The organism is Actinomyces naeslundii, assembly GCF_001956585.1.
Classification (GTDB): Bacteria; Actinomycetota; Actinomycetes; order Actinomycetales; family Actinomycetaceae; genus Actinomyces; species Actinomyces naeslundii.
The window spans coordinates 38,749-261,025 of sequence record NZ_MSRR01000010.1 but is presented as its reverse complement, the minus strand read 5'-3'; the positions used below and the strand labels follow the sequence as shown (position 1 = coordinate 261,025).

The 222,277-nt window shown below is 68.6% G+C and carries 177 protein-coding genes, 5 tRNA genes, 1 other RNA gene, 2 pseudogenes and 1 CRISPR repeat array; of the genes and pseudogenes, 105 read left to right on the top strand and 80 right to left on the bottom strand.

Going from position 1 to position 222,277, the window contains the following annotated elements:
* The first annotated feature begins 744 nt into the window (after positions 1-744).
* On the top strand, positions 745-2,229 hold the full coding sequence (locus BKH33_RS06660) for a sugar porter family MFS transporter (protein WP_003783702.1): 1,485 nt from the start codon (positions 745-747) through the stop codon (positions 2,227-2,229).
* A gap of 13 nt (positions 2,230-2,242) precedes the next feature.
* Here the strand turns inward: BKH33_RS06660 and BKH33_RS06655 are convergent, their stop codons facing one another.
* From BKH33_RS06655 to BKH33_RS06630, 6 genes are all read right to left on the bottom strand, one after another.
* Positions 2,243-3,313 carry a HigA family addiction module antitoxin gene (locus BKH33_RS06655; RefSeq protein WP_003783637.1) on the bottom strand — a complete coding sequence of 357 codons (1,071 nt, stop codon included), beginning with the start codon at positions 3,311-3,313 and terminating at the stop codon, positions 2,243-2,245.
* Between the two features lie 29 nt (positions 3,314-3,342).
* A complete protein-coding gene (locus BKH33_RS06650) occupies positions 3,343-3,636 on the bottom strand; it encodes a type II toxin-antitoxin system RelE/ParE family toxin (protein ID WP_003783760.1) in 294 nt (97 codons plus the stop codon).
* Positions 3,637-4,491: 855 nt separating this feature from the next.
* The gene (locus tag BKH33_RS06645) at positions 4,492-9,585 is read right to left on the bottom strand and encodes a DEAD/DEAH box helicase (protein WP_232621406.1); all 5,094 of its coding nucleotides are present in this window, start codon (positions 9,583-9,585) and stop codon (positions 4,492-4,494) included.
* A gap of 242 nt (positions 9,586-9,827) precedes the next feature.
* The gene (locus tag BKH33_RS06640; RefSeq protein WP_003783730.1) at positions 9,828-10,604 is read right to left on the bottom strand and encodes an ABC transporter permease; all 777 of its coding nucleotides are present in this window, start codon (positions 10,602-10,604) and stop codon (positions 9,828-9,830) included.
* Positions 10,601-11,425: an ABC transporter ATP-binding protein gene (locus tag BKH33_RS06635; protein WP_003783737.1), complete on the bottom strand. Its 825-nt coding sequence runs from the start codon at positions 11,423-11,425 to the stop codon at positions 10,601-10,603. The genes BKH33_RS06640 and BKH33_RS06635 overlap by 4 nt, the downstream gene beginning before the upstream one ends.
* A complete protein-coding gene (locus tag BKH33_RS06630; protein ID WP_003783592.1) occupies positions 11,422-12,021 on the bottom strand; it encodes a TetR family transcriptional regulator in 600 nt (199 codons plus the stop codon). Before BKH33_RS06630 ends, BKH33_RS06635 begins: the two co-directional genes overlap by 4 nt.
* A gap of 183 nt (positions 12,022-12,204) precedes the next feature.
* Here BKH33_RS06630 and nrdF point away from each other — a divergent pair, with 183 nt between their 5' ends.
* From nrdF to BKH33_RS06610, 4 genes are all read left to right on the top strand, one after another.
* Entirely contained in the window at positions 12,205-13,179 is a 975-nt protein-coding gene (gene nrdF, locus BKH33_RS06625; RefSeq protein ID WP_003783772.1) for a class 1b ribonucleoside-diphosphate reductase subunit beta, read from the top strand.
* Between the two features lie 111 nt (positions 13,180-13,290).
* A complete protein-coding gene (locus BKH33_RS06620) occupies positions 13,291-14,004 on the top strand; it encodes a hypothetical protein (RefSeq protein WP_003783612.1) in 714 nt (237 codons plus the stop codon).
* Between the two features lie 168 nt (positions 14,005-14,172).
* The gene (locus tag BKH33_RS06615) at positions 14,173-15,612 is read left to right on the top strand and encodes an LssY C-terminal domain-containing protein (RefSeq protein WP_100219041.1); all 1,440 of its coding nucleotides are present in this window, start codon (positions 14,173-14,175) and stop codon (positions 15,610-15,612) included.
* The gene (locus BKH33_RS06610) at positions 15,609-16,457 is read left to right on the top strand and encodes a hypothetical protein (protein WP_232621405.1); all 849 of its coding nucleotides are present in this window, start codon (positions 15,609-15,611) and stop codon (positions 16,455-16,457) included. Before BKH33_RS06615 ends, BKH33_RS06610 begins: the two co-directional genes overlap by 4 nt.
* 731 nt (positions 16,458-17,188) lie before the next feature.
* Here the strand turns inward: BKH33_RS06610 and BKH33_RS06605 are convergent.
* Entirely contained in the window at positions 17,189-18,175 is a 987-nt protein-coding gene (locus BKH33_RS06605) for a LacI family DNA-binding transcriptional regulator (RefSeq protein ID WP_076074691.1), read from the bottom strand.
* Between the two features lie 251 nt (positions 18,176-18,426).
* Between BKH33_RS06605 and BKH33_RS06600 the strand changes: the two genes are divergently transcribed.
* Together BKH33_RS06600 and BKH33_RS06595 are read left to right on the top strand one after the other, a co-directional pair.
* The gene (locus tag BKH33_RS06600; protein ID WP_003783661.1) at positions 18,427-21,597 is read left to right on the top strand and encodes a glycoside hydrolase family 2 TIM barrel-domain containing protein; all 3,171 of its coding nucleotides are present in this window, start codon (positions 18,427-18,429) and stop codon (positions 21,595-21,597) included.
* Entirely contained in the window at positions 21,594-23,159 is a 1,566-nt protein-coding gene (locus BKH33_RS06595; protein WP_003783565.1) for an MFS transporter, read from the top strand. Before BKH33_RS06600 ends, BKH33_RS06595 begins: the two co-directional genes overlap by 4 nt.
* Before the next feature lie 472 nt (positions 23,160-23,631).
* Positions 23,632-24,179: a CRISPR direct-repeat array (repeat unit 36 nt; unit sequence GCTGGGATTCAGTCACCAGACCCCTTGATAGACTTC).
* Between the two features lie 49 nt (positions 24,180-24,228).
* Here the strand turns inward: BKH33_RS06595 and cas2 are convergent.
* From cas2 to cas9, 3 genes are read right to left on the bottom strand one after another with little or no spacing between them, the layout of a single operon-like run.
* Positions 24,229-24,549: a CRISPR-associated endonuclease Cas2 gene (gene cas2, locus BKH33_RS06590; protein ID WP_003783550.1), complete on the bottom strand. Its 321-nt coding sequence runs from the start codon at positions 24,547-24,549 to the stop codon at positions 24,229-24,231.
* Complete coding sequence (cas1, locus tag BKH33_RS06585; protein ID WP_003783712.1) at positions 24,549-25,454, bottom strand: type II CRISPR-associated endonuclease Cas1; 906 nt, start codon at positions 25,452-25,454, stop codon at positions 24,549-24,551. The genes cas2 and cas1 overlap by 1 nt, the downstream gene beginning before the upstream one ends.
* 9 nt (positions 25,455-25,463) lie before the next feature.
* Positions 25,464-28,730, bottom strand: coding sequence for a type II CRISPR RNA-guided endonuclease Cas9 (gene cas9 / locus BKH33_RS06580; protein ID WP_232621541.1), 3,267 nt, complete (start codon positions 28,728-28,730; stop codon positions 25,464-25,466).
* Between the two features lie 480 nt (positions 28,731-29,210).
* Between cas9 and efeU the strand changes: the two genes are divergently transcribed.
* The 3 genes from efeU (at position 29,211) to efeB (ending at position 33,082) form a co-directional block, all read left to right on the top strand.
* Complete coding sequence (efeU, locus tag BKH33_RS06575) at positions 29,211-30,122, top strand: iron uptake transporter permease EfeU (protein ID WP_003783633.1); 912 nt, start codon at positions 29,211-29,213, stop codon at positions 30,120-30,122.
* Between the two features lie 62 nt (positions 30,123-30,184).
* Complete coding sequence (efeO, locus tag BKH33_RS06570) at positions 30,185-31,513, top strand: iron uptake system protein EfeO (protein ID WP_003783779.1); 1,329 nt, start codon at positions 30,185-30,187, stop codon at positions 31,511-31,513.
* Between the two features lie 45 nt (positions 31,514-31,558).
* On the top strand, positions 31,559-33,082 hold the full coding sequence (efeB, locus tag BKH33_RS06565; RefSeq protein WP_003783757.1) for an iron uptake transporter deferrochelatase/peroxidase subunit: 1,524 nt from the start codon (positions 31,559-31,561) through the stop codon (positions 33,080-33,082).
* Positions 33,083-33,117: 35 nt separating this feature from the next.
* On the opposite strand, the gene BKH33_RS06560 is transcribed toward efeB, so the two are convergent.
* Complete coding sequence (locus tag BKH33_RS06560; protein ID WP_003783557.1) at positions 33,118-34,368, bottom strand: MFS transporter; 1,251 nt, start codon at positions 34,366-34,368, stop codon at positions 33,118-33,120.
* A 113-nt stretch (positions 34,369-34,481) separates the two neighbouring features.
* On the opposite strand from BKH33_RS06560, the gene BKH33_RS06555 reads away from it, so the two are divergent.
* Positions 34,482-35,072, top strand: a complete 591-nt coding sequence (locus BKH33_RS06555) for a TetR/AcrR family transcriptional regulator (RefSeq protein WP_003783677.1) — start codon at positions 34,482-34,484, stop codon at positions 35,070-35,072.
* A 177-nt stretch (positions 35,073-35,249) separates the two neighbouring features.
* Positions 35,250-36,653 carry an amidohydrolase gene (locus tag BKH33_RS06550; RefSeq protein ID WP_076070035.1) on the top strand — a complete coding sequence of 468 codons (1,404 nt, stop codon included), beginning with the start codon at positions 35,250-35,252 and terminating at the stop codon, positions 36,651-36,653.
* 30 nt (positions 36,654-36,683) lie between these two features.
* Here the strand turns inward: BKH33_RS06550 and BKH33_RS06545 are convergent, their stop codons facing one another.
* Entirely contained in the window at positions 36,684-37,913 is a 1,230-nt protein-coding gene (locus tag BKH33_RS06545; RefSeq protein ID WP_003783622.1) for a diacylglycerol/lipid kinase family protein, read from the bottom strand.
* Between the two features lie 105 nt (positions 37,914-38,018).
* On the bottom strand, positions 38,019-38,963 hold the full coding sequence (locus tag BKH33_RS06540) for a LysR substrate-binding domain-containing protein (RefSeq protein ID WP_043539431.1): 945 nt from the start codon (positions 38,961-38,963) through the stop codon (positions 38,019-38,021).
* Between the two features lie 547 nt (positions 38,964-39,510).
* Here BKH33_RS06540 and serS point away from each other — a divergent pair.
* The 7 genes from serS to BKH33_RS06510 all read left to right on the top strand — a co-directional run bounded on the left by serS (position 39,511) and on the right by BKH33_RS06510 (position 46,997).
* On the top strand, positions 39,511-40,791 hold the full coding sequence (gene serS, locus BKH33_RS06535) for a serine--tRNA ligase (RefSeq protein WP_043539451.1): 1,281 nt from the start codon (positions 39,511-39,513) through the stop codon (positions 40,789-40,791).
* Between the two features lie 13 nt (positions 40,792-40,804).
* On the top strand, positions 40,805-41,977 hold the full coding sequence (locus tag BKH33_RS06530; RefSeq protein WP_003783669.1) for an HAD family hydrolase: 1,173 nt from the start codon (positions 40,805-40,807) through the stop codon (positions 41,975-41,977).
* The gene (locus BKH33_RS06525; RefSeq protein WP_076070031.1) at positions 41,977-43,626 is read left to right on the top strand and encodes an ABC transporter substrate-binding protein; all 1,650 of its coding nucleotides are present in this window, start codon (positions 41,977-41,979) and stop codon (positions 43,624-43,626) included. The genes BKH33_RS06530 and BKH33_RS06525 overlap by 1 nt, the downstream gene beginning before the upstream one ends.
* A gap of 127 nt (positions 43,627-43,753) precedes the next feature.
* Positions 43,754-45,103, top strand: coding sequence for an AGE family epimerase/isomerase (locus tag BKH33_RS06520; RefSeq protein WP_003782628.1), 1,350 nt, complete (start codon positions 43,754-43,756; stop codon positions 45,101-45,103).
* Positions 45,104-45,206: 103 nt separating this feature from the next.
* Positions 45,207-45,292 (top strand) — tRNA-Ser (locus BKH33_RS06515).
* Between the two features lie 40 nt (positions 45,293-45,332).
* Complete coding sequence (locus BKH33_RS14275; RefSeq protein WP_269780286.1) at positions 45,333-45,461, top strand: hypothetical protein; 129 nt, start codon at positions 45,333-45,335, stop codon at positions 45,459-45,461.
* 120 nt (positions 45,462-45,581) lie between these two features.
* On the top strand, positions 45,582-46,997 hold the full coding sequence (locus BKH33_RS06510) for a DHA2 family efflux MFS transporter permease subunit (RefSeq protein WP_003782626.1): 1,416 nt from the start codon (positions 45,582-45,584) through the stop codon (positions 46,995-46,997).
* A 303-nt stretch (positions 46,998-47,300) separates the two neighbouring features.
* Here BKH33_RS06510 and BKH33_RS06505 read toward each other — a convergent pair whose 3' ends face one another.
* From BKH33_RS06505 to BKH33_RS06490, 3 genes are all read right to left on the bottom strand, one after another.
* Positions 47,301-47,663, bottom strand: a complete 363-nt coding sequence (locus tag BKH33_RS06505; RefSeq protein ID WP_076069983.1) for a hypothetical protein — start codon at positions 47,661-47,663, stop codon at positions 47,301-47,303.
* A gap of 1,034 nt (positions 47,664-48,697) precedes the next feature.
* A complete protein-coding gene (locus BKH33_RS06495) occupies positions 48,698-49,063 on the bottom strand; it encodes a hypothetical protein (protein WP_003782633.1) in 366 nt (121 codons plus the stop codon).
* A gap of 221 nt (positions 49,064-49,284) precedes the next feature.
* Positions 49,285-49,989: a DNA alkylation repair protein gene (locus tag BKH33_RS06490; protein ID WP_043539229.1), complete on the bottom strand. Its 705-nt coding sequence runs from the start codon at positions 49,987-49,989 to the stop codon at positions 49,285-49,287.
* Between the two features lie 228 nt (positions 49,990-50,217).
* On the opposite strand from BKH33_RS06490, the gene BKH33_RS06485 reads away from it, so the two are divergent.
* From BKH33_RS06485 to BKH33_RS06470, 4 genes are all read left to right on the top strand, one after another.
* Positions 50,218-50,307 (top strand) — tRNA-Ser (locus BKH33_RS06485).
* A gap of 175 nt (positions 50,308-50,482) precedes the next feature.
* Positions 50,483-50,839 carry a hypothetical protein gene (locus BKH33_RS06480; RefSeq protein WP_003782640.1) on the top strand — a complete coding sequence of 119 codons (357 nt, stop codon included), beginning with the start codon at positions 50,483-50,485 and terminating at the stop codon, positions 50,837-50,839.
* 117 nt (positions 50,840-50,956) lie between these two features.
* Positions 50,957-52,228, top strand: coding sequence for a hypothetical protein (locus BKH33_RS13935; protein ID WP_232621540.1), 1,272 nt, complete (start codon positions 50,957-50,959; stop codon positions 52,226-52,228).
* A 159-nt stretch (positions 52,229-52,387) separates the two neighbouring features.
* Positions 52,388-52,463: transfer RNA gene (locus tag BKH33_RS06470), tRNA-Arg, on the top strand.
* 101 nt (positions 52,464-52,564) lie between these two features.
* Here the strand turns inward: BKH33_RS06470 and BKH33_RS06465 are convergent.
* The 6 genes from BKH33_RS06465 to BKH33_RS06440 form a co-directional block, all read right to left on the bottom strand.
* A complete protein-coding gene (locus tag BKH33_RS06465) occupies positions 52,565-54,334 on the bottom strand; it encodes an alpha/beta hydrolase (protein WP_003781736.1) in 1,770 nt (589 codons plus the stop codon).
* A 114-nt stretch (positions 54,335-54,448) separates the two neighbouring features.
* Entirely contained in the window at positions 54,449-55,657 is a 1,209-nt protein-coding gene (locus BKH33_RS06460) for a PLP-dependent transferase (RefSeq protein WP_003781734.1), read from the bottom strand.
* Positions 55,658-55,797: 140 nt separating this feature from the next.
* Positions 55,798-57,183 (bottom strand): MalY/PatB family protein, encoded by a 1,386-nt coding sequence (locus tag BKH33_RS06455; RefSeq protein ID WP_076142654.1) that lies wholly within the window; start codon positions 57,181-57,183, stop codon positions 55,798-55,800.
* A gap of 383 nt (positions 57,184-57,566) precedes the next feature.
* Positions 57,567-60,206: a heavy metal translocating P-type ATPase gene (locus BKH33_RS06450; RefSeq protein ID WP_003781775.1), complete on the bottom strand. Its 2,640-nt coding sequence runs from the start codon at positions 60,204-60,206 to the stop codon at positions 57,567-57,569.
* Between the two features lie 69 nt (positions 60,207-60,275).
* Positions 60,276-60,545 (bottom strand): heavy-metal-associated domain-containing protein, encoded by a 270-nt coding sequence (locus BKH33_RS06445; protein WP_003781780.1) that lies wholly within the window; start codon positions 60,543-60,545, stop codon positions 60,276-60,278.
* A gap of 86 nt (positions 60,546-60,631) precedes the next feature.
* Complete coding sequence (locus tag BKH33_RS06440) at positions 60,632-60,913, bottom strand: metal-sensitive transcriptional regulator (RefSeq protein WP_003781773.1); 282 nt, start codon at positions 60,911-60,913, stop codon at positions 60,632-60,634.
* 167 nt (positions 60,914-61,080) lie between these two features.
* On the opposite strand from BKH33_RS06440, the gene BKH33_RS06435 reads away from it, so the two are divergent.
* Positions 61,081-62,043, top strand: coding sequence for a variant leucine-rich repeat-containing protein (locus tag BKH33_RS06435; RefSeq protein ID WP_143229058.1), 963 nt, complete (start codon positions 61,081-61,083; stop codon positions 62,041-62,043).
* 39 nt (positions 62,044-62,082) lie between these two features.
* On the opposite strand, the gene BKH33_RS06430 is transcribed toward BKH33_RS06435, so the two are convergent.
* The gene (locus tag BKH33_RS06430) at positions 62,083-62,832 is read right to left on the bottom strand and encodes a response regulator transcription factor (RefSeq protein ID WP_003781770.1); all 750 of its coding nucleotides are present in this window, start codon (positions 62,830-62,832) and stop codon (positions 62,083-62,085) included.
* A 267-nt stretch (positions 62,833-63,099) separates the two neighbouring features.
* Between BKH33_RS06430 and BKH33_RS06425 the strand changes: the two genes are divergently transcribed.
* From BKH33_RS06425 to BKH33_RS06390, 8 genes are all read left to right on the top strand, one after another.
* Positions 63,100-64,473, top strand: coding sequence for a YcaO-like family protein (locus BKH33_RS06425; protein ID WP_003781776.1), 1,374 nt, complete (start codon positions 63,100-63,102; stop codon positions 64,471-64,473).
* Positions 64,474-64,539: 66 nt separating this feature from the next.
* A complete protein-coding gene (locus BKH33_RS06420; RefSeq protein ID WP_076142653.1) occupies positions 64,540-65,274 on the top strand; it encodes a cyclodehydratase in 735 nt (244 codons plus the stop codon).
* 1 nt (position 65,275) lies between these two features.
* A complete protein-coding gene (locus BKH33_RS06415) occupies positions 65,276-67,072 on the top strand; it encodes a TOMM precursor leader peptide-binding protein (RefSeq protein ID WP_076142652.1) in 1,797 nt (598 codons plus the stop codon).
* Positions 67,062-67,799, top strand: coding sequence for a nitroreductase family protein (locus BKH33_RS06410; RefSeq protein ID WP_003780689.1), 738 nt, complete (start codon positions 67,062-67,064; stop codon positions 67,797-67,799). Before BKH33_RS06415 ends, BKH33_RS06410 begins: the two co-directional genes overlap by 11 nt.
* A gap of 195 nt (positions 67,800-67,994) precedes the next feature.
* Positions 67,995-68,171, top strand: coding sequence for a thiocillin family RiPP (locus tag BKH33_RS13605; protein ID WP_128831176.1), 177 nt, complete (start codon positions 67,995-67,997; stop codon positions 68,169-68,171).
* 134 nt (positions 68,172-68,305) lie between these two features.
* Positions 68,306-69,487, top strand: coding sequence for a PqqD family protein (locus BKH33_RS06400; RefSeq protein ID WP_076075259.1), 1,182 nt, complete (start codon positions 68,306-68,308; stop codon positions 69,485-69,487).
* 116 nt (positions 69,488-69,603) lie between these two features.
* Positions 69,604-72,120 carry a hypothetical protein gene (locus BKH33_RS06395; RefSeq protein WP_003784907.1) on the top strand — a complete coding sequence of 839 codons (2,517 nt, stop codon included), beginning with the start codon at positions 69,604-69,606 and terminating at the stop codon, positions 72,118-72,120.
* Positions 72,117-73,262 carry a thiopeptide-type bacteriocin biosynthesis protein gene (locus BKH33_RS06390; RefSeq protein WP_003784904.1) on the top strand — a complete coding sequence of 382 codons (1,146 nt, stop codon included), beginning with the start codon at positions 72,117-72,119 and terminating at the stop codon, positions 73,260-73,262. The genes BKH33_RS06395 and BKH33_RS06390 overlap by 4 nt, the downstream gene beginning before the upstream one ends.
* Positions 73,263-73,838: 576 nt before the next feature.
* On the opposite strand, the gene BKH33_RS06385 is transcribed toward BKH33_RS06390, so the two are convergent.
* The 3 genes from BKH33_RS06385 to BKH33_RS06375 all read right to left on the bottom strand — a co-directional run bounded on the left by BKH33_RS06385 (position 73,839) and on the right by BKH33_RS06375 (position 77,571).
* Positions 73,839-75,539 (bottom strand): ATP-binding protein, encoded by a 1,701-nt coding sequence (locus BKH33_RS06385; protein WP_003784911.1) that lies wholly within the window; start codon positions 75,537-75,539, stop codon positions 73,839-73,841.
* Positions 75,540-75,709: 170 nt separating this feature from the next.
* Entirely contained in the window at positions 75,710-77,155 is a 1,446-nt protein-coding gene (gene purB / locus BKH33_RS06380) for an adenylosuccinate lyase (protein ID WP_003784905.1), read from the bottom strand.
* Between the two features lie 5 nt (positions 77,156-77,160).
* A complete protein-coding gene (locus BKH33_RS06375; RefSeq protein ID WP_003784909.1) occupies positions 77,161-77,571 on the bottom strand; it encodes a hypothetical protein in 411 nt (136 codons plus the stop codon).
* A 252-nt stretch (positions 77,572-77,823) separates the two neighbouring features.
* Here BKH33_RS06375 and BKH33_RS06370 point away from each other — a divergent pair, with 252 nt between their 5' ends.
* Positions 77,824-78,285, top strand: a complete 462-nt coding sequence (locus tag BKH33_RS06370; protein WP_076131313.1) for a GNAT family N-acetyltransferase — start codon at positions 77,824-77,826, stop codon at positions 78,283-78,285.
* A 125-nt stretch (positions 78,286-78,410) separates the two neighbouring features.
* Here the strand turns inward: BKH33_RS06370 and BKH33_RS06365 are convergent, their stop codons facing one another.
* The 3 genes from BKH33_RS06365 to BKH33_RS06355 all read right to left on the bottom strand — a co-directional run bounded on the left by BKH33_RS06365 (position 78,411) and on the right by BKH33_RS06355 (position 80,920).
* The gene (locus BKH33_RS06365; RefSeq protein ID WP_003781305.1) at positions 78,411-78,782 is read right to left on the bottom strand and encodes a hypothetical protein; all 372 of its coding nucleotides are present in this window, start codon (positions 78,780-78,782) and stop codon (positions 78,411-78,413) included.
* 81 nt (positions 78,783-78,863) lie between these two features.
* Positions 78,864-79,622 carry a siderophore-interacting protein gene (locus BKH33_RS06360; RefSeq protein ID WP_003781294.1) on the bottom strand — a complete coding sequence of 253 codons (759 nt, stop codon included), beginning with the start codon at positions 79,620-79,622 and terminating at the stop codon, positions 78,864-78,866.
* 203 nt (positions 79,623-79,825) lie between these two features.
* The gene (locus tag BKH33_RS06355) at positions 79,826-80,920 is read right to left on the bottom strand and encodes a DNA cytosine methyltransferase (RefSeq protein WP_003781301.1); all 1,095 of its coding nucleotides are present in this window, start codon (positions 80,918-80,920) and stop codon (positions 79,826-79,828) included.
* Between the two features lie 145 nt (positions 80,921-81,065).
* Between BKH33_RS06355 and BKH33_RS06350 the strand changes: the two genes are divergently transcribed.
* The 9 genes from BKH33_RS06350 to BKH33_RS06310 all read left to right on the top strand — a co-directional run bounded on the left by BKH33_RS06350 (position 81,066) and on the right by BKH33_RS06310 (position 97,031).
* Positions 81,066-83,900 carry a DUF1156 domain-containing protein gene (locus BKH33_RS06350; RefSeq protein WP_003781299.1) on the top strand — a complete coding sequence of 945 codons (2,835 nt, stop codon included), beginning with the start codon at positions 81,066-81,068 and terminating at the stop codon, positions 83,898-83,900.
* A gap of 1 nt (position 83,901) precedes the next feature.
* Positions 83,902-87,321 (top strand): DUF499 domain-containing protein, encoded by a 3,420-nt coding sequence (locus BKH33_RS06345; RefSeq protein ID WP_076142650.1) that lies wholly within the window; start codon positions 83,902-83,904, stop codon positions 87,319-87,321.
* A 2-nt stretch (positions 87,322-87,323) separates the two neighbouring features.
* A complete protein-coding gene (locus BKH33_RS06340) occupies positions 87,324-88,832 on the top strand; it encodes an ATP-binding protein (RefSeq protein ID WP_076142649.1) in 1,509 nt (502 codons plus the stop codon).
* A 3-nt stretch (positions 88,833-88,835) separates the two neighbouring features.
* Entirely contained in the window at positions 88,836-89,828 is a 993-nt protein-coding gene (locus tag BKH33_RS06335) for a PD-(D/E)XK motif protein (protein WP_004564658.1), read from the top strand.
* A 3-nt stretch (positions 89,829-89,831) separates the two neighbouring features.
* Positions 89,832-92,843 carry a Z1 domain-containing protein gene (locus tag BKH33_RS06330; RefSeq protein WP_003784235.1) on the top strand — a complete coding sequence of 1,004 codons (3,012 nt, stop codon included), beginning with the start codon at positions 89,832-89,834 and terminating at the stop codon, positions 92,841-92,843.
* A 79-nt stretch (positions 92,844-92,922) separates the two neighbouring features.
* Entirely contained in the window at positions 92,923-93,315 is a 393-nt protein-coding gene (locus BKH33_RS06325) for a very short patch repair endonuclease (RefSeq protein WP_043539606.1), read from the top strand.
* Positions 93,316-93,498: 183 nt separating this feature from the next.
* Positions 93,499-94,170 carry an SAM-dependent methyltransferase gene (locus tag BKH33_RS06320; protein WP_004564650.1) on the top strand — a complete coding sequence of 224 codons (672 nt, stop codon included), beginning with the start codon at positions 93,499-93,501 and terminating at the stop codon, positions 94,168-94,170.
* A gap of 519 nt (positions 94,171-94,689) precedes the next feature.
* Entirely contained in the window at positions 94,690-94,917 is a 228-nt protein-coding gene (locus BKH33_RS06315; protein ID WP_003784237.1) for a hypothetical protein, read from the top strand.
* A complete protein-coding gene (locus BKH33_RS06310) occupies positions 94,914-97,031 on the top strand; it encodes a hypothetical protein (RefSeq protein WP_004564662.1) in 2,118 nt (705 codons plus the stop codon). The genes BKH33_RS06315 and BKH33_RS06310 overlap by 4 nt, the downstream gene beginning before the upstream one ends.
* Before the next feature lie 31 nt (positions 97,032-97,062).
* Here BKH33_RS06310 and BKH33_RS06305 read toward each other — a convergent pair whose 3' ends face one another.
* Positions 97,063-97,470: a phage holin family protein gene (locus BKH33_RS06305; RefSeq protein WP_004564651.1), complete on the bottom strand. Its 408-nt coding sequence runs from the start codon at positions 97,468-97,470 to the stop codon at positions 97,063-97,065.
* A 46-nt stretch (positions 97,471-97,516) separates the two neighbouring features.
* Here BKH33_RS06305 and hisC point away from each other — a divergent pair, with 46 nt between their 5' ends.
* On the top strand, positions 97,517-98,674 hold the full coding sequence (gene hisC, locus BKH33_RS06300) for a histidinol-phosphate transaminase (protein ID WP_004564647.1): 1,158 nt from the start codon (positions 97,517-97,519) through the stop codon (positions 98,672-98,674).
* A 62-nt stretch (positions 98,675-98,736) separates the two neighbouring features.
* Here hisC and BKH33_RS06295 read toward each other — a convergent pair whose 3' ends face one another.
* The 3 genes from BKH33_RS06295 to pgm all read right to left on the bottom strand — a co-directional run bounded on the left by BKH33_RS06295 (position 98,737) and on the right by pgm (position 102,483).
* On the bottom strand, positions 98,737-99,879 hold the full coding sequence (locus BKH33_RS06295; RefSeq protein ID WP_004564648.1) for a YwiC-like family protein: 1,143 nt from the start codon (positions 99,877-99,879) through the stop codon (positions 98,737-98,739).
* A 138-nt stretch (positions 99,880-100,017) separates the two neighbouring features.
* Positions 100,018-100,548 carry a GNAT family N-acetyltransferase gene (locus BKH33_RS06290; RefSeq protein WP_004564654.1) on the bottom strand — a complete coding sequence of 177 codons (531 nt, stop codon included), beginning with the start codon at positions 100,546-100,548 and terminating at the stop codon, positions 100,018-100,020.
* A gap of 252 nt (positions 100,549-100,800) precedes the next feature.
* On the bottom strand, positions 100,801-102,483 hold the full coding sequence (pgm, locus tag BKH33_RS06285) for a phosphoglucomutase (alpha-D-glucose-1,6-bisphosphate-dependent) (RefSeq protein ID WP_043539600.1): 1,683 nt from the start codon (positions 102,481-102,483) through the stop codon (positions 100,801-100,803).
* A gap of 412 nt (positions 102,484-102,895) precedes the next feature.
* Here pgm and BKH33_RS06280 point away from each other — a divergent pair, with 412 nt between their 5' ends.
* The 7 genes from BKH33_RS06280 (at position 102,896) to BKH33_RS06250 (ending at position 110,727) form a co-directional block, all read left to right on the top strand.
* Entirely contained in the window at positions 102,896-103,294 is a 399-nt protein-coding gene (locus BKH33_RS06280) for a RidA family protein (protein WP_004564660.1), read from the top strand.
* A 320-nt stretch (positions 103,295-103,614) separates the two neighbouring features.
* A complete protein-coding gene (locus BKH33_RS06275) occupies positions 103,615-104,508 on the top strand; it encodes a DUF5129 domain-containing protein (protein ID WP_004564655.1) in 894 nt (297 codons plus the stop codon).
* A gap of 99 nt (positions 104,509-104,607) precedes the next feature.
* Entirely contained in the window at positions 104,608-106,239 is a 1,632-nt protein-coding gene (locus tag BKH33_RS06270) for a DUF5129 domain-containing protein (protein ID WP_004564668.1), read from the top strand.
* Between the two features lie 307 nt (positions 106,240-106,546).
* Complete coding sequence (locus tag BKH33_RS14100; protein ID WP_004564663.1) at positions 106,547-106,777, top strand: hypothetical protein; 231 nt, start codon at positions 106,547-106,549, stop codon at positions 106,775-106,777.
* Positions 106,778-106,832: 55 nt separating this feature from the next.
* The gene (locus BKH33_RS06260) at positions 106,833-107,813 is read left to right on the top strand and encodes a DUF5129 domain-containing protein (RefSeq protein ID WP_004564657.1); all 981 of its coding nucleotides are present in this window, start codon (positions 106,833-106,835) and stop codon (positions 107,811-107,813) included.
* Positions 107,810-109,462 (top strand): DUF5129 domain-containing protein, encoded by a 1,653-nt coding sequence (locus BKH33_RS06255; protein WP_004564669.1) that lies wholly within the window; start codon positions 107,810-107,812, stop codon positions 109,460-109,462. The genes BKH33_RS06260 and BKH33_RS06255 overlap by 4 nt, the downstream gene beginning before the upstream one ends.
* An 80-nt stretch (positions 109,463-109,542) precedes the next feature.
* Positions 109,543-110,727, top strand: coding sequence for a DUF5129 domain-containing protein (locus tag BKH33_RS06250; RefSeq protein WP_232621538.1), 1,185 nt, complete (start codon positions 109,543-109,545; stop codon positions 110,725-110,727).
* Between the two features lies 1 nt (position 110,728).
* On the opposite strand, the gene BKH33_RS06245 is transcribed toward BKH33_RS06250, so the two are convergent.
* Positions 110,729-112,177 (bottom strand): serine/arginine repetitive matrix protein 1, encoded by a 1,449-nt coding sequence (locus BKH33_RS06245; RefSeq protein WP_232621537.1) that lies wholly within the window; start codon positions 112,175-112,177, stop codon positions 110,729-110,731.
* A gap of 120 nt (positions 112,178-112,297) precedes the next feature.
* On the opposite strand from BKH33_RS06245, the gene BKH33_RS06240 reads away from it, so the two are divergent.
* On the top strand, positions 112,298-113,185 hold the full coding sequence (locus BKH33_RS06240) for a DUF5926 family protein (protein ID WP_004564670.1): 888 nt from the start codon (positions 112,298-112,300) through the stop codon (positions 113,183-113,185).
* 111 nt (positions 113,186-113,296) lie between these two features.
* Here the strand turns inward: BKH33_RS06240 and BKH33_RS06235 are convergent, their stop codons facing one another.
* The 4 genes from BKH33_RS06235 to BKH33_RS06220 form a co-directional block, all read right to left on the bottom strand.
* Positions 113,297-114,154 (bottom strand): DUF817 domain-containing protein, encoded by an 858-nt coding sequence (locus BKH33_RS06235; protein WP_004564673.1) that lies wholly within the window; start codon positions 114,152-114,154, stop codon positions 113,297-113,299.
* A gap of 115 nt (positions 114,155-114,269) precedes the next feature.
* Positions 114,270-115,025, bottom strand: a complete 756-nt coding sequence (locus BKH33_RS06230) for a hypothetical protein (RefSeq protein ID WP_004564666.1) — start codon at positions 115,023-115,025, stop codon at positions 114,270-114,272.
* 1 nt (position 115,026) lies between these two features.
* On the bottom strand, positions 115,027-115,638 hold the full coding sequence (locus tag BKH33_RS06225) for an NAD(P)H-dependent oxidoreductase (RefSeq protein ID WP_003784239.1): 612 nt from the start codon (positions 115,636-115,638) through the stop codon (positions 115,027-115,029).
* A complete protein-coding gene (locus BKH33_RS06220) occupies positions 115,635-116,195 on the bottom strand; it encodes a TetR/AcrR family transcriptional regulator (protein ID WP_004564656.1) in 561 nt (186 codons plus the stop codon). Before BKH33_RS06220 ends, BKH33_RS06225 begins: the two co-directional genes overlap by 4 nt.
* 952 nt (positions 116,196-117,147) lie before the next feature.
* Here BKH33_RS06220 and BKH33_RS06215 point away from each other — a divergent pair.
* Positions 117,148-119,172 carry a DUF885 domain-containing protein gene (locus BKH33_RS06215; protein ID WP_076142646.1) on the top strand — a complete coding sequence of 675 codons (2,025 nt, stop codon included), beginning with the start codon at positions 117,148-117,150 and terminating at the stop codon, positions 119,170-119,172.
* A 63-nt stretch (positions 119,173-119,235) separates the two neighbouring features.
* Here BKH33_RS06215 and BKH33_RS13585 read toward each other — a convergent pair whose 3' ends face one another.
* The gene (locus tag BKH33_RS13585) at positions 119,236-119,475 is read right to left on the bottom strand and encodes a hypothetical protein (protein WP_004564649.1); all 240 of its coding nucleotides are present in this window, start codon (positions 119,473-119,475) and stop codon (positions 119,236-119,238) included.
* Between the two features lie 385 nt (positions 119,476-119,860).
* Between BKH33_RS13585 and BKH33_RS06210 the strand changes: the two genes are divergently transcribed.
* A complete protein-coding gene (locus tag BKH33_RS06210) occupies positions 119,861-120,745 on the top strand; it encodes a glycosyltransferase family 2 protein (protein WP_043539597.1) in 885 nt (294 codons plus the stop codon).
* Here BKH33_RS06210 and BKH33_RS06205 read toward each other — a convergent pair.
* Positions 120,634-123,000, bottom strand: coding sequence for a hypothetical protein (locus tag BKH33_RS06205; protein ID WP_232621536.1), 2,367 nt, complete (start codon positions 122,998-123,000; stop codon positions 120,634-120,636). The two genes, BKH33_RS06210 and BKH33_RS06205, sit on opposite strands and share 112 nt — an antisense overlap.
* 26 nt (positions 123,001-123,026) lie before the next feature.
* Positions 123,027-123,947 (bottom strand): fructosamine kinase family protein, encoded by a 921-nt coding sequence (locus tag BKH33_RS06200; RefSeq protein ID WP_076142645.1) that lies wholly within the window; start codon positions 123,945-123,947, stop codon positions 123,027-123,029.
* 143 nt (positions 123,948-124,090) lie between these two features.
* Between BKH33_RS06200 and pheA the strand changes: the two genes are divergently transcribed.
* Both pheA and BKH33_RS06190 read left to right on the top strand, forming a co-directional pair.
* A complete protein-coding gene (gene pheA / locus BKH33_RS06195) occupies positions 124,091-125,035 on the top strand; it encodes a prephenate dehydratase (RefSeq protein ID WP_076075174.1) in 945 nt (314 codons plus the stop codon).
* Positions 125,036-125,247: 212 nt separating this feature from the next.
* The gene (locus BKH33_RS06190; protein WP_003782977.1) at positions 125,248-125,805 is read left to right on the top strand and encodes a low molecular weight protein-tyrosine-phosphatase; all 558 of its coding nucleotides are present in this window, start codon (positions 125,248-125,250) and stop codon (positions 125,803-125,805) included.
* Between the two features lie 2 nt (positions 125,806-125,807).
* Here BKH33_RS06190 and BKH33_RS06185 read toward each other — a convergent pair whose 3' ends face one another.
* Complete coding sequence (locus BKH33_RS06185) at positions 125,808-126,950, bottom strand: alpha/beta hydrolase (RefSeq protein WP_003782973.1); 1,143 nt, start codon at positions 126,948-126,950, stop codon at positions 125,808-125,810.
* A 253-nt stretch (positions 126,951-127,203) separates the two neighbouring features.
* Here BKH33_RS06185 and BKH33_RS06180 point away from each other — a divergent pair, with 253 nt between their 5' ends.
* The 3 genes from BKH33_RS06180 (at position 127,204) to BKH33_RS06170 (ending at position 130,005) form a co-directional block, all read left to right on the top strand.
* Positions 127,204-128,301, top strand: a complete 1,098-nt coding sequence (locus BKH33_RS06180) for a methionine ABC transporter ATP-binding protein (RefSeq protein ID WP_050998513.1) — start codon at positions 127,204-127,206, stop codon at positions 128,299-128,301.
* A complete protein-coding gene (locus BKH33_RS06175; protein WP_003782981.1) occupies positions 128,298-129,014 on the top strand; it encodes a methionine ABC transporter permease in 717 nt (238 codons plus the stop codon). The genes BKH33_RS06180 and BKH33_RS06175 overlap by 4 nt, the downstream gene beginning before the upstream one ends.
* 127 nt (positions 129,015-129,141) lie before the next feature.
* Entirely contained in the window at positions 129,142-130,005 is an 864-nt protein-coding gene (locus tag BKH33_RS06170) for a MetQ/NlpA family ABC transporter substrate-binding protein (RefSeq protein WP_003782971.1), read from the top strand.
* A gap of 85 nt (positions 130,006-130,090) precedes the next feature.
* Here the strand turns inward: BKH33_RS06170 and BKH33_RS06165 are convergent, their stop codons facing one another.
* From BKH33_RS06165 to BKH33_RS13865, 4 genes are all read right to left on the bottom strand, one after another.
* Positions 130,091-131,287 (bottom strand): glycerate kinase family protein, encoded by a 1,197-nt coding sequence (locus BKH33_RS06165; protein WP_076142644.1) that lies wholly within the window; start codon positions 131,285-131,287, stop codon positions 130,091-130,093.
* A 77-nt stretch (positions 131,288-131,364) separates the two neighbouring features.
* Complete coding sequence (locus BKH33_RS06160) at positions 131,365-132,933, bottom strand: SLC13 family permease (protein ID WP_003779979.1); 1,569 nt, start codon at positions 132,931-132,933, stop codon at positions 131,365-131,367.
* The gene (locus BKH33_RS06155; RefSeq protein ID WP_076142643.1) at positions 132,930-134,534 is read right to left on the bottom strand and encodes a sensor histidine kinase; all 1,605 of its coding nucleotides are present in this window, start codon (positions 134,532-134,534) and stop codon (positions 132,930-132,932) included. The genes BKH33_RS06160 and BKH33_RS06155 overlap by 4 nt, the downstream gene beginning before the upstream one ends.
* Before the next feature lie 5 nt (positions 134,535-134,539).
* Entirely contained in the window at positions 134,540-134,689 is a 150-nt protein-coding gene (locus BKH33_RS13865) for a hypothetical protein (protein ID WP_003785483.1), read from the bottom strand.
* Between the two features lie 453 nt (positions 134,690-135,142).
* Between BKH33_RS13865 and BKH33_RS06150 the strand changes: the two genes are divergently transcribed.
* From BKH33_RS06150 to BKH33_RS06115, 8 genes are all read left to right on the top strand, one after another.
* Positions 135,143-135,901 carry an ABC transporter ATP-binding protein gene (locus tag BKH33_RS06150; protein ID WP_003785481.1) on the top strand — a complete coding sequence of 253 codons (759 nt, stop codon included), beginning with the start codon at positions 135,143-135,145 and terminating at the stop codon, positions 135,899-135,901.
* Positions 135,898-137,289 carry an FtsX-like permease family protein gene (locus tag BKH33_RS06145; protein WP_076142642.1) on the top strand — a complete coding sequence of 464 codons (1,392 nt, stop codon included), beginning with the start codon at positions 135,898-135,900 and terminating at the stop codon, positions 137,287-137,289. The genes BKH33_RS06150 and BKH33_RS06145 overlap by 4 nt, the downstream gene beginning before the upstream one ends.
* A 168-nt stretch (positions 137,290-137,457) precedes the next feature.
* Positions 137,458-137,949, top strand: coding sequence for a helix-turn-helix domain-containing protein (locus BKH33_RS06140; RefSeq protein ID WP_003785485.1), 492 nt, complete (start codon positions 137,458-137,460; stop codon positions 137,947-137,949).
* A gap of 109 nt (positions 137,950-138,058) precedes the next feature.
* Positions 138,059-139,363 carry a sensor histidine kinase gene (locus BKH33_RS06135; protein WP_232621534.1) on the top strand — a complete coding sequence of 435 codons (1,305 nt, stop codon included), beginning with the start codon at positions 138,059-138,061 and terminating at the stop codon, positions 139,361-139,363.
* Positions 139,364-139,366: 3 nt separating this feature from the next.
* On the top strand, positions 139,367-140,152 hold the full coding sequence (locus BKH33_RS06130) for a response regulator transcription factor (RefSeq protein ID WP_003781423.1): 786 nt from the start codon (positions 139,367-139,369) through the stop codon (positions 140,150-140,152).
* Between the two features lie 226 nt (positions 140,153-140,378).
* On the top strand, positions 140,379-141,269 hold the full coding sequence (locus tag BKH33_RS06125) for a DMT family transporter (RefSeq protein WP_003781414.1): 891 nt from the start codon (positions 140,379-140,381) through the stop codon (positions 141,267-141,269).
* A gap of 10 nt (positions 141,270-141,279) precedes the next feature.
* Positions 141,280-141,681, top strand: a complete 402-nt coding sequence (locus tag BKH33_RS06120) for an NUDIX hydrolase (protein ID WP_043538957.1) — start codon at positions 141,280-141,282, stop codon at positions 141,679-141,681.
* A gap of 17 nt (positions 141,682-141,698) precedes the next feature.
* Positions 141,699-142,787 carry an HAD family hydrolase gene (locus tag BKH33_RS06115; RefSeq protein ID WP_244157423.1) on the top strand — a complete coding sequence of 363 codons (1,089 nt, stop codon included), beginning with the start codon at positions 141,699-141,701 and terminating at the stop codon, positions 142,785-142,787.
* Here the strand turns inward: BKH33_RS06115 and BKH33_RS14380 are convergent.
* From BKH33_RS14380 to BKH33_RS06090, 6 genes and pseudogenes are all read right to left on the bottom strand, one after another.
* The gene (locus tag BKH33_RS14380) at positions 142,699-143,568 is read right to left on the bottom strand and encodes a type I restriction enzyme subunit R domain-containing protein (RefSeq protein WP_476932302.1); all 870 of its coding nucleotides are present in this window, start codon (positions 143,566-143,568) and stop codon (positions 142,699-142,701) included. The two genes, BKH33_RS06115 and BKH33_RS14380, sit on opposite strands and share 89 nt — an antisense overlap.
* Positions 143,469-144,929: a hypothetical protein gene (locus tag BKH33_RS06105; RefSeq protein WP_232621533.1), complete on the bottom strand. Its 1,461-nt coding sequence runs from the start codon at positions 144,927-144,929 to the stop codon at positions 143,469-143,471. The genes BKH33_RS14380 and BKH33_RS06105 overlap by 100 nt, the downstream gene beginning before the upstream one ends.
* Before the next feature lie 372 nt (positions 144,930-145,301).
* Positions 145,302-145,499: pseudogene (locus BKH33_RS14425) on the bottom strand (variant leucine-rich repeat-containing protein); the annotation flags it as partial.
* Between the two features lie 103 nt (positions 145,500-145,602).
* Positions 145,603-146,241 (bottom strand): uracil phosphoribosyltransferase, encoded by a 639-nt coding sequence (upp, locus tag BKH33_RS06100; RefSeq protein WP_003781411.1) that lies wholly within the window; start codon positions 146,239-146,241, stop codon positions 145,603-145,605.
* Between the two features lie 332 nt (positions 146,242-146,573).
* Positions 146,574-147,434: a LuxR C-terminal-related transcriptional regulator gene (locus BKH33_RS06095; protein ID WP_003781409.1), complete on the bottom strand. Its 861-nt coding sequence runs from the start codon at positions 147,432-147,434 to the stop codon at positions 146,574-146,576.
* Between the two features lie 14 nt (positions 147,435-147,448).
* Positions 147,449-148,918, bottom strand: coding sequence for a sensor histidine kinase (locus BKH33_RS06090; RefSeq protein WP_003781417.1), 1,470 nt, complete (start codon positions 148,916-148,918; stop codon positions 147,449-147,451).
* A 195-nt stretch (positions 148,919-149,113) separates the two neighbouring features.
* On the opposite strand from BKH33_RS06090, the gene BKH33_RS06085 reads away from it, so the two are divergent.
* The 4 genes from BKH33_RS06085 (at position 149,114) to BKH33_RS06070 (ending at position 152,852) form a co-directional block, all read left to right on the top strand.
* Positions 149,114-149,650, top strand: a complete 537-nt coding sequence (locus tag BKH33_RS06085) for a hypothetical protein (protein WP_043538953.1) — start codon at positions 149,114-149,116, stop codon at positions 149,648-149,650.
* On the top strand, positions 149,647-150,495 hold the full coding sequence (locus BKH33_RS06080) for an ABC transporter ATP-binding protein (protein ID WP_003781421.1): 849 nt from the start codon (positions 149,647-149,649) through the stop codon (positions 150,493-150,495). Before BKH33_RS06085 ends, BKH33_RS06080 begins: the two co-directional genes overlap by 4 nt.
* Positions 150,492-151,853 (top strand): FtsX-like permease family protein, encoded by a 1,362-nt coding sequence (locus BKH33_RS06075; protein WP_003781419.1) that lies wholly within the window; start codon positions 150,492-150,494, stop codon positions 151,851-151,853. Before BKH33_RS06080 ends, BKH33_RS06075 begins: the two co-directional genes overlap by 4 nt.
* A gap of 135 nt (positions 151,854-151,988) precedes the next feature.
* Entirely contained in the window at positions 151,989-152,852 is an 864-nt protein-coding gene (locus BKH33_RS06070; RefSeq protein ID WP_003781412.1) for an aldo/keto reductase, read from the top strand.
* A 27-nt stretch (positions 152,853-152,879) separates the two neighbouring features.
* Here the strand turns inward: BKH33_RS06070 and betT are convergent, their stop codons facing one another.
* A complete protein-coding gene (gene betT / locus BKH33_RS06065; protein ID WP_003781415.1) occupies positions 152,880-154,973 on the bottom strand; it encodes a choline BCCT transporter BetT in 2,094 nt (697 codons plus the stop codon).
* Between the two features lie 418 nt (positions 154,974-155,391).
* Between betT and BKH33_RS06060 the strand changes: the two genes are divergently transcribed.
* From BKH33_RS06060 to BKH33_RS06045, 4 genes are all read left to right on the top strand, one after another.
* Positions 155,392-155,823: a nucleoside deaminase gene (locus BKH33_RS06060; RefSeq protein WP_076142640.1), complete on the top strand. Its 432-nt coding sequence runs from the start codon at positions 155,392-155,394 to the stop codon at positions 155,821-155,823.
* Between the two features lie 79 nt (positions 155,824-155,902).
* Positions 155,903-155,991, top strand: a tRNA-Ser gene (locus tag BKH33_RS13800).
* Positions 155,992-156,116: 125 nt separating this feature from the next.
* Entirely contained in the window at positions 156,117-156,587 is a 471-nt protein-coding gene (locus BKH33_RS06055) for a hypothetical protein (RefSeq protein WP_003781573.1), read from the top strand.
* A gap of 996 nt (positions 156,588-157,583) precedes the next feature.
* Positions 157,584-158,063, top strand: coding sequence for a nuclear transport factor 2 family protein (locus tag BKH33_RS06045; RefSeq protein ID WP_003781577.1), 480 nt, complete (start codon positions 157,584-157,586; stop codon positions 158,061-158,063).
* Positions 158,064-158,090: 27 nt separating this feature from the next.
* On the opposite strand, the gene BKH33_RS06040 is transcribed toward BKH33_RS06045, so the two are convergent.
* Positions 158,091-160,916 (bottom strand): ATP-dependent RNA helicase, encoded by a 2,826-nt coding sequence (locus BKH33_RS06040; protein WP_232621532.1) that lies wholly within the window; start codon positions 160,914-160,916, stop codon positions 158,091-158,093.
* A 198-nt stretch (positions 160,917-161,114) separates the two neighbouring features.
* On the opposite strand from BKH33_RS06040, the gene BKH33_RS06035 reads away from it, so the two are divergent.
* From BKH33_RS06035 to BKH33_RS06000, 8 genes are all read left to right on the top strand, one after another.
* On the top strand, positions 161,115-161,510 hold the full coding sequence (locus BKH33_RS06035; protein WP_232621531.1) for a PTS sugar transporter: 396 nt from the start codon (positions 161,115-161,117) through the stop codon (positions 161,508-161,510).
* Between the two features lie 21 nt (positions 161,511-161,531).
* A complete protein-coding gene (locus tag BKH33_RS06030) occupies positions 161,532-161,762 on the top strand; it encodes a helix-turn-helix transcriptional regulator (protein WP_003785258.1) in 231 nt (76 codons plus the stop codon).
* Positions 161,755-162,258 carry a hypothetical protein gene (locus BKH33_RS06025; RefSeq protein ID WP_003785241.1) on the top strand — a complete coding sequence of 168 codons (504 nt, stop codon included), beginning with the start codon at positions 161,755-161,757 and terminating at the stop codon, positions 162,256-162,258. The genes BKH33_RS06030 and BKH33_RS06025 overlap by 8 nt, the downstream gene beginning before the upstream one ends.
* A 92-nt stretch (positions 162,259-162,350) precedes the next feature.
* Positions 162,351-163,172: a nucleoside phosphorylase-I family protein gene (locus BKH33_RS06020; RefSeq protein ID WP_003785247.1), complete on the top strand. Its 822-nt coding sequence runs from the start codon at positions 162,351-162,353 to the stop codon at positions 163,170-163,172.
* A 67-nt stretch (positions 163,173-163,239) separates the two neighbouring features.
* Positions 163,240-163,974 (top strand): glutamine amidotransferase, encoded by a 735-nt coding sequence (locus BKH33_RS06015; protein ID WP_003785275.1) that lies wholly within the window; start codon positions 163,240-163,242, stop codon positions 163,972-163,974.
* 76 nt (positions 163,975-164,050) lie between these two features.
* A complete protein-coding gene (locus BKH33_RS06010; protein WP_003785270.1) occupies positions 164,051-165,307 on the top strand; it encodes an NADH:flavin oxidoreductase/NADH oxidase family protein in 1,257 nt (418 codons plus the stop codon).
* A 55-nt stretch (positions 165,308-165,362) separates the two neighbouring features.
* Entirely contained in the window at positions 165,363-165,725 is a 363-nt protein-coding gene (locus tag BKH33_RS06005; RefSeq protein WP_003785265.1) for an ArsR/SmtB family transcription factor, read from the top strand.
* A gap of 226 nt (positions 165,726-165,951) precedes the next feature.
* Positions 165,952-166,638 (top strand): SDR family oxidoreductase, encoded by a 687-nt coding sequence (locus BKH33_RS06000; protein ID WP_003785242.1) that lies wholly within the window; start codon positions 165,952-165,954, stop codon positions 166,636-166,638.
* A gap of 95 nt (positions 166,639-166,733) precedes the next feature.
* Here BKH33_RS06000 and BKH33_RS05995 read toward each other — a convergent pair whose 3' ends face one another.
* Positions 166,734-167,039 carry a hypothetical protein gene (locus BKH33_RS05995; RefSeq protein ID WP_003785279.1) on the bottom strand — a complete coding sequence of 102 codons (306 nt, stop codon included), beginning with the start codon at positions 167,037-167,039 and terminating at the stop codon, positions 166,734-166,736.
* Between the two features lie 143 nt (positions 167,040-167,182).
* On the opposite strand from BKH33_RS05995, the gene BKH33_RS13860 reads away from it, so the two are divergent.
* The 5 genes from BKH33_RS13860 to BKH33_RS05985 all read left to right on the top strand — a co-directional run bounded on the left by BKH33_RS13860 (position 167,183) and on the right by BKH33_RS05985 (position 169,830).
* Positions 167,183-167,506 (top strand): hypothetical protein, encoded by a 324-nt coding sequence (locus tag BKH33_RS13860; protein ID WP_162136594.1) that lies wholly within the window; start codon positions 167,183-167,185, stop codon positions 167,504-167,506.
* A gap of 10 nt (positions 167,507-167,516) precedes the next feature.
* A complete protein-coding gene (locus BKH33_RS14095) occupies positions 167,517-167,690 on the top strand; it encodes a hypothetical protein (RefSeq protein WP_003785281.1) in 174 nt (57 codons plus the stop codon).
* Positions 167,691-167,781: 91 nt separating this feature from the next.
* A complete protein-coding gene (locus tag BKH33_RS14090) occupies positions 167,782-168,267 on the top strand; it encodes a hypothetical protein (protein WP_235714978.1) in 486 nt (161 codons plus the stop codon).
* Positions 168,268-168,538: 271 nt separating this feature from the next.
* A complete protein-coding gene (locus BKH33_RS13580) occupies positions 168,539-168,913 on the top strand; it encodes a hypothetical protein (RefSeq protein ID WP_003785260.1) in 375 nt (124 codons plus the stop codon).
* Between the two features lie 218 nt (positions 168,914-169,131).
* On the top strand, positions 169,132-169,830 hold the full coding sequence (locus BKH33_RS05985) for a hypothetical protein (RefSeq protein ID WP_143228433.1): 699 nt from the start codon (positions 169,132-169,134) through the stop codon (positions 169,828-169,830).
* 961 nt (positions 169,831-170,791) lie between these two features.
* Here BKH33_RS05985 and BKH33_RS05975 read toward each other — a convergent pair.
* From BKH33_RS05975 to BKH33_RS05960, 4 genes are all read right to left on the bottom strand, one after another.
* A complete protein-coding gene (locus tag BKH33_RS05975; protein WP_157784469.1) occupies positions 170,792-171,703 on the bottom strand; it encodes a hypothetical protein in 912 nt (303 codons plus the stop codon).
* A 579-nt stretch (positions 171,704-172,282) separates the two neighbouring features.
* A complete protein-coding gene (locus BKH33_RS05970; RefSeq protein WP_003785261.1) occupies positions 172,283-173,263 on the bottom strand; it encodes a hypothetical protein in 981 nt (326 codons plus the stop codon).
* A gap of 577 nt (positions 173,264-173,840) precedes the next feature.
* Positions 173,841-174,578 carry a glutamine amidotransferase-related protein gene (locus tag BKH33_RS05965; protein WP_003785256.1) on the bottom strand — a complete coding sequence of 246 codons (738 nt, stop codon included), beginning with the start codon at positions 174,576-174,578 and terminating at the stop codon, positions 173,841-173,843.
* Between the two features lie 38 nt (positions 174,579-174,616).
* Positions 174,617-174,997, bottom strand: a complete 381-nt coding sequence (locus BKH33_RS05960) for a DUF4190 domain-containing protein (RefSeq protein ID WP_003785283.1) — start codon at positions 174,995-174,997, stop codon at positions 174,617-174,619.
* A 233-nt stretch (positions 174,998-175,230) separates the two neighbouring features.
* Between BKH33_RS05960 and BKH33_RS05955 the strand changes: the two genes are divergently transcribed.
* A complete protein-coding gene (locus BKH33_RS05955; protein WP_003785235.1) occupies positions 175,231-176,691 on the top strand; it encodes a uracil-xanthine permease family protein in 1,461 nt (486 codons plus the stop codon).
* 29 nt (positions 176,692-176,720) lie between these two features.
* Here the strand turns inward: BKH33_RS05955 and BKH33_RS05950 are convergent, their stop codons facing one another.
* Positions 176,721-177,293, bottom strand: coding sequence for a LytR C-terminal domain-containing protein (locus tag BKH33_RS05950; protein WP_003785237.1), 573 nt, complete (start codon positions 177,291-177,293; stop codon positions 176,721-176,723).
* Positions 177,294-177,450: 157 nt separating this feature from the next.
* Positions 177,451-177,789, bottom strand: coding sequence for a hypothetical protein (locus BKH33_RS05945; RefSeq protein WP_003785276.1), 339 nt, complete (start codon positions 177,787-177,789; stop codon positions 177,451-177,453).
* Between the two features lie 339 nt (positions 177,790-178,128).
* On the opposite strand from BKH33_RS05945, the gene BKH33_RS05940 reads away from it, so the two are divergent.
* The 3 genes from BKH33_RS05940 (at position 178,129) to BKH33_RS05930 (ending at position 180,643) form a co-directional block, all read left to right on the top strand.
* Positions 178,129-179,163 carry a hypothetical protein gene (locus BKH33_RS05940; protein ID WP_076069813.1) on the top strand — a complete coding sequence of 345 codons (1,035 nt, stop codon included), beginning with the start codon at positions 178,129-178,131 and terminating at the stop codon, positions 179,161-179,163.
* 112 nt (positions 179,164-179,275) lie between these two features.
* Positions 179,276-179,824, top strand: a complete 549-nt coding sequence (locus BKH33_RS05935) for a hypothetical protein (protein WP_003785278.1) — start codon at positions 179,276-179,278, stop codon at positions 179,822-179,824.
* 81 nt (positions 179,825-179,905) lie between these two features.
* Positions 179,906-180,643, top strand: a complete 738-nt coding sequence (locus BKH33_RS05930) for a hypothetical protein (RefSeq protein WP_232621530.1) — start codon at positions 179,906-179,908, stop codon at positions 180,641-180,643.
* 45 nt (positions 180,644-180,688) lie between these two features.
* Here the strand turns inward: BKH33_RS05930 and BKH33_RS05925 are convergent, their stop codons facing one another.
* Positions 180,689-181,396 carry a TetR/AcrR family transcriptional regulator gene (locus BKH33_RS05925; protein WP_003785249.1) on the bottom strand — a complete coding sequence of 236 codons (708 nt, stop codon included), beginning with the start codon at positions 181,394-181,396 and terminating at the stop codon, positions 180,689-180,691.
* A gap of 474 nt (positions 181,397-181,870) precedes the next feature.
* On the opposite strand from BKH33_RS05925, the gene BKH33_RS05920 reads away from it, so the two are divergent.
* Positions 181,871-186,982 (top strand): acyl-CoA dehydratase activase-related protein, encoded by a 5,112-nt coding sequence (locus BKH33_RS05920; protein ID WP_076142657.1) that lies wholly within the window; start codon positions 181,871-181,873, stop codon positions 186,980-186,982.
* Between the two features lie 22 nt (positions 186,983-187,004).
* Here the strand turns inward: BKH33_RS05920 and BKH33_RS05915 are convergent, their stop codons facing one another.
* The 3 genes from BKH33_RS05915 to BKH33_RS05905 all read right to left on the bottom strand — a co-directional run bounded on the left by BKH33_RS05915 (position 187,005) and on the right by BKH33_RS05905 (position 188,686).
* On the bottom strand, positions 187,005-187,478 hold the full coding sequence (locus tag BKH33_RS05915; RefSeq protein WP_003785082.1) for a septum formation family protein: 474 nt from the start codon (positions 187,476-187,478) through the stop codon (positions 187,005-187,007).
* Positions 187,479-187,732: 254 nt separating this feature from the next.
* Positions 187,733-188,362, bottom strand: coding sequence for a septum formation family protein (locus BKH33_RS05910; RefSeq protein ID WP_043539836.1), 630 nt, complete (start codon positions 188,360-188,362; stop codon positions 187,733-187,735).
* A 236-nt stretch (positions 188,363-188,598) separates the two neighbouring features.
* A tRNA-Ser gene (locus tag BKH33_RS05905) sits at positions 188,599-188,686 on the bottom strand.
* A gap of 265 nt (positions 188,687-188,951) precedes the next feature.
* On the opposite strand from BKH33_RS05905, the gene ffs reads away from it, so the two are divergent.
* Positions 188,952-189,046, top strand: an RNA gene (ffs, locus tag BKH33_RS05900) — signal recognition particle sRNA small type.
* Positions 189,047-189,224: 178 nt separating this feature from the next.
* On the opposite strand, the gene BKH33_RS05895 is transcribed toward ffs, so the two are convergent.
* On the bottom strand, positions 189,225-189,731 hold the full coding sequence (locus BKH33_RS05895; RefSeq protein ID WP_003785092.1) for a beta-class carbonic anhydrase: 507 nt from the start codon (positions 189,729-189,731) through the stop codon (positions 189,225-189,227).
* Between the two features lie 111 nt (positions 189,732-189,842).
* Here BKH33_RS05895 and BKH33_RS14080 point away from each other — a divergent pair, with 111 nt between their 5' ends.
* The 4 genes from BKH33_RS14080 (at position 189,843) to BKH33_RS05875 (ending at position 195,965) form a co-directional block, all read left to right on the top strand.
* On the top strand, positions 189,843-193,406 hold the full coding sequence (locus BKH33_RS14080) for a DNA polymerase III subunit gamma and tau (RefSeq protein ID WP_076142639.1): 3,564 nt from the start codon (positions 189,843-189,845) through the stop codon (positions 193,404-193,406).
* Position 193,407: 1 nt separating this feature from the next.
* Positions 193,408-194,016 carry a recombination mediator RecR gene (recR, locus tag BKH33_RS05885; protein WP_003785942.1) on the top strand — a complete coding sequence of 203 codons (609 nt, stop codon included), beginning with the start codon at positions 193,408-193,410 and terminating at the stop codon, positions 194,014-194,016.
* A 183-nt stretch (positions 194,017-194,199) separates the two neighbouring features.
* Positions 194,200-195,108, top strand: coding sequence for an ABC transporter ATP-binding protein (locus tag BKH33_RS05880; protein WP_043540034.1), 909 nt, complete (start codon positions 194,200-194,202; stop codon positions 195,106-195,108).
* Positions 195,109-195,170: 62 nt separating this feature from the next.
* Positions 195,171-195,965 carry an ABC transporter permease gene (locus BKH33_RS05875; RefSeq protein ID WP_003785939.1) on the top strand — a complete coding sequence of 265 codons (795 nt, stop codon included), beginning with the start codon at positions 195,171-195,173 and terminating at the stop codon, positions 195,963-195,965.
* A gap of 25 nt (positions 195,966-195,990) precedes the next feature.
* Here BKH33_RS05875 and BKH33_RS05870 read toward each other — a convergent pair whose 3' ends face one another.
* Complete coding sequence (locus tag BKH33_RS05870) at positions 195,991-197,085, bottom strand: ABC transporter permease (protein ID WP_003785932.1); 1,095 nt, start codon at positions 197,083-197,085, stop codon at positions 195,991-195,993.
* Positions 197,082-198,026, bottom strand: coding sequence for an ABC transporter ATP-binding protein (locus BKH33_RS05865; RefSeq protein ID WP_003785930.1), 945 nt, complete (start codon positions 198,024-198,026; stop codon positions 197,082-197,084). Before BKH33_RS05865 ends, BKH33_RS05870 begins: the two co-directional genes overlap by 4 nt.
* Before the next feature lie 342 nt (positions 198,027-198,368).
* Between BKH33_RS05865 and BKH33_RS05860 the strand changes: the two genes are divergently transcribed.
* Positions 198,369-199,907 (top strand): aspartate kinase, encoded by a 1,539-nt coding sequence (locus BKH33_RS05860; protein WP_076069800.1) that lies wholly within the window; start codon positions 198,369-198,371, stop codon positions 199,905-199,907.
* On the top strand, positions 199,904-200,983 hold the full coding sequence (locus BKH33_RS05855) for an aspartate-semialdehyde dehydrogenase (RefSeq protein ID WP_043539566.1): 1,080 nt from the start codon (positions 199,904-199,906) through the stop codon (positions 200,981-200,983). The genes BKH33_RS05860 and BKH33_RS05855 overlap by 4 nt, the downstream gene beginning before the upstream one ends.
* Before the next feature lie 127 nt (positions 200,984-201,110).
* Here BKH33_RS05855 and BKH33_RS05850 read toward each other — a convergent pair whose 3' ends face one another.
* The 6 genes from BKH33_RS05850 to BKH33_RS05825 form a co-directional block, all read right to left on the bottom strand.
* Positions 201,111-201,863: a potassium channel family protein gene (locus BKH33_RS05850; RefSeq protein ID WP_003784108.1), complete on the bottom strand. Its 753-nt coding sequence runs from the start codon at positions 201,861-201,863 to the stop codon at positions 201,111-201,113.
* A 164-nt stretch (positions 201,864-202,027) separates the two neighbouring features.
* Entirely contained in the window at positions 202,028-203,290 is a 1,263-nt protein-coding gene (locus BKH33_RS05845; protein WP_003784111.1) for a threonine/serine exporter family protein, read from the bottom strand.
* Entirely contained in the window at positions 203,257-204,906 is a 1,650-nt protein-coding gene (locus tag BKH33_RS05840; protein ID WP_003784100.1) for an NAD-dependent malic enzyme, read from the bottom strand. The genes BKH33_RS05845 and BKH33_RS05840 overlap by 34 nt, the downstream gene beginning before the upstream one ends.
* A gap of 154 nt (positions 204,907-205,060) precedes the next feature.
* On the bottom strand, positions 205,061-205,921 hold the full coding sequence (locus tag BKH33_RS05835; RefSeq protein WP_003784104.1) for a MurR/RpiR family transcriptional regulator: 861 nt from the start codon (positions 205,919-205,921) through the stop codon (positions 205,061-205,063).
* 247 nt (positions 205,922-206,168) lie between these two features.
* Complete coding sequence (locus BKH33_RS05830; RefSeq protein WP_003784105.1) at positions 206,169-206,765, bottom strand: DUF998 domain-containing protein; 597 nt, start codon at positions 206,763-206,765, stop codon at positions 206,169-206,171.
* Positions 206,766-206,890: 125 nt separating this feature from the next.
* Positions 206,891-207,835 carry a hypothetical protein gene (locus tag BKH33_RS05825; RefSeq protein WP_003784107.1) on the bottom strand — a complete coding sequence of 315 codons (945 nt, stop codon included), beginning with the start codon at positions 207,833-207,835 and terminating at the stop codon, positions 206,891-206,893.
* 309 nt (positions 207,836-208,144) lie between these two features.
* On the opposite strand from BKH33_RS05825, the gene BKH33_RS05820 reads away from it, so the two are divergent.
* Positions 208,145-208,525, top strand: coding sequence for a thioredoxin family protein (locus tag BKH33_RS05820; protein ID WP_003784102.1), 381 nt, complete (start codon positions 208,145-208,147; stop codon positions 208,523-208,525).
* Positions 208,526-208,662: 137 nt separating this feature from the next.
* The gene (locus BKH33_RS05815) at positions 208,663-209,604 is read left to right on the top strand and encodes a macro domain-containing protein (RefSeq protein WP_075406335.1); all 942 of its coding nucleotides are present in this window, start codon (positions 208,663-208,665) and stop codon (positions 209,602-209,604) included.
* A 12-nt stretch (positions 209,605-209,616) separates the two neighbouring features.
* On the opposite strand, the gene hemL is transcribed toward BKH33_RS05815, so the two are convergent.
* From hemL to BKH33_RS05785, 6 genes and pseudogenes are all read right to left on the bottom strand, one after another.
* Entirely contained in the window at positions 209,617-211,071 is a 1,455-nt protein-coding gene (gene hemL, locus BKH33_RS05810; protein ID WP_076142638.1) for a glutamate-1-semialdehyde 2,1-aminomutase, read from the bottom strand.
* A 112-nt stretch (positions 211,072-211,183) separates the two neighbouring features.
* Positions 211,184-212,233, bottom strand: a complete 1,050-nt coding sequence (hemB, locus tag BKH33_RS05805) for a porphobilinogen synthase (protein ID WP_003785695.1) — start codon at positions 212,231-212,233, stop codon at positions 211,184-211,186.
* A complete protein-coding gene (locus BKH33_RS05800) occupies positions 212,230-213,105 on the bottom strand; it encodes a uroporphyrinogen-III synthase (RefSeq protein ID WP_081393822.1) in 876 nt (291 codons plus the stop codon). Before BKH33_RS05800 ends, hemB begins: the two co-directional genes overlap by 4 nt.
* Positions 213,106-213,109: 4 nt before the next feature.
* Positions 213,110-214,228, bottom strand: coding sequence for a hydroxymethylbilane synthase (gene hemC / locus BKH33_RS05795; protein WP_076142637.1), 1,119 nt, complete (start codon positions 214,226-214,228; stop codon positions 213,110-213,112).
* Positions 214,229-214,357: 129 nt separating this feature from the next.
* A complete protein-coding gene (locus BKH33_RS05790) occupies positions 214,358-215,956 on the bottom strand; it encodes a protoporphyrinogen/coproporphyrinogen oxidase (RefSeq protein WP_076142636.1) in 1,599 nt (532 codons plus the stop codon).
* 246 nt (positions 215,957-216,202) lie between these two features.
* A pseudogene (locus BKH33_RS05785) lies at positions 216,203-217,486 on the bottom strand (uroporphyrinogen decarboxylase); the annotation flags it as partial.
* Positions 217,487-217,774: 288 nt separating this feature from the next.
* Between BKH33_RS05785 and BKH33_RS05780 the strand changes: the two are divergent.
* The 4 genes from BKH33_RS05780 to BKH33_RS05765 all read left to right on the top strand — a co-directional run bounded on the left by BKH33_RS05780 (position 217,775) and on the right by BKH33_RS05765 (position 222,243).
* The gene (locus tag BKH33_RS05780; protein ID WP_003780638.1) at positions 217,775-219,352 is read left to right on the top strand and encodes a glutamyl-tRNA reductase; all 1,578 of its coding nucleotides are present in this window, start codon (positions 217,775-217,777) and stop codon (positions 219,350-219,352) included.
* A complete protein-coding gene (locus BKH33_RS05775; protein WP_081395420.1) occupies positions 219,345-220,826 on the top strand; it encodes a ferrochelatase in 1,482 nt (493 codons plus the stop codon). The genes BKH33_RS05780 and BKH33_RS05775 overlap by 8 nt, the downstream gene beginning before the upstream one ends.
* Positions 220,823-221,656, top strand: coding sequence for a hydrogen peroxide-dependent heme synthase (hemQ, locus tag BKH33_RS05770; protein ID WP_003784971.1), 834 nt, complete (start codon positions 220,823-220,825; stop codon positions 221,654-221,656). Before BKH33_RS05775 ends, hemQ begins: the two co-directional genes overlap by 4 nt.
* Before the next feature lie 89 nt (positions 221,657-221,745).
* On the top strand, positions 221,746-222,243 hold the full coding sequence (locus BKH33_RS05765; protein WP_003784976.1) for a Dps family protein: 498 nt from the start codon (positions 221,746-221,748) through the stop codon (positions 222,241-222,243).
* The last annotated feature ends 34 nt before the right edge of the window (positions 222,244-222,277 follow it).

Genomic DNA, 222,277 nt, shown 5'->3' with positions numbered 1-222,277 from the left:
AGCCCACGCCGACTCCCAGCGAGTCCCCGACGCCGGAGCCTTCGCCGACTCCCACGCCCGAGCCCTCACCGACTCCCAGCGAGTCCCCGACGCCTGGTGAGACTCCGGACCCGAGCGAGTCTCCGACTCCGGCGCCCAGTGAGTCGCCGTCCCCCGATCCGAGCGCTACCCCGGACCCGAGTGACCCCGCCACGCCTGGCGCCCCCTCCTCGCCGAGTGGTACTCCGCCTGCCGCACCCAGCGACCCGGCGAAGCCCCAGGAGCCCTCTGGAGGCCCTCTGGCCAGCACCGGTGTCAGGGTTGGTCTGCCGTTGGCGGTTGCCGTGTTGGCCGTGATGGGAGGTGCTCTGCTGGTGAGCCGTCGCCGCGCCTGATGCCGGCCACCGGTTCCCACCTCTCATAGGGAGATGCACCCGAGCCCACCTGAGTCCTGCACTCAGGTGGGCTCGAGTGCATCATCGCTCGCCACCAGCCGCGCGAGATGGGAAGCGGAACACCGCTGGCCGGTGCTGCTGTGGAGCCCGGCGCGAGGCGAAGGTGCTCGTACTCGGATGAATCGCTCAGGTGTCAAGGACCAGGGTCCTGACCGGGCGGCGTCGGATCGGACAGGAGACGGGGGCGCGGAAACGAATGTCGAAGCGGTTCTTGTGGCGCCCGGCACGGTCGTAACCTGAAGGGGTCCGCCATGCCGCACGGCATGAAGCGAGCGCCGTGCGCGACTCTTCCGACGTCAGGAAACACACCATGGCAGAGTCCTCCCAGTCGTCACCGTCCTCCGCCTCACGGCCGCCGGCCACATCCTCACCCGCCTCGACCTCGGATGATCCGGGTTCGACCGTCAGTCGTATCAACGCCCGGATCATCGGCATCTGTGTAGCCGCGGCCCTGGGCGGGTTCCTCTTCGGGTTCGATACCGCCGTTATCAATGGCGCCGTCGACGCCCTCTCCGACCAGTTCGCCCTCAGCGATGCGCTCAAGGGCTTCTCCGTCTCCTCGGCGCTCATCGGCTGCACGGTGGGTGCCTGGTTCGCCGGGCCGGTCTCCAACCGGCTGGGGCGGGTGCCGGTCATGCTCATCGCCGCCGTCATGTTCCTGGCCTCCGCACTCGGATCGGGGCTGGCCTTCGGTGTCATCGACTTCATCGTGTGGCGCGTGGTGGGCGGCCTGGGGGTGGGGGCGGCCTCCGTCATCGCTCCGGCCTACATCGCCGAGGTCTCGCCGGCGAGTGTGCGCGGCCGCCTGGGCTCCCTCCAGCAGCTGGCGATCGTCGTCGGCATCTTCTCCTCACTTCTGGCCGACGCCTGGTTCTCCGGCCAGGCGGGCGGGGCCGCTAAGGAGCTGTGGCTGGGGATGGAGGCCTGGCGGTGGATGTTCATCGCCGAGGGACTGCCGGCTCTCGTCTACGGGCTCTTCGCCTTCCGGCTGCCAGAGTCCCCGCGCTTCCTGGTGGCGCGCGGCGACTACGACAAGGCCTCCCAGGTGCTCTACGACTTCACCGGCATCATCAACGTCAACCTCAAGATCGAGGAGATCCGCTCGACCATCGACTCCGAGAAGCGCGAGTCCCTGTCCGACCTGCGCGGCGCGGCTCTGGGGCTCAAGCCGATCGTGTGGGTAGGCATCCTGCTGTCCGTCTTCCAGCAGTTCGTGGGCATCAATGTCATCTTCTACTACTCGACGACGCTGTGGCGCACCGTGGGCTTCCAGGAGTCCGACGCCCTGACCATCACGGTCATCACGTCGGTCACCAACATCGTGGTGACGATCCTGGCGATCCTCCTGGTGGACAAGGTGGGGCGCCGGCCCATGCTGCTGGCCGGCTCGTTCTTCATGACTGTCTCCCTGGGGCTCATGGCGCTGGCCTTCTCCTTCGCCAACGTCAGTGGTGGTGAGGTAACTCTGGAGGCGCCGTGGTCGCCTATCGCGCTGGTGGCGGCGAACCTGTTCGTCGTGGCCTTCGGAGCGACCTGGGGGCCGCTCGTGTGGGTGCTGCTGGGCGAGATGTTCCCCAACCGGATCCGCGCCGGGGCGCTGGCGGTGGCGGCCGCGGCCCAGTGGGTGGCGAACTTCTTCATCTCCACCACCTTCCCGACCTTCTCCAGCATCAGCCTGACCTTCGCCTACGGCTTCTACGCCGTCTTCGCGCTGCTGTCCCTCCTCTTCGTCTTCTTCCGGGTGCCCGAGACCAAGGGCAAGGAGCTCGAGGAGATGGAGGACCTGGCGGTCTGAGTTGAGTCGGAGCCTACGCAGCCAGGCCCGTAATCGACACCTTTCGCTTGAGGCTGTGCCCCCAGGCGTAGTCGCCAGTGCGATGCTGTGCCTGTCCCAGCACGATGCTGGGGGCGATCCCTAGTTCCTTGGCAAGTGCTTTCACCTCGTCGAGGTTGCGATGACGAGGGAGCCTGTCCTCGTAGTCCTCCGGAACGAGGAAGCGGGAGGCGTAGGCGTTGGCCTCCTTCTCAAGGTTGTCATGGTCGTTGTTGAGGTAGAGACCATTTGACTCGTGGAGAAGGACGTGAGCGATCTCGTGGAAGAGTGTGAACCAGAGTTGGTCATCGCACTTCCACAGGTCCGAGAGTTGGACGAGGGGGTGTCCGTGGATCCAGCGGGTGGCACCGTGGGTGCCGAGCCCCGGCACCGCTGGAACCAGTGTGAGCGCCACCCCGCAGTCCCGCAGAAGAGCCTGGGCCTTCTGAATGGCCTGCACAGGATCCTCGACTGTGAGTGAGCGGAGCTCGGGAAGGGCTGCTTCCAAGTTTTCACGATCGTAGATGGGGAAGTCTCCTGGAGCACAGCTTCGTTCCGCGGCCCGGAGCCAGGTGGCCAGGCGGTGGGGGTTGTGGTGCCCGACGACGGAGCGGCGATACGCGACAGCGCCCTGATTCCAGGTGGCTTGGAAGGCGTCCATCGAGGAGATGCCGAAGAACTGGAGCAGTCCTCGCACTGTCCCGGCTTTATCGCTGGCAGGCGCGGTGATGAATGAGTGCTTGCGAAGGTAGCTCAGGGGGAAGTCCTTGGCGCGGTCGTACTGGGTGACCAGTTTCGCGTCCGCGGCCTGGCGAGCCAGAGCCGCCTGGTATCCGGTCTCATGGAGGTTCCAGATGCGGGCAGGGACACCGGTGGTGTTCTCCAGCCTGAGCGCCATGTCATGGCTGAGTGGGGCTTTGCCTCGGAGCAGTTCGCTGACGTGCTTTCGGCTCACATCAAGTCGGCGGGCAAGCTCAGCGGCATTGATGCCCTCCTCTTCCATCCACTCTTCGATGAAGTCCCCGGTAGGCACGACGTAGTCGGGGTGTGCGGCGTACGTGGCCATGCCTGCCTTCCTTTCAGGTGCTTGGTGGTCTAGTGGTAGTCGATGATCTCGATGACGCAGGCGACGACAGGAGTGCCACCTTCATCGGTGACGATGAGTCGCCAGTTAGCGGTGAGCCGGGCTGACCACTGACCTACGCGGTCGCCGCTCAAGGTTTCCCATCGGCCGGTGCCCTGGAGGAGGTCATCGAAGGACTCGGCGTTATAGAGCTCCGCGATGCGCAGTCGTAGCCGTTTTGCCACGGACTGGCTCAGTTTGCGCTTCATCTCGCGCTCGTTGGTGCAGATCTTCTCGATCTTGCGGTCGGTGTACCTCACTTCCATGGCCGTATGTTACCTGGTGCGTAACAGTTACCTAGATCGTAACACTATTTCCAACTGGAAAACGAGAGTGTTGCGAGAGTCATGTCATGCGGACGTGAGGGCGGGGGGCTGCGCACTATGGCTCAGCTTCGGGGTGCTTGGGGGCTGGGCCTGCTGCTCGGTCGTCGCTCTCTGCGGACCTCCCCCAGGCTGGCGGAGTGACACGCGGCGAGTGTCAGTTCGAGATCTGCTCGTGTTGCCACAGCGCCTCCTCTTGTGAGCACAGTCAGTGGCTTGTGTTTGCTGCGGACGAAGTCGCGTTCGCATTGTATCGACTTGCCTGTCGAAGAGATATGTTCAGGAGGGTCTATGTGGTTGCTGGAGTCAGTCGATCTGAAGAATAGGGCAATTCTATTCCGTAGTGCTTGATCGCATCAATGGGACTCTCGCGCAACTGCCCCACGGCGTTTCGTATCCAGTGTACTCCGCGTGCATCAGTGAAGGCTATCTCTACGCCAGGGCGATAGCACATCCCTCCCCACCCTTTGGGGGCGGCAAGCTGCCATTCGCCCGGGGGAAGAGTCGTAACCATTCTTCTGTAATCCGCTTGGGAGTGGCGCCCGTCTTGTTCGTTGATGATGAAGGTCGCGACACACCTGTATGCGGGAGAGAGGGATTGATTGCTGATGCGTATGATGTCTTCAGTTTTTTGTTCCGACTTTTGGCCTGTCAGAATCCAGGCGGTAATGCGTGTTGCTTGCTCTTTTCTCTTGTCGCAGCGCCTCCGCCATGCCTCCAGAGCCAAAGTGATTGTGGCAATGAGCGTTGCCCCGGCGGTTCCTATTGCTCCTATCCAGGAAGCCCAGTCCTGGCTTGTCATAATTCAATTTGCGTAGGAGTGCCTGTTGGCTTTACGTCAAGCGGCGGCAGGGAGGTCACGATCTGCTGGGTGCGGACGGAGACAGTGGTGATGCGGGCGATGAGGTCCAGGAGGTAGCGGGGCTGCGCCGAGGCGGTGGGGCCGCCACCCCCGCCCTCGGCCATCCAGTCGTTGGGGTCATTGACGATCCCGGAGGCTTTGTGGGTGCTCACGCGGTAGCGGTCCAGAAGCCAGTCCAGGCCGCTGCGCGACCCCAGCAGGTAGTCCTGTGCCCGGGTGGGAATGTCGGAGACCGTCACATGCTCGTTGTAGACGATCGAGGTCTTGTCATCTTCCAGCCTGCCGTCCCGGCGTACCCGGGCATAGCGCATCTTCTCCACATGCAGCAGGCTCGGTGAGATCGTCTCCCGCAGATCCCAGGGCACATTCTCGCCGTCGATGACGAGGCTCAGTTGCGTGGGCTCCACGGACTCATAATCCAGGTGCAAATCAGCAAGACCGCGCCCAGCCGTGGTGAAGGCGACGAAGTCCTCCCGACTCGCCACCAGCGGGATATGAGGCAATGACTTCTTCAGATCCGCGCCATACCGAGTCCGATACTCCGGTGAGTGCAGGAGGGCATACACGTAGTAGAAGACGTCATCCTTGGTGACTTCCGGCCCGTAGGCGGCCTGGTAGCTGTGCAGCGTGGCGTTGGTGATGTTGTCCACCCGGCGGTAGCCGCCCAGCACCTCACCCTCCTGCCCGACGGCGCCGCCGGACTCCTCCGCTTCCTTGCCACCGGAGAGGTCCAGCATGCCTGACTCGGCCGCATGACGACGCCCAACCGGTTCCCACGTCCAGCGTGGGAAGAACTGACCTCCGCTACCGGCACCTGTGACATGGAGGTTTGGTGCAGCATCTGTCATCACGGTGGAGAAGGGAACGTCGGAGCCTTGACCAACAAGATAAAAGCCGACATTGTCGTGCCCGGGAGTCGGGAAGTAGCGGCGCAAAACAGCGGGACGGTGAATGATGCCGTCGGAGGCGTTGAGCCACTGCTTGCAGAAGGGACGGTACAAGCCGCAGTAGGTGGCTCCCGCGTTGTAGCTGATGGCACGGTTCTTTGCTAGGTCGCTGTAGAGGCCCGACGTCCATTTGATCCGCGTTTCGTCGTTGGTGACGAGATCACGCACCTTCGTGCCGGCCTTCAGGTTGGCTGCTCGGGTGCGGTGAATGCGCTCGCGCTCCTCGTTGTACGTCTCAATGAGCCGTTGCGCTGAGTCGCGCAGGCCTGGCAGTGAGAAGTTGTAGACCCACGCGTCGCGGTTCGTCTGCAATCCCGCTGTGTAGGAGGCGAAGACCGGCGCCTGTCCCTCGCCGATGGACTGCCAGGACTCGTAGTTCGGATCGCGCTGGTTGATCCAGTCGCCCTGGGCGTTTGGGGTGATGGTCTCCCACTTCAGGGTGTCGATCTGCGACTCCTCGACGATCCGCAGTTTGTCTTCTCGGGAGAGGTAGTCGCCGATATCCTGATAGTGCAGGGTGGCTGGTCCCTCATGGGCAGGGTCCTTGACGAGGAAAATGACGGCGATCGTGGTGCGTCCACCTGAGTCGAAGACGTTGCCCTTCTCTTTTCTGCGCAACTCGCCTGAGGTTCGCGCGTTGCCTCGCAAGTTGTAGACGTAGAGATGGGAGAACTCCTCAGCCAGGGTGAGGCGTACGCCGTCGGCCGTGTTGCCGTCGATGAAGCCGCCGTTGGTGACGAAGCCGATGACCCCGGCCTCCCCGACGCGGTCCGAGGCCCAACGGATGGCGCGAAGGTAGGAGTCGTACAGAGAGTTCTTGTTGGTGCCCGTGGAGCGGGCCGCGTAGGTCGCCTCGATCTTGGCGTCCAGGGATGGGTAGTGCTGGTTGGCGTTGTTGTCATTGGCGGACTCCTGCCCCACCGAGTAGGGCGGGTTGCCAATGACCACCTGAATACTCTTCAACTCCAGCTGGGCCGTAGCCCGGTCGTTGTTGGCTACAAACACGCTCTGATCCAGCATGTCCCCGTCCTCGGTCATCTGGAAGGTGTCAGCCAGGACGATCCCGTCGAAAGGCGTGTACCCCGCCTGCGCCGGGTCGTCCTCATCACCGCTGGCCGGTGGCGCCTCGCTGCGCATGAGGTCGCGGTAGGTGACCTCGATATTGGCCGCCGCAATGTAGTAGGCCAACAGCAGGATCTCATTGGCGTGCAGCTCGCTCGCGTACTTGCGCGCCAGATCCGCCTTGCTGATGAGGCCGGACTGCAGGAGCCGGACGATGAAGGTCCCAGTCCCGGTGAAGGGGTCGAGTACGTGCACACCCTCATCTGTGATGCCGCGCCCCAGGTGGGTGCGTGCCAGCCAGTCCACGCTGCGCAGAATGAAGTCCACGATCTGCACCGGCGTGTAGACGATCCCCAGCGACTTGGCGGTCTTGGAGAAGGCTAGGGAGAAGAACTTCTCGTAGAGCTCGGTGATGACCCTCTGCTTGCCCGCGGCGTTGTCAATGCCCGCGCAGCGCTCGCGAACCGACTCATAGAAGCCCTCCAGCTCCTCGGTCTCCGCCTCCAGGTTGGAGCCCTCCAGCACCCGGAGCATCCGGCCCATCACCTGCGCCACCGGGTTCTCGGCCGCGAAGTCGTAGCCGTCGAAGACCGCGTCAAACACCGGCTTGGTCACCAGGTGCTGAGAGAGCATGTCGATCGCGGACTCCGAGGTGACCGAGTCGTTGAGATTGGCGCGCAGAGCCGCCAGGAAGCGCTCGAACTCGGCCGCCACCTCCGGGTCCTGCACCCGCTTGGCCAGGCGCTTACGGTGACGGGCCGCGATATCGGCCACGTCCTTGGCCCACTGCTCCCAGTAACGCCGCGAGCCGACCTTCTGGACCAGGCGGGCGTAGATCGCCTCCCGCCACTTGCCGAGCGCCCCCAGGTCGAAGGCCGCCTGCTGAGGCGCCGGAGTACTGGAGGAGTCGCTGTCGTCGGCGGCAGCCCCAAAGGGGTCGATGATGGCGATCTTGTCCGGCTTGGACTGGTTGAGATCGATCTTGTTGACCATGGCGTCGAAGCGCTCATCGTGAGCGCGCAGCGCCTGAAGCACCTCCCACACCACCCGGAAGGTGTCATTGTCAGACAGGACGTCCTCGGGCGACATCCCAGGCGGGATCGCCACCGGCAGGATGATGTAGCCGTACTGCTTGCCCGGCGCCAGGCGCATCACCCGTCCCACAGACTGGACGATGTCCACCTGGGACTTGCGCGGGGACAGGAACATGACCGCATCCAGGGCCGGGACGTCCACACCCTCGGACAGGCACCGGGCGTTGGACAGGATTCGGCAGGACACGGATGTCTCCTCCGACTCCGATGCCGACGATGCCTGCCGGGTTGGCGCCGGCGCACCCAGGTCGCCCGAGAGCCAGGACAGCAGACCGTTGCGCTCCATGATGTTCATGGAGCCGTCCACGTGGCGAACTTCCACGGATCCCAGCCGCTTCTGAGCTGGGGCGTCGGAGCTGGTGCCGTCAGCGTCGTCGGGCAGCTCGGGTCCCTCGGATTCGTCGGTGAGCATGAGCCGGTAGTCCTCGACCACCTTGCTGAAGGAGGAGGCGAAACTGTCTGACGTCTTGATATCGCGGGCGAAGGCCACCGCCGTGCGCATCGGCTGGATGTCCCTGCCGTAGTCGGCTGTGTTCACGCTGCGCTTGGCTAAGGCGTTCCAGCAGCCCACGATCCGGGCAGCGTCGTCGAGCCCGAGGTCGCCACCCTGAGCCAAGGAGGACTGCATCTGATCAGCGATCTGGTCCTCGGAGACCGTGAGGACCAGGACCTTGTAGTCGGTCAGGAGGCTACGGGAGACCGCTTCACCGAAGCCCAGGCGGAAGAGTTCCTCACCGTAGGTCTCGACGTCGTCCATGGAGGCGAGGATCGCGTTCTTCTGACCGGCGCGCGCTTTGGTCGAGTCGTCATAGATGCGGGGAGTCGCCGTCATGTAGAGACGCTTGGAGGCGTGGATGTAGCCGTTGTTGTGGACACGGACGAAGGCGGACTCGTCCGTGCCCGCGACGGTGGCGCCGGTCGTGCGATGGGCCTCGTCGCAGATCACCAGATCGAAGCCGGGGGCGCCGAGTTCCTGGGCCTGGGCGACGGCGTCGATCGACTGGTAGGTGGAGAAGACCACCGTCATCGGGGCCGTCCCGTTGACCGGGGCGGGGCGGCGCGTCAAGCGATCAGCGAGCGCCGCTCCATCCGTGGTGGCCGGGATCGCCAGGTCCACCACCGAGATGTCCTCGCTCAGGCTGGTGCGCTTGCGCCCCTTGCCGACCTTCGTATCCGAGCAGACCGCGAAGGAGCGCAGCGGCACCTCCGACTCGGCACTCCACTCCATGAGCGTCTGAGACAGCAGTGCGATGGAGGGCACGAGGAACAGGACCCGGCCGCCGGGGCCCGCCATGGCCTCCGCAATGCGCAGGGACGTGAAGGTCTTACCGGTGCCGCATGCCATGATGAGCTTGCCCCGGTCCGCTGTGGACAGCCCCGCGCTCACCGCGTCCAGGGCCCGCTTCTGGTGCTCGCGCAGGCTCTTGCCGCCGGTGCGAACCATGACCTCGGGGGTCTCCAGGCTGAAGGAGTCCCAGTCGATCGTGGAGTTGAAGAGGTCCTCCAGGCCGATCCGGGAGACCGGGATGGCCTGACGGGACACCGTCTCCTCCGCGGCCGAGTTCCAGTGCTCCGTAGTGGACACGAACAGCCGGGAGGTGAACTCTCCCGTCCCCGACTCTGCCAGGAAGGAGTCGACGTCACCCTTGGTGATGACGCCCGTATCAGGATCATAGAACTTGCACTGGACGGCACACAGCTTGCCGGTCTCGCGCTCGCGGGCCACCAGGTCGATGCCGCGGTCCGGGCGCGCGCCCCGCTCCGGCCAGTCGCTCCACATCCACACCTCGTCGAAGCGCTCGGCGTGACGCGGGTCCGTGAGAAGGAACTGGCGCACCAGGCGCTCGAAGGCCGTGCCCTTGCCTCGCTGCGTCTGTGCCTCGAAGTCCAGGGCGTGAAGAATCTCTGCGATGCGCGACTGACTCACGGGGAGAAGCATACGGTGAGAAAGGCGAGGTGCTGCCGCGAGACCGCAGGTGACGGGACTGGGCCGGATATGAGTGAGGCAAGGGGAGGAATCCCCATCCCGTGTGACGGGGGTGAGACCTTACCGTGACATCATGGCTCATCGTCGACGCAGCGTCATCCGTGTCCTTCTGACCGCTCTCGCCCTGGCTCGTCCGGGTGGGCTGACGTCTGTCTGAACGTCTGCCGGGAGCGGCCTCGTGCTCAGTCGGCGCCCAGCTGCAGGTGGTCCCAGGACCGGTAGGTGATCCAGGCGCCGATCGCGGTGGTCATCACCGGTGTCGCCAGCAACGGCGTGCTGACCTCCGTCTGGTGCGAGGCCCACACGATCGGGATGGACCACGGGACGTAGGAACCGAGCCCGAACCCTGCGGCCAGATTGGTGACGACCAGGATCGCCAGTGTCAGCCCGATGCCGGCCAGGTAGCTGCGCCACCACGTTGCCGCCCACATGACCGGCAAGATACCGGCGCCGAGCGCCACCGAGACAAGCAACAGCGTCGCGAAGCAGCCGGCGGCTCCTGCCGCCCCCAGGCCGAGCAGCAGCCCCGCCGTCATCAGTAGTGCCGCCTCGCCGGCTCCCAGCAGAACCGCCCAGGACAGGGTCACCACCATCTTCGCCGTCGCAATGGTTCGCAGGGCCGGCGGGATGGCGAACAGGCCCACAATGGTTCCATCGGTGAACTCCCGCCCCACACTCCAGGACATCACCACGCCCACAGCCAGGAGGATCGTCGCGCTCACGCTCGTCGCCCCCAGACCGGTGTAGCCGTCCCAGCCCGGCGAGGTCACCATGGACGCCGCCTTCCGCCCCATATCGGTGTCTCCGGCGTGCATCGCGGCGGCATAACCGCCGGCCGTGGTGACCGTGACCAGGGTGAGGGCGGCGATCGTCGCCACGCGCGTCACCGTGGCCCGAGCCAGCTTGCGGGCCTCCATGCCGATCACGATCCCGAGAGCGCTGCGATCCATGGCCATCATGAGACCTCCGTCCGTTCACGGCTTGTGTCCACGCGGGCGTCCGGCCCCGCCCCAGACTCCAGGGCAGTGCTGTCTGTGGCCAGGTCCGCCGCCAGGACGGCGTCGAAGAAGACTCTCTCGAGGTCTGCGCCTCCGGGGCGGCCGGGTTCCTCGGGCACGATCGTGTCGATGATCCGTCCCCGGTGCAGGATGTCGACGCGGTCGGCGATGCGCGTCAGCTCATCGAAGTGGTGCCCGGTCACCAGCACCGCTCCGCCGCGCCCGGTCACCTCCCGCAGCAGATCCCTGAATCCGACGACGGCGAGCGGATCGAGCCCGTTGGTCGGCTCATCGAGGACGACGACGTCCGGCTCATGAGCCAATGCTCCCACCAGCCCCACCTTCTGGCGCGTCCCCAGTGACAGGCGGCGTACGGGCACATCGAGCCAACCGGTCAGCGCCAGCGCCTCACTCATCCGGGCTGTGAGCCTCCCGGCGTGCTCGGGGTCGGCCCCGTGGAGGCGGGCAGCAGCCTCGATGTTCTGCCGGGCCGTGAGCTCGGGGTAGGAGAATGGTGTCTCCACCAGATGACCCACCTGTCGCCACACGTCCCTGGAGGTGGAGGCGATATCGCGGCCGTACAGGAGAACCCTCCCGGCGTTGGGGTGGAGCATGCCGAGGATGACGCGCAGGGCCGTGGTCTTCCCAGCGCCGTTGAGACCTACGACGGCGCGGCACTCGCCCTCGGCGAGCGAGAGACTGAGGCCGTGTAGAACAGGCTTCCTCCGCAGGGCAACATGGACGCCCTCAACCTCCAGGGCTGGAGCTGCTGTGCCGCTCATGATTCCCCCAGGAGGCTGAGAAGACCTCGACTGAGAACGGTTGCCGCCTCGCCGGCGGTGCTGGTGGCCGTACCGGTTGCTCCGGCGTCGGGCGCGTTGTTCTCGCCGGTCCAGGCAAGCAGGAGGCTGCTCGCCGCGCCCATGACGGCTCCGGCCGCGGCCCGCGCCGCCGCGTCGTCCACCCCGGGAGCGATGAGCGCCGCGGCGATGGCACGCTCGGTCTCCTGTCCTGCGGTTCGCACGGCGGCCGCCAGCGACGGGGTGAGAGCTGCCAGCCGAATGCGTTCGTAGAACTCTCGGGAGGACATCTCCTCGTGCGCTGACTCCTGGTCCATTGCCGCAACGAGGCCCCGCACGGCCCGGGTCAGGGGCCGCCACCGCTGCGGCTGAGCTCGCACCGCCTCGGCGATGGGCGGATCGAACAGGTCACTCACCACCACGGCCTCCTTGGTGGGGAAGTGGCGGAAGAAGGTCATGTGGGAGACCCCGGCGGCCTTGGCGATCGCGGTGACCGGGACGGCGTCGAAGCCCTGCTCGGCGAACATCCGCAGTGCGGTGCGCCGGAGCCGGTCGGCGGTGGAGGCGCGTGGACTCATGCAGAAAATGTTAGTCAGTAACGTTATGTGAGTCAATAACGTCCGCTGGTCGGCCTTCCTCCCGGAAGCTGTCGGCTGCGGGAGCGCGGCGGGCACCACAGGCGCTGACCGGTCGGGCGTCGAGCCCGTCGGCGCCGTCGTCGGTAGCATGAGGCCAGATCACCCAAACCCCGGGAGGAACCGATGCACGAGCCCATCAAGCTGGTCGACCGCGTCCAGGCCATCAACTGGAACCGCCTGACCGACGACAAGGACCTCGAGGTCTGGGACCGCCTCACCGGCAACTTCTGGCTGCCCGAGAAGGTGCCGCTGTCCAATGACGTGCAGTCGTGGGCCACCCTCAATGAGGCCGAGAAGAACATGACCACCCGCGTCTTCACCGGCCTGACCCTCCTGGACACCATCCAGGGCACGGTCGGCGCGGTCTCCCTCATCCCGGACGCCCGCACCCCCCACGAGGAGGCGGTGCTCACCAACATCGCCTTCATGGAGTCGGTCCACGCCCGCTCCTACTCCTCCATCTTCTCCACCCTCATCTCGACGGCGGAGATCGACGAGGCCTTCCGCTGGAGCGAGGAGAACGAGAACCTTCAGCGCAAGGCCCGCATCATCCTGGACTACTACCGCGGCGACGACCCTGAGAAGCGCAAGGTCGCCTCCACCATGCTGGAGTCCTTCCTCTTCTACTCCGGCTTCTACGCCCCCATGTACTGGTCCAGCCACGCCAAGCTGACCAACACCGCCGACCTCATCCGCCTCATCATCCGCGACGAGGCCGTCCACGGCTACTACATCGGCTACAAGTACCAGCTGGCCGTGCGCGAGTCCTCGCCCGAGCGTCAGCAAGAGCTCAAGGACTACACCTTTGAGCTGCTCATGGAGCTCTACGACAACGAGGAGCAGTACACCGAGGACCTCTACGACGAGCTCGGCCTGACCGAGGACGTCAAGAAGTTCCTGCGCTACAACGCCAACAAGGCCCTCATGAACCTGGGCTACGAGGCGCTCTTCCCGGCCGATGCCGTCGACGTCAACCCGGCGATCCTCGCCTCACTGTCCCCCAACGCCGACGAGAACCACGACTTCTTCTCCGGCTCGGGCTCCTCCTACGTCATGGGCACGGCCGAGGCCACCCAGGACGAGGACTGGGACTTCTGAGCGCACCCGGGCGGAGGTGGGGAGTACTTCCCCCGGGTGGTCTCCCCATAGTGGAGAGAGCGTGTGCGGCACACAATTTCGCTGTTCGCAGCGCGCCAGAAAGGAACTCCCATGCGCTCCACCGTCAAGGTTCTCTCCGCCATCGCCACTCTCGCCATGGCTGCCGGACTGTCCGCCTGCGATGAGCAGGATATCGCCCAGCCCTCGCCCGACGGCGCCTCCGCAAGCAGCTCCGTCGAGGCGGGCTCGGACGCCTCGGACACAGCCCCGTCCGAGGACTCCAAGGATGACAAGGACTCCAAGGGCTCTACGGACAAGGACGGTGAGACCACCAAGTCCGGCTCCAAGATTCAGAACATCAAGCCGGTGACCTTCAAGGACGAGCAGATCAGTCTCACGCAGACCTGCGACAAGGTCATCGAGGACTACGCCGCACCGAAGTACAAGCAGACCCACAGCGAAGAGACTGTCTACCTGCTTCACTGCACGCTCGACTTCAGCGGAGACATCGGTTACAGCACCACACTCTCAGATTCCACCTCACTCCAGGACAAATCGAGCTCCTCCCTCAAGGCGGATGAGTACGGAGCGCTGCTGACCGACGACCTGAAGGATGACGGTCTTGAGGTGATCGACTACGAGGACTTCGGCTCTGAGAAGGTAGAGGGCTGGTTCGCCCTCAGCTCCGTGACGAAGTCGAGCACGCTGAAGCCGTTCTCCGAGGGCACCACCAGCATCGTCTACGACCGCGAAGACGCAAAGAGCTCGCAGACCGGCAAGGAGTACCCGGCCTACTCCGACACCCAGGACCTCGTGCTGAAGTAGATCCGACGACATCGTCTCCTCGGCGGCCCCGAGATTCCCGACGATGCTGTCTTCCGGCTGCCGCGCCCTCCGTCCCCGCAGGATCGAAGGGCGCGGCGCCGTGCGAGGCATCGGCTTGTGACGGCGCGGCCGGCCTCCGGCGTCGGAGGCATTCGGTAGCGTGACGTCATGACGACATCCGAGGTGACTCGCCCCCGCCCGACGGCGCCGCCCGTCTATCGGGACGGCCCCTCCAAGATGTCGGAGGTCGACGCTCGCTCCTGGAGCATCGACGATGTCCTCGACTCCGTCTTCTTCGCCATTGCCGCCGTCGCCACGCTGTGGCTGGCCTGGCTGCTGATCGGATCGGGTTGGCACCTCGATCCGGTGCTCGTGGTCAACTCCCTGCTGTTCTGGGCGGTCCTGGCCTACCTCGCCCTGCCGCGCCTGCACCAGGTCCTCACCTGGCTCTACGTCCCCGACTACTTCATCGGTCGCACCCGTACCCCCGACGGGCTCCTGGGCGACCCCGTCAACCTCGCCGTCAAGGGCGATGAGGAGGACATTCACGAGGCGATGGTCGCGGCCGGCTGGGTGCGCGCCGACCCCATCACTCTGCGCACCTCCTGGCGGATCATCGTCTCCTCGCTGCTGCGCCGCTCCTACCCGGCCGCCCCCGTCTCCAACCTCATGCTCTTCGGGCGCAAGCAGAGCTTCGCCTACCAGAAGGAGGTGGAGGGCAACCCCTCCCAGCGCCACCACATCCGCTTCTGGTACTGCCCGCCCGGCTGGTCGCTGCCCGGCGGCGGGCGCGTGGACTGGCTGGCCGCCGCCACCTACGACCGCGCCGTCGGCCTGAGCGTCCTCACCCTCCAGGTCACCCACAAGATCGACGCGGACATCGACATTGAGCGCGACTACGTCGTCGACGACGTCCGCTGGGCCAACGAGGCCGCCGAGCTCGAGATCTGGCCGGACTTCTTCACCTCCTACCACGACAAGAACGGGGGAGGGGACCGGGTGGTCACCGACGGCGCCCTTCACGTCCTCGACCTCAATGAGGTAGTGCCCGGATCCGACTCCGGGCTCTCTCTGCGCCTGGCCCACCTCGCTGACCTCGAGGCCCGACGGCGCCGCCCCAGCCAGCTCGTCATCGCCCTGGTCCTCATCGGGCTCCTGATGGTCGTCGAGCTCATACGCGCTGTCCGGGTCGACCTCACCGACCTGCTGGAGACCGCTCCGGTCCCCGGGATGGACCAGAGCGCCATGGCCGCTGTCATCGGCCTGATCGCCGCGGTCTCGGCCGTCCTGACGCTCATTACCGCCGCCCTGGGTGTGGCGGCCTGGCACGGTCATCCGCGCGGTCGCATCGCCCTCATGGCCACCCTCGTCCTGAGCATCGTCACCGACATGGCTCAGGTCTCCAGCCTCGGGGTCCGCCAGGCCACCCTCGGCCTGGTCGTCACCAGTGCGCTGCAGGTCCTGGCCCTGCTGGCCCTCTCGGCCCGGCAGGTCCACGAGTGGGAGCGCGCCCGCAAGGAGGAGCGTCGTTCCGTCCGCGCCGGCACCCGAACCGCCGAGCAGGCGGAGCCATACGACGACTCGGCCGCCGTTAGAGTGGATTCATGAGCGAGTACCTGGCAGGACCGCAGGAAGGCAGCGCCGGCAGGGCGGGACCAGCAGCGCGGGCCGGCCGGCATGCCAGCCACGTCGATGACTCTCGTCCAGTCGACAGGGACCGCGAGCACGTGCGCTTCGGCATCCCCTTCAACGGCGTCGTCCCCATCTGGCACGACGACGCCACCATCACCTGGCACCGGCCCGCCGACGGCACCGACCTGTCCAGCGTCCTGGGGATGGGGCTGGTGGAGTCCGAGCCCGGTCCCGCCCAGGCCCCGGCGGGTTGGCAGGAGTGCGTCGAGACCGGCACCCTGACCGACTCTGGTCGCCTCCTGCTGCTCAAGGCGGCGACGCCGTCGGGCCGCCGCGCGATCAATGACCCCGGTGACGGTGCGCCCATCCCCCTGGAGGCGCCGTTGAGCCACGAGGAGGCCATGGAAGGGGTCTTCGACGTCGTCAGCTTCGGCATCCACATCGGCCGCATCATGCTGCGCGCCGCCCGCGACGGCGGCATCATCCTGTTCACCCTGCGAGCGCCGCGCGATCCCGAGCCCCACCACATCCTGTCCGTGCCCGCGCAGGTCGACGACCGCGGCGTAATGCGCTTCCACCTGGGCACCCTCCAGGAGATGGAAGGCGGCGCCTGGGACTCCGCCACCCACCAGGACGGCATGGCCCTGCTCGACCTCACCATCCCCTACTCCGACCTTGTGGCCGAGGCCGGCCCCAACGGCGAGGAGGGACTCGACGCCGACAGTGTCCTGGAAATGGCCCAGCCGGTCATTCAGTGCATCCTCAAGCCCGGCTTCCCCTTCGCCCTGGGCGCCTCCGTGCTCCTGCCGCAAGCCGGCTGAGACGAGGGCCGGGCTGGGCCGGGCCGACGTCGCGCCGACACCGTGTGTTGTCTCATGGCTTCTGAGAGTTTTGGATGTCATGACATCTCACGACACCGGCGGGGCGGGCGGATCAGGCCTGATTGCCGCACTCGTCCAGGCTGCAGGGACAGGTTTGAGCGTTCCCAGTCGCTCGGGCGGTGACTGGCGCGTACTGCACGCGGGTCGGACGCTACTGGGGAAGGGTCGGGGGTGGTCCACGTAGGTCGGGCTCTTGTGCAGTACGCACAATCCCTGGCCAGTAGATCCCCACCCTCGTGGAGTAGGTCGGACCGTGGCGGGACTCGTGTCGGAGTCGGTGCTGCGTCGGTGTCACCAGGACCAGGAACGGGAGCCAGTCAGGGCGGATGGGGCCAGGGGTGCTCAGCCCTACCACTAAGACCCTGGGGGAGTTGATCCCGCCAGCGGCCCGGTGTCCACGCAGCGGACATCAGTAGCCCCGCCGTCGAAGCAGTCAATGAGGATCGTTGGAATTCTGCGGTTGCTCTTCGGGTCGCGATGCCGGTGCGGAGTTGATGTCCGCACCATGGACACCGACGCCCGGTCAGGCCTTTTCCGTCGGTCCACCGTCAGCTCCAGGGCAACTGGCCCCGCCCCGGGTTCCCGTCCGAGCGAGCATGTCAGAAGTCATGACACTCGCATGTCTCAGAAGTGAGGAGACAAAGCAGTCGCACCGACGCCGCGCTGCGCGCTCAGGGCGTCGGCGGGGCGGTTGAGCCGCGCACGAGGAGCTCGGTGGGGATGATGATGCTGCGGCTGCCGTCCAGGGGTCCGGAGGCTGCCTGCTCCAGCACCAGGTCCACCATCTCGTGGCCGTGCCGCTTGAAGTCCTGACGCACCGTGGTCAGGGGCGGGAAGCTGTACTCGCCCAGCGCCAGGCCGTCGAAGCCGACGACCGAGACGTCGCTGGGTACGCGCCTTCCCTGCTCGTGCATGGCCCGGATGAGGCCCAGAGCCAGCTCGTCGTTGGCGCAGAAGACGGCCGTCACCTCCGGGTCCGCGGCCAGGCGCAGGCCGGCCTCATAGCCCGCTGCGGCCTCCCAGTCGCCGGGTGCCGGCTCGGGAACCACCCGTCCCGCCTCCCGCAGGGTCCTGGCCCAGGTGGCTCTGCGGATGAGGCTGGACTGGGAGTCCTCGGGCCCGCACACGTGGTGGACGGTGCGGTGCCCCAGCTCCAGAAGGTGGCCGACGGCGTCGCGCACCCCGCCGACCTGGTCGGCGCTGGCCGAGGGGTAGTAGTCCACGAGCGTGGAGTCCGAGACCGCCACCGGCATCGAGGGGGGCAGTACCAGCTGCTCGCGTCCGGCCCGCCCTGCCTGCACGACGACAAGCCCATCGATGGCCTGGTGGGAGAGCCGGTAGACGGCCTCGCGCAGGTCGTTGGAGGCGGGGTGCTCCACCTGGACGAGGTTGACGGCGTAGTCGGCGGCGGTAGCGGCCTCCAGCACGCCCGCGGTGGTCAGGGCCTCCCCGGTGCGCTGGATCTGCTGGGTCAGCACGCCGATCGTCTTGAAGGAACCGCGGCGCAGGGCCTGAGCTGCGCGGTTGGGGGAGTAGCCGAGCTGGTTCATCGCGCGCAGGACCCGCTCGCGGGTATCGGGCCGGACGTGCTCCGAGCCCGCCGCCACGCGCGACACCGTTTGAGCCGAGACGCCGGCCAAGCGGGCCACGTCGCTCATCGACGGCGCTCCCTGCGCGCCCCGGCTCTGCCCTGGCATGACGCGAGGTTATCAGGATTGTCAGGGGTAACCGCATCCTGACGATGTGATGACGTTACCATATCGATCCGCCTTTGAGGTCGGTGGAGTCAGAATCTTGGGAGTAGATCTGCCTCACTGGAGCAGATCTCATCTACTATGTTAACGTCAACAAGCAGACGTTGCACTGCTGCGCGTCCTCTGTTCCCGTCAACCCCCTGGGGAGCCGAACAATGATCGTTCCTAGACACTTCGAGGACCTCGACGTCCTCCACGAGCACACTCTGCCGCCGCGCTCCTACTACGTGCCCGCCTCCCGGGCCACCGCCACCAGCCCCTGGAGGCGGGAGGACTCCGACCGCTTCCACCTGCTCAGCGGCCGGTGGGCCTTCCGCTACCTGCCCAGCGTCCACGAGCTCACCGAGCCCTTCTGGGAGGAGAAGGCCCCCGAGACCGACGACGAGCACGGCGAGGAGAGCCCCGCCGCCGTTCCGGAGGGCTTCACCATGATTCAGGTGCCCAGTACCTGGCAGCACCTGGGCTACGACCACCACCAGTACACCAACGTCCGCTACCCCATCCCCTTCGACCCGCCTTACGTGCCTCAGGACAACCCCTGCGGCGCCTACATCCGCGACTTCGAGTACACCCCGGACCCCGCCGCCCCCAGCACCTACCTGACCTTCGAGGGCGTGGACTCCTGCTTCTACGTGTGGCTCAACGGCACCTACGTCGGCTACAGCCAGGTCTCCCACGCCTCCGCGGAGTTCGATGTCACCGAGCTCGTCCGTCCCGGCGCCAACCGTCTGGCCGTCCTGGTGCTCAAGTGGTGCGACGGCACCTACCTGGAGGACCAGGACAAGTTCCGCACCAGCGGCATCTTCCGCGACGTCTACCTCCTGAGCCGCCCGGCCGCCGTCCTGTTCGACTACGTCACCACCACCTCGCTCGGCCCGGTGGCTGGAACCGGCTTCGACGCCGGCCCGTCCGCCGCCCTCATCAAGATCCAGGGCGCCTACCGGGGCGGGCCCGTCCCCACCTCCGTCGAGCTCGTCGACCACGACGGTGCAGTGGTGGCCGCCGGTGAGCTGGAGCCCTTCGCCGGCGACGACGGCTACACCCACCGGACCCGTCTGAACGTTGAGGCCCCCTACCTGTGGAGCGCCGAGGATCCTTACCTCTACACCCTGGTCATCACCACGCCCGACGAGGTCATCACCGACCGGGTGGGCATCCGCGAGGTCGAGGTGAGCGACGCCGTCGTCCGCCTCAACGGCCATCCCATCACCCTGCGCGGTGTCAACCGGCACGACTCCGATCCCGCCACCGGCCCTGTCGTCGACCTGGAGCACATGCTGTGGGACCTGCGCCTGATGAAGGAGCACAACATCAACGCGGTGCGCAGCTCCCACTACCCCAACGACCCGCGCTTCTACCAGCTGTGCGACGAGCACGGCTTCTACGTCATGTCCGAGGCCGATAACGAGAGCCACGGCACCCAGAGCCGGTTCCTGGCCGACCCCTCCTGGGACAACCAGGTCGAGCACTGGAACGAGCCCATCGCCGATAACCCCGAGTGGACCGAGGCCACCGTCGACCGCATGAGGCTGTGCGTCCACCGCGAGAAGAACCGTCCCAGCATCATCTCCTGGTCCGCCGGCAACGAGTGCTCCTACGGCTGTACCCTCGAGGCGGCGCTCTTCTGGGTCAAGGACTTCGATCCCACGCGGCTCACCCACTACGAGAGCTCCTACTACCGCGACTCCAAGCGCCGCTACGACTACTCCTGCATCGACCTGTACAGCCGCATGTACCCGGCCATCGAGGAGATCCGCGACTACCTGGACTCCGATCCGGACAAGCCCTTCATCCTCGTGGAGTACTGCCACGCCATGGGCAACGGCCCCGGCGACCTCGAGGACTACTGGGAGATCATCCGGGCCGACGAGCGCATGTGCGGCGGCTTCGTGTGGGAGTGGTGCGACCATGCGGTCACCGCCGGGACCAGTGATGACGGCCGGCCGGTTCACCTCTACGGAGGCGACCACGACGAGGCCGTCCACGACGGCAACTTCTGCGTCGACGGGCTCGTCTCGCCCGACCGTGTCCCCCACCCCGGCCTGGCCGAGCTCAAGAACGTCCAGCGCCCCGCCCGCGTCATCGAGTACGACCAGGACGAGGGTCTGCTCACCATCCACAACGACCTCGACCACACCGACCTGTCCCAGTACCTGCGCATCTCCTACGAGGTGCGGTGCGACGGCGTCGTCGTGGACCGCGAGGACCTCGACCTGGTTGAGCCCGTCCCGCCGCACACGAGCGTCATGCTGCGCTGCGAGCCGAATGTCCCGCCCACCGGCCGCTGCCACCTGCTGGTCACCTACCGGCTCGCGCGCCCGGACTCGCTGCTGGCCGCCGGCCACGTCCTGGGCTTCGACGAGATCGCCCTGCGCAACGCCGACAGGCGCCACCGGTGGGTCGCCGCGCTCGCCAACCGCCCTATCGGTGAGACCCGACTTCCGGTCAGACGTGAGGGCACTCGGATCGAGATCGACAGCGACAGGCTGAGCTGCGCCATCGACATGCGCACCGGCCTGCCCGTCTCGCTGTCCACCGAGGGGCGCGAGCTCCTGGACCGCCCGGTCGAGCTCAACATCTGGCGGGCGCCCACCGACAACGACCGCCACGTGCGCCTGGAGTGGGAACGCGCCCACTACCACCAGGCCGTGGCCCGCGCCTACGGCGTCGAGGTCGATGAGGAGCCCGGTCGGGTCACCGTCAGCGCCGACGTCGGCCTCGTGGCGCCCTCGGTCCAGCCCGCTCTGCACGGGCGACTTCTCTGGAGCCTCACCGACGACGGCGTCCTGAGTCTGGGAATGCGGCTGCGCCGGACGTTGGGCTTCCCGAGCCTGCCGCGCCTGGGGCTGCGCCTCTTCCTGCCCGAGTCCATGAGTCAGGTCGACTACTACGGACTGGGCCCGCAGGAGAGCTACGTCGACAAGCGCCGCGCCAGCCACCACGGGGCCTTCAGCGCCGAGGTCGTCGACCTCCACGAGGACTACATCCGGCCCCAGGAGAACGGCAGCCACGCCGACTGCAACAAGGTGATCGTCTCCGGAGGCGGGCTGAGCCTGGCCGTCGTCGGGCCGACCCCCTTCTCCTTCAACGCCTCCCGTTACACGCAGGAGGAGCTGGCCGCGCGGCACCGCAACACCGATCTGACGCCGTCGGGCAGCACGGTCCTGTGCCTCGACGCCGCCATGGCCGGTATCGGATCCAACAGCTGCGGGCCCGCCCTGCGGCCCCGCTACCAGGTCGACAGCCAGGAGCTGGGGATGGAGCTCCATCTCCTGCTCAACCCCCTTGTCTCCCACACCAGCACTCACAACGAGGTGACGCTATGAGCAGCGACTCTGCCGGCAAGAAGACCGGCGCCCCCGCAGCAGGAATCGGACTGGAGGCGGCCAGCGAGAGGAAGTACCTGAAGTGGTACAACAAGGTGGGCTACGGATCGGGCGACGTCGCCGGCAACGTCGTTTACGTCCTGCTGACCTCCTTCGTCATGATCTACCTGACGGACACCGTCGGGCTGGATGCGGGCGTCGTCGCCACGCTTTTGATGGTTTCCCGCATCTTCGACGGATTCTCCGACCTCATCTTCGGGACGCTGCTGGACCGCACCAACACGCGGATGGGTAAAGCTCGCCCGTGGATGCTCTGGGGGTTCGTGGGCTGTGCCATCCTGATCATCGCGATCTTCGCGATCCCCACGAGCCTGGGGAACATTGCTAAGTACGCCTGGTTCTTCATCGCCTACACGCTGCTCAACGCCGTGTTCTACACGGCCAACAACATCGCCTACTCCTCGCTGACCGCTCTCATCACCCGCAACGGGGCTGAGCGCGTGCAGATGGGCTCCATCCGTTTCGTGTTCGCCTTCGGGACGAACCTGCTCATCCAGAGCGCCACGGTGGGTGGTGTGGCCCTGTTCGGTGGCGGCGCGAGCGGCTGGCGGACGATGGCGATCATCTACGCGCTGCTCGGCCTGGCGGTCAACACGCTCTTAGTGTTCTCGGTCAAGGAGCTGCCGCCCGAGGAGCTGGAGGGTGAGGACGAGCCCCAGGAGGACAAGCTCTCGGTGGGGGAGTCGGCCAAGATTCTCGTGTCCAACAAGTACTACCTCATCATCCTCATCGTCTTCCTCCTCACCCAGATCTTCACGGCCATGCTCAACATGGGCATCTACTTCATGAAGTACGTGCTGGGCGATGAGGACCTGCTGAAGACCTTCGCCTGGTCCATCTATGTCCCCCTCATGATCGGGCTCCTCATCACGCCGTTGGTGGTGAGCCGGTTCGGAGGCATGTACCGGATCAACATCATCGGCTATGTCATCGCGACCCTGGGGCGGCTCGGGGTACTCGTGGCCGCTTACATGGACAGCCTTGCGCTCATGCTGTTCTTCTCCGGGGTCGCGGCTCTGGGTATGAGCTCGCTGCAGGGCACGCTCAACGCCCTCATCGCCGAGGCCTCGGAGAACACCTGGCTGCGCACCGGCAAACGCATCGACGGGCTCATGTTCTCCTGCACCTCGCTCGGCGTGAAGGTGGGCGGCGGCCTCGGCACGGCCCTCTCCGGGTGGCTGCTGGCCGCCTCCGGGTACGACGGGAACCTCAAGGTCCAGCCGGAGTCCGCCATCCAGATGATCTACGTCATGTACGTGTGGTTGCCGCTCGTGGCCAACGCGCTCATCCTCTTCCTGCTCATGCGGCTCGACGTCGAGAAGGTCAACACCCGGCTCAAGGAGGAGGCCGATACGCGGGCCGAGGCGGAGGTCGGCGTCGGGGTGGCCGGCGGGGGCTCCGTGGTTTTAGGTGAGGCCGGCGGCGCCGTCGGTGGGGGTGATGTCGTCGGAAGCTCGGATGGCACGGTGGGCACCTCGGAGGGCGAGGACTCGACGAGCTGAGGCTGCGTGAGCGGCGTGACTCACGGGTGGGGGCGAGACTGAGGCGACACGGACCGTGCGCCCTCGCCCCCACCCGCCTTCCCAGGGGCGGAGTGCAGGCGGAGTTCTTCTCCGCTGGCGCGCTGCCCGTCGTGTTGTCTTCGCCTGCGTCGCCACCGAGGACTTACTTTCCGATCGAGCACTGCGTTGTCCTCCAGGCTACTGGGGTTTCCCCGCCGTCTTCTGGGGGAGAACGCAGTCCTGGTGCCGAAAGTAAGTCCTCGATGGGGTGGTGGCTCCCGCGGCGCGGGTGGCTGGGCCACGATGGACTCACGCGCCACCTGAACGACCTGACCCGCCCCACCGTCCCCTCCGGCGCCATCCAGGAGCGCATGCTCGCCAGACCGAGGAACGCCGCGGCGTCGTCGGCCGGGCACTGGCCCTGCCCGACGACGCCGGAGCCCCCGCCGCCCTGAGCACATGTCACCTCGCCGCTGGGATTCAGTCACCAGACCCCTTGATAGACTTCCGTTGCTGCGTGGGGTCTTCGGGCACAAGCTGGGATTCAGTCACCAGACCCCTTGATAGACTTCCCCTACGCCGCGCCGGCATCGACGCCACGCTGGGATTCAGTCACCAGACCCCTTGATAGACTTCTCGGTCTTCATCGCCATGGAGTCAGGCTGCTGGGATTCAGTCACCAGACCCCTTGATAGACTTCGAGCACTGGAAAGAGGACAACAGCATGCGCTGGGATTCAGTCACCAGACCCCTTGATAGACTTCAGGACTGACCGTCGGGCCTGGCCCCTTCGCTGGGATTCAGTCACCAGACCCCTTGATAGACTTCAAGTCACGGCGCCAGGACTTGGGCATGTGCTGGGATTCAGTCACCAGACCCCTTGATAGACTTCCCCTGCTCATCACGGCGCGTTCCCTGGCGCTGGGATTCAGTCACCAGACCCCTTGATAGACTTCCGGTCACGGTCAGCAACGAGAAGCCTGGGCTGGGATTCAGTCACCAGACCCCTTGATAGACTTCAGAAACGTCTGTCAAGGGGGTCTGACCAGCGTAAACACCTCGTCAGAGGTCAGAAGATCATGAGCTGTTGGGGCTCTGACTCAGGCTCAACGGGCTCTTCGTTGCGGAAACAGAGCGTGCGCGACCACTCGCGGTCGGTGACATACAGCATCCTCACCTCACCTCCGCGCGGCAGGCTACTCTTGATCGAGCCCACCCTGCGAGGCTCGCCGGCCACGGTTGGGGAGTAACGGACGTAGACGCTGTACTGGAGCATCCAGAAACCCTCATCCAGGAGAAGGTGCCGGAAACGAGTCGCCTCCTTGCGCTGCTCCTTCGTCGCAACCGGCAGATCGAACATGACCACGCACCACACTGGATCATCCGCCATCAGGACTCACGCCTAGGTCCGGTCCAAGATGGGACATCCAAGCGGGCTCGGTCCCCCTCACAGTACTGACCCAAGTGCTGAGCCAGCTCCTCCAAGACGGTTGGGAGCGTAGCGCCGTCGTCACGGAACGGCTGTTGCACTGCAGCAACCAGAACCTGCTTCACCTGCCGCTCAGCGGGACTCGCATCAAGATCCAGATGCAGCACAGCATCATCCACCGCAGGACGGAAGGGTTCGATGATGTCATCCACCAGGTTGAACATATTGCCGCGTCCGTGATGGAACAGCCCGAGCGTCGGGCTAAGCCCGGCGCTCACCACCGCTCGGATCCCGTGAGCGCGCAGGACTGCATAGCCGTAGTTCAAGCAGCTGTTGCGGTGATCCTCCGCCTCCGGGCGCCGGAGAAAAACACCCTCGGAGGCGAACAGCCGGGACCAGTACAGGCGAGCGGCATGGGCCTCGACATTCTCCGGGTCACCCGAGCGCACCGAACGCGCCATCTCCTTGAGCCGGGCCGCCGCAGGACGATCCTTCTGAAGCAGAACAGTCGCCTGCCCCAACACCTTCGCTCTTACCAGGCGACCCCAAGCATTCTTCCGCCGCGGCTCAGAGAGCTGCGACTGCGCCAGCTGCCTGGCCCCAACGCGACCATGCTCATGCCACGGATAGGCGGCGCCTTCGGGGACGCCCCGCCAGTCGCAGAACAGCACGACGACATCCGCGCCTAGACGATGCACGACAGCCGTCGAGAAGCTCACGTGGGGGCCCATGAGGATCACCGCCACATCGGCTGTCGGGACCCGATGCTCACCGCCGTCATCCTGGTGGATGCAGATTGCTCCGCGATCCGCGGTGATGCGCCCCTCCAGCGACGAACAGTCAATGATGCGCCAGGCTGAGTCCATCGGCCATCCTCACTCGATAGTCCAGGAGGTTGGGAGATTAGATCTGCTGGAATACCGAGGGCGCCCTAGGGCGTCGCGCCGAACAACAGTAGGATGTACTTTGGTCAGTACGTTAATGGCGACTCGCCATCCTTTGAGTTCAACGATTTCATTCACGGCGCTACTTGGATTCTCTAATCCTTCCGCGGCAAGGACTATTGGTTTCAATGTCAGCTTACTGTTGGTGTCGTAACCACATATGCGCCAGCGTGTGGTGTTGGGAAAGTCTTCAAGGAAACGCCCAATGGCGTACTTTGTGAAGGAGTCAACGTTGATCTCCAGTTCGTCACCCACCACGACCCATCCCAGATAGGTGGCATTGCCTGTGGTGATGGCCTTCCGAAGCTTCGGCTCAGCGCACCTCATGCTGATCGACTGGGGTGGGATGACTGCAGAGAAGAGATCCCCGTGCCGCTGACTGAGCAGGTCATGAGTGAAGACGCGGAGCATCGCGTAGACGGGCTTCTTGCCCTCGACACGGTAGATGCGGGCGTGATGAATTGATGGCCCGATTTCAACGAATCCGCCGCGCACGGCGATAGCCCCAAAGGGGGTCTCGTCTCGATCGCTATCTGTCTTCTTTCGTTTGGAAAATACTTGAATGTAGTCGGAAGACTTAATTTCGTGACCGTGAACTCTGATCGCGCGGTCCTCCCGTGCGGGAAGACCGTTCTTCTCGTCGAAGTCCTTCTCCCGAGTGAGTGCGCACCACAGTGCGGGAGTGCAGGCGCGGTCGATCTGCTGCACTGTCAATCCGTCGCCGAGGCGGTGGGAGACTAATTTTGACGGATTAACAGTATGTGCGTTGCCGTCAGATAGTCGAAGGCGAATGTTTTGGGTGACGTACACTTTATCTTCTGCCAGGCGCTCGTTGAACAACTCGGTGAGATGAAGCATGTGGCCCCGCCACATCTCGAAGTGCTCTCGCGCCCCCACGGTCGAGCCCGTGTACTGCTTCCAGGTCTGCTCCTTGCCAGTGAGTCGCTGTTCCCCGCGAAGACTTGATCGTTCTGCCAAGGTCTTGGCAACACTTGCCTCCATGAGTGCCACAACACTCGCGTCCACAGCGTGGTGTCGGCGGTCGATTCGATCCTTGCGTCCTTTCTCTCCGATCAGGTTGATGCGGGAGTCGATGCCGGCCGCCTTGCGAGCTGCTGCGGTGATAGAGCCTCGGTAGACCATGACAGTGGTCTCGGGATAGGCGGCCGCAATGCGATGGTGCAGCTCATTGGCCATCCAAGCCACAGACTCCATGCTGCGCTCATCGATCTCCGGATCCTCCTGGGTGCGCCGAAGACGAGCGATGACCTCCTTCTTAAGGCGTGTCAGGTCTTCGGATGATGTGTTAGGAGTCTGTTTGCGCCAGCCTCGCACTCGACCAATAGCTTCCTTCACTCCGACGTGAGGGATCCCGCACTTCTGTGCCCACACTGCGAATGGGGTGTTAGACTTCGAACGGTTGCAGCGCTCGCAGACAGCCACAAGATTCCCGCGGCGATTGTTCGATCCTGGGCCAGCCTGAGGAACGATGTGGTCCAGCTGGCATGTGTGGTAACCGATTGTCGTCCCACAGTACAAGCAGGCGCATCCTTGTAACTCTAAGGCGTCCAAGCGCACGATGTCACCTCGGCTTATGTATCCCTCCTTGCCGTAGTCGCGTTGAATCTTCTTCATCGCTTCCTGGTTGTCGTTGTAGCGACGCCTGTTCGCCTTATCTCGCTCGTCTGCCATGCGCTCGCTGGTGAACCCGTCACGAACATGCTCCACGTGAATGACCTCAGGTGTACCCCACATACTTTCGACCGCAGAGAGGTACCGTCCGACGATTTTGAGAGTCCGGTCGACGGACGGATTGCCAACCGGAGCATTTATAGCTTCAGCTGGAGGAGCCCATGAGTCATCGACGCCGAAGAGCCGCTTACGTGCCTCGTGCAGATCGTCAGTCGTCGCAAGCATGTGGTCACTGAGAGCCGTCAATGACTCCCGCGAGTACGCCGCGCGGCCGGCTGGAAGGTGGAGGGAGTCGAGCTTAGCCTGGTCCTCCTCCGGCAGCTCGGCAATGATCTCGGCGCACTCCGAGTCGGTAGGGTCTTCGTAGAGGTAACGAATCATGGCGCCCCGCTGCTCGCTGTCAGCCTCCTCCCACCAGGTCTTTAGTGAACTGATCTTGGTCTGGCGCATGATGCGGTCTGTGGCGTCGATGGGCGGCCTTGCCGCAGATCGTTCGCCGTCGTCTGTGTGTACAGCGGTTCCTCGTAGGTCCCTGCGATGCACGCCTAGTTTCTCGGCCACGTCAACCCAGGTCAGGTCGGCTTGCGAGTCCTCCGTGAGGAAGGTGACCACGTGGCGGCGCTCGTCCGCTGTCAGCGGCCGATTCTCTCCTTTGGTCTCGCTGATGCGGAGATTGGCGACGATGGAGATGATCCGGAAGCGCTGGAACTCCGGATCGCACTTCGGCGCGCGCCGGAAGGAGCCCTGACCGGGAAGCGGGTCGGGAGCCACACGGGAGACGGCTGAGCCACGTGGAGAATCCGCCTTGAAAACGGCTCGCAGTAGCTGCTTGCAGACATCGGGAGAGACGCCCTGTCGGGCGCAGATCTTCCGGATCTCATTGGCGTTGTCGCTCTGATGCAGCTTGCCGAGAATACCCTCCGGGCCACGCATGCTGATGTTGTGGGTTAGCGCCACCTGGGCCATCGCCTGCCCGGGGGTGATGCCGTCGTCAAGAACCTCGCCCGTGGTCGCCAAGATGCGCTCACGCAATGCCTTCATGAACGGGGATTCCTCTGCGGGTGACAACAGCGATTCAACCTTCGAGTACGGGTTGCGCCACCCCCGGTGCCGCGCAATGTGGCGCACTGCCATGGAGATGGCCGGGCCGCGCAGCTCCTCGGGGAGTTTCTCCTCGACCAATCGGGCACGCACCCTCCACACCCGGTACGGGTCGGTTTGCTCATTTAGGTCGAGGAACTCTCCTGGCGTGGGGATCGGGAAGCCCAGGTCGCGCAGCACCTCGTCAAGTTGCTGGAGCTGTGTGCGTCGGTGATGCAGCAGGCGCCGGGCGCGGCGGGCGATGCCGGAGAGCTTCTTACGAGTATCGTGATCCTTTTTCCCTTCCTTGCCGACCCCGGAGTCGTGGATGTGTGACAGTGCTGAAAGGAGCTCGATGGGGGTACCGTGGTCGTCAACCCGCAGCGTTGCGAGCCCGACTGAATGGGTACCGACGTCGATCCCCACGCGAAGGTGGTGAGCAGACATGAGAGATGCATACCACACTCGGGCTCATCGTGAGGTTGACGTAAAAAACTGCCCGGTCTCGATGTGAGATCGGGCAGTCAGACCGGCTAGGCGGTGGAGCAGTCCACTCCGCAAACATGGCGAAGGTTACTAGGAATTCAGTCGCTACCAGTATAGCACTACCAGGGCTGGATCCTCGGTCTTGAGAGAGTCTCGGTGTGCGGGCGCTGGAAGTGGTGGAAGGGTGCGGGTGTCAGGGTCTTGTGTCGGCCGCCAGGCGTGCCCGACCGGGCGAACGTCCCGTGGAGACTGTGGAGTGCCCCCGGAGTACCCCAGAGCGACGTGGGTCGGTGTGACCGACGAAACTGGGCTTCATCCCACATGAGCGCGATAAACGTGAGTCTTTGGTGATGAGATCGTCTAAGGCTAGGCTTACCTCGACCGTAGTGATCTGAGATTGATACATGACGTGGAGGTCGAGTGTTTCTCGCCAACCTGCTCATTGCCCTGAGGGAAGGCCTGGAGGCGGCACTCGTTGTCAGCATCATCGTCGCCTACCTGGTCAAGTCCGACCGCCGGGACGCCCTGCCCAAGCTGTGGTTGGGGGTCGGGCTGGCGGCACTGGTCCCACTGGTCGCCGGCGCCATCATGACCTGGGGGCCCAAGACCCTCACCTTCCAGGCCCAGGAGATCCTCGGAGGCCTCCTGTCCTTCGTCGCCGTCGGCCTGGTGACCTGGATGATCTTCTGGATGGGGAAGAACGCCCGCGAGCTCAAGGGCGAGCTGGAGGGCTCGCTGTCCAAGACTCTCGCCGAGGGCGGCTCCGGCTGGGGCGTCGTCTGGATCGCCGTCGTCGCCGTCGGGCGCGAGGGCGTGGAGACGGCCCTGTTCGTGTGGGCCACCGTGCGCTCCAGCATCGAGACCTCCATCATGCAGACGACGGCGGGCGTCGTCACGGGCCTCGTCCTGGCCATTGTGCTGGGCGTCCTCATCTACCAGGGCGCGGTGCGCATCAACCTCCGCATCTTCTTCGCCGTGACCGGCTACTTCCTCATCGTCGTGGCCGCCGGCATCGTCGCCTACGGCATCGGCGACCTCCAGGAGGCGGGCCTCCTGCCCGGCCACACAAGCCACGCCTGGGACCTGTCCTCCTACCTGCCGGCCAACACCTCGCCCCTCCACTGGCTCTACGTGCTGCTCGAGGCCATGTTCCAGCTCAACCTCCAGCCCTCCGTGCTGCAGGTGCTGGGCTGGTGCCTCTACATCGTGCCGACCCTCGTGTTGCTCACCCTCCAGATCATGGGGCGGTGGCCCGCGCCGCGCCAGAAGGACGGCATCGAGAAGGTCGACGCCGGCGCGCAGGCCTCCGTCGACGCCGTCGAGGCCTCCTGACCGCCTCCACAGACCCTGACCCACCCCTGATCCACCACCGCTTCTTCGTAAAGGAAAGACAGATGCCCACCATCAAGCGACGCAACGTGCTCGCCATGCTTCCTCTGACCGCCATGGGGCTGGGTCTGGCAGCCTGCGCCGACAACCCCAAGAACGCCAAGGGCGGTGCCTCGGGATCCGGCAAGGCCCAGGAGATCACGGTGACCCTCACCGACGACTCCTGCAAGCTCTCGTCCACGTCCTTCCCCTCGGGTGTCGTCACCTTCACCATCACCAACTCCGGCACGGTGCCCAACGAGTTCGAGGTTCTCACCGAGGACAAGCTCCAGATCATCTCCGAGCAGGAGAACATCGGCCCCGGCACCACCACGAAGCTCACCACCTCCCTCAAGGAGGGCACCTGCTACGCGGCCTGCAAGCCCAACATGGTCGGCGAGCTCAAGGGTGTCACCGAGCTGAAGATCACCAAGGGCGCCGCCGTCGACGTCAGCGCCGATGAGGCCAAGGCGCGCGAGGACGCCGTCAAGAACTACACCGCCTACGTGCGTGATCAGGCCGGCCAGCTCCTGACCGCCACCCAGAGCTTCGTCACTGCCTACACCTCCGGCGACACCGCCACTGCCAAGAGCCTCTACCCGCTGGCGCGCCAGTTCTACGAGCGCATCGAGCCCACCGCCGAGTCCTTCGGCGTCAAGGAGGCCGGAGACCTCGACAGCGCCCTGGACACCCGCGTCCAGGACCTTGCCGCAGGTGCCGGTAAGGCCGTCACCGACAAGGAGGTCATCTCCGGCTGGACCGGATGGCACCGCATCGAGGCCGACCTGTGGGTCCAGGACTCCTCCAGCCCCTTCAAGTTCGCCGACGACGCCGCCCGCAAGAAGGTGGCCGACCAGCTCAACACCGACACCAAGTCACTCTACGACCTCGTCTACGGAAACATCACCGGCACCGGTGGGAAGAAGTTCGAGCTCGGGCTCGAGGACGTTGCCAACGGCGCCTCCTCCCTCCTCGAGGAGGTCGCCACCACCAAGATCGTCGGCGAGGAGGAGACCTTCTCCCACACTGACCTCTACGACTTCAAGGCCAATGTTGAGGGCGCCAAGGTCGCCTACGGCAATGTCGAGGACCTCATGAAGAAGAAGGACGCCAAGCTCGCCGAGAAGATCACCACCCAGTTCGCGGCGGTTGAGAAGCTCGTCGAGGCCCACGTCTCCGGGAAGGCCGCCAACGGCGAGCCCACCTACGCGGACTACTCCACCATCGCTGCGGTGCAGAAGGACGCCGGCGAGGCTCCGGACAAGAACTCCTACACCGACACGCAGCGCAAGTTCTCCGACGCCGTCAACGCCCTGAGCGAGTCCTTGTCCAAGGTCGCCGGGACCATCCTCTGAGGCCGCGAGGCCAGAGCAACCCGGACGCCCTGGAAGGAGTCAGCAGTGAGTGGCAAGCCGGTCGACGAGCCGGAGACCTCCCCGGTCGCGGATGACGCGACCGCCGCGGAGGCGGCGCAGGCGCAGCAGGAGTCGCAGGCCCCGACGTCGGAAGACCCGGGTGACGGCTCTCTGGCCTCGGGCGCGGCGGAACAGTCTGAGGACGCCAGCACGTCCGATAAGGATGAAAAGCCGGGGAGGCCGGATGAGTCCGGGAAACCTGGACGGACTGGGAAGCCCGGCGGCAAGGGAACCAGCCGCCGCGCCATGTTCACCGGCGCGGGCCTGGGGGCCGCGCTCGCGGGCCTGGCCGGTGTCGCCGGTGGGCGCGCCTGGGAGGCCTCCCAGCGACCCGAGGAGGCCATCCTCACGACCTACCCCTTCCGCGGCGACCACCAGGCGGGGATCACCACCCCCGCCCAGGACAACATGTTCACCGCGGCCTTCGATGTCTCCACCACCGACGTCGAGGAGCTGAAAACCCTCCTGTCCGACTGGGCCGTGGCCGCCGAGCAGATGACCGCCGGCGAGCTCATCGGGGGCCAGCCCAGCTCCAACAAGCAGCTGCCGCCCAAGGACACCGGTGAGGCCTGGGGCTACAAGCCCAACGGCCTGACCATCACCTTCGGCGTGGGCAAGGGCCTGTTCGTCGACGCCGATGGCAAGGACCGCTTCGGCCTGGCCGCCAAGATGCCGGCGATTCTCAAGGAGGGCATGCCCTCCTTCTCCGGCGACCAGCTCCACGCCGCCCAGTCGGACGGCGACCTGCTGATCCAGGCATGCTCCAACGACGCCCAGGTCTGCGTCCACGCGATCCGCAACCTCACCCGTATCGCCTTCGGGACCGCCACCCTGCGGTGGAGCCAGGTCGGCTACGGGCGGACGTCGTCGACCTCCGTGGACCAGGAGACGCCGCGCAACCTGTTCGGCTTCAAGGACGGCACCAACAACATCAAGGCCGAGGATCCCGCCGACCAGCTCAACGAGCACCTGTGGGTCCAGCCGGGCGACGACGCCGCGGCGTCCTGGATGGCCGGTGGCACCTACTACGTGGCGCGGCGCATCCGCATGCTCGCCGAGGTCTGGGATCGCCTGCGGCTCATCGAGCAGGAGCAGACCATGGGACGCGACAAGCGCTACGGGGCGCCGCTGAGCATCGCCAACCCCACGAAGTCCTCCGAGGAGTTCACGACCGTGGACTACGCGGCCAAGGACGACAAGGGCGAGACGCTCGTGCCGGCCGACGCGCATATCGCCGTCGTCTCACCGGAGCAGAACCAGGGGCGCCGGATGCTGCGCCGCGGCTACAACTACACCGACGGCTCCGACTCCCTGGGGCTGCTGCAGACCGGGTTGTTCTTCATCGCCTTCGTACGTGACCCGCGGACGAACTTCTACCCGATCCTGGACCGCATGACCAAGAGCGACGCCCTCCAGGAGTACCTCAAGCACGAGGCCTCGGCCCTGTTCGCGATCCCGCCGGGCATCGAGAAGGGCGACACCATGGTGGCCGCCTCGCTCTTCAGCTGAAGTCGAGGCGGGGCGGCTCCCGCAGTGCGGGTGGTTCAGTGGTCGGCGCCGGCCAGCGCCTTGAACGCGGTGACCGCGGCCAGTGCCAGGACCAGGATCCCGGTCAGTGCCAAGGTCAGGGCTCGGAAGGTGGGCGACGACGTCGCCAGGAGCGGGCCGGCGCTCGTGCCGACGAACAGGATGAACCCGTTGAGTGCCATGCCGCTGCCGCGGTTGGGGGCGGACACCTGTCCGTAGAGGCTGATCATCGCCGGCGCGGCCAGCGCGACCCCGGCCACGTAGACGACGCTGGCGGCCACCAGGCCCGCCAGGCTGCCCGCGAGCAGGGCCTCACCGAGCATGCCCAACGCCGACACTCCGAAGCCGAGCCGCGCTATCTGCGCCCAGGACCGCCTTGCGGCGAACCGGCCGGCGCCGAGACTGAGGAACATGGCCGGCAGGGCCGCCAGGCGGATGAGAATGATCGTCGAAGGCCGCATGCCCAGCGACTCCAGGTGGCCGCCGATCCCCGTGTACATGGCGACGAACACCATGAGTAGCGTGACGTGCGCCAGGCTGAGCGCCAGAACCGCAGGTCTGAGCGCAAGCCGTCCCAGCGATGCGAACTGCCCCCGAAGCGAGGAGCCCGAGGGGCCGGAGGCGTGAGCGGCGTCGTGCACGACGGCGAGGACGGCCGCCAGGGCCACAGCCAGCAGCCCGCCGCACAGGGGGAAGAACCATCGCCACCCCAGGTGCAGTGCGACCAGCGAGGCCAGGACCTGGCCGACGATGCCCGCCACGAGGAACGACGTCGACATCGCCCCGATCGCCCCGGCCCGCCTGTGCGGCGCCAGCGCCTCGGACAGGTAGGCCAGGGCCACGGGTGCGAAGCCGGAGGCGCTCAGGCCCTGAATCGCGCGCAGGGCTGCGAGTGCCGGCAGGGACGGGGCCAGGGCGCAGCAGCCGGTGGAGACAGTGAGGATCCCCAGCGCGAGCGCCATCGTCCTTCTCCTGCCGTAGTGGTCGGAGACCGGCCCCCAGATGAGGAAGCCCGCGGCGTAGGTGAGGCTGAAGGCCGTCGACAGGGCGACAGTGGCGTTGCCGTGGAGATCGGCCGAGATCGGGGCGAGCAGGGGGATGGCTGCATAGAGCTGCGTGAGGACGAGCAGTGCGGTGACCACGAGAGTCGCGGTGGCGCTGCTGCCGGCGGGGTAGGCGGGGGAGGCCGGCCGAGTCGTCGACTGGGCGGACGGCTCGGGGGAGTGGGCGACGTCGGGATGCTGATCGGGTCGGTGCGCAGGAGACATGAGAACCCCTTTCCAACGTAAGCGTTGGAAATGACCCTAGTAGACTGGAGAGGTAGTTGCAACGGTAGCGTTGGAGTTTGCTGCTGGCGCTCGCGGATACGGGAGAAGGCGTCATGGCCTGGGATACCGAGGGGACCAAGCGGAAGATCAAGGATGCCGCCACGGCCGAGTTCACCCGCCACGGGCCCGCGGGGACGACCGTCGAACGCATCGCCAAGCGGGCGGGGGTCAACAAGGAGCGCGTCTACAACTACTTCGGCTCCAAGGACCGCCTGTTCTCCGCAGTCCTGCGCGATGAGCTGACCAAGGTGGCCGAGGCCGTGCCTCCCGCCTTCGACGAGGGGGAGGATGTGGGGGACTACGCCGGGCGCCTGTACGACTACCACCGGCAACGCCCCGAGCTCATCCGGCTGCTGTGCTGGGAGGCTCTCACCTTCGACGACGAGGTGCCGGAGGAGGAGCTGCGGCGGGAGCACTACCAGCGCAAGATCGCCGGGATGCGCAGCGGTCAGGACTCCGGCGCCCTGACCCGCGACGTCGACCCCGGTGCGCTCATGCTCATGATCATGTCCCTGACGGGCTGGTGGTCCACTGCGCCCCAGGTGGCGCGGATGCTGTGCGGGCCCCTGGACGAGGAGGAGCATGATCGCCGGCGCGCCGTCGTCGTCGAAGCGGCCCGCCGGCTCGCCGCGCCCCGCGAGTAGACGCCGAGAACCTGGGTGGTGTGCGGCCCCCGGTGGCTACTGCACGAGCCTCGGGTCGTACTGGCCGGGAGCCGTCCATACTGCGCGGGGTCCGGATCTTCGTGGAGTGCACCCATGCCCTGGCCAGGGGAACCCGACCCCCGTGCAATACGGGCGTCGGCTGGGCATGATTGCCCTATGCGCGACCTGAATGACCTCACCCGCCCCACCACCCCCTCCGGCGCCATCCAGGAGCGCATGATCGCCGAGACCGAGGAGCGCCGCGGCGTCGTCGGCCCGGCCCCGGTCCTGCCCGACGACGCCGGAGCCCCCGCCGACCTGCGCGCCGCCCTGGGGGAGGCTGTCGCCGAGCTGGCCCCGCAGATCATCGAGCTCTCCCAGGACATCCACGCTCACCCCGAGACCGGCTACGAGGAGCACCACGCCGTCGCCACGGTCGCCGCGCTCCTGCGCCGCCACGGTATCGAGCCCGAGGTCGGCGTCTACGGCATGGACACCGCCCTGCGCGCCGAGATCTCCGGGACCGTCGGGGCCGGTGCCGCTGACGCAGCGGCCGGAGACGCCGGTCAGCCGGCCGGTACCATCGCGATCCTCGCCGAGTACGACGCCCTGCCCGGCATCGGCCACGGCTGCGGCCACAACGTCATGTGCGCCAACTCCGTGGGCGCCTTCCTCGCCCTGGCCTCCCTGGCCTGCACCCGCCCCGGAGCCCTTCCCGGCCGCGTCGTCCTGCAGACCACGCCCGCCGAGGAGAACTCGACCGCCAAGGAGATCCTGTCCGTGCGCGGCATGCTCGACGGCGTCGACGCCGCCATCCAGACCCACTCATACGCCCATGACGTCACTCATCAGACCTGGCTCGGGGTGCGCCGCATGGAGGTCGTCTTCCACGGAGTGCCCGCCCACGCCGCCTCCCAGCCCTTCATGGGCCGCAACGCCCTGGACGCCGCCACCCTGGCCCTGACCGGCATCGGCCTGCTGCGCCAGCAGATGCTCCCCATGGACCGCCTCCACGCCATCATCACCGACGGCGGCCAGGTCCCCAACATCATCCCCGAGCGCACCGAGCTGTCCATCATGGTGCGCTCCAAGTACCTCGAGACCCTCAAGGAGATCACCGAGCGGGTCGAGGAGGTCCTCCACGGCGCAGCCCTCATGACCGGAACCGGCGTCGAGATCCTCACCTCCGAGGACAGCAACGAGGTCCCCGTGCGCGACAACGGCCCCCTGCTCGCCTCCTGGGCGCGCTCCCAGCGCGAGCGGGGCCGCGACCCCCTGGCCCCCGGGGTCCTTCCTGAGACGATCGCCGCCGGCACGGACTTCGGCAACGTCTCCCAGCGCGTGCCCGGCATCCACCCGCTCATCAAGGTCACCGACCGGCCCGACGTCGCCCTCCACACCCGCGCCATGACCGAGGCTGCCGGCGCCCCCACCGGGGACGCGGCCGCGCTTGACGGCGCCTATGGGCTGGCCGCCGTGGCCCTGGACTGGCTGCACGACGCCGAGCTGCGCCGGGCCGTCCGCGCCGACTTCGAGGCCACCGGCGGGGCGATCGACGTCGCCGGCTTCTGGGAGGAGTGAGCCGGGGCGCCGCTCCGGCCGCTCCGGCTCTCAGGTCGGCGGGCGGCGGATGAGCAGCGCCCCGGGGTCGATGCGCACCCGCATGCCCTGCGTGGGCGCCAGCAGGTCGCCGTCGACCTCCACCAGGGCCGGCGCCGAGAGCTGGACGGCCACCTCCCCGCCGCGTCGCAGCACCACCCGTCCCAGGGAGCGACTCGGTTCGGAGTAGCGCGCTGCGTAGGGCGGCAGCACCTGGCGCGCCAGGGAGCTCCAGCCCGCCAGGCCCGCCACCGTGTCGATGGCGGCGATGTCGAGCAGGCCGTCGTCGGTGCGCGCCTCGGGCAGCAGGGTGATCCCGGCCGGCAGGCGACCGCCGTTGGCCACCAGCAGGTTGCGGGCTCTCAGGCGCTCCACGCGCCGCTGGCCGGTCTCGTCCAGGAGACTGAGCACCAGGTCCATGCGCGGTGAGCCCAGGTTCTCCATGGCCGCCAGGGCGTAGGCGCCCCAGCCGACTCGCGCCTTGAGGGCCGGGCGCGTGGAGGCCACCAGCCCGGCGTCGAAACCGATCCCGGCCACCACCATGCAGGCGTGCTCGTCACCGAGTGTGGGGCGGGCCCACTGACGGGGCTTGCGGGTCGCCCGCTGGATCGTGCGCACCGCTCGGGCGGCCTCGGCCGACAGCCGTGGGGAGGTGGTCGTATCGGCTGCGCCCGTCGGGTCGGTTGAGGGAGGCGAGCCGTCAGGAAAGGGGGCGTTGGTGGCGGTGTCGCCGCCCAGCGTGTCCGCCTCACCGGTGGTTTCGGCGGATTCGGTCCTGCCCGGCCCGACGTCGGGAGCGGTCCAGGCCTCGGTCCTCACCCAGGCCAGGTCGGCGGGCAGGTCGACCCCGTGGGCGGCCACTCGAGCCGCCGCCCTCGGGGCGCCGACCGGCACCCCGAGGTTGCGGGCCGCCAGGTTCGCCGTACCCAGGGGGATGATGCCCATCCGCGCTTCCGTACCGGCCACGCCGGCCGCCACCGAGCGCACGGTTCCGTCGCCGCCTGCGGCCACCACCAGCCGGGCCCCGGCGGCCAGGGCCAGGCGCGCCTGCATGGTGCCGGGCTCGGACACGCTCGTCTCCAGCCACACCGGTCCGGCGTACCCGGCCTCACGCAGCTCGCGCTCCAGCACACCCCGCACCGCGGTGGTGGTGCGACGCTTGGAGGGGTTGATGATGACGCAGGCCAACGGCTGGCCGGGGCGCGTCGTGGTCCGGGTCCCGCCGTCGGTGAAGCCGGTCATAGGGGCAGGTTAGCCGCCCATGCAGCCTCGGTCACGGTCCTGGGGCCGCGGAGACGAACCCAAGACGATGTGAGCCCGGTGCAGGGGCGGAGCCCCAGGCCGCGCTCAGGCCGCGGCCAAGGGCTTGACCGGGATGGTGGGCAGGTCGGTCTCGCTCACCAGACGCGAGATGAGGCTGGCCAGCTGGGCGAAGTCGGCGCCGCGGGAGGAGGAGACCCGGTGGACCAGACCCATACGGCGCAGCGGCACCTCGCCGCCGAAGCGGGCGACGCCGTACTCCGTGGAGGGGGTGAGCAACTGGAGCGCCCCCTCGGGGATGACCGTCACGCCGGAGCCGTGGGCGACCATGCGGGTCACTGTGGACAGGGTGGTGGCCACCGCGATCGGCGGCTGGGTGCCGTAGCGCTGGCACAGGGACAGGGTCTGGTCACGCAGGCAGTTGCCCTCGTCGAGCAGCAGGAGGGGCTGGCTGTCGAGCTCGGCCGGGCTCACGTCCGTGCGGCCGGCCCAGGGGTGATCCGCGGCGGTGAGGATGACGAGCTGCTCGTCGAACATCGGGATCGCGGTGGTGCGCTGCAGGTCGTCCTCCAGGGAGATGATCGCGGCGTCGAGGCGTCCCTGGGCGAGCTGGTCGAGGTTGTCCCCGGTGACCATCTCACGCAGGTCCAGCTCCATCTGAGGCAGGGCCTCGCGCAGACCGTCAAGGAGGATGGGTGCCAGGTAGGGAGCGATGGTGGGGATGATGCCCAGGCGCATCGTGCCGCTCAGGGCGGCCCCCTGGCTGGAGGCGGCCTCGTTGAAGGCCTCGGCGGCCAGGACGGCGTCGCGCGCGAAGGGCAGGAGGGCCTCGCCCAAAGAGGTTACGAGAACGCGGCGGGTGGTGCGCTCCACCAGCTCGCCGCCAACACGCTTCTCCAGGGCGGTGATGGCCTGGGACAGGCTGGGCTGGCTGACGCCGAGCGCGGTGGCGGCCTCACCGAAGTGCTGGTGGTCACACAGGGCCACGAAGGCCCGTAACTGAGAGAAGGACGGAGATGATGAGATCGGCATGAGTTGTGGTCCTGTGGTCGGGGCCCGCACCACTGCGATCGGCGAGCCTGATATGACGGAGTGACAGAAAATCGGAGGCAGACGACTGGCCGGGAAGGTGGGGAGAGTGGTGTGGGGGCGGTGCGGGCGGGCCTCCAACATGGCGGCACGGAAACACCGTCGGGAACTATAGGGTACACCGATTGAAATGGATTCTATTCACAGGTGGATTGCGTTGGTAGTAGGAAGTGGGTCACGTTCGCCGTTTCGGGGTGGTGTACTCGGGGAGAAGCATGTATGAGTCACACGCCTGTCATTCGGCCCCGATCTTCCGGTAAAATGCTGGCCTTCGCGGCCCTGAGGCCACCTCGACGGTGGGGTGGATTCGGGGGCGATCCGACGTCGATCCGGGGCCGTTCTCCCGGAGTGTCGGTTGCGCCACTGGCCTGTGACCTTGTCCGTCTCCAGGATCCTTCTTGATCGTCTCCGACGTCCGGCCGAGGGCCGGCTGCGTTCGGAAGGTGACCCGGGTGCGGCCTTCGGCGCGGTCCTGACTACACTCAGGGGCATGATCGACCTGCGTGCGCTTCGTGAGAACCCCGAGCCCTTCCGCGCCAGCCAGCGAGCCCGTGGTGCCGACGTCGATCTCGTTGACCGCGTCATCGCCGCCGACGAGACCCGCCGTCAGGCGCTGGCCGCCTTCGAGAACCTCCGCGCCGAGCAGAAGGCCGTCTCTCGCTCCGTGGGGAAGGCCTCGCCCGAGGAGCGCCCGGCGATCCTCGCCAGTGCCAAGGAGCTCGCCGAGCAGGTCAAGGCCGCTGAGTCAGCCTCCTCGGCCGCCGCCGCCGATCTCGACGCCTTGGCCCGTCAGTTCGCCAATCTCATCGAGGGGGCGCCGTCGGGAGGGGAGGAGGACTACGTCGTCCTGCGCCACGAGGGCGGTGAGCCCCGCGACTTCGACGCCGAGGGCTTCGAGCCCGCCGACCACCTGGCGATCGGCGAGGGCCTGGACATCATCGACACCCGCCGCGGCGCCAAGGTCTCCGGTGCCCGCTTCTACTACCTCAAGGGCTGGGGCATGCGCCTGGAGCTGGCGCTCATGACGGCGGCCCTGGACGCCGCCGTCGCCCATGGCTTCACCCCGATGACCACGCCCACCCTCGTCACCCCGCAGGTCATGGGCGGTACCGGCTTCCTGGGCGCCCACAGTGACGAGATCTACTACCTGCCCGCCGACGACCTCTACCTCACCGGTACCTCCGAGGTGGCCCTGGCCGGGTACCACGCAGACGAGATCCTCGACCTGTCCGCCGGCCCAAAGCGGTACATGGGCTGGTCCACCTGCTACCGGCGCGAGGCCGGTGCCGCCGGCAAGGACACCCGCGGCATCATCCGCGTCCACCAGTTCAACAAGGCCGAGATGTTCTCCTACTGCCGGCCCGAGGACGCCGAGGCCGAGCACGCCCGGCTCCTGGCCATGGAGGAGGAGATGCTGGCCCTGGTCGAGCTGCCCTACCGGGTCATCGACACCGCTGCCGGGGACCTGGGCTCCTCGGCCGCCCGCAAGTTCGACTGCGAGGCCTGGCTGCCCACCCAGCAGCGCTGGATGGAGGTCACCTCCACCTCCAACTGCACCACCTACCAGGCCCGCCGTCTGGCCGTGCGCGAGCGCCGCGAGGGAGGCACGAGCCCCGTGGCCACCCTCAACGGGACCCTGGCCACCACCCGCTGGATGGTCGCCATCCTGGAGAACCACCAGCAGGCCGACGGCTCGGTGCGCGTGCCGGCGGGCCTGCGCCCCTACCTGGGCGGCCTGGAGGTCATCGAGCCCGCCAGTGCCGTCGCCTGAGGCGGGTTCCATCATGAGCCCCACGCCTTCGTCCTCCTCGCCGACGACGCCGGAGCCCTTGCTGGACACCGCCGGTGCTGCGGGCGCCGCGGGCGGCACCGTCAGCCCGGAGCCCACGGGCAACGGTCCGGCCGTCAACCCCGAGACCGGGATCGCTCCGGCCGGCCAGCCCCTGACCCGCCTGGGTGGCTCCACGGAGTACCTCGAGAACCACGAGAGCAGCTCCGAGCCCACGGAGGAGGCCGGTTCCGGGGCCGCCGGAAGGCGCGTGCTGCGCCGTCGGGCCCTGAACCACGAGGAGTACCACGCCCTCGTCCAGGACCGGATGCGGGACCTCGACTCCCTGGAGGCCGCCGGTGGAGCCCGGCTCGCTCCGGGCGACGGGCTCGTCGTCGCCCTCGACGTCGACGGCACCATCCTCGACATGGACGGGCGCGTCTCGGAGCGGGTCATGGCCTCCATCGCCCGCCTGCGCGCCCACGAGGTCCCCGTGGTCATCTCCACCGGGCGCGGGATCGCCGCCGCCATGCCGGTCGTGCGCCATCTGGGGCTGAGCACCGGCTGGATGGTCTGCGCCAATGGTGCCCTGACCCTGCGGCTCGACCCGGACGTCCCCGGTGGCTACGAGGTGGTCGACTCGCGCACCTTCGACCCGCGCACCGCCATCGAGACTCTGCACGCCGCCGTTCCTGACGGGATCTTCGCCGTCGAGGACCCCGGCATCGGTTTCAAGGTCTCCCGGCTCTTCCCCGACGGCGAGCTTATTGAGGATCAGCAGGTCGTCACCATGGCCGAGCTCGTCTCCCAGCCCGTCACCCGCGTGGTCCTGCGGGCCCCGGGCATGTCCGTCGAGCGCTTCTCCGAGATCGTGGCCGACTCCGGGCTGCACTCGGTGGAGTACGCCATCGGTTGGACGGCCTGGCTCGACGTCGCCCCCGAGGGGGTCACCAAGGCCTCCGCCCTCGAGGCGCTCCTCGCCCGCCTGGGCGCTGACCCCGCCCGCGCCCTCGCGGTCGGGGACGGTTCCAACGACGTCGAGATGATCGAGTGGGCCGGGACTGGCGTCGTCATGGGCAGCGCGCCGCAGTGGGTGCGCGACCGCGGCGATATCCTGACCGAGCCCGTGTGGCGGGACGGCTGCGCCGCCGTCCTGGACGCTCTCATAGAACGAGTAAGGCACCCCTGATGCGACAGTCCCCTCTCCCTGTCTCCCACCACAACTTCAACGGTCAGAATTCCACCGACGACGCCGGTCGCACCATCGGTCCGCCCGGTGAGGCGGTCACGGGACGCCGGCGCCCCACCGGGCGGCTGCGGCGGGGCGGTCGCCTCCTCGCGGCGGCCAGCGCCCTGATGCTGGCAGCCGCCGCCACCGCCGCCTGCTCGGCCGGCGGGGCCGGCTCGGCGTCGGCCACGGGCTGCGCCGCCTACAAGGCCTACCAGGGGCACGAGGGCACCACCGTCACCGTCTCCAGCAGCCTGACCGGCACCGAGGCCGAGCGCTTCGAGGCCTCCGTGGCCGAGTTCGAGAAGTGCACGGGGATCACCGTCGAGCACACCGGCACCTCCGAGCTGCGCTCCCAGCTGCTCAACGGCTCGGGTGCGGACCTGTCCACCAGCAAGGGGGCCTCGCCGTCGAGCCAGGACAACCCCGAGAACCTGCCCGACCTGGCGATCGTGCCGCAGCCGGGCATGGTGGCCGAGCTCGTTGACACCGGCGTGGTCCACCCGCTGCCGAATACGGTCAACAGCAACGTGGAGGCCGGATGGGACCGGCACTGGATCCAGGTGGGCATCCACGCCTCCGTGCCCTATGCCGCCCCGCTCATGGCCTCGGTGAAGTCCCTCGTGTGGTACTCGCCGGATGCCTTCAAGAAGGCCGGCTACGAGGTGCCCAGCACCTGGGGTGAGCTGGAGGCCCTCACCCGCAAGGTCCGCGCCGACCACCCCGACGGCTCCGTGACGCCCTGGTGCGTGGGCGCCTCCGACGGGGAGTCCACCGGTTGGGTGATGACCGACTGGCTCGAGGACACCATGCTCTCCACACAGGGCTCCGGCGCCTATGAGACCTGGGCCTCGCACCGGGTGCCCATCGACTCCACGGGCGCGGTGGAGGCCCTCGACACCGTTGAGTCCCTGGTTCTGGCCGACCGGAGTGTGGCCGGCGGGCGCGGCTCGATCATCTCGCGGACTCCCGCGCAGGCCGGGGCCGACCTGGTCAAGGGCAGCTGCCTCATGCTGCACGCCTCCTCCTCCTTCGAGAGCCGCTTCCCGGAGGGCACCGCCATCACCGACGCCGACGGCGCCAACTCGGTGACGGTCCAGGTGCCCAGCCCCTCCGCGGGTGCCACGGGGGACGCCTCCGCGAGCCCGACGGGTTCCGCACAGGCCAAGACCGCCGCAGCGACGTCGTCGGCATCGCCGTCGAACGGGGTCAAGGTCTCGGCCTTCGTCACCCCGGGGGCGGACCGCGGTTCGGACGCCGTACTCGTGGGCACCGACTACCTCGTGGGATTCACTCGCTCGGAGGCGGTCAATGCGGTCATGGAGTACCTGACCTCCCAGGACTGGGCCCGCACGCGGATGGCGATGGGTGGGGTGGCGACCGCCTATCAGGGGGTTGACCCGGACCTGGCGCCCAGCGACGTCGGTAGGCGCGCCACCAGGTTGCTTCAGTCGCGTCAGACGACCGTGGAGATGGATGCCTCGGACTCGATGCCGGTGGGCGTCGGCAGCAGCGCCCTGTGGCTGGGGCTGAGCCGTTGGTCGACCGGGGCGATGAGCGCCCGGGAGGCGCTCGCGCAGGGCGAGTCCGCCTGGCCGAAGCAGAAGTAGGCGGGGCGGGGCGCCGTCGGCAATGCTGAGCGGGCTTGGGAGAGAGAGCCGCTGAGAGCAGACCGGAGCATTGATCCGTGTGGGGCGGGTCGATAGCCTTGGATCCCCTGCGGATCAAGGAGGACTCATGGGACTGGGATGGTTCGGCGCCCCCGAGCACAAGCGTTGGCTGGCCTACGAGACGCATGCGCTGCTGCACTACGCGCGCGCCGCGCAGGTGCCCACCGGATTCGGGTGGATCGGCCAGGACGGCGAGGTGGACCTCTCCCATCCCGTCGAGCTGTGGATCACCGGCCGCATGACCTTCGCCTTCTCCCTGGGGGCGCTCATGGGCATCCCCGGCTGCCGGCGTTACGCCGACCACGGCGTGCGCGCCCTGAACGGTCCTCTGCGCGACCCGGCCAACGGCGGCTGGTACTCGGCGATCGGCCCCGAGCCCGACGCCGAGGGGCGCGGCGTCCCGATCGATCCCGAGGCCCGTAAGGAGTGCTACCAGCACGCATTCGTGCTGCTGGCTGCGGCGACAGCGACGGCCGCCGACCGGCCCGGTGCCCACGAGTTGCTGCGCGACGCCATGGCGATCCAGGACCGTTACTGGTGGGACGAGGCGCAGCAGATGCCGATCGAGTCCTACGCCTTCGACTTCACCGACCCCGAGGACTACCGGGGCATCAACGCCGCCATGCACACGGTTGAGGCCTACCTTGCCGCCGCCGACGTCACCGGCGAGGTGCGTTGGCTGGAGCGGGCGCTGAAGATCGTCGACTTCGCGGTCAACGTCCAGGCCCGCCAGCACGGCTGGCGCCTGCCCGAGCACTACAGCACCTCCTGGGAACCGCGGCTCGACTACAACCGCGACGAGCCGGCCCACCCCTTCAGGCCCTACGGCGTCACGCCGGGCCATGGCCTGGAGTGGGCGCGACTGACCGTCCAGCTGCGCGGCGCACTCATCAACCGCTCCATGAGCGCACCGGACTGGATGCTGGACGCCGCCGAGCACATCTTCGAGCAGGCCCGCACCGACGGCTGGCGCATCGACGGCGCCCCCGGCTTCGTCTACACCACTGACTTCGACGGCAAGCCAATGGTCCACGAGCGCATGCACTGGGTGGTCTGCGAGGGCATCTCGGCCTCGGCCGCCATCCGTCAGGCGCTGCTCGACGACGGACGCGGGGAGATCGACGTCGAGCACTACGAGCACTGCTACCGGGCCTGGATCGACTACGCCGAGGAGTTCCTCATCGAGGCGCCCGGTGTGTGGACCCACGAGCTCGACCGCGACAACCGGCCCTCGACCCGCACCTGGGCCGGGCACCCGGACATCTACCACGCGCTGCAGGCCACACTCATGGCGCGTCTGCCGGTGTGGCCGGCGGTCGGGCAGGCCCTGGCCGAGGGACGGCTCGACGAACCGAACTCCCTGCTGCCGGCGCGCGCCAGCAAACCGCACCGTCGGGGGTTCTTCGGCAGGTCCTGACGTCGCCGGGTGTTCCCCGAGTGGGCCGCCGGTGGGCCCGCGGTGACCGCGGGCTCACCGGGATGGTAGGGTCTGTGCCTGTCGCGCCCCGAGGGCGTGGCCTGGAGAGGTGACAGAGCGGCCGAATGTGGCGGTCTTGAAAACCGCTGTGCGCCTAGCGCACCGGGGGTTCGAATCCCCCTCTCTCCGCTCACGCACCGCAATACCAATGAAAACTCATCAAGGTGTCATGAGTCAGGTGAGTTTGGCGGCGTTCTCGTTGCCGGTGAGCCCGGCGGCCATCAAGTGCAACCTGATGATTCTTCAGCTCGAGAGCCAGTCCCGCATCGTTCCGACGCTGCGGTCAACGTCTCAGTGATGACATCCATGTCAATATCGAGAGAGATGGGAAGCAGCCTCGGCCTTAATGCGGTGACTACGCCGTGATAGCCAAGAGAGACACCTTCCGCGATACTGAATTGATGAACGAGGGGACGACGTGACGGAAGATTCCCTAGCCATAACAGTCAGCGCTCGGCAGTGGATCGGGCTGTGCGCGTTGGCCGGAGGGTACTTCATTGCTCTCCTCGACCTGACAATTATCAACCTCGCAGTTCCCTCACTGACACGGGACTTAGGCGCGTCCACAGCCCAGGTGTTCTGGGCGGTCAACAGCTACGGTCTCGTTCTCGCACTGGCGATCATCCCGTCAGGTCGTTTAGGTGATCGATTCGGACACCGACGCCTCTTCCACCTTGGGACGATCATCTTGGCAGCTGCCAGCCTCGCCTGCGGTGTTGCGACCTCTCCGTTCGTCTTGATCGCCGGCCGGTTCCTTCAGGGACTCGGTGCCGGCATGCTGGTGCCACAGACTCTCACGCTCATCGGTGTCACCTTCCCTGAAAAGATTCGTGGGCGCGCAGTCGGCATCTGGGGATCAATTGCAGGAACTGCATCCATCATCGGTCCCCTGGCCGGCGGAGTGTTGATTGACGGTCTCAGTTGGCGATGGGTCTTCCTCATCAACCTTCCGATTGCGGCTCTCGTCGTGGTTCTGGGTCTGCGAAGCCTTCCAATCGAGATGGCCCGTTCCGTGAGACTTGATCTCGTGGGCACCTTTCTCGCAGGCATCGGCCTTGTGGCACTTCTCTACGGATGTCTGCAAGGTCCCCATGCGGGTTGGGACCTGTTAACCATTGCTTGCCTGCCGTTTGCTGTGTTCTGCCTGTTTGTGTTCTTCCGGTATGAACGTCGGGTAGATCCGGCGCACGCAGTTTTTCCACAGTCTCTTCGCAGAAATCCACGGTTCCTCGTTGCCGCTGTATTCGGGCTCTTTGCGGCCCTTGGTGTATTCGCTTTGACCTTTCTCGTATCGAACTACATCCAGTCCGTGCTGGGGCAAACGGCGTTCTGGGCGGGGGCTGCTCTTGCGCCAGCGTCGATTGCGTCTGTGGTCACAGCACCTATTGCGGGTCGCTGGGTTGATGAGGGGGAAGCTCGCCTCGTTCTACAGATAGGCTTCGGGGCCTCCGCGGTGGGAACCGCCCTGAGTATGCTGATTGCCGCTATGGGGGGTTCTTGGGTGTGGTTCTTGGGGGCGACCGTCGTTTTCGGTATAGGAAATGGGTTTGTGATGGCGCCACTGACGACAGTAGGTATGACTGCGCTGAGGGGTGACGAATTCGGTGCTGCGTCATCTCTCCTCAATGTCCTTCGTCAAGCCGGCCCTGTGTTAGGGGGAGCCATTGTCGGACTCTTGATGCAGATGCTTGCCGCTATGCCTACCGAAGTCGACCCCCTGGGGATTTCGAGTTCGGTCGTTGCGTGGGTATTGGGCGTTCCCTTGCTGTTATTTATTGTCGGTCTCTTTGTGTATTCGCTCGTTCCGAGGTCGCTGGTGTCAGCAATTGATTGAGGTGGTTTCGTGGCAGAGTTCCGCTGTGCATACTGTTGTTGATTTAAAAAAGTGTCCCACGGATGCTGTGCTGCTTGAGGTCTGACCGCTGTTCGGTCGGCCTGTCTCTAGCCAGTGCAGCCTTCAGCGCGCGTCGGGTCGCTATCAGTGTGTGGCTGAGCCTGCAAGATCTCCGTTCAGGAGATTGAGAACCTACTCGAGCCCTCGGCAGGTTGAAGTGCCGCCGGGGGCTCGAGTGTTGCGGGAATGGGGAGATGGGAATGGTAACTATGCCGCGATCCTCGCAAGGATGATGCTTACGGGTCAGCTGTAGAAGTTGACCGGGCTGTGGTGGTTCACTTTGTAGTAGTAGTAACTGTCTTCGAAGGCGCTGCTCAGGCTAACGCATTTTGTTTCGCCTGCATAAACGTCGAAGTTATAGCTTGGGCCGCGACTGTTCGTTTCAGGGTAAAGACGGACGTTCGCAAAGCCCTTATACCAGCCAGAGTTCTCAGTTACACAGAATTGGTCGTTTGCGTCGTCGTAACTAACTATTGCGTAGCCGTTGGTGCCGTATTCGGTTGGGCCGAAAGAGTTTGCTGAGGCCGGCGCTGCGACTGCTAGCGCTCCAACAAAAGCTGAGCCAACAGCGGCGGTCTTGATGAGGTTTCTCTTTGTGAATCGCATGGGGTGCCTCCTTTGGCTGGACGCTGACGTGCGGGTGATCTCTCTGCCTGTTGCTGCACAACCATGAGACCTCAAAAATAGTATGATCGGTAGGGGGATCAATCCCCTATGGCCTGTGTGCGCAGAGGGTGGGCGTGGTGGCGTGCGTTGGGTTTCTGTCAGCGTGTAGCCTTATCTGGAGTGATCCTGCCAGGTCGTCATTCAGGAACCTGCACGTGCACCCGAGCCCTCGGCAGGTTGAAGTGCTGCCGAGGACTCGAGTGCTGCGGGAGTGGGGAGATGGGAATGGCGGCTATGGTGCGATTGTCAGGCGGACGCTTCAGGATGTGCTCGGGTCAGCTGTAAAAGTGGACTGGGTCGTAAATGTTTCCAGTCAGAGGATCTTCTGCCTGATAGAAGTAGCGAGTGTCCTCGAAGGCTCGTGCTAGGCTGACGCACTTTGTTGCCCCTGGGCCGACTGAAATATAATAGCTCGGCCCTCGCCTTCCGTTTGATGGTGCTACGGTGACTCCTGCGTAATCCGTGCCGGTTCCTGTGACGCAGAATTGGTCGTTCGCGTCGTCGTAACTGACCTTTGTGTATCCTTCTGTGGCATAGTCAGTCGGTCCGAAGGAGTTGGCGGAGGCTGGTGCGGCGACAGCAATTGCTCCTAGAAGTGCTGAACTGACCGCTGCGGTCTTGATGAGGTTTCGTTTGGTGAATCGCATGGGGTGCCTCCTTTGGTCGGGCATTTGAAGTCGGGTTGACCTTGTGTTGGTTGCCGTACGACTATGCGACCTCAAAGTTTGGTCAGTTGGTAGGGGGATCAATCCCCTGTGGTCTGAGCAAGAAGAGGGGGCGCGCTGGGGCGCATCGGTTCGCCACCAGCGTGTAGCCGTATCGGGAGTAAGCCTGCAAGATCTCCGCTCAAGAACGTGAACATGTTCTCGAGTTCTCGGCAGCAGAAGTGCTGCCGAGAACTCGAGCGCCGTGGAAGGGGAAGCGGGGTGGCGGCTGCGCCGCGATCGTCAGGAGAGCGCTTCGGGATGCGCGGGTCAGCTGTAGAAGTACTCCGCGCTATACCTTCCTCCAATAAGCGGGATTCCCGTCTGGTAGTAATACCGGCTGTCTTCGTAAGCGGTTGCCAGACTGACGCACTTGGTTTCCCCATCACTGACCGTAATCTTGTGGCTTGGTCCGCGGCCACTCGTCTCTGGTACGAGATATACTACTGAACCGTGGTGATAGTTTCCCGTCACGCAGAACTCGTCTGCTCCGTCGTTGTAGCTGACCTTCACCACGCCGTGTGAGTCGGTTGGACCGAAGGAGTTCGCCGAGGCCGGCGCCGCGACTGCTAGCGCTCCAACAAAAGCTGAGCCAATGGCGGCGGTCTTGATGAGGTCTCGCTTGGTGAGCTGCATGGTGATCTTCTCCTTTGGTTGGGCCTTCGAAGCCGGGGTGACTTCGTGCTTGTTGCAGCACAACTAGGAGATCTCGAAAATAGTATGAGCGGTAGGGGGATCAATCCCCTGTGGTACGCGCACCAAGGAGATGGGGGTGGAGGGGCGCCTCTCTCATCTCCGCTGTGCGTTGTCCGCATATGCCTCGGTAGCCCGCCGTCCTGGTTGATGTCGCCCCAATTTCACAGGTGCTTGAGGGCCTCGCGTCGGCTGAGCGGGGACAGGTTCGCATGCGCCTGGACGAAGGCGCGCACCCAGTCGCTGTCCGTACGCGCGTAGTCTCGCAGCGCCCAGCCGATGGCCTTGCGGATGAAGAACTCTGAGTCCTCCTGGTTGGCCTCGATGACGGCTGTGAGCAGGTCAAGGTCCGTGTCGGCCTTGTGCTGGAGTTGGCAGATGATGGCGCTGCGCCGTACCCACATGTCCAGATCGGTGGCCCACACGCGCATGCGGGCCGCGGCAGCCGGGTGCTGACGCACTACCAGCCCGACGGCGTGGGAGGTCTCATCGACCAGGTCCCACCACTGCCCCGTGCGTAGAAAATGCTCGTAGAGCGCCAGGGACTCCATGCGTCCAGCATGCGACACAGACGGCTTGGATCGGATGATGGCCAGGGCCGCGTAGCGCTCCTCGCGGTGGGCGGCCTCGTCCCACAGGTGCCGTAGCGCGGTCTCCCAGGCGGCGGCCTCGGCCCACAGGTCGGCATGGGCGCCAGCAGTCCTTCGGGCGAGGCGTCGCGTTTCCGGGACTCCGACGCCGTACATTGCCATCTCGGACTTCAGGTACGCCCGCTGCTGCTCCGCGCGGGCAGGGTTGCTCGCGCCTTCGAGTGCCTCGCGCAGGTCGGTGAGGAAGGCTGTGATTCGCGCACTCGTCTCCCCGCTCATCGGCTCTTCACCTCTCTCCGCCTCCTCGCAGTGCACAGCGTATGCCTCCCGTCGCCACATGACGAGCTTCCGGGGACATTATGACCCCGGTGCAGGCCGTCCATCCGGCTCGCGGCTGGGACGCCTCAGGTCAGGATGGCCGCGACATGTCGTCGGGCGGTTTGCTCGCGGGGGCGCCCTCCCGGTAGGCTGCCCGTGCGTCCCACGGTGGAGCTGTGGGAAGGCGATGGAGATGTCGCATAGTGGCCTAGTGCGCCTCCCTGCTAAGGAGGTTGGGGTGGAAGCCCCTCGGGAGTTCGAATCTCCCCATCTCCGCCAGAGCGAAGGGCCCCGGTATGCAGCAGTGCGCCGGGGCTTCGTCGTCGGCCCAGCTGTTGCGGCGGAGAGGGCTGCGCCTGGGCCGGTCTCCCTTCAATCGACCGAACGGTCGACGGCTCGCATCCTGCGGTCTACCCTGGCAGTAGCCCATCAATCGTGCTGGGAGTGAGCGGCCATGACTGACATGGATAACCGAAGACAGGCCATCGCCGGATACGCGCTCATTGGCGGTTTCGTCGCCCTCTTCATCGTCCTCAACTGGGCCGGCCCCGGGCGGGTCCTGTCGCTCGTGTCCGCAGTGGCCGTTGTGGTGACACTGCTGGCGATCAGAACCAGATCGCGTCTTGCCGTGATCGCAGCAGTCATCCTCTTGGTGACGCTACCGTTCGTTGCGCTGCGGACCCACGCGGGCTCCGCCGTCGGCGCCATCGGTCCGCTGGTGATGTTCGTCGGGGTTGCTTGCTGGCAGCGCTGGAGGGCTCCGGCTGGATCGGGAGCCGGCGAAACCGCTTCGGCGGCCACTCCCCGCTGACCGGGCCCGTGAATCAGCCCCGGTCGGGGCGTTCGCCTCTGGCCGATCGGGGTGCCTACGTGTCCTCCCGGGCCGATCCGGGATAGCGTGATGCTGTACCCGACTGAGAGGGAACTCATGTCTGACCACGACGCAACCCAGCCTCCGGCCCCCGGAACGCCCCGTCCCGGCGAAGGGGACGAGTTCAGCGCCCGGACCGTCCTCATCAACCAGGAGCTGCTCGACGCCGCACGTTCCGAGTCGCAGCCGGCAGCCGGACAGGTTCCCGGCTCCGCACCCGGTGCGGTACCTGGCGCTCAGGCTCAGGCCGGCTCGTGGCGCCCCGCACAGCCCGACCTTCCCGCCGGGCCTCCCCCTGAGGAACAGACGCGCGCCTACCCCGCAGGCGCTGGACGGGCGGCCGCGCAGCCGGCAACTGCCCCTGCCGACCCCTACCTCCAGCCCAACCCCTACGCCCAGCAGGGCGGGACTGACCCGTTCGGACCGCCGAGCCCGCAGTCCCAGCCCGGCCAACCGGCTCAGTTCGGCCAGCCCGACCCGGCTGGAGGTGCTGGAATCGGCGGGGCCACCGCTCCCTTCCAGGCCGGGCAGCCTGCCGCGCAGCCGGGTGGCCAGCCGACGCCGTACAGCCAGCCGGCTCAGCCCGCTTGGGGCGCCCCTCAGGCCGACAATGGCGCCGCAGCCGCCGCGTCGCCCTTCGCCCAGTCGGCGCCCGGCATTCCATCCGCGCCGGGTGCGGCCTCGGATCCGGCTGCAGCCGCGGCGTCGGGAGCCACCACGGGGCAGGAGACTCTGGCTTGGCAGGGGTCGCCGCCGCAGGCCTCCGCCCGCCAGCCCGCCCCACACTCGCATCCCTTCAGTGGTGGCCGTCATGAGGGGGATGTCGGCATGTCCTCGGTCTTCCCCACAGCGACGGCGCGCGCCGAGGCCGAGCAGATGGCGGAGACCTACGTCCCCCAGGGCGCGGCGCAGCCGGTCGCCCAGTCTGCGCCGTCGCAGAGCTCAGCGCCCCAGTGGGGTTCGGCACCCTCCTCTGACGCCGCAGCCGGTCAGGCCCCCTCCTTCGCCGACGTGGTTCCTGGAGCAGCGGGGGCGTCGTTCGGGCAGCCGGTGGGCGGTGGCGCGCCGGCGCAGGTCCCGGACGAGAGTGCCGACTCCGTCGGCAGCTGGATGCTGACGCTGCTCCTGATGGCTATCCCCGTCGTCAACCTCGTCTACCTGCTGATGCTCGCCTTCGGCAGTGCTCACTCCGCCAGCAAGAGGAACTGGGCCAAGGCCACTCTCATCTGGATGGTGATCGGCGCCGTCCTGAGCATCCTCCTCTCCTTGGTACTTGGCATGCTCGGCTACTCGCTCCTCACTCTCAATGGGAGCGCCAGCGCCGGCTAGGGCCCAGTGGCTCGCAGGTGAGCACCGCTGCCGCAACAGCATTAGCAGGGCCGGAGTCCCGTCGTCGACGGGCACTCCGGCCCTGTGCCCATCCTCACGGGGAACGGATTTGTCCCCTGGGTGGACGCTGAGTAATCTTCTACCCGTCGGCAACGACGAGCGCCTGTAGCTCAACGGATAGAGCATCTGACTACGGATCAGAAGGTTGGGGGTTCGAATCCCTTCGGGCGCACCAACACCCCGCCCTCGGCTGAAGAGTCGGAGCCGGGGTGTTTTCCATTTCCGGTGCTCCCCGGCTCCGACGACGCGGCTCAAGTGAGTCGCTGCGTCTCTGTGTCAGCCTTTCTCACCACCTCCTGCCTGGGGCTCCGGGTCCGCCGGGCAGATCTCCCCGTCTGAAGGAAGCGTCCCGTTGACGAGGAAGTCGCTCACCTTCGCGCTCGTGCAGGCATTGCGACCGGTAGCGCCGTGACCGTACATGTCCACGCTCAGCAGATGGCTGTTGCGGATCCTCGACACCAGTGTCTGGGACCACGGGTAGGGTGTTTGCGGATCGTGCAGGATGCCGACGACGAACACCGGGTTCGTGGCCTTCGTGTCGACGTCGACCGCCTCGGTCCTGCTGGTGTGTCCCCAGCCGTGGCAGAACGCGTCGTACTGGGGTAACAGACTGTGGAAGACCGGGTAGTCGTGGTGGTAGGAGGCCAGTGCCGCATCCCAGCTCGACTCGTTCCCGGCGTCGGGGAAGTCGAGGCACCGGTTGGCCGAGAAGACTTTGAGACCTTGGAGCTGCTCGACCACCTGCTTCTCGGTCGTGGGAGGTGCGCTGTTGCCGGAGACGGCGTCGGCGTTCGCCTTCAGAGCGCTGCCGTCGTGCGCATTCATGGCCTGGGTCAGTCCCTCGGTGAGCAGCGGCCACTTGTCAGGTGATGTGGTGACGAGCTTGCTGATCGCGTCAACGGCCTTGGCTCGGTTCAGGGGCGTTCCGGATCCGGAGACGGTCAGCGGATCGGCATCCAGACCGTCGAGGAACGTGGCAAGCTGGGCGACGGCCGCATCCGTCGTACCGCTCAGGGGGAACCCCGCCTGGCCCTGTTGGGACTCGATGTAGGTGCGCAGTGACTGCTCCCCGGCTGCCGCATCACCTTCCATCGGATCCTGGCGAGCCATAGTGGGATCCATGGCGCTGTCCAGGACGACGCGTCCGATGTTGTCGGGGAAGAGCTCGGTGTAGACGGCGCCCAGGTAGGTTCCGTAGGAGTAGCCGAGGTAGTTGAGGTCTTTGTCTCCCACCAGTGCCCGCATGACGTCCATGTCACGGGCGACGGAACGGGTGTCCGCATGGTCAAGGATCTCGGGGACCTCCGTATGCTCCTCGCAGGCCGCGGCCTCGCGTGAGCCCTGGGTGACGATGTCGGCGGCGCTGCCCGGCGTCAAGGGGGAGAAGGGCACTTCGGCCTGCCCGGCCAGAATCGCCTGGACGTCCTCGGGGGTCCAGCAGGTGATGGGGGTGGACTGGCCGACGCCGCGGGGGTCGAAGCCGATGACGTCGTAGTTCGCCAGGACCTCGGACAGGTCCCCGCTCTTGTAGAGCTCGGCCTGGGACTCGATGAGGGAGATACCGCTTCCCCCGGGTCCGCCGGGGTTGAGGAAGACCGAGCCCCGAGGGGAGGGACTCGTCGAGGGCAGCTTCTTGAGGGACACCGTGATGGTCTTCCCCTGCGGATGGTCGTAGTCCAGGGGCACGGTCACGGTGGCGCACTGGAAGGCGGTGCCGGTGGCGTCGTCGGTGCAGTCGGTCCAGGTGAGGTCCTGGTGGTAGAAGGACTCCAGCCCCTTGGGGACGCTCGCCCCCGTGGAGCCGTTGGAGCCCCCGGAACCGTGTGAACTGTTGCTGCCGGTGGGCTGAGACGTGCCGGCGTTGCTGTTCGAGCTCGTACCGCTGTCCAGCACGACGCCGGCGTGATGAGAGTTCTGCGCGGGCGGGCTCGCGGCGACCGCGGTGTTCGCGCCGAACATGCTGCAGGCGGTGATCGTGCCGAGCAGGGTGAGGACGGCGAGGGCTGAGGTGGCGTGCGATGGGGAGGTGGTTCGTAGGCGTCTCATGGCAACAAGCCTTGTGTCTCTGATGACTATGAACCATCCGGCAGCCTGGCCGGCTGCTGTCGGGGTAGCCCGACATGACAGCCTCCGCCGTCGGTGCTCCGGCTCAGTCCACGTTCAGATGCCGGCCGCCTCGAAGGCCTGGGCCAGGTCCGCGATGAGGTCGTCGACGTGCTCGATCCCCACGCTCAGGCGCATGAGCCGGTCGCTCAACCCGTAGGAGGCGCGCACCTCGACGGGCACGTCCGCGTGCGTCTGCACCGACGGGCACGTCACCAGCGACTCCACGCCCCCCAGGGACTCGGCGAAGGTGAACACCCGCACCGAGGCCAGGAAGCGGGACACATCCACCGACTCGGCCAGATCGAAGCTCACCATGCCCGAGTGCCCCGGATAGAGCACGCGCGTCACGTGCGGGCTGGAGCGCAGGAACTCCGCGATCGCGGTGGCATTGGCCTCGTGGCGCTCCATGCGCAGCGCCAGGGTCTTGAGTCCGCGCAGCAGCAGGAAGCAGTCGAAGGGGCCCAGCGTCGCCCCGGTGGTGTTGAGGCGGTAGTTCAGCCGCTCGGCCAGGGCGTCGTCGGCCACCACCGCCACGCCCGCCATGACGTCGTTGTGCCCGCCCAGGTACTTCGTGCCCGAGTGGACGACGACGTCGGCCCCCAGCTCCAGGGGTCGCTGCACCACCGGGGTGTAGAAGGTGTTGTCCACGACCAGCCTCGCCCCGGCGGCACGGGCCAGCTCGGCCGCCTCGGGGATCGGGATCTCCTCCATCATCGGGTTGGTGGGCGTCTCGATGATGACCAGGTCGGCCGGGGCGGCCAGTGCCTCGCGCAGGCCCTTGATCCCCAGGACGAAGTCGACGTCGGCCGCCCCCTCCTCGGCCAGGACCTCCAGGAACCGGAAGGAGCCGCCGTACAGGTCGCGCAGCGCCACGATCCGGCTGCCGTGAGGTGCCAGCGTGCGTGTCACCAGCTCCAGGGCCGCCATGCCCGAGGACAGGGCGAAGGCCGCCGTCCCGCCCTCCAGGCGAGCCAGGGCGTCCTGGAGGACGTCGCGGGTGGGGCTGGCCGTGCGCGTGTAGTCATAGCCCGTCGACTCGCCCAGACCCGGGTGGCCGTAGGCGGTCGACAGGTGGATCGGTGTCGTGATCGCACCCGTGGCCGGGTCGGTCCCGGTGCCCGAGCGCACCAGCAGCGTCTCCAGGCGGACCTGCGGGGCCGGGGCCGACGACGTCGGGTGATGGTGGACGGGGAAGGTGCGGGCGGCCGGCGGCTTCGGACACTCGGGGCGGCCGGTGGGCTGGGGTGCGGACGTACTGGTCATGGGCGGCTTCTCCTCGGGCAGGCGGGGCGGAAAGAATGATGGCTGAGGGGCGGTGGCGGTGCCGCCGGTGCTCGGTGGCTGGACGCCGGGTAGCCGGTCCGGTCGGCAGGACTCGGGCGAATCTGCTCGGGCGATCCGGTTCAGGCGGACAGGGCGACGCGACCTCGGCGAGCGGCCTGCCCGGCGCGAGCGGTCACGGTGGCGACGGCCGCCTCCAACCGGTCCAGGGCGGCATCGAGGGTGGCGCGGGGGCAGGCGACGTTAATGCGGGTGAAGCCCTCGCCGCCGGCTCCGAAGATCCGGCCGTCGTCGAGCCAGATCCCGGCTTCGTGCAGCATGACGTCGTCGAGCGCGTCGGGCTCGAGCCCGGTGGCCTCCAGGAAGCCCGAGCAGTCGAGCCACAGCAGGTAGGTGCCCTCGCAGGGCGCCGCCTCGATCCCCTCGATCCGCTCCAGGCGCGCCTCGACGTGGGCGCGGGCGGCCGCGATGTGTTCGCGCAGCGCGTCCAGCCAGGCCTCGCCGCCCTCGTAGGCGGCCCGGCAGGCCGTCAGACCCAGGACATTGGGCTGGGAGTAGCCGGTGGTGGCGAGCTCTCGGCGGAAGGCCTCGCGCAGGTGCGCATCGGCGATGAGGATGTTGGCGACCTGCAGGCCCGCCAGGTTGAAGGACTTCGACGGCGAGGTGCAGGTGATCGTGCGGGCGGCGGTGGCCTCGCTCAGGGAGGCGAAGGGTGTGGTCGCGAAGCCCGGCAGGGCCAGGTCGGCGTGGATCTCATCGGCCGCGACGACGACGCCGTGGCGGGCCGCGACCTCATCGAGAGCCGCGAGCTCGTCCCGGCTCCAGACCCGGCCCACCGGGTTGTGCGGGTTGCACAGGAGCAGCAGGCGCGAGCCGGTCGCCTCGATGGTGGACTCCAGGGCGGCCAGGTCACGGCGGTAGACGCCGTCGGCGTCGCGCACCAGCGGTACGGCGGCCACGGTGCGCCCGTTGTCCTCGACGACCTCGCGGAAGGGGTAGTAGACGGGCTCCTCGATGAGGACCGCCTCGCCCGGTGCGGTCAGGGCTCGCACGGCCAGGGCCAGGGCCGGGACGACGCCGGGGGTGACGGTGTTCCAGCCCGCCTCCACCTGCCAGCCGTAGCGGCGGGAGAACCAGCCGGTCAGGGCCGCGTTGTAGGCGTCGTCGGGGTCGGAGTAGCCGAAGATGCCGTGGCGGGTGCGCCACAGCAGGGCGTTGGTGACGGCCGGCGCGGTGGCGTGGTCCATGTCCGCCACCCACAGGGGCAGGACGTTCTCGGGACGGCCCCGCTCGGCAGCGAAGTCCCACTTGAGGCTGGCAGTGCCGCGGCGATCGGGGACGACGTCGAAGGCGGCGGCATCGACTGCGGGTGCGGTGGAGAAGGGGGAGCGGCCCGCCGGTGAGAAAGCGGCCGCGGGGGCCTGGGGGGTGGGGAGGTCCGGGCGGACCGGACAGGTGGAGTCAGCGGAGTCGCTGGAGCTGCTGACGGGGGTGAGGTGGGCGTGCATGACTGGGGTCCTCTCGGGTCCCCCGGGTGCGGCGACGTGCGTGAACGCAAGGTGACGGTGCGGTGCATCGGCGCGACGCTCCGGGGCGGCCGGCACACGGGCCGGCCGAGGTGGCGGGTGCTGGAGGGATGAACACGGGGCAGGTGGGGCCTCCGCGGAGTGCGACGAGCCGGTCTCAGGCGGCTCGGACTCTCACCGTTACGTGTCAGACAGCGACGGCTGGCGCTGTCAGCGCATGCACATTCGACCCTCGCCAAGGGGACGCACCATCGTCGTGCGGGCCTGGGGCAGAGGAGTCGTCATGGCAGCGAGCATAGCGGGAACGCCGCAGCCGGAGCCACTCTCCGATGCGTTGTCCCGGCCACCAATCAGCCGCCCACCGATCAGCCGGCCCGGCGCAGGCGCAGGGAGTTGGAGACCACGATGACGCTGGAGGCGGCCATGGCGGCCCCCGCGATCATCGGGTTGAGCAGCCCGGCGGCCGCCAGTGGGATCGCCGCCACGTTGTAGGCGAAGGCCCAGAACAGGTTCTGGCGGATGATCCGCAGGGTCGCCCGCGATACCCGCACCGCCGCCACCGCGGCGTCCAGGTCCGTGCGCACCAGGGTGATGTCGGCGGCCTCGATGGCTACGTCCGCCCCCGAGCCCATGGCGAAACCCAGCCCCTGCGTGCCGGCCTGGGCCAGAGCCGCGGCGTCGTTGACGCCGTCGCCCACCATGCCGACCACCGCGCCCTCGGCCTGCAGGGCGGCGACGACGTCGCGCTTGTCGCCGGGCAGCACCTCGGCGCGCACGTCGGCGGCGTCGATCCCCACCTGAGCCGCCACGTGCTCGGCGGCCCGGGCGTTGTCCCCGGTCAGCAGCACCGGCCGGATCCCCAGCTCGCGCAGCGCCGCCACCGCTGCCCGCGAGGAGGGCCGCACCGTGTCTCGCACCACGAGGACCGCCACCGCCTGCAGCGGCTCCTTGTCGGCGTCGGCCCCAGCCTCGACGGCGTCAGTGGTATCCGCCGCGCCGACCGCGACGACGACGGCGGTCGCCCCGGACTCCTGAGCCTCCTCCACGGCGGTGCTGAGAGCCTCAGGAACCTCCGCGCCCATCTCGTCGGTGAGCCAGCCCGGCCGGCCCACCGCCACCCGGCGCCCCTCCACAGTTCCGGACACGCCCCGGCCCTCGTAGTTGGAGAATCCTGCAGGCGCGGGCAGGACGCCCAGGCGCTCGCGGGCGGCCGTCGTGATCGCCGTGGCCACCGGGTGCTCGGAGGCAGACTCCACGGCGCCCGCCAGGCGCAGCGACTCCTGTCCGAGCGGGACCGGACCCGCAGCATCCGGGGCCTGCGACGACACCGGATCCGCCCCGCCCACCTCGCGGCAGGCCTCGACGTCCAAGCTCATGCGCCCCTGGGTGACCGTGCCGGTCTTGTCCATGACCATCGTGTCCAGCGCCCGGGTCGACTCAAGCACCTCCGGGCCCTTGATGACCACGCCCAGCTGGGCGGCCCGGCCCGAGCCGACCAGCAGCGCCGTCGGCGTGGCCAGCCCCAGTGCGCAGGGGCAGGCGATGACGAGCACGGCCACCGCCGCGGTGAAGGCCGCCTGCGGACTGTGGCCGGTGAGCAGCCAGCCCGTCAGCGTTGCGGCCGACAGCACCAGGACGACCGGCACGAACACCCCGGAGATCTTGTCGGCCAGCCGCTGGACCGGGGCCTTGCCCGCCTGCGCGGCCGTCACCATCCGACCGATCCGGGCCAGCGTCGTCCCCTCGCCCACGGCCGTGGCCCGCACCAGCAGCGCGCCGGAGGTGTTGACGGTCGCCCCGGTGACGGCCTGCCCGGCCTCGACCTCGATGGGCACGGACTCCCCGGTGAGCAGCGAGGCGTCCACAGCCGAGCGGCCCTCGACGACGACGCCGTCGGTGGCCACCTTCTCACCGGGCCGCACGAGGAACAGGTCCCCGGTAGCCAGGTCCTCGATGCTGATGCGCTCCTCGGTGCGGGTGGCCTCCGTGCGGGGCGAGCCGTCCTCGTCGAGGACGTCGATGGCGTCGTGGCTGCCCGACGGCGAGGTGAGGACCACGCGGGTGACCTCCTTAGCGCCGAGCTCCAGCAGAGCGCGCAGAGCGTCGCCGGAGCGGTACTTGGCGCGCGCCTCCGCGTAGCGGCCCGCCAGGAGGAAGGTGGTCACCCAGGCGGCCGACTCGAAGTACATGTGGGCGGCGTGCCCCTGCGCGCGCGGCAGCAGTTCCATGCTCATCCGCATACCGATGTGCCCGGCCCCGCCGAGCACCAGCGCCCACAGGCTCCAACCGGTCGCCGCGATGACCCCCAGCGACACGAGCGTGTCCATGGTGAAGGCCCCGTGGCGCAGCGCCCGGAAAGCCGCCTTGTGGAAGGGCCAGGCTCCCCAGACCGCCACCGGCAGCGCCATGAGAGCCACCGTCCACTGCCATCCGGGCATCTGGAGGGCCGGCACCATGGAGATCGCCATGATCGGCACTGACAGGATGAGGCAGTAGATGAGCCGCAGCCGCAGGTCAGCGGCGCGCTCCACGTGCGAGGCGCCCAGGGCCGGCCGGGAGGACTCCGACGGCGCGGTCGTCCCCGACGGTGTGGCAGGGGTCGCTGGTGAGGCCGAGGTGGCCGATGAGGATGTCGCCGCCGAGGCCTCAGGGCCCGTTGACGCCGGGGTCGGCGCCTCCTTGGCCGGGGCCGACCCCGTTACCGCCGAGTCCGCAGACGGACGCTGAGAAGTCTCCTTCGCGGACTCGTCCTGCGGGCCGGTGTCCAGCAGGGCGCCGGAGTACCCGGCGCGGGCGACAGCGGCAAGGAGGTCGTCGACGCTCACCGTACTCGGGGCGGTGACGCGGGCCGACTCGGTGGCGAGGTTGACCGAGGCGCTCACGCCGTCGAGCTTGCCCAGCTTCTTCTCCACCCGGGCCACGCAGCTGGCGCAGGTCATGCCCCCGATGGAGAGGCTGACGGTGCGCAGCTGCTCGCCCTGTTCCTGAGCGGTTGATGTATTCATGTGAGTCTCCTTGCGTGCTGCCGCCCGACGGCGCCCGGGCCTTGGGCGCCGATGTTGAGACCCGCCGGCTCAGCCCTCGCGGACGTCGCGCTCGACGGCGTCGAGCGTGTAGTCCCCGGCCTCGTCAATGGCCTCGGCCAGGGCCGCATCCTCCAGGCGGACGTCGGAGAGCACGGTGACGGTGGACTGCCCGCCCTTGTTGAGCAGGACGGAGACGTCCTTGACGCCGTTGATCTCCTCGAGCTCCTCGGTGACGTGGGCGACGCAGTGGCCGCAGGTGAGTCCGGAGACCTTGAGGGTGGTGGTGCGGTCGACGCCGTCGGCGGTGAACTCGGTCATCTCTCACTCCTTGGGAAGCGTGTGAACAAAGCGGTTGGAATGGAATGGGAACGAGGTGGCGGACCCGTGGCCGGGCCGGGAGGCGCTCAGGACCGGACGAGCCGGGCGATGGCGTCGGAGGCCTCGCGGATCTTGGCCATGCCCTCCTCGTCACCGGACTGGGCGGCGTGCAGGACGCAGTGGCTCATGTGATCCTCCAGCAGGCCGAGGCTGACGGCCTGGAGCGCCTTGGTGGCGGCGGAGATCTGCGTGAGGACATCGATGCAGTAGGTGTCCTCCTCGACCATACGGGAGATGCCCCGAACCTGCCCCTCGATGCGGCGCAGGCGCTTGAGGTAGTCCTCCTTGGTCCCGGTGTAGCCGGCCATCTCTCCTCCGTGGTTCCTTCTCGTTCGACGACGAACATACCCCTCGGGGGTAGGTGGGTCAAGTACCCCCGAGGGGTATGTTCGTCGAGTCCCCCGTCTTCTGGACGAGGGGGAGTGATGGTGCTCGGCTCGGGACAAGGTGGAGGGTGGCATGGGATGCTCGTGTCATGACTTCCGTCGCGAATGCAGCTCCCGGCCGCGATGCAGCGACCACCAGGGGCCAGGCACCAGACGACCCCGATCTCCGACTCGCCCGGGACCCGAAGGCGGGTGCCGGAAGGCTGATGGTGCTGGCCGGCAACCGCCCCGACCTGCGCGCCGTGATCGTCGACAACCCGGGCTGCTCCCCGGAGCTGCGCGCCTGGGTCGGCCGCATGGGAGTCGTCGGTTCCGGTCGTAGCGGGCGTTCCGTGGTCGAGGCCGATTCGATCGGGGGGAGCAGCGCCGGTGACTCCGGTGGCGCTGGTGACTTCGGTGACTCCGTGTCGATGGCGCCCACGGGATGGGAGCCCTCCGACATCGGCCTGGGGGACGACCCCTTCGGCTCCGTCCTGGGCGACCCGCTCATGGGCTCGCCGCTCTTCGACGGAGGTCCGGGTGACGGTCCCGATGACGCCGACGTCGTCGGTTCTGCTGGCGGCGACGCCGACCGCGCGGCCCGCCCGGCTAGAAGCGGTGGGCAGGACCGGACGTCGAGCCGGCGCACCTCCAGGCCACACACCGCGGCGGCCCGTACCGCCTCCCGAACGACTCCGCCGCGCACCTCGTCTCCGCGGACAGCGGCGCCGCGTCCGGCACCGGCTCCGTCCGCCCCGGCCCCCGTGCCGCCCGGCCGGCCGGCCGGAGGCGGTCCCGTGACCTCGCATCGCGGCTACGCGGGTGGAGCCCCGGGTGGCCCAGCGGGCAATCCCTGGGCGCCGGGTGGGATGCCGGGTTATGGCATCGTGCAGCCGACGGTGCCGCCCGTGCCCTCCGGACCGCCCGCCTCCGTCCACGGGGCGGGTCGATATGCGGCCGGGCCTCGGCCAGGTGGCTCGCCGTCGTCCTCGGTGTCCGGCGCCAGCCTGGGCAAGGTGGTCGGCTGGGGCCTGTTCATCCTCATCTTCATGCTGATCCGGATGCTCACCTGACGGAGCGCGCGGTTCAGGTGCGGTGGAGGGCGGTGGCGGTCAGTGCCCGGGCGCGGTGTCCCGGGTCTCCGAGGGACTCGGACTCGACCGTGGGGTCGGGGCGCTGGTGGCCGGGATCGTGATGGGGCTGTTGGAGGCGTAGCCGTGCTTGAAGGCCCACACCACGATCTCCAGGCGCGAGGCCGTCCCCGTCTTGTGGAACAGGCCGGTGATGTGCGACTTGACCGTCGCCTCGGCAATGGCCAGCAGTGAGGCGATCTTGCGGTTCGAGGCGCCCTCGCACAGGAGATGGAGCACGTCGCGCTCCCGGTCCGAGAGGTGGACGCTCCCGTCGGCGCCGCGCACGGAGGCGAGTGCGTAGTCGATGAGGCGCGTCGTCGGCGTCGGAGCCACGACCTTCTCCCCGGAGTGGACCGTGCGCACCGCCGCGATGATCTCCTCGGCCGGGGCGCTCTTGAGCAGGAAGCCGCTGGCACCCGCCCCCAGCCCCTGAAGGAGGTCCTCGTCGGTGTCGACGGTGGTCAGCAGAATGACCCGGGTCGTCGGCGAGGTGCGAAGCACCTCCCTGGTCATCTCGACTCCGTCCATGTTCTCCATGTGGACATCGGTGATGAGGACATCGACCTGATGCGACTGAAGGAACTTGAGAACCGCGCGGGGAGAGCGGGTTGCTGTGAGGACAGTGAGGTCCTCGGCGTCGGAAAAATAGGACTCCAGATGGGCCAAGGCCATCGCGTCGTCGTCGACCAGGGCGAGGCCGACGTGATCGGGAGAGATCTGGGAAGACATGTGTCTCCTTGGGCAGATGTGTACAGACCGCGGAATCGGGGGGTCGCGGTCTGCTGGGAACAGTGAACAAACTACCTGAAAAAAGGCGTCCGCCGCGTAAACACGTCCGGGACACGTCCCGACAAAAGGACGGGTAGGGCTATCCAAACAGCGGAGCGAGCAGTAGATCAAAGACCGATGTGAGGGCCCGGTGACCTCGGGCAGGCTCTTCGCCAACGGCACTTCCCCCAAGTGTGCCTCCTCTGTCGTTCCCAGGAAGGAGGGTCCGTGTACCGCTCTGCGCTCGTTGAGGGTGTAGCGCCATCATTGGCTCGCGCTGCGTCCCTCGAGTCTCCCTTCGGCCTGGTTTCCCGTTCCACCGAGCTGCCCCAAGCGGCCGGAGAACCGGTCTTCGCGATCTGGACCGGTTCTCTGGGTGATCCATCTGAGGCGCTGAGGTCACAGCGCACCTGGAATCACCGTGCCGAGGCGGGCAACTTCGACGGGGCCGGCGGGGCCATCGACGCCGATCGCGCCAGACACATCGCGATCGTGGAGACGATGGAACGCTACTCCAGCTGCTCATGGACGGAGGAGGAGCTGGTGTGGGACACCCCCGCCGGTCTCGGCGAGGCCGCGATCGGACCGGAGCGCTGGCCGGCGTGCTCGGCCACGGAGCTGGCGGACCCCGCCTGCGGGCTCATCGCATCGGACCCCCGCGTCCCCATGCGATGGGTGCGCGGCTGGTCGCTGACCCGCGGCCGGGAGGTCTTCGTCCCGGCAGTCCTGACATACCTCAACTTCCCGGTACGCGCCCCCTCTGAGCAGTTCGTCAATCCGATCTCCACCGGCACGGCCGCGCACTCCGACCTGCGTGAGGCGGTTCTGGGTGGCCTGCTCGAGGTCATCGAGCGCGACTCCATCGCCCTGACCTGGTTGCAGCGCCTGTGCCTGCCGGCAGTTGCCGTCGATCCCTCCACCCTGGGTGAGGAGGTCGCTGAGTACCACCGGGTGGGCACCTCCACCGAGCTGGAGACCCATCTGTTCGACGCCACCACCGACTACGGCGTCCCCACCCTCTACGCCGTTCAGACCTCCCAGGTCGACCCCGAGCTGGCCCAGGTGGTCGCTGCCACCTGTGATATCGATCCGCAGCGGGCCCTGGCCAAGATCTACCGCGAGCTCGCCTCCCTGCGCATCGCCCTGCGCAGCCACGCCCGCGGCCCGCGCGCCCAGGAGATCAAGGGCAAGGACCTCACCGTGGTCGGTGGAGCCCTGGCCGACGCCGAGCTGTCCATGCGCCACGTCTTCGACTTCCTCCTGGAAGGCGAGCGGCCCGTCCACGCCCTGGACGGGATCGGAACCCTCGGGGAACCGGTGCCCGGCGCTGACGGCAGTGACGCCGACGACCCGCTCGAGCAGGTCGTCGCCAACCTGGAGCGGGCCGGCGCCGAGGCGATCGTCGTCGACATCACCACCGACGAGGCCCGCCAGGTCGGCATGCACGTTGTCAAGGCCCTCATCCCGGAGGCCATGCCCCTGTCCTTCAGCCACCACGCCCGCTACCTGGCCACGCCCCGCCTCTATGAGGCGCCCCGGGCCATGGGCCTGACCGTCCACGACGAGGCCGGGATCAACCCCGTCCGCCAGCCCTTCGCCTGAGCCGTGCCCCCGATGTCCATCACGCCGCCCACGCCACCGACCGACTCCCAGGAGCCTCGACCCGCCATGAGCACGCCGCCACCCGCACCCGCCGCGCAGCCGGCACCGCAGGCCCCCTCGGGGCCGGTGACGGTCTACCTTCCCCAGGGCGGGTTCGCGCGCGCCGTCGCCGCGCGGCTCGCCGGACCGGACGACGTCGTCATCCCGGTCGATAACGGACTGGTCAGTGCCTACGTCCCCTACGCCGACCGCGCTGTGCTCGTCGCCGACCCCGACCAGACCGGCCTGCGTGAGGACCTCGACGCCCTGTCCTTCACCCGGGGGATGCCCTCCCTCGGCCTGGAGCTCCTCCCCACCGAGCTGCGCTGCGGACCGCTGGTGGTTCCCGGCCGCAGCGCCTGCTACCGCTGCTACGACCGCCGCCGCCGCCAGCACGGATACCGCCCGCTGCCGGCGGATGTGGTCGCTGAGCACGGTCCGCTGGAGCAGGCCTACGCGCGGCATCACGTCCTCCTGGGCGCCGGCCTCATCTCGCTGGCCCTCCAGACCCTCGACCGCCCGGAGGCGGCCGGGACCGACGACGCCGAGGCCGGTGGGGTCGACGCCGTCGAGAGCAGCGCGGAGCTCCCGCAGATCGGGGGCCAGGTGTGGACCATCGACCTCGTCTCGGGGGTCACCGCCTGCGCCTGGACCGTGGCCGTGGACCGCTGTGAGACCTGCTCGGGCCGCTACGAGGGGCGCCGCGACGGGCTGCCCGCGCTCGCGGCCCTCCTGCCCGAGCGCCGTGAGGAGGTGGCCTGAGATGGCCGGGGACGCCACAGGCTCCGTCATGCGCGCCGGCGACGTCGGCCGCGCCGCCCGCAGCGACCTGCAGTTCCGCATCCCCCGCAGGCCCGTGGTCCGCCTGGGCCTGCGCGCCCGGCCCGACGAGACCGGCTGGATCATCGACGGCGCCCGCAAGAGCCAGGTCCTGGGTGGGGCCTTCGCCCGCGAGCACATGGGCCCCCTGCTCGAGGCCTGTGACGGCACCCGGACCCTCGATGAGATCGGTGAGGTCACCGGCATCGGCCCGCAGGCCGCCTTCGAGGCCGTCTCCCTGCTATGGACTGGCGGCATTGTCGAGGAGGGCGACACTGAGCCCGCCCCCGGTGAGCCGGCGCCTGAGCTGGCACGGTTCCTCTCCCGCCTGGGCGACTCCACCGGTGTCAACGACTCCTGGCAGGACGCCGCCCGCCGCCTGGCCGCGGCCCGGGTCGCCGTCGTCGGGGACACCGAGCTGGCAGGGGAGATGGTCGCCGCCCTGGAGCCCACACTGCCCGAGGTGCGGCTCGACGGTGCACCCCGTCGAGGGGACACGCTCGTCGTCCTCATGGAGACCCAGGGTTCCGCGGGCCGCTCCCAGGAGGTGGCGCGCCGCTGCCGCGAGGCCGGAATCCCGTTGCTGCGCGTGCGCGCCGAGCAGGAGGCGGTGACGGTCGGCCCCTACATCGATGAGAGCTTCTCTCCCTGCCTGGCCTGCGCGAGCGCCGACGAGCCCGAGCTCGGCCCCAGCCCCGACGCCTCTCGCCGCGACATCGTCATCGGCCTGGCCGCCAGGGCCGTGGCCGCCCTCATCGCCCGCGCCACCGTCACCCATCTGCCCGGCGACGCCCGGCGCACGGACCTGGCCACCTTCACCTACTCCGACCGCCCGGTCGTCTCCCGTCCCGGCTGCCCCGTCTGCTCGGTTGCCGGGCAGGGCGAGCCTCCGGCACCGGTGGCGACCTCGGCCCCCGTGGGAGCCCGCTACGAGCAGTCCGTGGCCATTCCGCCGGCGGCCTTCGTGGACTCCAAGGGACACCAGCAGCACTACAAGCCCTCCAACCTGCGCCTCCAGCGCGAGTTCCGCGACTGGCCGGTCTGCCCGCGCACACCCCTGCCGCCCGCCGACCTGGAGCGCCTGGACCAGCCCTGGCCCGTCGTGCACCCGCTCGCCGACGACGGCAACGAGCCCGACGTCGTCGCCCGGCCCACCCTGTCCGAGCTCGCCACGATCCTGGCGCTGTCGGTCGGCGTGCGCGAGCCGCTCGGCTCCGAGCCCACCGGCCAGGGGCCGGCCGATGCCGCCCAGACCCCGCTGAGCGCCAAGCTGCGCCGCTGGACGGCCGCCGGCGGCAACATCGGCTCGGTGACCGCCTACGTCCTCGTCCCCGCCGGGACGGCGGTCGGTGAAGCCGGTGAGAAGCAGCCGGCTCCGGGCACCTACGTCTACATCGAGCGCGACCACGCCCTGGCCCTCATCGGCCCCGCCCCCTCGGGGGCGGATTCGGGGGAAGACGCGGAGACGGACTTCCTGCCCGACGGCGTCGGCGCCCGGATCGTCCTGACCGGCAACGTGGACAAGGTGGCCCGCAAGTACTTCTCCTTCGCGCTGCGCATCGCGGTCCAGGACTGCGGCTGCTCCTTCGAGGTCATCCGCCTCGTCGCCGACGCCCTGGGAGTGCCGCTGCGCGCCCGGGCCCGCTGGGACGAGCAGCGCATCGCCCGGGCGCTGGGCACCGACCCTGCCCGTGAACCGGCCTGCATCGTCGTCGACCTGGGAGGCAGCCGTGCGCACTGACTTCGAGACGCTGCGCGAGCTCGTCTCCGGCTTCTCCGCCGGATCGGCTACTCGCCCGGGTGAGCCGACCTCCGACGGCCTGGCCGGGAGCCGCCCGCGCCCGCCGCTGGACTGCCAGGCGCCGGACGTGCTCGTCCCCGGCCCCCAGGAGGCCTACCCCTACGACCTGCACCAGACCTTCGAGCGCCGCTCGTCGTCGACCAGCTACGGCACCGAGCCGCTCGAGGCCGAGTCCCTCCTGGGCATGGTCCGTGACGCCCTGGCCGATGACGCGCGCACCTGGGGAGAGGACGCTGAGGCCTGCCCCCTGGAGCCCTTCGTCCTCCTCCTGCGCCCGAGAGGTGCTGAGCCGGGCATCTACCGGGTGCGGCTCGACGGCGTCGACCTCGTCCGTCCCCTGCCGGAGGCGGAGGTGATCGAGGGCATGACGGTGCAGAAGGAGTTCGCCCGCGCCGGCGCCATCGTCTCGGTGGCCGCCAACCTCGATGAGGCCGACACTTGGGGCGGGGCGGCCGGCTACCGCTTCACCATGAGCCGCAGTGCGGCCCTCATCTACTCGCTGCACCTGCGCGCCGTCGCCCGTGGGCTGGTGGGGACGGTCTTCGCCGGCTTCGCCACCTCGGCGGTGCGCCACCTGCTGGACTCCGACGGCGTCAGCCGCCACCAGATGTTCGCCGTCACCATCGCCAGTCCGCAGACCGCTCCGCCTGATGAGGCGGCCGGCTAGCCCGGGCCACCGCCTGCGAGCGCCGACGGCCCACCGCCGGCGAGACGGACCCAGAACTGCATACCGCGTCAGAGAGTTCCACAGACCACCCCGTTCGCGGGGTTTGGGGCCCGGTCCCGGCAGACCGGACCCCCGGGGCCCGCTCGGGCCCCGCTCCTGCCCACAAGACACCTGAGAGAAGGAGGTGAACAGCATATGACGAACAGCGCGATTGATCTCACTCTCGCCGACAGCGACTTCGGCGTCGAGGAGCTGCCTGAGGGCAACGCCCTGGGTTGCGCCTTCTGCCACGCCTGCGCGTCCTGCCCGGCCAGCGCCGCCTCGGCCTCGTGCCCGGCCTGCGCCGCCAGCGCGTCGACGACGTCCTGCTGACGACCCCACGGTGGCGGGTAGGAGACCCGGGTCTCCTACCCGCCACTAGCGGTACCCCGGATTCCCGCGAACCGATCTGAGGGAGCCAAGAGCCCACGATGAGCACGGTGATGAGTACGGTGACGAGCACGCCGATGAGCCCTGGGAGTGCCCCGACGAACCCGATTCCGCGCCTGCGCCGCGGCGTGAGCCTGATCGTCGGGATGGATAACCAGCCGATGCTGTTCGACTCCGACTCGGGCAAGTACCACCGGCTCGGTGCGGCCGCCGCCTTCATCGTCAACCAGTTCGACGGCGTCCGCTCCCTGCCGACCATCATCGAGGAGCTCCCTCAGGACATCGACGAGGCGGGCGCGAAGCGCATCACGAGCCTGGTCGACAACCTGCGCGACAAGAGCCTCCTCGTGGGCAGTGAGCCCGCTCCCGCGGTGCCCGCGGCCCCGGCGCGCACCAGGCGCACCCGAGGACGTCACACCGCCCAGCCCCGTCAGGCCCGCCACCTCAAGGTCGAGAGGCCCCGGCGCAGCGGGGGCTGGTGGCTGCCCCGCATCATCATCGCCCGCAAGTACCACCGGATCGTCGCCCCGATCGTCACCCTGCTCCAGCGCCTGCCGGCCCGCGCGCTCAGCTGGGTCTTCCTGGCGCTGGCCGTCTGCGGGTACGCGGCCGGGGCGATGGTGCTGAGCTCCCTGGCCGGGGGTCCCCGCCCGGGCGTCCTCGTCGTCATCACGGCGGTGGTGATCCAGCTGGTGAGCATCCTGCTGCACGAGTCCTGGCACGCCATCGTTGCCGGCTACCTGGGCACCCCCATCCGGGGGCTGGGGGTGGCGCTCATGTTCTGGGCGATCCCCATCGCCTACGTCGACCGCACCGACTCCTACCGGGTGCGCTCCCGGCGCGGGCTGACCATGCTGGCCCTGGCCGGCATCTTCTCCGACGGCGTCGTCTGCGGTCTGGAGGCGGCCATCGCCTGGGCCTCGACGGGAACGGTGCGCCAGGTGGCCCTGACCCTGTGCGCCTTCCAGCTCACGATGCTCGTCACCAACCTCAACCCCTTCACCCAGTCCGACGGCGTTGCCGCGGTCGAGGCGGCCACCGGCTCGGTCAACCTGCGCGGGCGCTCCATGTTCGTTCTGCGCCGTGTCCTGACCCGTCAGCCCCTGCCACCGGCCCTGGCCGTCATGCGGCCCGCGGTGCGCTGGGGCTACTTCATATACGGGCTTCTGTGCAGCCTTCTTGGTCTCCTGGTCTTCGGGATGAGCGTTGTATGGATAGGCTACTGGCTGTCAGCTCTCTTGAAAGGTTTCCTCCTATGACGCAGCCGGTTCTCTCTCGTGCCGGTGCCTCCCCATCCCGACAGCCGCAGCCCGAATCCGCCGTGACCCCTGGGGAGCCCGTCCCATCCGCTCCATCCTCCGCCGTACCAGCGTCGGTGCCGGCATCGGAGCCGGAGCCTCCGGCCCTGGCGCAGCCCGCCGTGGCCCTGCCGACCCTCGTGCGCCTGGGGGGACTCCCGGTGCGGGCCGTTCCCGAGACCACGGCCGCCGTTACCGGCAACCTGGAGTACCTGCGCCGGCTCGACGAGGTGCTCGACGGCGCCGCGAAGCAGCTGCTCGACCCGCTCTACGAGATCGTCCCCACCCTGGCCAAGACCGAGCGCCGCCCGGTCCTGCGCGCCAAGCGCCGAGTCTTCCAGGGGCGCGCCACCGGACTGTCCGACGAGGTCCTCGCGGCCCTGCCCGCTGAGCTCCGCGCGCTGCTGGAGCGCTGGGATGCCCTGGTGGCCCGCAAGGAGGAGACCCGCGCGCGCCTGGCCGTCCTCGTCGACGTCGACCTGGACCGCAGCCGCGAGCTGCTGGCGGCCGGCCTGGACGAGCCCGGTTACCAGGAGGCCCTGGCGATCGCCGCCCCGGCCCTCGTCTCCACCCTGGCCACTCGCGGCCGCAGGCTCGAGGACCCCCGCGTCCTGCGCACCCTCTACACCCTGGCCACCCGGGCCGCCCTCAAGACCAGCCCCTTCTCGGGGCTGACCACCGTCAACGAGGCGGGCCAGCCCGCTGCCGGGCGCAGCCACCGGATGGTGGCGACCCACCTGGCCTACCGAATCCTGAGCGCCACCGCCCAGGACCTGGCTCCCGACGGCGCCCTCTACCTCGAGCCCACTCCCGTGCGTCGGGCCTTCAGCGCCGGTCCCGGCGCAGGCGCGGCCGGCGCCTACGGTCAGTACCCGCCCGATGAGGCCGAGGCCGAGGCGCTGACCATCGTCGGCGAGCACGAGTACGGCAACGGCATGGTCTTCCGCCAGGAGACCGTCCAGCCCGCCCGCTGGCTCCAGGAGACCCACGACGCCCTGACCGGCGGCGGCATGCACGCCGTGCTCAGCGTGCGCGACGCCTGTGAGCGCGTAGGTGGCGTCGACCCGCGACTGCGCCTGGAACGGCTGCTGGCCTCGGGCGCCGTCGTGCCGCGTGTGCCCTGGTACCGCGGGGAGAACCCCTTCCCGCTGCTGGCCGCCACGCTCTCACCGGACCAGCAGCGCCAGTGGGGCAAGGACCTGGCCTGGCTGGCCCGGCTCGATGACGCCGTCGGCGCCGCTGACGGGCCCGGCCGTGCCGAGCTGCTCAACCGCACGGTGCGCCTGGCCGAGCGCGTCTTCCCCGACGGCGAGCTCGGCGAGCGCCCCAGCGGCTTCCTCTACGAGGACTGCGAGTCGGCCCGCAGCTGGGTCGACCCCCTCGACGACGCCCCCTTCGAGCAGGATGTGAAGACCCTGGGCGAGCTCGCCGACCCGTGGGTGGCCCGCTCCCACATCTACGACCTCATGGTGGCCCGGTTCGTCGCGCTGTTCGGAAGCGGTGGGGTGTGCAAGGACCCGCTCGCCTTCTTCATGACCATCGCCCACGCCCCCGACGGCGACAAGGAGATGCTGCGCGCCGCCGGGCTCGACTACGCCGCCGGCCCCGATACGGAGCGCGCCGCCCTGCCCGGTGGGCTCTCCGGCTCGCCGAGGCACCTGGGCGCCTTCCTCCAGCCGGTGGCCCCCAGCGCCCGGACCTACGCCGCCGGCGGGGGACTGACCGTCGTCAACGCCTTCACCAATGCCAATGGCTCGCTCCAGGCCCGGTTCCACCGGCTCCTGGGCTCCGGCTTCCGGGAGCGCCTGGCCACGCGGATCCGCACCGCCTGGGGCACCGAGCGGGTCCTGGAGATCCAGGCCAGCACCGAGTGCAACACCGGTCAGGCCGTCTCCTGCGGGCTCCTGCCGCCGCTGGGCCTGCCCGGTGAGCCGGGGGCGCCGGACACGGTCCCCCTCAGCTCCCTGCGGCTCGTCCACGACCCGGCTACGAGCACCCTGTTCCTGGCCGACGACGCCGGGCCCGCGGGGCTGGCCTATCTGGGTCTGACTCCCCAGTACCTCCTGGGCGGATACCTGTCCTGGCTGGTGCTGCTGAGCGACCCGTGGTCCCGGCTGCCCCCGTTCGCGGACCACTGGACCAGTCGGCGTCGGGACCTCAACGGGCCCCTGCCCGATGAGGTGATGCACTCCGAGCGGACCGTGGCCGGCCGGCTGGTGACCCGGCGCGAGTCCTGGACCTTCCCAGCGGCGCAGATCGCCCCGCTCATGGACCGCGACCTGACCACGACCCTGCTGCACATGGACGACCTGCGCAAGCAGTGGGGGATACCGACGGAGGTGTTCGTCCACCAGCACATGCCCTCTCAGGGCGCCACCTTCGATCAGCACAAGCCCCGCTACGTGGACCTCACCTCGCCGGTCTCGCTGCTGGCGCTGCGTGGCTGGATCGATCCCGCCGCCGCGCACATCAGCTTCGTCGAGGCCCTCCCGGCCCGCGGCGAGGCCCTGGGTCTCACACAGGACGGTGAGCCCACCGTGGCCGAGTACCTGGTGGGACTCCAGTGGTCCAAGAACCTGGGAGGCATGGCATGAGCACGCATGACGACGCCCAGTCCAGCCGGCGCGAGCAGCGCAACCAGCCCAGCCGGCTCACCCGCTCCCGGCGGCTGCGCTGGCTCGGCGGGCGCTCGCGGGCCGGCGAGCAGGCTGAGCGGCCTGGTCAGGGAGGCTCGACCCCGCAGGTGGGTGGCTCGATCCCGGGGATCCAGCCCCTGGAGATGGCGGCCGCCGACTTCGGCAGCCTGCGCGCCCAGCACAGCTCGGTGCGTCAGCGGGGATCGGCGCTGGTCAACCAGACGGAGGATGTCGGCTGGCTGTACGCGAGGATCTACTGCGCCGGCGGGGACGACACCGACGCCCTGCTGCCCGAGATCGCGCAGTGGCTGGCCCGGGCCCGCGGCCAGTGGGACATCCGCTCGGCGCACTTCCTGCGCTTCGTCGACCTGCGTGGGCACCACATCCGGCTGCGGCTCAAGGCCGTTCAGGGCGTCCTGGACGATGCCTACGCGAGCATGCGCGAGCTGGGTGCCGTGGCCCAGCGGACCGAGGTGCGCACGGTCGAGCGCCTCGTCTCCGACCCGATGACCGGAGGGATCGGCGCCAGCCGGCCCGGGATCGCCTTCGACGTCTACGGCCCCGAGTACGGCAAGTACGGGGGCGTGGCCGGCGTCGAGGAGGCCGAGCGCCACTTCTATGTCTCCAGCCGGTGGTGTCTGGACCACCAGATCTGGCAGATTCCCAGGCCGGTGCCGCGGGCGGCCCTGGCAGCGCGGTTCCTGGCACTGGCGGCCCGCAGCGCGCCGCTGCCTGAGGCCGAGCTGCTCTCCGCGCACCTGCGGATGTGGGGATCGCGCCTGCCCGCGCACCTGCGCGACGGCAGCGCCCTGGGGCCGATCGTCCAGCAGCTGCTGGAGGTCATCGAGTTCCAGTTCGACGAGATCCCCTCCTGGAGCCAGGCGGCCGGGGCCATCGGCGAGCTGGCCGACGACGCCGGGCGCGCCATCGGGGTCATGGGAGCGGGGACCGATGGGCGCCGGGCTCTGGACCTGCTGCACATCGACGTCAACCGGCTCGGTCTCAACCCGGCCGAGGAGTGCGTTGCCGGGCTGTGCGCTCGCCAGCTCCTGGCCGGAGGCGCCGTGCCCCCGGCCCAGCCCTCAGCCGCCGTCGGGTAGCCACGCGCGTCGCCCTGCCTTTGAAGCCTGGAGCGCGCCGAGGTGTCCACGCAGCGGACATGAACACTGCACCGACCTCGCATCCTGAGAAGAAACCTTGGAATTCCAACGGTTCACGCCGGGCGCCTCGACGGCGGGCTCGTTGGTGTCCGCTATGTGGACACCAGGTCGCCGGCGTGATCGAGTCCAGGGCCGGGGCTGTAGCTTTTGCCGCCCTGCCCCGCCTGGCTCCTGTCCTCCTCCTGGACTGGGGTCAGGTGGCACTGACGCATCATCGGCTCCGGCCTACCTCCGCCTCGGGCCGGCCTACTGAACGAGGGCGGGGGTGTACTGGCCAAGGGTTGTGCATACTGCACGAACCCCCGCACCTCATGGAGTACACCCGACCCTTCCCCAGTAGCGCCCGACCCTCGTGCAGTGCGGGCGGGGCGCCTGGGGCGGCCGGCGTCTCTCGGTGTTGGTCCCCGGTCGGTGACTCCCGGCCAGTGCGCCCTGCCGGCGTCTCCCGGTCTGGGCCTGATCTGCTTGCGAGCCCTCAGTCGTCCAGGTGAAAGACGATCTCGATGGGTGCGCCTATCAGGTTTGGTGGTACGTGGTGGTGGTGTCACCCCGACGGCCGTCTTTCTCAACGAATCCGGCCTCCTCGAGATGCTTGAGCGCGTACGTCACCTGGCGTGGGGACAGGCGTGTGGCCTCGACGATCTGCTGGCGCGTGCGCGGCCCGTTCTCAAGACAGGCCCAGACGGCGGGCGCGTTGGTGGACAGGGTAGAGATCTCTGGGGGAACAGTGAGCTCCTTGATGCCGGAAGCCGGTCGAGCGCCGTCGGAGGTCAGGACGTAGGAGGTGGAGCCGCGTTGTCCTCGGGCCTCTGCATAGCCTTGGTTCACCAGTTCTTGGAGCTGACGACGGGCCTGCTGGGAGTCGCAGCCGAAGCGACGGCGATAGGAGGAGTTCGTCCATGACTTTCCGTGCCGCATCTCGACCAGTGCGTGGCGCTGCTCGACGCCGAGGTCGTGGGCTTCAAGGCCGGACAGCCAGGTGAGATCCTCGGGTGAGAGGAGCGCGCTTCGGGGGAGCAGAGCCGTGAAGCGCACGCCGGTGTCCTGAAAGCGGACGGGCTCCATGTCCGCCTCTCGCAGGGCGCGCCGGACCTCCCGAATACCGGAGCCCAATCCTTCGATCACGCGCCGTCCCTCGTAGTCCGTGGCGAAGGTGCAGACGGTGTAGAGGTGCTCGTTGACCGCAGACTTTCCGTCTCGTGTACCGAGCTGATCCACACTCAGCCCCCACAGACCACCTGGGCTGGAGATGATGAGGCGGTCGTGCAGCAGACGAATCTCAATCGCTTTCGAGAGCGCGGGCTCGGAGAGGTCTCGGTGGACGAGAGCGTTGGCGATGAGCTCGCGAACCGCGATGAGCGGGAACTCGTGGACATCGCGGCCGTGTCCGTCATCCCCGAACCGGATGCGTGTCTGCGTGGTGCGTGCGACCCAGTCGACGGCGTCGGTGAGCATCTGCGGCAGGGGGCCCGCGATCGTGAGTCGATCCGTTGCCCTGACTGTGTCGTTCGTGTCGGTGACGGCGGCTGTGATGGACAGGCCGGGGAACTGCCTCTGGGGATAACGGCCCAGCGCGTACAGCCCTGCTCGGGTCGTCTCTCCGTCCTCGGTGAGGATATTCAGATTTACGAGGACCTCGGCGTCGGGTTGGCCGCTAAGCGCGGTGGAGCCAGTACGAACCGCTCGGAGAAAGCGCTGAACCAGATCGTTGTCGAGGCTGTCCACGGAGGTACCGGGAACGGCAACGGAGTCCTGCCGGGGACGTTGGTGGCGCAGAAGGAGCTGCTGCTCCTCCTGCTGCGACATGCGGTAGTCGCCGTCGTACTGGCGGAGGTACGCCGCCCCCGTCTCCTTCCACCGGCATGGCTTGCTGTTGACGGGAGCTTCCTGCACGTTGGCAGCGATGACGGTCTTGCCCTCAACGATGATGGCGTGCGTATCGACAGCGATCTCGGTGGAGAAGCCCTGACGGGCCTGTGAGACGAGGGCTTGCCGGAGCTTGTGTGGGTCCTGGACTCCGACGACGGAGACTGGATCCTCGCTGACGCCCAGGAGGACGGTGCCGCCTCCGGGAAGGTTCGCGAAGGCCGACAGCGTGGGTCCGAGGGCGCTGCGGGAGTACTCGGAGAACGTCTTCGCCTCGATCTCAAGGCAGTCGCCGCCCTCCAGCGCCAAACGAGCGAGGGCTTCTGTGAGGTCATTCAGATCGACAATCACATGTCGATTGTACATAAAGTGTCGATGAAGGGCTCCATAGTGTGCATGAAGTGTCTATGAGGTGTCCATGAAGGGTCGCAGAGTGTCGATGAAGGGCCCGGAAGTGTCTATGAAGGGGATGCTGCCCGGCCGACGGTTCCGGCGCCGTCGGCTGATCGGCCGGCGGGGCCTCAGTCGTCCAGGTGGGAGACGAGCTCGGCGGCCAGGCCCGTGTAGGTGGCGGGCGTCAGGGCGAGCAGTCGTGCCTCGACGTCGTCGGGCATGCCCAGCCCGGAGATGAACTCGCGCATGCCCTCGGGCGTGACCTTCTTGCCGCGGGTGAGCTCCTTGAGGCGCTCATAGGGGTCGGCCATGCCTGTGGCCCCGGCGACAGCGGCCGCCCGCATGGCCTGCTGGACAGGTTCGCCGAGCACCTCCCAGGTCGCCTCGAGGTCCTCCTCCAGACGGGTGCGGTCGACGTCGAGCCCGGCCAGGCCGCGGCGGATGTTGTCGACGGCCAGCAGCGAGTGCCCCAGGGCCACACCCACGTTGCGCTGTGTGGTGGAGTCGGTGAGGTCGCGCTGGAGGCGGGAGGTGACGAGCGTGGCGGCCAGCGTGTCCAGCAGCGAGCAGGAGATCTCCAGGTTGGCCTCGCCGTTCTCGAAGCGGATCGGGTTGACCTTGTGCGGCATGGTCGACGAGCCGGTGGAGCCCTGCGCACTCAGGCGCTGGTGGAAGTAGCCCAGCGAGATGTAGGTCCACACGTCCGTGGCCAGGTTGTGGGCGATCCGGTTGAAGCGGGCGACGTCGGCGTAGAGCTCGGCCTGCCAGTCATGGGACTCGATCTGGGTGGTCAGCGGGTTCCAGGTCAGGCCCAGGTGCTCGACGAAGCCGCGGCCCACCGCCTGCCAGTCAGCGCCGGGAACGGAGACGACGTGCGCGCCGAAGGTTCCGGTGGCGCCGTTGATCTTGCCCAGGTACTCGGTGGCCTCGACGCGGCGCACCTGACGGCGCAGCCGGTGGGTCAGGACCGCCAGCTCCTTGCCGAGCGTGGTGGGGGTGGCCGGCTGGCCGTGCGTGCGGGCCAGCATGGCGGCGTCGGCGTAATCGTGGGCCATGGCGGCCAGGTCCTCGACCAGTCCTCTGGCTGCCGGCAGCCAGACCTGCTCGATGGCGGCGCGGATGGTCAGGGCGTAGGAGAGGTTGTTGATGTCCTCGCTGGTGCAGAAGATGTGGACGATCTCGCCGACCGTGGGCAGCGCGGTGGGGCCGCCGTCGGCGCCGACGACGCCGGGGGCCTGGGCGGCCGCGGCCAAGCGCCGCTTGAGGAGGTACTCGACGGCCTTGACGTCGTGGCGGGTCTCGGCCTCGATGGCGCCGAGCTCGGCGATCTCCTGGGCCCCGAAGTCCTCGACGACGCCGCGCAGGTAGGCCTTCTCCGTCTCACTCAGGCGAGGGGCGCCGGGTAGGACGCCGCCGTCGGTGAGATGGATGAGCCACTCGACCTCGACCTGCAGGCGGGCTCGGTTGAGCGCGGCCTCGGAGAGGTGGTTGACCAGCGGGGCGGCGACGGCGCGGTAGCGGCCGTCCAGGGGGCCCAGGGCAATGGCGGGGGAGACGATGGAGAGGTCGACCATGCCGCTTATTGTGGCAGGTTGCCGCCGATCTCTGCGAGAGGAGCCGTCGGGGTGGTGGCGAAGACGGGCTGTGAGGCGGGCTTGCGCCGGCGGTAGGCGTTCACGATCACGTAGAGCAGGACGCCGGCTGCCGGCAGGTTGATGGCGGCCGCGGCGTCGTGGTTGTAGACGCCGTAGCCGAGCAGGGCGATCGCCAGCCCGAGGCCGATGACGGCCAGTGCGAGGACCGAGGGGCCGGGGATGCGCTGGGACGGCTCGGCCCGCTGAACGTGCTGGGCCTGGAGGAGGATGAGACTGACCGTCAACAGGCTCAGGGGCGTCAGGAGGGAGGTTTGCCAGCCGAACAGGCCGCCACCGATGGTGAGGGCCAGGACGGTGGTGGCAAGCGTGAAGACGACTGAGGGGAGGAGTCGCATGGTAGATGACCTCGTAGGGGCGGACATGGTGGGGAATGGTATGACCAGGTGAAATCCTGCCGGATCCTTGTGGCATTTTCAACAATCGGTCCGTCATTACTGATGGGGAGCGCTGCCCGGGTGCCGTCAACCTGTACGGCAGGTCGGTCCTGTATCCCTGAAATTGGCTCTGACCAGAGAAAATCCAATGGCATCTGTGATGTCATAAGTGCTGTGTCGCCCAGAGATCACGAGCCCATGGAGGGAGCGCGGATGTCGACGAGACCAACGGTCAGACGGCTGGTGGGGGAAGACCTGGCCAGTGAGCAGATGCTGGCGCTTATGCGCGAGGCTGCGGGACTGCCCGTCGTCGAGCTGCGCAGGATCATTGCTGAGGAGCTAGCGCTCATGGAGGTCGTGGGCACGGGTCTGCAGGGTGCGCCCACGTCGGTAGCCGCCTACGTGTCTCGACCCGATGGCGTCGTCCTGGAGTACATCGCTGTGGCTCCGGAGTTGCGTGGCGGCGGGGTTGGGCGGGTGCTCGTCGATGCCCTGGCTGGTGGGGCTGAGCCGGTCGTCGCCGAGACCGACGACGACGCCGTCGGCTTCTACCGGGCGCTCGACTTCGATATCGGTCCTGCGCCGTCGGACCCGCGTTGGCCGGGGCGCCGCCGCTACCGATGCGTGCGGCGGCCCCTCCCCCGAACGGCACGTGCCGAGAACTGCGATTCCTGACGACGACGTACTTCTCCCGCAGATGACTGAGGTCTGTTCCCAGTCATCTGCGGGAAGACGCAGTCCTCGCGGCGGAAGTACGTTCTCGATCGACCTCGTCGAGGAGTCTGGTGGCCGGGGCCGGCTTATCGGGGCGAGGGATTGCTTGCGGCGACCTCACGGGGCCGCCGGTCCCTCAGGCTGCGCACCAGGACGTAACCCAGCAGAACCAGTTCGGGCAGGATGAGGAGCGCGACGACGTCGGACCGGTAGAGGCCGCGCGCGAGAACGAGCCCGGAGAGGACGAGTCCGGCGATCCCCAGCAACCGGATTCCCGACGGCGACAGGTTGCGTTCGCCCGGATCTGAGGTCTGGGCTTGCAGCAGAACCAGGCCGAGCAGGAGCATGCACAGCGATGTGTTGAGGCTGCTGAACTGCCACCCGAGAAACAGGTTCCCGATTGAGGTGACCAGGACGGTCAGGGTAAGGACAAGAATGGCGAGCTTGATGAGTCGCATGTAGAGCACCTCGGTGAACAGATCGCGACGATGAACGGCTCCAGGATAAGTCCGCTCCTCGCCCGGTGCCGCCTCCTCGGGTCAGGTCTCGGAGGCCACGCCCATGGCGCGGCCGCGGATCCAGTAGGCCTGGTGCTGGATGCTGCGTCGGCTCATGCCCGAGGCGACCAGGTGGCGCCGCACCGCCTTGGTGGCGTCGCTCTCCAGCGCGATCCAGACCCAGTCGAGCGAGATGTCCCCGGTGTCCGCCCACAAGGTGTGGTCGACGGCGGCCAGCAGCCTGTCGTCGGAGATCTCGGGGGCCAGTCGGATGAGCTTGTGCTCGCGCGCGGCCAGGGGCAGGTAGCCGGCCTCGGGGGCCAGCATGATGACCGTGGCCAGGCTGCCCGCCGGGGCAGCGTTGACGGCGTCGGCGAGAGCGGGGGCGGAGGCGCGGTCGCCCACCAGCAGCATCCGGTCGCCGTGAGACGGCGAGCGATAGCTGGTGCCGCCCATGACCTGGACGGCCACGGTGGCCCCGGGCCTGACCTGTTTCGACCACTGCGACGCCGGCCCGTCCGGCTCGTGGTGCAGGAACAGGAGCGTGGCGCTGGCCTGAGCCCGGTTGATGCGGGTGAGCGTGTAGGCGCGCTGATACTCCCGGCCGCCCTGCGGGATCCACATGCGCACCCAGGCGGTGGGTGGCAGGTTGGGGCCTCCGGCACCCAGAAGGCTCGGGCTCTGCACGGTCAGCTCCGTGTAGGGCGGGAGATCGCGCACTCCGGTGACCGTGAGCCTGTGCTCCGGCACGCGCAGCGCCTTGAGCACCGCACCCTGGAATCCCCGTCCTCCACGTGCCATCTGCGTGTCCGTCTCCTGATGATCTGATCTCTTTCCAAGGCGAACCTTAACTGGAGCAGATGTGAACTCGCTTGGGACGGTCCGCCCGAAAAAGGGCGGAAAATGTCGGGAAAATGCCGCAAGAACGCCGATGGCGCCCAGGACTGATCCTGTTGGTCCGAGCTGCCTGGAGTGCACGACTGCCCCAGTACTCGGGCTCGCCCTCAGAATTGTGCGAGGACTTGCCGCGCGATGGCGGCACCCAGTGGGATGGGGACGGCGTTGCCGATCTGCCGGGCGATGGACGTGCGGGAGCCGATGAATCGGTGCGTGTCTGGGAATCCCTGGAGGAGCGCCGCCTCGTAGTGGGTGATGGCTCGGTTCTCCACGGGATGGAGGTAGCGGCCCTTCTCCGGCTTGAAGAACTCGGTCCGGATCGTCACGGAGGGCCGGTCCCAGTGCAGGCGCCCCATGACGTCCATGGATCCGGAGGTGTGCCGGAGCCAGCAGGGGGCCTTCAAATTGTCCGGGAGATTCGCCCGATTCCCGCCCTCGGGGATCTTCGCGAAGCGCTCGAGTGAGATGTCGCTGTAGCCCCGGGAGACGTGCAGCTCCCGGGGGGAGAAGGCGCCGGGCACCCGCCGTGAGCCGACTCGGGTGCGGAGCTGGTCGAAGCGCTCGTCCATGTCGGGCTGCGCGGGCACGCCCAGCAGCGTCTGTCGCACCGTCCGGTACGGGGGCAGGTCGCCGCCCCCGTCGGGTGAGTGCGTGGGCTCCGGGAACCCGGGGACGGCCATGTCGTAGCGGTGCCCGATGAGGACGGCGCGCCTGCGCGCCTGCGGGGCGCCGTAGTCGGCGGCGTTGAGGACGCGGAAGTCGAAGGAGTAGTCCTCGAGGAACTCCCCGGGCCGGGTGGCGGCCAGGAAGTCCCGGTACTGGGGCGACTTCCCGAAGGCGGGCACGTTCTCCACGACGAAGTACTTGGGCCTGGCCCTCTGAATGACCTGGGCGTACTGCTCCCAGAGCCGGTTGCGGGCGTCCTCCGCGTCCCGCTTGCCGAGCGTGCTGAACCCCTGGCACGGGGGACCGCCGACGACGACGTCGACGCCGGCGGGGATCGTCCCCTCGGCGAGCCAGTCCTGGATGGCGCCCGCGTAGACATCCGTCTTGGGGAAGGTCGCGCGGTAGGAGGCGGCGGCCTCCGGGTCCATCTCGACTGCGGCGATGCTGCGGAAGCGCGACGACGCCGTGTGGAAGCCCGCGGTGAGACCTCCCGCCCCGGCGAAGAGGTCGAGGACGCGGATGGTGCGGGCAGTCATGGAATCAGGGTAGCCGGCCGGTACGACACCGAATCGAGGCTCACCGTCAGTTCAAGGGTGTGATTCGTGTCGGAGGGCGGTCGTAGGATGTTCCCGTTCACACCCGCGGAGAATTCCCCGTTCTCCGTCGACAGGAAGGACTCCCGTGCCCAGGAAGCTCATTGAGGTGGCGCTGCCTCTCGACGCCATCAACCAGCAGTCCGCTCGGGAGAAATCCATCCGCAAGGGGCATCCCTCCACACTGCACCTGTGGTGGTCCCGCAAGCCCACGGCCACCTCGCGCGCCGTGCTCTTCTCCCAGCTGGTCGACGACCCCTCCGAGCGCTACGAGGAGTTCCTGGAGGCGGCCCGGGCCGAAGGCGAGGCCGACCCGGAGTCCGCCGCGGAGCGGGCCGTGGAGGCGGAGCGCCGCCGCCTGTTCACCCTCATCACCCGCATGGTGAACTGGGACAACATCGGCGATGAGCACCTCATGCGTGAGATCAGGGAGGAGATCCGGCGCTCCACGGGGGAGGAGCCCCCCGCGGTCCTCGACCCCTTCGCCGGAGGCGGTTCTATCCCCTTGGAGGCCCAGCGGCTCGGCCTGGAGGCGCACGCCTCCGACCTCAACCCCGTGGCCGTCCTCATCAACAAGGCCCTCATCGAGATCCCGCCGCGCTTCGCCGGCCGAGCCCCGGTCTTCCCCGGCGCCGACGACGGCACGCGCAGCTGGCCCGGCGCGCACGGCCTGGCCGAGGACGTGCGCCGCTACGGGGAGTGGATGCGTGAGGAGGCCTGGAGGCGCATCGGCCACCTCTACCCGTCGGCGCAGTTGCCTGACGGCTCGACGGCGACCGTCATCGCCTGGATTTGGGCACGGACCGTCACCTGCCCCAACCCGGCCTGCGGCATCGAGACGCCCCTCGTCTCGAAGTGGTGGCTGGGGAAGAAGAAGGGCAAGGAGGCCTACATCGTCCCGACGGTCGTCGATGGCCACGTCGAATACTCCATCGGCCACGATCCCAAGCTGGCGCCGACGAAGCAGAACGATGGGACCATTTCCGGAGGGAAGGGGCGCTGCCTGGCCTGCAGCTCCCTGATCGACAGCGCCTATATTCGTCAGCAGGCCGTAACCCGGGGGTTGGGGCATCAACTCATTGCGATTGCGGCAGAGGGTGATCGGCGAAGGGAGTATCTAGAACCGACTGGGGAACACAGCGAGGCGGCGTTGAGTGTTCCACGCCCCGTCGACGTCCCCAGTCAGGAGGTGCCCACGCGTAATCATGACGTTGACCGGCTTCCGATGTACGGAATGCCGACCTGGAGCGATGCCTTCACCAAGCGTCAGCTGACTGCGCTGACCACCTTCTCGGATCTGGTGAGCGAGGCGCGCGAGCAGGTGCTGCGGGACGCTCTCGCCAGCGGGATGAGCGAGGGGGAACGCCTCGAAGCGGGAGGTGTTGGCGCAACCGCCTATGCAGATGCGGTGACGACGTATCTCGCGTTTTCTCTGGATCAGATTATTGGTGCGAATGCGTCTGTGTGCACATGGGATGCGAGTCCGTCGAAAGAAACTGTTCGTGATGTATTCGCTCGACAGGCTATACCGATGAGTTGGGATTTCGCTGAGGCGAATCCTTTTGCTGGTTCCAGGGGTGACTTCGAGAAATCGGTTGGGCGTATTTGTGAAGTTTTAGGGCGTCTTCGTGTTGCTAGCTTTGTTGGATTTGCTGCGCAGTCTGATGCGGCCGACAGAAGTTATTTTAACTCCGTTGTATCAACAGATCCGCCGTACTACGACAATATCGGCTACTCCGACCTCTCCGACTTCTTCTACGTCTGGCTGCGTCGCTCCCTCAAGGACGTCCACCCCTCCCTCTTCTCCACCATGCTCGTCCCCAAGGCCGAGGAGCTGGTCGCCAACCAGTACCGTCACGGCGGCCGGGACGGGGCGAGGGACTTCTTCGAGGACGGCTTCCGCACCGTCTTCGCCAACGCCCGTCGGAGCGCCAACCGGGACTACCCGATGACGGTCTACTACGCCTTCAAGCAGTCGGAGACCAGCGTCGATGGACGGACATCCACGGGCTGGTCCACGATCCTCGAGGGCATGATCCGCTCCGGCTGGAGCATCACCGCCACCTGGCCCATGCGCTCCGAGCTGGGGAACCGCATGGTGGCCTCCGGGACCAACGCCCTGGCCTCCTCCATCGTCCTCGTGCTGCGACCCCGTCCCGAGGACGCCCCCATGACCGACCGCCGCAGCCTCATGCGCGAGCTGCGCCGCACTCTTCCCGAGGCCGTCGAGACCCTGCGCAGCGGTGGTATCGCCCCCGTCGACCTCGCCCAGGCGGCCATCGGCCCCGGCATGAGCGTCTTCTCTCGCTACGCCCGCGTCATCAGCCCCGACGGCACCGACATGAGCGTCTCCGAGGCCCTCACCCAGATCAACGCCGTGCTCGACGAGGTCCTCGGCGAGCAGGAGGGCGACCTCGACCCCGACACCCGCTGGTGCCTCACCTGGTTCGACGCCCACGGCTTCACCGAGGGCCCCTACGGGGAGGCCGAGACCCTCGCCTCCGCCCGCAACGCCTCCATCGACGCCCTCAAGCGCTCCGGCGTCCTCACCTCCGGCGGCGGCCGCGTCGGCCTCATCGCCCCCGCCGACCTCCCCGACGACTACGACCCCCGCACCGACGACCGCATCTCTCACTGGGAGGTGGTCCTCCACCTCGCTCGGGCCCTCGACCGGCGCGGCATCGATGAGGCTGGGAGGCTCCTCTCCGCCGCCGACGAACGCGGCCTGGATGCTGACATCCTCCAGTCCCTCGCCTACCGCCTCTACTCCCTCGCCGAGAAGCACGGCTGGACCGAGGCCGGCCTCCTCTTCAACGCCCTGGGCGGCTCCTGGCCGGAGATCGCCGCCGCGGCCCGGACCGCGGAGAGCACCGGCTCGGACATCCAGACCGCACTCGACCTCGACACCCTGGAGAACCACTGACATGTCCGCCACCTCCAACCGGGACCGCATCGGCCGGGCCATCGAGATCCTCTCCGGGGCCCTGGAGCCCTGGATCGCCGTCGCCGTCGCCCCGAAGCTGCCCGCCGCCAGCACCTGGACCGACCTCCTCGCCTGGAAGGACGGCAGGCCGGATCGGACCTACGAACCCGCCGACCCCCAGTGCCAGCTGCGCATCATCACCGAACGCATCGGGAACCTCGGATTCCTCTTCAGCGGGATCCTCTCCCGCGGTGAGCAGAACCTCGCCGGCGAGCTGCGCGAGGTCCGCAACAAATGGGCGCACAACAGCCCCTTCAGCATGGACGACACCTACCGCGCCCTCGACACCGCCGAGCGCCTCCTGCGGGCCATCAACGCCCCCGCCGAGGCCGACCAGGTCCGCGCCATGAAACGGGACGCGCTGCACTCCACCTTCGACGCCGCCACCAGGCGCGACACCCGGGCGAGTGCCGTCGCCATGCCCGGCCTCGGGGAGAACGGCCTCGCACCCTGGAAGGACGTCGTCCGCCCCCACCCCGACATCGTCTCCGGCAGCTACGGCCAGGCCGAGTACGCCGCCGACCTGCACCAGGTCGCGCACGGGGAGAGCAGTGAGGAGTACGGCGACCCCGCCGGCTTCTTCAAGCGCACCTACCTCACCGAGGGGCTCAAGACCCTCCTGACCATGACCGCCCGGCGGCTGTCCGGGGACCCCAACGCCCAGGCCGTCATCAACCTTCAGACCACCTTCGGCGGCGGCAAGACCCACTCCATGCTCGCCGCCTGGCACCTGGCCGGCCCGACCCCGCTCAAGGACCTCACCCAGGACGTCCAGGAGCTGCTCGCCGACACCGAGATCCCCGAGGACGTCAGGCGCGTCGCCATCGTCGGCAACGAGATCTCCCCCGGGCAGCCCACCACCAAGCTGGACGGAACGGTCGTTCACACCCTGTGGGGCGAGCTCGCCTGGCAGCTCGGCGGCGCCGAGGCCCACGAGCTCATCGCGCAGGCCGACCGCACCGGCACCAACCCCGGTGCCGCCCTGCGCACCCTCATCAGCCGCCACACCCCCGCCCTCATCCTCATCGACGAGTGGGTCGCCTACGCCCGCGGCCTGTACCGGCGCGACGGCCTGACCGGCGGCAGCTTCGACACCCAGTTCACCTTCGCCCAGGAGCTCACCGCCGCGGTCCAGGGCACCCCCGGGGCCCTCCTCCTCGTCTCCATCCCCGCCTCCGACATCCGCCAGGACGGCACCGTCACCCGCGCCTCCGAGCTCGAGATCGGCGGCGACGGCGGCCGCGAGGCCCTCCAGCGGCTCCAGCACGTCGTCGGACGCGTGGCCCACAACTGGAGCCCCGCCACCTCCGGGGAGAGCTTCGAGATCGTGCGCCGGCGCCTGTTCACCGACCTCGACGCCGAGGCCCTCCGCAAGCGCGACGCCACCATCAAACGATTCGTCGACTACTACCGGGGGCAGCGCGGCGAGCTGCCCTCCGAGACCTTCCAGCCAGACTACGAGCGGCGGCTGCGCGAGGCCTACCCCATCCACCCCGAGCTGTTCGACCGGCTCTACGGCGACTGGTCCTCCCTGGAACGGTTCCAGCGCACCCGCGGCGTCCTGCGCCTCATGAGCGCCGTGGTCCACTCCCTGGTCCAGGCCGACGATGACGCCCCCCTCATCATGCCGGGCTCCATCCCCTTCGACGACGACGCCGTCCGCGACGAGATCGCCGGCTACCTCGACGACGCCTGGCGCACCATCATCGAGACCGACATCGACGGCGAGAACGCCACCCCCCTGCGCATCGACAGGGAACGAGAGCTGTTCGGACGACGGGCACTGACCCGGCGCATCGCCCGCACCCTGTTCCTCGGCTCCGCCGCCACCCTCGACACCGCCCACAAGGGCATCGACCGTCAGCGCCTCTTCCTCGGCGTGGCCATGCCCGGGGACACCCTGGGCAACTTCGGCTCCTCCCTGCAGATGCTCACCGACCGAGCCACCTACGTCTACAACCAGGGGACCCGGAGCTGGTACGACCGGCAGCCGTCGATCAACCGGATGGTCGTCGACCGGGCAGCCTCCCTCGACACCGCCGACGTCGCCCGGGAGGCGGTCGACATGCTCAAGGGAATGGCGGCGGGTGCCCGCGTCCCCGAGTTCGCCCATGTCATCGTCGCCCCGGCATCCACCGGGGACGTCCCCGACAAGCAGGAGACGACACTGGTCATCCTCGGCCCGGACTGCACGGTCGCCGCCAGGAACGGGCGGAGTTCGCAGGTGACCGGGCCCGGCAGGGAGTTCACCGAGGAGCTCCTGCACCATCGCGGCTCCGCGCCCCGCAACCATGTCAACACCCTCATCACGGTCGCCCCCGACGAGGGGCGGTGGGCCGAGGCCGAGCAGGCATTGCGCATCCACATGGCGTGGTCGGAGATGGCGAAGGAGGAGTCGATCCGCGACCACGACCTCACGCTCAGCCAGGCCGAGCAGGCACGCCAGAAGAGGCGGGACACCCAGAGCGTCGCCGAGCGCTCCGTGGCGGGTGCGTGGATCTGGGCGCTCCACCCCGTCCAGGACGACGGCGGCCGCCCCTTCAAGATCGAGCCGATCAAGATCGAGGGGGACGAGCAGCGGATCGCCGTGCGCGCCGGCCTCAGGCTCGGCAAGCAGGACATCGTCCTGACCGACATCACCCCGACGGCCGTGGCCCTTGAGCTCGGGGGGACGAACCTTCGTGCCCGATGGAACGGGGGCAGGATCACCGTCGGCGAGCTGTGGTCCTACTTCACCCGTTACCCCTACATGCCGCGCCTCCGGGACCGGAGGGTGCTGGAGAAGGCCGTCGCCTCCGTCATGGATGACATCGGCTGGGAGAGCGTCGGCTTCGCCCTCGCCGCCGACTACGACACCGAGCGGGGCGACTTCCTCGACCTGCGCCTCCCGCTGGAGGACGAGGCGCCGAGGATCACCGATACGACCCTTCTCGTCGCCCCCGCGCTCGCCCGTGCGCAGCGCCGCCGTGAGGAGGAGGAGCGGAGGATTGCCGCGGCCGCGGGGTCGCGCGAGCCCGGACCCGCCGACGACACGGGCGCCGCACCCGACGCCACCGTGACCCGATCCGGCTCCCACCGCGACGGGCGCGCCGTCCCCCCGGCACCCGAGCCGCAGCCCGTCGCCAACTCGAGATTCGAGGGAGTGGCCGAGCTGGACCCCGGGAAGGACATCGCCGCCCAGCTCGCGCTGCTGGCCGATGAGGTCATCGCCCACCTGAAAGCCGGCGGCGCGGACAGCCTCAACATCGAGGTCTCCATCGACGCGACCCGTTACAACGGATTCGATGCCGACACCGTGCGCACGGTCGCGGAGAACGCCCGCACACTCGGTCTTAAACCGGGCCGATTCAACGAGGGGTGACCATGGAGGACATCGCCGCGGTCTCCTCCCGGACCGTTCCGCCCGACCCGTCCATCGCGGACGCCCTGGGAGCCCATCACGAGCTCCCCACGGCGCTCGCCGACCTCGTCGACAACTCCATCGACGCAGGAGCCTCACAGGTACGCATCCGCATCCTCACCGATGACGACTACGTCACCGGCATGCTCGTCATCGACGACGGCCACGGCATGGACGAGGCCGGCATTGATGCAGCCATGGCCCTCTCCCGCCGTCGTGACTACGGCGAGACGGACCTGGGCCACTACGGGCTCGGACTGAAGGCCGCCTCCCTGAGCCAGGCCGACACCCTCGACGTCTACGCCCGGGCCATCGGGGGCGTTCCCGTCGGCCGGCGCATCACGAGGGAGGAGCCCACCCTCGTGCAGAGCCTCGACGCCGGTCAGGTGGGCGAGGTCCTCGAGGGGTCCCTGGTGCGCATGACCGATGCCGCGCCGCTGAGCGGGACCGTCGTCCGCTGGCGGGGGTTCCGTACCGCGGTGGTCGCGCCGGACCGGGACGAGCGGCGCTCCTGGCTCAGCCGACTCGTCGAGAGCATCCGCGGTCACCTCGGACTCGTCTTCCACAGGATCATCGCCCGGGGGGACGTCGAGATCGCCGTCGACGAGTACGACCTCGGCCTGGGACGGGCGGGGTCCGTGAGACGAGTGCGGGCCCTCGATCCGCTCGCCCTGGATGCCTCTGCCGCGCATCCATACCGACTCGCCGGTGAGGTGGGCGAGGTCCCCTTCGACCTGACCGCCGTCATCCTCAAGGGCGCCGTGCTCGAGGCCCCGGGAGTCGAGGCCTCACGGAGGCTCTCCCCGGCCGAGGGCGGCCAGGGACTGTACGTCTACCGCAATGACCGCCTGCTGCAGCTGGGCGGCTGGAACTCCATCATCGACGGCGGTCGGGACTACGCGAACCTGCGCATCTCCCTCGATGTCGGAGACGCGCTGCTCGACGTCGTCCGGATCAACCCGGAGAAGAGCGGCGTCGTCCTGGAACCGGAGATGGGACGGGCCGTCCACGCCTCCGTGGGGCAGGACATCGGAACCTTCTCAGCGCTCCTCGCCTCCGCCCGCAGTGCGGCCACCGAGGGGCGCCGGAGGGAGCCGCGCCCGATCCGACTGGTCGAGCCGCGCGGAGGCCTCAGCCGGGACGTCTACGACGCCATCCAGGACTCCGTCGAATTCGCCGACGCCGAACCCATCAGGATCCGGTGGGAGCGCCTGCCGGAGAACGGCCTGGTCGAAGTGGACCACGAGCAGCGCCTGCTCAAGATCAACGAGCGCCACCGGCGAGTGTTCTCCACCAGCAGCGACCCCCAGGACGCCCCGCTGCTCAAGACCCTCGTGTTCCTGCTCTACTCGCGTTTCTTCGAGGGGGCCTACCTGGGTGGGCGGGAGAAGCGTGAGATCGAGGCCTTCGAGAGAATCATCGAGACCGCCCTCGCCGACGAGCTCCGGCGTCGCGGCGCCCAGAAGGAGTAGAGGATGAACGAGCATCCCGACGACCGAAACGCGTTGACCCCGGAGACCCTGGCCGCCTACTTCGACGCCGGGCACCCCGCTGAGCAGCGTCTCGCCGAGGAGCCCCTCTGCGTCCTGGGCATCGACCCTCCTCGCGGGGAGCTGACGCTGCGCACACCGGCGACGGGCTCGGACATCGACGTCTCCGCCTACCGGATGATCCGCACCGACATCGTCGAGGAGCCGGGGGACGAGACCGTCTGGTTCCGCGTCACCGTCGAGGCCAAGGGCATCGAGTACGAGGCCTACTCCCTCCTCCAAGCAGTCACCGACCAGCTCCAGCAGGGCGACGACCTGGAGCGGGCGCTCCACGTGGCGCTCGACGCCTTCCGAGGACTGCTCGCGCGCGCACCGAGGCTGAGCGAGGACCAGGAGATCGGGCTGTTCGGTGAACTGGTGGCGCTCGATCGGCTCATCGACGGAGTCGGGGAGACGAAGGCGCTGGCAGCCTGGCTGGGGCCGCGGGCAGAGGAGCACGACTTCGTCCTCGGCGAGGCCGACGTCGAGGTCAAGACCACCCGCAGTGAGCGACGCATCCACGTCATCCACGGCCTCGGCCAGCTGACCCCCACACCGGGGCGGCCGCTGCATCTCATGTCGGTGCAGGTGACAGGAGCCGGTGCGGCCGGCAACGGGGAGACCCTCCCCGAGCTCATCGAGCGCATTCGCCGGCGGCTGCGGTCCGGGCGCACGGACTTCGACGACAGACTCACCGACTGCGGATGGGAGGACGCCCAGGCCGACCGGCTCTACACGACGCGCCTCCTGGTCCGCAGCGAACCTCGTTTCTACACCGTCGATGAGGCCTTCCCGGCGATCACCTCCGCAGGACTCTCCCGGATCGTGACCCGCCCCGAACTGGTCCGCAGCATCGACTACCGGATCGACGTCACCGACCTCGAACCCGAGGGGACCGCACCCGCCGAGTTCACCACCGCACCCACGCACAAGGACTGAGACATGAGCATTGACAAGTACGACCGGGCACTTGAGCAGGCGCTCACGGGCATGGACGAACCGATGGACTTGCACAACATTGTGTCGGCCTTCCTCCAGGTCGCTGGGGAGAGGATCGAACGGGAAGAGCTCGCTGAGCTCATCCTGGGTGCTGATCGCAACGCCCCGGGAAGAAGGACGTTCCACCTCCGGCTCAGCATGTGGGACGCGGAGAGCGATGCTGCTTGGACTGGCGGGACTGCCGCCCGCACCCCTGAACGGCGGGCGGTCGTCATGAAGCGGCTCGGAGTGAACGACGACGTGGCGTCTCGCATCAACGAGGCCTTCCCGGTCTTTATCGATAGGACGATGGTCATCGCCGCATCCGACAGGGAGCCCTGGTACGACGAGGAGCGGCGACGGGCGCACCACTTCTACTGGGACGGCTACCGGTCACTGCTGGAGAAGAGGCTGCCGCCTGAAGCAGTGGCGAGCATCGACTCGGCCACCACCGACATCGTCGGCCGCCTCGCCGATCCCTCACGGGCTGAGGCCTACCAGTCGAAGGGGCTGGTCGTCGGTCACGTCCAGAGCGGCAAGACCGCCAACTTCACCGGTGTCATCGCCAAGGCCATCGACGCGGGTTACCGGCTCATCATCGTGCTCACCGGAACTGTGGAGATCCTGCGCTCCCAGACCCAGCGCCGACTCGACATGGAGCTCATCGGGAGGGAGAACATCCTCGGGGGAATCAGTGAGGAGGACGAGGACCTCCTGAAGGACGTCGACTACGTGAGCACCGATGACGTCGACTGGAAGGCGGGGCGATTCGTCTCCTACGGTCCCGGATTCACCGAAACGGGTGTTCCGGCCATCTGTCGCCTGACCGGCGCTAAGGATGACTACAAGCTACTCAAGGCCGGTCTTGATACGCTCGATCCGCGGGCCGCGCATGAGCTCAGTAATCCCGCACGGCCCATGTGGCACGTGGACAACATCCATCGGACCCGCGTACGCATCGCCGTCGTCAAGAAGAACAAGACCGTGCTCGGCAAACTGGTCAATGATCTGCGACGCATCAAGGCGCCATTGAACGAAATTCCAACACTCATCATTGACGATGAGGCCGATCAGGCCTCGGTCAACACGGTCAAGCCGGACAGCGCCGGAACGAGGAAAAAGCGCACCGCGATCAACCGGCTCATCGCTGAGCTCATGCGCCGGCTCAGCCGCGCCCAGTACGTCGGCTACACCGCGACACCCTTCGCGAACGTCTTCGTCTCACCGGAGGACGCCGAGGACATCTTCCCCCGCGATTTCATCGTGAGCCTGAGCGCCCCGGAGGCATACCGGGGAGGTCGGGCCTATCACGACTTCGAGGATCTCAACGATGAGGAGAAGAATGATCCGGCCGTCTCGAACGAGAAGGCCTTCGTCCGCAGTCTGAGCGGTGACGACGACACCAATCCGCAGCGTGTGGAGGAGGAGCTGCGCGAGGCCCTGAACGCCTTCGTGCTCACCGGGGCGATCAAGCTGTGGAGAGCGACGAGAAGACCCGCGCTGGAGGGGGCCTTCCGTCACCACACGATGCTGGTGCACGAGTCCGTCAAGCAGACGGAGCACGCCGAGCTCGGGGATCGGATCCGCCGCCTGTGGCAGCAGGCGGGATACGGGTCCCCCGTATCGAATGATGCGCTGCGCAAGCTCTTCGATAAGGACTTCGCCATCGTCTCCGCCGCTCGGCAGTGGGAGGGCGACCTGCCCCTTCCGGAATCCTTCGAAGACGTGGCTCCATTCATCGGCGAGGTGCTCGACCTCGTCATGGCCGGCGCCACCGACCCGGTCGTCATCGTCAATGGTGACAAGGACCAGCAGTACAACCAGGTAGACTTCCAAAGGGATCGGGTCTGGCGAATCCTCGTCGGCGGCACGAAGCTCAGTCGGGGGTTCACCCTCGAGGGGCTGACCATCACTTATTTCAAGCGCAGGTCGACTCAGGGGGACGCCCTCATGCAGATGGGGCGGTGGTTCGGCTACAGGCGTGGATACCCTGATCTGGTGAGGCTGTACATGGCCAGAAGTGTCAAGGGGGCCGGGGAGGCGATGTATGACCTCTACGAGGCATTCGGGGCGATCATGCGGGATGAGGAGCAATTCCGTGAGCAGCTCGCGATTTTTGCCAGAGTTGATGAAGAAGGTCGCCCCCTCATCCGTCCCATCGATATTCCGCCATTGGTGTTCCAGCATTTGCCATGGTTGCTTCCCACGAGTCGTAACAAGATGTACAATGCGAAGAAGATGTACAATAGTAAACTTAGTTTTGGTGGTATCGGCGGTAAGCTTCAGGACTTCCCGCGCCAACCTGAGCGGGGGAGCGGAGAGACGAATGCGAAGCACTTCGCACTCGTTCGGCCGTGGTTCGAGCGTGACTTGTTCGGACCGATTGAGTCCTTCAATTATCTGGACCCGAGGACCAAGCGTATGGGGAAGTTCGATGGGCGGGTCGCCGTCGTTACTGCCGAGGAAATGTTTGCGGTTCTGAAGGGTTTCTCTTGGATGGAGCAGTTCGACTTCTTCCCTCATCTGGAGATGATACGTCGGGCGATGCTCGAAGGAAAGCTTGAGGACTGGGCGGTTCTTCTTCCTGTACTCGAGAGTGTGTCAGAGAAAACCGTCGAAGGAATAAAGCTCCGCGTGCTCAAAAGAACTCGTCGTTCTCGTGGGGGTTTCTCTGGAAGTTCATTCCGTCAGCGTGACGCTATTGAGGCCATGGCTGGAAATCCAGATAGTTCGGGTGGAGTGTCGGCCGAAGCGTACTGCACAGGGAAGCGAGGGGCGATGCTGCTTACATTCGCCGCAGACCCGAAAATTGGAGGCGAGCGTGACCCTAGAAAGCTTCCGAATAGGATGGAGTCTAAGGATGTTGCTACGATCTTTTCGTTTGCTATTCCCCATTCTGCGGCACCTAAGGGCAGGATTGCCTTTACGGTAGAACGTCCGGATAGGAGCGATGACCCCGTCGTCGACGCCGACTGAGCCGGAGAGGTCGCAGCCGCGGCGGCCGGGACGGGCCGATGCCCCGTCCTGGGCGTCGACGCCGGGCGTGGCCAGGTCCATGCGTGCCAACATGCACCGGGACACCAAGCCCGAGCTCGCGATCCGGCGACTGCTGCACGCCCGGGGCCTGCGCTACCGCGTGGACATGGCGCCATGGAGCAACAAGCGCCGGCGGGCGGACATCGTGTTCACCCGCCGGCGCGTGGCCGTATTCATCGACGGCTGCTTCTGGCACGGGTGCCCCGAGCACGCGACGATGCCGGTGACGAACGCCGGCTACTGGCGCCCGAAGCTCGCGAGGAACATCGAACGGGACCGAGAGACCACCGCGATGGCCGAGGCGGAGGGGTGGACGGTGCTGCGGATCTGGGAGCACGTCCCGCCCGAGGAGGCCGTGCGGCTCATCGTCCGGGCCCTCGACGAAGGCGAAGAGCCCAACGGGCGCCCGTGAGCCCCAGCAGCCTCAGGCCATCGGGTCCCAGCTGGGCAGCATGATGGGCTCGGTCTCCAGGGCGGCGCGGACCTCGTCCGGCAGGCGGCGGGCGTGTACGGACCGGCCCGGTCGCCGGTGGGGCCGTCGGAGCGCTTCACTGCGCGACCTGCTGCGTGAGCCGGCACCGCCTAGGATCGCACCATGACGTCCTCCCGCCATCAGCCCTCCGAGCCGCCGTCCGACGCCGGTCACCACGCCTCGAGCTGGGAGGAGCGCTACGCCTCGGTCGAGCAGCTCTGGTCGGGCCGCCCCAATAACTGGCTGCCCGAGCTCGCCGTCGACTGGGAGCCCGGAGCCGCCCTGGAGATCGGCTGCGGCGAGGGCGCTGATGTCCTGTGGCTGGCCGAGCACGGCTGGCGAGTGACCGGCCTGGACCTGTCCGCCACCGCCGTCGCACGCCTGAGTCGAGAGGCTGAGCGCCGTGGGGTCGCCTCACGAGTGACCGGCCGGGTGCACGACGTCGAAGCCGGCCTGCCGGAGGGGCCCTTCGACCTGGTGACGAGCTTCTACGTGCACGGCGGGCCCGAGGAGGGCTCCCTCGACCTCGTCGCCCTCCTGTCCGACGCCGCCGCCCGCGTCGCCCCCGGCGGGCGCCTGCTCACTGCCGTGCACGCCGTCAACCCGCCCTGGCACAGGCACCACGCCCGGACCTACGCGGCCGGCGAGCTGGTGACGGGCCTGGCCGAGGCGACGGCGGGCTGGGAGGTCGTCGTCGCTGAGGAGCGCCAGCGCCGGGTCACCGGGCCTGACGGCCAGGAGGACAGCCGGGCCGACGCCGTCGTGTGCCTGCGCCGGCCGCCCGCCTCGGTTTGATGAAGAGGCCTTGGGAAAGGGCCTGAAGAAGTGCCGGAATAACCTGAGCGACAGCCGGAATGTGGCACAGGCAACGTGGAAATGGCGGAATGGCGCCTATTTCTCAGCATGTTCATAGGGGTTTCCGGGGGGTCCGCTCAGGATCGGTCGGTTACATGGTTACTACCGCCGGACGGAACCGGTCACGAGGGTTGGGGAGCCCGATGACTGGCAGGTCTCCGAGTTCGGAACGGGTCTTAGGGAGCCCGGACCGAGCGCTCTGGCGAAGGAGGATCCACCTCCCCGGCCTTATGGGAAGCCGGGTCGCAGGAGGACCTCGCGAGGCTTGGGCCCGCGATCCGGGAAACCGGATCGCGGGCCGAGTCCTTTTCTGAGTGGATGCGCGCAGCCGAGGAGCGGGCCGGGAGGACCAGCGCCCCGTTCGGGATTCCGGGGGCCACAGGCGTCAGTCTGCAGGGCTGATCCACAGGGCGGATCGTGGGCGCTGCGGGCGTCCCAGGCGCGCCCTACCGTCGAGTCATGTCTTTCTCACTGTCACGCTCGAAGGCGGACTATGACACCGCCGTCACCCAGTTCCCCGCCTCGGTCCCCGCCAGCTGGGTCGGAGCGGACTCCAACGCCTGCCAGACGGCACTGGACAATGCCTCCGGGCTCCTGACCACGCTGGCGACGCGCTATGACACGGCCTTCACCAATGTCGGCGCCCTGGAGTCGCGCGGCTCATCCAATGGAGCGAGCCCGTCATGAGCCCGGTCGTCACGGACAGTCCCAGCGGCTCGTACCCCGCCTGGAAGCAGGACCCCCACGCGACGAAGCCGCCTTACTCCGATCCGTTGCCCCCGGAGCCTGCGACTCCCCCTGCCCCGTACAACGGACCGGCCCCGGAGGACACCGGCCACCCATGGCGCATGTGGGGAGGACTGGCCCCAACGATCGTCTCGGGCGGCAGCGTCTCAGTGAACACGGATGACCTGGATACCCTCGCCGGCAGTCTCAACCTGACCGCCGGCTCCCTGGAGAATGCTCAGGAGAGTGCCCTCCAGGCGATTGGGGAGATTGAGCTCATTCCACCGCTTCCCATGATGAATGAGGATGGCACCACTCATTACTACACACCGCCATACAGCTCCTGGCACAGCAGCGGCGGTCAGTGCCTACCGGGGTCGGGAGAGTCAACCACGCTGGTGGGTGGGTCGAGCACCACCACGCTGGCTGAGGACCTTGCCTACAACGACCATATGTGGCGGCAAGGAGACATCCAATACCAGATGGCTCTCCACTCGATCAATGGCTTGACGCAAGGTGCGGGAAGCCTTTCGGATGTCGCCGCGTCCCTGCGCGGCATCGCCTCCGACGTCATCGCCTGCTCCCAGGCCCACACGCTCGCCGAGGGCGGCGCCACGCCCGGTCCCGGCCTCGTGGGCCCCGTGGACATCCGGGCCTTCGACAGTGGCCTGGCCTACCAGGCGCTGGGGCGCGGCATCTCCGCAGCGGTCTCGGGTCCCACCGGCCTGGCGACGCTCTTGACGACGCCCGGCAGCCCCCTCTACGCGAAGCTGGCGGACAGCGAGGACGGCCAGGCCGTTGCCGAGGCCCTGCACCTCCTGCTGGCCGACCCGGCCACCGCCCGGTGGGTCAAGGACGACGCCGTGCGGATCGTTCTGCTGACACTCTGGCTCCAGAAGGCCAGGACCGGGCGGGAGTCCGCCACGATCGAGGCCTACCTCAAGCAGGTCTCCGAGCGCCTCGACCCGTGGGTGACGCAGCACCTCCCCGGTCAGGTGCCCGTGGGGACCCGGACCGTGGACACCACCAGCCTCACGCCCATGCAACGCGTCACCGCGTACCTGGGGATGAACGCGACGGCACTGGGTGCCGGGCTCTACGGGCGCCAGACCGGGATCACGGTCACCCCCGTGGGCGGCAGCGGATCCACCGTGCTCCCTCCCGCCACTAAGGACCCCCTGGGGCTGGGTAGCCCGGTGCAGGCCGGCATGACCGGCAAGGGCAAGGACTCCAGGTCTCCGCAGAGCATCTCCGAGACGATCACCCACTGTCAGGAGCTGCAGGCCTCCAGAGGATCCCTGGGGCAGGACTACGAGGAGGCCGGCGTCATCTCCATCCAACGGGTCGAGCACGCCGACGGCCGCGTCTCCTGGGTCGTCTACGTCCCCGGAACCACCGACTGGACCGTCGGCGACGGTGAGCCGCAGGACCTGCTCACCAACCTCGAGGGGGTGGGCGGGACCCCCACGGCCATGGAGAGCGCCGTCGTCACCGCCATGCGCCAGGCCGGTATCCAGCCCGGAGAGGAGGTCGCCCTCTACGGTCACTCCCAGGGCGGGATCACCGTGTCCAACATCGCCGCCGACCCTGCGATCCAGGACCGGTACAACATCACCACGGTCCTCACGGCCGGGTCGCCCACCGCGGGCGCCGCCATCCCCGACGACGTCCACGCCCTCCACCTGGAGAACGCCGGTGACGCCGTCCCCGGGCTCGACGCCGCCCCCACGCCCACCGGTCCCCACCGCCAGGTCGCCATGCTCGACACCCACCAGATGGACATGGGCGGCTACCCCCACGCCTCGGACGTCTACGCACAGGCCACCGAGGGCCTGGAGGAACGGGCCCCGGAGCTGGCCGACTGGCGCACGTCCTTCTCCCACGCCTCAGGCGCTGGTGAGCAGGGGGCGACCACTACCGAGTACACCTTCGCGGTCCAGCGCGACACCGACTCCAGCGGGGTGTACAAGGATGCCACCGGCAACCAGGACACGGGCTACCAGGGCAAGGTGCCGTCGTCGAAACCCTCCTACGAGCTGCCGACCCCGGCCCCGCAGCCGTCGGGCGAGCGCTAGTGCCTCCCGGAGCCGACTGCGACCGACCTCGTCAGTCCTCGCGGCGCACGAGCATCGCGGCGATGATCGAGGAGATCACCGAGATGATGATCGAGCCGATCACCGCGGCACTGAAGGTGGAGACCTCCAGCCCCAGCGGTACTGAGCCGCCGGTGCCGAGCGCGGCGATGTGGTCGGTGAGCCAACCGGTCAGGGAGAGCATCGTGCCGTTGACCACCAGGGCGAACAGCCCGAAGGTGATGATGTAGAGCGGAAAGGTCAGGAACTTTGCCACGGGCTTGACCAGCGAGTTCACCAGTGCCAGCACCAGGCCCAGGACCAGCAGGTTCAGCCACATCTGGGCGGTGCTCACCCCCTCGGGCACACTCAGCCCGGACAGGAGGCGCGTGGCCAGCCACAGGCCGGCCGCGTTTCCGATAGTTCGTACCACGATCTCCATAGGGACATTGTGCCTGGGAAACCTGAGGTGATGCCAAGATGGGGATATGACTTCCTCAGCGACCCCGCCGACCGGCCAACCGGTCCCGAGCTCCCCTGCTCCCGGCCTGAACGACCAGCCCACGACGACGGTCCGCATCCGCCCCGACGTCGCCGCCCTGCCCGCCTACGTGCCCGGGGCCCGGCCCGATGCCGCGAGCCCGGTGGAGATCGCCAAGCTCTCCTCCAACGAGCTGCCCTTCCCCCCGCAGGAGTCGGTGGTCGAGGCCATCACCCGCGCCGTGGCCGGAGTCAACCGCTACCCCGAGATGACCGGCGAGACCCTGACGCAGGCGCTGGCCCGCCGGTGGGGCGTGGAGGCCGAGCAGGTCGTCGTCGGCAACGGCTCAGTCGCCCTCATCCAGCACCTGCTCGACGCCGTCTGCCGGCCCGGCGACGAGGTCGTCATCCCCTGGCGCTCCTTCGAGGCCTACCCGATCTGCATCGCCGTCGCCGGAGCCAGGGCCGTGCGCGTCCCGCTGACCCCCGACGCCCGCCACGACGTGCTCGCCATGCTGGCGGCCATCACCCCCCGCACCCGTGTGGTCATGGCCTGCACGCCCAACAACCCCACTGGGACGATCCTGACCGCCCGCGAGCTGGCTGATCTCGTGACCGGTGTGCCGCGCGACGTCGTCGTCCTCATTGATGAGGCCTACCTCGACTTCGTTACCGACCCCGAGGCCGGCGACGCCCTCACCCTCCTGGCCGATGCCCCCAACCTCGTGGTCTCGCGAACCTTCTCCAAGGCCCACGCCCTGGCCGGGATGCGCGTGGGCTACCTCGTGTGCGAGCCGGGCCTGGCCGCCGCCATCCGCTCGGTGTCCACGCCCTTCGGGGTCAACCTGCCCGCGCAGGCGGCCGCCGCCGCGGCGCTGGGGGAGACCGAGCTGGCCCGCACGGCCGAGCGCTCAGCCACCGTCGCCGCCGAGCGCGACCGGGTCGTAGACGCCCTGCGGGCCCAGGGGTGGCAGGTTCCCGATGCTCAGGGCAACTTCTTCTGGCTCGGTGTGGGCGACGAGACGGCGGCGCTGGCCGAGCACTTCCGCGCCGCCGGCATTCTCGTGCGTCCCTTCGTCGGCGAGGGCGTGCGGGTCTCGATCGGGACGACATCGGACAACGAGAGGGTCCTGGCCGCCGCGGCCGCCTGGAGCGCCGAGCACTGAGACCCGCCGGAGCGGGTGCAGCCGAGAGGGCGAGGCGGTTACGGCGTCGTCGCACCGAGTTGTCAGACTGAGATGGTCACCAGGAAGGCCACGCACATGACGACCTCGACGATGCCCATCGTGCCCGGGCGCAGTGGACGGTGGCGCCTGCGTACCAGGCTCCACTGCCACAGCGGCATGACCAGTGATCGCACGGCCAGCACCGTCCAGAGGACGGCGTGCCCCCATGGCAGCAGCCCCGACGAGGCCAGCCAGAACGTCACCACCGCGACCGCCGCGTGCGCCGCCCCCGTTCCGGCCAGCAGCACGTAGTTGAAGCGCTCGCGGATCATCGACTTGATGTAGGGGACCGTCCCGCAGAAGTAGGCGGCCGTCAGGGCGGTGACCAGCCACATCCAGGACCAGCCCGTCAGGGCGCCGTTGGGGGAGGTCCCCGGCAGGGGAGTGCTTGGAGTCCCCAGACCCAGGAACCCGCCCTCACCGTGGACCGCCAAACTGTAGGTGACGGCCGCCATGAGGGAGGCAGCCGCCGTCGTCGACAGTCCCGAGATCAGCGAGCGCTCGTGACCGCGCCACACCTGGTGCAGCGCGATGGCGAACAGAGGCAGTAGCGGCACCGCCCACTGGATGAGGTAGGGCGCCGCGAGCAGGGTGATGAGGGCCAGGGAGGCCGTCCACCCGGTGTAGACCAGGAGCGGCAGCATAATGAGGGCGCGCTTGCGGGCCGAGCGGGTGCGCAGCCACTGCGACCAGGACCAGTAGGTGAGGTAACCGCCCCACCACGCCGGCAGGAACAGGAGGTTCACCCAGCTGAAGCCGCCCACGACCCAGCCGACGATCGGTGGCAGGACCAGCATCGACCAGGCCCCGTGCTGGTTGGGGACCCAGGCCTTGCGGCCGGGTTGGCGGCGGATCTGCTCCTGGGTGGGGGGCTTGGGACGCTCGACCTGCCGGGGCCTGCCGGTGGCCAGCATGATGTCGTCCTGCGGGCCGGGGCGAGACTGCTGGGAGGGGGCGCGGCGTGGTGCGGTGGAGCTGTTCGATACCGGTCCGGCAGCGTTGTCGGGTGAGGTGGAGTCAACGATGTCGGGTGAGGCAGGCGACTTGGAGGACGCAGACGGCTCAGGGCCCCCTGCGTGGTCGGCGGACGTGGAGGAGTGCTCGACGTGGTGCTTGGACGGCCTCGACGGGCGGGACTGGCTCACACCGTCACCCTAGTCGCTCACCCCTGCGTGCGGCCGGGGACTTGTTCTCACAGCCGAGGACGTCTTGCGCGCACGGGCACAGGATTCCTGTTCCCGACGGCGTCGAACGTCCCTGTCCGGCGCTGCGCGGCGGGACGGTTAGGTCAGGGTGAGCCGCATCTGGTGCCAGGGCACGCCCCCATGGTTCGAAGTGGACAGCCCCTCGTCGGCGAAGCCGAGGCGCGCGTAGAAGGGGATGAGGTCATCAAGGCATGTGAGTACCAGGCCCTGGCGGCCGTGGGCGCGCGTCGTCTCGATGACGGTGCGCAGCAGGCGGGTGGCCAGCCCCTGCCCCTGGGCGGCCGGCGCCGTGGCGACGCCGAAGATCATCTGCCAGGTCCCGTCGGGGTCGTGCATCGTGGGCGACTCGTACATCTCGTCGCTCAGATTGGGCTCATTGGTGCACAGGCCGTTGACCAGCGCCAGCAGCGTGCCGCCCTCGTCCTCGATGAGCCAGAAGTGGTCGGCGTAGTGGGCCATCCGCTCGGCGATCGTCGTCGGGCTGGCGGCCTGCTCGGGTGGGAAGCAGATGGCCTCCAGGGCGGCCGCCATGGCCGCGTCCTGCGCCTGCTGCGCCGGTGCCGTCCGGGCCGTGCGGATGTGCAGGGTCGTGGAGCCGGTGGTGTCCATACCCGTATTCTCACCAGTCGATCGCCCGACGTCGAACAGACACCCGTGGCTCCGCGCCCCCCGATGCCACGGCCGGGCATCTTTTCATGCGGGCGGGGACATCCCACGCGTGCGGGTACAGGACTCCTGTCCCCGACGGCGTCGAACGTCCCCGCCCGGAGCGGCAGGTGCCCCCGCCGCGCAGAATATCCCAGGCCGTGGGAAAGGGCGTGTGGGTCAGGGTACTCCGGCCCCCGACTCCCGGTGTCTCCGTCAGCCGCCCAGAGCCGCGGAGACCACCTGCTTGGCCTCCTCCTGGACCTGGGCCAGGTGGTCGGCGCCCTTGAAGGACTCGGCGTAGATCTTGTAGACGTCCTCCGTGCCCGAGGGGCGGGCGGCGAACCAGGCGTCCTCGGTGGTGACCTTGAGCCCGCCGATGGCGGCCCCGTTACCGGGCGCGTCGACCAGCCGGGCGGTGATCTCCTCGCCGGCCAGCTCGGTGGCGGTCACGTCCTCGGCGGCCAGGGCGGCGAGCTTGGCCTTCTCCTCCTTGGTTGCGGCGGCGTCGATGCGCGCATAGGCGCTGGCGCCGAAGCGCTCCACCTGCTCCTCGTGCAGCTGGGAGGGGGACTTGCCGGTGACGGCGATGATCTCGCTGGCCAACAGGGCCATGATGATGCCGTCCTTGTCCGTGGTCCACACGGTGCCGTCCTTGCGCAGGAAGGAGGCTCCCGCGCTCTCCTCGCCCCCGAAGCCGATCGAGCCGTCCAGCAGCCCGGGCACGAAGTGCTTGAAGCCCACCGGAACCTCGATGAGGGTGCGGCCGATTGCTGCAGCCACCCGGTCGATGAGGCTGGAGGAGACCAGCGTCTTGCCCACGGCGGCATCGGCGGGCCAGCCGGGTCGGTGGGTGAAGAGGTACTCGATGGCCACGGCCAGGAAGTGGTTGGGGTTCATGAGCCCGCCGTCGGGCGTGACGATGCCGTGGCGGTCGGAGTCGGCGTCGTTCCCGGTGGCGACGTCGTAGGGGGTCCTGCCCTCGGCGTCGGGCGTCATCTTCTCGCGCAGCGAGGCCATGGCGTTGGGGGAGGAGCAGTCCATGCGGATCTTGCCGTCCCAGTCCAGGGTCATGAAGTGCCAGGCTGGGTCCACCTTGGGGTTGACCACCGTGAGCTCCAGGCCGTAGCGTTCGCCGATCGCGCCCCAGTAGTCCACCGAGGCGCCGCCCAGCGGGTCGGCCCCGATGCGCACACCGGCCTCGCGGATCGCGTCGAGGTCGATGACGTTCTCCAGGTCGGCGACGTAGGTCTCCAGGTAGTCGTGCTTGATGACGTAGGGACCGTCGAGCGCCTCGGTGAACGGGACGCGGGGGACGTCCTGCCAGCCCGAGGCCAGCAGCTCGTTGGCGCGGTCGGCGATCCAGCTAGTGGCGTCCGATCCGGCCGGGCCGCCGGTGGGCGGGTTGTACTTGAAGCCGCCGTCGCGCGGCGGGTTGTGGGAGGGGGTCACCACGATGCCGTCGGCCAGTCCCGGCCCGGCGGTGCGCACGCCGGCCTCGGTGCCGGCGCCGTTGGCCAGGAGGATGGAGTGCGAGACGGCCGGGGTCGGCGTGTAGGAGCCGCGCGCGTCAACGGCAGTCGTGACGCCGGCGCCCGAGAGCACCTCGACGGCGGTGCGCCAGGCCGGCTCGGACAGGGCGTGGGTGTCGCGCCCCAGGTAAAGGGTGCCGTCGGTGCCCTGGGAGCGGCGGTACTCCACGATGGCGGCGGTCGTGGCCACGATGTGCGCCTCGTTGAAGGCGGTGTCCAGGGAGGAGCCGCGGTGCCCGGAGGTACCGAAGACGACCTTCTGGGCCGGGATGGTCGGGTCGGGGACGAGGTCGTAGTAGGCGGAGACGACCTCGTCGACGTCGATGAGGTCTTCGGGCTGTGCTGGCTGTCCTGCGCGTGCGTGCATGAGGCACAGTGTGTCACGTACCACTGATTGAATCAGCCCGTTTCGCTGTGCGAAACACTGGCCGTTCCGAGGCCGGGACGTGGTGATCGGCGGCGGCATCATGTCCGACGACGACGGCGTTGTGGGAGGGTTCGCCGCGAGGGCCCGCGGGGAAGTGCCGTAGGTCCTGGGCGGTCAGGTCGTCACGTGAGCGGATGCTGGGCGGCTTCACGGAAGATTGCTTCAGACATGGGAGCCACGCGGGAGTGAGCTGACCGGATGCGGCCGACCGGCCCCGAGTCCAGGAAGCAGGCGAAGCGAGGGACATGGGTAGTCTGGCCCGGGCGTCGGCGCTGCTGCGCTGCCACCCGGGCCGCCGCTCCGCTCACTAGGGACGCGGCCGAACCCCAGTGTCCAGGAGGAACGAGGAACCATGACCGTCAGCCGTATCGCCACGACCAACGCCCCCGCCGCCGTCGGCCCCTACTCCCAGGGCGTCTCGACCGGCCAGGAGGCCGGATCGCTCGTCTTCGTCTCCGGCCAGGTGCCGCTCGACCCGGCCACCGGTGCCCTCGTCGAGGGTGACATCCAGGCCCAGGCCGAGCAGGTCCTCAAGAACGTGGGCGCCATCCTGGCCGAGGCCGGGCTCGGGTACGACGACGTCGTCAAGACTACGGTCCTGCTCGCCGACATCGCCGACTTCGCCGCCGTCAACGAGGTCTACGCCCGCTACTTCACCGGTGAGACCCTCCCGGCCCGGGCCGCCTTCGGCGTGGCCGCCCTGCCTCTGGGGGCAGGCGTCGAGATCGAGGCCATCGCCGCCCGGTCCTGAGCCGGTCCGATCGAGAGCTATCCCCGAAGCCACGCCGACACTCGCGAGACCGGCGCCGGTCGCACGGATGCGAATCAGAACCGGCCGCGTCGGACGGGGCGCTGCCCCGCCCGGCACGGGGCGTCTGACCCTGCCGGTGGGCCGACCTGCTCACTAGGCTCTTTCCCGGTTCCACGTCCACGGGGTGTCCCCTTGTCGGGGACGCCCCGTGTTGCTCTCCCCATGGTGTGTGGTGTGCCTGCGGGGGAAGGATGAGGCGCGGTGGGTGACCCATGGGGCCACCAGCCGACCAGGCCGCAAGGGACGATGAGAGGAAGACGATGCCGCCTACGCACCTGCCTCTCATTGTTCGTCTCGGCGGGATCCGCTCGCTGCTGGCCTTCTCAGCAGTCGTGACTGCCGCCCTGGCGGCAGTGCTCTCACCGGTGGCTGCGGCGGCGTGGGCGCCCTTCCTCCTGCCACCCTCGATCGTGCTGCTTCTTCTGGGCGCCGGCGGCATCGGCTACTACCTGTGGCGCGGCTTCAATGCGCGCCACCTGGCCGAGCAGGCTCTGGGCCACTACTCGCGGGTCACCTATGACTACGAGGCCACCGAGCTCCAGGCCCGTCTCGTTCCTGAAGGCGAGTCCCATGGGGCCCGGGTGATGGCCGGCTACCGCTGGTTCCGCGACGAGTACGACAGCCTGACCCGGATGTGGCAGGATCTCGGCAGCCCCCGGGGCACCCAGTGGTTCGAGCCGGGGATGCTCGGGAGGGCCACCGAGCTCGCGCGGCGCTGCGCGGCACTGGACTCGACTGATGACGTGATCGCCGGCAGTGCCGCGTTTCTGAGCCTGTCCTCCAGCTGGAAGCAGATCTGGTACAACGAGCAGCGGCCGGTTCTCCAGGACCTGGGCCTGCTCTCAAGCCTGTGCCAGCAGATCGACTGCCTCGCCTTCGCACCCGGCGGCACGGTGGAGGCGCGCGAACAGGTCCGTGCCCATCATCAGCGGCTCACCGAGATGACCGCCGAGCTGTCAGAGGGCCGGCTGCAACCTTCGGCTGCTCTCGACGAGCTCGCCTGGATCGCGGCCGACACCCGCCGATCGGTGAGCGTCTTGTCACTGCATGCCGCCAGCACCGGACCGGCCCTCAACGCGTTCGACGCCGGAGCTCGCCGGTACCCGAGTGTCGGCACGGGATATCCCCGGGTCGGCACCCTCCCGGGCACTTGATGCCGGCAGAGGACCCGGCTCGGGCTCTCCGAGGCGGGTCCGCCACTCAGCCTTGCAGCAGTTAAGCCTCTACGTCCGCAGAAAGAAAGGGAAGAGCAGATGAAGCACATGAAACAGTCCGGCATCGTCGGGCTCGGCGGAATCTGGTCGGTGACAGCCTTCGTCGCTAATGTGGTGGTGAGCCTGGCCCTCATCGCCGTGCTGCCGGTCATGGTCATCTGGCCCTTCGGCGGCAGCCACCATCCCAGCGTGGAGGTCCATGACGAGGCCGGGATACTCCAGAGCGAGCCACTGGCCAAGGAGATCCAGGCGATGCGCTTCCGCCAGGACGTCCACGTCGCCGTACTCACGGTCCCGGGCTGGGATGTCGACAACCTCAACGACTCGGTGCTGGAGTACGCCCGCTCGCACGCGAGCGACACCGACGTCCCGTGGATCTCGACGTCGAACTCCAACTACTGGAGTGATGGCCTGGTGATCCTGGCGGTCGCCCCGGAGGCGCGCAAGGTGGGCTGCTACTTCGGTGAGGACGTCGCGGTCCCCCTGGAGCAGCAGGCCGCCATCCAGGACGCCGCCAAGAACCAGTACCGGCAGGCCGATTGGTACGGGGGAACCGTCTCCATGGCGGCCAAGACCGCCGACGTCATCGGCCGGCCCGGCGGTGGTGACGTCGGCATGACCTACATCCTGCCCGGAATCTCGGCGCTCGTGGGCCTCGCCTGGCTCTCGTACTACCTGTGGCGCGGCTTCACGGCGCGACGCCGGGCGCGCGAGGCGCTGCGCCATTACTCGCAGGTCACCCACGACTACGAGACCACCGAGCTCCTGGCCGGCACGATTCCCGAGGACGAGCCGCACGGGGCCCAGGTCATGGCCCGCTACCGCTGGTTCCGCAGCGAGTATGAGAAGGTCACCCGCTCCTGGCAGGACTTCGGCAACCCCTACCGCGCCCAGTGGTTCAGCATGCCGGTGCTGGGACGGGCCACCGAGCTGGAGAAACGCTCCGAGCTTCTGGACTCCCTCGACGACGTCATCGCCAACACCGCGACCTTCCTGAGCCTGTCGCCCGGCTGGGACCGAGTCTGGAGCAACGAGCAGGGGCCGGTTCTGGAGGACCTGCAGTCGCTGCGGCGGCTGTGTCACGAGATCGACAGCTCCGATGCCGCCGAGAGCGGTTCGATCGCCGAGCGCACCAAGGAGGAGCGGGAGTGGGTACGCTCCCGCAAGCAGCGCCTGGACGACATGACCTCCAGTCTGGAGGACGGTTCGCTCCAGCCCTCGGCCGCACTCGACGAGCTCGACGAGATCGCCAGTGAGACGAAGACGAAGGCCACCCGGCTCGCGCGCGAAGCCATTGACGCCGACACCTCCAGCTACGCCGACGAGCGCCGTCGTCGCTATGACGACTCGAGCTCGTCCAAGGAGGCCGCCTATGCCGGCTACTGGTACCTGGGCGGCGGGCACGGCAGCTACAACCCGCACTCGACGATCCGACTCAACCCCTCCTCGCCGGCCATCTCCGCCATCGGCTCGTCCAGCTCGGGCTCCGGCGCCGGTGGGTCCTTCAGCTCCTTCACCCCGGTCTCCGACCTGGTGGTGGGCTACAGCTCGGCCTCCTCCTACACGCCATCGAGCAGCTCCGGCTCCGGGTCCAGCTTCTCGGGAAGCAGCTTCTCCGGCGGCTACAGCGGAGGCGGGTTCTCAGGATCCGGCTCGTCATCCAGTTTCTGAATAACGTCGGAACCAGCTTCCATCAGTGAAAAGATGTGCTGATAGTGCGATCATCGAGGTTGGGCAAGATTGGCGGGCCGAGAGCGGCAGCGGTATTCGTGGCTCATCTGCTATCCGACTGCGTCTCCTCATTGAGGCATGTCCAGATTCTGAATGGCGGTGCGGGAGGGGCGAGCAGCTTCTCCGGTGGAAGCGGTACGAGCATTACTGATGGCGGCTCCTTCGGTGAGGATGGAAGGTGATGAGCAGCCAGGACGCTGCCAAGTCCCGGTTCTGGCGGAAGGACTGAGACGGAGGCCTGGCCTCCATGGGGAAGAAGTCCGCGGAGTACGTCGGCAATCCTCGCAGCGACCTGAGAGCCTCTTTTCTACTGCCGTCTGTCCCGGTCGCCGGGGCCGGTGCGGTCGGTGTCGTGTCGACCATCGCCCTTGTGCCGGCGGATCGGCTCCTCCCGGGGGCTGACGGCATGGCTTGCGACGACGAACTAGATTTACATGGAAAAAATCGGAAAATTGATGCTGCTAACCTCGACCAGTGAGAGCAGACGCGGCGCGTCGTTCGGAGCCGGCTCGATTGTCAACAAGGAATGTCACATGAAGCAATCTGCGATTGTCCGTCTTGGGGGTATTCGAGCAGTCGCAATCTTCCTCCTGAATATAGCTGGGGCGTTGATCTCGATCCTGCTTCTACCGGCGGCGCTCCTGTATCCAATCGCATCCGGGCATCGTCCTGTCGTGGAAGTTCGTGATGAGGCCGGTATCTATCACGAGCAGGCTCTTCGCCATGGGCTGGAGGAGCAGGTCTACGATCGTGAGGTTCGCATCGCGGTGCTCTCGGTTCCCGGATCGGGCATCAGCAATATTGATGAGGAGATTGTCAAGTACGCGATTGATGGCACACAAGGCTCGTCCTGGTTCAAGGATTCCGACGTCGATAGCCCAGTGAATGGAACGATCCTCTTCGTGGTAGCGCCCGAGTCTCACTGGGTACGTTGCTACGCGGCGAAGGACCTGCAGCTGTCAGCCGACAAACGGACGGCCATCGAGAACGCGGCGGGAAGCCACTACGCTCAGAGCGACTGGGATGACGGGACCGTGGCGATGGGGCGGCAGCTGGCGACATACATCGGTTCAAGCGATGGAAGCAGCATGATTGTACGGGTCGTCTGCGGAGTCCTCGCCTTCCCTGTGGGAACCGGATGGCTTGTCTACTACTTGTGGCGGGGCATGACTGCTCGGCGGCGTGCTCAAGGGGCACGCCATGAGATGATGCGGATCGTCTACACCTACGATCTCACCGAGCTGCAGGCGGGAACCGTACCGGAAGGGTCCCACCAGAGCCGGGACGTTGGCTCCGACTACAGACGATTTCATGACGAGTACGACACCGTCAGCCAGTTATGGAAGGACTTCGGGGAGCCGCACGGTGCTCAGTGGTTTGGTCGTGGTGTTCTCGCTCAGGCCACTCGCCTCGCTGAGAGGACGGCTGGATTGGCTGAGCTCGACGCCGCTGTCAACGCAGGCGCCGCGGCCCGGGCGGACGCGGCCCCGAATCCTGGGGGTGCAGTGCTGTGAAGAAGCTGCCAACGGTATCTGAGCTCGGTGGGATGAGAGCGATCCTCGGCTACGTGGGCAATCTCCTCATTGGTGTGGCTCTTGTTGCTGCTCCATTCATCATCAATGGTGGACAATCACCCTTCTACCCCTCGAAGCAGTTCCACCCGACGGTCGAGATTCATGATGAGCCCGGTGTTCTTCCTCAGGACTTCATTGAGTCCGACCTTAAGAAGCTTACCTTCCGGCAGCCGACTCATATCGCTGTGATTGATGTGAGCAACTCGAAAGTTCAAAACCTTGAGCAGGAGGTTCAGAACTACGCCCGCACCCACGCCACTGACGTCCCTTGGATATCATGGACGGATTCTGAACGTTGGGCCGACAATGTGTTCGTGATCGCTGCTGCACCCAACGCCAATTATGATGAAAGGCTGGAGGGGCAGGTAGCGGGATACTACTACGGTTCCCGGCTGCAGATCAGCGAAGAGGGAAGGGAGGAAGTATGGGACGTCACGGAGTTGAAAATGATAGAACGCGACGAGGTCGGGCGTGTTCTAGAATCCGCCAAAGTTGCATCTGACTACATTGGTGCTCAGTTAAATCCTGCCAGGGTATGTGCAACGATCACATTATTTGTTATCTTCTTCGTTGCGGCGAACCAATGGACTCGATATTATCTAGGCCGAGGGAAACGGGCGAGGTCCGGCATCGAGGAGGCGCGTGAGGCGTACTCTCAGGCGGTAGTCGGGCGTGCGGCCGCTGGCGACTATCTTCAACTCATCCCCACCAGTGACATTTATGGCGTTCAGGTGATCGCCAGATATACTGTTCTTCAACGGCACTATCGCCGGCTTGAGCGTGCCTGGAAGATTATCGGGAACCCGGTTGGTCTTCAGTGGTTCGGCATGAGACGTAGTCGTCTCGCTGAGTATGTCAAGACATACTCCGTGCAGCTCCGCGCCATGCAGCAAACGGTTGTCAATTGCGCACAGCTCTTATCAAAGACGGGGAGCTGGAGGGAGTCCTGGGAAAATGAGTGCGTGCCTGTTCGACAAGATATTGCTGCTGTAGCACGTATGTTCTCGTATGTCCCACGGATTCATCGGCAATTTGGTGAAAAGGCGCTGAAGTGGGTAAAACTGAAGCAGGCAGAACTCGATGAGACTACTACGAAAGTGTTAACTGAACGAATGTCCCCGGCCGAGGCGCTTCGTGTACTGAACCGCCTCTCCGTTGCTGCAAATAAATTCGCAGAGCAAGCGGTCGATGAGTTATTTTGGGGTAAATCTAGCCGGGATCATTATAGAGAATATCGAAAATACTTACTGCGCTACCGCGAAGAAAGTCGGCAGGGCCTGAAGAGTGCTACGAAGCCTTCCTCCAGGCCTCAGTTTAGAGTGGGCGCCCACGGTGTGTACTACGTGACGCCCTCAAATTCTGCTGATGAAGGTCATGAGTTCTCCAATGTTTCCGTGACTGTTCGTATGAACCCCTGGTCGCCGGCCGCTTCCTTTGTCGCCCTGAGAACGGAAACTCCTGGCCCTATGTCCGTGTACGCACCAGTCCGAGATATATCGGACGCCTATCAATGCGCTGTAGCCTTGCCGGGAGTGAAACAAGAATCTGAAATCAAGAAGAATTTCAAGGGCGAGTCGAGACGCAAATGACTCGAGAAAATCGTGAACACAAAAGAAGTGGGTCGTCGAGTGCGATCTCATTTGCGTTGAATGTCTCACTGTGTATGGCTATGATTCTTGCTCTGCCGGTCATGATGTTCCTCTCTCCCGTGATGGGTTATGCGCCGACTGTCAGCGTGCACGACCAGGCAGGAGTTTTTGATCGCGGGCTGCTCGAGCGCGAGTTGGGGAAACTGAGATTTCGCCAGGACATTCGTTTCGAAGTTATCTCTCTTTCTGGGTGGGGAATTCAGAACCTGGACGCAGCTGTAGCGTCATTCGCTGATCAGGAGCTGGAATATCGTAATGACATTAGGACGGTCGACAAAAGAAGTTGGAAAAAAGGAGTCGTCGTCATCGCGGTGGCGCCCCGAGCGCATCAGGTCGGCGTGTACCCGGGCGCAGATATCTCACTTGAACGCTCAGAGCAGGTCGCGATTCAGGATACGGCGGCGGTTCAGTTCTCCGGTCGCGACTGGAATGGTGGCGTCCTGGCCATGGGCAATAAGGCTGAGACGTACTTAGGAGCCTACAGTAGCGGACTCGCGCGAGCCGGCGTCGCTATAGCTGCTGTTCTAAGTTGTTGGGGTGCAGTAAAACTCTTTCTCTATCTTCGTCGTGGTCTTGCTTCTCGCCGTATGGCGAGGTCGGCGGCCAGTTCCTATGGTCAAGTGACCTACGATTATGACTCGACTGCTCTCCGGGTAGGCACCCTCGACTCGAGTGCTCCCGAATCGCGAGCGCTTGCAGCACGCTATGAGAGTTTTGAGCAGGACTATTATGATGTCACGCTTGCGTGGCGGAAGTTCGGCGATCCGCAGGGATTCGACTGGTTCGGTAAAGGCGTATACGACAGCGCGAAGAGTCTGCAGGAACGTTCGGCGGCTCTCGACGATGGCGATGACGTCATCGTCGATACTGTTTCCATTTTGACGATGTCGCCTACATGGGGGCGAGCGTGGGAGAAGCAGCAGGCGCCGATCCTGGAAAAATTGAGGGCAGTCACACGAATGGCTGGATCGGTGCGTCGGAGTAACGCCGTCAATCGTGAGGACATTGCAACGTGGGTGGCCCGGCAGAATCGGCGGCTCGGAGAGCTGACTGTCGACCTCGACAAGCGTGAGCTAGCCCCGGTTGAGGCGTTGGCTGAGTTGGATGGGATGTCGAGAATTATTGATCTGGTAGTTGCGGCGCTTGAGCAGCGACGGGAGGCGGTTGTTGAGGCAGTCGTGACATCCAGCGTGTCGGTGTGTTGATTCAGCTATGGTTCGGTGTGTATCCAACGATCTCAGCTCCTTGAATACCTACCAAAAGTCCTGAGTCGCCCAAGCTCGTGATGATGTGTGATGAGGAAGTAGGGGGTGTGATGACGCGCGCGGTCTGCGTATCAATGACAAGGGATGTTTTATCGTTTAGCTCGGAATCCACGCCCCCGATAGTGTAGACAGAGACTGCCAGGACTTGTTGATCGTTGGACAGGTTCCAGTGGATCTGGAGTTCTCCTCGCCCTGGAGGGTAGACGAAGGACCGTTCAAAGGGCAGGGTTACTGGCGTTCCATTGAATGTACATGCGTCTTTCGTGGTGCATTCGATGACGTATTTTGCCCAGGATGTGTCTCCTGACTCGTAGGCCTTCTGGAACTGTTCCAGAGTCGGGATCCCGGACTCAGAAATGAGAAGTGGCGCATTGCTTCCCGACAGCGGGAACGATCCAATGTGCTCACCTTGGAGAGAGTAGGTCTCAGCGGTGCCGGATTTTTTGGGGATGCGGATCCAGCCGTCTCGGGCCGGTATGTAGTCGGCTCGTTCGCCTGGAAAGAGCTCGTCGGGAAGTGCGGTTACCGTTCCATCGGATAAGTTCATGATGCCGGTTCCGACAGATTCCCATCCATTTCCCTTCGGCTGAGATAATTCGACGAGGGGGCTCGGTGCGGAGGTGTCTCCTGCGACTCCGAAGGCGACAGGTTCGACTTGTTTGTCGTATTGGCGCTCCCATCGTTGTTTTGGTGCGCCGTTGTTCCACTCCCAGGCTGCGCAGTGGTTGGTGTGTCCATACATGTTGCATGTCAGGACGAGATCGGGAGACATGATGTAGGGGTAGTCGTTGGTCGACCAGGGGGCTTTTTCGATAGTTCCAGTTGCGGGATTGAGGATCTCGTGTTTAAGAAGCATATGCCCGCCCCACCATGGATTGCTGCCCCAGGTGTGAATGATCTTGGGAGGTGCTTTCCATAGCTCTTTGAGGTGACCGTTTTCGAGGACGTATCCTTTCAAAATGCTGGGAGAATCATATGTGGCTGATTGAACGACAAGATATTTCCCGCATCTTGAGGCGTGCGGAAAACTAATTTGCATGTCCTGGGTTGTGTCAGTTGTCAATCGCCAGGCCTCGTCCCACTGCGCTCCGGCTGGAGGGGGTGTGTTTGTGGAGGGGCCGCAGGAGATCGTTTCATCCGTCGCGGTCGTCGCCTGCCACGTTGAGAAGGCCGGCGCCTTCGGCTCGGTGAGGGAGGATGCCATGACAGGGCGCTGCCGGGCCCATGCCTGGGCGATGGAGAGGGACGCGGTCACCATGATGAGGACGAGCGCTGCGGTGAGTGAACGACTTTGGAAGATCGTTCGAGCAAGACGGACGCACATGTGTCGAAGGCTCACCGCGCTGAATCGCATAGGGATAGCATTCACTACTTCCTGCGGCTTCGGCATCGTTCTGCTTGTGATGTGAGGGCAGGGCGATGGGGAGAACGGTCGTGAACCGCGTCATGGGGTGCCGACGGACCGTCGTCGGCCTGGGAGCGGCGTGGGCCGGCCGGTAGGCTGACGGCCATGTCGAAGAAGAAGCGCCACGGGCGCCGTCCGGCCGCGGCCGCCAAGCCCCGCAAGCAGAGCATCGAGTTCGTCGCCCGCCCCTTCGCCGGCCTGCCGGCCGAGGAGGACCTCGTGGCGATGGCCCAGATCATCCCGGCCGCCGCGGCTACGGTGCGTCTGACCGAGGAGTACGGCGGCAGGCAGGTCCAGCTCGTCACGCTCCTGCCCGAGTTCGTCCAGGGGCTCAAGCGCTCCGACGGCGAGGTCCTGGTGGCCATGCAGACCTCCATGCACTCCGGGGACGCCTCCCGCGACGTCGCCGCCGCCGTCCTGGCCACCCTCGAGCTGCCCGAGGGCCAGGCTCTGCGCGCCGACGGCCTGCCCGAGCCCGGCCCACGCCTCCAGGACATCCTGGACACCAGCGAGCCGCCGGCCGTCTCCGTGCGCGAGACCTTCGACTTCTGGGTTGACCCCCAGGCCGCCGGCGACAACGAGCAGGCCCGCCAGGTCATCGAGGAGGCCATTGAGCGGGCCAAGGACGAGATCGCCCCGACCCGGCCCGTGCCCGGCGTCGAGCACGCCTACTGGTGCCGTCTGGGTTCCAAGGAGTTCGTGCGTTGGGTGCGCGGGGAGGACGAGGACGAGTTCTTCAACGCCTTCGCCCGTATCTACGCTGCGCGCGAGTCCGACCTGGAGGAGGGGGCGCGTTTCGTCGGCGCCTTCCGGGCCAACGGCGTGGCCATCCCTGTTTGGGAGCTCGTGCCCGGCACTGAGGCCGAGGAGCTCACCAAGCCGCTGCAGGCCATGGGCAAGCGCCTGGACGCCGCACTGGCGGACAAGAGCCCCCTGACCCCCGAGGTCCGCCGCGCCAAGGCCGGCATCATCTCCCGCCAGGTCAACCTCTGACCTGTCTTCTCGTGGCCGGGGATGTCTCGCGCGCACGGGGGAGGATTCCTGTCCCCGACGGCGTCGCACGTCCCCGGCCGCGGTTTGGTAGGCGGGGTCGGGGTACGCGGCTCAGGTCTCGGCGATGCGCAGACGCCGGCGCGTCACGCGCGGCAGGCCGCGTCCGTAGAGGGTGCCCTCCTTCGCCTTGACGGCGGCGACGAGCACGAAGCTGAGTGAGATGAGCAGCGCCCAGCTGCCGAACTTGCCTGCGTGCACCAGGTGCCAGCCGTCGGCCTGGTCGGGGTAGCGCCAGGCGCTCAGCGCCGTGGCCAGGTTCTCCGCCAGCCAGAGGAATCCCCCAATGAGGATGAAGGCCGCCGTCGTCGGCATCCAGTAGCGCTCCCCGCCGACAGTGAAGTGGACGGCGCTTCCCCACAGGGTGATGAGGAAACCGGCGGCGATGACCCAGCGCAGGTCGATGATGACGTGGTGAGTGAAGAAGTTGAGGTAGGCGGCCACGGCCAGCAGACTCACCGGCCACCACCGAAAGCCGCCCACGTGCAGGTCGAGGCGCCGGAAGGCCTGGCAGATGTAGGAGCCGACAGAGGCGTACATGAAGCCGGAGAAGACCGGCACCCCGCCGACACGCACCATCCCGGCGTCCGGATAGGCCCAGGAGCCGGTGTGTACCTTGAACACCTCCAGCGCCAGCCCGATGAGGTGGAAGGCGCAGATGACGCCGAGCTCGCGCCAGGTCTCCTGCTTCAGGGCCACGAAGGCGATCTGCACAACGACGACGTAGATCAGCAGGGCGTCGTAGCGGGCGATCGGCGGATCCGCATGGTTCCAGATCAGGGCACTGACCGCGAGCCCAACGAAGATGGCGATGGCGAAGGCGCAGCAGGCCAGTTCCAGGAGGGCGAACTGGACCAGGCGGCGGGGGAGCAGACGCCACCGGCTCAGCGGAAGGCGCGCGGTGTCAGGCACGACCGAAGTATGCCGCACCTTGATGTCGCCCTGGCGGACGAGAGCCCTGTAACCCCCGAGGCCCGCCGCGCCAGGGCCGGCATCTCCTGCCAGGTCAACCTCTGACCAGTTCCCATCACTGCCGGATCGAGCGCAGTGCTCGCTTGATGATCCGTTCAGTGGCCGGGGTGGGCGACTCCTCCTGCCAGCGCTCGCAGAGCCCAATGGCCCAGGTGGGCTGTGTCTTGGAGGCGTCGTGTACCCAGTTCGCCACTGAGTCCTGCACGTAGCGGGAGGAGTCGGCACGCAGCGGCTCGAGTAACGGAAGGCCCCGCTCGGGCTCCTCCTTGAGCGCGGGGATGTGCCGTGCCCACACACCGCGTGGACGTAGCGCCTCACTGGCGAAGCGCCGAATGCGCTCCGAGGGCCCTGAGGTCCATGGCTGCAGCGCGCGTATCGCCTCGTCGAGTTGGGGTGCCAAGTGCGGACGCACCGCCATCCATGACCACTCGCGCACTCCGAAGTGCGGATCATCCGCGGCCGGTCTTGCCAGGGTTAACAGCGTGTCGACGTCGGCGTCCTTCTCCTGGGAGACCAGGGCGAAGACTGCCCAGCCCCGGACGGTGTCAGCCGGGTGGTCGGCGAGGTCCAGGCAGGCAGAGCGGCCAAGGTGTGCATGCAGTGCTTCTCCCATGGCCTGCATGCGAGCCAGGATGCCGAGTGAGTCGGCGTGCTTGGCCGCTTCAACCAGCTCCTCGGGTGCATCTGGCACTACCTGCGTCAGAAGTGCGGAGTGGGTGATGGCCAGGATCTCCGCCAGTGTTCGGGACTCGTCTCGTCCCGAGTTCAGGTCGGCTTGGCGCTCTGCGGCGATACTCGCAGTGGGGCTCATGTCACCTCACTGCGAGGCGGGCCACGCGCTTGAGGTGCTTCTTGTGCTGGCCTCGGCCGGCCTTGCCCACCTTGCCGAAGTTGACCCACGACCGTCCGTGCATGCCCAGCTGCTTGAGGGCGGCGCCCAGGAACACCGAGCCGACGTAGTTGCCGCAGAACCGGCGCAGGTACCAGGTGGGGGAGGTCGAGGTGGTGAGCACCAGGACCTGCTGGATGTGGCCGAGGTGGCCCTTCACCCCCGAGGACGTCGCGTGGTACGCCCAGCGCTGCTTCATGATCTTGTCCACGAAGCCCTTGACGATGGCGGGAACGTCACTCCACCAGATCGGGCAGATGAAGATAATGCGCGAGGCTCCTTCGATGAGCTTCTGGTAGTGGCTCACCAGCGGGTCCAGCGTGCCGCCCTCGCTGAACAGGGCCAGCTCCTCGGCGGTGTAGCGCGGGTCGAAGCCATCGGCGTAGAGGTCGACGACGTCGTAGGGCCGGCCGGCCTTGTCCAGGGCGGAGGTGGCGGCCTCGAGCACGGCGTGGTTGAAGGAGCCGTCGTAGGGGTGGGCGTAGACGATGAGGGTGCGGTCGCCCGTTGTCTTGAGGGTGTTCTTGGCGGTCATGAGTTGTCTCCAATCGTGACGATGGCGCGCAGGGCTGCGCGGATGAAGGTGGCGTCAGCGTCGGTGGCGCCGGCGGCGATGAGCTGGGTGTAGCCCTGAAGGCAGGACCACACCAGGAGGTGAAGCGGTTCCGGCTCGGTTCCTCGCTGCGCGGCCAGGCGCTCCGCCTCGCCATGGGTCAGTGCCAGCAGCGGGTGCTCCTCCGGGCGGTCGAGCGCGGCGATGGCCGCGGGGCTGACCTGATTGAACTCGAAGAGTCGCGGGTGCTCGGCGGCCAGGTCCACCAGGAGGGAGCCGATGCCGACGAGCGACTCGATCGGATCTTCCTGGATCAGGAGGACGGCGCGCTCGCCCAGCGAGGTGGACAGCTGGCGCGCCGCAGCCTCGAAGAGGCTGGTCTTGGACGGGAAGTGCTTGTAGCAGGCGGGCGTGGTCACCTGACAGGCACGTGCCACACCGCCCAGCGTCACCTCGCTCCAGCCGTGGGTCTCGATGAGGTCCAGGGTGGTGTCGATGAGTCGCTGACGGGTGTCCGTGCTGCGCCGGTCTATCTTCACACTAGATAGGTTAACTCAGTTAACCTATCTGTCAAGGTGGGGCTGAGATATCGGGGGTGTCGGGGTGCCAGCAGGTCGGGGTCTTTGACTCCCGAGACAGTGGCAATGGGCGTACCCCTTCGGCGACGTGCTCACGCAGCCCCGGCGCCCAGTCGGGCTGCCCATCTGCGTTGCAGGTGTCATGACAGAAACCCCTAGAAGTCATGAGGCGCCACGGTCCGACTGTCGCTGTCAACCCTGAACGACCAGCATGTGGTCGGTGCGGGATCTGAGGGGTGGCGCTCAGAGGGTGGGTGAACCTCTTGTTAACGTTACCAACCGCGGTAGCGCAACGACGTCGGCGAGCTTCCGAGAGTGCTTCTGACCTGCGCGGATATCGGTATGGGTGAACCTCGGGGGTCAGGACCTTGACACTGCTGGCGCAGCGACCTTGAATCATCTCAAGTCCATCACAGAACGACGAACGCCTGGCCGGGCCATCCCGGTCTGTCCGGTACGAAGGGAGCACTGATGACGCGCACCGCTTGCGGCTCCGCACCGCGGTCGATGCTGATGCGCATCAGCCTTCTGCGCTCCTGCCGGCAGGTCAGCTGGCGCCATCGATGCCCCTCGACCGCTACTCGGTGATCATCTGAATCACCTGCTGACCATCTGCCGACGCCTTCGGGTGTCTGGCCGGCCGGAGGGCTCCTGCTCTCCACATTTGCTGCCGGGGGATCCGCTCGGGCTCGTCGTTGAGTCTCGTCAGTCGGACTCCAGATCAGCGTCAGTTCCCAACGGCGCCCGCCGCCCTCGGGTAGGCCGGGGCCACCCCCACTCATGCAATCTTGTTCGCCGTTAGATCCGCGACGCCTATGGACCTTTGTTCTGGTTCCTGGCACCCTGGTGAAACGGCAGCGTCGCCGCCGGGCCCGCCCGCCATGCGGCGAGTGAAGCGAAAGGCCTGTTTGTCATGACTACCGACCCCGTGAACCGACACCACATCGACACAACCGTTCCCTCCGCCGATTCTCATGAGCAGGACACCCGGACCGGGACGGCTGACATCACCCCTGCGCCGGTCTCCAGCCCGGTGAGCACCGGACCTCCCGACCGTCCACCGGTCTATCCGCAGCACCCGAACTCGGGAACCTGGCATCCCGTCAGCGCCTCCGGTACTCCCGTGAGCGTGCGCGAGGTGGAGGCGGCGGCCTCCACGGCCCCCGCCGCGCATACCTCCGCCCATGCCGCCTCTCGCTCCTCTGTGCACTCGCCCTCGGAGACCGCCGCTGCCGGCGTTGTTCTACGTGATCTGGCCGATGAGTACGCCCTGCTCCTGTGCTCCTACGATCCCGAGGCGGCCGCCCGTACCGGCATGCCTGGCGGGGCCATTCTGCCCGACTACTCGCCTGCGGGCCTGGCCGAGCGTCTCAACGCCGAGCGCTCCCTGCGCCACCGCGTGGCTGCTGTCGATCGTTCCACTGGCCCCGACGAGCTCTTGCGCCGCCACCTCCTGGAGCGCCTGGAGACCTCCATCCAGTTCATCTCCGCCGGGGAGGAGGGCGGGAACCTCGGGTTCCTCTCATCGCCCTTCCAGCGGATCGCCCGCCAGCTGCACCGGCCCCCCGAGGCCCCTGACCGCGTCGGCTCCGAGGAGGCTGATCTCGCTGAGGCTGAGGCCAAGTGGGAGGACGCCTGGGACCTGCACCGCACCCGGCTCGAGGCGCTGCCTGCGGCCCTGGAGGGGCTGGCCGCCTCCTTGGCCGCCTCCGCCGAGGCCGGCGCCATCGCGCCGCGCAGCCAGGTCGACGTCGTTGCCGGACAGGCGCGCGACCTCGCCAGCCGTCGCACCCGGGCCCTGCCCGAGGACCTGCCGGCCACCCTGCACGTCCAGCTGCAGGAGGCCGACGTCGCCGCCCGCCGCGCCGCCCTGGACTTCGCCTCGCACCTGCGTACCACGTTCTCACCGCGTGCGCCGCAGGCCGAGGGCATCGGTCCGCAGCGCCACGCGCTGTGGATGCGACGCATCCTCGGGACCCGGGTGGACCCCGAGGAGACCTACACCTGGGCCACCGGGGAGCTGGAGCGGGTCATCGCCGAGCAGGACGCTATTGCCGTCGACATCCTCGGCCCCGGTGCTGACGCCGATGACCTCAACCGGCACCTGCGCGCCGACCCGACTCGCGCCCTGAGCCCCGGGGACTACGCAACCTGGGCGCAGGAGGTGGCCGATGAGGCCTGGGACGCCGTCGTCGGTCGGGTCCTTGATCCTCCCGACGGCCTGGGCCGTCCGTGGGTGCGCCTGGGTGAGCCCGGAGCCGGTGCGGTCCACTACGAGGAGCCGCGCGGAACCGGTGGGGAGCGACGGCCCGGCATGGTCCTGCGGTCGCTGTCCGACGGCGAACGGCTCGTGTGGCCATGGATGGAGCGGACCACGGTCCTGCACGAGTCGGTCCCCGGGCACCACGTCCATGTCGGCGCGCACGCCACCAGCACCCGGCTGACCGCCTGGCAGCGCTACCTGGGCTCTGTGCCCGGCTGTGACGAGGGCTGGGGCCTGTACGCCGAGTCCCTCGCCGACGAACTCGGGCTCATGCCCACTCCTGAGGACCGCTTTGGCCGCCTGGCAGCACGCCGCTGGCGCCTGGCCCGGGTACTGGTGGATCTGGGCGTGCACTCCCGGCTGCCCGTGCCCGACGACGTCGCGGTTCTTCCCGGTGCGAGCCGGGAGTGGAACCGAGCCACCGTGACCGCCGTGCTGCGCCACCACACCGTGATCTCCGAGGGGCGCCTGCGCTTCGAGGTCTCGAGGCATCTGGGGTGGCCGGCCCAGCCGCTGGCCTACGCGGTCGGCGAGCGGGTCTGGCAGGCCGGCCGGCACAGCGCCCAGGCGCAGGCCCGTGCCGAGGGTGGTGAGCTGGATCTGCGGGCATTCCACAACCGGGGCATCGACCTGGGCAGCGTGGGGCTCGATCTGCTCGCAAGCGCCTTGCACTGACGTGCACGGAGGACGCAGAGGGGATGCGGGGCCCGGTCGTTCGTCGGCCGGGCCTCGGGCTTCTCAGGGGCTGCCGCTCTGGCCGGGACGTGCTCGCTGCCCGGACTCGGGAACCAGGACCCGGCCGGGAACAAGAGTGCTGCCACCTGCACGAACGCCTGTGGCTGAGACGCGCAGACGCGCAGCAGCGCTGACGGGGCGTGCGGAGGCCAAGGCGTGCCGGGGCGGCAGGGGGACGTCGCCCCGGCACACGGAAAGACGCGTGATGCGTCGGAGGAACCCGGCGCCGTTGACGGGCTCCATGCCCTCACTGTGCCACGAAAAGGGGGATGACATGCCGAAACAGGAAACTCTAGCGCTTCAATCAGGGAGTGTGCTGCTTTGCAGCAAGATTTGTTGGTTTCTCCGGGGACCGTTGTCCCATGATGAAGGTTTGTCACAAAATCACTGAAGAAGGCCTGAGTGAGGGGATGTGCCTCGCCTGCGTCCACAGGCTCTCGGCGTGTCGCGTCTGGAGGTGAGGGAGGCACGTGGGCCGCTGCCGACGCGGGTCCGGTGGGCGGACGCCTCGAGAGCTCGCACTAAATCGTGCAAAATCAGCGAACTTGACAGGCATCACAAAATTGTTGCCCGACAACCGGCCGCTCAGGAGTCGGCCAGAGGCCGTGAGTCTGGATACCCTGGTGGTGTGAGTCCCACCAAGCGCCCCGACCAGCGCGTTGCCGTGGTCATCCCCGCCAAGGACGAGGCCGAGCGCATCGCCACCACTGTTCGGGCCTGCCGCTCCATCCCACGGGTGGACCTCGTCATCGTCGTCGACGACGGCTCGACCGATGGGACCCAGGACCATGCCCGCGCCGCCGGCGCCGTCACGGTGCGCCACTCCGTCTCGCGTGGGAAGGCCTCCGCCATGGAGACCGGGGCGTCCGTCGTCGGGATGCGCGACTATGTCGACGGGCCCGCCCGATTGCTGCTGTTCGTCGACGCCGACCTGGGGGACTCGGCCGCCTCCTGCGCCGAGCTGGTTCCCCCGGTCGTCGACGGCGTTGCCGACATGTCCATCGCGGTTCCCCCCAAGCAGACCGGGGCCGGTGGGCGCGGCCGGGTCGTGCGCGCCGCCAGGCGGGCCATCTCACTGGCTACCGGGTGGTTGCCGGTGGCGCCGCTGTCGGGTCAGCGATGTCTGAGCCGCGAGGCCTACGAGAAGGCGGTACCCCTGGCCGACGGCTGGGGGGTCGAGGTCGGCCTGACGATCGACGTCCTCGTGGCCGGGCTCGCCGTCATCGAGGTCCCCTGCGACATCACCCACCGCGTCACCGGCAATGACCGAGCCGGCACGATGCACCGGGCATCCCAGTACAAGGACGTTCTACGGGCTATCACCCGGCGCAAGCTGCGCCGCCACCGTGTCCAGCGGAGCGTCTTCGAGAAGGCCGCCGCCGCCCAGGACCACTTCTTCGCCTACCGCGCCGTGCCGCTTCCTCCTGCGTCCGACGACGACGTCGAGTCCGACGAGAAGCCGCACGATGCCAATGGCTCGCCGGCTGCTGCCTCGGAGACGGCCGACGGCTGACGCGCCGAATCGCTCCCGGTCAGTGCCAGCGCCAACAGGGCCGGGGCGGCCACCGCCAGGATGAAGCCCGCCATCGTGACGCCTGAGTCGTTGACCAGGACGGATACGGTCGTCAGCACCCCCAATGACCTCAGCGCCGTCGTCACCCATTGCGCGGACGGGGGCGTTCCGTGCGTTGGCGGACCGGATTCCTGCTCCCCAACGCGCAGAATGTCCCCGTGGGCGGTGGGGGCGAGCCAGGCGTAGGGGCTGGTTCCGGCGCGCCAGGCCCGCACCTGGCGCCGCAACCACCACAGGGCTGCGGCCACGAGGGCCACCATGCAAGCCAGGGCTATCGCCGCGACCGGCTTCGTGATGAAGGGGCCGACCAGTGCGTACGCCTTGCGTCCCAGCACGCCCACGGCGGAGCCGTCCGCCACCTGACGGGCGAAGCGCCCCAGATGCGTAGGGCCGCCAGGTCGAAGCAGGTCGACGACGGCGAAACCTCCCACCACCAGGAGCGTCGTCGTCCCGATGGCCAGCCAGCGCCGCCAGCTCAGGCGCAGGCCCGCCAGGCCCGTGCCGAGGAGGGCCAACGTCGGCACCAGGGTCAGGGCCCCGCCCACGTCAGCTCCCAGCTGGGGGGCGCCGTCAACGATGAGGGCCGCGCCGCCCAGCAGACAAGTGAGAATCAGTGCGGTTCGGCGGCCACGGCCCAGCCGATTCCAGGCGGCGGCGATGATGGTGACGAGCGCCCCGGCCGCCAGAGCGAAGGCCGTGTTCGAGACCCCGTAGAAGCGCCCCGCCACCACTGCGTTCATGCCCAGCGGGTTGTTGAAGGCCAGGTCCGCGCCCGCCGCTGCGTCGACCAGCCAGGTCAGAGGGATCGTCGCCGTGACCAGCAGGGCCACGAGACCGGCACGGGTTCCCCGCCGCCGCTGCACCAGCATCGCGATCCCGGCGGCCAGGCCCACGACACAGACGGCGACCAGCGCGGCTGCGGCTAAGGCGGAGACCGGCGCCCAGGCCGAGGGGTAGCCGTCCCGGGTCCCCACGCGCCACCACGGGGCGGCGTTGACCAGCAGCAGCGCCGGCGGCAGGGCGCTGAGGCCGATGGCGGCCCAGGTGACCCGCCGCCGGACCGCTGGGCGCCGCCCCGGCTCCGGGGTGCGCAGCGCGATGGCCGCCCAGACCAGGAGCGTCACGGCCAGCCCCACGAGCAGGGTGCTGGCCGGGATGACGGTGCGCTGTGAGGCGCGGGCGTGCAGGGCGTCGTCGGCGAGCTGAGAGATGCGGGCGTCGTCGGGCGCGGCGGCGCCCTTGGCCGGGGTGAGCGTGCTGCTGGCGGGCAGGTCCAGGGCCTGGCCGTCGAAGGCCGGGGCGCTGCGGCCGGCCAGGGCGGTGGTGAGGGTGGGGGTGAGGTCGGTCAGCTGAGCCAGGCCGGGGCGGTGCGTCGAGGTCCCCACGACGAACCCGCTGGAGGTGCCGCGCGCGCTCGCTGTGCCTGCGGGCAGGACCGCCATCTGGGGGCCGGGGTCCTCGTCGTCGGCCAGGGAGGCGATGACGATGCGGGTGCCGGGGGACGCCTGCTCCTGGGCCTGGCGCAGGGCATCGTCCAGGGCGGTGATCCGGTCGGTGTCGGTGGAGGCGTCCCGAGCGGTGTCGACGATGGTGAGGTCGGCGCCGGCGGACAGGGCCTCGGGCAGGGAGGGTGCCAAGGAGACGGATGGGCTCGGCGGGCTCCCCGGTGCTCCCATGGCGAGCTGGGTCTCGGGGCCGACGGTCTGGATCGAGACGTCATTCCCGAGCGTCCGTACCAGGGGGGTGTCGTCGGGGACGGCGGTGGTGGGACCGGCGCAGGAATCGGCCGGTTTGAGGGCGCTTGCGCGCGTGCCCCGGCCCAGGGTGAGCCAGCCGTCGGCAGAGCAGGTGCGGTCCGCCGGGGTGCGCACGGACAGGTTCATCGGCTCATTGGCCGAGGCGAAGGACAGTAGGTGGGCGGCGGACGAGTCGACACGATCCGAGTCGGCATGGTCGCCTGCGCGGTGACGGGCGGCTCGGGCCTGGATATCCGCCCAGGTGAGGTTGTTGGTACCCAGGACGACGACCGGTGCCGGACGCGAGGACGATGCGGTGCCAGGCGCTGACGCCGTTGGAACCGCGGCGGCGGCCAGTGCCGATCCCACCATGGTCAGGATCATGCCGATGATCACCAGCAGCACGAGGACGTACACGACCGCGCGCACCAGGCGCTGTTGACGTCGTCGAGGTCTCACCCGACCAGCCTACGGGGCGCCGCCACTCACAGGTACTGGCGGGCCACGGCGACCGCCTCACCGCCATAGCCGCCGCCGAAGAGGAAGGCATGAATCATGATGATGTGCCATGAGTGGAGACCCACCCGCTCGCGCCAGCCCGCCGCCAGCGGCGAGACCTCGTGGTAGGCCGCGTAGATCCGGTCCAGGTAGCGCTGCCCGAACACACCCAGGGCCGCCAGGTCGGTCTCGGCGTGCGCGCCCTGCGCCATGGGATCGATGAGCACTCCGACCACCGTGGCCCGGCTCGCCGAGCCTCCCGCGAGAGCCTCCCCGGAGGATGACGCCTGCGGCCCGAGCCCCGCCCGCGGCGGCGCCCACTGCGCGGCCTCGTCGGCCGGAGTCCACAGGACGTTGCCGCACCACAGGTCCCCGTGCGTGCGGGCCACCGCGACCCGCGCGCCGCGCTCGCGGGCACCGGCGCGTACCAGGGCCGGCTGGTCGGTGTCGAAGTCGCCGTCGCGCAGACGCTCGCACAGCCGCTCGATGACGCGGGCCCCGCCGACGCTGATCGAGCCGTTGTCCCGACTGGGCTGCAGATAGGGCAGGATCCGGTCCTCGGCGTAGAACTCGCCCCAGCGGCGCGGCTCGCCCTCCTCGGCTGCGTGCGGTTGCAGCCGGATGTCCGATCGGCCCATCTGCGCCCGGCAGTCCCATCCGGGAGGCGCCGCCCCGAAGGCCGGGGCGCCCGCAGCGTGGGTGACGGCCAGCGCCCGGCCGAAGGCCTCCGCCCCGGCCGGCGTCACGCTGGTTGTCGTCAGCCGCGGCTCCTCCAGCCAGCCCGGTCCACTGGTCACCGGCACCACGTGTGCACCGCCGTCGGCCATCGCCTCGGCGAGCCAGGCCAGGCCCTGGGCCTCCAGGGCGGTGGAGACCGGGCCGTCATCGTGCTTGCGGAAAACGCTCATGGCCCCAGCCTGCCAGGCCCGGCACGGCTGCGGGAGGGGCGCGGAACCTCCGTGCCGGGCCGATGCCGCCGCGGCGCCCTCGTGTCGTCCCGCGGAGCAGCCCGGTTCCGGCCGACCGGCCCGGACCTGGCTACCCTGTGCCCATGACTGCTCCCGCCCCGCTCTGGTCCTTCCTGGGACCCGCCGGCACCTTCACCGAGATGGCGCTGCGCCAGGTCGCTCCCGTCAACGTCGAGCTCGACCCCTGCCCGGACGTGCCCACGGCCCTGGACCACCTGCGCGAGCGCACGGCGGAGGCCGCCGTCGTTCCCATCGAGAACTCCGTCGAGGGCGGGGTCAACGCCACGCTGGACAACCTCGTGGTCTCCACGCCCCTGGTCATCGCCGCGGAGGTGGCCGTGCCGATCACCTTCGTCCTGGCCGGCCGCGCCGGCACCCGCCTGGAGGACGTGCGCGCCATCTCCACCCACCCGCACGCCTGGGCGCAGTGCCGCGGCTGGGTCCACCAGAACCTGCCCGAGGCCGTCTACGTGGCCGGGACCTCCACCTCGGCGCCGGCCCGCGCGCTGGCCGCCTCCGACGAGGACACCGGTTTCCAGGCCGTCCTGTGCAACCCGCTGGCCGCCCAGGAGTACGGGCTGGAGGTCATCGCCGGGGGCGTGGCGGACAACCCCGACGCTGTCACCCGCTTCGTCAAGGTGACCCGGCCCGGCCGCGTGGGTGAGCCGACCGGTGCCGACAAGACCACCCTCCTCGTCCAGCTCCCCCACGACCGCTCCGGGGCGCTGCTGGACATGCTCGAGCAGTTCAGCGCCCGCGGCGTCAACCTCTCGCGCATCGAGTCCCGCCCCGTGGGCGACTCCCTGGGGCGCTACCGCTTCTCCATCGACGTCGAGGGGCACGTGCGCGAGGAGCGGGTCCAGGCGGCCCTCATCGGGTTGCACCGCACCTGCCCGATGGTGCGCTTCCTGGGCTCCTACCCGCGGTTGGACGCCCGCCCGACGGCGGTCCTGGCCGGCACCAGCGACAAGGACTTCGTCGTGGCCCGCTCCTGGGTCGCCGACGTCCTCGACGGCCGCGCGCTGTAGCCGGGGTCCGCGCAGCCCCCCGGCCGCAAGAGAGTGCCGGTGGACAGGCACCGGGGGAGTGCGCAAGGCTCGGGGACGTGAGCTCCTCCGACGCCAGCACCGGGACAAGCGCCGCTGCCTCCGCCTCTTCCACCTCGCCCGCCGCCGGCTCAGTCGCCCCGGCGCCGGCCTCACTGCCCCGCCCCCGTGGCACCGGGGCCTACCGCGTCATCATGGTGTGCACCGGCAATATCTGCCGCTCCGCCATGGCCGAGGTCGTCCTGCGCGACCGCCTCGCCGCCGCGGGGAGTCACATGCGCGAGCCCGACGGCGTGGTCGTCACCTCCGCGGGCGTCTCCGACGAGGAGCGCGGCAACCCCATCGACTCCCGGGCCCGCCGCGTCCTGGCCGAGGCCGGCTACGGCACCGGCGCCGACGACGTCTCGCGAGCCACGGATATCGTCATCTCCTCCCACTCCGCCCACCGCATCACCGACGCCGAGATCGCCGAGGCCGACCTCCTGCTGGCCATGACCGACTCGCACTGGAACGTCCTCCAGCGCCGCGCCGCCGCCCTGGAGGTCGACCCCTCCCGAATCCGCATGTACCGCGAGCTCGACCCCACCGCCGCCCGGCAGGCCGGGGCCGTCGTCGCCGGTCGGGCCTCCCGCAGCGCCCTCAACGTGCCCGACCCCTGGTACGGGACCATGGCCGACTTCGTCGACACCCTCGAGGTCGTCGAACGCGTCAGTGACGAACTCGTTGACGAGCTCGCTGCGCTCCTCGGCTGAGCTCAGTGCAGGCGGTTGTCCAGCCAGTGCATGACGGCCTGGAGGTACTCAGCGCGCGCCAGCGGCCCGGACAGGGCCAGGTCGTGGACGCCGTCGGGAATCTGGCGGACGGTCACGTCATCGCCCAGGTACTGCGAACGGTCGATGATCTGCTCCACGTCGAGGACCACGTCGGAGCGCTGGGCCTCCTCCAGACTCGCCTTCGCGCCGCCGCTGACCGTTGAGCAGCACACGAGGATCGGCACCCGGATGCCCAGTCCGTGGTGGACCTCGCGCTGCAGACGCCGGATCCCCGCCAGGAACCCGGCCCGCACCGGGAAGGACGGCGCCGGCTTGAGTGCCAGGTCCCAGTCCCACTCCCCACGCCAGCGCCGGTGCAGGGCGGCCACGTAGTTGTCCTCCTCGCCGCTGCCGGGCTCACCGATGACGCGCTCGGGGTCGCGCCGCGAGAGGAGGTCCACGAACGCCGACCCGTAGGAGCGGACCAGCGCCGAGCCGCGCAGGTCCAGCCAGGGGGAGTTGAGAACCACCGCGTCCACGGTCCCGGGGTGATCGGCCGCCCAGATGACCGCCTGCAGCCCGCCGGTCGAGTGCCCGTTGAGGACGACGACGTCGTGCCCGTGCTCGGAGCGGATGATGCGCAGCGCCTCGGAGATCTCCTCGTCGTGAACGCGCAGGTCGCGCACGTCGTGCGGGGAGGCGAGCCCGACGCCGGCGCGCCCACAGGCCCGCAGGTCCAGTGCGTAGAACTCGAAGCCGGCGTCGAGGTAGGCCTGCGCCAGGTGGGTCTGGAAGAAGTAGTCGCTGCGCCCGTGCAGGTAGAGGACCGCGCGCGAGTGACGCGGCCGGCTGGCCCGACCGGCCGCCTCGCGCTGGTGGACGAGTACGGCGTGATCGGCGCCGGGCGCCTTCGTGGGCGACTCGGTCACCGGGATGCGGCGCGCCACCCACGGCTCGCCAAGGATGTCGGGTGTGATCACGTCATCGGAGCTGCCGGAGACGTCCGTGGCCCTGGGGGCGGCGCTCGCAGTGGCGAGGGAGTCCGGGGCCGTCGCCTCGGCAGGGTCGGCGGGCCCGGCCTGGGGTGGCTCGGTGGGCGGCTCCGGCTTCGGCTCGGGGGAGGTCTGATCTGTGGGCGCGCTCATAGGCAAATCCAAACATGCCGCCCTGTGCGGTGCGAGCAGCGTCGCCGATACGCAACCTGGGAATAACCAGGGTGTTACCGAAACATGTGAGGAGAGGTGGCTGGGGTGAGTCTCTACCGGCTTCTGCCGGCGTGACCTGGGTCCCTTGACGGCGCCTCTGCTTGCGCAGCCGACGAGACGCTGCGTAAGTTATTTCGTGGCCATCTAGAGCAACCGAGAGACCTGGCTCGACGACATTGCAGCAACCCCCTTCATGGTGCGGGTGCTTCCGCCAGGAACGATGGAGGACTACGTGAGCACAAGCGATCAGTCGACCGCCGATTCTGACCGGCATGAGGAGGGCGGCTCCTCTGACGCCCCCATGATCTCCCTGCGCGACGTCCACAAGGTCTACCGTCTGCGCAGCGGCAAGGAGGTGCGGGCCCTGGACGGGCTCAGCCTCGACGTCGCCCCCGGCTCCATCCACGGCATCGTCGGCACCTCCGGTGCCGGCAAGTCCACGCTCGTGCGCTGCCTGACCTCCCTGGAGCGCCCCACCAGCGGCCAGGTGAGTGTCGATGGCCAGGACATGACCGCCCTGTCGGCCGGTCAGCTGCGCGAGGCCCGACGCCGCATCGGCATGGTCTTCCAGCACGCCAACCTCCTCGACCAGCGCACCACGGCTCAGAACATCGCCTACCCGCTGGCGCTCGCGGGCGTGCCGGGCGGACAGCGCCGCCCGATCGTGGAGCGCATGCTCGACCTCGTGGGCCTGGCCGACCGCGGCGCCTCCTACCCCTCCCAGCTCTCCGGCGGTCAGAAGCAGCGCGTCGGCATCGCCCGGGCGCTGGCCGACGACCCTGCCGTCCTCCTGTGCGACGAGCCCACCTCCGCCCTGGACCCGGAGACCACCCGCTCCATCCTCGACCTCATCAAGAACGTCCGCGACACCCTGGGCCTGACCGTCATCATCATCACCCACGAGATGAGCGTGGTCCGCCAGGTCTGCGACTCCGTCAGCCTGCTCGAGGCCGGCAGGATCGTCGAGAGCGGACGCCTGGAGGACATCGTGCTCGACGTCGACTCCCGGCTCTCACGCGAGATCGTGCCCTTCCCGAAGGTGCCCGAGGCCGCCGTCGCCCACGGAGAGAGCGTCATCGACGTCTCCATCACCGCCCACCCGGGCCAGCCGGCCGCCGTCGCCCTCATGTCCATGGTGGCCGAGCTCGGCGGAGACATCGCCGCCGGCGTCTTCGAGACGATCGGTCAGGCCCAGATCGGGCGCCTGGCCGTCACCGTTCCCGGGTCCGACACCGAACAGGCCGTGAGCACCCTGCGTCAGGCCGGTATTGCTGCGGAGGTCCGCTCATGAACTCGATTCTCCTTCCGCTGACCCACGCCGCCGCCCTGCCGAGCAGCCGCACCTGGTTCGACAACCCGGCCATTCAGAACAAGCTCGGCGACGCCCTCGTTGAGACCCTGGCGATGACCTTCGTCTCCGGGGCTGTGACGGTCATCCTCGGCCTCCTGCTGGGGCTCGCCCTGGTCTCCACCGGCAAGCGGGGCCAGTTCCGCAACCCCGGTCTGTACTGGGTGCTCTCCCAGATCGTCAACATCGGGCGCTCCATGCCCTTCATCATCCTCATGGTGGCCCTCATCCCGGTCACGCGGATGCTCGTGGGCACCTCCCTGGGGTGGCAGGCCGCCTGTGTGCCGCTGACGATCGGCGCGATCCCCTTCTACGCGCGCCTGGTGGAGACGGCCATCAACGACGTCGACCACGGCAAGGTCGAGGCCGCCCTCATGATGGGGGCCTCCGGTCGGCAGATCACCTGGGGCGTCCTCGTGCGCGAGGCCCTGCCGATCCTCATCCAGTCGGCCACCGTCACCATCATCACCCTCCTGGGCTACTCCGCCATGGCCGGCGCCGTCGGCGGCGGCGGCGTGGGTGACCTCGCCATCCAGTACGGGTACCAGCGCAACCAGGTGGACGTCATGGTCATCACCGTGGTGGTCATCGTCGTCATCGTCGGCATCATCCAGCTCGTCGGCGACATGCTCAGCCGGCTGGTGAACCACCGCTGAGGCGATCACCAGCCGGGTAAGCGCGCTGAGCCGTCCAGAGCCGGTCGGCTGCGTCGTCGGCCCAGCACTGTCAAGCCTTTCCTCTCTCCCGTCATTGGGGCCGTCCGGCCCCGCGAAAGGAACCACCATGTCCTCCTCCATCTCCCGGCGTACCGTCATCGCCGGCGGCCTGGCCACCGCCGCCGCCCTCACCCTGGTCGCCTGCGGCTCCAAGTCCGGCAAGAACGGCGACGTCCAGGGCATCAAGGTCGACGGCAACACCGCCACGATCACCATCGGCGCCACTCCCAAGCCCCACGTCGAGATCCTCCAGTGGGTTCAGGACAACCTCACCAAGGGCTCCGGCATCAAGCTGGACATCAAGGAGATCAACGACTACCAGACCCCCAACTCCTCGCTTGAGGACGGCTCGCTGGCCGCCAACTTCTACCAGACCCCCAACTTCCTGGCCCAGCAGAACAAGGAGAAGGGCTACGACTTCGTCTCCATCGCCGACGTCCACATCGAGCCCATGGGCATCTACACCTCGAAGGGCTACAAGGACGTCAAGGAGATCAAGGAGGGCGGCACGATCGTCCTCAACAACGACCCGGCCAACACGGCCCGTGGCCTCAAGCTCCTGGCCCAGGCCGGGCTCATCGAGCTGGACAAGGCCGCCGAGCTGCCCAGCGACACCGACGTGACCTCCAACCCGAAGAAGCTCAAGTTCACCACGGTCGACGGCGCCCAGGTCTACAAGTCGATGCCGGACGCCGAGGCCGCGGTCATCAACGGCAACTACGCCATCGATGCCGGGCTCAACCCCAAGAAGGACGCGCTCGTCCTGGAGAAGGGCGGCAAGGACTCCGAGTACCCCAACCAGCTCGTCGTTCGTAAGGACGACAAGGACAACGAGCACCTCAAGAAGCTCGCCAAGCTCCTCAACGACGAAAAGCTGCGTGAGTACATCAACAAGACCTGGCCCGACGGGGCCGTCGTCGCGGCGTTCTGAGGTTGGATACAACCGGGGCCGGTCGTGGTTGGTCGAGAGGCCGACCGCGACCGGCCCTTCTCCTCTCTCGGGCGTCTCAGACGCCTCAGGCGGCGATGGCCGCGCCCAGGAGGATGAGGCGCAGTGCCCGCTCGGTGGCGTCGGTGACGAGCTCGTCGGCCCGGGAGACGGCCTCGGGCAGGTCCATGGGGACCGGGATGATGCCCATGACGGCGTCGATCCCGGCGGCGTGGACGGCCTCGGAGCCGCGGCCGATCGAGCCGGCCAGTGCGATGACCGGCTTGCCTGCCGCCTTGGCCCGGCGCCCCACCTCGGCGGGGATCTTGCCGCGCGGTGTCTGGAAGTCGACGGCGCCCTCGGCGGTGATGACCAGGTCGGCTCGGGCGATCTGGGCGTCGAGATCGACCCCGCACAGGTCGGCGTCCATGAGGACGTCGAAGCGCGAGCACAGCCTGGCCCCCAGCCCCGCAGCGAGCCCGGCCCCCAGGCCGCCCGAGGCGCCGGTCCCGGGGCCGGTGAGCAGGTCGCGGTGGGCCGCCTGGGCGGGGAAGGCCTCGGCGAGGAGCTCGGCCCAGTGGACCAGGCCCGCCTCGAGCGCCTCCACCTGCTTCGGGCTCGCCCCCTTCTGCGGCCCGAAGACACGGGACACGCCCCGCTCACCGGTGAGGAGGTTGTGCATGTTGCCGGCCACGAGGACCTCGACGTCGCGTAGTCGGGGGTCCATGCCGGAGGTCTCGATCCGCTGGACCCGGGCCAGGTTGGAGCCGATCGGGTCGATCTCATGGCCGTCTGCGTCCAGGAGCCGGGCGCCCAGGGCGACGAGTGCGCCGGCCCCGCCGTCGCAGGTCCCCGAGTCGCCGCAGCCGATGATGATGCGCCGGGCCCCGCCGTCGAGCGCCACCGAGATGAGCTCGCCGACGCCGGTCGTCGTCGTGGCGCCGGGGTCGCGCATCCCGGCGGGCACCAGGCGCAGGCCGGCCGCCGCGGCCATCTCCACCAACCAGGTCCCCTGGGCCGAGCCGCCCAGGCGGGCCAGGTAGGAGTCGACCGGCTCGCCGACGGGGCCGGTGACGCGGGTGGTGACGAGGTCGCCGCCGGTGGCTCGGGCCATCGTGGCCGCCGAGCCCTCACCACCGTCGACCAGGGGCAGCTCGACGACGACGGCGCCGGGCAGGAGACGGCGCACCCCGGCGGCCACGGCCTGGCACACCCCTTCGGGGGACAGGCTCTCCTTGAAGCCGGAGGGGGCGACGAGAATGCGGGTGGGAACGGATGTGGGCATGATCTTCCTCCAGGATTGCAGTGTTCGAGGGGTTCTCAGGGGGTAGGGCGGGCGCCGAGGCGTAGTGGCGAGCGGCCTCACCAGCTCAGGCCCAGCAGCGGCCACAGCCAGGCGCTGCACGCCATGACCAGGGCCACCATGAGGGGCCCGAGGAGCAGCGACAGGCGCCGCAGGTCGTTGGGGGAGAAGGTCTCCATGCCCTCGATGTCGGAGAACATGGCCACGGGCTTGGCCGAGGACGGCAGCGTGTGGCAGAAGCCGGCGGCGGCGGTCGAGGCGAAGGCGGCCGCGGCCGGGTTGACGCCCACCGCCGGGGCCAGGGCCACGACGATCGGGATGAGGACGGCCGAGCGGGCCGAGCGGGACTGGATGACCAGGTGCGAGGCCGTCGAGAGCGCCACAACGACCAGCATGAAGGGCCAGGGCGAGTCGATCCGCAGGGCGTTGAAGGCCGAGGTCGCCACCCACTTCGCGGCGCCGGTGGACACCAGCGCGTCGCCCATGGCGAGAGTGGCCGCCATGAAGACCAGCAGCGACCAGGGCGCCTTGGCCAGGGCCTTGCGCAGCGCCACCGAGCCGTAGCCGGGCAGCGAGGTCACCAGGACCCCCAGGAGGGCCACGATGGCCGGGTCGACGCCGTGCAGGGCCTCGGTGCACCACAGCACCACCACCGTGCCGACGAGCATGGCGGCCCGGTTCTCGGCCTGGGTCAGGGGACCGGTAACCGGGGTCGGGGAGGCCTCCGCGAGGTCGGCGATGTCAACGCGTACCCGACGGCGCATGTCCTCCTTGCGGGTGAACAGCCGCACGATGAGCTCGGTGGACAGGTGGCTGGACAGGGCCGCCAGGGGCAGGCCCAGCAGCAGCCATCCGGCGAAGGAGAACTCCTGCCCTCCCGCTGAGGCCACGATGTGGGAGGTCACCAGGTGGGCGCCCGCTCCCAGGAAGGAGCCGACCGCGGACAGCAGGATGACGGTGGGGAAGATGAGCGACAGGGCGTGAACGAGCCGCTTGCGGGAGGCCACCAGGGCGTCGTCGCCCGATCCGGTGCGCAGCGCGCCGGCCAGGGCCGTGTAGACCGGCAGCAGCAGAGCCGCCCGCCCCGAGGTGGAGGGGGCTGCGAAGACCGTGGCGACGATCGCCGCGGTCACCAGGTGGACCAGGACGCGGGGGTGGTCCGTGCCGGTCACCAGCCAGGCCGCCAGGCGGCCGGTCAGGCCCGAGGCGCTCACCCCGACGGCGATGACGAAGGCCGCCACCAGCAGCCAGATCGTGTCGTCTCCGAGGCTGGCGAACATCTCGTCCGGACTCAGGGCGCCGGTGAGGACCAGGGCGGTGGCGGCGCCCAGGGAGATGTAGGTGTCGTCCACGCTCGTGAAGGCCCAGGCCCACACCGAGGCGATGAAGATGATCAGGGTGAGTGCTCCGGTGACCGACAGGCTCCCCTCGCCGCCGCCCGCGCGCCAGGCGGCCACCCCGACCGCCGCGCACAGGCTCGCGGCGAGGACGGCGGAGACGATGCGTCGCCACGGCAGGCGCCGGGTCGGGGCCGGCTCGTCATGCCGAGCCAGGGAGAGTGGCAGGGTCTCGCGCACGGTGGGCGTGTCGGTCTCGAAGGAGCCGGTGGCGGCAGTCGCGGTGGTCATGAGCCGGCCTCCTCTCCCGAGGCGCCGTGTGCGCGCTCATCGTGGGCGACCGCCGGCTCACCGGTGGTCACCTGAGGTGCCGTGGCCGCCGAGGTGCGTGAGGAGGGGGCGGTGGCCGGGGAGGCGACGACGGCGGGGTCGGGGTCCGAGGAGAGGTTCCAGGAGCTGTCGGCCGGGATGCGCAGGCCGACAGTGGCCCCCTGGCCCGAGGCGGAGACGGCGAAGACGGTGCCGTCGTGGGCGTCGGCGATGGCCCGCACGATGGCCAGGCCCAGCCCGCTCCCGCGCGGCTTGCCGTCGGCCTCGCCGTGCGTGAAGCGCTCGAAGAGCCAGTCGACGTCGTCGTCGGCCAGTCCCGGACCCTCATCGGTCACGGAGATCTCCAGCCCGCTGCGGCCGTAGCCATCGGTGCCGGGGGCGATGGTGAGGGTCAGGGGGCCGTCGCCGTGCTGCAGCCCGTTGCGGGCGAGGTGGCCGGTGGCCTGACGCATGCGTTCGACATCGAGCGTGGCCGTGCCGCGGGCCCTGAGGTCGAACTTCCAGCGGCCCGGGGCCATGGCCTCGACGTCGTCGAGCAGGGTGCGGGCCAGCTCGGTGACCTCGACGTCGGGGGCGGGGTGGGCGAAGTCGCGCCGTTCGGCCTGGGTGAGGGACTGGAGGTCGTCGAGGACCCGTTGCAGCTCGGCGATCTGGGTGCGTTGCTGGAGGACGGTGCGGGTGGCCGGCTGGCTGGCCAGGCGCGCGTCCATGACGGCCAGGGGGCCGGAGATCTCCTGGTGGGCGCGCAGGACGAACTGGGTCTGGCCGTCGAAGGCCTCCTGGAGGCGGTCCAGCATGCCGTTGAACTCCTCGGTCAGGCCGGCGATGTCGTCGCGGCCCTTGACGGGCAGGCGGCGGTTGAGGTCCTGGGTGGAGACGGAGGCGGCCGCGGTGCGCAGGTCGCGCAGGGGCCGCAGGATCTGGCGAGCCACGAGCAGCCCGACGACTCCGGTGAGGACCAGGACCGCCGCGCTGATGCCGACCATGAGCCAGATCGTGGCGTTGAGCTGGTCCACGCGCGAGGCGGTGAAGCTCATGGTGATGACGGACAGGTGCTGGGAGGGATCGTCGGGCTCGAGCTCGACCCGGGCCCAGCGGACCTCCCCGCTGCCGTAGCTGGTGGCGCCCGACGGCGACTGCAGCATCTTCACGAACAGGGGGTCCGTGCTGGTCAGGTCCAGGGTCGGGGCGGAGGCGCCGGAGGCCTGGGTGGCCTTGCCGGTGGCGTGGTTGTAGACGATGACGGCCTCCCGGTCGGTGAGCTGCTGGCCGTCCCGGTAGACCTCCATGAGGCGGGTGGTGGAGGTGAAGGGCTGGGAGGTGCGCGGGTCGACGCCGGTGGAGGCGAAGTTCTGCAGCTCCTTGACCTCATGGGTGACGTCGGTGTTGGCGGAGCGCGAGATGTCCGCCATGAGGGTGGAGCGCACCGAGACGATCATGCTGGTCAGCCCCAGGGCGACGACGAACAGCATCCAGGCGACGATGCGCAGCCGTGCGGGCACCGAGGGGCCGGAGACCGGGGCGGTGGCCGGCGGGGGAGGAGATGAGGGGACGGTGGTCATCGGTATCAGCTCCCATCGCCGGCGGAGGTCAGGTAGACCGGACTGGGCTGCGCGGGCGGGCCGGGGACGACGGCCATGAACTCGGCGGCCAGCGCCAGCGCCACCGGGACGAGCATGAGCAGAGCCAGGGCGAGGATGCGGCGTGAGGTGTTCATGCCTCAACTGTCACGAGCCAGTCCTAGATGAACCACAGGTGAGCGTGAGAGTTCTCTTATGTTGAATAGACTAATAAAGCAAAAATGTTTGTAGGTCTTTGTTAATGGCTGGGGGTGCTGCTCTGGGTCGAGGACGTACTTGTCCCGCGAGGACTGCGCCTTCCCACAGATCACTCGGGTCTGACTGTCGTCATGTGCGGGAAAGGTACGTCCTCGGTGCGAAGGTACGTCCTCGATGTGTGCGGCCGGCCGTGCAGAATGCCCCCGCCGCGTTGTCATGGGCCTGGCGTTGTCATCATCTGTGGACAGTTCGCGGTCTGCGGGCCCCTGGGCCGGGACAGCCGCCTAGGTTGAACCTCAGGCGCCCGGCGGCGTCCAGTGGTGCCAGCGGATTCACGGGTGAGAGGACGGTGCAGATCCATGGTGGTTCGGGGTAGGGACGGTGTCGACAGGATGGGTGCTACTGCCGGCGTGAGCGCTGTTGGGCCGGCCGTCGAGGCGCGCGATCTGCGCAAGTCCTTCCCGACCCCCGGTGGGGAGCTGATCGAGATCCTGCACGGTATCTCCTGCGCGATGATGCCAAGGCGGATGACGGCACTGGTCGGCCCCAGTGGCTCGGGCAAGTCGACGGCGCTGCTGTGCCTGGCCGGCCTGGAACCGGCGACGTCGGGGCGGGTCTCGCTCATGGGATGCGACCTCGGCGGGATCCCGGCGGCGCGGGTGGCCGAGCTCTACCGCGACCGGGTGGGCTTCGTTTTCCAGGCCTACAACCTCGTGCCCTACCTGACGGTGCGGGAGAACATCACGATCTCCGACACCCTGGCCGGCCGGCGCCCCGATTCGGCGAGGATGCGGGAAGTCCTGGCCGGGCTGGAGCTCGAGGCGCGCGCCGATGCGGTCGCGACCACGCTCTCGGGCGGTGAGCAGCAACGCGTCGCCCTGGGGCGGGTCCTCTACCGCCGTCCACCGGTCGTCTTCGCCGACGAGCCCACCGGGGCCTTGGACACCCGCTCGGCCGCCTTCGTCCTAGCCGAGCTGCGGCGCCTGGCCGACGACGGGGCCGGTGTCATCCTCGTGACGCACGACTTGGGTGCAGCGGCCCTGGCGGATTCGGTACTCATCATGCGCGATGGCCGCATTATCGACGAGCGCCGGGGTGCCACCTCCGACGAGCTGCTGGTGGCCGTCAGTCAGACGGGAACGGCCGCATGACCCGCTACACACTGCGCGCCCTGGCCGCCCAGTGGCGGTCCTGGTCGGGGACAGTGGCGGTGCTGGCCCTCGCCGCGGGGCTCGTCAACGTCTGCCTAGTGCACCGCATGGCGGTCACCCGGCCCGACGTCGTCGCCGCGGCGCGGGCGGCGGGTGTGGACCCGGCCGAGCTCACGGTTCCGGGTGTCTCGGTCGCCTTCTACACGGCGATGGTGACGGTCCCGGTGGTGGCCGTCGTCGGGCAGTCCTGCGTGCAGGCACTGCGCACGAGCTGGGCCTTGTGGCGGCTCGCCGGCGCCCTGCCCCGGCAGGTCCTCGTTGCCGTCGTCTCCACCGTGGTGGCACTGGGGCTGGTGGCCTGCGTACCCGGGATCCTGCTGGGGGTGGTGGCGGCCCAGCCCTTCGCCTCGGTGCTCACCCGCCTGGCGGCCGCGCGCATGGGGCGGATCGAGGTCGCCCAGACGCCGACGACGCTGCTGCTCACCGTGGTGGTCGTGGTCGCCGTCGCGGTCCTGGGGGCGGTGGGCCCGGCGCGCGCCGCGGTGAGGACGCCTGCCGTGGAGGCGGTTCGCGACGCGGTCCCGGGTGGGCAACGCCGCATGGGTGTGCTCCGGTGGGTCGCGGCGGGGCTGTGGGGGCTGGCGTGCGCCGGCCAGCTGGTGGCGGCCTTCCTGGTCCGGCCCGGCCAGATGGTGGAGGGGTGGCCGACCGGCGGGGGCCAGGCGACCCTGGCCTCCCTCCTGCTCGCGGTCCTCGTGGTGCTGCTCGCACCCGCGCTCATCCCGGCGCTGCTGCGGATGTGGTCGGCGCCGCTCGCGCGGCTGGGTGGGCCGTGGCTCATTGCGCGCCGTTCTGCGCTGTGGCGCAGCGCGTCGGCGGCGAGTGCCATCGGCCTGCTGGCCCTGGCGATCTCCTTCACTGCGGCGCTCACGACCAGCCTCGGCACGAGTGAGGCAGTGGTGGAGGCGGCGCACCTGAGCGTGGCGATCAACCAGGTGGACTCGCTGGTGCTGGCGGCGATCCTCGGGGCGATGGCGCTGCTGGGGGCCGTGGCCGTCGTCGGCATGTCCTCCCGGTCCCGGCAGTGCGAGTTCGCGGTGCTGCGCTGTGCCGGAAGCACGGTGCGCGGCGTGCGCCGGCAGGTGGTCATCGAGGCGGGCCTGTACGTGGGGACGGCGCTACTGATCTCGATCGTGCCGCTGGCGGTGACGACGGTCGGCGAGGCTGTTTTCTACGCCAGGGCCGGGCTGCCGCTGGCGGTGCGCCCCGGCGTCGCGCCGGTGCTGCTGGTGGCGCTCCTGTCCTTCCTGTCCCTGGCCGCGGTGCTGCTCGCTCCGATCCGGGGCGCCACCCGGACCCCGATCGGCACCATCCTGGCGGCTGAGTGAGGCGGGTCGGAACAGGTCGAGCCGAGGCCCCTGGTTGCCTGGGGCTCGAGGAGGCTGGCAGAAGTGACAGCGCTCCGCCTTGTGTCAATGCCCACCGAGCCCTACACTCAAATCGCTCAAAACGATCAACTCGAGAACAGTGGACGAACAGCAGTGTAGGGGTGCGCCATGACCGTGACGATTGAGAGCAAGACCTACCTTCCCGAGGAGGATGTCGCCGGGCGCTTCACCGAACTGGTGACGGAACTTGAAGCCTCCTCCGGTGTGACGCCCCGGCTGACCGTCAATGGTGAGACGATTGACCTCCCTCCAGCGGTGGCTGCGGCCCTTCTTCAGGTCGTGGATGCGATGCGTCGAGGTCTGGCTGTCACGGTGGCGCCGCAGGACCAGCGTCTGACAACGCAGGAGGCGGCCGACATGCTCGGCATTTCGCGTCCGACGCTGGTCAGGATGCTGGAGGCCGGCGAGATCCCGTTTGAGAAGGTCAGACGGCATCGTCGCTTGTTCCTCACTGACGTGCTGGAGTTCCGTGAGCGTCAGCGCCGGGCAGCGAATGAGGCCCTGTCGGACATGGTGGCCGACGCTCAGGCGATGGGCGCCTACGATGACGACCCTGCCGAGGTGCGCCAAGTCCTCAAGGACCTCCGCTCCCAGGACTGACCGATGGCGTTCTGAGCTTGCCGCGACTGTGCCTGACGGTCCGCGGACTGCGGCCGGGGTTCAGATCTTGGGGCGTAGGGTACGGACGCGACGGAGAGGAGGGACGCTGGTGCCCGGTGCAGAGCGTGGCTCGTCGTCGGCAATGAGGCTGCGGGCCACCTGGCGGACGCTGGGGGAGTGGGTGCGCCAGCCGGCGCCCGCGCAGGCCGGCCCCGGCATCCTGTCCACGCTGCTTCTCATCCTGTGCGCCACCTACCAGGGCGGCATGATCGGCAGCGCGGTGCTGACCGGTCGCGTCGGCGACGGCGGCCTGGTTTCGGGGATCGCCCCGACCAGAATCGGGTTCACGGTTCTCATCGTGGCGGCCATTGGGTCCACGGCGCTCCTCACTGCGCGGCACAGGTACCCGCTGGCGGTCTTCCTGACCGAGTGTGCCGTGTACGTGGCGGCCTCGGCGCTGGGGCTCAACAACTTCTTCCTCTTCCCGGTGCTGGTGGCGCTGGGGAGCGCGGTGAGTCGGCTCCCGCTGTGGCAGCACCTCGCGGTGATCGGCGCGGCCTGCCTTATGGCGACGGCCAGCGCCGTCCTGGTGGCCCCGCCAGGGATCCTGATGGAGGAGTGGCTCAGCCAGGTGGTCGCCGTCCTGCTGACGGCCATTGCGGCAATGCTGGCGCGCAGCGTCGCGAACTGGCGGACGGCGCAGCTTCAGGCCCAGGCGGAGCGAGAGCGCTTCCGGGCGCTTCGGGCCGAGCGCGACCGCGCACTGAACCGGGCCGGTATCGCCGCCGAGCTGCACGACTCCGTGGGGCACGGTCTGACCACGATCATCGCCCTGTCCGAGGGGCTGGCCGGCAGCGCCGACCCGGAGGTCGACGAGGCGCTCGGAGGCATCAACGAGGTGGCGCGGGAGTGCCTGGAGCAGACGCGCCGGGCGGTCAGGGCCTTGGCCGACGGCAAGGGTGAGTCAGCGGAGTCACCGGGCCGGCACGGCGCTGGGCGCAGGTCCTGGGATGAGATCAGGAGCGTCGTCGGCAGGGTCCGGTCGCTGGGCGTCACGGTCGTCTTCACCGAGACCGGGCAGCGGGCCGACGACGCCGGGCAGGCCGACCTGTGCTTCGCGCTCACCCGGGAGGCGCTCACCAACGCGGTGCGGCACGCGCCCGCGCTGTCGCAGGTGCAGGCGTCCTGGGATCACAGCGAGTCGGCGGTGACGGTGACGGTTCGCAACGACGGCGCCTCGGGTGACAGTGGCGGGGAAGACGACGGCTACCGTGACGATTCCGTGGAGGGAACCGGTCTGCTGCGGCTGCGGAGTCGGGTCGAGGTGGCGGGAGGCTCGCTGGACTGGGGACCCGAGGCTGACGGCGGCTGGCTGGTGACGGCGACGGTGCCGAGAACTCGCGGTGAGGGCTGAGGTGTGGGCGCGGAATCGGAGGGGCTGAGGCCGACGTCGGTCATGATCGTGGATGATCAGCGCTATGCGCGCCTGGGGCTGGCGCTCATGATCCGTAAGGCGCCGGATCTGCGTGTGGTGGGGGAGGCCGGCGACGGGCAGGAGGCGCTGGAGGTCCTGGAGCGGCTGAACCGGTCCACGGGGCTGCCCGACGTCGTCCTCATGGACGTGCGCATGCCGGGCATGGACGGGATCAGCGCGACCCGGGCGATGGCGCAGCGGTTCCCGACGGTGAAGGTGCTAGTGCTGACCACCTACGATGAGGACGACTACGCCTTTGGGGCGCTGGAGGTGGGGGCCTCAGGGTTCCTGCTCAAGGACGTGCGCGCGGCGCAGCTGGCTCAGGCGGTGCGGGCGGTGGCGCAGGGCGATGCCGTGCTCACTCCGCGCGTCACCAAGGAGCTCATCGCGCGCGGGGTTCCGCGGGTACTGTCCGGTGCGCAGCGCGAGGGTCTACGGGAGAGGTTCGGGGCGCTGACACCCCGGGAGCTCGACGTTGCCCGGCTCATTGCGGAGGGGATGTCGAACGAGGAGATCGCCGAGCGGCTCGTGCTGCAGCCCGCCTCCGTGCGCCGCAACGTCAGCCGCATCCTGGCCAAGCTCCACCTGCGCGACCGCGTCCAAATCGCCGTCACCTGGTACAAGAGTGCCGAATGGCCTGAATCGACTACCCGCTCACCTGTGTGGCGACCTGAGGCTCAGCCAGTAAAACAGGTAAAGCGTCATGAGCAGTCCCATTCAGAACGATGAGATGAACACGGGCATGATTACTTCTCGTACGCCAGGAGCAACAGTGGCGGTAAGGATGTCCAGGGGAGGGGGACGCGAACGTGATGGTACGAGAACTTCCACTCAGCGCCAAGTACTTCAGGCGTCAGGGAATCATTCGCTACTCGTACTCGAGCCTGGGGTGCAAGGATGATTCCTGGGTCGATGCTACCGAAGCCTTCTGCCGTGACCTGGAGGGACTGATCAGATGTCGGGAATGCTAGATAACCGATACGTCCGGGGCGCGGTGGTGGTGCTCGGCGGGGTCCTGGTCATGTCTTTTGATGCAGCCCTCATCCGCGCTGTAGACCAGCCGGCCGGGGTGTTGTCGTTGTGGCGCGGTGTGCTGATATGCGCTGCCATGGTGCTGGCGGCAGGGGTCTGCCACGTTGCTGGGGTAAAGCAACGCTGGGACAACGAGTGGGCTGCCTGGGGTAACGGGCTGATGTTCGGGATAGCATCAGTGGCATTCGTGTACTCCATCGAGAGCACTTCCGCCGCTAACACGCTCTTTATCATGGCGACCATGCCTGTATGGTCGGCAATTCTGGGACGAGTGTTTCTCCGGGCCAGTATCGACCGGCCGACGGTCCTGGCGATCCTGGCGTCGCTGGCCGGTATGACGATCATCTTCGCTTCACAGCTGTCCAGCGCCGCAGGCCGGGGGGAACTGCTGGCCCTGCTGGCTGCCGTGTCGATGAGCGGCGGCTTCGTGTGCTCCTCCAAACGCCGCTCCAGCCCCTTCCTCACCACAGCGGTCGGCGGGGCGCTGTGCGCACTCACCGCTGCCGCCCTTCTGCACGGGGTCAAGGTTCCTGACGAGTCCTCCTCATGGCTGCCTCTGGTAGCCGAGGGCTTCATGGTCATGCCGGTCGGTCTGGTCTGCTTATCCGTTGGGCCGAAGCTCCTGCCCGTGCACCATGTGGCAATCTTCGTGTTGGCGGAGACAGTGCTGGGCCCGGTGTGGGTGTGGCTGTTCTTCCGTGAAAATCCCGGGGCGGCCTCGCTCATAGGTGGGTCGGTGGTCATTGGGGCGATCATCGGCCTCAACATGCACTACATTCGCCGCTCAAGAAGGGAGGGAGCGGGTGCAATTTGATAGGCGTGACATGAGAGAGAGTCCGTCAGTTGTCAAGTGCGCTGCGGTCGTTCTCCGCGGAGACAGCGTGCTGCTTGTCCGCAAGCGTGGTACGACCGACCTCATTTCTCCTGGAGGCAAACTGGAGAGAGGGGAGTCGCATGTCGCCTGCCTCGGCCGCGAGCTTGATGAGGAGCTCGGGGTCTCGTTGGTGTCGGCCACCTACTTCGGTACCTATGATGATGTCTCCATCTTCGACCGGAGCCGGATGATCACCCTATTCGTCTACATGTGCGATATTGTGGGCGACCCGGTCCCTCGCTCTGAGATCGAGGCCGTGGAGTGGGTCCCCGTGACCTGCTCGCCAGGTGATGGGTCAACCTTTCAGAGCAGGGTTATTCCTGATATTGCAAAGATGCGTGGCCAATGCTGAGCAGCCCGGTGGGCGTGGTGACAGACCTGGACGGGACCGTCGTCTTCGGCGGAGTCGCCGATCCCCGGCTGGCCCCCTTTCTCAGGCGGGCCGCGGGACGTGAGGACATATCGGTCATCGTGGCGACCTCGCGTGCACCCCGAGGAATGGCCGAGGTACTAGGAGACGCTGTGACCTGCCTGGAAGGCTCGGTCTGCCTCAACGGTGCTCTTTTGCGCCTAGGAGACAAGGAGAGGCGCTACCCCATGAGGGCGGATCACGTCCGCGCCGTCGTGGACGCCGCCTTCCGCGCGGGCATGCCCCTCTACGTGGACCGGGGCCATTCTTTCACTGCACTGGCAGGGCATGACCCTGTCGCAGAGCCGCGGTCAGGGGAGGTGTCTGCAGCGGTCTCAGATTTCGCTGCGTCTCCAGGGACAATGGCGGAGAAGGAGAGCCGGCGAAGGGGCAGCCAAGATTCCGAAACGGAACCGGGCCTCTGGGACGGCCTGGAGCACATGCGGGACTACCCGGATGGCACGTGGTGCACCGACCCGGCTCAGGTACCGACTGAGGACGTACTCAAGGTGACGGTCGTCAGCGGGAGGTACCAGGGCCATGCGGGGCAGGACATCATCAGGCAGAGGATTGTCGATCCGCTACAGGGAACGGCTGGTCCAGGTACGAGGGCTGCCGACGCGCAGGAGACGGGCGGCCCGGAGCCCATGGGCACTCTCCAGGACTTGCTGGGTCTGCGCCTTGACGGCGTCGTCGCCTACCCGCACGAGGACGGCGTGGTCGACGTCTGCGCGGCAGGGGTGGACAAGAGCGTCTGCATGAGGCTGCTGACCGGCGAGGAGGAGCTGGCCGTCTCGGGAGGGGCGGACACCACAGAAAGGACAGCCGTCATGGGGCAGGCATCGGTTCTTCGCCACCGGCCTGTCTCCACGTGGGTCGCGGTAGGCAACGACGCCAACGATGTGGCGATGATCCGCGCGGCAGACATCGGTGTCATCGTCGGGGACGGCCTGGAAGGGGTCAGGGCGAGGAGGCGGACGGTCCGCGTCCCCTCGCGCCCCGGCGCGGTGGTGTCCATTCTGGAGCAGTTGCTTGAACCGCACCACTAACGTCACCAACCGGCATGTGGAGTGCCTGGCGTTTCTCGGACTTGGGGAGATTTTCTTCCCGTGAGTAGACATGGGTGGAGACCATGCCAGCGGCGAAATACTCAGAGGAGCTGCTAGACACGGGTCCTGCGTGAAGTGGCCTGTGAAGGAACAACGTCGGTGACCGAGGTGCTTGCGAGGTCACGGGCCGCGAAGAAGGCGGATTCCCTATCACCTCCATGTGCCGCGTGAGATTGTCGTTGCGCTGAGCCACTGTGCGGCCCAGCTTGGTGGCGTTGACATCCACGTCGTCGAAGTCGATGGTCCGCTCCGCCGGTTGCCGGGAGATGTCCTCGTAGTAGCTCTCGAAGCCCTGCGCGCTCGTGTTGTAGGTGGTGCCGAACTGTGCGTTGTAGTCGCGGATCGCCTCATCGAGGAAGGTGCGGTCGTCGGCGGTCAGCTGCGAGGGGTCCACGGCCTCATCGGCCAGTGTCTCACCGGGGGCGTCGGCGTTGGGCGCGTAGGAGTAGGCGATGCCGACGCTCAGGTGCCGGTCCGAGGGCAGCCTCTCCTGCTGCCGCTTGAACTCCATGTAGTAGGCGCGCCGCGCCACCCGGATCGATGCCGTCGGGGACCGGATTCCTGCACCCGGCCGCCCGAGACGTCCCCTGTTGGAGCGGCATGCACCCGTCCGGCGTCGTCTCAGGAGGCAGGCTTGAAGCCGGTGACCTTTCCGTCTTCCTTGTGATAGCCGATGATGAGGTCGGGGCCTGCGACGATGAGCGAGTCCCCGCTCTTCCAATCAATCCCACTGAACGTGATCTCCTTGCCGGTCTTGACGTTCATGAGCATCTGTATCTCGTTGGTGTCCCCGCGTTTCCAGGTCGCCAGCTTGACGACGCCGCCGTTCTCAGAGGTCGCTGCGCCAGATGGGCACTCGGGCGCCTCGGAGTCATAGGAGGAGTCGTCGTTGTCTTTGGGCTGAGGAACGGTGATGGAATCGCCTTTCTTTGGAGTGAGCTTGCTGACGCACCCATCACTGTTGTTCGTTGCGGTCAGACTGGCATTGCTGTAGTCCTTGTCCTTGAAGTAGGCGCGGTGCTGCTCGGCGGTGAGGATCTCATTGTCTCCCGTGATAGCCCTCTTGTCCGTCGGCATAATCTCCTGGTGGTTGCTCTGCTTCTTCCCCTCGAAGTCGTAGATCGTCACTTTGTATCGTGTGGTCGATGACGAGTCTGAATCGGAGTCAGACTTCTTCTCCTCTTCAAGGGTCCCCCAGCCGTCCTTGAAATATATCGTGCTGAGGTTGGAGTCGGCCTTGGATCCCCCGCCCAGAATGAGGGTCTCTCCGTTGTCGACATTGATGACAGCATTGTACAGCGTGACGTAGTGCCGGCCATTTCTTACCAGAACGGGCACATTGCGCACATAAGGAAATCCGGAGGATTCTCCTGATCCGTCTATCTCACGTGACCACTTCTGCTTCTTGTTCACGTCCCAGGCGGTGCACTTGTCACCCTCCTTGCAGGAGATGGCGGTGTCGCCTGCGATCGTCGCCGAGCTGTCATCGCCCCACGGAGCCTTAGAGGTGTCCCCGGACTTCAGATCGACGAGGGTGGACTTGTACACAAGCGTATTGTCTCCCCAGGCCTGAAAACTGGGAGGGTATCCGTACGAGGAGCTCAGCTCCTCGTCGTCGAGGGTGGTATGCCACGCCTCCTTCATCTCGCTACTCAGTGGGGTGTAGCCGGTCAGTGTCCCGTTCGACCTGTCGAGCGTGAGGAAATGATTGCCGATGACGTATGGTTGTACGCCGCTTGTGACGTCGGCGCTCCATGCCTTAGTCGCTCCATTCTTCCAGGAGTCCGACAAAGTAATGTACTGCGACGTTGCGTAGACATTGCTCCTCCACAGAAAAAACCACGCGGCCACGCCACCAGCGCCCAGAACGAGGGCCACCGGGAGGACAACCGCGAGAATCTTGAGGGGGCGGTGCTTTCTCGGGGCCTGCGCCGGCGGCGCATACATCGGCGCCCCGTACGCCGGCGCGGCCGCCTGGTTCGGACCGTATGCCTGGCCCGGGTAAGCCTGAGCCTGCCCCGGCCCGTATCCCAACGACGCTCCGGTCGGAACTCCGGGCGGCATCGCGGTCTGCTGATCCATGGGCTGGGCCGCGGACTGCATCGAGGGTGCCGAGTAGGGCTGAACCGACGGAGGCAGTGCCACCTGCTGATCCGCCTGAGAAGGATCCTGCGGGGGCGGGCTCTGCTGGGATTGAGCCGCCGTCGTTCCATAACCCTGAGGGGCGGTCCCCTGAGTCGAGGTCCCCTGCGGCGGTGCAGCTGCTGTGCTCGGCTGAGTGATGCCGTAGCCCTGAGGAACCTGCCCGTAGCCCGAACCGGCGGGAGCCTGCTGCGGGGGTGGTGTCCCAGCCGTTCCCACAGCCATCGTCGGTGCCATCGGGCCGATCTGTCCCGGGACGGGAGGCTGCGCCGGCTGTGCCTGCTGAGCGCCCCGACCGGCCTGGCGTGCCAGCACCTCCTGAACGATGGCGTCCTCGGACCGCTCCAGTATCGCGCGGACCCGGGGCGGGATCGACGGGTTAGCAGCCAGGATCGAGTGCAGGTCGGGGCGGGTCTCGGCGATCCTCTCGAGGTCCTGCGGCGAGGCGAACCTGCTGAGCGCCGTCGTCGCGTCGTAGTCGCCGGAAGAAGGTGAGTGCCCCGTCGTCATGTCTCCCGAGCCTAGCGAAATCTATGGTTCGAGGTCACCGAATAAGGTCATCGGCGCTCCGGACACGTCGTTGAAACGAAGCGGTGCGTGACGGGTGCCGGGGTCAGTCGACGATGCCGTAAAGGCGGTCCCCGGCGTCGCCGAGCCCGGGCACGATGTAGGCGTGCTCGTTGAGTCGCTCGTCGACCCCGGCAGTCACCACCGTGACGTTCGCGCGCTCGCCGACCGCCTCCTCCAGCGTCTTGATCCCCTCGGGCGCGGCGATGAGGCACAGCGCGGTGACGTCGCGCGCCCCGCGCTCGAGCAGGTAGTCGATGGCGGCCACGAGGGTGTGGCCAGTGGCGAGCATGGGGTCGACGACGAAGCACTGCCGGCCCGAGAGGTCGTCGGGCAGGCGGTTGGCGTAGGTCTCCACCTCCAGGGTGTCCTCGTCGCGCTTCATTCCCAGGAAGCCGACCTCGGCGGTGGGCAGCAGGCGGGTCATGCCCTCGAGCATCCCCAGGCCCGCGCGCAGAATCGGCACCACGATCGGCCGCGGGTCGGCCAGGCGGCGGCACTGGGCCAGCGCTACGGGGGTGCGGATCTCCACCTCCTCGGTGCGCACCTCGCGGGTGGCCTCATAGGCGAGCAGCGTGACGAGCTCGTCCACCAGCTGGCGGAAGACCGCCGACGGCGTCCTCTCGTCTCGCAGCACGGAGAGCTTGTGGTCGATGAGGGGGTGGTCGGCAACGTGGAGGCGCATGTGGACAGCCTATATTCCCGCAGCCGGCCCCGCACCGCCCCGACGCAGCGCCGGCCTCGTCCTCGCTCACGGCGTGACCACGTCGCCCCGGCGGACTGGGAGCGTCGCCGGCGTCCGAGTCCCCGCCGAGGTCCCGCTGTATTGGCTGCTTTGTGTCCAAATTGGTGACAAAGGAGCCCTCGCGTTCTTCACGCCTTCAACAGAACCGCGGAATCATGCGGTTTCATTCCGCCCGTTTCACTCCGCCCAACCTCTTTGTCACCGATTTGGACATCGGGCGCGCCATTGGGGGTCGTTTCGGCCTCCGGGACCACTGCGCAGCGCGGCCAGGCTCAGGCCCGGGCGTGCAGCCAGGCCAGAACGGCCCGCACGCGCCGGTTCTCCTCGCCCGGCTGCAGGTCCAGCCCTCGGAAGATATTCGCCACGTGCTTGGCCACCGCACCGTCGGAGACCACCAGCCGCTCGGCGATCTGCGCGTTCGACAGCCCCTGCGCCATGAGCTCGAGCACCTCCTGCTCGCGCCGCGTCAGCCGGTCCAGGCCCGTTCCTCCCGGTGTCGCACTCGCGATCCCGCCCGACGGCGTCGACGGCGAGACCGTCCTGGTCGTTGCCGGCGCACGAGCACCGGAGGGCTCCGCCATCGTTCCCGCCGTCTCGCCGGCTCCGGCATCGCCGTCCCCGTCGTGTCCGGAACCGGCGGCCCGGGCCGCCTTCATGAGGTGGGAGACCACCTCCGGGTCGATGACCACGCCGCCGCCCACGACGATGTCGAGTGAGTGCAGGAAGTCCGCCACCCGCCCCACGCGCTCTTTGAGCAGGTAGCCCACGGCGCCGCCACTGCTGGCGCTGGGACCCCCCGGCCCGGCCGGGGACGTCGGCGACTCCGTCTCCTCAAGCAGGTCCTGCACGTAGGGCCCGGCCACGTAGGCGCTCAGCACCACCACGGGCAGCCCCGGGTGGGCCCGGCGCAGGTCGATCGCGGCGCGCAGGCCGTCGTCCGTGCCGGTCGGCGGCATCCGTACGTCGGTGACGACGACGTCGGGCAGCTCCCCGGCCGCTGCCAGACGCCCGACCTCCTCTCGCAGGGCATCGGCGTCGGCCACCTGCGCCACGACCTTGTGCCCGGCGGTGGTCAGCAGCCCGGCCAGCCCCTCGCGCAGGAGGGCGGCGTCGTCGGCGAGCAGGATCCTCATGGGCACATCCTGCCTCAGCCGGCCGGGTGGTCGCTCCCCGGCTCACCCGTCTGGTCGTCCTCCCGGCCCTCCGCGCCCCACGGTGGCGTCAACGGCGCGGTGATCGTCAGCCGGGTCCCGGCGCCCTTGGGGGAGCTGACCTCTAACCGCCCGCCGATGGACTCCACCCGCTGCGCCATGCCGCGCAGGCCGGTGGCGTTCTCCTGCTCCGGGTCGGCTCCGCCGCGCCCGTCGTCGGTGACGACGGCGCTCAGCCCGGTGCTCGTGCAGCGCAGCGTGATCGTGGCGCGCTTGGCCTGGGCGTGCTTGGCGGCGTTTGTCAGCGCCTCGGTAGCAGCGAAGTAGACGACCGTCGCTACCGGCTGCGAGATCTGGGCCAGGTCGGCCTTCTCGGCCTCGACGACGACGCTGGTCGGCAGTGGTGCCCGTCCCGCCAGATCCTTCAGCGCCGGCGCCAGCCCGCGCTCGGACAGGACCGCCGGGCGGATGCCGCGCACTGTCTCGCGCAGGTCCTTGAGGGCGGACTCCGCGCGGTCCTGCGCGGTGTCGATCCCCTCCAGCAGCGCGGTCCGGGACGTGGAGGCGGTATCGTCCTCGGGCAGGGACTCGGCGGCCAGGCGCAGCCCGCCCAGGTTCATGGCGAGGGCGACGAGCTCCTGCTGGGTGCCGTCGTGCAGGTCCCGCTCGATGCGGGTGCGTTCGGCCTCGAAGGCGTCCATGAGGGTGGCTCGGCTGGCCGTGAGGTGGCCGACCTCGGCGGTCAGCTGCTCGAGGCGCTGCCTCTTGCGCTCACCCGAGAGCACCTCCACCAGCAGCAGCCGCAGCCTTCCGAGTCCCCAGAGCACTCCGAGGAGGAGGCTGAGGGCGATCAGCCCGATCGGTATCAGCAGCAGGGCGGCCTGCAGCCCGGTCAGCATCATCTCGCGACCGCCCAGGTAGAACCTGACGGGGTTCCCGGAGGAGGTCATGAAGGGCGCCAGGATGCTGGTGACGGTTATGGCTCCGAGGAACGCAGTGAGGAAGAACGACGTCGTGCTCAGCGTCATGCCCCCCAGGCACAGGGGCAGGTCCTGCCGCCAGAACTCCGCGTGGGCGACGCGCGCCAGCAGCCACGGGCTCTTGCGCTCGCCCTCCTTGCGGCCGGACGGGGCGTCGGTTCCCAGCCTGCGTGCAGCGATGCGCTCCAGTGATGCCCACAGAGGGACCGTCAGGTGGAACACCAGGATGGAGGGGATGAGGAGGATGACCTGCGGTATCCACAGCGCGGCGTGCAGGAACTCCCACCCGATGACGCCGATCCACTGGAGGTTCCGGCCCGGGCGGTGCCCGGTCGAGGAAGGGGCGGCCTTCGGGCCTGCTGCGAACGGGACAGTCGGGGAAGAGTCGGCAGCCGACGGCAGGGGGGCGGTCCTGTCCAGCGGGGCCTCCATGGGCGCAGTCGCAGGCAGGTCGGAAGGGAAGCCGAGTGGTGGCGTCGAGGTCATGCCGACGACGCTAACGGGCTGACGCCCAGGGCGCACTCGTGCTGGTGCCCGTATTGGGGCTGTATGGGGCGGCAAGGTGGTGCTGGCACCCCGGGGTGGTGCGCACGCGACCAGGGGCGAGGTAGGGCTAGCCGGACATGAAGACGGGGGCGGGCACCAGTGTCATGGAGGCCCGCGAAGAGTGAACTGGTGGACATGAACCTCGACCCGTTCCTTCCATGTCATGCAGCCGTTGCCACCGACGCCTTCGGCCCCGTCTCGGGACCGGTCCGCACGCCCACCCGCTTCCAGGCCTTCGCCGGTACCGAGGTGCTCGGGCCGGGAGCCGATGAGCCGGTACGCCCAGCGCACTCCGATGAGGTGAGCATCCACGAACGACGTCGGGGCTACGTGCACTGGTACGTGGCGGCGGGCGCCGAGGCCGTGGCGCTGGCGCTGCTGATCGTCGTCGTCGGGCAGCGGCTCTCACCGGTTCTCGGGTCCGTCGCGCATGGCGGAACGGCCTGGATGCACGACCTCCTGGTGGAGTCGCGTGAGCTGCTCGCCAGGATGAGCGACGCCGAGGTGCGGACCTGGCTGCCCTCGGTCCTGGCTGCGCTGCTGATCATCGTGGGGCCCTGGCTGAGGAGGCTGGCCGCGCGATGGGGACTGGGCGCCCTGGCGGGGAGCCGGGCAGTATCCGTCCTCACCTGGCTCGTCGTTGCGGCCGCAGGAGTTTGGGGGCTGTCGTGATCCGTCGCCAGGGTCCTCCCGCCGCAGTCAGTGCCGACAATCATCGGCCGCAGGTACCACCGGCCATCGAGGTAGCCGGACTCACCCGAGTCTTCCGCGTCCAGGGCCGCCGCAACGCCGATGTCACCGCGCTCAACGGTGTCGACCTCGCCCTGCCCGTCGGCAGCTTCACCGCACTGGTCGGCGCCTCCGGCTGCGGCAAGTCCACCCTCCTGCAGTGCATCGCCGGGCTCGACGTCCCCACCGCCGGCACCGTCCAGCTCCTCGGTACCCGGACGAGCTCACTGCGCCCCCGGCCCGCTGCCCGCTTCCGGGCCCGGCACGTCGGCTTCGTCTTCCAGGACGACAACCTCGTCACCTCCCTGTCCGCGCGCGACAACGTCGCCCTGCCCGGTCGCCTGCGCCGCAGCCCCCTGAGCCGCAGTGCCGTCGACGACGCCCTCGAGCGTGTGGGTCTGAGCGAGCAGGTTCGCCACCTGCCTCATCAGATGAGCGGTGGTGAGCGTCAGCGCGTCGCCATCGCCCGCGTCTTGGCCTCCCGCCCCGACATCGTTTTCGCCGATGAGCCCACGGCCGCCCTCGACGTCGCTGCCGCCGCGACCGTCCTCGACTGGCTCGCCGAGCTCGCCGGAGGCCCCGGTGCTGTGCCTGGCGCCGTGCCCACAGCTCCTGCCCCGAAGCCGGCCACCGTCCTCATGGTGACGCACGACGCCGCAGCCGCCGCCCGAGCCCAGCACGTCCTCGTCATGGACGCCGGCCGCCTCGTCGCCTCTCTTCCCGGGGGTGACCCCGCCGCTGTCTCCGCCGCCGTCCTGTCCGCCCGCGGTGCCGGAGGCCTCCGATGATCCGTCTGCTCCTGTCCGACCTGCGCCACCACGCCGGCTCCTGGGCGTGGACCGCCGTCGTCGCCGTCGTGGCCGCCTCTGCCGTCGCCGGCCAGTTCCGGGTCGCTCATGGCGCCTTCGCCGCTGCGGAGGCTGCTGGAGACCCCACGATGATCGATGGGGCCGAATCCGTCTCAGGCATCATCATCATTGGGGTCGTCTTCGCCGCCGTGGCCATTCTGTCCTCCACCAGCAACCTCGCGGTCTCTCAGCGTGAGCGCGACCACGGGCTGTGGAAGGCCCTGGGCATGAGCCCCTCCATGGTTCGCCTGGTCATCCAGGGCCAGCTCCTCGCCCTCGGGACGCTCGCCTCTCTCGCCGCGGTGCCGTTGAGCCTGCCCATCAGCCGGTTCATGATGCACCGGCTCGTCTCCGACGGGGCCGCCCTGCCCGGCGCGGTGCCTCAGTGGAAACCCGCCGACCTTATCTGGACCGCGATCATCAGCGCCGGCACCCTTGTCATGGGCGGTCGGGGCGCCGCCAAACGTGCCTCGCGCACCCCGGAGGCCCTGCTGCTGCGCGGGTCGGGCGGGCAGAGAGCACATTGGAGCGCGGGAAGAGTCCTCAAAGGCCTTCTGCGGCTGCTCTGGGCCGCTGCCGCCGCGGCAGGGTGGGTTGCCGAGTTCCTCGTCATCCGCAACGGGACGAATGGGGAAGACATCTTCTTGGCGGTCTTCAGCGGCGCCCTGAGCGGACTGATCCTCGTGTGCATCCTGTGCAGCTGGCTCAGTCCGGTGCTGGAGCGCCTGCTCTCCGCCCTCGTCCCAAGCCCCGGCGTCGCCTGGCATGTCGCCGGACGCACCTGCGCTCTGGAGTCGCGCCGCTCGGCGGCCACCGTCCTACCCTTCGTGGTGACGATCGGGCTGGTCGCCATCGCCTTCGGTCCGGCCTCGGTCTCCCCCGACGTGAGCGCCGACGCATTCTCCTCCGTGTTCGGGTTGCCCTTCCTCGTGTCCTGGACCGGGGGCGTGGCCGTCATCGCCATGAGCGCGGGCCGACGTCGCCGTGACGCCGCCCTCCTGCGTGCCGCCGGAGCCATGGAGCGCGACGTCCTGGCTATCGAGGTCCTCGAGGGATTTCTCCATGCCGCCGCTGCAACTATCCTCGGCCTGCTCGTCACCCTGTCCACGGCCGTCCTCCTGTCCGAGGCTCTGCATCGGTCCCTGGCCGGCATTCTGGCGGACTTCCCCTGGACGACGTTGGGTCTCGTGTGCGCGGCGACCCTGGCGACCACCTGCCTGGCCGTCGTCGTCTCCGCCCGCGCCGGGGCACTCGCGGGCGAGCAGGCCCTGGGGCAGGTGCTGCGCGCCCGCGACTGAGCTTCGCCGCCGGCCCCGCCGACTGATCCCGCCGACGCGCCGGTTGGGCCGGGCGCGAAAGGGGCTGACGTCGCACCCGCCTGCGGGGCTAAGTTGCCCGCACCGACCGCTTTGAAGGAGATTGAAGGAGAACTCATGGCCAATGACTCCGCCCCCACCATCACTCTCAACAACGGCGTCGACATCCCGCAGATCGGCTACGGCGTCTTCCTGACCCCACCGGAGGAGACCGAGCGGGCCGTGCTCGAGGCCTTCGAGGTCGGCTACCGCCACGTCGACACCGCCCAGGCCTATCGCAACGAGGAGGGCGTGGGCGCCGCCGTCGCCGCCTGTGGGCTGCCCCGTGAGGACGTCTTCCTCACCACCAAGGTGTGGATCTCCAACGCCGGGGACGAGCGCGCCGCCCGCTCCATCGACGGCTCCCTGCGTCGCCTGGGCACCGACTACATCGACCTGCTGCTCGTCCACCAGCCCTTCGGTGACTACTACGGCACCTACCGCGCCATGGAGAAGGCCCTGGCCGCAGGCAAGGTCCGCGCCATCGGGGTTTCCAACTTCTTCCCCGACCGGTTCGTGGACCTGGCGCAGCACGTCGAGGTGCCTCCGGCCGTCAACCAGATGGAGACCCACGTCTTCAACCAGCAGGCCGACAACCGCGCCTGGTACGCCAAGTACGGCACCGCCCTGGAGTCCTGGGGCCCGCTGGCCCAGGGCCGCAACAACATCTTCACCCACCCGGTGCTCAGCGCCGTCGGGGAGAAGCACGGCAAGACCGCCGCCCAGGTGGCCCTGCGCTACCTCATCCAGCTGGGCATCATCGTCATCCCCAAGACGGTCCACCGCGAGCGCATGGTCACCAACCTCGACGTCACCGACTTCCGGCTCGACGACGCCGACATGCATTCCATTGCCGCGCTCAACGAGGGGCAGGGCGTCGTCGACCACTACGACCCCGCGCTCCAGGAGCGCCTCGCCTCCTTCACGGTCGAGGAGGACTGAGCCTCCCGTAGGGGCAGGGGGCTTGAGTCAGAGGCGGCGTGCGAACCGGGACTCGGTCTTCTCGGAGGTGCCCACGTACTCCAGCCAGCGCTCGTAGTGGTCGAGCACGTCGTGGGCCACCTGGTCGGAGTTCCAGTCGACGACGTCGTAGCCCTGGCCGCCGCTGTGCGGGCGCACCTCCAGGCGCACGGTGAGGTCGTCGGCCTCGTGGAGGGCGAAGCCGTAGGCGGGCACGGGCGTGACCACCATGCGCACCACGTAGCGGAAGGAGTCGATGGAGCTGGACTGCTCCTCCCCGCTGGCGGTGGTAGCCGGGTGGGAGGAGACGACCAGGCTCACCCGGCCCAGGAAGGTGCGTTCGTCATCGGGGTCCTGCGCCTCGGGGCCCTCGACGAAGACCTCGGCGGAGACGTTCTCCTTGCGCAGCTCGGTGGCCACCGCCTCCAGGGCCGGGACGATGCGCCGCTCCATGGCATTGCCGGCCTCGTCGGGGGACACGGAGTTGAGGGTGTGGACCAGGCGCTCGCGCCAGGGCGTCTGCTCCAGGCCCGCGGCCGAGCCGTTGAAGCCGAGGGCGCGGTTGCGGTCGGCGAGGGACAGGGCCTGGTTGTGGGAGTCCTCGGTGCTCAGGGACCGCCACAGGGTGTACATGATGAGGATGAGCACCCCGGAGAAGGGCAGCGCCATGACGATGGTGGCCTGCTGCAGAATGGGGATGCCTCCGGCCGCGAGCATGGCGATGGTGAGGATCCCGGTCAGGGTGGCCCAGAAGATCCGCAGCCAGGGGGCGGCGTCCTGGCGCGCCGAGCGGATGCGGCTGGAGAGGTTGGCCATGACCAGGGCGCCGGAGTCGGCGCTGGTGACGTAGAAGAGGATCCCGATGAACAGGGCCAGTGCGATGAGGATCTTCTGGCCCGGCAGGTGCTCCAGCATCCAGTACAGGCCCTGCTCGGGCTTGTTCAAGGTGATGTCGCGGAACTCGCCGTTGCCGCGAATGACCAGGTCCAGGGCGTGGTTGCCGAAGATGGCCACCCACATGAGGATGTAGCAGAAGGGCAGCAGGAGGCTGCCGAGCACGAACTGACGGATGGTGCGGCCGCGCGAGATACGGGCCAGGAACATGCCCACGAAGGCGGCCCACGCGATCCACCAGGCCCAGAAGAACAGGGTCCAGGCGTTGAGCCACTCATCGGGCCGGTTGTAGGCGTAGGTCTCCAGCGTCAGCCTTGGGAAACGGGTGAAGAAGTCGCCGATGGAGCCCACGAGTGCGTCGATGAGGAAGGCGGCGTCACCGGTGATGAGCACCCACAGGGCCAGGCCGATGGCCAGGAGCACGTTGATGGTGGACAGGACGCGCACGCCCCGGTCGACGCCGGAGACGGCCGAGACGGTGGCCATGACGACGGCCAGGGCGGTCAGCCCGATCTGGGTGGGGAAGCCCTGCGGCAGCCCGAACAGGATGCTGAGGGCCACGTTCAGCTGGACGACGCCGACCCCCAGCGAGGCCGCGATGCCGAAGACCCCGCCGACCAGCGCCGCGGCGTCGACGATGTCGCCGATGATGCCCTCGGTGTGCCGGCCCAGCAGCGGGCGCAGGGTCGAGCGCAGTGTGAGCGTGTCACGGCGTCGGTAGGCGAAGTAGGCCATGGACAGGCCCACCAGTGCGTACAGGCCCCAGCCCGAGATGCCGTAGTGGAACAGGGACAGGACGATCGCGTCGCGGGCGGCCTCGGTGGTTTGGCCCTCCCCGGTGGGTGGGTGCATGTACTGGTCGACCGGCTCGGCGACGGCGAAGAACAGGATCTCGGTACCGATACCGGCCGCGAAGAGCATGGCCGTCCAGGAGAAGGTGGAGAAGTCCGGCGTCGAGTTGTCCGGCCCCAGGCGCACCCGACCGAAGCGGGAGAAGGCCAGTGCCAGGATGAAGACGAGCGCGGCGGTGATGAGGAGGATGTAGAAGGAGCCGAACCAACGGCTCGTCCAGGTCACGGCCGTGCCGAAGGCGTCGTTGACCACCTGGGGGGCGAAGATCGCGGCCAGGGCGACGATCGTGATGATGGTGGCCGACACGAAGAAGACCATCGGGTTGAGGGGCTGCTTGTCCGGCAGCTTGCCGAGCATCGCCCTGGAGAGGGACCCGATGGGCGTCTTCGGTGGTGAGGTGCTGTCCGCCGGCGGTGTCTGCCGGGGTGAGTCCGCCGAGAGCCCGTCTGGTGCTGGCTCGCTAGTTTCGGGGGACCGGCTCACCGACCTGCTCCGTTCTTCATGGGGACTCTCTGGGTGCTGGAATAAGGGGGGCGGGGACGCCGGGGAGGTCCAACATACGGCAGGACCCGGGGCTCGGCCCAGGGGTGGGCGCCTCATAGGGAGCCTATAACGGAGACGCGGTCTTCGTTATGTATTCCCTCCGACGTCGGGAGGGTTCAGGAGACACGGGGAGGGGCGGTGCCGCCGGCGATGCCGGTGCGCCTCGGTTGCCGGGTCTGCCATCCTTGGGGCTGTGACGTCTTCACCTTCTGCGCAGCTGCTGGACGCCGCGATGGCTCGCGCCCTGGAGCTGGCCCGCGCGGCGGGCGAGTCGGGGGAGGTGCCGGTGGGGGCCGTCGTCCTCTCACCAGAGGGGACCGTCCTGGCCGAGGCCGCCAATGCCCGCGAGGCCGAGCACGACCCGACGGCGCACGCCGAGATCCGGGCCCTGCGCGCCGCCGGGGCCGCCTGGGGGGACTCCCACCTGGACGGCTGCACCCTCGTGGTCACCCTTGAGCCGTGCACCATGTGCGCCGGCGCCATCGTCCTGGCCCGGGTGGCCCGGCTGGTCCTGGGGGCCTGGGAGCCCCGGACCGGCGCCTGCGGCTCGGTGCGCGACGTCGTGCGCGACGCCCGCGCCAACCACCGGGTCGAGGTGCGCGCCGGCCTGCGCGCCCAGGAGTCCCAGGCCCTCCTGACCGACTTCTTCTCTGACCGCCGCTGAGGCCCGGCGTCGGCCGTGACTGATACCGCAGGATGCCGCGTTGGGGCGCGGGCCACCATCCGTGTAACCTCATGGGCGAGGTAGCGTGTCCGAGCGGCCGAAGGTGCAGATCTCGAAAGTCTGTGTGGTTCATAGCCACCCTGGGTTCGAATCCCAGCGCTACCGCCACGGGAATCCCCGCCACTCCAATGAAAAGTCGGAGTGGCGGGGTTTCTGTTTGTATCGTTGGGGTCCCAGTGGGGACAGGGTTCTAGGCTTGGGCTCACCTATCCCTATGTCTCTGAAGGAGCCCCATGTCCGTCTCTGTCCCTGAGCCCAAGCCGTTCTATCGGCGGCGCTGGTTCATCATCGCGGCCGTTATCGTCGCTCTCACTGCTTTCGGCTCTTGCCTGAACGATGGTAAGTCGTCTTCGTCCTCGTCATCGCCGTCTGCAACTGAGGGTGATGTCGTGAGGGCGCTGGCTTCACAGTCGGCCGCCACGGTAGCCGCCAAGGAGACACAGCAGGCCGCCACCCCGAAAGGCCTGAGCGATGCCGATGTACGCAGGCGGTGTGGTGGGCACCTGCTGGCCATGCCGGACGGCGCGAACACTGAGGTGGACTGGTCTGTCCACTGGTCACGGACTGACAATGCTGACGGGTCTGTGACGATCAAGGGGCAGTCTTATAACCGAGATCGTGTAGGCAAGCGCTATCCGTCGTTTGATGTCTCGTGCACGGTCGGTGCTGACAGGGAGGTGACCGACTTCCATTTTGTTGAGTAATCGTGGTGTACCAGACAAGAGGCCCCGCAACCACACCGGTTGCGAGGCCTCTCGCCTTATAGGGCTGATCTACGGGGGCAGGACTTCAGGAACGGGCTTGTTGTGGGCCTGACTCGTGCCGTGCACACCTCCTGAGAAGCGTTGCCGTCACCCGCTGTGTTCGGGCCGCGTGGGTCCGGCCCCGTCGCGCTCGCGGTATGGAAGCAGCAGAGATGAAGACCGTCATCTCCCATGTAGAGGAGATGTGGGAGCCCGCAGGCCGACCACTGGTAGCCGGATGCTTCGATTGTGACCTCGATCAGGTGGGTGGGCGTGGTGTCGTCGATGGAGCCACCTCCGTAGTAGATGGTGGTCTTGCCTCTCATGCTGCCTCCTCATCCTTCAGGAGACCGACTACGTCAGGGGCCTCCATGCTGTTTTCGCTCGAGGAGTCAGCGCCAAGTCCGTCTCTCTCTGTTACCCCGTTTCCCTCCGCTGGTGTGGGTAACGGGGTAACGCCCGCAGTCACGCTCCTTGGCTGTGGGAGTAGTCGTGGCTCTCCTCCAATATGACGTGAAGGTAGGAACCGTCGATGATGTCGTGCTGGGTAATTGTGCTAGAGGCTCCAAGATCCGCTTTCTCCTTGTTCTTGCGTGGATGGCCCTCTAGGACCACGGCTACGTCAGCGTGCTTGACCGCGCTGAGAACCTGGAGATGAGCGCGCTGTAGTCGTCTGGCCGGTTGGAATCTGTACCCACCAGCGACATGATTCTGCTCTGCGGTGGAGTGCTTATCCCAGGTTTCGAATCTCAGCGCTACCGCCACCATGGGAGGGCCCGCCGAGCAGCCATGAGCCGCGCGGCGGGCCCTCACCGTTCCTCCTCATGCGAAGAGCCGCCTGGTGCAACGCCGTGAAACGGGATGCAACCTCAGATGCGGCGGGACCTGCGCCCGTGTCACGCGCGCTGAAAGCTCTTGGTCCCTCATTTGTCCGACGTCGGGCTCTACCCTTGACCCATGAGTCGCCGCCCCCACAGTCCCCACGAGGCCCGTCCCCTGTCCCGTACCCAGACTCGCCTCCACTCCCACCCCCATCCCCACGCCTCCGAGACCGCTCCGCATGCGGCCACCGACCTCTACTCGCTCCTGTGTGACGCCATGGTATCCGGCGACACCAAGGCGATTGACGCGCTGCTCACCGACGACTGCGTCCTGACCCACATGACCGGCTACCCCCAGCCCAAGATCGAGTGGCTCGGCGATATCGCCACCGGCGCCATGCGCTACCACTCCCACGAGGTGGTCTCCGTCCAGCCGGACACGATCGCCGGCTTCCCGGTGGTGCGCGGACGCACCCGCACCACGGCCACCCTGTGGGGCGGTCGCGGCACCTGGAACCTCCAGATCGTCGGGTACGTCGTGCCCGACGCCGACCCCGACACCGAGCGCAACCCCACTGGTTTCCGCTTCAGCCGCCTGGACGCCTCCACCTGGTGAGTCCTCACCGCGCGGGCGGTTCGGGGCCTACCGACGCCGTCCGGTTCCCCGAGTGGCCGGTGTGTTCCACGGGTCCTCGGGCCAGGCGTGCTTGGGGTAGCGGCCGCGCATCTCGGCGCGCACCTGCGGGTAGCCCTGCTCCCAGAAGGAGGCCAGGTCGTCGGTGACCGCCACCGGCCTGCGCGCCGGAGAGAGCAGGTGCAGCTGCACCGCTACCCGCCCCTGCACGATCCGCGGTGTGGTCGCCCAGCCGAAGCACTCCTGGACCCGTACCGCCAGTACCGGCCGGCTCGCCTGCCCGATCTGGGCGGCGTCGGCGCCGGCGGTGTAATCCACCCGCACCTGCGAGCCGGAGGGGACCTCGATGCGTTCGGGCACCAGCTCGTCCAGGTGGGCGGCCTGCGGCCATGGCAGTAGCGCCCGCAGCGCCTCGGCAACGTCCAGCCGCTCCAGGCTGAAGCGCCGGCTTCCCGGGCCCGGCGATGTCGACCCGGCTAACCCGGTCGACCCGACTGACCCGCCGGCCTGTCCGGCCAGGCTCATGACCGCGGGTGCCAGCCACTCCTCGGCCCGATCCGCCAGGGCTGCATCGCTCACATCCGGCCAGGGCTCGCCCAGGTGCTCGTGCAGCAGGGCCAGCCGGGCGCGCAGGCTCCGGGCCTCCTCGCCCCACGGCAGCACGGCCAGGCCGGTATCGGTCCCCTGGGCGCGCACCCGTGCGACGACGGCGTCCGCCACCTCCTGCGGTCCTGGCGGTGGCCCCGGTGTGGCGGAGAGCGTGATGGCCCCCAGGCGGCGTACGCGCTCGGTGCGCAGCCGCCCGCCGTCCCACACGGTGCGCTCCTCCTCGGCCAGCCAGGCTCCGGCCAGCTCCAGGGCCGTCTCCTCATCGAGGGGTGCCGCGGCGCGGATCAGGGCGTCGCCCCGCCCGGAGGTGAGATCGACGCCGGCCACCGCCAGCCACTCGGACTCCGCCAGCGTCGAGCCGGCGGGCAGACGCAGACCGGTTCCGGCCACGCTCGCGTAGTGCGCTTCCTTGCCCGCCTGGGGCGCCGGTCCCCGACGTCGCGCGATCCACTGCGGCTGCGCCCTCCCTGCCACCAGGGCCACTGCCGACTCCAGGTCGCCCGACCGGGCGGGCTCACTGGGTCCGGTCCCGGGAGCGTCCCCGCCAGCACCGTCGGACGAAGCGACGGCGCCCATGGCCTCGGGATCCGCAGCGCGATCGGAGGCGCCGCGCCGACAGGCCTGCTCCAGGCGACGCGCCTCCATCTTCCACGCACTGGACCCTGGCCCACCGCTGCGCACCTGCCGGGCCAGGGCCGTCAGGTCCCCGCCGGGCGCTCGCAGGTCGGCGGTCAGCAGTGCCGTGGCCCGCGCCGCCCGACGTGCCCCCAACACCGGTGCCGTCTCCAGCAGGGCTCGGGCTTCGCGCACGCCCGCCGGCAGCTCGGCCACCGCCCGCCCCAGGGGCGTCACGCCGTCGGTGCCGGCCAGCCCCAGGCGCTCCAGTGCTTCCCGGGCGGCCGTCAGCGCAGCAGCCGGCGGCTCGTCCAGCCAGGCCAGCCCCGCGCCGTCGGGCACGCCCCATACGGCCAGCTCCAGGGCCGCACCGGTGAGGTCGGCCGAGAGAATCTCCGGGGTCGGGACCAGCGGCGAGCGCGCCCAGTCCGTGGGCGAGCAGCAGCGGTAGACGACGCCGGGCCCCTCGCGCCCAGCCCGCCCGGCCCGCTGCATCCCGGCCGCCCGCGAGACCCCCACAGTGACCAGGCCGCTCATGGACCGGGCCACGTCCAGGCGCGGCTCGCGCGCCAGGGTGGAGTCCACCACCGCCCGGACCCCGGGAACCGTCAGCGAGGACTCGGCGACATTCGTGGACACCACGACGCGCCGCCGCCCCGCCGGGCTCGGGGTCAGGGCCGCGTCCTGCGCGCTCGCGGGCAGGCGGCCGTGCAGGGGAAGGACGTCCACTCCCTCGTGAGCGGCGTCGCGCAGGCGGGCGACGACGTCGTCGACCTCGCGGGCCCCGGGCAGGAATGCCAGAACGTCACCGGAGTGCTCGGCCAACGCCCGCTCGACGGTGGCGGCAACGTGGGCGAGGAACTCACACGGCACCCCGCGCGGCCCCAGCCGTCCGGTCCGCCCCGGCAGCGCCCACACCTCCTCCAGGGGGTGGAGGCGTCCGGGCACCTCCACCAGCGGGGAGGCGCCGCCCGATGTGCCGCCCAGAATGCGACGCAGGCGGTCGGCGTCGAGCGTGGCGGACATGGCCACGAGCGTCAGGTCCTCGCGCAGGGCGGTGCGTGCGTCCGTCAGGAGGGCCAGGAGCAGGTCGCCCTCCAAGGAGCGCTCGTGGACCTCGTCGAGGATGACGGCGTCGATGCCGGCCAGCTCGGGGTTGCGCTGGAGGCGGCGCAGGAGGAGCCCGGCGGTGACGACCTCGATCCGGGTGGCCGGGCCGGCGCGTCTCTCGCCGCGCACCGCGAAGCCGACGGTGCCACCGACCTCCTCGCCCAGCAGGTCCGACAGGTGGCGGGCGGCCGCGCGGGCGGCGATGCGCCGCGGCTGGGTGACGACGACGCGGCCGGGCCCTCGCCCTGGGCTCTTGCCGTCCGGTGCCCCGGTGGCGGGCTCCGTGGCGGCGCTCTTGGTGAGGACATCGGCCAGGAGCGGTGGCACGAGCGTCGTCTTGCCGGTGCCGGGCGGTGCGGTGAGCACCAGGCAGGCGCCGACGCCGTCGGAACCGGAGGGGCTGGGGGAGAGACGCTCGCGCAGCTCGGACAGCACCTCGACCACCGGAAGATCCGGAGGAGAGGCGAGCAGGGCCCTGATGGGGTCGGTTGGTCGAGCCATACTGACATTCTCTTCATAGGTTGCGCGGAGCCGCGTCATCTGTGAAGAAAATGCCGGTGAGTGTGGGGCTGGCGTCAACGGCCTGGATGTTTCGAGTGAAGCACGCTTGACACGATGGGTCCTGTCAAGCACACTAGACATGTCAAGCAAACATGACACCCTCTCTCGGGGTGAGTGGCTATTCAAGGGATGATCGCCATGCTCTCCACCGTCTCCGCTCCTTCTGTCCTGGCCGCCGGGTCGTCGACCTCCTCCGCTGTCACCTTCGTTGCCGGGGTGGTCGGTGGCATCGTCGCCGGGATCGTCCTCTATCTGCTCGTCTACCGGTACTCGGCTCGCCATCTGTCTGAGGTCCGCGCCGAGGATGCGCCCGAGCTCGTCAAGAAGCTCGGTGGGCAGATGGCTGCTTTCGTCTGCAGTACCTCCATCGGAATCGTGGTGGGCGTCGTGAATCCGGCGGTCACTCATCTCTCCGCCGGACCACTTCTGCAGGTCGTGCACCTCATGGGCGCCGCCATGGTCGGCGTCTCCGTCGTCGGTATCGCGTGGCTGTCCCCGAGACTGCGTGCCGCCCAGAACGCGGCTGCGGCATGAACTGGGAAGGGGAGGTCACCTATGCATCTCGGTCGTATCACCGTGCTCTGGGCGGTGAGGGGCGTGGATAACGACGTGCGCAGCCTGCGTGAGGCGCGCGGCCTCACCCAGGCCCAGCTCGGAGCCGCCCTGGGCGTCTCCAGGCAAAGTGTCAACTCCATCGAGAAGGGCAGGTACGACCCCTCCCTTCCCCTGGCCATCGCCATCGCCCGCTACTTCGAGACCACCGTTGAGGAAATCTTCCATGTCTGAGTCAGATCCCGCGCCCACCCCTTCCTCCGCTTCAGCGGCAGGCTCGTCCTCCTCCGGTTCGACGCCGAAGGCTCGGAAGGGCCTGAAGGCCGCCAGGCCACGGCAGATCGCCGCCGCAGGCATGACGTCCGGCACCGTCATCGTGGTCCTCCTATGGGTGGCTGCCTTGGCGATCCCGATGCGCAACGGTTTCCTCTACGGTGCCGCCAGCGGGGGAACGGCCGTAATGCTGGCGCTTGTCGCCCTGCTTGTTGCCAAGAGGTTCGGATACGACACCTTCTTCGTCCGGGAGCTCGAGAAGCGGGAGGACGAACGGGACAGGGCCGCCTCGCAACGGGCCTGGGCCCTCGCCGGTGTCGTCGGGTTCTTCGGCAATGTTGTCGTTGGCGCCGTGGGGGCCTTCGGAGGGCCGATGATGCCGGCCCTTGCCGTCGTCCTGTGGCTCCAGCTGATCAGCTTCATCGGAGGGAACATCTACTTCAACCGCACGATGTAGATCGCGTAGACTTCGCTCCACCCTGACCGGAGCCCCGCTCCGGTCATCGTCCCCACCCTTCCGCCCGCCCCGGGCGCACCCGAGGAGAACCCATGGCCCAGCAGTCCGTCCCGCTAGGAACCTGGGACGAGGACCCCGACGGCGCCTCCATCCTCCTGGCCACGGGGCGCGCCCGTCACGACCTCCTCGTCATCGCCGAACCGGCCTTCCTGCGCGACCTCGACCAGGTCTGGGGCCGTCCATCAGCCCGCGTGCGCCTGTCCTTCCTGCCCGGCGTCCACGCCCCGAGCGCCCCCGGCCAGGAGGACGCCCTGATGTCCTACGAGCGCGGCGGTCTCGGTGTCCTCGTGGCCCGTGGCCGCACCAGCCTGTACGAGGGCGAGTCCGTCCGCAGCACGACGGCGCTGGCCCGGATCGCCAGTGGTGCCCGCCTGCGTGCCGCCCTGCTCGTCACCCGTGCCACCCCGCTGCGCGGCTCCGGTGATGTGGCCGGAGGGGCGGCGCCGGGCCAGGTGCGCGTCGTCTCCGACCACCTCAACCTCTCCGGCGGTCCGCTCTTCCAGGCCACCGGCATGGTCTCGGCGAGCTGGGACGCGAACCTCACCGAGCGTCTGGGGCGCCTGCGGGGGGTCAGTGGCAGCGCCGTCGCCGCGCTCGTTCCCGGTCCCCTGCGTCCGAGCCCGGCCGAGTCCCGTGTCCTGACCTCCATGGGGGCCGACGTCGCCGTCACCGACTCCGTTGCCGAGGCCATGGCACTGGCCTCCCGAGGCGTGTCCGTCTCCGCCCTGACCTACCTCGACGCCCCGGCCGCCGGCGGGAACCTTGGACAGGCGCAGCTCTCCTTACGGCAGGCCTCCGGTGTCGCCCTGGCGGCCGTCGAGGAGGTTCTCAGAAGCCTGCAGGCCGGTAACTGAACGTGATTCTGAGAACGGCGTGAGAAAGGATGCTGACCCGTCTGCCGGCCCCCGCTAAGGTCATCCCGTGAAACCCTTCCTCTTCCTGGCCACCCGCAGCGACGACGAGCCCGCTGACGCCGAGTACGAGGCATTCCTCAAGCGCACCGGCCTGAACGAGTCCACGCTCGTCCGGCTGCGCCTGGAGTCCCGGCCCCTGCCGCAGATCGACCTGGACGACTGGTCCGGCATCCTCGTGGGTGGCTCTCCCTTCAACGCCTCAACCCCGCCGAAGAAGAAGTCGGACACCCAGAATCGGGTCGAGGGCGAGCTCTCCACGTTGCTCGATCGCGTCGTCGAGGCCGACTTCCCCTTCTTCGGCGCCTGCTACGGCGTCGGCACGCTCGCCTGCCACCAGGGCGCGGTTGTCGACACCACCTACGGCGAGGCCGTCACCGCCCCCGACGTCACCCTCACCGAGGCCGGCCTGGCCGACCCGATCTGCGCAGGTGTCCCGAAGGTCTTCCAGGCCTTCGTCGCCCACAAGGAGGCGGTCACCGAGCTGCCGCCCCACGCCGTCGTCCTGGGGACCGGCCAGGCCTGCCCCGTGCAGATGTTCCGCATCAAGAACAACCTCTACGCCACCCAGTTCCATCCCGAGCTCGACGGTGACTACCTCGCCCACCGGCTCGGCTTCTACTCCGGTCACGGCTACTTCGCCGACGACGAGCTCGCCGAGCTCCAGGCCCGCGTGCGCCTCGACGACGTCTCCGACTCCTGGAAGCTCCTGGCCAACTTCGTGGCCGTCCACGCCCGCGACTGACGGGTGCTGGAGGGCGTGGTACTCTCGCCGGCGTCAAAAGGTCAAAGTGCTTGGACGCTTCGACGAAAGGTTGCCGATGCCCTCCACAAGCTCAGTCCTCGCAGAGCCGCTCACCCTGCCCTGCGGGGTCACCGTGAAGAACCGCTTCTTCAAGGCGCCCATGCACGAGGCTCTCGCCACGCCTGAGCTGGGGCCCTCGCAGGACATCGTGGACCTCTACGGGCGCTGGGCCGCCGGCGGCGCCGGGGTCCTGGTGACCGGCAATGTCGTGGTCGACTCCCGTCACCTGGGGGAGCCCGGCAACATCGCGATCGAGGACGAGACCCACCTGGAGATGCTACGGCGCTGGGCGCAGGCGGGAACCGCTCACGGCACCCAGCTGTGGATGCAGATCAACCACCCCGGCAGGCAGTCGCCGCGCTCGGTCAACCGTCACCCGGTCGCTCCCAGCGAGATCCCGAATGCTGGGGGATACAGTCAGTTCTTCGAGCCGCCTCGCGAGCTCAGTCGCGAGGAGATCGGTGACATCGTGCGTCGCTTCGTCGCCACTGCCCGCGTCGCCAAGAAGGCGGGCTTCACCGGCGTCGAGATCCATGCCGCCCACGGCTACCTCATCAGCCAGTTCCTCTCCCCGGCGGACAATCACCGTACTGATGAGTACGGCGGCTCCTTGGAGGGGCGCATGCGCTTCCTTATCGAGATCTACCAGGGCATGCGCGAGACCCTGGGGCCGGACTTCCCCATTGCCGTCAAGCTCAACTCCTCCGACGGCGACTCCGGTGGCATGAGCCAGGAGGAATCGCTGCGCGTCGCGGTTCGCCTGTCCGAGCTCGGGGTGGACGCCCTCGAGGTCTCCGGGGGCACCTACCGCAAGCCGGTCTTCGAGGAGACCGACAGCAGTGCCGAGGACCGCCGTCGTGGTGTCTACTTCGCCGACTACGCCCGCCGTCTCAAGGAGCTCGTCTCCATGCCGGTGGCGCTGACCGGAGGCTTCCGCTCGGCGGCGGACATGGAGGAGGCCGTCTCCGAGGGGCTGACCGACCTCGTGGGGATCGGGCGGCCCCTGGCCCTGATTCCCGACCTGCCGCAACGCATTCTTGATGGTGCGGGCCGACGTCGGATCGAGTTGCCCCGCATCTCCACGCGCGTTAAGGCGCTTGATGAGGCGCTTGGCGGCGTCCTGGTCATCGGCTGGTACGAGATGCAGATGCACCGCCTCGCCCAGGGTGGCTACGCCTCCGCCCAGGGCAGCGGGCTTGCGGCGCTGGCCTTCACGGTGCGCCGCCACCGCCTTGGGGCACTCATGCCTCGGCGGGTGGCTCGGCGTGGCTGATGGAGGCACGACGACGAGGACGCAGGGGTGGCAGGGACCTGAGGCGGTTCGCCCCATGAGCGACCAGAGCGAGCAGCCGGTGGGCCGGTGCAGTATCGACATTCTCAATGACTGCATCCCCATGTTCGAGGCGCTCAAGGACCCCACGCGCCAGCAGATCGTCGTCCATCTCCTCCAGCACGGCCCGCAGACGGTGGGGGAGATCTCCCAGACCTCACCACTGTCGCGCACCGCCGTCTCACACCACGTCAAGCTGCTGGAGCAGGCCGGCCTGCTGTCGATCACGAAGGTGGCGACTCGGCGCATCTGCCAGGTCCGCAGCGACGAGGCTCTGGGGCTACTCAAGGGACTCATCGTGGCGCTGGAGTCCGATATCAAGACTCTTGAGCATGAGCGGGTTCAGGGATCGCCGGCCTGACGAGGTCGGGGGACATGAACGGGCCCGGACTGCCATCCCTGGACGCCTACTCCAGGAGAGCGGTCCGGGCCGCGACTGACGGACGCGCCGTCGGCACTATGTCCCAGTTCGCCCAGCGCGGGAGGAGGTGCGTGCGGTGCGGGCGGGGTGAATGCTGGGGCGCACCCGGGCCGAACCGTCTGATCGGCCCCGAAGGTCCAGGAACTCTTCAGAAAGGGCGTCGCACATGTCCCGCATCGTCATGATCGGAGGCCACGGCAAGGTCGCGCTGCTGGCCGCACCGCTGCTCGTGGAGGCCGGCCACGAGGTCGTCTCCCTCATCCGCAACCCTGATCAGGCCGACGACGTCGTCGCCGTCGGCGCCACCCCACTGGTCCTGTCCGTCGAGGAGGCTGACGTCGCCGAGCTCGCCCGGGCCTTTGCTGGCGCCGACGCGATCGTCTGGTCCGCCGGGGCTGGCGGCAAGGGGGGCCCGGAGCGCACCGACGCCGTCGACCGCGCCGCCGCCATCCGTTCCATGGAGGCCGCAGCCGTAGCCGGGGTCAGGCGCTACGTCATGGTCTCCTTCCTCACCGCCTACGGGGAGGTGTCCGTGGACCACCCGTTGCGCGCCTACGCCATCGCCAAGATCGCGGCCGACCGCCATCTGCAGACCACCGACCTGGACTGGACGATCCTGGGGCCGGGCCTGCTGACCCTGGAGGAGCCCACCGGAGCCATCACCGTGGCCCGCGTTCTCAAGGGCACCCCGTCCTCGAAGGCGCCGACGTCCCGCGGCAACGTGGCTCGTGTCATCGCCGCCGTGCTCGCAGAGCCGGCCAGCATCGGCAAGGTCATCCCCTTCTACGACGGCGACACCCCCGTCGCCCAGGCCGTTGCCGACGTGCCCCAGGAGTACGCCGACCTGTCCTGATCGCCGTCCTCGTGGGGGCGGGTATCAGACGGACTCCGGCCCGCGCTCGTTCCATGAGCGTGGGCCGGAGTCCGTTGTGGCCGCAGACGCGGGGCCTACTTGCCGTCGCTCATGGAGCCGGAGGTGGGGCTGTCGGACATCTTGTCATCCGACATCTTCCCGTCGGACATCTTCCCGTCCTCGGTCTTGTCGTCGCTCATCTTTCCGTCGGACATCTTGCCGTCCTCGGTCTTGTCGTCGCTCATCTTTCCGTCGGACATCTTGCCGTCACTCATGGTGCCGCTCGGGGTGGAGGTCTGCTCCATCTTGTCCTTGTTGGCATCCGTGGAGCCGCAGGCGGCGGTTCCGGTGGCGAGGGCGGCAACGAGCAGGGCGGCGGATACGATCTTGCGAGTACGCATGGAGAACTCCTTGATGACATGGGCTGGCGACGTGGCCAGGTGGGTAGTGGCGCACCGCAGGGGTGTGCCGTCACCAGGAGTTCGGAGCCGGGCGAGGAGTGGATGAGGACGAACGAGTGACTCCACTCACATATTAGGGAGATGTGTGGAAGTTCTTCCCTCGTGTCGGGTGGTGTGTGATGTCGCTGCGGCTTGAAGAGAGCCCAGGTTTCACGGAAAGCGGTGGCGTTGGTACTCTCCCAGACGGCGTTATCAAGGGCGGAGTCGGTCGGCTTCTGAATGTCATCGGCACGCTGAACATTATCCTTGAAGGTGTCGTAGAGAGTCTTGAGACCTACGACGTCAGTCTTAATCATGCCGGCCATACCGGTGTCCGCCTTACTGATTGGTTCACCGTACCGCTCCAAAGGTTGCTATTCGTCGATGCCGCAGGGGTGGATTTTCCGTTCGGAGGAGCATCCTCGTGAGGTTCAGTTGGTGATGCAGACCGATGGTTCTGCGGGGATGGCGCAGGTGGCGGCGGTTCACCGGGCGGCAGAGCAGGCCGAGGCCTGGTGTGGCGTCATTGATCGTGCTCAGCGTCCGGGGCATGTGGATGAGCTGCCTGTAGCGATCAGTGCGGAGGCGGCCCTCAATCAATCTGAAGTCTAAGCTGAAGAGCAATGACATTGCTTTTGCTGTGGATGGGGGTGATCTGCGTCTGTTGCCGGTGTCATTGGAGGATATTGGTAACGCGTTCCTGATGACCGTGCCGCGCCGTTCCGAGTGGTCGACGGCTCTGCACTTCGCCACCAACAGGTTGCTGGGTAATGGGCAGAGGGTTGTGCTGGTGCTGCTCCGCAGGTCACCCTTGGCTGAGTTTGCACAGAACCCGAATGTGTTGGGCGTGCTGGGTGTGGATGCTGAGCTCAGTGACCTGAGCGAGCTGCTTACGGAGGATCTGGAGAACACAGTCATTGTGGTCGATGACTTCGATACACTGACAAACGACCACAAGATCAATCCGACCATTGGGGCGCATGTCAAGGCCTGCCGTGATCATCCCGGGGGTGTTGTGGCGACCTGCGGCATCGATGAGATCGGAGGCGTGTACCGTGGCGTGGTCGCCACCGCCCGCAAGACCCGAACCGGGCTGGTCCTGGCCCCACCCCGCAGCGCCAACGACGGCACCCGCCTCTCCGCCCGACTCCCCCGATCCGTCGGGGCCCCGTCCCCAATGGCAGGGTAGTTCTGATCACCACCACAGGATGGACATGAACACAAATATCAAGGCATCCGGTAAAAGAGTGAAAACGTCACTATAGCTCGTTTCAGCATATGAGCTTTCAGTCCCTACTGTATTCTGTGTCAGTTGGTGTAAAATGGGGTTGTTATTCGGGAGGTCCTTGGCTGGATGATATTCATAAGTATATTGGAGAGTGAAACGAAAAAGCACGAAAAATTGAGGGAGTTAGCGGATCTTGTTGATCGCAATAACAAAACTGTCACATGACAAGTCAGTGGAACAGGGCAAGGAGAGCCTCAACGCCATCGCAAATGTCACGACGGCGGTACTATTGGCCGGGGCCGGGGCCGGGGCGGTTGGTGGACCGGCTGGCGGTGCAGTTGCCAGTACGGCCGTGTCCGCGGCTGGAACATACTTGACGCCAATCATCGTGACCCCTTCAGGTGATGCCGAGCAGGTCAGGAATGTAACGGCTGCACCTGCAGCTGAGGCCAGTGATTCCCTGTGGGTGCACGCGGTTGAGAAAGCGGCGCAAAACAATTTTCTCAGCCAGGATGACTTCAGGATAGTGACAGATCTCGATCCTCGAAACACCGGCAATAGCGAGAACTCCGCTGCAGATACACGATCCTTGGATCGTCGTCGATGACCAAGGTTACTATAGTATCGACCTTTCGAAGACCAGTCCTAGTCACTACAAAGAAGTCAGGAGATGGACCAAGGCTGTGCAGGATGGGGATGCTCCCTATCGGTATGCTGCGGGTGGCTCGTCTAAGACGCCGTTGCCGGTCGACCCCAACCTGGGGTCTATGGAATATGATACCTATGGGAGCGGTAAGACAGAGGGCAAGGAAATGGGAGAGCAGCATGCGTAAGGTTAAAAGGAGAGGCGAGAGAATGAGAAGTACGTTGATTCGATTGCCTCGAAGGCTGCGTCAAGATGTCGCCGTTGGTCTGGTAGCAGCCGCAGTCTTCTCGGGTCTTGCAGCCTGCCACGCCGGTGGTACCCGGTCGAGTGCCCACGGTTCGGCATCAACTGCTGGGGCACTAGACGGCAAGGTCCCCAGCAACGTGGAGATCTGCAACCTGCTTCCTGCTGGCGAGTTTGAGGAGCACGCCGGAGCGCAGGTAGAGCGGTTTGAGCTCAGCCACGCCCCTCACGATACTTATCCATCGTTGTTATGCACTATAGACTACGATCGTGCTGTCCAGAGCGATTTCGATTTTCTCTCCGTGCGCTACGGCAAGGCAAGCCACGACGGCTCCAGTTCTTTGGAACAAGAGGTATCACAGAGTTCCGGCAACTCGAAGGTCAGATCATTTTCCGTCCAAGAGTTGGAGGGTGAAGGAGTGTCCTACTACGAGGACCAGGGTGCGTACGCGGCCCTTTGGGAGTTTCCGGATGGAAGGGGGCTGGGTGTGCTGCTGTCGATACGGAGTACGGTCAGTCGTGATTCGGTTGAGGACCCGAGAGAGTTTCTCGAGTGGTTTGTGGGACGTGTCGCCTTGAGGGTCTCTGAGCTGGCTGCGTCTCCTGTCCAGGGTAGTACGTCATACCCCACGTAGAAAGTTGTTTGGAGTGCATGGCGTTTCTCGGGCAGGGGGATTTTTCTTCCCGTGAGTCGGAGGGGCTCTTGGTGTGCCGGGGGATTGTTCACGGCGTGATTGTGGGGGTGCCTCCTGATGGCTCGTTCCCTGTCCTGTCTGTCTGGTCTCCGTCGTGTCGCAAGCGCCCTGGGAGTGGGTTGCTGGCTGGCTCGTTGGCTCTGGCTGGGTGTTCGAACAAAGGGGCGAAGGGTGGTGGCACCATTCCTCCGGTGAACAGTGCCAGTGCTGGCAGCAGGTCGACGGCATCGTCGGTGGCCTCGGGTGGGGCGTCGGCTGGCGCGAGTGGGGCCGCCAGTGCTGATGCGGTGACTGCCGACCCCCTGGTAGACGGGGCGACTCTGGCGCAGGCTGCGTGGAACGCGATCAAGCTGCTGACGCCGACGGTTGAGACGAATCCGAAGGTCGGTGATCGGGGGACGACTCTGGTGGGGATGGATGCGTGGGTGTGGGCGACCGCTAGCATTCCTAGGACTGTGACGGCTACGGCGACGGCTGGCCCGACGACGGCGACGGCGTCGCCGTCGGGGTGGCAGCTGTCGGCTCCTGATGGGAGGGCGTCGTGTCAGGGGTTTGGGATGGTGTGGCACTCTGGGATGGCGCAAGGGTCGAGTCCGTGCACGATCTCCTTCAGCCGGTCCAGTGCGCACCCCGGTGGTTCGATACCGTTGACGGTACCGGTGGCCTAAAGCGTGACGTATTCGGGGTCTGATGCTGTCAGCGGGACCCTGCCGGGGTTGACGACGAGCACGGTGGACCTGCCGGTTGCTGAGGTGCAGCCCCTGACCACCAGCGGCAAGAAACCACGCCAGAACTGAACTGGCCACCCCACATAGAATCCATCTGTTGACTTATAGGAAACAACATTCCTCAAGTCTGAGAAATGGCACGCACTCTCATGCGCGATGTGGGTAGAAGTGATCTACCGCGTGTAGGTGTGGTAACTCGGATACAGAGGCTGTTGTGTGGTCGTCACCGACGGCATGACCTGGCCCATCTGGATGGGGCTCCTGGTCGACAAGCGGCGATTCAGCAGCACCGTCACGCCGATGGCGATGAGACCCAGAAGGATCGACGCCACCCATGCGCGGAAAGCCGCGTGAGGGTGGCTCCCCTCACCAATGACAGTGAAACCGAGTGCGGAGATGACGGAAGCGCCGGAGAGCCCGAAGGCGGAGAGGGTGTAGATATTGTGCAGGGTGACGATCATCGGGGCGATTCCGCAAAGCTTTGCGAATGCGGACAGTCGCGACGGACGGTACCCGAAATATAGGGCAGCTGCAGCAATAATGGCGGTGATGATCGTCAGGAGAGCTCCGGGGATGTATGGAGTTCCGGGGTACTCGTTCGAGGGGGATGGGACCATCCACAGTCCTACTGTGGCGCCTTGTACGTCATAGCTGTTCATTGAGTACAAGACAGGCTTCGCAAGACGATGAAGCATGCTCACGAGTATGAACAGATTGACTGACAGTCCCAGGGTGACTGGCCACCGCCACGGGGACTGAGCGCGCTGATTCATATATGCCGTGGAGATGGCTGCGCCGACCATCACCAGAAGGCAGAGGATGGGAAGGGGGTTACTGATAGGGCTGTTATTGAATATCAGGACGTCTATCAGGAACAGTTGCAGTGATGCTGCCGCTGGCACTGCGGTGGGTTGATTCCTGCATATGGCTATCAGTGGCAGGAGAACAAGAATCAACCACCAGGCTCCCGGAGTGTGGAAGATGTAGAAGGCCAAGTCGATGAAGAACCGCCTCGTGAGCCCCTCATTGGTATGGAAGGACGGATGCTTGAAGGCGTCGATCAGGGTCCACACGAACTGGGTCACGCAAGCGAGCAGCGTCGCGATCAGAGCGATGACTCGGTCGCGCCTCCAGGGCACGGATGCGGAGGGGGCGGCCGTGCGGGTAGCGGCGGGTGCTGGAGATACGGCGAGCTGTGGCTGCGTGAAGGGCTGTGGGGAAGCGGTGATGCTGGCTGGTGAGGGCGCGGGAACCGGCCTGGGAAAGCCTGCTGCCGGAACCGTCTGATAGGGCCCGGGGCTCTTCCCGCCGGCGACGAGCCCACTGGCGGGCTGTCCAGTGCTGGAGAGGTGAGGAGCTACCGGCTGGGTCGGAATGGAGGTCTGCCCCCGGTGCTGCAGGTAGGGGTAGTCGGCCGGCGGGGCGGCCTGGGGTGGCGACCCATGCGTGAAGACGGCATACGGGGAGAGCGCCGGTGTCGGGTGACCGGGCGGTGGAGCGTACGGCTGCTCAGGACTCCCCTGGGGGGCGCCTGATGCCGGCGGGGCGTGGCTGGCCTGAGGTGGTGGGAACGGCTGAGACATAGTTGCATTGTGACCGACCTGATGGTCGGTGTCGACGAGCGAGATGAACCTGAGTGCCGGCCTCGCGGCTCCTGGACGGCCTCAGTACTCACTTCTCAGAGGCGACTGGCTCGGTCGGCCGTACTGCCGGAAGCGGCTCTGCATGCCCTGAGCGCTCGGCACGTTGGCGGCGCCAGAACCGTACGTGCCGCTCCCGGTGGGTGGGGCGACTCGGGCATGACGTCCTGCTGCCAGTGCTGCCCCGATAAGAACGGCGCCATGGATGATGATCACCATCACCTCCATTCCGGTGTCGGAGGGGCTATATGCGTACTCACCACTCGTAGGTAATCCGTAGGCAATGACGACGACGAGATTGTATAGAGCCAGGAGACAAGCCGTGGTGACGGAGGTGATTCGGAAAGCCTTGCTGTATGGTGACCGTGCTCCTAGAAAAAGTCCCACGGCGGCCAGAGAAGTGATTGTGGTAAGAATGAACAATCCAGGTGCCAGGGGTATCCCGATCCCCCCTGAGCTCGACCATGTGAACCATGCGTTAGTCGTGTACTGGCTGACGCTTCGTCCGTTGGACAATGCTGTGAAAGCCGATATGCCGAAGCTTGCGAAGCGTAGAGCGCTGTTGAGAAGCACGAACTGACAGGCACCTAGGGCTAGGGTGACGGTCCATGGCCGTGCGTTCCGCAGACGCTGGTTGAGACGTATGGTGAGGATTGCGCCGACCGTGGTGACGACGAACAGGAGGACGATGACGACGTTCTGCAGGTCGGCATATGGGTCCTTGCTGGGGACGCCGGTGGGCATGTTGAGTACTCCATAACCGAACCACAGTGCGAGTCCTGTCATCTCGGAGACCGGCTGGTTGCGGGTGAGGTGGCGTAATCCGAAATAAATCCACCAGATCATCGGTGTGGCGACGATGAACATGAGCGTAGTCACTATGAAATTTATCCATCCGCCAGTCCTCCAGAAATTGAGGAGGAAGGTGACGTAAATTATGGACGCGAGGGCGCAGGCAACGAGCATCATGATGAGCGCCGCGGCCTTCTCGCCGCGCCACGGCACGTAATTTCCTGTACCAATGGTCTGCGACGAGGTTGTCTGCGTGCCTGGGCGACCCCGTAGTGGGCTCTGGCTCCCTGCGGAGTAGCCCGGTGCCGTCACCGCTCCACTCAGGTACGTGGATCCGGAGCTCTCATACTCCTGCTGGTACGGCTGGTACGGCTGATACTGCGGTGATGCTGCCGGGCCGGCCGGATACTGTGGTGCGGGGGCCTGTGCTGGTGGGTACGGCTGGCCTGGGATGCCCGCGGCTCGGGGTGGTTGATGCACCGACTGGGTCGGGATCGCGAGCTGTTCCGGGGGTGCGTAGGAGGCCTGACCGGCCGGCGTCGGCATCTGCCCGTAGGCCGCTCCGGCATACGGCGCGTTCGTCGGCTGCTGACCGTACGCGGCATACGTGGCATGCGCGGAATACGGGGCGTACGGCGAGTTCGGTGAGTTCGGTGAGCCGCCTTGACCCTGTGGCGGCCCGGGATGGGGCGATGGGTATGTCATGCGTGGTCCTGATGGTCGTGGTTGAGGACCCCTGAGCCTGATCTCGGCCCGAGTCTCAAGGTTCAGCTTCTGAGCCCTGGTCACCTCAGTTGCGTGCAAAGTGTGAGACGAAGTTACGGATGATCTGTCCGGCGTCGTGCGCCTCGGAGGACCGGGCCTGGGTGAGGATGTCCTCGCTCATGTCCGGGTCACCGTATCCGGCCTCGTCGTAGATGCTGACGCGCTGCTCGAAACGGACGGCGTCGAGCTCGGGGTTGAACTGGCAGGCGTAGACGTTCCTGCCCACGCGCAGCATCTGGACGGGGCAGTCGGGGGAGCTGGCCAGCAGAGTCGCGTGTGCGGGCACCTCTCCGACGCCCTCGTAGTGACCGGCGAACACGGTGACGGCCTGCGGGAGTCCCGCAAGCACCGGGTCCTCGCGACCTTCCGCCGTCAGGAACAGGTCGACGGCGCCCAGCTCCTCGCCGAACTCCTCGTGGGTTCCGGTCCCGAGGTAGGCGGCCAGGACCTGTAGCGCGACGCCGGTGGCCAGGAGCGGGATCCCCTCCTTGAGGACCACCGCGAGCAGCTCACGGATCTGCTCCTCGACATGCTGCTGGCTACGGGTCTTCTCCGCCGTCGGCGTGTCCGCGTTGTAGGGGCTGGCTCCGATCAGCACACCGGAGACATCGGCCGCGGTGAAGGAGGCGAGGAAGTCGACCTCCTCCAGGGCGATGTGCTGCAGGTTGCCGCGCGACAGCTCGCTCTGGGTCAGGAAGGACTCGTACTCGTCCTGCGCCGCCTCGTGCTCGGGGCGCGTCGTCACCATGATGAAAGGCTTCACGGGACCACTGTAGGGGACCGGCCGGAGGAGCGGGACTCCTAGATCACGAACAGCACGAGCACGATGAAGAGCCAGAAGAGGGTGAAGCCGGTTCCGAGGATGAGCCCCAGCCAGGCCATGCCCTCGCCGGAGTCGTAGCTGTGGCGCAGGCGCCGTAGCGCAGCGATGCCCAGGATGATCCCGGCGACGCCGACGAGGGGGATGAAGCCCAGCAGCCCGCAAGTCAGGGAGGCTGTGGCCCCCGAGTCCGTACGGGGACGGGGCGCCGTGTATCCGGGGCCGGAGAAGATCTCCGCAGGGTTGAGATGCTCGGTGCCCGGGAAGACGAATCCTGACGGGAGGCCGTTGACGTACTGATCCGAGCCCGGGGAGAAGGTCGGTGCGCTCTGTGCTGGAGGTGCGGGCCGGGCGGTGCTCATGACTCCATCATGCCCGCCGACGCCGGATGCGGCATCGTCCCGGCGAAGGAGGCGGATGGGGCTGCAGGCTGTGCCTCGCCTCGGAGCGCCCGATCGGCACGGTCCCCGCCGGGGGCTATGCTGAAGTCCCGGCAGGCTCTGCCGGAACCTGCCGAGCGTCCCGCGGGTCTCCCGCGAGTGGAGCTTCTCACGGGACACAGTCATTTCCCCATTGCTCAGGCAGGAGACCACTCGTGTCCTCTTCTCCTTCTCGCGGCTGGCGCCTTCACGGCGACGGCCGGTCCATCGCCCCGGGCGAGGTCGTCGCCCCCGGTGAGCGACTCACCTGGCCGCGCACGATCGGCATCGGTGTCCAGCACGTCGTCGCCATGTTCGGCGCCACCTTCCTGGTGCCGTTGCTGACGGGCTTCGACCCGGCGACCACGCTGTTCTTCACCGGAGTGGGAACCCTGCTGTTCCTGGGCATCACCTCCGGGCGCCTGCCCAGCTACCTGGGCTCCTCCTTCGCGCTCATCGCCCCCATCGGAGCGGTGACCGGCTACATGGCCGACGGCGGAGGCCCCATCGACGCCCACAAGGCGTCCCTGGCCCAGGGCGGGATTATCGCGGCGGGCCTGTCCCTACTGCTCGTGGGCGTCGTCGTCCATCTGGCCGGGGCCGGCTGGATCGATCGCCTCATGCCCCCGATCGTCACCGGAGCGATCGTCTCTCTCATCGGCTTCAACCTGGCGCCCTCGGCCTGGAACAACGTCAAGCAGGCTCCTGTGACGGCGGTCGTCACGATCGTCTCGATCCTGCTCATCACCGTCATGTTCAAGGGCATCATCGGGCGCCTGGCGATTCTCATCGGCGTGCTCATCGGCTACGTCACCGCCGTGGTGCGCGGTGAGGTTGAGTTCTCCAAGGTCATCGACGCCCCGGTCCTGGGCCTGCCGCACTTCCACCCTCCGGCCTTCGACGTGAGCTACCTGGGCCTGTTCATCCCCGTGGTGCTCGTCCTGGTCGCGGAGAACATCGGGCACGTCAAGTCGGTCTCGGCGATGACCGGCGAGGACCTCGACGACGTCACCGGGCGCGCCCTGTTCGCCGATGGGCTGTCCACCATGCTCGCCGGTGCCGGTGGTGGCTCGGGCACCACCACCTATGCGGAGAACATCGGCGTCATGGCGGCCACTCGTGTCTACTCCACCGCCGCCTACGTGGTGGCGGCGCTGACCGCCCTGGGCCTGTCCCTGCTGCCGAAGTTCGGGGAGGTCATCGCCACCATCCCGGCAGGCGTCCTGGGCGGTGCCGCGACGGTCCTCTACGGAATGATCGGCATGCTGGGCGTGCGCATCTGGGTGCAGAACCGGGTTGACTTCTCCGACCCCGTCAACCTCAACACGGCGGCCGTGTCCATGGTGGTGGCCATCGCCAACTACACCCTGGCCTGGAACGGCATGACCTTCGAAGGCATTGCGCTCGGTTCGGTGGCTGCCATCGGCATCTACCACGTCATGCGCTGGGTCTCGAAGCTGCGCGGCACCAACCTGGAGCAGGCCTCCCCGGCCTCAGCCCCCGCCGGCACCGAGCTGGAGGGCCCGGCCTACTCCAGCCGCGCCGCCCACTCCCCGTCGGCCGCCTCCCCGGGGGCGGCCTCGACGCCGTCGGGCCCCGACGGCGACCGTGAGACGAAGGGCGAGGTCACAGACTGACGGTCACCAGCCCCCGGCGGCGTCCCGGCTCAGCTGGACTTCTTCGTGGCGGCCTTGTCGGCCGGGACGCAGTCGCTGGGGGCGGTGATGGGCTTGTCGGCGCCGAGCAGCTTGATCTCGTCGGACTTCAGCGCGTTCTGCAGGTACTCCTTGCCCAGGACCACTGAGACCGTGGAGTCGTCGTCGGCGAGGCTCGAGTCGATCTGCACCGTCGAGTTGGGGAAGACCTGTGCCAGGGAATAGGCGTTGGTGAGACTGCTCTTGGATGAGAGGATCTGGACCTCGCCGTTGTAGATGCCCCCGGGCCAGTCGCTGGCCGAGGCCACCTTCAGGCCTGCTTCCTCCAGGCCCTGCTGAACCTCCGTCGCCAGGCCCACCGTCTCCGAGCCGTTGTAGACGTTGATCGTGAGAGTCGTGACGTCGACGGTCTTGGCTCCGCTCGGCGGGCATGGCTGCGGTACGTAGGTGGCGGTGCTCTTGGGCTGCGAGAAGCCCGGGTTGTAGGAGGGCAGGATGCCCAACGACACCAGGAGGCTCACGGTGACCGCGAGGACCATGACCGCCAGGATGGAGCCGATGACGGTGGCCTGACGGTGCTGCATGTGCCGCCGGTACTCGGTGCGCGGATCTGCGGGACTACTCACGCGAACCAGGGTAATGGACGATGGCGCTCACCGGGCGGTGGTGGGCTCGATGTGACATGGGACCGCGCCGAGGTCGCGGTTTCTCGAGGTCCTGGGTGGATGTCGCCGTTGAGTATCAGGCGCTCGGCGGTGCAGGTGCGAGCCTGGGGACCCCGTCCTCGGTGACTTCCAGGATGCGGGCGTGGATCGCCGTGCGTCCCTGGAGCGCGGCGCGTAGCGCCCGGTGCAGTCCGGTCTCCAGGTACAGGTCTCCCTTGAAGGAGACGACGTGGGCGAACAGGTCGCCGTAGAAGGTGGAATCGTCATCCAGGAGGCTGCGCAGGTCGAGAGTCGCGCGGGTCGTGGTGAGATCGGCGAGGCGGATCTGTCGGGGAGCGATGACGGCCCACTCGCGCTGAGTGGTGACCCCGTGGTCGGGGTAGGGGGGCCTCTCTCGCACTGCCTTGAAGATCACGTGAACATCCTAGTGAATGAAGCGGCCTGAGGCGCACGGGAGCACCGTGGGCGGCCCAACATCCGGTTCGTCCGCGGTGCGGAGGCCGATCCGGCCTCCTCCTGACCGGCGTGCCGACACGTTATATGTCTCACTAGTTGGAATGTGGTCCGCAGAACGATCGTCTTGTCATCTTGTTGTGATTGGCGTTATCTCTACGAAATCTAGTGGTTCACTGGGAAGGAGGGGCGTCTGATGCAGAAACTGGCGCCATGTCTGACTTTCAGACGGTTCCCCTTCGCTTCGGGGCTCTAGTACGGTGTTGGTTGCACCGACCTCGACCGAAAGGATGCCGCAGTCATGACCGCCACGGTCCGCCGAAGCGGCTTCGCCATCCCCCTGTCCCTCGTTGTCCTCACCTCGACCGCTATGCTCCTGGCCGGTTGTCAGTCCGGTGGTGCTTCGAACGCCAATCAGCAGGGCACTGCGGGCTCGTCCTCCGCCAAGTCCCAGTCGGCGGCCGGCTCCAAGGAGACCTCCGGACAGAAGTCCGGACATGCCTCCCCTCGTATCCCGAGTCCCACGGGCAAGGGCGCAGGCGAGTCGTCCGCGCCGCAGGCCTCCTCCGGATCCAAGTCCCGTCCGTCGAGCCCGCGTGCCAGTGAGCCCCGGCCCGCCGCCAGCGGGACTGGTGCCGGCAAGGCCGCCACTCCCGGTAAGGCGGCCGCAACGAATGCTGCCGGCCAGCACGGCGGCGATGCCTCCAAGGCTCCTGAGGCGAGCAGCAACGCGACCGGCTCCAACCGGCCGCAGACCCAGACCACGCAGCAGGCGCAGCCTGCGCAGCCGGCGGCTCCCCAGTCTCAGCCCTCGCCCGAGCCTGCGCAGCCGACTCAGGCGCCCGCCGACAACTCCGGCGACAAGGCGAATCAGTCCAGCCCTGAGCCGGCTCCCAGCGAGCCCGCAGCGCCCGCCGCTCCGCAGGCCACCCAGGCCACGTCCTTCGTTTCGGACAACCTCGTCACGGAGAAGACCGCCATGATCGTCTCTCCGTCGGGCAACATCGGCTGTGACCTGTCCGCCCACTTCGCGGGCTGCGGTGTCCTGTCCTACCGCTCCGACGGCACCTACGGCCAGAGCGCAATGGGCTCGCCCAACTGGTGGTTCGATCTCAGTAGCGGTAACACGCCTCAGATCAGCGGCCGCAGCGAGGGCGCCTTCTCGCTGGACGCCGCATTCCGTGGCGACAGCTCCGCGCCCCAGGTGGTTGAGTACGGCCAGTCCGTCACCTACGGCTCCTGGGTATGCAGCTCTGAGGAGACGGGCATGACCTGCCGCAACACCGAGACCGGTCACGGCGTCTTCCTCAGCTCCGCTCGGTACGAGACCTTCTGAGCCGGCACCGACCGGTTCCAACCATGCGCTTTCGCCCCGGCACGGAGCCGGGGCGAAAGCGTGCGCCCCGAGTCCGTGAGTCGAATTCGCCGGAGAACAGGAAGGTATGCGCGTGAGTGAGCAGATGAGGCCTCTCGAGGAGTCCGCGACACATGCCCTCGACGGGCTCGCGAGCCGCTGGAACGCCTGGCTGCGCCGGACCGACTCGCTTGAGATGGTCGTCGAGATCGAGGCTCTGGGGGAACGCGTCACCTGCGCCAACCGGGTGCTGCGCAAGACCGGTCTTCTGCGCCGACTCACGTGGGTGGAGGACGGTGTGCCCGATGCGCTCGTTCACGATGCCGTCGCCCTGCGCGGCGCCACGACCCGTGCCGACGGCGCCGCCTGGACCTGGGCGTTCCTGTCAATCAGTACGCGAGACGGGGAGCTCACCACCGACTTCGACTATGAGCGCCGCCCCGACCTCGTTCCGCCGTGCACCCGGGATGACTGCGCGGCCGAGCAGAGGCTCTTCCCCCGTGACTCGGGTCGGCTCCCCGGTTGGATGGCGCGGCTCCAGTCCGACGACGTCGAGGACGCAGTCTCTCGGACGGACTCGGATGGCGACGGGGAGGCGGGCTTTCGGCGCCCGCTGGGCCGCCTCGCCCTGCAGCCGCGTTAGACCCCGGCCTGCGCATCCTCGTCTGTCGCGAAGGAAGATCTCGTGTCCGATTCTCAAGTCCCTTCAGTCTCTCCTGGCGCTTTGAGCGGTGGCAGTTACTACGGTGACTACTACAGCGGCAACGTGTCCCCGGCACCGGGTGTCGAAGGGGCCTACGGCTACCAGCAGCCACCCGTCTCCATGGTCCCCGCGCGGCCTCCGGTGCCGCAGATCGAGGTGGGCGACGCCGTGAAATGGGCCTGGTCCAAGACCCTCGCCAACCCCCTCATCATCGCCTGGATACCGCTGAGCTGCCTGGTGATGGGAGCACTGATGGCCGGAGTCGTCAGCATGGTCGGTGAGGAGAACGGTGCACCACTCATTGCCGCGATCGGGATCCCGACGGCCCTGTTCTGGGTGCTGATGACGACGCTGGGTCTCTACACTGCTGCGCTTCGGATCGCCCGTGGGGAGAAGGTGACGGTCCGGTCCCTCGTTGCGCCGCCCCATGGCTTCGACGCGGCTGCCGCGCTTGTGCTCGTTGGGCTTATGAGCACCATCGTCTCCCTCGTCCCCCTCGGCGGCTTGGTGGTCGGCTACTTCTTCTGGGTGGCAGTGGTCGTGGTCATGAATGAGGGCTGCTCCTGCTTCAAGGCGATCGGCCGCTCATGCCGCCTCATGCAGCAAGGGGGAAACGCGCCGTTGCTGGCGCTCGTCATCATCCCTCTCTACTTCGCCGGGTTGTTGACCGTCATCGGACTGCTCGTGGTCATCCCGATGATCTTCCTTCTGACGGTCTACGTATACATGCGCATGTCCGGTGGCGACGTGGTGCGCTGACTGCGCCGGTCGTGCTGACGGGCACTGCGTTCCGGGCCGAGCGGATCACCTGGGGTGCAGCGGGCCGGTGAGGTAGTGCTGGATCGTCGGCCCAACGACCTCCACCAGATGCTCGACGCTCGCGCTCGTGATCGGGTCGAGTCGCAGCACGTAGCGGATCATGGCCAGCCCCACCAGCTGGGACCCGGCCAGGGTGGCCCTCTCTCGCGCCGAGACGCCCGATAGGCCCGACTGCTTGAGAGCCTCGGCCATGGGGACCGCGATCTGCTCGGTGGCGTAGTTCTGGATCGCCTCCGGTGCGCTGACATCCGTGGCCATCCACCGCAGCAGGGTGCGGAAGGTGGCGCCGTCCGCGGCGTCGTCCCAGGCGGTCAGCGACAGCCGCACCAGCCGGGGGCCGGCTGAGCGCAGGTCTCCGCTGACTGCGGCGGCGATCTCCTCGCTCGCCCGCACCCGCAGGTTGACGGCCGCCCCGAACAGGTCCCCCTTCGAGCCGAAGTAGTACGACACGAGCGCCGGATCGACTCCGGCCGTGCGAGCCACTGCCCGGATCGTCGTGCCCTCGTAGCCCTGGGCGAGGAACGACTCGCGGGCGGCGGTCAGGATGGCCTCGCGTGTGGAGGGCGGCTGGGTGCCGGCGGAGTCCGGCCGGCGTCGAGGCCCACGACGGCGTGCGCGACCGAGGAGGGCGGGTTCGGGCTCCTCCTCGGGTATCGCCGTCGACGGCGGAGCGCTGGGGGCATCGCTGGTCACTCCTGGAGATTACGAGTGCTCCCGTCTCCTCCGGCTGTCGGCCCGACAGAAAATGGAGAAGTTCCGGGAAATGCAGCGCTTGGTCGGGGTCGGCGGCATCGAGGATGTGTGACGAGCGCTGCATTTTTAGAAAAGTCTATCGACACGATATTCAACAGCGTTCAGAGTGTCGGTGTGAGTCCTGGGTGCTCGTGGCGCTCTTTTGGCGTTATGACGCCAAGAGGTGTGAGGAGAGACAGTGGGGGAGGGCGGGTATTTCAACACCGTTGAGGCATGCGTGTCTGCTCGATACGGTGAGGGTTCAGCCCACATCGTCGTCGGCTCGCAGAGGGCCGGCACAGGCACTCGCCGAGGTGAAGCATGTCCGTTCCCGATCCGGTCTCCAGAGTACGGAGGCCCGAATCCGTCGCGGCCGCGAGGTCGGCTGCGCAGCCGGTGGCGTCCGGGGTCGACGGCACGCCGACAGTCCTGCGGATGGGGTTGGACATCGGCTCGACCACCATCAAGCTCGTTCTCCTTCCCGAGCACTCGCCTGCGGCCCCTGCCGGCGCTCGGCCTGACCCGGCGTCGGTGTCGCCTGTGTCCCCCGTGTTTGCTGAGTACCGGCGTCACAACGCGGATGTGCGCGGTGAGCTGACCCGGCTGCTGGGCGAGGTCGCTCGGGTCTATCCGGGTGCCGTTGTGCGCGGGGCGGTCACCGGCAGTGCCGGGCTGTCCCTGGCCACCCTCATGGGCCTGCCCTTCGTCCAGGAGGTCATTGCCGAGACCGAGACGGTGCGCGTGTGCGATCCGCAGGCCGACGTCGTCATCGAGCTCGGTGGTGAGGATGCCAAGATCACCTACCTCCACCCCACCCCCGAGCAGCGCATGAACGGCACCTGTGCGGGCGGTACCGGAGCCTTCATCGATCAGATGGCCCAGCTCCTCCACACCGACGCCGCCGGCCTGGACGATATGGCCTCGCGCTACACGACGCTCTACCCCATCGCCTCGCGCTGCGGCGTCTTCGCCAAGTCCGACCTCCAGCCGCTCATCAACCAGGGTGCCGCAGGGGAGGACCTGGCCGCCTCCGTCCTCCAGGCCGTCGTCACCCAGACCATCGCGGGCCTGGCCTGCGGGCGTCCCATCCGCGGTCACGTCATGTTCCTGGGCGGGCCGCTGCACTTCCTGCCCCAGCTGCGCGCCGCCTTCGAACGGACCCTGGCGGACCAGGTGGACTCCTTCACCTGTCCCGACAACGCCCAGCTCTACGTCGCCATCGGTGCCGCCCTGCTCTCCTCGGGCGAGCCGACGCCGATCTCGGAGCTGTCCACCCGTCTGGCCACCCGCAAGGCCCTGTCCCTGGGCACCTCCCGGATGCGTCCGCTGTTCAAGGACACCGCCGAGCTGGAGGCCTTCCGTGAGCGTCACGCCCGCGCGCACATTGAGCGGGCCCACTGGCCGGTCACCGAGGAGTCCCCCGAGAAGAGCGGACCCGAGCCGGACGGCCCGGACGACGAGCTCGACGGTATCGACGACGAGGGGCCTCATGCGGCGTCGGGGACGGGTGGGGAGCTCCGGGACGGTGACTGCTTCCTGGGGATCGATGCCGGCTCGACGACGATCAAGGCCGTGGTCCTGGACGGGCGCGGGCGGATCGTGTGGGAGCACTACGCCGGAAACGAGGGCGACCCGGTGACGGCCGCCGTGGAGATCCTGCGCCGCATCCACCGCGAGATGCCCGATGGCGTGCGGATCGTGCGCTCCTGCGTCACCGGCTACGGGGAGTCCCTGGTCAAGGCGGCGCTGCGCATCGATGAGGGCGTCGTTGAGACGATGGCGCACTACCGGGCGGCGGCCTACCTCAATCCCGGAGTCACCTCGGTCATCGACATCGGCGGCCAGGACATGAAGTACCTGCGCATCAAGGGCGACGCCATCGACTCCATCAGCGTCAACGAGGCCTGCTCGGCCGGCTGCGGCTCCTTCCTGCAGACCTTCGCCCGGTCCATGGGGCTGGAGATCGGTGAGTTCGCCGAGGCCGCCCTGCACGCCGAGCGGCCGGTGGACCTGGGCAGCCGCTGCACCGTGTTCATGAACTCCTCGGTCAAGCAGGCCCAGCGTGAGTCGGCCACGGTGGGGGAGATCAGTGCGGGCCTGTCCTACTCGGTGGTGCGCAACGCCCTGTACAAGGTCATCAAGCTCAAGGACGCCGACCAGCTCGGCGAGCGGGTCTCGGTCCAGGGCGGCACCTTCCTCAATGACGCGGTGCTGCGGGCCTTCGAGCTGCTCACCGGCCGCGAGGTGGTGCGTCCCGACGTCGCCGGTCTTATGGGTTGCTTCGGCGCGGCCCTGAGCGCCCGGGCCACCTACGACGGCGTGCCCTCCGGTCTCATGAGCCTGGGCGAGCTCTCCCGCTTCAGCCTGACCACCGAGACCGCCACCTGCAAGCTGTGCCAGAACCACTGCCAGCTGACCATCACGACCTTCAACGACGGACAGCGCCACGTCTCCGGCAACCGCTGTGAGCGGGGCGCCACCCAGGAGCGGCGCGCCACCAAGTCCGACCTGCCCAACCTCTACGACTACAAGTACAAGCGGGCCTTCTCCTACCGGCGCCTGCTCGAGGGCGCGGCCACGCGCGGGGACATCGGCATCCCCAGGGTGCTGGGCATGTACGAGAACTACCCCCTGTGGTTCACGGTGCTCACCTCACTGGGCTTCCGCGTCATGATCTCGGGGCGCTCCAACCACGAGCTCTTCGAGTCCGGCATGGACACGATTCCCTCGGAGAACGTCTGCTACCCGGCCAAGCTCGCCCACGGGCACATCGAGGCCCTCATCGCCAAGGGCATCAGGACGATCTGGTTCCCCTGCGTTTTCTACGAGCGTGAGCTGGTCCAGGGCGCCGCCGACCACTTCAACTGCCCGATCGTGGCCACCTACCCCGAGGTCATCCGCAACAACGTCGAGGCCGTGCGTGACGGGCAGCAGGAAGGACCCGACGGTGCCGAGGGGAGCACGGGTTCCGGAGGGTCGAGGGTGCGGATGCTCTCCCCCTTCCTCAACCTGGCCGACCCTGCGACGCTCGCCGAGCGGCTCGTCGAGGTCTTCGCCGACTGGGGCGTCACCCTGCCCGAGGCCCGCCGGGCCGTGGCCGCCGGCTTCGCCGAGGACGCCGCCTTCAAGGCCGACGTGCGCGCCGAGGGCCGCCGCGCCCTGAGGTGGATGGAGGACAACGGCCGCAAGGGAATCGTCCTGGCCGGACGGCCCTACCACATCGACCCCGAGATCAACCACGGCGTCCCCGACGTCATCAACACCCTGGGTCTGGCCGTCCTGTCCGAGGACTCCCTCCTGCCCGAGCCCGACGCCGCAGCCTCCGAGGCGCCGGAACCGGGTGCCTCCGAGGAGACAGAGGATGCCGGGAAGGCTGAGCCGGAAGGGCGCCCCGCCAGGCCGGCCAGACCTAAGAAGCCCAAGAAGACCGACTGGGCCGCCATCGCCCGCCAAGCCGGCTCGTCCCCCGGCACGGACCAGACCCCCGACCCCGGCGACGGCGCCGAGCACGCCGTTGCCACCGGGGCGCTCAGCCGGGCCGTGGCCGCGCTGCGCCGTCGGGTGGACGAGCTCCGCCCCGACCCGCAGGCACCCGCCGACTGGTCCGACGTCACCGGCGTCGGCCTGCCCACTCCCAAGCCCGTGGCCACCCAGGGCGTCACCGGGCGCCTGCGGGTGCGTGACCAGTGGGCCTACCACTCGCGCCTCTACCAGGCCGCCGAGCTCGTCACCACCCGCGACGACCTCGAGCTCGTCCAGCTCAACTCGTTTGGCTGCGGCGTCGACGCCCTGACCACCGACCAGGTCCAGGAGATCCTGGAGTCCGCCGGAGGGGTCTACACGAGCCTCAAGATCGACGAGGTCTCCAACCTCGGCGCTGCCACCATCCGCCTGCGCTCCCTGGCCGCCGCCTCCGAGGCCCGCGCCGCGGAGAGAGCGGCTCAAGCCGAGGAGGCCGACGGCGCTGTCGACGACGCCGTCGAGATCGACACGACCGCCCCCGCCGAAAGATCTGCTGCGAGGACCACTGAGAGGGGCGAGGCCCGGGCTGCTGAGGAGGCATCCGACCGGGGCGAGGCGGGCGGCGCCGTCGGAGGACGGGAGCTGCCGGGGGCCACCAGCCCCGTCTTCACTGAGGCCATGCGTGCCACCCACACCATCCTCATGCCGCAGATGAGCCCCGTGCACTTCCGCCCCCTCGAGCCACTCATGCGGCGCCTGGGCTACCAGGTCGAGCTCCTGGAGTCCGCCACCCGTGACGACCTCGAGGTGGGACTGCGCTACGTCAACAACGACGCCTGCTTCCCCGCCATCATGGTTATCGGCCAGCTCATCGGCGCCTTCACCGACGGCAGCCACGACCCCGACTCCTGCGTCGTGGCCATCTCCCAGACCGGCGGCATCTGCCGCGCCACCAACTACGCCGCCATGCTGCGCAAGGGCCTGCGCGAGGCCGGCTACCCGCAGGTGCCGGTCGTGGCGATCTCCCTGCAGGGCATCGAGTCCAACCCCGGATTCGAGCTGACCGCCACCATGGGCCTCAAGATGCTCCAGGGCATCATCATCGGCGACACCCTCAACACCTGCCTGCTGCGGGTTCGCCCCTACGAGGTGGTCGAAGGCGCCACCCAGGAGCTTGTCGATCGCTGGAACCGCATCATCGCCGAGTACTTCGAGCACAAGGGCCGCTCGGCCACCTGGGGCGGGCGCATCGGCTACCGCCGCCTTCTGCGCGAGATGGTCCGCGAGTTCAACGACCTGCCCCGGCGCGACGAGCCCCGGCGCCCACGCGTCGGCGTCGTCGGCGAGATCCTGGTGAAGTTCCAGCCCGACGCCAACAACCACGTCATCGACGTCATTGAGGCCGAGGGTTGCGAGGCCGCCGTCCCCGGGCTCCTGCCCTTCTTCCTGTCCGGGCTGGTGACCGCCCAGTGGGAGGCGGAGGCCTATGGCATCGGCAAGGAGTCCGTGGCCAAGAAGAAGGCGGCCGTCTGGTTCATCGAGCAGCTCCAGGCCCCGGCCCGCGCCGCCCTGCGCGCAGCCGGCGGCACCTTCGATATCGAGCCCTCCACGGTCGAGCTGGCCCGCAAGGCCTCGAAGGTGCTCTCCCTGGGCAACCAGGCCGGGGAGGGCTGGCTGCTCACCGGAGAGATGATCGAGCTCATCGAGCACGGTGTGCCCAACATCGTGTGCTGCCAGCCCTTCGCCTGCCTGCCCAACCACGTGGTGGGCAAGGGCATGTTCCGCGAGGTCCGACGCCGCTACCCCCAGGCCAACATCGTCGCCATCGACTACGATCCCGGCGCCAGCGAGGTCAATCAGCTCAACCGCATCAAGCTCATGATCTCCACCGCGCTCATGGCGCAGGACGGCACCGAGCCGGGGGCGTCCGAGCGGGCAGACCGGCAACCGGACGACGTGCCCGGCAGCATGGCGGGTGAGGAGCTGCTGGCGGGACTCGGGCCGGTGCCCGATGGGACGCCGTCATCCCCAGATGTCGCCGGGGCGGAGCGGCATCGCTCACGGAGCCGGGTCCGCAGCCGCTGAGAGCGCCGGCCTCGGTGAAGGACTACTTCTTGGAGCCCTTCGCTGATCCCTTGACCTCCGACCTGTTTCCCTGGCTGACCACGCAGCTGATCTTGCGGTCGCCCTTGGCCCAGGTGTCGGCGCTGGGGAAGAGGTACTCGATCTGATAGCTGGACTTGCCGGCTTCGACTCCGACGTACGCGGTGAAGTCCTCGCCCTGGCAGAAGCCCTCGCCCAGGGACTTGATCGAGTCCTCATTGGGGAGTCCTTTGACGTCCTCGCCGAACGTGGTCTGGGCAACGACCTCGTACGTGTGGGTCTTGGCGCAGTCGACGACTGTGACCTCACCGACCGGCTTGTCTCCGCCGGACTCCTTGCTCACGGTGTTGTAGCAGTTCCCGACCTCAAGATCCTTGGTGGCGGTGGAGGTGCCCGAGGAGAACAGGCTGCAGGAGGACAGCCCCATGACGAGGGTGGCGGCGACGGGGAGAGCGAGGAAGGTGGTCAGGCTGCGCATGTACCGAACGGTAACATTCGCTCTGGCGAGATTATGCCGGTTTTCCGCGAGATTCTGATTGCGGACGGGGGGGTGGCTAAAAAATCTGGGATAAGGACCGGGTGGCGACGTGAGACGGAGAGACGGATGGTCGCCACCCGGCCGGAGTGGGAGGCAGGCCGGATCGTGCCAAGAGGCTCAAGGGGTGAGCCGCTGCTGTCGCGCGGCAGCTTGTCTGCCGGTTGACCTCCGGTGTCCTGCTCGACGGGGACAGACTAGGAGTTCTTGATGGAATTGTTCAATGGGGAATCATCCGAGTTCTGGGCGAAGCAGGTGAACTCGTGATCGCCCTGGTCCCACGCAGGCTGCTTGGGAGTGAGAGCGGCCACCGCATAGTCCTCGGCCTTGGAGGATGACCCCACATAGGACTGGAGCAGCGGCTCGCAGACCGTGGCGATCTCCTCTGCGGTGTTCGAGTCGGCGTAGCTGGAGGCCTTGGACTGAGCCGTTCCAATCATCTCGTACTGATGCGGGGCGGAGCAGTCGACGACCTTCGCCTCGCTGGTGCCTGTCTCGCCGCCCCTGGTCTCGTCGACCATCTCGGCGACGCAGTCGCCGGTTTTGAGGTCGCCGATGGCGACGGTCTTGCCGTCGGCGCTGGCGCTGGAGCCGGCCTTGGATGAGGGGGCGTCCGAGGCGTCGTCGGAGTCCTTATCCTTGGAGTCCTTGCCCTTGGAGTCCTTGGAATCCTCATTGTCCTTCGAGGAGTCCGTTGAGTTGTCGCTGCTCGACGTTGAGGAGCCGGTGGGGGTGGTGCTCACCGCGTCCTCGTCACAGGCGCTGAGGCTCAGGGCGAGCAGGAGTGCGGTGGGCAGGGCGATAAGGGCGGGGGTTCTTGTGCGCATGCGGTAACCGTGGCAGGTGGTGCGCAGTGGCGTCCATGGGGAGAGGTACCACTTGGCCACGTGTCGGGGGTGGCTCAAGAGGAGACGGGGCTGGTCGAGGCTCGCTCCACCAGGTGCGGTACCAGTACCTGCTGGGTGGGCAGGTAGCGGTCCGCGGCGCGTCCCACTGCACGTTCCAGTGTCGTATCGGTAGGGGAGAAGCACAAAACCCCGGAATCGCGCGGATTCCGGGGTGGTGGCGGAGGATGGGGGATTCGAACCCCCGAGGGCTTGCACCCAACACGCTTTCCAAGCGTGCGCCATAGGCCACTAGGCGAATCCTCCAAGCGCTCCACGCGGCGACAACCACGTGCAACGAGAAAGGAATATATCGGACCGCCCATCTCCGGGGCCAGCCCGGGGCGGTGGGATCTGTCACGTGAGGCCGGTTTCGCTGCATCGGTCCCTGTATGGAAACACCGTGGGGCTCGAGGACGTACCTCCCAGGACAGTCCTCGAGCCCCACGGTGCGTCCTCGAACTCAGGCAGGGGCGGGTGGAACCGGTTGGGGGTCGGTTCGCAACCGGGGACCGGATCGGGTAGTCTCTCGCTCGGCCCCTCGTGCGGCGTCATCCAGCGAATCCCCCAGGACCGGAAGGTAGCAAGGGTAAGCAGGCTCTGGCGGGTGCGCGAGGGGTCCTGACGTGCCCGGGCGGAGGAGAGGTCGGCCTGCTGCGCTCACCGGCTTGTATCCGGCCTGTACTGCATGAGGGTGGGGGCGCACTGGCCAAGGGCTGTGCATACTGCACCAGCCCCCGCACCTCGGGGAGCGCACCCGACCTTCACCCAGTAGCACCCGCCCCTCGTGCAGTGCCCTCGCGGATCAGGCCCTGGTGGCGTCGACCTCCTCCAGGCGGCCGGTGGCCAGGTCCAGGACGAAGCCGCGCACGGCGTCAGTGCGTGGAATGAATGGTGAGGCCTTGATACGGGCGATCGACTGGCGCACGCTGCCGGCCAGGTCGGTGAAGGAGCCCGGCGCCCAGGCCGGCCGCACACCCGTCTCCTCCTCCAGGGCGCGGCAGAGCTCATCGTCGGTGAAGGAGAGCATGCCGCAGTCGGTGTGGTGGATGAGGATGATCTCCTCGGTGCCCAGGAGGTGCTGGCTGATCGCCAGGGAGCGGATCGTATCCTCGGTGACGATGCCGCCGGCGTTGCGGATGACATGGGCATTCCCCGGGGTGAGTCCCAGGACCGCGAAGACGTCCAGGCGCGAGTCCATGCAGGCGACGACGGCGACTTTCTGCGTTCCCTTGGCCGCCAGGCCGCCCAGAGCGCGGACCTCGGCCGAGTAGGCGCGGTGCCGGGCCAGGAGTGACTCGGTGACGGGCATGGTTCCTCCGTTTCTGCCGCCGACGACGGGTCAGTCCTCTCATCGTGCCAGATGGAACCCGACTCGCCCGGTGCCTCGCACGGGGTCGGCCCGGCCGATTAGGCTCGGCCCGTGACCACCGCTCTGTACCGCCGCTACCGCCCCGACACCTTCCAGGAGGTCATCGGGCAGGACCACGTCACCGCTCCGCTCATGGCGGCGCTGCGGGCCGACCGTGTCACCCACGCCTACCTCTTCTCCGGCCCCCGCGGCTGCGGCAAGACGACGTCGGCGCGCATCCTGGCCCGCTGCCTCAACTGCGCCCAGGCCCCCACCGACACCCCCTGCGGCACCTGTCCATCCTGCCGGGACCTGGCCACCGGCGGCCCCGGCAGCCTCGACGTCGTCGAGATCGACGCCGCCAGCCACAACGGCGTCGACGACGCCCGCGACCTGCGCGAGCGCGCCGCCTTCGCCCCGGCCCGCGACCGCTACAAGATCTTCATCCTCGACGAGGCCCACATGGTCACCGCGCAGGGCTTCAACGCGCTGCTCAAGCTCGTCGAGGAGCCGCCCGCGCACGTGAAGTTCATCTTCGCCACCACCGAGCCGGAGAAGGTCATCGGCACCATCCGCTCGCGCACCCACCACTACCCCTTCCGCCTCGTCCCGCCCGACGTCCTCGAGGGCTACCTGGGCCACCTGTGCCGGGCCGAGGGCGTCGAGATCGGCCCCGGCGTCTTCCCCCTCGTGGTGCGTGCCGGCGGCGGCTCCGTGCGCGACACCCTCTCCGTCATGGACCAGCTCATCGGTGGGGCGCACGACGGTGGCGTCGACTACCAGCGGGCCGTCGCCCTACTGGGCTACACCGACACCACCATGCTCGACCAGTGCGTCGACGCCATCGCGGCGGCCGACGGCGCCGGTGTCTTCCGGGTGGTCGACCGGGTCGTCTCCTCCGGGCACGATCCCCGTCGCTTCGTCGAGGACCTGCTGGCCCGGCTGCGCGACCTCCTCGTCATCGCCCTGGCCGGCTCCGAGGCCGGCGCAGCGCTCGGCTCTATGCCTCTCGATGAGCTCGAGCGCATGGACCTTCAGGCCCGCACCATGGGGGCCGCGGCCCTCTCGCGTGCCGCGGACACCACCGCCCAGGCGCTGACCGCCATGGTCGGCGCCACCTCCCCGCGCCTTCAGCTCGAGCTGCTCGTGGCCCGCCTGCTCATCCCGGCCGGCGGTGCTGCCAGGGCAGGTGGCGTCGCGGCCGCGGGAGGCCCGGCCGGACCGGCTGGGAGCGCCGGGCCGACGTCATCGCCCGCCCCCGGTGGTGCGGGCGCCGGTGCGCCTGGCAGTGCGCCCAGCGGCATGCCAGCCGGCTCCGGACGTGAGATGGCCGCCCAGATCGCTCGACAGGCCTCCGCGGACGCCGCCGGGCGGCGCGGGGGCCAGCAGCCCGAGAGTGCCGGAGGCGCTGGGGGAGCAGGGGCCGCAGCACCCGCCTCGGCCCCTCAGGATCCCCCGCCCGATGCCGGTTGGGGGGCGAGCTCGAACTCGGGAGGCTGGAGTGGGCCCGGTGGCGCCCCGGGAGGGGCGGCGTCGCCAGTGTCAGCATCAGCTCCGGCCGCGGTCTCGGCACCCACCGCGGGGCCGACGTCGGCTGCGCAGGCCCCACGGACCGGCCCCGCCGTCAGCTGGGACGGTCCGAATGACGGTGTCGCTTCCCAGGGGCCGGCAGGCTCCGCCGCCTCCGCCGCGCCCGGTGTCTCCGCGCCGTCGGCCGCTGCTGCCCCACGCTCCTCGCGACCTGCCGAGCAGTCCTCGCGCGGAACCGGTCCGACCAGCGCTCCGGCGGTCCCGAGCGCGCCGGCGGCACCTGCGGCCCAGGGGGGCGTCGGCGCCGCCGGCGGCCCGGGCGGGGCCGAGGCGGCCGATGCGGAGATGATCCGCACCCGCTGGGAGGAGGTTCTCGAGGCGGCCAAGCGCTCGCGGCGCGCGACCTGGGCGCTGGTCGGCCCCAACTCCCGGCCGGGCACCGTCTCCGGGGGCGTCCTCACCCTGCTGTTCACCGCGCCCGGCCTCGTGGGCGCCTTCGACAACGGCGGCCACGGCCCCATCTTCTCCGCGGCCCTTCACCAGGCCCTCGGCCTGCGCCTCGAGGTACGTGCCATCGTCGCCGGCGACGACGGGCCAGGTGGCCCCGGAGGTGGTCCTGGGGGACCGGGCGGACCTGGCGGTGGCCCCCAGGGACCTGCCGGCCACCTCGGTTCTCCTGGTGCGAGCGCTCCCGGCCATGACGTCGGTCACGGTGGATCGCAGGGATCCTACGGTGGCGCAGTGCCCGGGGCGGGGCCGAGCGGTCCTGCCCCGCAACCGGGATCCTTCGACTCGGCCGCGCAGGCACCGGCTGTGCAGGGTGCGGCAGCCGCACCGGCTCGGTCCGCCGATGAAGAGCCCGCTGACCGCGTCCAGGAGCACCGGCCCGCCTCCACCACCTGGGACGATGGCTCCCCGATTGCCGAGCCGCCCCCCGAGGACGACTGGGGTGGAGATCCCTACGCCGAGGACTCCGAGTACGTCGGTGCCGATGAGCCCACGGGTCCCGCTCAGCGCACCGATCCCGCCGGTCACCACGGCGCACCGGAGCCCGGCGGGCGGGACTCCATGACGTCTCCCGATCCGCACACGGCGTCTGCGGGTCCTGGGGCTTCCGAGTTCCAGGCGGTTTCCCCTGAACCTCCGGCGGTCCTTGCTTCCTCTGCGCCCCCGGCACCCGTAGCCCAGGCCGCCCCGACGGCGCCGGTGGCCCCCACGAATCCCGCCGATCCCGACGACGGCTGGGGGCCGGTCGCGATCCCCGGTGGAGGCTCGGCCCCGGCGCCCGTTCCCGCCTCCGGCAGCACCGACGCCGACGACGGCTGGGGACCGGTGGCCGTCCCCGGCGGAGGAACCGTGCCCACCCAGGCCGAGCCGGCCTCTACGCCGTCGGCCCCTGTGATCGGCGGTTCCCCTTCCTCGCCAGCACCCGCAGGCCCCGCGCCCGAGGCATCCTCCCCCTACGCAGCGCAAACCGCCTCCGGCTCTTATCCCAGTCCCACCAGTCCTCAGTCCGTGCCGGCCCCGACATCGGCTCCGGCGGCCTCGTCCTCTCCCGCGCAGTCACGTTCCGCTCCCGCCGCGCAGGCGCCCGATGAGGCGCCCCTGGCCACCGTCCACCGTCTGCGCGCCCTGCCGGAGATTCCCGGCGGGGCCGCATCGGCTCCGGCGGCGCCCCAGTCCTTCCAGCGGACTCCGTCCTCCCCGTCCCCGCAGGTGCCGGTCGCCAGCAGCGCGTCGGGGGCGCCCGGCGCCCCCGAGACCGCCGCCGGATCACCCGGCCTGGCCCCCGTCACCTGGGAGGGGACGTCGTCGAGCCCCTTCAGTCCGGGGCCGGCGCCCGAGGAGCCCAGCGCCTCGAGCGCCCCGCCCGAGGACGACGCCACCTGGGCGCCGTCGGGCATCGCGGGCTCGCGCCTGGCCGCCGCCATGGCCGCCGCCCGCGCCGCCGCCCAGGACACCGACACCGACTCCCTGGCCGACGACACCCCCAGCGAGGACGACCCCGACGCCGAGGACGCCGGCGTCGTCGGGCTGGAAGTCGTCAAACGGATCCTCGGCGCCCAGGTCATCGAAGAGGTCACCGTGACTCAGGAAGGACGCTGACATGCCCGCCGTCTACGAAGGCGCCGTCCAGGACCTCATCGACGAGTTCGGCGAGCTGCCCGGCATCGGCCCCAAGTCCGCCCAACGCATGGCCTTCCACGTGCTCGCCGCCGACTCGGCCGCCGTCGAGCGTCTCATCGAGGCCCTGCGCGCCGTCAAGGCCAAGGTCCGCTTCTGCGAGACCTGCGGCAACATCGCCGAGGCCCCGCAGTGCGCCATCTGCCGCGACCCCCGCCGCGACCAGCGCGTCATCTGCGTCGTCGAGGAGCCCAAGGACGTCGTCGCCATCGAGCGCACCCGCGAGTACCGGGGGCTCTACCACGTGCTCGGCGGCGCCATCGACCCCATCAACGGCGTCGGCCCCGACGACCTGCGTGTGCGCGAGCTCTTCAGCCGCCTGGGGACGGGCGAGGTCGAGGAGGTCATCCTGGCCACCGACCCCGACGTCGTCGGTGAGGCGACCGCCGCCTACCTCACCCGCATGCTGCGCACCATGGCCGTGCCCGTCTCCCGGCTCGCCTCCGGCCTGCCGGTGGGGGCGGACCTGGAGTACGCCGACGAGGTCACTCTCGGGCGGGCCTTCGAGGGCCGCCGCCGCGTCGAGGACTGATCTTCTTCACCGAGCCGGGCGGCTGAGAGGGCCAGGGGCGGGGCGAGGGAAATCAACCAAGACAGCAGGTAGTACTTGTAAAACAAGTTATACGGTGTGATCATAGGAGATGCGAGGACGCGCAGAGCCCTCCCTCCCGCTGAGGCGATCCACCTCGACGGACACCATCAACCAGGAGTCCCGATGAACGCCGTCACCTGCACCCACGTCACCCGTCGCTTCGGCAGCCTGACCGCCGTCGACGACATCAGCCTCCAGGTCTCCGATGGTGAGATCTTCGGCATCATCGGCCCCAACGGTGCCGGCAAGACCACGCTGCTGTCCAGCATCGAGGGCCTCGACGAGCCCACCTCCGGAGAGGTCACCGTTCTGGGCCTCCACCCCGTCAAGGACGCCGCCGAGCTCGCCCGCCGCACCGGCATCCAGCTCCAGCAGGCCGCACTCCTGCCTCGACTACGGGTCGGCGAGGCCCTGGAGCTCTTCTCCTCCTTCTACGACCATCCCGTGCCCTGGCGCCCGCTGCTGGAGCGCCTCGGCATCGCCTCCAAGGAGAAGACCGACGTCGCCCGGCTCTCCGGTGGGGAGCGCCAGCGTGTCTTCATCGCCCTGGCCCTGGTTCATGATCCCGAGCTGCTCTTCCTCGACGAGCTGACCACCGCCCTCGACCCGCAGGCGCGCCTGGCCATGTGGGACGTCGTGCGTGACATCCGCGAGCGCGGTAAGACGGTGGTCCTGACCACCCACTACATGGAGGAGGCCGAGGCCCTGTGCGACCGGGTCGCCGTCATCGACCGCGGGCGCCTCATCGCCCTTGATACGATCCCGGCCCTCATCGCGGCCCACGGAGGCCAGGCCACGCTCCGCCTCACCCTCAGCGCGCCGGCGCCTAGGACGCTGGCCGACGTCAAGGGAGTCACCTCCGTGCGGGCCGACGGCGCCGTGACCGTCGTCGGCGGTACGGGCGCCTTCGCCCAGGCGGTCCTGTCCCACCTGGCCCAGGCCGACGTCGTCGTGCAGGACATGGAGACCCACTCGCCGGGCCTGGAGGAGGTCTTCCTCAACCTCACCGGGCGCGCCCTCAGAGAAGCCTGACCGGCCCAGATCCGGCTGAGTAACCGCTACCGACAAACCGAGCGCCGAGAAGAGACACGACCATGCCGACTACGCCGACCATGCAGACCGCGCCGACCGCGCGCACCCGCCGAACCTTTGCGACCCTGCTCGTCATGCTGACCCGCTCGACCCTGCGCGAGCCCGTCGGCCTGTTCTTCACCCTCATCCTCGCCCCGCTGCTGGTGGCCGTTCTCGGGGTGCTCTTCGGCAATGACCCCAGTCCCCAGTTCGGGGGACGCGGCTTCATGGATGCCACGCTGCCCGCCTGCGCCTGCCTCGTGGTGGGGATGACCGGCATCATCATCCTGCCCACCAACCAGCTCCAGCTGCGCGAGAGCGGGGCCCTGACTCGTCTGCGGGCCACACCGCTGAGCCCGCGGGTCTTCGTGGCGGCCGACCTGACCGTCAACTTCCTCATCAGCATGGTGGGAATCGTCCTGGCACTGCTGGTGGGAGCCCTCGGCTTCGGGGTGCGGCTCCAAGGCAGTCCGTTGGCGGTCCTGGCCGCTGCGGCCCTGGGGCTGGTGGCCTTCCTGGCGCTGGGCTACATGTTGGCCGCCGTCTACCCCTCCTCGCGTGCGGCCACCGGCATCGGCAACGGGCTGTTCATCGTCATCATGATGACCTCCGGGGCCTTCGTCCCCCAGAGCCAGATCCCGCAGGGCGTCCAGCGCGTGGCCCGGTACTCGCCCTTCCACTACCTGGTCGACCTCCTCCAGGGGATGTGGGCCGGCCGGTCCTGGACGGACTACGGAACGGCGCTCGCGGTGCTCGTCGGCATGACGGTGATCTGCGGCCTGCTGGGGGCGAGGCTGTTCCGGTGGAAGACGGCCTGATGCCGCCCACGGCTCGATGAGGTGGTTAGGCCAGACGCACACCGCGCGGCAGCCTGCCGGCCGGCACGCGCAGGCGCCTGCTGGCCGTGATGACGCCGCCGGCCCCCAGAGCCGTGAGCGCCACCAGGCTCGCGGGCCAGAAGGCCAGGTGCCTTGCCACGGGGCCGTGGTCATCCGAGGAGGATGAGCTGGACGGGCCGTCGTAGGAGTCGTCCCGGTCCTCGCAACGGTTGTTGACGACCCGACTGGGCTGGGGGTTGCGCATCACGTCAACGCCCTGTCCGGTGAGGGACAGGAAGGAGTCCGGGGCGCCGAAGACGGCCGAGGCCGGTTGCAGCGGCGCGTGGGCGGTGGCGTCACCCAGGGCCACGAAGGGGTTGGGGGCCAGGATCCACCAGATCCGGTCGGTGCGGGTGACCTCATGGGTCTCAATCTCGGGTTCTGACCGGCAGACGATCTTGTCGTCGGTCGATTTGTCGTAGTCCACGTAGTAGGTCACCTCGGTCTGCGTGCCGGTGACCACGGAGGAGGCGATCGCCGTGGCCAGGGGCGTCCCGACGGTCAGGGCGGCCACCACGATGTAGGTCAGGACCGCCGAGGCCGAGGGGCGCGCCGTCAGGCTCGAGAAGCCCAGGCCGATAGCGCACACCGCGCCCAACGTGAAGACGAGAATGACCAGGTGGGCGACGAGCGCCTGCCAGTGCGAGCCGCCCGCCACCGTCAGGATGACGAGGAAGGGTACCGCCACGCCCAGGAAGGCGATTGCCGCGACCCAGGCGGCCAGCAGCTTGCCGACGACGATCTCCTGGCTGCGCAGCGCCGTGGCCTGCAGCAGCGCGAGGGTCGCGTCCGCCCGGTCTCCGTTGATCGACGTCGCTGACAGCGTGGGGGCGACGATGAGCCCGATCCCCAGGACGAAGCAGACGACGACGTCGTAGAGGGCCAGAAGGTACTCGTTGGATGTATCTCCGGGGCTCGCGGTCTCCACGGCGATCGCCAGCCCGCCGCACAGCAGGATGAGGACGGCCAGCCAGATTCCCAGCATGACGCGCCAGCGTGTGGCCCGCACCCGCTGGCGCAGCTCGAGCACCATGATGGTGCGGATACCGGTCCAGGTCATCGGCGTTCTCCTTCCAGGGCCAGGTAGGTCTCCTCCAGGGTTCCGGACAGCGGGGCGAAGGAGACGACCTCCACCCCGGCCTCGACGGCCTCGCGCAGCAGGTGGGCCGCGGCCGCGTCGTCGGCGACCGGGATGCGCAGCTGTCCGTCCCCCTCCGGCGTGACGGTCAGCTGCGCGGAGTGCGCCCACTCGCCCAGGCGTCCGGCGTCAAGGGCCCGCATCCGCCAGGTCCGGCGCACCGGGGCCGGGCGGACGGCGCCGTCGGGTCCCTCCGTCTCGGCCGGGACCTGGTCCGACGGTGAGGCGACGGCGGTTCCGCGCGACATGAAGACCACGCCGTCGACCATCTCCTCCATCTCGGACAGGATGTGGCTGGAGAGCAGGACCGTGGTGCCGCTCGCGGCCAGGTCGCGCAGCAGGACGCGTAGGTCGGCGCGCGAGCGCGGGTCCATGCCGGCGGCCGGCTCGTCCAGGAGCAGGACCTTGGGGTCGTGGATGAGGGCACGCGCCAGGCCCAGGCGCTGCTTCTGGCCGCGGGAGAGGACCCGGGCCGGCGTGCGCGCCAGCTCGTCGAGATGGACCAGGGTGAGCATCTCGACGGCGCGGGTGCGGGCGGCGTCGGCGTCCATCCCCTGGGCGGCGGCGAAGGTCAGGAGGATCTCGGTGCAGGTCAGGGAGTCCCAGGTGCCGAAGGCGTCGGGCATCCAGCCCACGGTGCGGTGGACCTCGCGCGACTGGGTGACCGGGTCCAGGCCGGCCACACGGATCGTCCCGGAGTCCGGCGCCAGCAGGGCCGCCAGCATGAGCAGCAGGGTGGTCTTGCCGGCGCCGTTGGGGCCGACCAGGCCGGTGACGGAGCCGCCGGGCACCGACATGTCCAGCTGGCGCACCGCCGGCGCCCGACCGAAGAAACGGGTGAGCTGAGAGACTTCAATGCTCATGCGAGCAGGTTACGTCGTCGGCCGGGGTTGGTGGGTCGAACTCGGGGACGACATGGGTGGCGGCGATGGGGTGCGCCCGAGTCCGCCCCAAACATCAACAAAAACTTCAAAAATGACGCGGCTCCGGGTTGTTTTTGAAGAATTTGTTGAAGTGTGGGCCGTGAGCCCACAGCCTCGTGATGTGTCGGCAACACGGCGCACCGTATGCTTGCCTCAGCCACGTCGTCGTGGGCGCCGCGCGGCGACGGCTCCAGACCCCGGAAGCCCCTGCCAGGACGCCCGCACCGGCGCGGAGCACCTGATGCTAGACACGCACTGATTCCAGGACCCGAGGAGCGCCACATGGCACTGGTCGTCCAGAAGTACGGCGGCTCGTCCGTCAGCGACGTCGACGCGATGCGACGCGTCGCCCGGCGCATCGTCGCCACCCGCCAGGCCGGCAACACGGTCGTCGTCGTTGTCTCCGCGATGGGGGACACGACCGACGAGCTCCTCGACCAGGCCGCAGCCCTGACCACCCACGCCCCCGCGCGCGAGATGGACATCCTGCTGTCCGCCGGTGAGCGCATCTCCATGGCCCTGCTCGCCATGGCCGTCACCGAGCTCGGCGTGCCGGCACAGGCCTACACCGGTGCCCAGGCCGGCGTCCTCACCGACTCCAAGTACGGCAAGGCCTCCATCGTCGGGGTGCTGCCCGAGCGCGTGGCCCGCTCCATCCAGACCGGCGCGGTCGCCATCGTCGCCGGCTTCCAGGGCATCAACGAGGTCGAGGACACCACCACCCTGGGACGCGGCGGCTCCGACACCACCGCCGTCGCCCTGGCCGCCGCCCTCAACGCCGACGTCTGCGAGATCTACACCGACGTCGACGGCCTGTTCACCGCCGACCCCCGCATCGTCCCCACCGCCAAGCGCATCGAGTCCCTCTCCAGCGAGGAGACCCTGGAGCTGGCCGCCCACGGCGCCAAGATCCTCCACCTGCGCGCCGTGGAGTACGCCCGCCGCTTCGGGGTACCGCTGCACGTGCGCTCCTCCTTCTCCGACAAGACCGGGACCTGGATCTACGACGGTCGCCGCGAGGGCGCCTTCGTGCCCTCGGTCGTGGCCGCCCAGCTCGACGACGTCGTCGCCGCCGACATCGCGACGCCGGGCAGCCCTGCGACGCCTGCCTCCCCGGCCAGCGCCGCCACTCCCGCCGACTCGGCGAGCCAGGGAGCCGCCCCCGTCGCCCCGGCCTCGCCCTCAGACCCCGCCGGACTCGACGACGGGCCCTCGGCCTCCGTCGTCGACACCGCGCACCGCAACGCCATCGCCGCGCGGGCCCAGGCCCGCCCCCGCCCGTCCGCCAAGGAGGACCACGTGGAAGCCCCCGTCATCTCCGGAATCGCCCACGACCGCAGCCAGGACAAGATCACGCTCGTGGGCGTGCCCGACGTCCCCGGCGCCGCTGCCCGCATCTTCGCGATCGTGGCCGGCACCGATGCCAACATCGACATGATCGTCCAGGACGTCTCCGCCGAGGGCACGGGCCTGACCAACATCTCCTTCACCTGCCCCGACGGCGACTCCGCCACCGCCCGCGCCGCCCTGGAGGGCGCCCGCGAGGAGCTGGGCTTCCGCAGCCTGCACTTCAACCCCGACATCGGCATCCTGTCCCTGGTGGGGGCCGGGATGCGCTCCAACCCGGGGGTCTCGGCGCGCCTGTTCGGCGCCCTGAGCGAGGCCGGGGTCAACATCCACATGATCTCCACCTCCGAGATCCGCATCTCGGTGGTGGTCGACGACGCCGCACTCGACGAGGCCGTGCGCGCCGTCCACTCCGCCTTCGGCCTCGACGCCCAGGCCGCCGAAGCGGTCGTCTACGGAGGGACCGGACGATGAGCAATCCCGTGAACACCTACACCGGAGTGGCCGACGGCGTCTCCGTCGCCGTCGTGGGGGCCACCGGCCAGGTCGGCCGCGTCATGCGCGCCATGCTGGCCGAGCGCGACTTCCCCGCCCGCTCGGTGCGCTTCTTCTCCTCGGCCCGCAGCGCCGGGACCGTCGTGGACTTCCGCGGCGCCCAGGTCGAGGTCGAGGACGTCGCCACCGCGGACCTGGCGGGTATCGACGTCGCCATCTTCTCCGCCGGGGGCGCCGCCTCGCGCGAGCACGCCCCCCGCTTCGCCGCGGCCGGGGCCGTCGTCGTCGACAACTCCTCGGCCTGGAGGAAGGACCCCGAGGTGCCGCTCGTGGTCAGCGAGGTCAACCCGCAGGCCCTGCGTGAGCGCCCCAAGGGCATCATCGCCAACCCCAACTGCACCACCATGGCGGCCATGCCCGCCCTCAAGGTGCTGCACGAGGAGGCCGGGCTCGTCCGCCTCATCGTCTCGACCTACCAGGCCGTCTCCGGCTCCGGGCGGGCCGGGGTGGCCGAGCTGGCCGGGCAGGTGCGCGCCGTCGTGAACGAGGACATGGAGGGCCTGGCCCTGGACGGGCGGGCCGTCGAGTTCCCCGCGCCGGAGGTCTACGTCGACACCATCGCCTTCAACGCCGTGGCCTGGGCCGGTGGCGACGCCGGCGACGGCTCCGGCGAGACCGATGAGGAGCAGAAGCTGCGCAACGAGTCCCGCAAGATCCTGGGGATCCCGGACCTGCTGGTCTCCGGGACCTGCGTGCGCATCCCGGTGTTCTCCGGCCACGGGCTCAGCGTCAACGCCGAGTTCGAGCGCGAGATCAGTGTCGAGCGAGCCCGCGAGCTGCTGGAGGCGGCGCCCGGCGTGACCTATCAGGACGTGCCCAGCCCTCTCAAGGGCGCCGGCCGCGATGGCACCTTCGTGGGGCGCCTGCGCGCCGACCAGGCCTTCGCGCCGGGCCATGGCCTGCAGTTCTTCGCCGTCGGGGACAACCTGCGCAAGGGCGCGGCCCTCAACGCCGTCGAGCTCGCCGAGCTGGTGGCCGCCGAGCTGCGGGGCTGAACAGTCTTTTTCCGCCGAGCCGGGCGTTTCTCGCGTGAGGCGACCGTTTTCGGTCGGGCTGCGCGAGAAATGCCCGGCTCGGCGTCTACGTGGCGGGCGACGACGACTCGGGCGACGGAGTGCTCCCTCATCGGTCCGAGTCGCGTTCCGCCAGAAGCCGGTCGATGCGCTCGCTGAGCTCGCCGACCTGTTGCTGCAGGGCCGCCACCTGTGCCTGCGTGGCGGCCTCCTGCTCGGCGTTCTCCTCCTCGACCAGCGAGACGATCCACGAGGCCAGGGTCGCTGTGACTACGCCGATGAGTGCCACCCCGCCGATCATGAGCAGCGCCGCGATGAAACGCCCCTCCGTGGAGACCGGGACGGCGTCGCCGTAGCCGATGGTGGTGATCGTCGTCAGCGCCCACCACAGGGCCTGGCCGAAGGTCCGGATCGAGGAGCCCGGCTCATGACGCTCCGCATCCAGCGTGGCCAACGCCGAGGTGAAGATCAGCAGCGAGGCGCTGCCGGCCGTGTACAGGGTGATGCGTCCACGCAGCGCGGTGCCGGCGCTGCGCTGCATGATGCTCACGAGTGTCACCAGGCGCAGGAGCCGCAGCGGTCGCAGGACCGGCAGGGCGATGACCGCCAGGTCGGGTAGGTGGTGGAAGAACCAGTGCCCCCGGTTCGGCGCCAGTGCCAGGCGGACAAGATAGTCGACACCGAACAGCGCCCACACGGCGTCGATCACCAGCTCGGCCGCGTTCTTGGCCCCGCCCTGTGCGTTGGTGAGCACCTCCCAGGCGTAGGCGCCCAGGAAGACGACGGCGGCGCCGGTCAGCGGCCACTCCGTGGCTCGCTCCCACGCCCGCAGCCGAGTGCCCGTGCTGTCTTCGATCGGCATGCTCCGATGGTAGACGGCGCTTGGGGCAGAACCGTGTCGCCCTCACCGGCGGGGCACCTTCTCGCCGACTGGTGCAGTCCGCGCGTACGGGGAGGTTTTCTGCACCGGTACGCGCAGGATGTCCCCGCCGGGAGGTCGCGCTAATCCCTACGGGCGGCATGTCCCTATCGAGCGAGGCGGATCCGTATCCGGTGGGGCACCACCAACCCGACTGCCATCGCCAGCACAATGGCGATGGCAGTGGCCAGGTCGCTCGCCGTCGCCTCCAGTACCGCCTCCGCGTGTGCCTTTCCCACCAGGCTCAGTGTCCCTGCGGCAGCGCGGAACAGGTACACGCCGGGTACAAGGGCCACGACCGCGGCGAAACCCGCCCCCGCGAAAGGAATGTGCCGTGAGTGGCACACCGGCGTGAGCAGGCCGCCCGCCACCAGGCAGGCCAGCAGAGAGGAGGCAGGCGCGTTCCAGTGCCACCACGTCAGCGCGACCCAGTGCGCCGCGTGCGCGAGCCCGCCGGCCAGGAACGCCCAGCCGAAGGTCCTGATCGGCATGGAAAAGTACACCGGGTAGCACATGGCGAGGACTGCGGCGGCCAGGACGTCGAGCCACAGTGGGATCGCGTCGGTCGTCGCGGTCAGCGGCAGGCCGGTGCCACCGATGAGCAGGCCTCCGACGACGCCCGCACTGATGGCCAGGATCGTCAGTGCCGCGTCCGCCAGCCGTGCCAGGCCCATGTCGTGGCGGCGCTCGGCGATCTCGATGGCGCCGTTGAGGACCTGGGGGCCGGGCACGAGCACCATCCCCGGACACACGGCCACGAGCCGAGCCGTGCCGGTCCAGCCGAGGTGGACGGCGAGTGCGCCGGCCAGGCCGCCGATAAGAGCGGCGGCAAAGGTCTGGGTGACTGCTGTCGTCCGCTCCGCCAGCGCGCGCCGCGCGAGGCCGCCTGCTCCCGCCGCGGCGAAGGCGAGGGTGACTGACGGCAGGTGGTGGGCCCCGAAGATAAGGGCCAGCAGACTCGCGCCGAGGCCCGCCGCCAGGGCGAGCATCCAGGTAGGGCTGGAGGGCTGGGTCCGTACCTCCTCCAGTAAGTCCTCCAGCTCGTCGAGGCTCAGGGCTCCGGTAGCACTCAGACGGCGCTGGATGAGGGACGCGCGTCCCATGTGCACCGCCACAGGGCGGATGGCTTGGACCGCGGCTACGGCCCCGTCGGCGTCGGTGAGCGTGACCTGCGACCAGGTGGGCAGCAGCGTCAACCGGGTGCCCAGCAGCTCGTTGAGCCGTTCAACGGTGGCCACCGCGGCGTGAGTGGACTGGCCCGAGTCCAGGAGCAGAGCGGCGGTCCGGGCGGTGAGCCCGGCCGCGCGCCGTCCCTCTGCTCCCGTCAGCCGGCGGCTCAGACCTCGACCTCGGGGTAGACCGGCTGCCACATGGCGTCCTGAACCGCCTGGATGAGGTTGTCGTGACTTGCGGTGGCGACGCCGTCGGCCTTGGCCTGGCGGGCGACCGCGACGGCGACCGTCGCCGAGGAGGCGCGCAGGTTCTCCACCGGAGGTAGGAGGGAGGTCCCCGGGGTGGTGGGGTCGACCTGGCTTGCGACGGCCTGTGCGGCGGCGAGCAGCATGCCGTCGGTCACCTGGCTCGCGCCGGAGACGATGACCCCCAGCCCCAGACCCGGGTAGAGCAGGGCGTTGTTGCCCTGGCCGATCGTGAACGTGGTCCCCTCGTACTCGAAGGGCTCCACCGGAATGCCGGTGGCGACCAGCGCCTTGCCGCCGGACCAGGCGATGACGTCGGCGGGCATGGCCTCGATCCGCTCGGTGGGGTTGGACAGCGGTAGAACGATGGGGCGCTCGACGCCGTTGCTCATCTCCTCGATAACCTCGCGGGTGAAGGCCCCGTGGTCCGTGGAGGTGCCGATGAGGATCGTGGGATGAACCCGGCGCACCGTCTCGAGCAGGCCGACTTTGCCGTGCTCGCGGGTCCAGTCCGCCACCTCGGAGGCCGGTCGCGCGTAGGCCTGCTGGTAGTCGGGCAGGTCCTCCATGTCGTCGGTGATGAGGCCCGCCCGGTCGATGAGCCAGATGCGGGAGCGCGCCTCGTCGGGGCTGAGCCCGTCGCGGACCATGCCGGCGTGGATCTGGTCGGCCATACCGGTGCCGGCGGTACCGGCGCCGTAGACGAGCAGCCGCTGATCGGCAAAGCTCTGGCCGGTGACCTTCATGCCGGAGACCACCGCGGCGATGACGATCGCACCGGTGCCCTGCATGTCGTCGTTGAAGATGCGGTACTTCTCGCGGTTGGCCAGCAGGATGCGGCGCGCGTTGGACGGGCCGAAGTCCTCGAAGTGAAGCAGTGCGTGGGGGAAGAGCTCGGCCGCGACGGACAGGTACTCGTCGATGAGCTCGTCGTAGCGCCGACCGCGCACGCGCGCGTGACGGTTGCCCAGGTAGGCTGGGTCATTGAGGAGGGCCTCGTTGTCCGTGCCGCAGTCCAGGTTGACGGCGATCGCCCGCTCGGGGTGGATGCCGGCGGCTGCCGTGTAGACGGCGAGCTTGCCCACGGAGATATCGGTGCCGTTGACGCCCCAGTCTCCGATCCCGAGAATCTCCTCGGCGTCGGAGACCACGAGCAGGTCGACGTCGTCGGGTCCCAGACCCAGGCCCTCCAGGGAGGGGCGCACGTCCTCAATACGGTCTACGGACAGGTAGATGGCACGCGACCGCCGGTAGTCACGGCTCCACTTCTTGATGGCCTCACCGACCGTGGGATCGTAGACGATCGGCAGCAGCTCGGAGAGATGGTCGGTGAGCACCCGGTAGTAGAGGACCTCGTTACGGTTGTGGAGCTGGTCGAGGAAGACGTACTTGTCCAGGTTCGTGGGCTGGGCGGTCAGCTGTGCGTAGGACCGAGCCGCCTGCTGGTCAAGGGTCTCGACGGCGGAGGGGAAGCGGCCGATGAGTCCGAGCCGACGCCGTTCCTCCTCGGTGAAAGCGGTGCCGCGGTTGGTCAGGGGGTCGGTGACGATGGTTGGCTTGGTCGGCATGTGGTCTCCTCAAGAGCGAGTGGAGCCGATCGTCAGTTTAGTGACGATGCTATTGGATTGTGGAAGTAAACTAACGCTCGTTCTTCTGAGACGTCCACCGGTACTGGTGCGATGGCGCATCGGCTGAGGCGGAGCTTGCCGGCTGGTGGAGCCGCTACAGGTAACCGCGCATGAGGGTGAAGGTCTCCTCGACCGTCTCGGCACGGAGGTGCTCGGGGCGCTCGGCCGCCACCGCGTCCAGAATCGCCTCGAGAACGACGAGTGTGGCCACCCGTGTCCGGAACGTCGCCTCCTGGGTGACTAGCGGCGTCGTCAGAAGGATGTCCGCCAGGGGCACGAGCGGCCCGGTGCGCCGATTGGTCAGGAGGATCGAGGTTGCGCCGCGTCGGCCTGCCAGGCGCAGCAGGGCTTCGACTGGAGCCGGGTGGCGGTCGAAAGTCGCAGCGAGGACGACGGCGTCGACCTCCAGTCCGGCCAGGGCGTGCGCCCAGTGGTCGGTGCCGTCCAGGATGGTGACACCGCCTCTGAGGTAGGAGAGCAGGAGACCGAAGTACTGCATGAGGGGTCGTCCCGTGGCGACGGCGCCCAGGTAGAGGGGGCGATCGGCGTCGCCGACCAGCTCGCAGGCGCGGGTGAAGGCCTCCGTATCGATCGCAGAGGAGCATCCGGAGAGCACCTCCTGAGCCGAGCCGACGCGTTGCTCAAGGACGGACTGGGGCGACGGCGCAGCGTCATCGTGCATCCGCCTAAGGCGCTCAACCGGTAAAGACAGCTCCTCGCGCACGCCGGCGCGCAGGCTGCGGCTCAGGGTGCGGAAGTCGGAGTATCCGAGCTTGCGCGCGAACCGGCCCACCGTCGCCGAGGAGACCCCTACGGCGCGGCAGATTTCCTCGAGGTTGAGCAGGGCGGCGCCGGGCAGGTTGTCCTCATAGAAACGGGCGACGTCGAGCTCGCGTGCGGTGAGACGGGCGGACGCGAGCCTGTCCAGGAAAGGATTGTCCTCAGATGGCTCCACGGCGTCCAATTTATCGGAGTCGCCAGGTCGGAGGCCGTCACCCGCGTTCGCGAAAGGTTATGACGCCGTCGGACGCGTCAGCGAGTCATGTACTAGGGCGCCGGATTCGTCTTGCCACGGGGACTTTTAACCCCGTCGGGGACAGAACTCTGTACCCGTACGCGCAGGATGTCGTCGGCTAGAAGGAAGCGCACCCCGACGCGTGGATTGTCCCCGTCCTCATCGGAGGACATGAGATGAGGGGGTGCTAGACCAGCAGGATCCCGGCCGCGGTGCCGAGGTAGAAGACGTAGACGGCCAGGAGGAAGATCCGCTCCGAGATCCCGAAGGCGTAGGGCCTCAGACGACGGATGACCAGTGCGGTTACCAGGGCGATGAGCGCGGCGGCGGTCACCCAGCGGGTCGCCCCGAGGAAGGACACCAGACCCTGCGGTGCGAGTGGGGCCAGCAGCCGGACGATGTTGCCCATGCACGAGTAGGCGATTGCGAACCACGCGATGGCGGCCACCAGGTGAAGGCGGCCGATGAGGGTGGTCGGCTGCCCCTCGACGTCGGTCGGCAGGAACGGCAGCGCCGCGAAGATGACGGCCAGAATCGTCAACCAGAGTGCCACGCCCTTCTCCGGCGTCGGTGGCCCGAGGGCGATGGCGCCTGCGAGTACGGCCCAGAACACCGCCGAGGTCCAGGTGATGGCGGTCGCGAGCCGGCGGGTCGGTCCGACGGCGTAGTCGCTCACGGCATGCTGCACGATGTTGTAGTCGCTGGGGACGAGGTGAAGGGCGATGAACATGGCCAGCCGCGCGACTCCCAGGACGAGAGCGACGGCGGCAAGGGCGGTCGTCATTGAACCGGTTCCTTCCGTGCGGGTGCGACTCGATGCTAATCCTTCCAGTCCTTTGCGGTCGGGGTGTTTTCCGTCGTGGCTGGTGCTGCCCCTCTCCTCGCGAACGGGGCAGGAGTTCCGCACCCCTAGGCGTGGGATGTCCCCGGCTGCGCGGGCTCCGACGTCACCTCGGGGGTGGGCTGATCCCGCTCGGCTGAGGTTCGTACCAGCTCGACGGCGCGCCAGACCTCGTCGAGCCGGGCCTCGACGAGGGAGCGGGCGTCGTCGAGCCGTGAGGGTTTCACCGTCAGGCTGAGCCGCGGGATGAGGACTGGTCTCCCCGGCTCGGCGCCTTTGGCGGGTGGGGTGTAAACGGCTTGTACCTCGACGCGGCCGCGGCGCGTCGGAACCTCCTGGACCCTGAGGTCGTCGCGGCCGGAGGGCAGGGGGAGGGTGAAGGACTTCAGGTCCGCAACCGCCATGCCGTGCGGCCTCAGGCGCACTGCGCTCGACCGGCGGCGCACGGCGGTTCGCACCAGGGCGACGAAGAGCACGATGTGGAGCAGGAGCAGGTCCAAGGTGGCCTCATCGACCAGCTCCTGGGCGGACTCGATATAGATCTCGGTATAGATCCCGATGTAGATCAGGATGTTCGGGACCGCCATCAGGGCGATCGGGCATGCCACCAACAGCACGCCTGCAAGCGTCGCCCACAGCAGGCCCGCTGTGCGCCTGCTGGGATCCTGCGCGACGTGGAGGAATCGCGCTGCCACGACGTCGCGGTGGGACATCGTGGCGTCCTTGGTCAGCCACCGGTCGATGCCCACGAAACAGAAGGCCGCGCCGAAGCAGAGGGCGGTCAGTATGAAGCTGTAGATGGTCGTCCAGGCGATCAAGTACGACGCAGGGGTGACCGCCCGACTTGGTTCGCCCAGGTCGGCCATCATGGCTTCGTCGACTTTCCCCAGGGTCCAGGAGGCACCGAACAGGACGAGTGGGTAGAGCGCGGAAAGGCCGACGGCGGCCAGAGCGCACAGGCATCCGAGCGCCTTGATGCCGGTGGTCGGGCGTGGTCGGGCGTAGAGCGCCATGGGTCACCTTCCTTGAAACATGACAGCGGGGCGGTCCTGGATTCGCGCTCCGCTCCGACGACGTCGGATGTGCCAGGGAGTCAAGTCTCCGGGTGACGGGCTCGTCCTGCCCATGGGGACCTCAGGACCGGCGAGGACATGAGACGCCGTTGGGGACATGTCCCGGCCGGGAGGGTGAGGAGACGCGTTGGTGCAGTACGACGGTGGGCCACGGCGGTGGAGCGCGACCGGCCCCAGGAATAGGGTGGGTCCTGAAGGTGTTGGCCGCAGTGGAACCGATCAGTATCCGCAGTCTTGAAAGGAATGCTCATGGCCACCAAGAACATCACCGGCCCCGAGTTCAAGGACACCGTCCACGGCGAGGGCATCACGCTTGTCGACTTCTGGGCCTCCTGGTGCGGCCCGTGCATGCGCTTCGGCCCCATCTACGAGAAGGCCTCCGAGGCCAACCCCGACATCACCTTCGCCAAGGTGGACACCGAGGCCGAGCATGACCTCGCCGGGGCCCTGGGCATCTCCTCGATCCCCACGCTCATGGTCTTCCGTGACAATGTGCTGGTCTACCGTGAGGCCGGCGCCCTGCCCGCCCCCGCGCTGGACTCCCTCATCACGCAGGTGCGCGAGCTCGACATGGACGAGCTCAAGGCCAAGATCGCCGAGGAGGAGGCCGCCTCCGGCGCTCAGGCCTGATCCGTCACGCGTGCGGGGCCGTCCTCCGGCTCCTCCTGCTGTTCGACGTCGCCCGGAAACCTGCCGTTTCCGGGCGACGTCGTCGTCTGTTACCCGGCTCGCCCAGTCAAGGGCAGAACATTACGTTTTGATATCCTATGATGGCCCGCGTGAAGTTGGAGTCCCACGTCAGTCACGCTGTCAGAGCCCGATGGGCGGTCCCCGTCGGCGCCTCGGGCCGCGACGCGCTGGTGCGCCACCTGGTCTACGCCTTCCTGCGCTCAGACCCCGAGGGCGCCACGGACTGGATCGACTCGACGGTCCCCACCGATCCGGACGAGCTGCGCACCATGCTCGACTTCCTCCTCACCGCCCGGCCCCCGGCGCCCCTGCCCGAGGACATCGCCGCCGACCTCGACACCCTCCTGGAGGCCGAGGCCACCGAGCGTGGCATAGTCGACGCCACCGAGATCCCGCCCCTGGCCATCACCGACCACGTGCCCGGTCTGCTGGGCCGCAACGTGGCCTTCTGGCGCGGCGACCTCACCCGGCTGCGCGCCGGTGCCGTCCTCAATGCCGCCAACTCCGGCATGCTCGGCTGCTTCGCCCCCGGGCACCGCTGCATCGACAACATCATCCACGCCGTGGCCGGGCCGGCCCTGCGCGCCGAGTGCGCCCGCTACATGACCTGGGCGGAGACCTTCGACCCCACCCGCCGCCAGGGCGGAGAGCCGGCAGGTCGGGCCGTCTTCACCGGCGGCTACCACCTGCCCGCCCAGCACGTCATCCACTCGGTGGGTCCCGTCATCGAGGATGGCCGCAAGCCCACGCTGCGCGACCGGCGCCTGCTGTCCTCGTGCTACACGAGCGTTCTCAACGTCGCGCACGCCGCGGGGCTGGGCAGTGTCGGCCTGTGCTCGCTGTCCACGGGCGTCTTCGGCTACCCCAAGCGGCAGGCCGCCCTGGTGACCCTGGAGACGATCGGCCGCTGGCTGGCGGCCCACCCCGACTCCCGGCTGCGCATCGTCATCAGCCTCAACGCCGACGTCGACGTCGCCGCCTACGAGGCCGCCCTCGCCCCGCCGCCCTGGCGGCCCTAGGGGACGGGGCCCTTAGCCCGCCTGGGCCCGGGCCGCGGCGCGCGCGGCCGCCGGGGCCGCGTTCGCGATCGCCTCCAGCTCTGCCTCGCCGTGGGCGGCCGAGACGAACCAGGCCTCGAAGACCGACGGCGGCAGGCTCACCCCGGCCTCGAGGAAGCCGTGGAAGAAGGGTCCGTAGCGCCAGGTCTCCTGGGCGCGGGCGGCCTCGTAGTCGCTCACGCCCCGCTCGGCCGGACGCTGCCCGAACATGAAGGAGAACAGCGAGCCCGCCCGCTGCACGCGGTGGGGCACGCCCTGCTCGGTCAGGGCCGCTGAGACCACCTCGCCGATGGTCCTGGCATGTTCGGTCACCGAGGCGTAGACGGCGTCGTCGGCCAGCTGGAGCGTGGCCAGGCCGGCCGCCGTGGCCAGCGGGTTTCCCGAGAGCGTGCCCGCCTGGTAGACGGGGCCGCCCGGTGCCAGCAGGTCCATGATCTCCATGCGTCCGCCGACGGCGGCCAGCGGCATCCCGCCGCCCACGACCTTCCCGAAGGTCACCAGGTCCGGCACCCAGGCGGCGCGCTCGCGCCAGTCCGCGTCCGGCCAGGAGGGGGCTGCGCCGGTGGCAACGGGCTCGGAGCCGAAGGCCGGCAGGTCCGAGGTCCAGCCGTCGACGGCCTCCAGGCCCCACCAGCCGGCCGGGCCCACGCGGAAGCCGGTGAGGACCTCATCGAGGATCATAAGGGCGCCGTGCTCGGCGGTGATGCGGCGGATCGCGGCGTTGAATCCGGGTGCCGGCGGCACGATCCCCATATTGGCCGGAGCGCCCTCGGTGATGACCGCGGCGATCTCGGGGCCGCGCTCGGCGAAGCAGGCCTCCAGGGCGGCGACGTCGTTGTAGGGCAGGACGATCGTCTGGGCGGCCACGGCCGCGGGCACGCCCGCGCTGCCCGGCAGACCGCCGGTGGCCAGGCCCGAGCCGGCCGCGGCGAGCAGGCCGTCGCTGTGCCCGTGGTAGCAGCCGGCGAACTTCACCACCAGGTCGCGGCCCGTGGCACCGCGGGCCAGGCGCACGGCCGTCATCGTCGCCTCGGTGCCGGTGGACACGAAACGCACCTTCTGCGCGGCCGGTACCCGACGGCGGACCTCCTCGGCCAGGAGCGTCTCCGACTCGGTCGGGGCGCCGAAGGACAGGCCGCGGGCGGCGGCGGCCTGGACCGCGGCGACGACCTCCGGGTGGGCGTGTCCCAGGAGCGCCGGGCCCCACGAGCCCACGAGGTCCACGTAGCGGTGGCCCTCGGCGTCGGTGACGTGGGCGCCACTGGCCGAGGCGATGAACCGCGGCGTGCCGCCCACCGAGCCGAAGGCGCGCACGGGGGAGTCGACGCCCCCGGGGATGACGGCGCGAGCCGCCTCGAACAGGGTGGTGTTGGTCGCGTGAGTCGCGTTGGCGGGGGCGGAGGCTGCGGGCTGCGGCTGCTGAGTCACGGTGATCCTGTCGATGAAGAGACTGGTCAGGGCCGGTTCGGGAGGTGGCCTCGCGCCGGCCGGGGCTGATTCACAACCTACCGGAACGGTCCTGCCCTCCGTGGCTCTTGTATCAGCGCAGGGCCGGGTTCTCGGCGATCTCCCTGGCCCAGTAGGTCAGGACCATGTCCGCCCCCGCGCGCACGATCCCCAGCACCGACTCGGCGATGACGCGCTCGCGGTCGACCCACCCGCGCTGCGCGGCCGCCTCCACCATCGCGTACTCGCCGCTGACCTGGTAGGCGGCCACCGGCACCGGTGAGGCGGCGGCGACATCGGCGAGCACGTCCAGGTAGGGGCCGGCCGGCTTGACCATGACGATGTCCGCTCCCTGCTCGACGTCGAGCATCACCTCGCGCAGGCCCTCGCGGCGGTTGGCCGGGTCCTGCTGGTAGGCGCGCCGGTCCCCGGTGAGCGTGGAGCCCACGGCCTCCCGGAACGGCCCGAAGTAGGCCGAGGCGTACTTCGCCGAGTAGGCCAGGATCGCGACGTCATCATGGCCGGTGGCGTCCAGGGCGGCGCGGATCGCGGCGACCTGCCCGTCCATCATCCCCGAGGGCGAGACCATGTGCGCCCCGGCCTCCGCCTGAGAGATGGCCATCGCCTGGTAGGTGGCCAGCGTGGCGTCGTTGTCGACCTCGCCGGCGCGCGGGCCGTCGGGGCGGATCAGCCCGCAGTGGCCGTGGCTGGTGAACTCGTCCAGGCAGGTGTCCGCGCACACGACGACGTCGTCCCCCACCTCCGCGCGCACCGCCGCGATCCCGCGGTTGAGGATGCCGTCCTCGGCCCACGCGGAGGTGCCCGACGCGTCGCGCTCGGCGGGCACGCCGAACAGGTCAATGGCGCCGATGCCGGCCTCGGCGCAGGCGGCGGCCTCGCGACGCAGCGAGTCCAGCGTGTGCTGGACGACTCCCGGCATCGCCTCCACGGGGTAGGGGGTGTCGATGTCCTCGCGCACGAACACCGGCAGGATGAGAGCGGCCGGGTCCACGACGTGCTCACGTGCCAGGCGCCGCATCGCTGGGGTGGTGCGCAGGCGCCGGGGCCGCATCGTGGGGGCCTGCGGGTCGGGGACGGAACGGCGCGACAGGAAGTGGGCGGCCGGTCGAAGGGCGTCGGTCATGAGGTGCTCCTGGATGGGGGAGTGGTGAATATTGCTGGATCCGGCGTCATGGCGGCGATGACGGCCCGAAGAACGCCCTCGGGCGTGGGGGAGGGGGCGATGGCGGCGACCGGCAGGCCGAGCTCGCGGGCGGCGGCCGCGGTGGTGGCGCCGATGGTCACGAGCCGGGTGGTGGACGGGGGTGGCCCGAGCAGCTCCAGGACGGCCCGTGTGCTGGACGGAGCGGTGAGCACGACCGCGTCCACACCGCTGGCGGCCCACGAGTCGTCCAGGCCCGGGGGCAGGTCGCAGGCACCGGCCGTGACGGTCGTGTAGGCCGAGACCTGCTCCACCTCCCAGCCCGCCCGACGCAGGCCGTCCGCCAGCGCCGGGTCGGCCAGGGCCGAGGCCGGCAGCAGCACCCGCTTCGCCGCACTCGGAGCAGGCGGGGGGCCGACGAGTACGGGCTCCTCCAGGAGGGCGGCGGCCGAGCCCCGGGACACCAGGTCGGGGGCGGCGCCGGTGAGCTCGGTCCAGGCGCGTGCGGTCGCCGGCCCGACGACGGCCACCTGCAGCGCCGAGGGCACAGGAACGTGCAGGTACGGCGCCAGTGCCTCGACGGTCCGGGCCGAGGTGAGCACCAGCCAGGCGGCCTCGCCCGCCACGATTCGCCGCGCAGTCGCCTCCAGGGCCGCAGTCTCCCCCGGAACGGTTCTCGTCACAGCGGCGCGTTGTACCTCCGCCCCGGCCCGCTCCAGCGCCGAGGCGATGCGATCCGGTTCCTTGACCCGCGGCAGCAGCACGACCTGTCCCGCCAGCGGTGCGTCGGCGGCCTCGCGGGGCTCGTCCGGCGGGTGGCGGAGCAGGTGGTTGCGTGAGGTGGACTCGGCCATGGCCTCAGTCCCGTCGGGGCTTGTTGGCGTGCAGGTCGACGATCTCGGCAGCACCGTCCTCCAACAGGACCTCAGCCGCTCGGACACCCAGCGCCTCAGCCGCCCGAACCGCCTCCACCGCTACGTCCCCCGGAGTTTCCAGGCTCACAGCGGCCTCGGGCAGCTCGGTGCTCAGCTCGCAGCCGACCTCCTGTCCGCCGTCGAGCGAGGTGACCACCGCCCGCAGCGCGAGCACCCGCGGCTCGCGGCCGCCGCCCCTGAGGTGAGCCCAGGCCCCCACCGGCGCCGCGCAGCCCGCACCGAGCCGGGCCATGAGCGCCCGTTCCGCCGTCACCGCCAGGCGCGTGGGCTCGTCGTCGAGCACCGCCACCGCCCGGGCCAGCACGGTGGAGCACTCTCCCGCCCTCGCCTCCACGGCCAGGGCACCCTGAGCCGGCGCGGGCAGCATCGTCTTGAGGTCCAGGATCTCGCTCGCGAAGTGCTCCAGTCCCAGGCGTCGCAGCCCCGACAGGGCGAGCACCACCGCGTCGAGGTCGCCGGTGGCATCGGCCCGGCTCGGCGCAACCGGCTCATCGGTGCCGACGCCGACCGCCTCCAGCCCCCGTACCCGCGCCAGGCGCGTGGGCACGTTGCCGCGCAGGTCCACCACCTCCAGGTCCGGGCGGGTGGCCAGCAGCTGGGCGGCCCGGCGCGGCGAGCCAGTGCCCACGCGGGCCCCGTCGGGCAGGGCGGCCAGGGTCAGCCCGTCGCGGGCGCACAGGGCGTCGTGCGGGTCCTCGCGCGGCGGCACGCAGATGACCTCCAGGCCCTCGACCCGCTGCGTGGGCAGGTCCTTGAAGGAGTGGACCACCAGGTCCACCTCACCGTCCAGAAGCGCGTGGCGCAGTCGGGCCGCGAAGACCCCCACCCCGCCGAGCTGTCGCAGGGGGGTGCGGTCGCCGTCGCCGTCCGTGCGCACGGTGACCAGGTCGATGTCCAGACCATCACGCCGCGCGTCGGAGCCCTCGCTGGGAGCGCCGGCCGCCATCAGCGCCTCGGCAACCTGCCCGGACTGGGTCAGCGCCAGGCGCGAGCCGCGCGTGCCCAGCCGAATCCGTCCGGAGTCCGTCCCCGTCGTGGTCATGAATCCCCTCCTCGTGCGCGGTTCTCATTCGTCGCGTTCGTACCGTTGGGCTCGACCTCGTACCGAGGGGGTACGAGCTCGCGACCTAATATACGAACGCGACAACGTCCCCCGTCCTGGCGCGTCGCCTCACTCATCAGGCGAGCCCACCAGGCGTCCGGCGGCGGCGCGGGCGTGCCCGACGACGGCCGCGATCCCGGTCCCCGCCACCCACGCTCCGGTGACCTCCACTCCCGCGACCGACGTGAGCAGCTCCTCCAGACGGGTCGTGCGCTCCCGGTAGGCGGGGGTCACCGGTGGCAGCGTCCCGTCCCAGCGCACCAGCATGTGGTCGATCACCGCCTCCGGCTCGATCCGCACCCCGGTCAGGGCGGCGACGTCGGCCAACGCCACCGACAGGTCCACCTCCGGGCGCGGCCGGCCGGGCCGGCCGTAGGACAGCCGCAGCGCGTGGACGTCCGGTCCGTGCAGCGCGCGCAGCTCCTCGTCGACCCACGGCCACTTGGCGCTCAGGTGCGACAGCGCCTTGGCCTGGGCCGGGCAGGACACCTCGTGTGAGGCCGCCTGCTCCTCCGGCGCGACGAGCAGGCCCGATCCCACCGGTTCCCCGCCCAGCCCCGGCGCCCGGGCCACCAGCGTGAAGCGCGCGATCGGCGCCCCCACCGGCACGGTCAGGTCCGTGGCGCTCGCGGGCAGCCCGGGAACCCCCCGCAGGAGGCGCAGCGCTGCACGTGCTGAGCAGGCCAGGATGACGCGGTCGGTGTCCACGACCTCCTCGGCCCCGTCCGGCACCGGCTCGTCCGACGGCGTCGGCCCCCGCCGCGTCGGCGCCATCCCCACCCGCCAGGCGGAACGACGCCTGCCCTCGCTGTCCTCGCCGCCGGCCGGCCGCAGCCACTGGGCGCCGGTGCGGGTGCGTACGCTCCCGCCACCGGCCTCGATCGCCTCGCGCAGCGCGTCGGCGAGCCGGAACAGTCCGCCCTCGACGGCCGCGTCCACGCTCCGTCCGCCCGCCCCGTCCCGGCGGGCCCGACGCCGCTCCAGCACCGCCGCCACGGCGGCACTCAGGGACCCCTGCTCCGCCGTGGCCCGCCGCAGGCCCGGCACAACGACGTCGGCGGCCAGGTCCGCCGGGTCCGCCGAGTGGATGCCGGCGACGATCGGGCGCACGAGCCGGTCCAGGACGCCGGTCCCCATCCGCGCGGACACGAAGGAGGCCAGGTCGGCCGGATCCTCAGGGCCGGTTCCCACGGTTCCGGGCAGGTCGGCGTCCTGCGCGGCCCGGCGCGCGGCGGCCTCCCCGATGATGGCGACGACGTCGGACGCCAGCGGGTCCGCGGGGATCCCCAGGTAGGCGTCGTCGGGAAACCGGTGCAGGGCCCAGCCGGACGGCTCCTCGCCGTCGCCCGGTGCCAGCGGCGGCAGGAAGAGCCGGGGCCGACCGTGCGGGGCAGCGGTGCGCAGACCGAGCTCGGCCAGCATCGAGGTGGCCGCCTGGCCGCGCACCACGAAGCCCTCGGCTCCCAGGTCCATCCGCACCCCGGCGATCGGCCCGGCCGCGACCAGCCCGCCGGTGTAGCCGCGCGCCTCGATGAGCAGCGGCCGCAGCCCGGCGCGCACCAGGTCCCAGGCCGCTGTCAGCCCCGCGATCCCGCCGCCGACGACGAGTGCGTCCCACCGCTGGGCCGGTGTCTTGCGGCCCTCGGCGTGCTGCGCGTGCCCAGCCATTCAGTGATCTCCCCGCTCGGGGCGACGCGACGTGCGGGCCAGCGGCCTTCCACCTGGTCCCCGCGGCGCATGCCGGCCCGGATCCTGCCGGTCCTGCCTGCTGACGCTCCGCCCGCCGGCTGCCGCCCGCGCCTCCTCGTCCGAGCCTGGTCCGGCGCAGGCTCCGGTGTCCGCGGTCGTCCCCGCCGCAGCTCCCGCCCTCGTCTCCGCGACGGCGTCCCAGCCGGCCAGCGCCACGGCCTCCCAGTCGGCCGAGCCGTGCACCCGCGCCACGATCCGGGTGAGCACATCCGCATCGGTGGCCGGCGGCACCCCGTGCCCCAGGTTGACCACGTGTCCTGGCGCCGCACGCCCGGCGGCCAGGACCGCATCCACCTCCTCGGCCACCAGCGGCCACGGCGCCGCCAGCAGAGCCGGGTCGAGGTTGCCCTGAACCGGGCAGGGCCCCGCCTGCGGGTCGGCCTGGGCCAGAGTCTCGATCGCCTCACCGAACTCGATGCGCTCATCGATCCCGACGGCGTCGGCCCCCTGCCGCATGAGCCCCAGCAACCGGGCCGTTCCGGTCCCGAAGTGGATGAGGGGCGCAGCCTGACCGGTGGTGGGGGAGAGCGCGCCCCGGGCCGTCTCCAGCGCGAGCCCCGAGTAGGGCGCCACCCGCTCGCGGTAGGTGCGTGGCGACAGCGAGCCCGCCCAGGAGTCGAAGAGCTGGGCCGCGGCCGCCCCGGCGCGCACCTGAATGGCGATGAACTCACCCGTCAGGCGGGCGCACCACGTCATGAGCCGGTCCCAGGACTCGGGGTCGGAGCGCATGAGCGTGCGCGCCGCCAGGTGGTCGCGGCTGGGCCGGCCCTCGACGAGGTAGGCCGCCAGCGTGAAGGGCGCCCCGCCGAAGGCGAGCACCGGCGTCCAGCCGGCCGGCCCGGCGCTGTGCTGCAGTCCCGCGCGCGCCCGCTCACTCAGGCCCTCATGCACGCCCGGCGCCTGAGGGCTGCCGAGCTCGATGACGACGCGGTGCACCGCCTCCTGGACCGCCGCCACACCCTCAGCGCCCGCGGTGCCCCGTGCATCGGGGCCGTCGCCGAGGCGGTGGGCGACCAGCTCACTCACCTCGCCCGCGCTGCGCACCGGGGCGTCCAGAACCGGCCCCACGCCCTCCTCGATCCGCACCCCTACGCCCGCCAGGCGCAGCGGCACCATGATGTCGGAGAAGAGAACGGCCGCGTCAACGCCGTGGCGGCGCACCGGCTGCAGCGTCGCCTCGGCCGCGAGCCCCGGGTCCAGACAGGCTTCCAGCATCGAGACGCCGGCGCGTTCCCGCAGCGCGCGGTACTCCGGCAGGGACCGGCCCGCCTGACGCATGAACCACACGGGTGTGCGGGCGGGTCGCCGGCCCGCCAGCGCCTCCAGGATCGCGGGGTGAGCGGTGGTTCCGACGCCCTCCCCCCGGTTCCCGATGCCGTCTGTCTCCCGGCCCGTCCCCGCCTCGATGCCGGTCGGATCGGGTTTACGGGCCGCCTGCTCGCGCTCGATTGAATTGTGTGAAGCCTCGGTGACGAAATCGCTATTACCGGATGAAGAATGCTGACGCCGCGTATTCTCCCCGCGATAGGGGAACTGAATGTGAGACATACTCGATTGCCTCCTGTAAGCAGTGGTCAGAGAGGGTTTATTTCGCGTGATGATGCGATGTTCTGGATATCGGTCAGGTGATGACAGGGTGTCAGAAATATGGTGGTGACACATTGTCTTGACGTTGGAGTGCGTCGCCACGCCGCTATTGTGCCCGCACGCCGCAGTGATGTTTCAATAGCGCTCGCTGTGACTACTCATCTTCTCTCCGCCGACTACCGACTGCCGGGCCTCGACGTCGTCGCCCGGCTGGGGGCGGTCGCCCCAGGGCTGGGCCCGGACCTCCTGGAGGCGGTCCCCGCGCTGCGCGGGGTCGTCGTCCTGTCCACCTGCAACCGCCTGGCCCTCCTGATCGACGCCGACTCCTGGGCCGACACCGGGTGCCCGGCGGCCCTCCACCCACTGCCCGGCTCCGCCGTCCACGGCTCGGACTCCCGCACTTCCGCCACGCACGGCTCCGCCGCCTGGGCCTCGTCCGCCGACGCCGCGCCGTCCGGCCTGGGTGAGGCCGTGGCATCCTTCCTCGCCGAGCGCGCGGGCCTGGCTCCGGGGTCCCTGCGTCTGTCCCACCTGGCCGGCGCGGCCGCTCGCCGCGAGATGCTCGCCATCGCCGCGGGCCTGAGCTCCATGGTGGTCGGCGAGGCCCAGATCGTCGGCCAGGTCCGCCGTGCCGCCGAGACCGCCGCCGCCGAGGGCACACTCAGCCCCGACCTCGTGCGAATCATCGAGCGAGCCTCGGCCACCGCCCGCCGGGTTGCTCACGATACCGAGCTCTCCAGCCAGGGTCGCAGCGTCGTCGCCGTCGGCATTGATCAGGCCGCCGGCCATCTGCCGTTGCTGACCGGCTGCCGCGCCCTCATCGTGGGCACCGGCTCCTACGCCGGGGCCACCGTCGCCGCTCTGCGCGCCCGCGGCCTGACCGACATCGCCGTCTTCTCCGCCTCCAACCGGGCCGAGGCCTTCGCCGCCGGCCACGACCTGCGCGCCGTGCCCACGGACTCCCTGCCCGAGGCCATGGTCCGGTCCGACCTCGTCGTCACCTGCCGTGGCGTGGGCGGACCGGTCCTCACCGCCGACGTCGTCGCCCCCGTGGCCGCCGAGCGGCTCCGCTCGGCCGGGGGCGCCGGCCGCCCCCTGGTCATCCTCGACCTGGCCCTGACCCGCGACGTCGACGAGGCCGTCCGCGCCCTGCCCGGCGTCGTCCACCTCGACCTTCCCGGCGTGCGCGACGCCGTCCCCGACGCCGAGGTCCGGCAGGTCGACGCCGCCCGCGCCATCGTCGACGCCGAGGCCGACGACTTCGAGCGCACTCTGGCCGGGCGCAGCATGGACCCGCTCATCACCACCCTGCGCTCGCACGTCGGCAAGATCGTCACGGAGGAGATCGAGCGCCTGCGGCCGTTGCAGTCCCGGCTGCCGGCCTCGACCGTGCCCTCGGTGGACGGGCGGGCCGAGGCCCGTGTGGTCGCCGGCGGGGGCGTGGTCCGCGCGAACAGCGCCTCTGGTGCCGACGGGACGGTCGCCGTCTCGGTGGCCGCGTCCGAGACCGCCTCAGAGGCCGCTCCCGAGGCTCCCTCCCAGGTCTCGGAGGAGCCGGTCATCACCCTGGCCCAGGCCGAGCGCGCCCTCCACCACCTGGCCGCCCGCCTCCTCCACCAGCCTACCGTCATGGCTCGCCGTGCCGGCCAGGACGGCCACGAGGATGCTTATCGCCAGGCCCTCGAGCTCGTCCTCGGCCTGGATTCCGTAGGAGGAACCCATGACTGACGCCGCCGCGCCCGTGCCCGACCTCTCCGGAATCCCGGCCAGTATCCCGGCCACTGACCCGCTGGCCCCCTACGACGCCGTCCTCCTGCTGTCCTACGGTGGGCCCCGCCGTCCCGAGGACGTCCTGCCCTTCATGCGCAACGCCACCGCCGGCCGCGGTGTGCCCGACTCGCGCCTCCTGGAGGTCTCCGGCCACTACCAGGGATTCGGCGGCGCCTCCCCGATCAACGCGCGCAACGCCGAGCTGCGCGATGCCCTCCAGGCCCGCCTGACCGAGCGCGGCTCGACGCTGCCGGTCGTCGTCGGCAACCGCAACTGGCACCCCTTCGTCAGCCAGGCCCTGCGCGAGCTCGCCGACACCGGTGCCCGCCACGTCCTGGCCCTGCCCACCGCCGCCTTCGGCTCCTACTCCGGGTGCCGCCAGTACCGCGAGGACCTGGCCGGTGCCGCCGCCCTGCTCGCCGCCGGAGCGGACGGCTCCACCGGTGACGGCTTCGAGGCCGACGCCGCCGCCCGGGTCGGCGGAGAGGGCGGCGCCCCCGTCGACCTCACCGTGGACAAGACGCGTCCCTACTACAACACTCCTGGCCTGCTGGAGGCCAACGTCGACGCGATCGTCGAGGCCTACGGCGCTCTCGCCGAGCAGGGGGTGGCCGCAGCGGACGTACGCCTCGTCCTCGTCACCCACTCCATCCCCCTGGGCATGGAGACCAGCTCCGCCCCGACCCCCGAATCCGACGGTGCCTCGGAGTCGGCTGGTGCGGGACAGCCCGCCGGGCGGCCAGCTGGACCGCGCGAGCCCGGCGTCGCCGCGGACCTGTCCACGGAAGTCTCCTACGTCGCCCAGCACAGGGCCCTCGCCGCCATCCTCGTGCCCGAGGTCGCCCGCCGCCTCGGCCTGGAGGAGGTGGAGTCCGACCTCGTCTACTGCTCGCGCTCCGGCCCGCCCCAGGCCCGCTGGCTCGAGCCCGATGTCAACGACCACCTCGAGGCCCTGGCCGCCGGGCAGCTCATCGACGGCAGCCCCGCGGACCGTCCCGGTGGCGTCGTCGTGGCCCCCTTCGGGTTCATCTCCGACCACATGGAGGTCGTCTTCGACCTCGACACCGAGGCCGCCCAGACCGCCCGTGATCTGGGGATGCCGTATGCGCGCGCCGCCACCGTCGGCACCCATCCGGCCTTCGTCGACTCCCTCGTCGACATCCTCATCGAACGGGCCGCCGTCGCCCGTGGTGAGGACGTCCACCCCGCCTCGACCACCGGCGTCGGCCCCTTCCACACCGTCTGCCCGCCGTCCTGCTGCCGCTCCGGCACCCACCATCCCGGTCGGCACAGTCGCCATGGGGCCGACGGCGCGACCCACGAGTCCGCGGTCGGGCATCAGCCGGCGGCGGGCGGATCGTGCCGGCCGGCATCTGTCGAACCCGAAAGCCTCAAGCCCGCCAGCTGCGGAAGGATGAAGGAGAAAAGATGAGCACCGACACCCACGGCCAGCACAGTGGTCACCCCGGCGGTCACCCCGGTGGACACAGCGGACGTCCTGCCGAGGGCGGCCTGCACCGCTTCGAGGACGAGGAGCGCCGCCCCCACCGCGATCCGCGTGACGCCACCGACGTTGACCTCGAGGCCATCAACAACCAGTACCACTACACCCTCTACGCCGTTTTCCGCCTGACCCGGCCGCTGCCCGCCTCCCAGCCCGAGCGCGAGCAGCTCCTGGGTGAGAGTGCCGATTTCATCGAGGCCGGCGGCGTGACAACCCGCGGCTGGTACGACGTCGGGGGCCTGCGCGCTGATGCCGACCTGCTTGTGTGGTGGCTCGACGACGACCCCGAGGTCCTCCAGAACGCCTACCACCGCCTGCGCGGCAGTGCGCTGGGCCGTTACCTGGAGCCGGTGTGGTCCTGCATGGGGCTGCACACGCCCGCCGAGTTCAACCCGCGCCACGTGCCGGCCTGCCTGGCCGGGGTGGCGCCGCGCGACTGGGTCATGGTCTACCCCTTCGTGCGCTCCTACGAGTGGTACCTCCTCGACCCCGAGGAGCGCTCGCGCATGATGGCTCAGCACGGGCGTCATGGCTTCTCCAAGTACCCCGACGTCAAGGGATCGACCCTGGCGACCTTCGGCCTGAGCGACTACGAGTGGATCCTCGGCTTCGAGGCCGACACCCTCGACCGGCTCGAGGGGGTCCTGCACCACCAGCGCTACACGGAGGCGCGCATGCACGTGCGCGTGGACACGCCCTTCTACACCGGGCGCCGCGTCAGCCCTCAGGAGTGGGCCGAGCGCCAGCCCTGGGCCTGACTCCCCGCCGGCGGCCGGCCGGGCGCGGTACGTGCGTTTCTCTCTCAGCGACCGGCCGGCTCCGGAAAAAATGGCGTAGGGTGAGTCGCATGAGTGCAGAGACTGCAGCAACACCGTCCGTATCCTTCGCCTTCACTGCCTCCGCCGCCCTGAGCGACAGCCTCCAGCGCGTCCTGGTCGACCTCATCGCCCTGGGGGTGACCACCAAGCAGGCCCACTGGAACATCGTGGGTGAGAACTTCCGCGACCTTCACCTGAACTTCGACGAGGTCGTCGACATCGCCCGCGAGGGCTCCGACGAGGTCGCCGAGCGTATGCGGGCCATCAACGCCGTCCCCGACGGCCGACCGGCCACCGTTGCCGCCGGCGCCACCGTCCCGAGCCTGCCCAAGGACGAGATCACCGTCTCCGAGGGTGTGGCCTACGTCGTCTCCGCCATCGAGGCCGTCGTGTCCACGCTTCGGGGCGTGCACGACGCCGTCGACGACGAGGACCCGGCGTCGGCCGGCATCCTGGAGGACCTGACCGGCAAGCTCGAGCAGCAGGCCTGGTTCATCTCCTCTGAGGACCGCAAGCCCGTGCGCTGAGCATGGCGGCCCATGGCCGACGACGGCGGGCGAC

Coding starts and splice junctions, on each gene's coding strand:
- BKH33_RS06660 (WP_003783702.1), top strand. CDS start 745: ATGGCAGAGTCCTCCCAGTCGTCACCGTCCTCCGCCTCACGGCCGCCG.
- BKH33_RS06655 (WP_003783637.1), bottom strand. CDS start 3,313: ATGGCCACGTACGCCGCACACCCCGACTACGTCGTGCCTACCGGGGAC.
- BKH33_RS06650 (WP_003783760.1), bottom strand. CDS start 3,636: ATGGAAGTGAGGTACACCGACCGCAAGATCGAGAAGATCTGCACCAAC.
- BKH33_RS06640 (WP_003783730.1), bottom strand. CDS start 10,604: ATGATGGCCATGGATCGCAGCGCTCTCGGGATCGTGATCGGCATGGAG.
- BKH33_RS06635 (WP_003783737.1), bottom strand. CDS start 11,425: ATGAGCGGCACAGCAGCTCCAGCCCTGGAGGTTGAGGGCGTCCATGTT.
- BKH33_RS06630 (WP_003783592.1), bottom strand. CDS start 12,021: ATGAGTCCACGCGCCTCCACCGCCGACCGGCTCCGGCGCACCGCACTG.
- nrdF (WP_003783772.1), top strand. CDS start 12,205: ATGCACGAGCCCATCAAGCTGGTCGACCGCGTCCAGGCCATCAACTGG.
- BKH33_RS06620 (WP_003783612.1), top strand. CDS start 13,291: ATGCGCTCCACCGTCAAGGTTCTCTCCGCCATCGCCACTCTCGCCATG.
- BKH33_RS06615 (WP_100219041.1), top strand. CDS start 14,173: ATGACGACATCCGAGGTGACTCGCCCCCGCCCGACGGCGCCGCCCGTC.
- BKH33_RS06610 (WP_232621405.1), top strand. CDS start 15,609: ATGAGCGAGTACCTGGCAGGACCGCAGGAAGGCAGCGCCGGCAGGGCG.
- BKH33_RS06605 (WP_076074691.1), bottom strand. CDS start 18,175: ATGAGCGACGTGGCCCGCTTGGCCGGCGTCTCGGCTCAAACGGTGTCG.
- BKH33_RS06600 (WP_003783661.1), top strand. CDS start 18,427: ATGATCGTTCCTAGACACTTCGAGGACCTCGACGTCCTCCACGAGCAC.
- BKH33_RS06595 (WP_003783565.1), top strand. CDS start 21,594: ATGAGCAGCGACTCTGCCGGCAAGAAGACCGGCGCCCCCGCAGCAGGA.
- cas2 (WP_003783550.1), bottom strand. CDS start 24,549: ATGGCGGATGATCCAGTGTGGTGCGTGGTCATGTTCGATCTGCCGGTT.
- cas1 (WP_003783712.1), bottom strand. CDS start 25,454: ATGGACTCAGCCTGGCGCATCATTGACTGTTCGTCGCTGGAGGGGCGC.
- efeO (WP_003783779.1), top strand. CDS start 30,185: ATGCCCACCATCAAGCGACGCAACGTGCTCGCCATGCTTCCTCTGACC.
- BKH33_RS06560 (WP_003783557.1), bottom strand. CDS start 34,368: ATGTCTCCTGCGCACCGACCCGATCAGCATCCCGACGTCGCCCACTCC.
- BKH33_RS06555 (WP_003783677.1), top strand. CDS start 34,482: ATGGCCTGGGATACCGAGGGGACCAAGCGGAAGATCAAGGATGCCGCC.
- BKH33_RS06550 (WP_076070035.1), top strand. CDS start 35,250: ATGCGCGACCTGAATGACCTCACCCGCCCCACCACCCCCTCCGGCGCC.
- BKH33_RS06545 (WP_003783622.1), bottom strand. CDS start 37,913: ATGACCGGCTTCACCGACGGCGGGACCCGGACCACGACGCGCCCCGGC.
- BKH33_RS06540 (WP_043539431.1), bottom strand. CDS start 38,963: ATGCCGATCTCATCATCTCCGTCCTTCTCTCAGTTACGGGCCTTCGTG.
- serS (WP_043539451.1), top strand. CDS start 39,511: ATGATCGACCTGCGTGCGCTTCGTGAGAACCCCGAGCCCTTCCGCGCC.
- BKH33_RS06530 (WP_003783669.1), top strand. CDS start 40,805: ATGAGCCCCACGCCTTCGTCCTCCTCGCCGACGACGCCGGAGCCCTTG.
- BKH33_RS06525 (WP_076070031.1), top strand. CDS start 41,977: ATGCGACAGTCCCCTCTCCCTGTCTCCCACCACAACTTCAACGGTCAG.
- BKH33_RS06520 (WP_003782628.1), top strand. CDS start 43,754: ATGGGACTGGGATGGTTCGGCGCCCCCGAGCACAAGCGTTGGCTGGCC.
- BKH33_RS14275 (WP_269780286.1), top strand. CDS start 45,333: ATGAGTCAGGTGAGTTTGGCGGCGTTCTCGTTGCCGGTGAGCCCGGCG.
- BKH33_RS06505 (WP_076069983.1), bottom strand. CDS start 47,663: ATGCGATTCACAAAGAGAAACCTCATCAAGACCGCCGCTGTTGGCTCA.
- BKH33_RS06495 (WP_003782633.1), bottom strand. CDS start 49,063: ATGCAGCTCACCAAGCGAGACCTCATCAAGACCGCCGCCATTGGCTCA.
- BKH33_RS06490 (WP_043539229.1), bottom strand. CDS start 49,989: ATGAGCGGGGAGACGAGTGCGCGAATCACAGCCTTCCTCACCGACCTG.
- BKH33_RS06480 (WP_003782640.1), top strand. CDS start 50,483: ATGACTGACATGGATAACCGAAGACAGGCCATCGCCGGATACGCGCTC.
- BKH33_RS13935 (WP_232621540.1), top strand. CDS start 50,957: ATGTCTGACCACGACGCAACCCAGCCTCCGGCCCCCGGAACGCCCCGT.
- BKH33_RS06465 (WP_003781736.1), bottom strand. CDS start 54,334: ATGAGACGCCTACGAACCACCTCCCCATCGCACGCCACCTCAGCCCTC.
- BKH33_RS06460 (WP_003781734.1), bottom strand. CDS start 55,657: ATGACCAGTACGTCCGCACCCCAGCCCACCGGCCGCCCCGAGTGTCCG.
- BKH33_RS06455 (WP_076142654.1), bottom strand. CDS start 57,183: ATGCACGCCCACCTCACCCCCGTCAGCAGCTCCAGCGACTCCGCTGAC.
- BKH33_RS06450 (WP_003781775.1), bottom strand. CDS start 60,206: ATGAATACATCAACCGCTCAGGAACAGGGCGAGCAGCTGCGCACCGTC.
- BKH33_RS06445 (WP_003781780.1), bottom strand. CDS start 60,545: ATGACCGAGTTCACCGCCGACGGCGTCGACCGCACCACCACCCTCAAG.
- BKH33_RS06440 (WP_003781773.1), bottom strand. CDS start 60,913: ATGGCCGGCTACACCGGGACCAAGGAGGACTACCTCAAGCGCCTGCGC.
- BKH33_RS06435 (WP_143229058.1), top strand. CDS start 61,081: ATGACTTCCGTCGCGAATGCAGCTCCCGGCCGCGATGCAGCGACCACC.
- BKH33_RS06430 (WP_003781770.1), bottom strand. CDS start 62,832: ATGTCTTCCCAGATCTCTCCCGATCACGTCGGCCTCGCCCTGGTCGAC.
- BKH33_RS06420 (WP_076142653.1), top strand. CDS start 64,540: ATGAGCACGCCGCCACCCGCACCCGCCGCGCAGCCGGCACCGCAGGCC.
- BKH33_RS06415 (WP_076142652.1), top strand. CDS start 65,276: ATGGCCGGGGACGCCACAGGCTCCGTCATGCGCGCCGGCGACGTCGGC.
- BKH33_RS13605 (WP_128831176.1), top strand. CDS start 67,995: ATGACGAACAGCGCGATTGATCTCACTCTCGCCGACAGCGACTTCGGC.
- BKH33_RS06400 (WP_076075259.1), top strand. CDS start 68,306: ATGAGCCCTGGGAGTGCCCCGACGAACCCGATTCCGCGCCTGCGCCGC.
- BKH33_RS06390 (WP_003784904.1), top strand. CDS start 72,117: ATGAGCACGCATGACGACGCCCAGTCCAGCCGGCGCGAGCAGCGCAAC.
- purB (WP_003784905.1), bottom strand. CDS start 77,155: ATGGTCGACCTCTCCATCGTCTCCCCCGCCATTGCCCTGGGCCCCCTG.
- BKH33_RS06375 (WP_003784909.1), bottom strand. CDS start 77,571: ATGCGACTCCTCCCCTCAGTCGTCTTCACGCTTGCCACCACCGTCCTG.
- BKH33_RS06370 (WP_076131313.1), top strand. CDS start 77,824: ATGTCGACGAGACCAACGGTCAGACGGCTGGTGGGGGAAGACCTGGCC.
- BKH33_RS06365 (WP_003781305.1), bottom strand. CDS start 78,782: ATGCGACTCATCAAGCTCGCCATTCTTGTCCTTACCCTGACCGTCCTG.
- BKH33_RS06360 (WP_003781294.1), bottom strand. CDS start 79,622: ATGGCACGTGGAGGACGGGGATTCCAGGGTGCGGTGCTCAAGGCGCTG.
- BKH33_RS06355 (WP_003781301.1), bottom strand. CDS start 80,920: ATGACTGCCCGCACCATCCGCGTCCTCGACCTCTTCGCCGGGGCGGGA.
- BKH33_RS06345 (WP_076142650.1), top strand. CDS start 83,902: ATGTCCGCCACCTCCAACCGGGACCGCATCGGCCGGGCCATCGAGATC.
- BKH33_RS06340 (WP_076142649.1), top strand. CDS start 87,324: ATGGAGGACATCGCCGCGGTCTCCTCCCGGACCGTTCCGCCCGACCCG.
- BKH33_RS06335 (WP_004564658.1), top strand. CDS start 88,836: ATGAACGAGCATCCCGACGACCGAAACGCGTTGACCCCGGAGACCCTG.
- BKH33_RS06330 (WP_003784235.1), top strand. CDS start 89,832: ATGAGCATTGACAAGTACGACCGGGCACTTGAGCAGGCGCTCACGGGC.
- BKH33_RS06325 (WP_043539606.1), top strand. CDS start 92,923: ATGCGTGCCAACATGCACCGGGACACCAAGCCCGAGCTCGCGATCCGG.
- BKH33_RS06320 (WP_004564650.1), top strand. CDS start 93,499: ATGACGTCCTCCCGCCATCAGCCCTCCGAGCCGCCGTCCGACGCCGGT.
- BKH33_RS06315 (WP_003784237.1), top strand. CDS start 94,690: ATGTCTTTCTCACTGTCACGCTCGAAGGCGGACTATGACACCGCCGTC.
- BKH33_RS06310 (WP_004564662.1), top strand. CDS start 94,914: ATGAGCCCGGTCGTCACGGACAGTCCCAGCGGCTCGTACCCCGCCTGG.
- BKH33_RS06305 (WP_004564651.1), bottom strand. CDS start 97,470: ATGGAGATCGTGGTACGAACTATCGGAAACGCGGCCGGCCTGTGGCTG.
- hisC (WP_004564647.1), top strand. CDS start 97,517: ATGACTTCCTCAGCGACCCCGCCGACCGGCCAACCGGTCCCGAGCTCC.
- BKH33_RS06290 (WP_004564654.1), bottom strand. CDS start 100,548: ATGGACACCACCGGCTCCACGACCCTGCACATCCGCACGGCCCGGACG.
- pgm (WP_043539600.1), bottom strand. CDS start 102,483: ATGCACGCACGCGCAGGACAGCCAGCACAGCCCGAAGACCTCATCGAC.
- BKH33_RS06280 (WP_004564660.1), top strand. CDS start 102,896: ATGACCGTCAGCCGTATCGCCACGACCAACGCCCCCGCCGCCGTCGGC.
- BKH33_RS06275 (WP_004564655.1), top strand. CDS start 103,615: ATGCCGCCTACGCACCTGCCTCTCATTGTTCGTCTCGGCGGGATCCGC.
- BKH33_RS06270 (WP_004564668.1), top strand. CDS start 104,608: ATGAAGCACATGAAACAGTCCGGCATCGTCGGGCTCGGCGGAATCTGG.
- BKH33_RS14100 (WP_004564663.1), top strand. CDS start 106,547: ATGGGGAAGAAGTCCGCGGAGTACGTCGGCAATCCTCGCAGCGACCTG.
- BKH33_RS06260 (WP_004564657.1), top strand. CDS start 106,833: ATGAAGCAATCTGCGATTGTCCGTCTTGGGGGTATTCGAGCAGTCGCA.
- BKH33_RS06250 (WP_232621538.1), top strand. CDS start 109,543: ATGATTCTTGCTCTGCCGGTCATGATGTTCCTCTCTCCCGTGATGGGT.
- BKH33_RS06245 (WP_232621537.1), bottom strand. CDS start 112,177: ATGCCGAAGCCGCAGGAAGTAGTGAATGCTATCCCTATGCGATTCAGC.
- BKH33_RS06240 (WP_004564670.1), top strand. CDS start 112,298: ATGTCGAAGAAGAAGCGCCACGGGCGCCGTCCGGCCGCGGCCGCCAAG.
- BKH33_RS06230 (WP_004564666.1), bottom strand. CDS start 115,025: ATGAGCCCCACTGCGAGTATCGCCGCAGAGCGCCAAGCCGACCTGAAC.
- BKH33_RS06225 (WP_003784239.1), bottom strand. CDS start 115,638: ATGACCGCCAAGAACACCCTCAAGACAACGGGCGACCGCACCCTCATC.
- BKH33_RS06215 (WP_076142646.1), top strand. CDS start 117,148: ATGACTACCGACCCCGTGAACCGACACCACATCGACACAACCGTTCCC.
- BKH33_RS13585 (WP_004564649.1), bottom strand. CDS start 119,475: ATGGAGCCCGTCAACGGCGCCGGGTTCCTCCGACGCATCACGCGTCTT.
- BKH33_RS06200 (WP_076142645.1), bottom strand. CDS start 123,947: ATGAGCGTTTTCCGCAAGCACGATGACGGCCCGGTCTCCACCGCCCTG.
- pheA (WP_076075174.1), top strand. CDS start 124,091: ATGACTGCTCCCGCCCCGCTCTGGTCCTTCCTGGGACCCGCCGGCACC.
- BKH33_RS06190 (WP_003782977.1), top strand. CDS start 125,248: ATGGTGTGCACCGGCAATATCTGCCGCTCCGCCATGGCCGAGGTCGTC.
- BKH33_RS06185 (WP_003782973.1), bottom strand. CDS start 126,950: ATGAGCGCGCCCACAGATCAGACCTCCCCCGAGCCGAAGCCGGAGCCG.
- BKH33_RS06180 (WP_050998513.1), top strand. CDS start 127,204: ATGGTGCGGGTGCTTCCGCCAGGAACGATGGAGGACTACGTGAGCACA.
- BKH33_RS06175 (WP_003782981.1), top strand. CDS start 128,298: ATGAACTCGATTCTCCTTCCGCTGACCCACGCCGCCGCCCTGCCGAGC.
- BKH33_RS06170 (WP_003782971.1), top strand. CDS start 129,142: ATGTCCTCCTCCATCTCCCGGCGTACCGTCATCGCCGGCGGCCTGGCC.
- BKH33_RS06165 (WP_076142644.1), bottom strand. CDS start 131,287: ATGCCCACATCCGTTCCCACCCGCATTCTCGTCGCCCCCTCCGGCTTC.
- BKH33_RS06160 (WP_003779979.1), bottom strand. CDS start 132,933: ATGACCACCGCGACTGCCGCCACCGGCTCCTTCGAGACCGACACGCCC.
- BKH33_RS06155 (WP_076142643.1), bottom strand. CDS start 134,534: ATGACCACCGTCCCCTCATCTCCTCCCCCGCCGGCCACCGCCCCGGTC.
- BKH33_RS13865 (WP_003785483.1), bottom strand. CDS start 134,689: ATGAACACCTCACGCCGCATCCTCGCCCTGGCTCTGCTCATGCTCGTC.
- BKH33_RS06150 (WP_003785481.1), top strand. CDS start 135,143: ATGGGTGCTACTGCCGGCGTGAGCGCTGTTGGGCCGGCCGTCGAGGCG.
- BKH33_RS06145 (WP_076142642.1), top strand. CDS start 135,898: ATGACCCGCTACACACTGCGCGCCCTGGCCGCCCAGTGGCGGTCCTGG.
- BKH33_RS06140 (WP_003785485.1), top strand. CDS start 137,458: ATGACCGTGACGATTGAGAGCAAGACCTACCTTCCCGAGGAGGATGTC.
- BKH33_RS06125 (WP_003781414.1), top strand. CDS start 140,379: ATGTCGGGAATGCTAGATAACCGATACGTCCGGGGCGCGGTGGTGGTG.
- BKH33_RS06120 (WP_043538957.1), top strand. CDS start 141,280: ATGAGAGAGAGTCCGTCAGTTGTCAAGTGCGCTGCGGTCGTTCTCCGC.
- BKH33_RS06105 (WP_232621533.1), bottom strand. CDS start 144,929: ATGGATCAGCAGACCGCGATGCCGCCCGGAGTTCCGACCGGAGCGTCG.
- upp (WP_003781411.1), bottom strand. CDS start 146,241: ATGCGCCTCCACGTTGCCGACCACCCCCTCATCGACCACAAGCTCTCC.
- BKH33_RS06095 (WP_003781409.1), bottom strand. CDS start 147,434: ATGAGGATCCTGCTCGCCGACGACGCCGCCCTCCTGCGCGAGGGGCTG.
- BKH33_RS06090 (WP_003781417.1), bottom strand. CDS start 148,918: ATGACCTCGACGCCACCACTCGGCTTCCCTTCCGACCTGCCTGCGACT.
- BKH33_RS06085 (WP_043538953.1), top strand. CDS start 149,114: ATGAACCTCGACCCGTTCCTTCCATGTCATGCAGCCGTTGCCACCGAC.
- BKH33_RS06075 (WP_003781419.1), top strand. CDS start 150,492: ATGATCCGTCTGCTCCTGTCCGACCTGCGCCACCACGCCGGCTCCTGG.
- BKH33_RS06070 (WP_003781412.1), top strand. CDS start 151,989: ATGGCCAATGACTCCGCCCCCACCATCACTCTCAACAACGGCGTCGAC.
- betT (WP_003781415.1), bottom strand. CDS start 154,973: ATGCTCGGCAAGCTGCCGGACAAGCAGCCCCTCAACCCGATGGTCTTC.
- BKH33_RS06060 (WP_076142640.1), top strand. CDS start 155,392: ATGGCTCGCGCCCTGGAGCTGGCCCGCGCGGCGGGCGAGTCGGGGGAG.
- BKH33_RS06055 (WP_003781573.1), top strand. CDS start 156,117: ATGTCCGTCTCTGTCCCTGAGCCCAAGCCGTTCTATCGGCGGCGCTGG.
- BKH33_RS06045 (WP_003781577.1), top strand. CDS start 157,584: ATGAGTCGCCGCCCCCACAGTCCCCACGAGGCCCGTCCCCTGTCCCGT.
- BKH33_RS06040 (WP_232621532.1), bottom strand. CDS start 160,916: ATGGCTCGACCAACCGACCCCATCAGGGCCCTGCTCGCCTCTCCTCCG.
- BKH33_RS06035 (WP_232621531.1), top strand. CDS start 161,115: ATGCTCTCCACCGTCTCCGCTCCTTCTGTCCTGGCCGCCGGGTCGTCG.
- BKH33_RS06030 (WP_003785258.1), top strand. CDS start 161,532: ATGCATCTCGGTCGTATCACCGTGCTCTGGGCGGTGAGGGGCGTGGAT.
- BKH33_RS06025 (WP_003785241.1), top strand. CDS start 161,755: ATGTCTGAGTCAGATCCCGCGCCCACCCCTTCCTCCGCTTCAGCGGCA.
- BKH33_RS06020 (WP_003785247.1), top strand. CDS start 162,351: ATGGCCCAGCAGTCCGTCCCGCTAGGAACCTGGGACGAGGACCCCGAC.
- BKH33_RS06010 (WP_003785270.1), top strand. CDS start 164,051: ATGCCCTCCACAAGCTCAGTCCTCGCAGAGCCGCTCACCCTGCCCTGC.
- BKH33_RS06005 (WP_003785265.1), top strand. CDS start 165,363: ATGAGCGACCAGAGCGAGCAGCCGGTGGGCCGGTGCAGTATCGACATT.
- BKH33_RS06000 (WP_003785242.1), top strand. CDS start 165,952: ATGTCCCGCATCGTCATGATCGGAGGCCACGGCAAGGTCGCGCTGCTG.
- BKH33_RS05995 (WP_003785279.1), bottom strand. CDS start 167,039: ATGCGTACTCGCAAGATCGTATCCGCCGCCCTGCTCGTTGCCGCCCTC.
- BKH33_RS14090 (WP_235714978.1), top strand. CDS start 167,782: ATGACCGTGCCGCGCCGTTCCGAGTGGTCGACGGCTCTGCACTTCGCC.
- BKH33_RS05985 (WP_143228433.1), top strand. CDS start 169,132: ATGCGTAAGGTTAAAAGGAGAGGCGAGAGAATGAGAAGTACGTTGATT.
- BKH33_RS05960 (WP_003785283.1), bottom strand. CDS start 174,997: ATGAGCACCGCCCGGCCCGCACCTCCAGCACAGAGCGCACCGACCTTC.
- BKH33_RS05950 (WP_003785237.1), bottom strand. CDS start 177,293: ATGCAGCACCGTCAGGCCACCGTCATCGGCTCCATCCTGGCGGTCATG.
- BKH33_RS05940 (WP_076069813.1), top strand. CDS start 178,129: ATGACCGCCACGGTCCGCCGAAGCGGCTTCGCCATCCCCCTGTCCCTC.
- BKH33_RS05920 (WP_076142657.1), top strand. CDS start 181,871: ATGGGGTTGGACATCGGCTCGACCACCATCAAGCTCGTTCTCCTTCCC.
- BKH33_RS05915 (WP_003785082.1), bottom strand. CDS start 187,478: ATGCGCAGCCTGACCACCTTCCTCGCTCTCCCCGTCGCCGCCACCCTC.
- BKH33_RS05910 (WP_043539836.1), bottom strand. CDS start 188,362: ATGCGCACAAGAACCCCCGCCCTTATCGCCCTGCCCACCGCACTCCTG.
- BKH33_RS05895 (WP_003785092.1), bottom strand. CDS start 189,731: ATGCCCGTCACCGAGTCACTCCTGGCCCGGCACCGCGCCTACTCGGCC.
- recR (WP_003785942.1), top strand. CDS start 193,408: ATGCCCGCCGTCTACGAAGGCGCCGTCCAGGACCTCATCGACGAGTTC.
- BKH33_RS05880 (WP_043540034.1), top strand. CDS start 194,200: ATGAACGCCGTCACCTGCACCCACGTCACCCGTCGCTTCGGCAGCCTG.
- BKH33_RS05875 (WP_003785939.1), top strand. CDS start 195,171: ATGCCGACTACGCCGACCATGCAGACCGCGCCGACCGCGCGCACCCGC.
- BKH33_RS05870 (WP_003785932.1), bottom strand. CDS start 197,085: ATGACCTGGACCGGTATCCGCACCATCATGGTGCTCGAGCTGCGCCAG.
- BKH33_RS05865 (WP_003785930.1), bottom strand. CDS start 198,026: ATGAGCATTGAAGTCTCTCAGCTCACCCGTTTCTTCGGTCGGGCGCCG.
- BKH33_RS05860 (WP_076069800.1), top strand. CDS start 198,369: ATGGCACTGGTCGTCCAGAAGTACGGCGGCTCGTCCGTCAGCGACGTC.
- BKH33_RS05855 (WP_043539566.1), top strand. CDS start 199,904: ATGAGCAATCCCGTGAACACCTACACCGGAGTGGCCGACGGCGTCTCC.
- BKH33_RS05850 (WP_003784108.1), bottom strand. CDS start 201,863: ATGCCGATCGAAGACAGCACGGGCACTCGGCTGCGGGCGTGGGAGCGA.
- BKH33_RS05840 (WP_003784100.1), bottom strand. CDS start 204,906: ATGCCGACCAAGCCAACCATCGTCACCGACCCCCTGACCAACCGCGGC.
- BKH33_RS05830 (WP_003784105.1), bottom strand. CDS start 206,765: ATGACGACCGCCCTTGCCGCCGTCGCTCTCGTCCTGGGAGTCGCGCGG.
- BKH33_RS05825 (WP_003784107.1), bottom strand. CDS start 207,835: ATGGCGCTCTACGCCCGACCACGCCCGACCACCGGCATCAAGGCGCTC.
- BKH33_RS05820 (WP_003784102.1), top strand. CDS start 208,145: ATGGCCACCAAGAACATCACCGGCCCCGAGTTCAAGGACACCGTCCAC.
- BKH33_RS05815 (WP_075406335.1), top strand. CDS start 208,663: ATGATGGCCCGCGTGAAGTTGGAGTCCCACGTCAGTCACGCTGTCAGA.
- hemB (WP_003785695.1), bottom strand. CDS start 212,233: ATGACCGACGCCCTTCGACCGGCCGCCCACTTCCTGTCGCGCCGTTCC.
- BKH33_RS05800 (WP_081393822.1), bottom strand. CDS start 213,105: ATGGCCGAGTCCACCTCACGCAACCACCTGCTCCGCCACCCGCCGGAC.
- hemC (WP_076142637.1), bottom strand. CDS start 214,228: ATGACCACGACGGGGACGGACTCCGGACGGATTCGGCTGGGCACGCGC.
- BKH33_RS05790 (WP_076142636.1), bottom strand. CDS start 215,956: ATGGCTGGGCACGCGCAGCACGCCGAGGGCCGCAAGACACCGGCCCAG.
- BKH33_RS05775 (WP_081395420.1), top strand. CDS start 219,345: ATGACTGACGCCGCCGCGCCCGTGCCCGACCTCTCCGGAATCCCGGCC.
- hemQ (WP_003784971.1), top strand. CDS start 220,823: ATGAGCACCGACACCCACGGCCAGCACAGTGGTCACCCCGGCGGTCAC.
- BKH33_RS05765 (WP_003784976.1), top strand. CDS start 221,746: ATGAGTGCAGAGACTGCAGCAACACCGTCCGTATCCTTCGCCTTCACT.